This is a genomic window from Pseudomonas sp. NY11955, assembly GCF_048068035.1.
Taxonomy (GTDB): Bacteria; Pseudomonadota; Gammaproteobacteria; order Pseudomonadales; family Pseudomonadaceae; genus Aquipseudomonas.
On sequence record NZ_JBLUPS010000009.1, the window covers coordinates 110,610 to 286,537 of the forward strand.

167 protein-coding genes and 2 pseudogenes (1 of these 169 only partly in view) are annotated in these 175,928 nt (G+C 61.7%); 96 read left to right on the forward strand and 73 right to left on the reverse strand.

The genetic code is table 11. The annotated features are described in order from the left end of the window. Together ACNFBR_RS17945 and ACNFBR_RS17950 are read left to right on the forward strand one after the other, a co-directional pair. Positions 1-25: the end of a sigma-54 interaction domain-containing protein gene (locus ACNFBR_RS17945; RefSeq protein ID WP_416736153.1), read on the forward strand. It extends 1,268 nt beyond the left edge of the window; 25 of the gene's 1,293 nt are visible here — the last part of the coding sequence; the start codon falls outside the window, past its left edge; it ends in the stop codon at positions 23-25. Between the two features lie 129 nt (positions 26-154). Beyond that, on the forward strand, positions 155-562 hold the full coding sequence (locus ACNFBR_RS17950; protein WP_416736154.1) for an RcnB family protein: 408 nt from the start codon (positions 155-157) through the stop codon (positions 560-562). Positions 563-626: 64 nt separating this feature from the next. On the opposite strand, the gene gyrB is transcribed toward ACNFBR_RS17950, so the two are convergent. The 4 genes from gyrB to dnaA are packed head-to-tail and all read right to left on the reverse strand — an operon-like array spanning position 627 to position 6,847. Then, a complete protein-coding gene (gene gyrB / locus ACNFBR_RS17955; protein WP_416736155.1) occupies positions 627-3,047 on the reverse strand; it encodes a DNA topoisomerase (ATP-hydrolyzing) subunit B in 2,421 nt (806 codons plus the stop codon). A 4-nt stretch (positions 3,048-3,051) separates the two neighbouring features. Continuing rightward, entirely contained in the window at positions 3,052-4,155 is a 1,104-nt protein-coding gene (gene recF / locus ACNFBR_RS17960; RefSeq protein WP_416736156.1) for a DNA replication/repair protein RecF, read from the reverse strand. A gap of 15 nt (positions 4,156-4,170) precedes the next feature. After that, positions 4,171-5,274: a DNA polymerase III subunit beta gene (gene dnaN / locus ACNFBR_RS17965; RefSeq protein WP_416736157.1), complete on the reverse strand. Its 1,104-nt coding sequence runs from the start codon at positions 5,272-5,274 to the stop codon at positions 4,171-4,173. 40 nt (positions 5,275-5,314) lie between these two features. Then, entirely contained in the window at positions 5,315-6,847 is a 1,533-nt protein-coding gene (dnaA, locus tag ACNFBR_RS17970; RefSeq protein WP_416736158.1) for a chromosomal replication initiator protein DnaA, read from the reverse strand. Between the two features lie 595 nt (positions 6,848-7,442). Here dnaA and rpmH point away from each other — a divergent pair. The 29 genes from rpmH (at position 7,443) to ACNFBR_RS18115 (ending at position 34,839) form a co-directional block, all read left to right on the forward strand. Then, entirely contained in the window at positions 7,443-7,577 is a 135-nt protein-coding gene (gene rpmH, locus ACNFBR_RS17975) for a 50S ribosomal protein L34 (protein WP_003253163.1), read from the forward strand. Between the two features lie 13 nt (positions 7,578-7,590). Beyond that, complete coding sequence (gene rnpA / locus ACNFBR_RS17980) at positions 7,591-7,995, forward strand: ribonuclease P protein component (protein WP_416736266.1); 405 nt, start codon at positions 7,591-7,593, stop codon at positions 7,993-7,995. Next, positions 7,988-8,233 (forward strand): membrane protein insertion efficiency factor YidD, encoded by a 246-nt coding sequence (yidD, locus tag ACNFBR_RS17985; RefSeq protein WP_075046823.1) that lies wholly within the window; start codon positions 7,988-7,990, stop codon positions 8,231-8,233. The genes rnpA and yidD overlap by 8 nt, the downstream gene beginning before the upstream one ends. Positions 8,234-8,235: 2 nt before the next feature. Then, positions 8,236-9,918 (forward strand): membrane protein insertase YidC, encoded by a 1,683-nt coding sequence (gene yidC / locus ACNFBR_RS17990; protein WP_416736159.1) that lies wholly within the window; start codon positions 8,236-8,238, stop codon positions 9,916-9,918. Positions 9,919-10,006: 88 nt separating this feature from the next. Continuing rightward, positions 10,007-11,377, forward strand: a complete 1,371-nt coding sequence (gene mnmE, locus ACNFBR_RS17995) for a tRNA uridine-5-carboxymethylaminomethyl(34) synthesis GTPase MnmE (RefSeq protein WP_416736160.1) — start codon at positions 10,007-10,009, stop codon at positions 11,375-11,377. A gap of 509 nt (positions 11,378-11,886) precedes the next feature. After that, on the forward strand, positions 11,887-13,779 hold the full coding sequence (gene mnmG, locus ACNFBR_RS18000) for a tRNA uridine-5-carboxymethylaminomethyl(34) synthesis enzyme MnmG (RefSeq protein WP_416736161.1): 1,893 nt from the start codon (positions 11,887-11,889) through the stop codon (positions 13,777-13,779). Next, the gene (gene rsmG, locus ACNFBR_RS18005) at positions 13,776-14,426 is read left to right on the forward strand and encodes a 16S rRNA (guanine(527)-N(7))-methyltransferase RsmG (protein ID WP_416736162.1); all 651 of its coding nucleotides are present in this window, start codon (positions 13,776-13,778) and stop codon (positions 14,424-14,426) included. Before mnmG ends, rsmG begins: the two co-directional genes overlap by 4 nt. 18 nt (positions 14,427-14,444) lie before the next feature. Next, positions 14,445-15,236 (forward strand): ParA family protein, encoded by a 792-nt coding sequence (locus ACNFBR_RS18010; protein ID WP_012274913.1) that lies wholly within the window; start codon positions 14,445-14,447, stop codon positions 15,234-15,236. 9 nt (positions 15,237-15,245) lie between these two features. Further along, entirely contained in the window at positions 15,246-16,118 is an 873-nt protein-coding gene (locus ACNFBR_RS18015) for a ParB/RepB/Spo0J family partition protein (protein ID WP_416736163.1), read from the forward strand. A 149-nt stretch (positions 16,119-16,267) separates the two neighbouring features. Further along, on the forward strand, positions 16,268-16,675 hold the full coding sequence (locus tag ACNFBR_RS18020; RefSeq protein WP_008092225.1) for a F0F1 ATP synthase subunit I: 408 nt from the start codon (positions 16,268-16,270) through the stop codon (positions 16,673-16,675). Between the two features lie 16 nt (positions 16,676-16,691). Next, on the forward strand, positions 16,692-17,561 hold the full coding sequence (gene atpB / locus ACNFBR_RS18025; RefSeq protein WP_416736164.1) for a F0F1 ATP synthase subunit A: 870 nt from the start codon (positions 16,692-16,694) through the stop codon (positions 17,559-17,561). Between the two features lie 144 nt (positions 17,562-17,705). Beyond that, positions 17,706-17,963 (forward strand): F0F1 ATP synthase subunit C, encoded by a 258-nt coding sequence (gene atpE / locus ACNFBR_RS18030; protein ID WP_003097235.1) that lies wholly within the window; start codon positions 17,706-17,708, stop codon positions 17,961-17,963. 56 nt (positions 17,964-18,019) lie between these two features. Next, a complete protein-coding gene (locus tag ACNFBR_RS18035) occupies positions 18,020-18,490 on the forward strand; it encodes a F0F1 ATP synthase subunit B (RefSeq protein WP_003260032.1) in 471 nt (156 codons plus the stop codon). A gap of 12 nt (positions 18,491-18,502) precedes the next feature. Next, positions 18,503-19,039: a F0F1 ATP synthase subunit delta gene (locus ACNFBR_RS18040; RefSeq protein WP_003253191.1), complete on the forward strand. Its 537-nt coding sequence runs from the start codon at positions 18,503-18,505 to the stop codon at positions 19,037-19,039. 21 nt (positions 19,040-19,060) lie between these two features. Then, complete coding sequence (gene atpA / locus ACNFBR_RS18045; RefSeq protein ID WP_012274911.1) at positions 19,061-20,605, forward strand: F0F1 ATP synthase subunit alpha; 1,545 nt, start codon at positions 19,061-19,063, stop codon at positions 20,603-20,605. A 48-nt stretch (positions 20,606-20,653) separates the two neighbouring features. Next, positions 20,654-21,514, forward strand: a complete 861-nt coding sequence (atpG, locus tag ACNFBR_RS18050) for a F0F1 ATP synthase subunit gamma (RefSeq protein WP_416736165.1) — start codon at positions 20,654-20,656, stop codon at positions 21,512-21,514. 27 nt (positions 21,515-21,541) lie between these two features. Further along, positions 21,542-22,918: a F0F1 ATP synthase subunit beta gene (atpD, locus tag ACNFBR_RS18055; protein WP_012274909.1), complete on the forward strand. Its 1,377-nt coding sequence runs from the start codon at positions 21,542-21,544 to the stop codon at positions 22,916-22,918. A gap of 43 nt (positions 22,919-22,961) precedes the next feature. Further along, positions 22,962-23,381, forward strand: coding sequence for a F0F1 ATP synthase subunit epsilon (locus ACNFBR_RS18060; RefSeq protein ID WP_012274908.1), 420 nt, complete (start codon positions 22,962-22,964; stop codon positions 23,379-23,381). A gap of 120 nt (positions 23,382-23,501) precedes the next feature. Continuing rightward, positions 23,502-24,869, forward strand: coding sequence for a bifunctional UDP-N-acetylglucosamine diphosphorylase/glucosamine-1-phosphate N-acetyltransferase GlmU (gene glmU, locus ACNFBR_RS18065; RefSeq protein ID WP_416736166.1), 1,368 nt, complete (start codon positions 23,502-23,504; stop codon positions 24,867-24,869). 198 nt (positions 24,870-25,067) lie between these two features. Next, positions 25,068-25,844: a DeoR/GlpR family DNA-binding transcription regulator gene (locus ACNFBR_RS18070; protein WP_416736167.1), complete on the forward strand. Its 777-nt coding sequence runs from the start codon at positions 25,068-25,070 to the stop codon at positions 25,842-25,844. A gap of 3 nt (positions 25,845-25,847) precedes the next feature. Beyond that, positions 25,848-27,683, forward strand: a complete 1,836-nt coding sequence (gene glmS, locus ACNFBR_RS18075; RefSeq protein ID WP_416736168.1) for a glutamine--fructose-6-phosphate transaminase (isomerizing) — start codon at positions 25,848-25,850, stop codon at positions 27,681-27,683. A gap of 415 nt (positions 27,684-28,098) precedes the next feature. Further along, positions 28,099-28,734 carry an XRE family transcriptional regulator gene (locus ACNFBR_RS18080; RefSeq protein WP_416736169.1) on the forward strand — a complete coding sequence of 212 codons (636 nt, stop codon included), beginning with the start codon at positions 28,099-28,101 and terminating at the stop codon, positions 28,732-28,734. 11 nt (positions 28,735-28,745) lie between these two features. Further along, positions 28,746-29,555 carry a hypothetical protein gene (locus ACNFBR_RS18085; RefSeq protein ID WP_416736170.1) on the forward strand — a complete coding sequence of 270 codons (810 nt, stop codon included), beginning with the start codon at positions 28,746-28,748 and terminating at the stop codon, positions 29,553-29,555. Between the two features lie 29 nt (positions 29,556-29,584). Next, positions 29,585-29,728 (forward strand): hypothetical protein, encoded by a 144-nt coding sequence (locus ACNFBR_RS18090; protein WP_416736171.1) that lies wholly within the window; start codon positions 29,585-29,587, stop codon positions 29,726-29,728. A 28-nt stretch (positions 29,729-29,756) separates the two neighbouring features. Further along, positions 29,757-30,977, forward strand: coding sequence for a hypothetical protein (locus tag ACNFBR_RS18095; RefSeq protein WP_416736172.1), 1,221 nt, complete (start codon positions 29,757-29,759; stop codon positions 30,975-30,977). A gap of 79 nt (positions 30,978-31,056) precedes the next feature. After that, positions 31,057-32,085: a radical SAM protein gene (locus ACNFBR_RS18100; RefSeq protein ID WP_416736173.1), complete on the forward strand. Its 1,029-nt coding sequence runs from the start codon at positions 31,057-31,059 to the stop codon at positions 32,083-32,085. Continuing rightward, positions 32,082-32,936, forward strand: coding sequence for a histidinol-phosphatase (locus ACNFBR_RS18105; protein ID WP_416736174.1), 855 nt, complete (start codon positions 32,082-32,084; stop codon positions 32,934-32,936). The genes ACNFBR_RS18100 and ACNFBR_RS18105 overlap by 4 nt, the downstream gene beginning before the upstream one ends. After that, positions 32,933-34,066 carry a hypothetical protein gene (locus ACNFBR_RS18110; protein WP_416736175.1) on the forward strand — a complete coding sequence of 378 codons (1,134 nt, stop codon included), beginning with the start codon at positions 32,933-32,935 and terminating at the stop codon, positions 34,064-34,066. Before ACNFBR_RS18105 ends, ACNFBR_RS18110 begins: the two co-directional genes overlap by 4 nt. Before the next feature lie 56 nt (positions 34,067-34,122). Next, positions 34,123-34,839 (forward strand): glycosyltransferase, encoded by a 717-nt coding sequence (locus ACNFBR_RS18115; protein ID WP_416736176.1) that lies wholly within the window; start codon positions 34,123-34,125, stop codon positions 34,837-34,839. 4 nt (positions 34,840-34,843) lie between these two features. Here the strand turns inward: ACNFBR_RS18115 and ACNFBR_RS18120 are convergent, their stop codons facing one another. Both ACNFBR_RS18120 and lpdA read right to left on the reverse strand, forming a co-directional pair. After that, on the reverse strand, positions 34,844-36,310 hold the full coding sequence (locus ACNFBR_RS18120) for a glycosyltransferase family 9 protein (protein ID WP_416736177.1): 1,467 nt from the start codon (positions 36,308-36,310) through the stop codon (positions 34,844-34,846). Between the two features lie 278 nt (positions 36,311-36,588). Further along, positions 36,589-37,989 (reverse strand): dihydrolipoyl dehydrogenase, encoded by a 1,401-nt coding sequence (gene lpdA / locus ACNFBR_RS18125; protein ID WP_012274895.1) that lies wholly within the window; start codon positions 37,987-37,989, stop codon positions 36,589-36,591. Positions 37,990-38,195: 206 nt separating this feature from the next. Between lpdA and cfaB the strand changes: the two genes are divergently transcribed. Next, complete coding sequence (gene cfaB / locus ACNFBR_RS18130) at positions 38,196-39,380, forward strand: C17 cyclopropane fatty acid synthase CfaB (protein ID WP_416736178.1); 1,185 nt, start codon at positions 38,196-38,198, stop codon at positions 39,378-39,380. A gap of 135 nt (positions 39,381-39,515) precedes the next feature. On the opposite strand, the gene cls is transcribed toward cfaB, so the two are convergent. After that, positions 39,516-40,955, reverse strand: a complete 1,440-nt coding sequence (cls, locus tag ACNFBR_RS18135; protein ID WP_416736179.1) for a cardiolipin synthase — start codon at positions 40,953-40,955, stop codon at positions 39,516-39,518. Between the two features lie 133 nt (positions 40,956-41,088). Between cls and ACNFBR_RS18140 the strand changes: the two genes are divergently transcribed. After that, a complete protein-coding gene (locus ACNFBR_RS18140) occupies positions 41,089-41,616 on the forward strand; it encodes a DUF3617 domain-containing protein (protein ID WP_416736180.1) in 528 nt (175 codons plus the stop codon). On the opposite strand, the gene folE2 is transcribed toward ACNFBR_RS18140, so the two are convergent. Both folE2 and ACNFBR_RS18150 read right to left on the reverse strand, forming a co-directional pair. Beyond that, entirely contained in the window at positions 41,600-42,505 is a 906-nt protein-coding gene (gene folE2 / locus ACNFBR_RS18145) for a GTP cyclohydrolase FolE2 (protein ID WP_416736181.1), read from the reverse strand. The two genes, ACNFBR_RS18140 and folE2, sit on opposite strands and share 17 nt — an antisense overlap. 25 nt (positions 42,506-42,530) lie before the next feature. Further along, complete coding sequence (locus tag ACNFBR_RS18150; protein ID WP_416736182.1) at positions 42,531-42,911, reverse strand: glutamine synthetase; 381 nt, start codon at positions 42,909-42,911, stop codon at positions 42,531-42,533. Positions 42,912-43,025: 114 nt separating this feature from the next. Here ACNFBR_RS18150 and zigA point away from each other — a divergent pair, with 114 nt between their 5' ends. From zigA to ACNFBR_RS18165, 3 genes are read left to right on the forward strand one after another with little or no spacing between them, the layout of a single operon-like run. Beyond that, complete coding sequence (gene zigA, locus ACNFBR_RS18155; RefSeq protein ID WP_416736183.1) at positions 43,026-44,234, forward strand: zinc metallochaperone GTPase ZigA; 1,209 nt, start codon at positions 43,026-43,028, stop codon at positions 44,232-44,234. After that, complete coding sequence (locus tag ACNFBR_RS18160; RefSeq protein WP_416736184.1) at positions 44,231-44,857, forward strand: DUF1826 domain-containing protein; 627 nt, start codon at positions 44,231-44,233, stop codon at positions 44,855-44,857. Before zigA ends, ACNFBR_RS18160 begins: the two co-directional genes overlap by 4 nt. A gap of 40 nt (positions 44,858-44,897) precedes the next feature. Further along, on the forward strand, positions 44,898-45,869 hold the full coding sequence (locus ACNFBR_RS18165; protein WP_416736185.1) for a CobW family GTP-binding protein: 972 nt from the start codon (positions 44,898-44,900) through the stop codon (positions 45,867-45,869). Here ACNFBR_RS18165 and ACNFBR_RS18170 read toward each other — a convergent pair whose 3' ends face one another. Further along, positions 45,870-46,262 (reverse strand): DUF3301 domain-containing protein, encoded by a 393-nt coding sequence (locus ACNFBR_RS18170; RefSeq protein ID WP_012274886.1) that lies wholly within the window; start codon positions 46,260-46,262, stop codon positions 45,870-45,872. Between the two features lie 120 nt (positions 46,263-46,382). Here ACNFBR_RS18170 and pdxY point away from each other — a divergent pair, with 120 nt between their 5' ends. Next, positions 46,383-47,255: a pyridoxal kinase PdxY gene (gene pdxY, locus ACNFBR_RS18175; RefSeq protein ID WP_416736186.1), complete on the forward strand. Its 873-nt coding sequence runs from the start codon at positions 46,383-46,385 to the stop codon at positions 47,253-47,255. Here pdxY and ACNFBR_RS18180 read toward each other — a convergent pair. After that, complete coding sequence (locus ACNFBR_RS18180) at positions 47,252-47,737, reverse strand: acyl-CoA thioesterase (RefSeq protein WP_003253263.1); 486 nt, start codon at positions 47,735-47,737, stop codon at positions 47,252-47,254. The genes pdxY and ACNFBR_RS18180 overlap by 4 nt on opposite strands. Before the next feature lie 342 nt (positions 47,738-48,079). Here ACNFBR_RS18180 and ACNFBR_RS18185 point away from each other — a divergent pair, with 342 nt between their 5' ends. Beyond that, positions 48,080-49,840 carry a cation:proton antiporter gene (locus ACNFBR_RS18185; RefSeq protein WP_416736187.1) on the forward strand — a complete coding sequence of 587 codons (1,761 nt, stop codon included), beginning with the start codon at positions 48,080-48,082 and terminating at the stop codon, positions 49,838-49,840. Positions 49,841-49,973: 133 nt separating this feature from the next. Here ACNFBR_RS18185 and ACNFBR_RS18190 read toward each other — a convergent pair whose 3' ends face one another. The 5 genes from ACNFBR_RS18190 to zwf form a co-directional block, all read right to left on the reverse strand. Continuing rightward, a complete protein-coding gene (locus ACNFBR_RS18190; RefSeq protein ID WP_060499707.1) occupies positions 49,974-50,381 on the reverse strand; it encodes an SMI1/KNR4 family protein in 408 nt (135 codons plus the stop codon). 113 nt (positions 50,382-50,494) lie between these two features. Beyond that, positions 50,495-51,349 carry a Tim44 domain-containing protein gene (locus tag ACNFBR_RS18195; protein ID WP_416736188.1) on the reverse strand — a complete coding sequence of 285 codons (855 nt, stop codon included), beginning with the start codon at positions 51,347-51,349 and terminating at the stop codon, positions 50,495-50,497. Positions 51,350-51,484: 135 nt separating this feature from the next. Further along, positions 51,485-53,671 carry a DNA helicase II gene (uvrD, locus tag ACNFBR_RS18200; protein WP_416736189.1) on the reverse strand — a complete coding sequence of 729 codons (2,187 nt, stop codon included), beginning with the start codon at positions 53,669-53,671 and terminating at the stop codon, positions 51,485-51,487. A gap of 118 nt (positions 53,672-53,789) precedes the next feature. Continuing rightward, a complete protein-coding gene (locus tag ACNFBR_RS18205; RefSeq protein ID WP_416736190.1) occupies positions 53,790-54,107 on the reverse strand; it encodes a hypothetical protein in 318 nt (105 codons plus the stop codon). Positions 54,108-54,196: 89 nt separating this feature from the next. Beyond that, positions 54,197-55,639: a glucose-6-phosphate dehydrogenase gene (gene zwf / locus ACNFBR_RS18210; protein WP_416736191.1), complete on the reverse strand. Its 1,443-nt coding sequence runs from the start codon at positions 55,637-55,639 to the stop codon at positions 54,197-54,199. A gap of 103 nt (positions 55,640-55,742) precedes the next feature. On the opposite strand from zwf, the gene hexR reads away from it, so the two are divergent. Then, entirely contained in the window at positions 55,743-56,609 is an 867-nt protein-coding gene (gene hexR / locus ACNFBR_RS18215) for a transcriptional regulator HexR (RefSeq protein ID WP_003253273.1), read from the forward strand. 212 nt (positions 56,610-56,821) lie between these two features. Next, positions 56,822-57,040 (forward strand): PA3496 family putative envelope integrity protein, encoded by a 219-nt coding sequence (locus tag ACNFBR_RS18220; RefSeq protein ID WP_416736192.1) that lies wholly within the window; start codon positions 56,822-56,824, stop codon positions 57,038-57,040. On the opposite strand, the gene ACNFBR_RS18225 is transcribed toward ACNFBR_RS18220, so the two are convergent. Continuing rightward, complete coding sequence (locus ACNFBR_RS18225) at positions 56,982-57,944, reverse strand: LysR family transcriptional regulator (protein ID WP_416736193.1); 963 nt, start codon at positions 57,942-57,944, stop codon at positions 56,982-56,984. The two genes, ACNFBR_RS18220 and ACNFBR_RS18225, sit on opposite strands and share 59 nt — an antisense overlap. A 190-nt stretch (positions 57,945-58,134) precedes the next feature. Here ACNFBR_RS18225 and ACNFBR_RS18230 point away from each other — a divergent pair, with 190 nt between their 5' ends. Together ACNFBR_RS18230 and oadA are read left to right on the forward strand one after the other, a co-directional pair. Further along, positions 58,135-59,550: an acetyl-CoA carboxylase biotin carboxylase subunit gene (locus tag ACNFBR_RS18230; protein ID WP_016712746.1), complete on the forward strand. Its 1,416-nt coding sequence runs from the start codon at positions 58,135-58,137 to the stop codon at positions 59,548-59,550. 11 nt (positions 59,551-59,561) lie between these two features. Further along, positions 59,562-61,370 (forward strand): sodium-extruding oxaloacetate decarboxylase subunit alpha, encoded by a 1,809-nt coding sequence (gene oadA / locus ACNFBR_RS18235; RefSeq protein ID WP_416736194.1) that lies wholly within the window; start codon positions 59,562-59,564, stop codon positions 61,368-61,370. A 101-nt stretch (positions 61,371-61,471) separates the two neighbouring features. Here the strand turns inward: oadA and ACNFBR_RS18240 are convergent, their stop codons facing one another. Genes ACNFBR_RS18240 through ACNFBR_RS18250 form a run of 3 tightly spaced genes read right to left on the reverse strand, consistent with a single transcriptional unit; the run spans position 61,472 to position 63,239 of the window. Beyond that, positions 61,472-62,143: a GNAT family N-acetyltransferase gene (locus ACNFBR_RS18240; RefSeq protein ID WP_416736195.1), complete on the reverse strand. Its 672-nt coding sequence runs from the start codon at positions 62,141-62,143 to the stop codon at positions 61,472-61,474. Positions 62,144-62,150: 7 nt separating this feature from the next. After that, complete coding sequence (locus ACNFBR_RS18245) at positions 62,151-62,597, reverse strand: GNAT family N-acetyltransferase (protein ID WP_416736196.1); 447 nt, start codon at positions 62,595-62,597, stop codon at positions 62,151-62,153. 12 nt (positions 62,598-62,609) lie between these two features. Further along, complete coding sequence (locus ACNFBR_RS18250; protein WP_416736197.1) at positions 62,610-63,239, reverse strand: FMN-binding negative transcriptional regulator; 630 nt, start codon at positions 63,237-63,239, stop codon at positions 62,610-62,612. 90 nt (positions 63,240-63,329) lie between these two features. Between ACNFBR_RS18250 and ACNFBR_RS18255 the strand changes: the two genes are divergently transcribed. Continuing rightward, on the forward strand, positions 63,330-64,859 hold the full coding sequence (locus ACNFBR_RS18255) for a PLP-dependent aminotransferase family protein (RefSeq protein WP_416736198.1): 1,530 nt from the start codon (positions 63,330-63,332) through the stop codon (positions 64,857-64,859). Between the two features lie 99 nt (positions 64,860-64,958). On the opposite strand, the gene ACNFBR_RS18260 is transcribed toward ACNFBR_RS18255, so the two are convergent. The 4 genes from ACNFBR_RS18260 to aspA form a co-directional block, all read right to left on the reverse strand. Continuing rightward, positions 64,959-66,062, reverse strand: a complete 1,104-nt coding sequence (locus tag ACNFBR_RS18260; RefSeq protein WP_416736199.1) for a polyamine ABC transporter substrate-binding protein — start codon at positions 66,060-66,062, stop codon at positions 64,959-64,961. Further along, positions 66,062-67,105, reverse strand: coding sequence for a histone deacetylase family protein (locus ACNFBR_RS18265; protein ID WP_416736200.1), 1,044 nt, complete (start codon positions 67,103-67,105; stop codon positions 66,062-66,064). The genes ACNFBR_RS18260 and ACNFBR_RS18265 overlap by 1 nt, the downstream gene beginning before the upstream one ends. A 116-nt stretch (positions 67,106-67,221) precedes the next feature. Then, entirely contained in the window at positions 67,222-68,214 is a 993-nt protein-coding gene (locus ACNFBR_RS18270; protein ID WP_416736201.1) for an AraC family transcriptional regulator, read from the reverse strand. A 182-nt stretch (positions 68,215-68,396) separates the two neighbouring features. Further along, a complete protein-coding gene (aspA, locus tag ACNFBR_RS18275; protein ID WP_416736202.1) occupies positions 68,397-69,821 on the reverse strand; it encodes an aspartate ammonia-lyase in 1,425 nt (474 codons plus the stop codon). A gap of 182 nt (positions 69,822-70,003) precedes the next feature. Here aspA and ACNFBR_RS18280 point away from each other — a divergent pair, with 182 nt between their 5' ends. The 5 genes from ACNFBR_RS18280 to ACNFBR_RS18300 all read left to right on the forward strand — a co-directional run bounded on the left by ACNFBR_RS18280 (position 70,004) and on the right by ACNFBR_RS18300 (position 73,619). Continuing rightward, positions 70,004-70,936: a LysR substrate-binding domain-containing protein gene (locus ACNFBR_RS18280; RefSeq protein ID WP_416736203.1), complete on the forward strand. Its 933-nt coding sequence runs from the start codon at positions 70,004-70,006 to the stop codon at positions 70,934-70,936. Between the two features lie 171 nt (positions 70,937-71,107). Further along, a complete protein-coding gene (gene purE / locus ACNFBR_RS18285; protein WP_003253304.1) occupies positions 71,108-71,599 on the forward strand; it encodes a 5-(carboxyamino)imidazole ribonucleotide mutase in 492 nt (163 codons plus the stop codon). Positions 71,600-71,609: 10 nt separating this feature from the next. After that, positions 71,610-72,692: a 5-(carboxyamino)imidazole ribonucleotide synthase gene (locus ACNFBR_RS18290; RefSeq protein ID WP_416736204.1), complete on the forward strand. Its 1,083-nt coding sequence runs from the start codon at positions 71,610-71,612 to the stop codon at positions 72,690-72,692. 99 nt (positions 72,693-72,791) lie between these two features. Next, positions 72,792-73,037: a GlsB/YeaQ/YmgE family stress response membrane protein gene (locus tag ACNFBR_RS18295; protein ID WP_400654050.1), complete on the forward strand. Its 246-nt coding sequence runs from the start codon at positions 72,792-72,794 to the stop codon at positions 73,035-73,037. Between the two features lie 48 nt (positions 73,038-73,085). After that, entirely contained in the window at positions 73,086-73,619 is a 534-nt protein-coding gene (locus ACNFBR_RS18300; protein ID WP_416736205.1) for a DUF3299 domain-containing protein, read from the forward strand. A gap of 142 nt (positions 73,620-73,761) precedes the next feature. Here ACNFBR_RS18300 and ACNFBR_RS18305 read toward each other — a convergent pair whose 3' ends face one another. Together ACNFBR_RS18305 and ACNFBR_RS18310 are read right to left on the reverse strand one after the other, a co-directional pair. Further along, complete coding sequence (locus ACNFBR_RS18305) at positions 73,762-74,658, reverse strand: D-hexose-6-phosphate mutarotase (RefSeq protein ID WP_416736206.1); 897 nt, start codon at positions 74,656-74,658, stop codon at positions 73,762-73,764. A 71-nt stretch (positions 74,659-74,729) separates the two neighbouring features. Next, positions 74,730-75,128, reverse strand: a complete 399-nt coding sequence (locus ACNFBR_RS18310; protein ID WP_003253317.1) for an acyl-CoA thioesterase — start codon at positions 75,126-75,128, stop codon at positions 74,730-74,732. Between the two features lie 362 nt (positions 75,129-75,490). Between ACNFBR_RS18310 and ACNFBR_RS18315 the strand changes: the two genes are divergently transcribed. From ACNFBR_RS18315 to ACNFBR_RS18350, 8 genes are all read left to right on the forward strand, one after another. Next, complete coding sequence (locus ACNFBR_RS18315) at positions 75,491-76,780, forward strand: MFS transporter (RefSeq protein ID WP_416736207.1); 1,290 nt, start codon at positions 75,491-75,493, stop codon at positions 76,778-76,780. A gap of 268 nt (positions 76,781-77,048) precedes the next feature. Continuing rightward, entirely contained in the window at positions 77,049-78,047 is a 999-nt protein-coding gene (locus tag ACNFBR_RS18320; protein ID WP_416736208.1) for a phosphate ABC transporter substrate-binding protein PstS, read from the forward strand. 138 nt (positions 78,048-78,185) lie between these two features. Next, entirely contained in the window at positions 78,186-80,474 is a 2,289-nt protein-coding gene (locus ACNFBR_RS18325; protein WP_416736209.1) for a phosphate ABC transporter permease, read from the forward strand. Between the two features lie 71 nt (positions 80,475-80,545). Further along, the gene (pstA, locus tag ACNFBR_RS18330; protein WP_416736267.1) at positions 80,546-82,162 is read left to right on the forward strand and encodes a phosphate ABC transporter permease PstA; all 1,617 of its coding nucleotides are present in this window, start codon (positions 80,546-80,548) and stop codon (positions 82,160-82,162) included. A gap of 72 nt (positions 82,163-82,234) precedes the next feature. Next, the gene (pstB, locus tag ACNFBR_RS18335; RefSeq protein ID WP_012274853.1) at positions 82,235-83,068 is read left to right on the forward strand and encodes a phosphate ABC transporter ATP-binding protein PstB; all 834 of its coding nucleotides are present in this window, start codon (positions 82,235-82,237) and stop codon (positions 83,066-83,068) included. A 150-nt stretch (positions 83,069-83,218) separates the two neighbouring features. Continuing rightward, complete coding sequence (gene phoU, locus ACNFBR_RS18340; RefSeq protein WP_416736210.1) at positions 83,219-83,989, forward strand: phosphate signaling complex protein PhoU; 771 nt, start codon at positions 83,219-83,221, stop codon at positions 83,987-83,989. Between the two features lie 163 nt (positions 83,990-84,152). Beyond that, the gene (locus ACNFBR_RS18345) at positions 84,153-85,043 is read left to right on the forward strand and encodes a response regulator (RefSeq protein ID WP_416736211.1); all 891 of its coding nucleotides are present in this window, start codon (positions 84,153-84,155) and stop codon (positions 85,041-85,043) included. Between the two features lie 119 nt (positions 85,044-85,162). Next, the gene (locus tag ACNFBR_RS18350; protein WP_416736212.1) at positions 85,163-86,059 is read left to right on the forward strand and encodes a peptidoglycan DD-metalloendopeptidase family protein; all 897 of its coding nucleotides are present in this window, start codon (positions 85,163-85,165) and stop codon (positions 86,057-86,059) included. A 12-nt stretch (positions 86,060-86,071) separates the two neighbouring features. Here ACNFBR_RS18350 and ACNFBR_RS18355 read toward each other — a convergent pair whose 3' ends face one another. The 3 genes from ACNFBR_RS18355 to phoB form a co-directional block, all read right to left on the reverse strand. Then, a complete protein-coding gene (locus tag ACNFBR_RS18355) occupies positions 86,072-87,412 on the reverse strand; it encodes a hemolysin family protein (RefSeq protein WP_416736213.1) in 1,341 nt (446 codons plus the stop codon). 228 nt (positions 87,413-87,640) lie between these two features. Further along, positions 87,641-88,948 carry a phosphate regulon sensor histidine kinase PhoR gene (gene phoR / locus ACNFBR_RS18360; protein ID WP_416736214.1) on the reverse strand — a complete coding sequence of 436 codons (1,308 nt, stop codon included), beginning with the start codon at positions 88,946-88,948 and terminating at the stop codon, positions 87,641-87,643. Positions 88,949-88,996: 48 nt separating this feature from the next. Continuing rightward, positions 88,997-89,686 carry a phosphate regulon transcriptional regulator PhoB gene (gene phoB / locus ACNFBR_RS18365; RefSeq protein ID WP_003253341.1) on the reverse strand — a complete coding sequence of 230 codons (690 nt, stop codon included), beginning with the start codon at positions 89,684-89,686 and terminating at the stop codon, positions 88,997-88,999. Positions 89,687-89,858: 172 nt separating this feature from the next. Between phoB and ACNFBR_RS18370 the strand changes: the two genes are divergently transcribed. Beyond that, a complete protein-coding gene (locus tag ACNFBR_RS18370) occupies positions 89,859-90,230 on the forward strand; it encodes a hypothetical protein (protein WP_416736215.1) in 372 nt (123 codons plus the stop codon). A 118-nt stretch (positions 90,231-90,348) separates the two neighbouring features. On the opposite strand, the gene ubiA is transcribed toward ACNFBR_RS18370, so the two are convergent. Together ubiA and ACNFBR_RS18380 are read right to left on the reverse strand one after the other, a co-directional pair. Next, positions 90,349-91,239 (reverse strand): 4-hydroxybenzoate octaprenyltransferase, encoded by an 891-nt coding sequence (ubiA, locus tag ACNFBR_RS18375; RefSeq protein WP_416736216.1) that lies wholly within the window; start codon positions 91,237-91,239, stop codon positions 90,349-90,351. Then, positions 91,239-91,796, reverse strand: coding sequence for a chorismate--pyruvate lyase family protein (locus ACNFBR_RS18380; protein ID WP_416736217.1), 558 nt, complete (start codon positions 91,794-91,796; stop codon positions 91,239-91,241). The genes ubiA and ACNFBR_RS18380 overlap by 1 nt, the downstream gene beginning before the upstream one ends. 229 nt (positions 91,797-92,025) lie before the next feature. Here ACNFBR_RS18380 and ACNFBR_RS18385 point away from each other — a divergent pair, with 229 nt between their 5' ends. From ACNFBR_RS18385 to ACNFBR_RS18400, 4 genes are all read left to right on the forward strand, one after another. Next, a complete protein-coding gene (locus ACNFBR_RS18385) occupies positions 92,026-92,193 on the forward strand; it encodes a rubredoxin (RefSeq protein ID WP_003253349.1) in 168 nt (55 codons plus the stop codon). Positions 92,194-92,209: 16 nt separating this feature from the next. Further along, entirely contained in the window at positions 92,210-93,358 is a 1,149-nt protein-coding gene (locus tag ACNFBR_RS18390) for an NAD(P)/FAD-dependent oxidoreductase (RefSeq protein ID WP_416736218.1), read from the forward strand. Between the two features lie 187 nt (positions 93,359-93,545). Next, entirely contained in the window at positions 93,546-93,845 is a 300-nt protein-coding gene (locus ACNFBR_RS18395; RefSeq protein ID WP_016712717.1) for an HU family DNA-binding protein, read from the forward strand. Between the two features lie 148 nt (positions 93,846-93,993). Continuing rightward, positions 93,994-94,368, forward strand: a complete 375-nt coding sequence (locus tag ACNFBR_RS18400) for an SCP2 sterol-binding domain-containing protein (RefSeq protein WP_416736219.1) — start codon at positions 93,994-93,996, stop codon at positions 94,366-94,368. A gap of 105 nt (positions 94,369-94,473) precedes the next feature. On the opposite strand, the gene ACNFBR_RS18405 is transcribed toward ACNFBR_RS18400, so the two are convergent. From ACNFBR_RS18405 to exbB, 6 genes are all read right to left on the reverse strand, one after another. Continuing rightward, positions 94,474-95,877: an HDOD domain-containing protein gene (locus tag ACNFBR_RS18405; RefSeq protein ID WP_416736220.1), complete on the reverse strand. Its 1,404-nt coding sequence runs from the start codon at positions 95,875-95,877 to the stop codon at positions 94,474-94,476. A gap of 78 nt (positions 95,878-95,955) precedes the next feature. Next, positions 95,956-98,034: an ATP-dependent DNA helicase RecG gene (gene recG / locus ACNFBR_RS18410; RefSeq protein ID WP_416736221.1), complete on the reverse strand. Its 2,079-nt coding sequence runs from the start codon at positions 98,032-98,034 to the stop codon at positions 95,956-95,958. A 3-nt stretch (positions 98,035-98,037) separates the two neighbouring features. Beyond that, on the reverse strand, positions 98,038-98,964 hold the full coding sequence (locus ACNFBR_RS18415; RefSeq protein WP_284357033.1) for a hydrogen peroxide-inducible genes activator: 927 nt from the start codon (positions 98,962-98,964) through the stop codon (positions 98,038-98,040). A gap of 94 nt (positions 98,965-99,058) precedes the next feature. Next, on the reverse strand, positions 99,059-99,790 hold the full coding sequence (locus tag ACNFBR_RS18420; RefSeq protein WP_416736222.1) for an energy transducer TonB: 732 nt from the start codon (positions 99,788-99,790) through the stop codon (positions 99,059-99,061). Then, on the reverse strand, positions 99,787-100,215 hold the full coding sequence (gene exbD, locus ACNFBR_RS18425; protein ID WP_003253367.1) for a TonB system transport protein ExbD: 429 nt from the start codon (positions 100,213-100,215) through the stop codon (positions 99,787-99,789). Before exbD ends, ACNFBR_RS18420 begins: the two co-directional genes overlap by 4 nt. Before the next feature lie 3 nt (positions 100,216-100,218). After that, positions 100,219-101,211 carry a tonB-system energizer ExbB gene (gene exbB, locus ACNFBR_RS18430; protein ID WP_416736223.1) on the reverse strand — a complete coding sequence of 331 codons (993 nt, stop codon included), beginning with the start codon at positions 101,209-101,211 and terminating at the stop codon, positions 100,219-100,221. Between the two features lie 190 nt (positions 101,212-101,401). Between exbB and ACNFBR_RS18435 the strand changes: the two genes are divergently transcribed. Next, on the forward strand, positions 101,402-102,259 hold the full coding sequence (locus tag ACNFBR_RS18435; RefSeq protein WP_416736224.1) for an NAD-dependent epimerase/dehydratase family protein: 858 nt from the start codon (positions 101,402-101,404) through the stop codon (positions 102,257-102,259). 148 nt (positions 102,260-102,407) lie between these two features. Here the strand turns inward: ACNFBR_RS18435 and ACNFBR_RS18440 are convergent, their stop codons facing one another. The 5 genes from ACNFBR_RS18440 to ACNFBR_RS18460 form a co-directional block, all read right to left on the reverse strand. Then, complete coding sequence (locus ACNFBR_RS18440; protein WP_416736225.1) at positions 102,408-103,139, reverse strand: hypothetical protein; 732 nt, start codon at positions 103,137-103,139, stop codon at positions 102,408-102,410. A gap of 59 nt (positions 103,140-103,198) precedes the next feature. Next, complete coding sequence (locus ACNFBR_RS18445) at positions 103,199-103,579, reverse strand: RidA family protein (protein WP_003253379.1); 381 nt, start codon at positions 103,577-103,579, stop codon at positions 103,199-103,201. A 23-nt stretch (positions 103,580-103,602) separates the two neighbouring features. Beyond that, complete coding sequence (gene spoT, locus ACNFBR_RS18450) at positions 103,603-105,711, reverse strand: bifunctional GTP diphosphokinase/guanosine-3',5'-bis pyrophosphate 3'-pyrophosphohydrolase (protein ID WP_051096432.1); 2,109 nt, start codon at positions 105,709-105,711, stop codon at positions 103,603-103,605. A gap of 59 nt (positions 105,712-105,770) precedes the next feature. Beyond that, positions 105,771-106,034: a DNA-directed RNA polymerase subunit omega gene (gene rpoZ, locus ACNFBR_RS18455; RefSeq protein ID WP_003253383.1), complete on the reverse strand. Its 264-nt coding sequence runs from the start codon at positions 106,032-106,034 to the stop codon at positions 105,771-105,773. 250 nt (positions 106,035-106,284) lie between these two features. After that, the gene (locus ACNFBR_RS18460; protein WP_416736226.1) at positions 106,285-107,157 is read right to left on the reverse strand and encodes a LysR family transcriptional regulator; all 873 of its coding nucleotides are present in this window, start codon (positions 107,155-107,157) and stop codon (positions 106,285-106,287) included. Between the two features lie 205 nt (positions 107,158-107,362). Here ACNFBR_RS18460 and ACNFBR_RS18465 point away from each other — a divergent pair, with 205 nt between their 5' ends. The 3 genes from ACNFBR_RS18465 (at position 107,363) to ACNFBR_RS18475 (ending at position 111,178) form a co-directional block, all read left to right on the forward strand. Further along, a complete protein-coding gene (locus ACNFBR_RS18465; RefSeq protein WP_016712708.1) occupies positions 107,363-108,745 on the forward strand; it encodes a glutamine synthetase family protein in 1,383 nt (460 codons plus the stop codon). A gap of 4 nt (positions 108,746-108,749) precedes the next feature. Next, a complete protein-coding gene (locus ACNFBR_RS18470) occupies positions 108,750-109,517 on the forward strand; it encodes a gamma-glutamyl-gamma-aminobutyrate hydrolase family protein (protein ID WP_416736227.1) in 768 nt (255 codons plus the stop codon). Between the two features lie 119 nt (positions 109,518-109,636). Continuing rightward, a complete protein-coding gene (locus tag ACNFBR_RS18475; RefSeq protein ID WP_416736228.1) occupies positions 109,637-111,178 on the forward strand; it encodes an APC family permease in 1,542 nt (513 codons plus the stop codon). A gap of 123 nt (positions 111,179-111,301) precedes the next feature. Here the strand turns inward: ACNFBR_RS18475 and gmk are convergent, their stop codons facing one another. Continuing rightward, positions 111,302-111,922: a guanylate kinase gene (gene gmk, locus ACNFBR_RS18480; RefSeq protein ID WP_416736229.1), complete on the reverse strand. Its 621-nt coding sequence runs from the start codon at positions 111,920-111,922 to the stop codon at positions 111,302-111,304. A 13-nt stretch (positions 111,923-111,935) separates the two neighbouring features. Next, positions 111,936-112,799 (reverse strand): YicC/YloC family endoribonuclease, encoded by an 864-nt coding sequence (locus ACNFBR_RS18485; protein ID WP_010955794.1) that lies wholly within the window; start codon positions 112,797-112,799, stop codon positions 111,936-111,938. A 228-nt stretch (positions 112,800-113,027) separates the two neighbouring features. Between ACNFBR_RS18485 and rph the strand changes: the two genes are divergently transcribed. Beyond that, entirely contained in the window at positions 113,028-113,750 is a 723-nt protein-coding gene (gene rph, locus ACNFBR_RS18490) for a ribonuclease PH (protein ID WP_416736230.1), read from the forward strand. A gap of 61 nt (positions 113,751-113,811) precedes the next feature. Here rph and ACNFBR_RS18495 read toward each other — a convergent pair whose 3' ends face one another. Continuing rightward, positions 113,812-114,591 (reverse strand): exodeoxyribonuclease III, encoded by a 780-nt coding sequence (locus ACNFBR_RS18495; RefSeq protein ID WP_003253401.1) that lies wholly within the window; start codon positions 114,589-114,591, stop codon positions 113,812-113,814. A gap of 80 nt (positions 114,592-114,671) precedes the next feature. Here ACNFBR_RS18495 and pyrE point away from each other — a divergent pair, with 80 nt between their 5' ends. Beyond that, positions 114,672-115,313 (forward strand): orotate phosphoribosyltransferase, encoded by a 642-nt coding sequence (pyrE, locus tag ACNFBR_RS18500; RefSeq protein WP_003253405.1) that lies wholly within the window; start codon positions 114,672-114,674, stop codon positions 115,311-115,313. 179 nt (positions 115,314-115,492) lie between these two features. On the opposite strand, the gene argB is transcribed toward pyrE, so the two are convergent. The 4 genes and pseudogenes from argB to coaBC form a co-directional block, all read right to left on the reverse strand. After that, positions 115,493-116,398: an acetylglutamate kinase gene (argB, locus tag ACNFBR_RS18505; protein WP_004575216.1), complete on the reverse strand. Its 906-nt coding sequence runs from the start codon at positions 116,396-116,398 to the stop codon at positions 115,493-115,495. Positions 116,399-116,428: 30 nt separating this feature from the next. Continuing rightward, a pseudogene (locus tag ACNFBR_RS18510) lies at positions 116,429-117,796 on the reverse strand (phosphomannomutase/phosphoglucomutase); the annotation flags it as partial. A gap of 143 nt (positions 117,797-117,939) precedes the next feature. Beyond that, positions 117,940-118,395, reverse strand: coding sequence for a dUTP diphosphatase (dut, locus tag ACNFBR_RS18515; protein WP_416736231.1), 456 nt, complete (start codon positions 118,393-118,395; stop codon positions 117,940-117,942). Positions 118,396-118,400: 5 nt separating this feature from the next. Next, entirely contained in the window at positions 118,401-119,612 is a 1,212-nt protein-coding gene (gene coaBC, locus ACNFBR_RS18520) for a bifunctional phosphopantothenoylcysteine decarboxylase/phosphopantothenate--cysteine ligase CoaBC (RefSeq protein ID WP_416736232.1), read from the reverse strand. A 128-nt stretch (positions 119,613-119,740) separates the two neighbouring features. Here coaBC and radC point away from each other — a divergent pair, with 128 nt between their 5' ends. Continuing rightward, on the forward strand, positions 119,741-120,421 hold the full coding sequence (gene radC / locus ACNFBR_RS18525; RefSeq protein WP_416736233.1) for a RadC family protein: 681 nt from the start codon (positions 119,741-119,743) through the stop codon (positions 120,419-120,421). 320 nt (positions 120,422-120,741) lie between these two features. On the opposite strand, the gene ACNFBR_RS18530 is transcribed toward radC, so the two are convergent. Beyond that, positions 120,742-122,349: an ABC transporter substrate-binding protein gene (locus tag ACNFBR_RS18530; RefSeq protein WP_416736234.1), complete on the reverse strand. Its 1,608-nt coding sequence runs from the start codon at positions 122,347-122,349 to the stop codon at positions 120,742-120,744. A gap of 361 nt (positions 122,350-122,710) precedes the next feature. Between ACNFBR_RS18530 and rpmB the strand changes: the two genes are divergently transcribed. Both rpmB and rpmG read left to right on the forward strand, forming a co-directional pair. Further along, a complete protein-coding gene (rpmB, locus tag ACNFBR_RS18535) occupies positions 122,711-122,947 on the forward strand; it encodes a 50S ribosomal protein L28 (protein ID WP_003253504.1) in 237 nt (78 codons plus the stop codon). An 11-nt stretch (positions 122,948-122,958) separates the two neighbouring features. Then, positions 122,959-123,114, forward strand: coding sequence for a 50S ribosomal protein L33 (gene rpmG / locus ACNFBR_RS18540; protein ID WP_003253507.1), 156 nt, complete (start codon positions 122,959-122,961; stop codon positions 123,112-123,114). Between the two features lie 71 nt (positions 123,115-123,185). Here rpmG and ACNFBR_RS18545 read toward each other — a convergent pair whose 3' ends face one another. After that, a complete protein-coding gene (locus ACNFBR_RS18545; protein ID WP_416736235.1) occupies positions 123,186-123,545 on the reverse strand; it encodes a cupin domain-containing protein in 360 nt (119 codons plus the stop codon). A gap of 196 nt (positions 123,546-123,741) precedes the next feature. Here ACNFBR_RS18545 and ACNFBR_RS18550 point away from each other — a divergent pair, with 196 nt between their 5' ends. Continuing rightward, the gene (locus ACNFBR_RS18550; RefSeq protein WP_416736236.1) at positions 123,742-125,235 is read left to right on the forward strand and encodes an aldehyde dehydrogenase; all 1,494 of its coding nucleotides are present in this window, start codon (positions 123,742-123,744) and stop codon (positions 125,233-125,235) included. A gap of 130 nt (positions 125,236-125,365) precedes the next feature. After that, positions 125,366-126,505 carry an MFS transporter gene (locus tag ACNFBR_RS18555; protein ID WP_416736237.1) on the forward strand — a complete coding sequence of 380 codons (1,140 nt, stop codon included), beginning with the start codon at positions 125,366-125,368 and terminating at the stop codon, positions 126,503-126,505. A 7-nt stretch (positions 126,506-126,512) separates the two neighbouring features. Here ACNFBR_RS18555 and ACNFBR_RS18560 read toward each other — a convergent pair whose 3' ends face one another. After that, positions 126,513-128,066 carry a phospholipase D family protein gene (locus tag ACNFBR_RS18560; protein WP_416736238.1) on the reverse strand — a complete coding sequence of 518 codons (1,554 nt, stop codon included), beginning with the start codon at positions 128,064-128,066 and terminating at the stop codon, positions 126,513-126,515. 61 nt (positions 128,067-128,127) lie between these two features. Next, positions 128,128-129,558, reverse strand: coding sequence for a PLP-dependent aminotransferase family protein (locus ACNFBR_RS18565; RefSeq protein ID WP_416736239.1), 1,431 nt, complete (start codon positions 129,556-129,558; stop codon positions 128,128-128,130). A 178-nt stretch (positions 129,559-129,736) separates the two neighbouring features. Between ACNFBR_RS18565 and ACNFBR_RS18570 the strand changes: the two genes are divergently transcribed. Further along, positions 129,737-129,967: a DUF1127 domain-containing protein gene (locus ACNFBR_RS18570; RefSeq protein WP_416736240.1), complete on the forward strand. Its 231-nt coding sequence runs from the start codon at positions 129,737-129,739 to the stop codon at positions 129,965-129,967. 41 nt (positions 129,968-130,008) lie between these two features. On the opposite strand, the gene ACNFBR_RS18575 is transcribed toward ACNFBR_RS18570, so the two are convergent. Then, a complete protein-coding gene (locus tag ACNFBR_RS18575; RefSeq protein WP_416736241.1) occupies positions 130,009-131,301 on the reverse strand; it encodes an NAD(P)/FAD-dependent oxidoreductase in 1,293 nt (430 codons plus the stop codon). A 172-nt stretch (positions 131,302-131,473) separates the two neighbouring features. On the opposite strand from ACNFBR_RS18575, the gene ACNFBR_RS18580 reads away from it, so the two are divergent. Then, on the forward strand, positions 131,474-131,827 hold the full coding sequence (locus tag ACNFBR_RS18580) for a YkgJ family cysteine cluster protein (protein WP_416736242.1): 354 nt from the start codon (positions 131,474-131,476) through the stop codon (positions 131,825-131,827). A 2-nt stretch (positions 131,828-131,829) separates the two neighbouring features. Here ACNFBR_RS18580 and dadR read toward each other — a convergent pair whose 3' ends face one another. Next, positions 131,830-132,318 carry a transcriptional regulator DadR gene (gene dadR, locus ACNFBR_RS18585; RefSeq protein ID WP_003258963.1) on the reverse strand — a complete coding sequence of 163 codons (489 nt, stop codon included), beginning with the start codon at positions 132,316-132,318 and terminating at the stop codon, positions 131,830-131,832. 156 nt (positions 132,319-132,474) lie between these two features. Here dadR and dadA point away from each other — a divergent pair, with 156 nt between their 5' ends. The 5 genes from dadA to ACNFBR_RS18610 all read left to right on the forward strand — a co-directional run bounded on the left by dadA (position 132,475) and on the right by ACNFBR_RS18610 (position 138,300). Then, the gene (gene dadA, locus ACNFBR_RS18590; protein ID WP_416736243.1) at positions 132,475-133,779 is read left to right on the forward strand and encodes a D-amino acid dehydrogenase; all 1,305 of its coding nucleotides are present in this window, start codon (positions 132,475-132,477) and stop codon (positions 133,777-133,779) included. A gap of 146 nt (positions 133,780-133,925) precedes the next feature. Next, a complete protein-coding gene (gene alr, locus ACNFBR_RS18595) occupies positions 133,926-134,999 on the forward strand; it encodes an alanine racemase (protein WP_416736244.1) in 1,074 nt (357 codons plus the stop codon). Positions 135,000-135,108: 109 nt separating this feature from the next. After that, positions 135,109-135,657, forward strand: a complete 549-nt coding sequence (locus ACNFBR_RS18600; RefSeq protein ID WP_012274808.1) for a cupin domain-containing protein — start codon at positions 135,109-135,111, stop codon at positions 135,655-135,657. Positions 135,658-135,811: 154 nt separating this feature from the next. Then, the gene (locus tag ACNFBR_RS18605; protein WP_033693936.1) at positions 135,812-136,216 is read left to right on the forward strand and encodes a c-type cytochrome; all 405 of its coding nucleotides are present in this window, start codon (positions 135,812-135,814) and stop codon (positions 136,214-136,216) included. 227 nt (positions 136,217-136,443) lie between these two features. Then, the gene (locus tag ACNFBR_RS18610) at positions 136,444-138,300 is read left to right on the forward strand and encodes an acetyl-CoA hydrolase/transferase C-terminal domain-containing protein (protein WP_416736245.1); all 1,857 of its coding nucleotides are present in this window, start codon (positions 136,444-136,446) and stop codon (positions 138,298-138,300) included. A gap of 121 nt (positions 138,301-138,421) precedes the next feature. Here ACNFBR_RS18610 and ACNFBR_RS18615 read toward each other — a convergent pair whose 3' ends face one another. Beyond that, the gene (locus tag ACNFBR_RS18615) at positions 138,422-138,994 is read right to left on the reverse strand and encodes a xanthine phosphoribosyltransferase (RefSeq protein WP_003253535.1); all 573 of its coding nucleotides are present in this window, start codon (positions 138,992-138,994) and stop codon (positions 138,422-138,424) included. A gap of 65 nt (positions 138,995-139,059) precedes the next feature. Continuing rightward, complete coding sequence (gene rep / locus ACNFBR_RS18620; RefSeq protein ID WP_416736246.1) at positions 139,060-141,069, reverse strand: DNA helicase Rep; 2,010 nt, start codon at positions 141,067-141,069, stop codon at positions 139,060-139,062. A gap of 295 nt (positions 141,070-141,364) precedes the next feature. Here rep and ACNFBR_RS18625 point away from each other — a divergent pair, with 295 nt between their 5' ends. Beyond that, on the forward strand, positions 141,365-143,032 hold the full coding sequence (locus tag ACNFBR_RS18625; protein ID WP_416736247.1) for a putative bifunctional diguanylate cyclase/phosphodiesterase: 1,668 nt from the start codon (positions 141,365-141,367) through the stop codon (positions 143,030-143,032). 100 nt (positions 143,033-143,132) lie between these two features. On the opposite strand, the gene ACNFBR_RS18630 is transcribed toward ACNFBR_RS18625, so the two are convergent. Beyond that, complete coding sequence (locus ACNFBR_RS18630; protein ID WP_416736248.1) at positions 143,133-144,521, reverse strand: NorM family multidrug efflux MATE transporter; 1,389 nt, start codon at positions 144,519-144,521, stop codon at positions 143,133-143,135. Between the two features lie 157 nt (positions 144,522-144,678). Here ACNFBR_RS18630 and ACNFBR_RS18635 point away from each other — a divergent pair, with 157 nt between their 5' ends. Further along, positions 144,679-145,605 (forward strand): LysR substrate-binding domain-containing protein, encoded by a 927-nt coding sequence (locus tag ACNFBR_RS18635; RefSeq protein ID WP_416736249.1) that lies wholly within the window; start codon positions 144,679-144,681, stop codon positions 145,603-145,605. 168 nt (positions 145,606-145,773) lie between these two features. Here the strand turns inward: ACNFBR_RS18635 and ACNFBR_RS18640 are convergent, their stop codons facing one another. Then, positions 145,774-147,168, reverse strand: coding sequence for a VOC family protein (locus tag ACNFBR_RS18640; protein ID WP_416736250.1), 1,395 nt, complete (start codon positions 147,166-147,168; stop codon positions 145,774-145,776). Positions 147,169-147,371: 203 nt separating this feature from the next. Then, positions 147,372-148,262, reverse strand: a complete 891-nt coding sequence (locus ACNFBR_RS18645; RefSeq protein ID WP_416736251.1) for a LysR family transcriptional regulator — start codon at positions 148,260-148,262, stop codon at positions 147,372-147,374. Between the two features lie 136 nt (positions 148,263-148,398). Here ACNFBR_RS18645 and ACNFBR_RS18650 point away from each other — a divergent pair, with 136 nt between their 5' ends. Together ACNFBR_RS18650 and ACNFBR_RS18655 are read left to right on the forward strand one after the other, a co-directional pair. Then, entirely contained in the window at positions 148,399-149,889 is a 1,491-nt protein-coding gene (locus tag ACNFBR_RS18650) for an aldehyde dehydrogenase family protein (protein ID WP_416736252.1), read from the forward strand. A 158-nt stretch (positions 149,890-150,047) separates the two neighbouring features. Then, positions 150,048-151,334 carry an NAD(P)/FAD-dependent oxidoreductase gene (locus ACNFBR_RS18655; protein ID WP_416736253.1) on the forward strand — a complete coding sequence of 429 codons (1,287 nt, stop codon included), beginning with the start codon at positions 150,048-150,050 and terminating at the stop codon, positions 151,332-151,334. Positions 151,335-151,379: 45 nt separating this feature from the next. On the opposite strand, the gene ACNFBR_RS18660 is transcribed toward ACNFBR_RS18655, so the two are convergent. After that, a complete protein-coding gene (locus tag ACNFBR_RS18660; RefSeq protein WP_416736254.1) occupies positions 151,380-152,807 on the reverse strand; it encodes a mechanosensitive ion channel domain-containing protein in 1,428 nt (475 codons plus the stop codon). 319 nt (positions 152,808-153,126) lie between these two features. Here ACNFBR_RS18660 and ycaC (ACNFBR_RS18665) point away from each other — a divergent pair, with 319 nt between their 5' ends. The 3 genes from ycaC (ACNFBR_RS18665) to ACNFBR_RS18675 all read left to right on the forward strand — a co-directional run bounded on the left by ycaC (ACNFBR_RS18665) (position 153,127) and on the right by ACNFBR_RS18675 (position 156,304). Further along, a complete protein-coding gene (gene ycaC, locus ACNFBR_RS18665) occupies positions 153,127-153,756 on the forward strand; it encodes an isochorismate family cysteine hydrolase YcaC (protein WP_416736255.1) in 630 nt (209 codons plus the stop codon). Positions 153,757-153,872: 116 nt separating this feature from the next. Then, positions 153,873-154,181 carry a hypothetical protein gene (locus ACNFBR_RS18670; protein WP_416736256.1) on the forward strand — a complete coding sequence of 103 codons (309 nt, stop codon included), beginning with the start codon at positions 153,873-153,875 and terminating at the stop codon, positions 154,179-154,181. Positions 154,182-154,462: 281 nt separating this feature from the next. Further along, on the forward strand, positions 154,463-156,304 hold the full coding sequence (locus ACNFBR_RS18675; protein ID WP_416736268.1) for an amidohydrolase: 1,842 nt from the start codon (positions 154,463-154,465) through the stop codon (positions 156,302-156,304). A 77-nt stretch (positions 156,305-156,381) separates the two neighbouring features. On the opposite strand, the gene ACNFBR_RS18680 is transcribed toward ACNFBR_RS18675, so the two are convergent. Further along, positions 156,382-157,293: a LysR substrate-binding domain-containing protein gene (locus tag ACNFBR_RS18680; RefSeq protein ID WP_416736257.1), complete on the reverse strand. Its 912-nt coding sequence runs from the start codon at positions 157,291-157,293 to the stop codon at positions 156,382-156,384. 135 nt (positions 157,294-157,428) lie between these two features. Here ACNFBR_RS18680 and ycaC (ACNFBR_RS18685) point away from each other — a divergent pair, with 135 nt between their 5' ends. After that, positions 157,429-158,058, forward strand: a complete 630-nt coding sequence (ycaC, locus tag ACNFBR_RS18685) for an isochorismate family cysteine hydrolase YcaC (RefSeq protein WP_416736258.1) — start codon at positions 157,429-157,431, stop codon at positions 158,056-158,058. Positions 158,059-158,253: 195 nt separating this feature from the next. Here the strand turns inward: ycaC (ACNFBR_RS18685) and ACNFBR_RS18690 are convergent, their stop codons facing one another. From ACNFBR_RS18690 to ACNFBR_RS18705, 4 genes and pseudogenes are all read right to left on the reverse strand, one after another. Further along, a complete protein-coding gene (locus ACNFBR_RS18690; RefSeq protein WP_416736259.1) occupies positions 158,254-158,652 on the reverse strand; it encodes a PBECR2 nuclease fold domain-containing protein in 399 nt (132 codons plus the stop codon). Between the two features lie 128 nt (positions 158,653-158,780). Continuing rightward, on the reverse strand, positions 158,781-159,074 hold the full coding sequence (locus tag ACNFBR_RS18695; RefSeq protein WP_416736260.1) for a DUF3077 domain-containing protein: 294 nt from the start codon (positions 159,072-159,074) through the stop codon (positions 158,781-158,783). A gap of 690 nt (positions 159,075-159,764) precedes the next feature. Then, positions 159,765-161,552 carry a monovalent cation:proton antiporter-2 (CPA2) family protein gene (locus tag ACNFBR_RS18700; RefSeq protein ID WP_416736261.1) on the reverse strand — a complete coding sequence of 596 codons (1,788 nt, stop codon included), beginning with the start codon at positions 161,550-161,552 and terminating at the stop codon, positions 159,765-159,767. 175 nt (positions 161,553-161,727) lie between these two features. Beyond that, positions 161,728-162,564: pseudogene (locus tag ACNFBR_RS18705) on the reverse strand (YifB family Mg chelatase-like AAA ATPase); the annotation flags it as partial. Between the two features lie 133 nt (positions 162,565-162,697). Between ACNFBR_RS18705 and ACNFBR_RS18710 the strand changes: the two are divergent. The 7 genes from ACNFBR_RS18710 to ACNFBR_RS18740 all read left to right on the forward strand — a co-directional run bounded on the left by ACNFBR_RS18710 (position 162,698) and on the right by ACNFBR_RS18740 (position 170,239). Beyond that, positions 162,698-163,600, forward strand: a complete 903-nt coding sequence (locus ACNFBR_RS18710; protein ID WP_416736262.1) for a DUF4145 domain-containing protein — start codon at positions 162,698-162,700, stop codon at positions 163,598-163,600. Positions 163,601-163,959: 359 nt separating this feature from the next. Next, positions 163,960-164,139: a hypothetical protein gene (locus tag ACNFBR_RS18715; protein WP_416736263.1), complete on the forward strand. Its 180-nt coding sequence runs from the start codon at positions 163,960-163,962 to the stop codon at positions 164,137-164,139. Continuing rightward, the gene (locus ACNFBR_RS18720; protein ID WP_416736264.1) at positions 164,105-165,682 is read left to right on the forward strand and encodes a hypothetical protein; all 1,578 of its coding nucleotides are present in this window, start codon (positions 164,105-164,107) and stop codon (positions 165,680-165,682) included. Before ACNFBR_RS18715 ends, ACNFBR_RS18720 begins: the two co-directional genes overlap by 35 nt. A gap of 74 nt (positions 165,683-165,756) precedes the next feature. Continuing rightward, positions 165,757-167,439: a Mu transposase C-terminal domain-containing protein gene (locus ACNFBR_RS18725; RefSeq protein ID WP_011494284.1), complete on the forward strand. Its 1,683-nt coding sequence runs from the start codon at positions 165,757-165,759 to the stop codon at positions 167,437-167,439. A gap of 2 nt (positions 167,440-167,441) precedes the next feature. Next, positions 167,442-168,350 carry a TniB family NTP-binding protein gene (locus ACNFBR_RS18730; RefSeq protein ID WP_013741668.1) on the forward strand — a complete coding sequence of 303 codons (909 nt, stop codon included), beginning with the start codon at positions 167,442-167,444 and terminating at the stop codon, positions 168,348-168,350. Beyond that, positions 168,347-169,564, forward strand: coding sequence for a TniQ family protein (locus tag ACNFBR_RS18735; RefSeq protein WP_009288528.1), 1,218 nt, complete (start codon positions 168,347-168,349; stop codon positions 169,562-169,564). The genes ACNFBR_RS18730 and ACNFBR_RS18735 overlap by 4 nt, the downstream gene beginning before the upstream one ends. Positions 169,565-169,624: 60 nt before the next feature. Then, positions 169,625-170,239 carry a recombinase family protein gene (locus ACNFBR_RS18740; protein WP_000904941.1) on the forward strand — a complete coding sequence of 205 codons (615 nt, stop codon included), beginning with the start codon at positions 169,625-169,627 and terminating at the stop codon, positions 170,237-170,239. Positions 170,240-170,291: 52 nt separating this feature from the next. Here ACNFBR_RS18740 and merE read toward each other — a convergent pair whose 3' ends face one another. The 6 genes from merE to merT are packed head-to-tail and all read right to left on the reverse strand — an operon-like array spanning position 170,292 to position 173,439. After that, positions 170,292-170,528 carry a broad-spectrum mercury transporter MerE gene (merE, locus tag ACNFBR_RS18745; protein ID WP_001087809.1) on the reverse strand — a complete coding sequence of 79 codons (237 nt, stop codon included), beginning with the start codon at positions 170,526-170,528 and terminating at the stop codon, positions 170,292-170,294. Then, complete coding sequence (merD, locus tag ACNFBR_RS18750) at positions 170,525-170,890, reverse strand: mercury resistance co-regulator MerD (protein WP_003465059.1); 366 nt, start codon at positions 170,888-170,890, stop codon at positions 170,525-170,527. Before merD ends, merE begins: the two co-directional genes overlap by 4 nt. Positions 170,891-170,906: 16 nt before the next feature. Next, positions 170,907-172,553: a mercury(II) reductase gene (gene merA / locus ACNFBR_RS18755; protein ID WP_000136268.1), complete on the reverse strand. Its 1,647-nt coding sequence runs from the start codon at positions 172,551-172,553 to the stop codon at positions 170,907-170,909. After that, positions 172,550-172,795 carry a mercury resistance system transport protein MerF gene (merF, locus tag ACNFBR_RS18760; RefSeq protein WP_000654684.1) on the reverse strand — a complete coding sequence of 82 codons (246 nt, stop codon included), beginning with the start codon at positions 172,793-172,795 and terminating at the stop codon, positions 172,550-172,552. Before merF ends, merA begins: the two co-directional genes overlap by 4 nt. A 2-nt stretch (positions 172,796-172,797) precedes the next feature. Beyond that, positions 172,798-173,073 (reverse strand): mercury resistance system periplasmic binding protein MerP, encoded by a 276-nt coding sequence (gene merP / locus ACNFBR_RS18765; protein ID WP_000735441.1) that lies wholly within the window; start codon positions 173,071-173,073, stop codon positions 172,798-172,800. Positions 173,074-173,088: 15 nt separating this feature from the next. Then, a complete protein-coding gene (gene merT / locus ACNFBR_RS18770) occupies positions 173,089-173,439 on the reverse strand; it encodes a mercuric ion transporter MerT (RefSeq protein WP_001294667.1) in 351 nt (116 codons plus the stop codon). Between the two features lie 71 nt (positions 173,440-173,510). Between merT and merR the strand changes: the two genes are divergently transcribed. Together merR and ACNFBR_RS18780 are read left to right on the forward strand one after the other, a co-directional pair. Next, a complete protein-coding gene (merR, locus tag ACNFBR_RS18775) occupies positions 173,511-173,945 on the forward strand; it encodes an Hg(II)-responsive transcriptional regulator (protein WP_000429838.1) in 435 nt (144 codons plus the stop codon). A 274-nt stretch (positions 173,946-174,219) separates the two neighbouring features. Continuing rightward, entirely contained in the window at positions 174,220-174,738 is a 519-nt protein-coding gene (locus ACNFBR_RS18780) for a YkgB family protein (protein ID WP_003464991.1), read from the forward strand. Between the two features lie 29 nt (positions 174,739-174,767). Here the strand turns inward: ACNFBR_RS18780 and ACNFBR_RS18785 are convergent, their stop codons facing one another. Then, positions 174,768-175,613 carry an AraC family transcriptional regulator gene (locus ACNFBR_RS18785; RefSeq protein ID WP_003464995.1) on the reverse strand — a complete coding sequence of 282 codons (846 nt, stop codon included), beginning with the start codon at positions 175,611-175,613 and terminating at the stop codon, positions 174,768-174,770. Between the last annotated feature and the right edge of the window lie 315 nt (positions 175,614-175,928).

Here is a 175,928-nt window from a genome sequence, read left to right on the forward strand (position 1 = left end):
CCTGAAGGCGCTCGGGCTGAGCTGAAAGGACGGCAGACTTTACCGGACCTTTACCTGCACCCTGACATTGAACCGAGAAAATCGTGGTCTGATCAGTTATCCGAACCTGGCAGTCAGTGCTGACCAGGCGATAACAGGCAGAGGACCGCATCAAATGAAGAAAACCCTAACTGTGATCTGCGCCGCGCTCATGCTCAGCGCACCACTGGCCAGCTTCGCCCAACCGGGACCGCCCGACCGATATGATGGTGGCCCATCACACCAGGGCAACCCGCCACATGGTCAGCCGAAGCAACAAGGCCGACATGACAATGGCCGCGGTCCCGCTTACCGTGATCCGAATTTCCGCCCACAACAAGGCATGCCGATGCCTCATCAGCAATGGCAGCGCGGCCATGTAGTTGATCCACATTACCGGGGTGACCGTTATTGGGTGACCGACTGGAAAGCGCGCCACCTGTATGCGCCGCCACGCGATCACCGTTGGTTGTATGTGAATGGCGACTATGTGCTGGTAGCGATTGCCAGCGGTGTGATCGTGAACATTCTCAGCGGCTACTGATTTACTGCAGACACTAAAAAGCCCGCATCAGCGGGCTTTTTAGTGCTTGGTGAATTACCCCTGATCAGAAGTCCAGGTTCGACACCGACAGCGCGTTACTTTCGATGAAATCACGACGCGGCTCGACTGCATCACCCATCAAGGTGTTGAAGATCTGGTCCGCAGCAATTGCATCTTCGATGGTGACCTTGAGCATACGGCGAACGGTCGGGTCCATGGTGGTTTCCCACAGCTGGTCCGGGTTCATCTCACCCAGCCCTTTGTATCGCTGGATGGTGTGGCGCTTGGTGGTCTCGTTCATCAACCAATCCAGGCCTTCCTTGAACTCGACGATTGCCTTGCGGCGCTCACCGCGCTGCACGTAAGCACCTTCACCCAACAGGCTGGACAGCTTGGCACCCACATTGACTACGGTGCGGTAGTCATTGCTGCCGAAGAAGTCGCGGTTGAAGGTGACGTAGCTGGCCAGGCCGTGAGAGGTGACTTCCACTTCTGGCAGCCATACGTTGCGCTCTTTGTCTTCGCGCAGGCTGGCTTTGTAAACCAGGCCAGACTTCTGGCTGTTGCTCAGACGCTCCTGGAACTTGGTCAGCCAGGCTTGCATCACAGCCTGGTCACCCAACTGCTCCAGAGTCACCTCCGGCAGGTAGATGAAGTGCTCGGTCAGCTCTTCCGGGTACAAGCGCGACAGGCGCTTGAGGGTTTTCATCACGCTACGGAACTCATTCACCAGCGCTTCCAGCTGCACACCGGAAACCGCTGGCGCCGATTCGTCCAGGTGCAAGCTGGCATCTTCCAAGGCCGACTGGGTCATGTACTCTTCCATGGCCTCGTCGTCCTTGATGTACTGCTCCTGCTTGCCTTTCTTCACCTTGTACAACGGTGGCTGGGCGATGTAGATGTAGCCGCGCTCGACCAGCTCCGGCAACTGACGGAAGAAGAAGGTAAGCAGCAGGGTACGGATGTGCGAACCGTCAACGTCAGCATCGGTCATGATGATGATGTTGTGATAACGCAGCTTGTCGATGTTGTACTCTTCGCGGCCGATACCGCAGCCCAGTGCGGTGATCAGCGTGCCCACTTCCTGGGACGAGATCATCTTGTCGAAACGCGCTTTCTCGACGTTGAGGATTTTACCCTTCAGCGGCAGGATAGCCTGGGTACGACGGTTACGGCCTTGCTTGGCCGAACCACCCGCGGAGTCACCCTCCACCAGGTACAGTTCGGAAAGGGCAGGGTCCTTCTCTTGGCAGTCTGCCAGTTTGCCCGGCAGGCCAGCGATATCCAACGCCCCTTTGCGGCGCGTCATCTCACGGGCTTTACGCGCGGCTTCACGGGCACGGGCTGCGTCGATCATCTTGCCAACGACGGCCTTGGCCTCGTTCGGGTTCTCCAGCAGGAAGTCGGCGAAGTACTTGTTCATCTCCTGTTCCACGGCGGTTTTCACCTCCGAGGACACCAGCTTGTCTTTGGTTTGAGAGCTGAACTTAGGGTCCGGCACTTTCACCGAGATGATCGCGGTCAGGCCTTCACGGGCGTCGTCGCCAGTGGTTGCCACCTTGTTTTTCTTGGCTAGGCCTTCCTGCTCGATGTAGCTGTTCAGGCTACGGGTCAGCGAAGAACGGAAGCCCACCAAGTGAGTACCGCCATCACGTTGCGGAATGTTGTTGGTGAAGCACAGCAGGTTTTCGTTGAAGCTGTCGTTCCACTGCAGGGCCACTTCCACACCCACGCCATCGTCACGCTGGACGTTGAAGTGGAACACCTGGGAGTTAACCGGCGTCTTGTTGGTGTTCAAGTACTCGACGAACGCGCGCAGGCCGCCTTCGTACTTGAAGAACTCTTCCTTACCGCTGCGCTCATCCTTCAGCAGAATGCCAACGCCCGAGTTGAGGAACGACAACTCGCGGATGCGCTTGGCCAGGATGTCCCAGCTGAAGTGAATGTTCTTGAAGGTTTCAGCCGACGGTTTGAAATGGATGTGGGTACCGGTGGTTTCGCTGTCACCGACAACCGCCATCGGCGCTTGTGGCACACCGTGAACGTAGGTCTGTTCCCAGATCTTGCCGCTACGGCGAACGGTCAGCACCAGCTTTTCGGAAAGGGCGTTCACGACCGAAACACCTACGCCGTGCAGGCCGCCGGATACCTTATAGGAGTTGTCGTCGAACTTACCACCGGCGTGCAGCACGGTCATGATGACCTCTGCTGCGGAAACGCCTTCTTCTTTATGCACGTCGACCGGAATGCCGCGACCGTTGTCGCGCACACTGATGGATTCATCCGGGTGAATGATGACAGTGATGTCATCGCAGTGACCGGCGAGGGCTTCGTCGATGGAGTTGTCGACCACCTCGAAGACCATGTGGTGCAGGCCGCTACCATCATCGGTGTCGCCAATGTACATGCCGGGACGCTTGCGTACGGCATCCAAACCTTTCAGCACCTTGATGCTGGAGGAGTCGTACGTTTGATTTTCGCTCATGCCTTCACTCCCGATGGTCGTGGGTCTGGGTGATACGGCCTTGTTCCACGTGGAACAAAGCAACTGGCGTTTCCGTCTGCCAGCCTTCCCTCAGTAATTCGTGATCTACACAGGTGATGAACACCTGGCAGCGTAATTCTTCAAGCAAGCGGCACAGCGCGCGGCGATGCTGGTCGTCCAGTTCGGACGGCAAGTCATCCACGAGATAAATACAGTGACCGCGGCGAGCCTGGCTAACGAGGTGGCCTTGGGCAATGCGCAATGCGCACACCACCAGCTTCTGCTGACCACGCGACAGGATGTCGGCTGCGTTGTTGGCAGCCAGACGAAGACGCAGATCAGCACGCTGCGGACCGGCCTGGGTATGGCCCATCTGCTGATCGCGAAGGAGAGAGGAGGCGAGTACTTCTTGCAGTTCCCGGTCCTTGTCCCAGCCTCGGTAGTAGCTCAGGGTCAACCCGTCCAGCTCGACCAGTTCGCTCAGGGTTCGCTCGAAGACGGGCTTCAAGGCCTTGATGTAGTTGCGACGGTATTCATCTATTTCCGCGCTGGCCAGGCACAATTCCCGGTCCCAGGCGGCTTGCGAAGCTGGGTCAAGTGTACCATGACGCAACCATGAGTTCCGCTGCCGCAGCGCCTTCTGCAGCCGTTGCCAGGCGGGCAGGAAACGAGGTTCCACGTGGAACACACCCCAATCCAGGAACTGGCGGCGTATTTTCGGGGCACCTTCCAGCAGCCGGAAACTGTCTGGGTTGATGAGCTGAAGCGGCAGCAGCTCCGCCAGTTGCGCGGCGCTGCGGGCATTCTGCCCATCGATACGGATGGTGAACTCCCCCTGACGCTCCCGGGACACCCCGAGATTGCTCGTGCCACCCTCCGTCAACTGCACCTCGCCAAATACCGTACAGGACGACTGTTCGTACTGAATGACCGGGTTCAGGCGGGTGCTGCGAAATGAGCGCGCCAGCCCGAGCAAGTGCACGGCTTCAAGCACGCTGGTTTTGCCGCTGCCGTTGGCGCCGTAAAGGATGTTGATTCGGGGGGAGGGTAAGAGTGTCACCGGGTGCAAGTTGCGCACCGCGGTGACCATGATACGTCGAAGGGACATTTCGCCAGCTACAGGTTACAGGCGCATCGGCATGACAACGTAGGAAGAGTCGTCATTGCCAGCTTCCTGCAGCAGGGCACTGCTGTTGGAATCAGACAGGATCAGACGAACTTGCTCGGTAGTCATCACGCCCAGCACGTCCAGCAGGTAGCTGACGTTGAAGCCGATTTCCAGCGAGCTACCTTCGTAGTCCACGCTGATCTCTTCTTCAGCTTCTTCCTGCTCGGGGTTGTTGGCCTGGATCTTCAATTGACCGGCAGCCAGTTGCAGGCGGATACCGCGGTACTTTTCGTTTGAAAGAATCGCGGTACGGCTGAAGGCTTCACGCAGTGCCTGACGGTCGCCGACCACCAGCTTGTCACCGCCTTTAGGCAGTACACGCTCGTAGTCCGGGAACTTGCCATCCACCAGCTTGGAGGTGAAGGTGAACTCGCCGGTGGTGGCGCGGATGTGGTGCTGACCCAGAACGATGCTGACCATGCCTTCCGGATCGGTCAACAGGCGCGCCAATTCCAGAATACCTTTGCGTGGCACGATGACCTGGTGACGCTCATCCTGCTCGATCGGCGCGGTCATGGAGCACAGTGCCAGACGATGACCATCGGTGGAAACGGCGCGCAGGGTGTTGCGGGAAACCTCAAGCAGCATGCCGTTGAGGTAGTAGCGTACATCCTGCTGGGCCATGGCGAAGCTGGTGCGCTCGATCAGACGGCGCAGCTTGCTTTGCTCCAGATTGCAGGTCAGCGAGCCCGGGCCTTCTTCCACGGTCGGGAAGTCATTGGCTGGCAGGGTCGACAGGGTGAAGCGGCTGCGGCCGGCCTTGACCAGCAGTTTCTGCTCATCGACCTTGATATCGATCAGCGCGTCGTTCGGCAGGCTTTTGCAGATGTCCATCAGCTTACGGGCCGGGACAGTGATTTCGCCAGGCTCGGCCGGCTCTTCCAGTTGCACGCGGCCTACCAGTTCGACTTCCAGGTCGGTACCGGTCAACGACAGCTGCTGGCCTTGTACGACCAGCAATACGTTCGACAGGACCGGCAAGGTCTGACGGCGCTCGACGACACCGGCGACCAGTTGCAGGGGTTTCAACAGGGCTTCGCGTTGAATGGTGAAATGCATGGTCTAGTCCCTTGCCTTCAATTAGCTGCACAGACGGCCATCAGGTCGTCAGCGTCCGCAGCAGGTTCTTGTAGTCCTCGCGGATGTCCGCGTCGGATTCCTTCAGTTCGTTGATCTTGCGACAGGCGTGCAACACGGTGGTGTGATCGCGGCCACCAAACATGTCGCCGATTTCCGGCAGACTGTGGTTGGTAAGCTCTTTGGACAGGGCCATGGCCACCTGGCGCGGACGCGCGACAGAACGCGAACGCCGCTTGGACAACAGATCGGAGATCTTGATCTTGTAGTACTCGGCCACGGTTCGCTGAATGTTATCCACACTGACCAGCTTATCTTGCAGCGCCAGCAGGTCTTTCAGCGATTCACGGATCAGCTCGATGGTGATATCGCGGCCCATGAAGTGCGAGTGGGCAATCACCCGCTTCAGCGCACCTTCCAGCTCACGCACGTTTGAGCGGATACGCTGGGCAATGAAGAAGGCCGCATCATGCGGCAGCTCGACCTTGGCCTGATCGGCCTTCTTCATCAGGATGGCTACGCGGGTTTCCAGCTCGGGTGGTTCTACAGCCACCGTCAGGCCCCAACCAAAGCGCGACTTCAAGCGCTCTTCCAGGCCTTCGATCTCCTTGGGGTAACGGTCAGATGTCAGGATTACCTGCTGACCGCCTTCAAGCAGGGCGTTGAAGGTGTGGAAAAACTCTTCCTGCGAGCGCTCTTTGCGGGCAAAGAACTGGATATCGTCGATCAGCAACGCATCCACCGAGCGGTAGAAGCGCTTGAATTCGTTGATGGCATTGAGCTGCAGCGCTTTGACCATGTCCGCGACGAAACGCTCCGAATGCAGGTAAACCACCTTGGCGTTCGGATTCTTCTTCAGCAGGTGGTTACCCACAGCATGCATAAGGTGGGTTTTACCCAGGCCCACACCGCCATAAAGGAACAGCGGGTTGTAGCCGTGCTTGGGGTTGTCTGCCACCTGCCAGGCAGCCGCGCGTGCCAGCTGGTTCGACTTACCTTCGACGAACGTGTCGAAGGTAAAGGTACGGTTCAGGTAGCTGGTGTGCTTGAGCGCACCTTCAACCTGAACGGTGCGCTGCTCGGCCCGGCCACTACTGGCGGGAACCGAAGCGGGCTCGGCCATGGCATCGAAGCTGTCACGTGAGGACGGCTCGGCCAGTTCGTCGACCAGTACTGGCTCGGCCGCCGCCACGGCAATGGGTTCGACCACTGCTACGGCCGGAGCTGCCTTGTGTGCCTGAGTCTGCGCCAGCGAAGCCGCCACGGCGGCGCTGACTGGCGCGTTGGGCGCGGCCCGCGGTGCGGAGCTGCGGCGGCTGCCTATTAATAAGGAAAGGGCAGGTGCAATGCCGCTGCCGTTTTCACCCAGCAGCTCAAGCAAGCGGCCCAGGTACTTCTCATTGACCCAATCGAGGACGAAACGGTTAGGCGCATAGACGCGCAACTCGTCGCCTTCGGCTTCGACCTGTAGCGGACGGATCCAGGTGTTGAATTGCTGGGCAGGCAGTTCATCGCGCAGAAGCTCCACGCACTGCTGCCAAAGTTCCACTGACACGGATATCCCCTGAGTTTGAAAGCCGGATGAGGCAAAAACAAACCGCCATTGTACCGGTCGAGCGTTCAGTTATCCACATGTGGACACGTTAGGAACCATGACAAAACAGCCATTTATCGACCAAAACGTCTTTCCGCCTCTGTGAATAAGCCCTGTGGATAAACGCCCATGAGGGCTATGCACAACCCTGAGCGCCAGCCTGTTGATAACTCGCCTGTGGATAAACACCCTTTTCGTCCACAGCTTTTTACCATGTAGAAAACAAGCGCAGCACCGGTTGAGAACAAACTTTTGAAACGCTGTACAGCCCGTGTTTCATGGCCTTGAGGTGGTTATCCACAGAAGGTTATCCACCTAAGATTTATAAGTTCTTCAGAAAAGCTTTTTATATGTCTCTTCTTTTTTTTCATGTTGTCCCCGATTCGTGTGTCCGATCAAGCACCCCTTGGCGATGATCAAGCAGGCACCGTCCATCACACGTTCTATAGGGAATGGCTGGTTGGAAATTGACCTATGGGCTTGCTTTCTCTAGAATCGCCGGTCTCTTAAAAAGGGGGCCATCCCGGCCCGTCGTCGACAAACCAGGTAACACGCCATGAAACGTACTTTCCAACCAAGCACCATCAAGCGCGCCCGCACCCACGGTTTCCGTGCCCGTATGGCTACCAAGAACGGCCGTGCTGTTCTGTCGCGTCGTCGTGCCAAAGGCCGTAAGCGTCTGGCCATTTGATTTTTCGGCACAGGTGGTGAGTCAGGACTTCAGTCGGGAAAAGCGACTGCTTATACCCCGGCATTTCAAAGCGGTCTTCGACTCCCCAACCGGCAAGGTTCCAGGGAAAAACCTGCTGATCCTTGCTCGCGAGAACGGCCTCGATCACCCACGGCTTGGCCTGGTAATCGGCAAGAAGAGCGTCAAGCTCGCCGTTCAACGCAACCGCCTCAAACGCTTGATGCGTGATTCCTTTCGTCTGAACCAGCAATTGCTTGCCGGCCTGGACATCGTGATCGTCGCGCGCAAGGGATTGGGTGAGATTGAAAACCCGGAATTGCACCAACACTTTGGCAAGCTCTGGAAACGCCTGGCACGCAGCCGGCCAACACCAGCAGCCACCGCCAATTCCGCAGGGGTAGACAGCCAAGATGCGTAAACTGGCACTCGTTCCGATCCAGTTTTACCGTTACGCCATTAGTCCTCTGATGGCCAGTCACTGTCGTTTTTTCCCCAGTTGCTCCTGTTACGCATATGAAGCCATCGAAAACCATGGCCTCTGGCGTGGTGGGTGGCTGGCCGTTCGTCGCCTGGGGCGTTGTCATCCGTGGAATGACGGCGGTTTCGACCCCGTTCCACCCGCTCCTTCCTCCCGAACTTCTTCGATAGCCGAGTAATCATGGATATTAAACGCACGATCCTGATCGCCGCGCTGGCAGTCGTGTCCTACGTCATGGTCCTGAAGTGGAACGATGACTACGGCCAGGCTGCCCTGCCGACTCAGAATACTGCTGCCAGCACTGTTGCTCCGGGCTTGCCCGATGGCGTGCCGGCCGGTAACAACGGTGCCAGCGCCGATGTACCGAGCGCCAACGCCGAATCAAGCCCTGCCGAACTGGCACCGGTCGCACTCAGCAAGGACCTGATCCGAGTCAAGACCGACGTTCTGGAACTGGCTATCGATCCGGTCGGTGGTGACATCGTCCAGTTGAACCTGCCGAAGTACCCACGCCGTCAGGACCACCCGGACATTCCATTCCAGTTGTTCGACAACGGTGGCGAGCGTGTTTACCTGGCACAAAGCGGCCTGACCGGCGCCAACGGCCCGGATGCCCGCACCAGCGGTCGCCCGCTGTATGCCGCCGAACAGAAGAGCTACCAGCTGGCCGACGGCCAGCAACAACTGGTGGTCGACCTGAAGTTCAGCGACAACGGTGTGAACTACATCAAGCGCTTCAGCTTCAAGCGCGGTGAGTACGACCTGAATGTCAGCTACCTGATCGACAACCAGAGCGGCCAAGCCTGGAGCGGCAACATGTTTGCCCAGCTCAAGCGTGACGCCAGCGGCGATCCATCTTCGAGCACTGCCACCGGCACCGCTACCTACCTGGGTGCAGCCCTGTGGACAGCTTCCGAGCCTTACAAAAAGGTCTCGATGAAGGATATCGACAAAGGTAGTTTGAAAGAAAATGTGTCTGGCGGCTGGGTTGCCTGGCTGCAGCACTACTTCGTGACCGCCTGGATTCCGGCCAAGTCGGACAACAACGTTGTTCAGACCCGCAAGGACAGCCAGGGTAACTACATCATTGGCTACACCGGCCCTGTTATCAGCGTGCCAGCTGGCGGCAAGGTCGAAACCAGCGCAATGTTGTATGCCGGTCCGAAGATTCAGTCCAAGCTGAAAGAGTTGTCCCCAGGCCTGGAACTGACCGTTGACTACGGCTTCCTGTGGTTCATCGCCCAGCCGATCTTCTGGCTGCTGCAACATATCCACAGCCTGCTGGGTAACTGGGGCTGGTCGATCATCGTGCTGACCATGCTGATCAAAGGCCTGTTCTTCCCGCTGTCGGCTGCCAGCTACCGCTCCATGGCGCGTATGCGTGCCGTTGCACCTAAGCTCGCGGCCCTGAAGGAACGCTTCGGTGACGATCGCCAGAAGATGTCCCAGGCGATGATGGAGCTGTACAAGAAAGAGAAGATCAACCCGCTGGGCGGCTGCCTGCCGATCCTGGTGCAGATGCCGGTCTTCCTGGCCTTGTACTGGGTACTGCTGGAAAGCGTGGAAATGCGCCAGGCCCCATGGATGCTGTGGATTACCGACCTGTCGATCAAGGATCCGTTCTTCATCCTGCCGATCATCATGGGCGCCACCATGTTCATCCAGCAGCGTCTGAACCCGACGCCACCGGATCCGATGCAGGCCAAGGTGATGAAAATGATGCCGATCATCTTCACCTTCTTCTTCCTGTGGTTCCCGGCTGGTCTGGTGCTGTACTGGGTTGTGAACAACTGCCTGTCGATTTCGCAGCAGTGGTACATCACTCGCCGTATCGAAGCAGCTACCAAAAAAGCTGCTGCTTGACGGGCTAGTACGCTAGCCTGTGAATAAAAAACGCCCCCTAGTGGGGCGTTTTTGCTATCTGTCGTATTTGTCGTAGAGGCTTTCGAGCATGAACACTGTGCGTGAAACCATCGCCGCCATCGCCACCGCCCAAGGCCGCGGCGGTGTGGGTATTGTCAGGTTGTCCGGGCCTCTGGCGGCCAAGGCTGGCCAGTTGATCACCGGCCGCACGCTGACTCCGCGGCATGCCCATTACGGCCCGTTCCGCGACGATGAAGGGCTGGTGCTCGATGAAGGGATTGCGCTGTTCTTCCCCGGGCCGAATTCGTTCACTGGCGAGGATGTGCTCGAACTGCAGGGCCATGGCGGCCCAGTGGTCCTCGATATGCTGTTGCAGCGCTGTGTACAAGTGGGCTGCCGGCTGGCCCGGCCAGGTGAGTTCAGCGAGCGCGCGTTCCTCAACGACAAGCTCGACCTGGCTCAGGCAGAAGCCATCGCCGACCTGATCGAGGCCAGTTCCAGCCAGGCGGCGCGTAACGCCCTGCGCTCGCTGCAGGGGGAATTCTCCAAACGTGTACACAGCCTTACCGAGGCATTGATCGCCCTGCGCATCTATGTCGAGGCGGCAATCGACTTCCCTGAAGAGGAGATCGATTTCCTCGCCGATGGCCACGTGCTGTCGATGCTGGATGCTGTACGGGGCGAGTTATCCACCGTACAGCGTGAGGCCGGGCAGGGGGCCTTGCTGCGTGACGGCATGACGGTGGTCATCGCTGGCCGGCCAAATGCTGGCAAATCTAGCCTGCTGAATCAGCTGGCCGGTAGGGAAGCCGCCATCGTCACCGATATCGCCGGCACCACCCGGGACATCCTGCGTGAACATATCCACATCGACGGTATGCCACTGCACGTGGTCGATACGGCTGGTTTGCGTGACACAGACGACCATGTGGAAAAGATCGGCGTGGAACGCGCCCTGAAGGCCATTGGTGAGGCCGATCGTGTGCTGCTGGTGGTCGACTCCACTGCGCCCGAGGCTAGCGACCCATTCGCCTTGTGGCCCGAGTTTCTCGATCAGCGGCCTGACCCGGCCAAGGTCACGCTGATTCGCAACAAGGCTGACCTGAGTGGCGAGCAGGTGGCGCTGGAACAGTGTGATGATGGCCATGTGACGATCACCCTCAGCGCCAAGGGGGACGATGCTGGGCTGCAACTGTTGCGTGACCACCTGAAGGCTTGCATGGGTTATGAACAGACTGCCGAAAGCGGCTTCAGTGCCCGCCGGCGCCATCTGGATGCCTTGCGCCAGGCCAGCGAGCACCTTGAGCACGGCCGTGCACAACTGACCTTGGCGGGCGCAGGAGAGCTGCTGGCTGAGGACTTGCGCCAGGCACAGCATGCCCTGGGTGAGATTACCGGGGCATTCAGCTCGGACGACCTGCTGGGGCGGATTTTCTCCAGCTTCTGCATCGGCAAGTAATCCACAGCCAGGCAAGGCAAAGGGCCGCTCCTTCGGGAGCGGCTTTTTTTTGCCTGAAATTCGTTGCAGGGGATGACTGTAAGCCGCGAGCTCGATGAATTTTCCATGCACAGCCTGAAAACTGTGCTCAGGAGCCCTGTGGAAAACCTTCCTTCAGCTCCGTTGATAAGCAGGCTTTTTTTCTGAGGAAAAAACCGCCTGTGGGTAAACGGCCATTTAATCCACAGGCTAAATAGCGTTATCCAAAGCCCTCATGGCACTCCAACCACAGGGTTTAATTTCTCTGTACACGGCGTAAATCCTAGGCTACATAACCTTATCCACAGATAAGGCTGTGCATAAGAATAAACATAAAAACAAAGCTTTTTTAAATTTCATCTTTTTGATTTCTGTTGTTTGCCACTCATCCACTGGTCAAAAATTGCTCAGATGGTTTCTTTAAAGGGGGTGAAGTCCCTATACTTGTCCGCTTACCTTCTCTATTCGCAAAAACAGGCACGAGGTGCGTGGTGGATTTCCCTTCCCGTTTTGAAGTGATCGTCATCGGCGGCGGCCATGCCGGTACCGAGGCTGCGCTTGCGTCAGCACGCATGGGTGTGAAAACCCTGCTGTTGACCCATAACGTGGAAACCCTCGGTCATATGAGCTGCAACCCCGCCATCGGCGGTATTGGCAAAAGCCATCTGGTCAAAGAGATCGATGCCCTCGGCGGCGCCATGGCGCTGGCCACCGACAAGAGCGGCATCCAGTTCCGCGTTCTGAACAACCGCAAGGGCCCGGCCGTACGCGCCACCCGTGCACAGGCCGACCGCGCCATCTACAAGGCAGTGGTGCGTGAAATCCTGGAAAACCAGCCGAACCTGTGGATATTCCAGCAGTCCTGCGACGACCTGATCGTCGAGCAGGACCAGGTCAAAGGCGTGGTGACCCAGATGGGCCTGCGTTTCTTAGCCGAATCGGTGGTGCTGACTACCGGTACCTTCCTCGGCGGCCTTATCCACATCGGTTTGCAAAACCATTCCGGCGGTCGTGCCGGCGACCCACCTTCGATCGCCCTGGCCCACCGCATGCGTGAACTACCGCTGCGCGTCGGTCGCCTGAAAACCGGGACCCCGCCCCGCATTGACGGCCGTTCGGTGGACTTCTCGGTGATGACCGAGCAGCCAGGCGATACGCCGATTCCGGTGATGTCGTTCATGGGCAATGCCGAAATGCACCCGCGTCAGGTGAGCTGCTGGATTACCCACACCAACGCGCGCACCCACGAAATCATTGCCTCGAACCTCGACCGTTCGCCGATGTACTCGGGCGTGATCGAAGGTGTCGGCCCGCGTTATTGCCCGTCGATCGAAGACAAGATTCATCGCTTTGCCGACAAGGAAAGCCACCAGGTGTTCATCGAGCCAGAAGGCTTGACCACCCATGAGCTGTATCCAAACGGTATTTCCACTTCGTTGCCGTTCGACGTGCAACTGGAGCTGGTGCGTTCGATCCGCGGCATGGAGAACGCACACATCGTGCGCCCGGGCTATGCCATCGAATACGACTACTTTGACCCGCGTGACCTCAAGTACAGCCTTGAAACCAAAGTCATCGGCGGCCTGTTCTTCGCCGGGCAGATCAACGGCACCACCGGCTACGAAGAAGCCGGTGCCCAGGGCCTGCTGGCCGGGACCAACGCCGCCCTGCGGGCGCAGGGCCGTGACAGCTGGTGCCCACGCCGCGACGAAGCGTACATTGGGGTTCTGGTGGATGACCTGATTACCCTGGGTACCCAGGAGCCGTACCGCATGTTCACCTCACGTGCCGAGTACCGCCTGATCCTGCGCGAAGACAACGCCGACTTGCGGCTGACCGAGAAAGGCCGTGAACTGGGCCTGATCGATGACCAGCGCTGGGCTGCCTTCTGCGCCAAGCGCGATGGCATCGAGCGTGAGGAACAGCGCCTAAAATCGACCTGGGTACGCCCGAACACCGAGCAAGGCCAGGCCGTTGTGGATAAGTTCGGTACCCCGCTTAGCCACGAATACAGCCTGCTCAACCTGCTGGCACGCCCGGAAATCGACTACGCCGGCCTGATCGAAGCGACCGGCGGTGAAGCGATTGATCCACAGGTCGCCGAGCAGGTCGAAATCCGTACCAAGTACGCCGGCTACATCGACCGCCAGCAGGATGAAATCGCCCGCTTGCGCGCCAGCGAAGACACCCGCCTGCCTGTGGATATCGACTACTCCACCATTTCCGGCCTGTCCAAGGAGATCCAGGGCAAGCTGGGCCAGACCCGTCCGGAAACCTTGGGCCAGGCTTCGCGCATCCCAGGCGTGACCCCGGCGGCGATTTCCCTGTTGCTGATTCACTTGAAAAAACGCGGCGCTGGCCGCGAATTGGAGCAAAGCGCTTGAGTTCCCTGGTCACCCCGCAACACGCTGAAGAGTTGTCCACAGGCGCACGCCAGCTAGGTGTCGAGCTGAGCGCCGAGCAGCAGCAGAAGCTGCTCGGCTACCTGGCCCTGCTGATCAAATGGAACAAAGCCTACAACCTCACGGCCGTGCGCGACCCGGACGAAATGGTGTCTCGTCACCTGCTCGACAGCCTCAGTGTCATGTCGTTTATCCACAGCGAACGTGACAACTGGCTGGATGTCGGCAGTGGCGGTGGCATGCCAGGCATCCCGTTGGCTATCCTGCATCCGCACAAACGCGTGACCGTGCTGGACGCCAATGGCAAGAAGACGCGCTTCCTGACCCAGGTGAAAATGGAGTTGAAGCTGGACAACCTCACGGTTATCCACAGCCGGGTGGAAGCCTTCCAGCCAGCACAGCCGTTCGACGGAATCATCTCTCGCGCCTTCAGCAGCATGGAGAACTTCACCAACTGGACCCGCCACTTGGGCGACACCGGGACGCAATGGCTTGCAATGAAGGGGCTGCATCCTGCCGATGAACTGGTAGCATTGCCCGCAGACTTCACAGTGGAAAGCGAACAGGCCCTGACCGTTCCGGGTTGCCAGGGCCAGCGCCATCTGCTGATACTGCGCCGCAAGGCATGACTGGGAACACGCGCAACAATGGCTAAGGTATTCGCAATCGCGAACCAGAAAGGTGGTGTGGGCAAGACCACCACCTGTATCAATCTCGCCGCCTCGCTGGCTGCGACCAAGCGTCGTGTCCTGCTGATCGACCTCGATCCGCAGGGCAACGCCACCATGGGCAGCGGTGTGGACAAGCACGAGCTCGAGCACTCGGTCTATGACCTGCTGATCGGGGAGTGCGACTTGGCCCAGGCCATGCACTACTCCGAGCACGGGGGCTTCCAGTTGCTGCCGGCCAACCGCGACCTGACCGCCGCCGAGGTGGTGCTGCTGGAAATGCAGGTCAAGGAGAGCCGACTGCGCAACGCCCTGGCGCCAATCCGCGAGAACTACGACTACATCCTCATCGACTGCCCGCCGTCGCTGTCGATGCTGACGCTCAACGCCCTGGTCGCTTCCGATGGCGTGATCATCCCCATGCAGTGCGAGTACTACGCACTGGAAGGTCTCAGCGACCTTGTGGATAACATCAAGCGCATCGCCGCCCGGTTGAACCCGGAGCTGAAGATCGAGGGCCTGCTGCGGACCATGTACGATCCGCGCCTGAGCTTGAACAACGATGTTTCGGCGCAGCTGAAGGAACACTTTGGCCCGCAGCTGTACGACACGGTCATTCCGCGCAACATTCGCCTGGCCGAGGCGCCCAGCTTCGGCATGCCGGCCCTTGCCTACGACAAGCAATCGCGCGGCGCGCTGGCTTATCTGGCCCTGGCTGGGGAACTGGTTCGCCGTCAACGCCGTCAATCACGCACTGCACAAACAACTTAAGGAATCCGTATGGCCGTCAAGAAACGGGGTCTCGGACGTGGGTTGGATGCACTGCTCAGTGGTCCTTCCGTCAGCGCGCTCGAAGAGCAGGCTGTGAAGATCGACCAGAAAGAACTGCAACACCTGCCGGTCGAGCTGATCCAGCGTGGCAAGTACCAGCCACGTCGGGACATGGACCCGGAGGCGCTGGAAGAGCTTGCGCACTCGATTCGCAACCATGGCGTGATGCAGCCGATCGTGGTGCGCCCGATCGGCGACAACCGTTACGAGATCATCGCCGGCGAGCGCCGTTGGCGCGCGACCCAGCAGGCCGGCCTGGACACGATCCCGGCCATGGTCCGCGAAGTGCCCGACGAAGCTGCCATCGCCATGGCGCTGATCGAGAACATTCAACGCGAAGACCTCAACCCGCTGGAAGAGGCCATGGCCCTGCAGCGCCTGCAGCAGGAATTCGAGCTCACCCAGCAACAGGTGGCTGACGCCGTGGGCAAGTCGCGGGTAACCGTGGCCAACTTGCTGCGCCTGATTACCTTGCCCGAGGCAATCAAGACCATGCTCGCCCATGGTGATCTGGAGATGGGCCACGCCCGTGCATTGCTCGGCCTGGACGAAAGCCGCCAGGAGGAGGGGGCGCGTCATGTTGTCGCACGTGGCCTGACCGTGCGCCAAACCGAGGCACTGGTTCGCCAATGGCTCAGCGACAAGCCTGATCCGGTCGAACAGAGCAAACCTGATCCGGATATCGCACGCCTTGAACAGCGGCTCGCAGAGCGCCTGGGCTCGGCCGTGCAGATCCGTCATGGCAACAAGGGCAAAGGCCAATTGGTTATTCGCTACAACTCGCTTGACGAGTTGCAAGGCGTGCTTGCTCACATCCGCTGAAACAATTCCTGTTGTAGCGCGCAGTCGGAAATCACTACCGAAGAGTTGAATAGGGGTTAAACCACCCCTATACTCTGCGCGCATTTTGTCGGCACAAATTATGCCAAGTCATAACTGACTTGTTGGTCGACTTCCGAGGAGCAGTTGTGATGGAAATCCGCACGCCAAACCGCCTGCCTTTCCATCGCTGGGCGGTTTTTCCGGTACTGCTGGCTCAATTCGTCGTACTGCTGCTGGCAACCTTGGTGTTGTGGCAGTGGAAAGGGGCGGTCAGTGGATATTCAGGCCTTTGCGGAGGTTTGATTGCCTGGCTGCCCAATGTGTATTTCGCCTGGAAGGCTTTTCGCTTCAGCGGGGCTCGGGCGGCACAAGCCATCGTCAAGTCGTTCTACGCTGGCGAGGCAGGCAAGATGATTTTGACGGCAGTGCTTTTTGCACTGACCTTTGCAGGAGTGAAGCCACTGGCGCCGTTAGCAGTATTCGGCGTCTTCGTGTTGACCCTTTTGGTCAGCTGGTTCGCGCCCCTGCTGATGAATAAAAGACTTTCGAGACCTTAGGGCGTTTGAGGCAACCATGGCAGCAGAAACCGCTTCGGGCTATATCCAGCACCACTTGCAGAACCTGACCTACGGTCAACTACCAGACGGCAGCTGGGGCTTCGCCCATTCGGCTGCAGAAGCCAAGGCAATGGGCTTCTGGGCGTTCCACCTGGACACCCTGGGTTGGTCCGTCGCGCTGGGTCTGATCTTCCTGTTCATCTTCCGCATGGCGGCCAAGAAGGCGACTTCCGGCCAGCCTGGCGGCCTGCAGAACTTCGTTGAAGTGATGGTGGACTTCGTCAACGGCAGCGTGAAGGACTCCTTCCACGGCCGTAGCCCGGTGATCGCTCCGCTGGCGCTGACCATTTTCGTCTGGGTCTTCCTGATGAACGCCATCGACCTGATTCCGGTCGACTGGATTCCTCAGCTGGCCATCCTGATTTCCGGTGATCCGCACATTCCGTTCCGCGCCGTGTCGACCACCGACCCGAACGCGACCCTGGCCATGGCCTTCTGCGTGTTCGCCCTGATCATCTTCTACAGCATCAAGGTCAAGGGCCTGGGCGGCTTCATCGGTGAGCTGACCCTGCACCCGTTCGGCAGCAAGAACATCTTCGTGCAGATCCTGCTGATTCCGGTCAACTTCCTGCTGGAATTCGTCACCCTGATCGCCAAGCCGATCTCGCTGGCACTTCGTCTGTTCGGCAACATGTATGCCGGCGAACTGGTGTTCATCCTGATCGCTGTCATGTTCGGCTCGGGCCTGCTGTGGCTCAGCGGCCTGGGTGTGGTGCTGCAATGGGCGTGGGCTGTGTTCCACATCCTGATCATCACCCTGCAAGCTTTCATCTTCATGATGCTGACCATCGTCTACCTGTCGATGGCGCACGAAGATAACCATTAAGACCGCCTGGCGTGTCTGATAGCCTTCCCCGCCGGTTCGGGGGGAGGGCTTAAAAAGTCCGCAAGGGCATGCTGTACCAAACGATTTGTTTTACCGCTTCAAACTAAAAACCTAACCAATACGACGTAAAAGTCGGGAGGAAAGATGGAAACTGTAGTTGGTCTGACCGCTATCGCTGTTGCTCTGCTGATCGGCCTGGGTGCACTGGGTACCGCCATTGGTTTCGGCCTGCTGGGCGGCAAGTTCCTGGAAGGCGCTGCTCGTCAACCAGAAATGGTTCCGATGCTGCAGGTCAAAATGTTCATCGTTGCCGGTCTGCTCGACGCCGTAACCATGATCGGTGTTGGTATCGCTCTGTTCTTCACCTTCGCGAATCCGTTCGTTGGTCAGATCGCCGGCTAATCACTCGTAACCACGAGTTGATGGCTGTATGAATAAAGACCGAGCGAGGTGTTGGCGTGAACATTAATGCAACCCTGATTGGCCAATCCGTTGCTTTTCTGATTTTTGTACTCTTCTGCATGAAGTATGTATGGCCTCCGGTCATCACTGCCCTGCAAGAGCGCCAAAAGAAGATTGCCGACGGCTTGGACGCTGCCAACCGCGCAGCTCGCGACCTGGAGCTGGCCCAAGAGAAAGCGGGTCAGCAACTGCGTGAAGCTAAAGCACAGGCAGCCGAAATCATTGAGCAAAGCAAGAAACGCGCTGCTCAGCTTGTCGAGGAAGCCCGTGATCAGGCCCGCGTCGAAGCTGACCGTGTGAAGGCTCAGGCTCTGGCCGAGATCGAACAGGAACTGAACAGCGCGAAAGACGCCCTGCGTGCCCAAGTGGGTGCTCTGGCCGTTGGTGGTGCTGAAAAGATCCTTGGCGCCACAATCGATCAAAACGCGCATGCGGAGCTGGTTAACAAACTGGCCGCTGAAATTTAAGCGAGGGCGATCATGGCAGAACTGACCACGTTGGCCCGACCTTACGCTAAGGCTGCCTTTGAGCATGCCCAGGCCCATCAGCAACTGGCCAATTGGTCAGCCATGCTCGGCCTGGCTGCTGCGGTGTCGCAAGACGACACCATGCAGCGCCTGCTCAAGGCCCCGCGACTGACGAGCGCAGAAAAGGCCGCCACGTTCATTGACGTGTGCGGTGACAAGTTCAATGCACAGGCACAGAATTTCATTCATGTTGCCGCGGAAAACGACCGTCTCCTGCTTCTGCCGGAGATTGCCGCCCTGTTCGACCTGTACAAGGCCGAGCAAGAGAAATCCGTGGACGTGGAAGTCACCAGTGCCTTCGCGTTGAACCAAGAACAGCAAGACAAACTCGCCAAGGTTCTCAGTGCACGGTTAGGCCAGGAAGTGCGCCTGCACGCGTCGGAGGATGCCAGCCTGATTGGCGGCGTCGTCATCCGCGCTGGTGACCTGGTAATCGATGGCTCTGTTCGCGGCAAAATCGCGAAACTGGCCGAAGCATTGAAATCTTGAGTTTGAAGGGGCAGCAGAGCAATGCAGCAACTCAATCCTTCCGAAATTAGTGAAATCATCAAGGGCCGCATCGACAACCTCGATGTGAGCTCCCAAGCCCGTAACGAAGGTACCGTCGTTTCGGTTTCCGACGGTATCGTGCGGATCCACGGTCTGGCCGACGTCATGTACGGCGAAATGATCGAGTTCCCGGGCGGCGTCTACGGCATGGCCCTGAACCTGGAGCAAGACTCCGTAGGTGCAGTGATCCTGGGTGCATACGACACCCTCGCCGAAGGCATGAGCGCCAAGTGCACCGGCCGCATCCTGGAAGTTCCGGTTGGTAAGGAACTGCTGGGTCGCGTCGTCGACGCACTGGGTAACCCGATCGACGGTAAAGGTCCTCTGGGCAACACTCAGACCGACGCGGTCGAGAAAGTGGCTCCAGGCGTGATCTGGCGTAAGTCGGTAGACCAGCCTGTACAGACTGGCTACAAATCCGTCGACGCCATGATCCCAGTCGGCCGTGGCCAGCGTGAGCTGATCATTGGCGACCGTCAGATCGGCAAGACCGCCATGGCCATCGACGCCATCATCAACCAGAAAGACTCCGGTATTTTCTGTGTTTATGTTGCTGTCGGCCAGAAGCGTTCCACCGTTGCCAACATCGTTCGCAAGCTGGAAGAAAACGGCGCCCTGGCCAACACCATCGTGGTAGTTGCCAGTGCTTCGGAATCCGCCGCACTGCAATTCCTGGCGCCATACGCCGGTTGCACCATGGGCGAGTTCTTCCGTGACCGCGGTGAAGATGCCCTGATCGTTTACGATGACCTGTCCAAGCAGGCCGTTGCCTACCGTCAGATCTCCCTGCTGCTGCGCCGTCCACCAGGACGTGAAGCGTACCCAGGCGACGTGTTCTATCTCCACTCCCGTCTGCTGGAGCGTGCATCGCGCGTTTCGGAAGAGTACGTCGAGAAGTTCACCAACGGCGCAGTGACTGGCAAGACCGGTTCCCTGACCGCCCTGCCGATCATCGAAACCCAGGCTGGCGACGTTTCCGCGTTCGTTCCGACCAACGTGATTTCCATCACCGACGGTCAGATCTTCCTGGAATCGGCCATGTTCAACTCGGGCATCCGCCCTGCAGTGAACGCCGGTGTTTCGGTATCCCGCGTAGGTGGTGCCGCTCAGACCAAGATCATCAAGAAGCTGTCCGGTGGTATCCGTACCGCACTGGCTCAGTACCGTGAACTGGCTGCATTCGCCCAGTTCGCTTCCGATCTGGACGAAGCGACCCGCAAGCAGCTGGAGCATGGTCAGCGCGTAACCGAGCTGATGAAGCAGAAGCAGTACGCGCCAATGTCCATCGCGGACATGGCCCTGTCGCTGTACGCCGCTGAGCGTGGCTTCCTGACCGACGTAGAAGTCTCCAAGATCGGCAGCTTCGAGCAAGCACTGATCGCCTTCTTCAACCGTGATCACGCTGAACTGATGGCGAAGATCAACGTGAAGGGTGACTTCAACGACGAAATCGACGCTGGCCTGAAAGCCGGTATCGAGAAGTTCAAGGCCACCCAGACCTGGTAAGCCGCAGCGGGGGCTCTGGCCCCCGCTTGCTAACCTGATAGGTGATACATGGCAGGCGCAAAAGAGATTCGCAGTAAGATTGCGAGCATCAAAAGCACGCAAAAAATTACCAGCGCCATGGAGAAAGTGGCGGTCAGCAAGATGCGCAGGGCACAACTGCGCATGGCTGCTAGCCGTCCTTACGCGGAGCGTATCCGCCAGGTGATCGGTCATCTGGCCAACGCCAACCCGGAATACCGCCACCCGTTCATGATCGAGCGCCCTGTAAAGCGCGCCGGTTATATCGTGGTGAGCAGTGACCGTGGTCTGTGCGGTGGCTTGAACACCAACCTGTTCAAGGCCCTGGTCAAGGACATGAACGAAAACCGCGAACAGGGCGTGGAAATCGACCTGTGCGTGATCGGCAGCAAGGGTGCGACTTTCTTCCGCATCTTTGGCGGCAACGTCGTAGCCGCGATCAGCCACCTGGGCGAAGAGCCATCGATCAACGATCTGATCGGCTCCGTCAAAGTGATGCTGGACGCCTACCTGGACGGCCGTATCGATCGCCTCTCGGTGGTTTCGAACAAGTTCATCAACACCATGACCCAGAAGCCAACGGTCGAGCAATTGGTACCGTTGGTGGCAACCCCGGATCAGGATCTCAAGCATCACTGGGATTACCTGTACGAACCCGACGCAAAAGAGCTGCTGGACGGCTTGATGGTGCGCTACGTGGAGTCGCAGGTGTACCAGTCGGTGGTCGAGAACAACGCTGCTGAACAAGCGGCCCGGATGATCGCCATGAAGAACGCCACAGACAACGCCGGTGATTTGATCAAAGAGCTTCAGTTGATCTACAACAAGGCGCGTCAGGCTGCGATCACCCAGGAGATCTCGGAAATCGTCGGCGGCGCTGCCGCGGTTTAACGGTTCACATATTCAGAGGATCCAGCTATGAGTAGCGGACGTATCGTTCAAATCATCGGCGCCGTCATCGACGTGGAATTCCCACGTGACGTCGTGCCGAGTGTATACAACGCGCTGAAAGTACAAGGCGCGGAAACCACCCTGGAAGTTCAGCAGCAGCTGGGCGACGGCGTGGTTCGTACCATTGCGATGGGCTCGACCGAAGGCCTGAAGCGCGGTCTGGATGTCGTCGACACCGGTGCTGCCATTTCCGTTCCAGTTGGTAAGGCCACCCTGGGCCGTATCATGGACGTTCTGGGCAACCCGATCGACGAAGCCGGCCCGATCGGCGAAGAAGAGCGTCGCGGTATCCACCAGCCAGCGCCTTCGTTCGCTGACCAGGCAGGCGGCAACGACCTGCTGGAAACCGGCATCAAGGTTATCGACCTGGTTTGCCCGTTCGCTAAGGGTGGTAAGGTTGGTCTGTTCGGTGGTGCCGGTGTCGGCAAGACCGTAAACATGATGGAACTGATCCGTAACATCGCCATGGAACACAGCGGTTACTCCGTGTTCGCTGGTGTGGGTGAGCGTACTCGTGAGGGTAACGACTTCTACCACGAGATGAAGGACTCCAACGTTCTCGACAAAGTAGCGCTGGTCTACGGTCAGATGAACGAGCCACCAGGAAACCGTCTGCGCGTAGCGCTGACCGGCCTGACCATGGCCGAGAAGTTCCGTGACGAAGGTAACGACGTTCTGCTGTTCGTCGACAACATCTATCGTTACACCCTGGCCGGTACCGAAGTATCCGCACTGCTGGGCCGTATGCCTTCGGCAGTAGGTTACCAGCCGACCCTGGCTGAAGAGATGGGCGTTCTGCAAGAGCGCATCACCTCCACCAAGGAAGGTTCGATCACCTCCGTACAGGCCGTATACGTACCTGCGGACGACTTGACCGACCCGTCGCCAGCCACCACCTTCGCCCACTTGGACGCCACCGTCGTTCTGTCCCGTGACATCGCCTCCCTGGGTATCTACCCAGCGGTCGACCCACTGGACTCGACTTCGCGCCAGCTGGACCCGAACGTGATCGGCAACGAGCACTACGACACCGCTCGTGGCGTTCAGTATGTTCTGCAGCGCTACAAAGAGCTGAAAGACATCATCGCGATCCTGGGTATGGACGAACTGTCCGAAGACGACAAGCAACTGGTAGCCCGCGCTCGTAAGATCCAGCGCTTCCTGTCGCAGCCGTTCTTCGTGGCCGAAGTCTTCACCGGTTCGCCAGGCAAGTACGTTTCCCTGAAAGACACCATCGCTGGCTTCAGCGGCATCCTCAAAGGTGACTACGACCACCTGCCAGAACAAGCGTTCTACATGGTCGGCAGCATCGACGAAGCGATCGAGAAAGCCAAGAAACTGTAATTCCTGCGCCCCGCAAGGGGCGCTATCAGGTTGAGGCAAGCAGATGGCTATGACAGTCCATTGCGATATCGTCAGCGCGGAAGGAGAGATTTTCTCCGGCCTGGTCGAGATGGTAGTTGCGCACGGTAACCTGGGTGATCTTGGTATCGCTCCGGGCCACGCGCCGCTGATCACCAATCTCAAGCCTGGTCCGATCACGCTGACCAAGCAGGGTGGCACCCAAGAGGTGTTCTACATCTCTGGTGGCTTCCTCGAGGTTCAGCCGAACATGGTCAAGGTGCTTGCCGATACCGTGCAACGTGCTGCAGACCTGGATGAAGCTCAGGCTCAGGAAGCCCTCAAGGCTGCTGAGAACGCCCTGAATCTGAAAGGCGCGGACTTCGACTACGGCGCCGCCGCCGCACGTCTGGCCGAGGCCGCAGCCCAGCTGCGTACCGTCCAGCAAATGCGCAAAGGCAAGTAATCGGCCCCGGCTGATAACTGCTGATGCGATTGAGTAAAAGGGTAGCCTCGGCTACCCTTTTTCTTTTTCTGTTTTCTCCCCTCGGTCATTTCACTGACCGCCCAGGATTGGTAGCCAGTAATGTCACTCGATATCGTTATTCTCGCCGCCGGCCAAGGTACCCGCATGCGTTCGGCGCTGCCCAAGGTACTGCACCCGGTAGCCGGCAACTCCATGCTCGGCCATGTTATCCACAGCGCGCGCCAACTGCAGCCGCAGGGTATTCATGTGGTCATTGGCCATGGTGCCGAACTGGTTCGCGAGCGCCTGGCCGCTGACGACTTGAATTTCGTCATGCAGGATAAGCAGTTGGGTACCGGCCATGCGGTTGCCCAGGCCCTCCCGGCACTGACCGCCGACACCGTGCTGGTGTTGTACGGCGACGTACCGTTGATCGAAGTGGAGACCCTTCAGCGCTTGTTGGCCAAGGCCAACGACCAGCAGTTGGGCCTGCTGACGGTCACCCTGGACGACCCGACCGGCTATGGCCGCATCGTCCGTGACGAGCAGGGCAAGGTCACTGCCATCGTTGAGCACAAGGACGCCAACGACGCGCAGAAAGCGATCAAGGAAGGCAACACCGGCATTCTGGCGCTGCCAGCCGCGCGCCTGGCCGACTGGATGGGCCGGCTGTCGAACAATAACGCCCAGGGCGAGTATTACCTGACCGATGTCATCGCCATGGCAGTAGCCGATGGCTTGGTGGTGGCTACTGAACAGCCCCACGACCCCATGGAAGTGCAGGGCGCCAACGACCGTCGCCAGCTGTCCGAGCTGGAGCGTCATTACCAACTGCGCGAAGGCCGCCGCTTGATGGCCCAGGGTGTAACCCTGCGCGACCCGGCCCGTTTCGATGTGCGGGGTGAAGTGACCGTTGGTCGGGACGTGCTGATCGACATCAACGTGATTCTCGAAGGCAAAGTTGTCATCGAGGACGATGTGCAGATCGGCCCTAACTGCGTGATCAAGAACACTACCCTGCGCAAAGGCGCGGTGGTCAAGGCCAACAGCCACCTCGAAGGCGCCGTGATGGGTGAGGGCAGCGATGCTGGCCCATTCGCCCGCCTGCGCCCGGGCAGCGTGTTGGACGCCAAGGCCCATGTGGGTAACTTCGTCGAACTGAAAAACGCTCACCTGGGTGAAGGGGCCAAGGCCGGTCACCTGACCTACCTGGGTGATGCCGAAATCGGCGCGCGTACCAACATCGGCGCCGGCACCATCACCTGCAACTACGATGGCGCCAACAAGTTCAAGACGGTGATGGGCGAGGACGTGTTCATCGGCTCGAACAACTCGCTGGTGGCACCTGTGGAAATCAAGGCGGGTGCGACCACCGCAGCCGGTTCGACCATCACCCAGACCGTTGAAGCCGGCGAGCTGGCTGTGGCCCGTGCGCGCCAGCGCAACATCTCGGGGTGGAAGCGCCCGGAGAAAATCAAGAAGAGCTGAGTTATTCACAGCTGTTTCGATCGAAAGCCGACTTATGTGAATAAGTCGGCTTTTTTGTGGGTGAACGCCTGCCACTCATCTGGAGATTGGGCTCTCACAAAGGCCGTCACGTCGCAAAAAATTATCCACAGCTTGACGAATCCCTCGTCTTAGGTTTTGATTGCAACCATTATCTTTCGAATCGAAACTTAACCACTCATGTCGAAACGAAACACCCCACAACGGCGGCACAATATTCTGGCTTTGCTCAGCGAGCAGGGCGAGGTGAGTGTGGACGCGTTGGCCAAGCGTTTCGCAACCTCGGAAGTGACCATTCGCAAAGACCTCGCCGCCCTGGAGACCAACGGCCTGCTGTTACGCCGCTACGGCGGGGCGGTGCCGGTGCCGCAAGAGCTGCTCGCTGAACCGGTCCAGCCAGTGTCGTCCTACAAGAAGGCCATCGCGCGTGCTGCTGTCGGGCGGATCCGTGAACATGCGCGCATCATCATCGACAGCGGCAGCACCACGGCTGCGATGATTCCCGAGCTGGGGCGCCAGCCCGGCCTGGTGGTGATGACCAATTCATTGAATGTGGCCCGCGCAATCTGCGACTTGGAACACGAGCCGGTGCTGTTGATGACCGGTGGCACCTGGGACCCGCATTCCGAATCGTTTCAGGGCCAGGTCGCCGAGCAGGTACTGCGCTCCTACGATTTCGACCAGCTGTTCATCGGTGCCGACGGCATCGACCTTGGCCGGGGTACTACCACCTTCAACGAGCTGCTTGGGCTGAGTCGGGTCATGGCCGAAGTCGCCCGGGAAGTGATCGTGATGGTCGAGTCGGACAAGGTAGGGCGCAAGATCCCTAACCTCGAGCTGCCTTGGGGCAGCGTGCACACCCTTATTACAGATGAACGCCTGCCCGCAGCGGCACGCGAACAAATTCAAGCCCGCGGCATCAACCTGATCTGCGCCGCGATCAGCCAGGAGCAATAAAACATGTGTGGAATCGTTGGTGCCGTCGCCGAGCGCAATATCACAGCCATCCTGATCGAAGGCCTCAAGCGTCTTGAGTACCGCGGGTACGACAGCGCCGGCCTGGCCGTACTCACCCAGAACGGTGAACTGCAGCGCCGCCGCCGCATTGGCAAGGTCAGTGAACTGGAAGCGGCCGTTGCCGCCGACCCACTGGCGGGCCAGCTGGGTATTGCCCACACCCGTTGGGCTACCCATGGTGCGCCGACCGAAGGCAACGCCCACCCGCACTTCTCGGGCAATGAAGTGGCCGTGGTGCACAACGGCATCATCGAAAACCACGAAGAGCTGCGTGAAGAGCTCAAAGGCCTGGGCTACGTCTTCACGTCGCAGACCGACACCGAGGTTATCGTTCACCTGATCCACCACACGCTCAAGAGCATTCCCGACCTGGCCGACGCGCTGAAAGCGGCGGTGAAGCGCCTGCACGGTGCCTATGGCCTGGCGTTGATCAGCGCCAAGCAGCCTGACCGCCTGGTAGCTGCACGCAGCGGCAGCCCACTGGTCATCGGCCTGGGCCTGGGTGAGAACTTCCTGGCGTCTGACCAACTGGCGCTGCGTCAGGTCACCGACCGCTTCATGTACCTGGAAGAAGGCGACATCGCTGAAATCCGTCGTGACCAGGTGTCCATCTGGGATCAGCAGGGCAACAAGGTCCAGCGCGAAACCGTGCAATACCACGAGGGCGCCGAAGCTGCCGACAAAGGCAACTATCGCCACTTCATGCTCAAGGAAATTCACGAGCAGCCAAGTGTGGTGCAGCGCACCCTGGAAGGCCGCCTGGGCAAGGACAACGTGATGGTCCAGGCCTTCGGCCCGAAGGCTGCCGAACTGTTCGCCAAGGTGCGCAACGTGCAGATCGTCGCCTGTGGTACCAGCTACCACGCCGGTATGGTCGCCCGTTACTGGCTGGAAAGCCTGGCCGGCATCCCGTGCCAGGTGGAAGTGGCCAGCGAATTCCGTTACCGCAAGGTGGTGGTGCAGCCGGACACGCTGTTTGTCTCCATCTCGCAATCCGGTGAAACCGCCGATACCCTGGCCGCGCTGCGCAATGCCAAGGAACTGGGCTTCCTCGGCAGCCTGGCGATCTGCAACGTAGGTATCAGCTCGCTGGTACGCGAGTCGGACCTGACCCTGCTGACCTTGGCCGGCCCGGAAATCGGTGTGGCTTCGACCAAAGCCTTCACCACCCAGCTGGTTTCGCTGATGCTGCTGACCCTGGCCCTGGGCCAGGTGCGCGGTACCCTGGAAGCGGGTGTCGAAGCCGAGCTGGTTGAAGAACTGCGTCGCCTGCCGACCCGCCTGGGCGAAGCCCTGGCCATGGATGCCACCGTCGAGAAAATCGCCGAGCTGTTCGCCGACAAGCACCACACCCTGTTCCTTGGCCGTGGTGCGCAGTACCCGGTGGCGATGGAAGGTGCGCTCAAGCTCAAGGAAATCTCCTACATCCACGCCGAAGCCTACCCGGCCGGTGAGCTGAAGCACGGCCCATTGGCATTGGTGGACAACGACATGCCGGTGGTGACCGTTGCACCGAACAACGAACTGCTGGAGAAGCTGAAGTCCAACCTGCAGGAAGTGCGTGCCCGTGGTGGTGAGCTGGTAGTGTTCGCTGACGAGCAGGCCGGCATGACTAATGGCGAAGGCACCCACGTGATCAAGGTGCCGCACATCGCTGACGCGCTGGCACCAATCCTGTACACCATTCCGCTGCAGTTGCTGTCGTATTACGTGGCCGTGCTCAAGGGTACTGACGTTGACCAGCCGCGTAACCTGGCCAAATCGGTTACTGTCGAGTAATGAATTAAGACGTTCGTCGAACAATTGAAACTGTCGCCGGTAGAAGGGAAGCGCTCGCTTCCCTTCATCGGGCGATACTACCTGACTCCCCGCGTCATCTCCCCCTCCTTCGAATTGGCGTGTTCTGATGTAACTCCGCTGTCGTACGCATGAAGGAATCTGCTGCTTAACTGGGCCTCCGAAAAACCGCTAGAGGCGTCGACGTTGCCTGGAAAATCAGGATCAGAATCCTATGGGACTGCTGTCGCAGCCATTTAAGGACTCCTTCATCTACCCACGCAAAAGGATAATGGAGTGACAGCGCTCCAGTGATTGTCTTGGAAACGTAAAAATGGAGTGACAGCGCTCCATTTGGGCCTTCAACTACGCCAGGAATGTTACTAAAGTGCCATCATCTAATAGCGAGATGATGGCAATGAGTATCCTCACGCCTCCCCCCACGCTGGTTTCGCTTGGCCAATGGTTTAGCCGCAACCTATCCTCCGTTCTCGCTGTGGCAGGTGCGCTGCGGGACACGCAACACAATGCCGACGGTCCGGGGCCTTTGTCCGCGGTGCATATCCAGCAGCAAACGGGCATCGCCCGTAGCACGCTGCGGGCTTTGAAATCACCAGCGCAAGGTAGCGATGCCAACCCGGACCTGAGCACTATCGAGCGTCTTGCCGAGGCCCTCGGTGTGCCACCTGCTTTCCTGTTGATGCGCCCCCAGGACTGGGCGCTGTTGGCCAGCGCGATCGACAACAGTGGCGATTACTTGGCTGCGGCTCACAAGCTGGAGGCAGAAGAGCGACTTCAGGCGGCCAATCCGGTGGAAAAGGTCCTGCGCGAATGCAAGGTCCATCCGGATCACCGTCCGAATATTGTGGGTGCCTCGCCGGAAGTCGCTCGGGCCAATGCCCGCGATGAATGGCGCAGACGCGCCTGTCTCAAGCTCGATGCGCTGATGCTGCGCGAAATATCGAAATCCGGCCCACGCAAGTGGTTGGCCGCGATAGCGGGCGCCTGGGTCAGCCAGACGACGCCACACGATCCTTCTTCTAGCGAACACTAAGGACTGCCGGGATGCCGATCATTCACGACCCCGATCTTGCCGATGTATTGATGAGTGCCAGCGCCGACGACATGGGCCTGCTGATAGATGTGATCACCGATAGCGGCAAGGGTCGGATCTCCCTTTCCTCTTCAGTCTGTCGTCAATTGATGACTGCCAAAAACAAGGGCTCCGACGAGTCGACCGGGGCCATTTTCGCCGAGGAACTCACCCGCTTTGGTGGCAACTCGCTGGTCAACCTCTTCCGCGGCGGCAGTGGTGTGCCGTACCGCGAGCTGCTGGCGGATGTGGCCGGACACGTCGGCGCGAAGAACAAGGCGAGCGCCAGCTGCGCCGAAATGGAAATGGCGGTCATCACCAAGGTATTCGCCCAGTCCCTGGCACGGATGAGCGAGGAAGACCGCCGCACACTGTTCGAATCTTTGGGCGGACTGGCGTACCGACCCGGCATGGGGCCTGGGGCATTGGCGGCCTTGCTGGCTTCACTCGGTAGCTCCGGGCTGGCTTCCTACAACGTGGCGGCGGTGGTCGCCAGCGCGACCATGAGTAGCCTGGTGGGGCGTGGCGTGATGCTGGCGGGTTCCAGCACCCTGGGCCGTGGCCTTGCTGTGCTGGCTGGCCCGGTGGGCTGGGCCATAACCGGGATCTGGACGGCGTTCGACCTAGCCAGCCCGGCGTATCGGGTCACCGTGCCCTGCGTGATCCAGATCGGCCATATGCGCCAGAAAATGTTGCTCAAATCCACCTGTCCTGGTTGCCATGCGGTAGTCGCGGCCGGCGCCAACTTTTGTGGCAAATGCGGGATACGCCTAGGCGACTGATGCACATTAGATGATCAAGGAGTGAGTCCATGAACCCAGTAATTTCCCCATTCGAATTCCTACTGACCAACGTCATCTGCTTCGCCGCCGGCGCGGCCGCGGTGGTCGCGCTGAACCTTGCGGCGAAAGCCGTGCATGCCTCCGGCAAGCGCGCCGCGCAGAGCGCCGCCTGAACCAATGGATTGAGTAGGAGCGAGAACCGTGTACAGCAACCACCACGCCAAGCGACTGGTGTCCCTCGAGGGGGAGATCATCAATATCAATGCAAACATCCAGAGCCTGCGTACCGACCTCGACTGGTTCGAGAGATTCGAGCACGAGAGCAACCATACCAGGCTCGCTCAGGTGCAACGGGAAACTATCGCCGCGCGGGAGCAGCTTGCCAGAGTCGAACTGAGCATCAAGGCTTGCCACGCTGAGCTGAATAGTGCCAGGGGCGTTGCCGAAGCGGGCTGGTCGCCTATGCACTGGTTTTCCAGTGAGCGGCGCGTGGCCGAGCGCCAGGTCAGCACTCTGCAGGAGCGGCTGTCGCAGTTCAAGAACCGGCAAGAGGGCTTGGTTTCCGGGCTTGGCGAAAGCGAACGGGAGGAGCGGCGCCTGAGTGCCAATTCGCAGCGATACCGGGGCTTCGATTCATTGCAGGCCAACGCCACCATCATGCAACTGGAGCGCGACGTGCAACGCCTGCAGGGCGTCGCCGACGAAGTGAGAAAGGCCAGCGCCCATTGGGAGGCGGTGGCCGGAGAGGTGTTTCGCAATTGGAAAACTACGCATGACCAGTTGCAGGCGACGGAGCGTGACATCGTCGATGCTGAATGCTTCATCAACCTGTTGGACACCGCGCAAAACAAAAGGATGGTCCATGACCATTGTGAAGAGCGCTTTGGTGCCGGGCAGCGCAGTCCAGATAGAGTGTTGAAGGACCGGCAGTTTCATCAGCGCAAGCTGGAACGGGAAGCGGAAAAACGCGAACGCCGCCTGCGTGACACCCTACGCCTGCTGGAAAACAGAATCCGTAACCTGGTTGTAGATGGCAACAATCTTTGCTACCTGAACGAAGCAGGGGGTAAACGGCGCTTCATCGGTCTGGTGGTGCTCAAGGCACTGGTGCCTCACCTGGCCACGGCTTATGAAGTGACCTTGGTCTTCGATCCGGGCATCCGCAGCCAGCTCGATATGAGCGACAACGCACTCCAAGCCATGTTTCCGCAGGCTCGGGTACTTGTTATGCCGCCCACTGTCACTGCCGACCATCCAGTGCTGGCCGCCGCGGAGTTCGATGTCGAGACCTACGTGATCAGCAACGACCGCTACAGCGATTACCCAGACATGGCCGCGGTCCGAGAGGATCGGGTGCTGCATGCAGTGGTCCATCGCGACGCCGTGCAGATCCCGCAACTGCAGGTACTGCTGCCTCACTGAGGTCTTACGCGACCGGCGACTACTGGTCATGTGCATCCAAAGCCTGCTGCTCATGCAGGCTAGCTACGAGTCAAGAAAGATGGATCTGAAAGGTCACCTGCTGTACATCGACATCACCCAAATCTGCGGCATTGGTTGCGCGTTCTGCATGTACGCCGACAAGCACAAGACGGGGATGAGCATGGAGCTATCGAGCCTCGCCCGGGAGAATCTGGCGGCGCTGATCAATGCCCCGGACGTCAAGCGCATTTCTATCAGCGGAGAGGGTGAACCCCTCAACAACGCCAGAGTCTTCCATGAGATTTTGGAGCTTTCCCAAGGCGGGAAGCGTTTCGAGTTCATCACAAGCGGCTTCTTCCCCCACGAGAAGATGGCGGAGTTCTATAACACCACCAATCGCATCGTGCTCAGCCGCGGCGACACCTGCAATATCCGTCTGAGCTCTGACAGCCACCATATCGACAAGGTGAAATGGCGGGCCCATGGGTTCAGCCTGGATTACTTGCGACGACACAGACCGGCAGGGCTGAGCTTCTCATTCCGCTCGATCGACACGGATCGGGAGTTCACCCGCGACTACCTTCGGCAGGAACTGGCGCGCTGGGGCCTCGACGCCGTAATCGTCGCGGGCAATGCCCTGGACGATACGCTGGTGGTCGGCGAGGAACGCTTCAGCATCGACTACAAGAATCTCGTCCACCCGGCGGCCGACACGCCACCCGGTTACCTGGACCTGCATGGCTACATCGACGCAATCGAAGCCCGGGTCAACAAGCGCTTTACCCTCGGCAGCCTCAACCCGCCTCCCCAAGCCAATGGCATGGACCTGACGGTGAAACCTAATGGTGACGTCTATCTGTACGGCATCGAGCATCAGCGCCTGGGCAATATTCACTTCGATCGGATAGGCTGGGAGCGACTGGCCAGCCATGTACGCGACACGCCCTTGGTCCATGCCCTGTACAGCCAGCCGCTGACGGACTTGCTGGCGCGTCTCGACGACATCGAACTGGTGCGCAAGATTCTGCGCAAGGCGAACAACCCTTATTGGCTGGTCAAGGAACTGGCTAATCACGATGGTCTGTTGGAACGGATGGTGCCGGCATGATCGACTCCCATAGCCATACCTTCTATTCCAAACATGCGGTCGGTACGGTGGACGAGTTAGTGCGGGCGTCAATCGCCGTCGGGGTGAAGATCCTCACCATTACTGACCATGCTCCGTTTCCGGTGGACAGCGACAATCGCCTGCTGGATTCGGAACTGGAGCGCTATTTCACTGATATTGAGCGGGCACGACAGCAGTACCAGGGGCAAATCAAGATCCTGCGCGGACTGGAATTCGACTACATGCCGGGTGCGGATGCCTACAACCGTGAGTTGCTGGCCCGGTACGAGCTGGATTTCGCCATCGGCTCGATCCACTACGTCGAGTTGCCGGACGAGCCTATGACTAAGGTCTGGGAGTTGTCGCGGCTGTCGTCTCCGGCCTTTCTCGACCGTTATTTTGCCCATCTGCACGCCTTGCTGGAGTGCGGGTTGTTCGATGCAGTTGGGCACGCCGACACGCTGCTGCGAGGGGTGACGGAAGACGAAGTGCTGCGCCGGATGGAGCCGCTGCTGCCGCTGTTTGCTCGTAATGGTGTGGCCTACGAATTGAATGCCTCGGGCATTCGCAAGTCGAGCCTTTTGCCCGGTTCGACGCGTGAGGTTCAGGGCGTCTGGAGCTATCCATCACGTATCCTGCTGCCCCAACTGATCGCCCACGGCGCGGCCTTCACCATAGGTTCCGACGCCCACGATCCGTTGGACGCGGGAGCCGGCATCCGCACCCTGGTCGATGAACTGCAACCGCTAGGCCTAGGCCGAATCAGCTACTTCGAAGGGCGTCGTCGCATCGACATGCCCCTGGACTTCTTCAGCCATTCGCCTGCCACCGATACAAGGATCATCCCGTGAACGCTCGATCGAATGACTGGAAACTACTCGCCACGGCGCCTGTCGACGAACAGCTGGCGCGCTTTCGCGAGGCGGTGGCCCGGCCTCAGGCGGAGGACGTGAATGGAGGTCTGCGCGCGTTCGCTGGCGGCTTGCTGGCGCAAGGCCTGATCGATATGGGCAGCTATGTCGCGGTGCTCGGCGGTCATGCCCTGAACCACCTGACGCCCGATGGCACCGAGCGATTTCTCGACATGAGCAGTGGCACAAGCGCCTGCGAACTGACGGCCATCTACAGTCGTGCCAAGTACGGCAGCCAGAAGGACATCCGTTTTCTCGCCGGTCAGGTGATCAACTATTTGGAGCGGCAGTTGGATGTCCCAGCATCGCACTGGGCACAGCTGTTCACCCGCGCACGGGATAACGATGACAATGTGGTGCTAATGACCACTGGCTGGCGCAACGTGCCTTCGACGGCCAATGTGCTCTACGACATCGTAGTGGAGGAGATAAACGTCAAGCTTGCCCATATGGGGCTGCCTACCCTTATCAACGTCAAGCTGCCGCGTATAGCGCCTCCTTGTGAGAACTACGCAAGCTTGAGTACTGAGGAGCGCGAGCGCGTCAATCTTGTCCAGGACCATGTAATTCCTGCGGAGAACTTCTATCGCTGGAGCGGTGTGCACGTCATTTTTGGCGATGATGTGCTGGTGACCGGATCGACTGCCGACAAGGTGATGCGTGAGTCCCTGCTAGCCGGTGCCCGCTCGTTCCAGGCGATCTACCCAGTTGCCATCGATCCGCGGTTTGCCCTGGCAGATGCCACCGTCGAGGAGCGCCTGAACAGGGTGGAAATCAGCCATCAGCTGGATAACACATTAGCCACCCTGCTAGGGGCCGAGGATTTCCAACCGATCCTGCGCACGTTGCGTCTACTGTTTTCAACGGACAATTTCCAAGCCTTGCCGGCATTCCTGCGGCGGGTGCCGGCGGCCAATTGGTTGCGGCTGTACAAGGCGGCTCTGGGAAACGAGTTCATGCGCCAGGCCGAATGCATACCTTCGCTGACGCTACTACGTCATTACTTGGAGGACCTCGGGCTGCTAGGCAGTGGCAGGGTGGCGGCAGAGAGGCCCCTGTTGTGCGTGTGAACTACGTGAGTTATTGGGAAACGGCTGCGGGGCAAAGCATGCCACCGTGGATTGCCTTGGCCCTGGTCTCCATGCAGCGGGCGCTGGGGAGCAAATTCACCCTGTTAACCCCGGACAGCCTGGAGTGTTGCATAGATGCTTCTATCCTCGGCAAAGACTGGCGCTTCGAGCCGCTGACCTTCAGTATGGACAAGGAGATTGAGGCGATCGTTGCCAGGAGCGACTTCATCCGCATGGCCTATGTTCATCGCCATGGCGGGGCCTGGATCGACGCAGACAGCATCCTGCTACGCGACCCGACCTCGCTGCTGTTCCCGACTGGGCTCGATGAGCGCCTGCACTGGCACAGCGAATGCCTGTTCGCTTCATTGCCGGGAAATGATCATCTCGCGAAGGCACTGGCGACAGGGCTCGCTGCCGAGACTCATGCCTGGGGCAACCCAGGAGAGATCAAGGACATTGTCGCCAAGTCGCCGCACCAGTTGGTGCCAATTTCGCCCTCGGTGTGCGACCCGGGTTACCGACCGCTGTACAACTTCGGCAGTTGCGCGGTGATGAGGCGCACGGACATTGGCGTGAGCGACTTCCTGCTCCGCGACGTAAGCCTACTGAAACTGTACAACACTTGGTTCAAGCGGACAGCGACACGGGATGAATCGGTGGCGGAGTTCCTTGGTGGAGGAACCCTGCTGTCCCGCATCTTCCTGCATATCGAACCCGACCGTGGCTATTGGCTGGGCGAGTGTGAGCGCTTGATCGAACGCTGCGGCTGAGGGGTCAAGCCAGATCCACCGCGTGCGCCGGTAAGTGCATGCGGCAACGTTTGGCGCCGTTTAGCTCCAGACGAGTAGCGATCACCTCATGCAACATCGGGTTCTGCCGGTGTGGCGAGCCATGGGCGACGTACAGCCAGGCCGGCACGCGATGGGCAAGGTGGTCGAACTCCAACTGGACGCGCAGTAGGTCGAATACCTCCCTGGTACGACCGCTCGGTGTCCACGCCAGCGGCGCGCTGCGGTGATGAGGATGGATCAAACGCAGCGGCCGTGACAGTTGCAGATTCAACGTGCCCGGATGGCACGCGGCGACTTCAGGAAAGGACCGGCTAATCATGGGCAACTGGCGGGCCAGGGTGCCAGTGGCCACGCCCAGGCCGGAAACGATCTGCGCATCCACTACGAGGGTCGCAGCGATCGACTCCTGGAGCAGTTCAGCAACGGGTTTGATCACGTCGACATTAGTGAATTCATTCATGTTCTTTCTGCCGGGGGGCGGAGATTCAGTGGGTTTCTGGCCGCTGAACACAACCCGGATTTGAGGGGAAAGCGGCGGCAGCCAAGGATTGAAAGAGTTGCTCGCTGGATAGATCGCGACCAATGCCGCCTTCAGTCCTGCAGCCATGTGCACGATGGCCGTATCGACACTGACAACAACTCTGGATTGCTCGATGGCACCCGCGACCGCGCGGGGCGTATCCAGTTCGACCAGTGTCCGGACGTTACAGCGGGCAATGGCGTGCTCCAGCTGCAGTGCCTCGACACGGCTGGCCGGGCTGCACAGAATGCCGATATGGAGCTGCGGCCAGGCATTCGCCAGGGCGCGGACCAGCGAGAGTGCTCTGGCGAACCCAAGGCTTTTATCAGGTCGGCTGGCATAGGGGTTGACCAGGATGTGCGCAACCGTGTTGCCGCCCTGCCGATCGGGGAGCGGGACGATATAGTCGCGGTTAATCTGAGTTGCACCAAGGTCAAGCAGGACCCGGGTGTAGCGCTCGACCACATTGAGCTGCGCGGTAGCTTCACCCAGCTTGCCGCTGACGCATTGCAAGGCATCATCCAGCGAGTAGACCCTGGCGGGCTTAAGCAAGCGGATGAACAGCATCTCAAGGGGTTGGATACGGCCAACGAGATGGACAAACACATCGACCGATCCCAATTCTCGTACCAGCGGGCCCAAGCTGGTCAGCGTGGGCGTGCTAGCGACGGTGATGACCCGATCAACGCCGAAATCGAGCCGATGTATGTTGGCCAGCTCCGGTACCGTGAGCACAGTGACCCGAGCTCCAAGCTTGCGTGCCTCGCGGAAAAAGAATGAAGAAACGATCGCATCGCCCAGTTTGGCGTCCCAGCGGGGAAGCACAATATGCAGGGGATGGGCAACGTTGCGAGATGCCAACTGACGGTCGACCAGGCAGCGCATGATCAGCCGTGCGAAAGCCTTGCGATGGTTTTGCAAAATCGACATCAGCTCGCACTTTCGAGAATAGCTAGCGATGATATCTATGCCACGGAACCGTTACCAGTACAGGACTCAAGTGGGGGTAGTCCGTATGAGCTTGGCCGAGAGAGTTCTGATTCTTTTAATCCATCGAAAGCCCTCCACGTGGAGGGCTTTTTCTTTCTGATAACTAGGAGCTAGCGCACCCACACCGATGACCCGGCCCCTGTTTCACAACCTATGGCCGTACTAGTTTGGTCTCCTGGGGCTTGATCCTGAATGGTCTGCGCGGCTAACGGCTGCGTTCAGATCTGCATCGCCATGCCGTCCACATTCATCGCAGCCTGGCGCAGGGCCTCGGAGCGGGTCGGGTGAGGGTGGCAGGTGAGGGCGATGTCTTCTGCCGAGGCCGAGAACTCCATGGCCACGCAGAACTCACCAATCATTTCGCTGACGCTTGGGCCCACCAGGTGCACGCCCAGTACTTCATCGGTTTGGGCATCGGCAATGACCTTGGCGAAGCCTTCGGTCTCATGGTTGATCTTGGCGCGGCTGTTGGCGGTGAATGGGAACTTGCCGACCTTGTAGGCACGCCCTTCGGCCTTGAGCTGCTCTTCGGTCTTGCCCACGGTGGCCAGCTCCGGGCGGGTGTAGATCACGCCAGGGATAAGGTTGTAGTTGACCTCGTGGGGCTTGCCGGCGATGCGCTCGATGCAGGCCACCGCTTCGTCTTCGGCCTTGTGCGCCAGCATCGGGCCGGACGTGACGTCACCAATCACCCACACACCTGGCACTGAAGTGCGGTGGTGCTCGTTACCGAGCATTCCGCGCTTGTCGGTTTCCAGGCCCACGCTTTCAAGGTTCAGCCCTTTGGTATAAGGGCGACGGCCGATAGCCACCAACACGTAATCGGCCTGCAGCGATTCTGCAGTGCCGCCGGCGGCAGGCTCCAGCGTCAGGCTCACACCATCGGCACTTGCCGTGGCCTGGGTTACTTTGCTGCCGAGCTTGAACACCATGCCTTGCTTGGCGAGTGCCTTCTGCAGGGTCTTGGCGGTTTCCGTGTCGGTGCCTGGGCAGATGCGGTCGAGGTACTCGATGACCGTGACCTGGCTACCCAGGCGGCGCCAGACCGAACCCAGCTCAAGGCCGATCACGCCGGCACCGATGACGACCAGGTGCTTTGGTACTTGCGGCAGCGACAGCGCGCCGGTCGAGTCGATGATGCGCTGGTTGTCGATGGTCACGCCTGGCAGGGGAGTGGGCTCGGAGCCGGTGGCAATGACGATGTCCTTGGCCTGCAGCGCAGTTTCGCTGCCGTCTTCGGCTTTGACCACTACCTTGCCGACGCCGTCCAGGCGGCCCCAGCCTTTGATCCAGTCGACTTTGTTCTTGCGGAACAGGTACTCGATGCCCTTGGTCAGGCCGGTCACGCTCTCGTCCTTCTGCTTCATCATCTGGGCGAGGTTGAGGGTGGGCTTGACCTCGATACCGAGGTGGGCGAACTCGTCACCGCTGGCGGCTTCGTAGAGCTCGGAAGCATGCAGCAGTGCCTTGGATGGCATGCAGCCGACGTTCAGGCAGGTACCGCCCAAGGTCGAGCGGCCTTCCACGCAGGCTACGCTCAGGCCCAGCTGGCCAGCGCGGATGGCTGCGTTGTAGCCGCCAGGGCCACCGCCGATGATCACCACGTCATAGGATTTCATGGGTTCAACTCCAGGATGTAGAAGCGCGAGAGGGCACAAGGGTAAGCTGAGAAGCGAAGATTGTATACAATCTAGTGCGTGGATAAGATCAGTTGGTTCTAGACCATGGTCTTGTTTAGAGGAAACATCCCACCAATGAACTACTCTGTTCCGGCGACGTTCGAAATATCAGGCGTCGTAGCCAATTAGGGATAGGAGGGTTGTTCATGCTTGCTCAACTTCCACCGGCTTTGCAGAGCCTGCATCTGCCGCTGCGGCTGAAACTGTGGGACGGTAACCAGTTCGATCTGGGGCCAAGCCCGCAGGTCACCATCCTGGTCAAGGAGCCACAGCTGATCAGCCAGTTGACCCACCCAAGCATGGACCAACTGGGCACCGCATTCGTCGAAGGCAAACTGGAGCTGGAAGGTGATATTGGCGAGGCCATCCGCGTGTGCGATGAGCTGAGCGAAGCATTGCTGGCTGGCGAGGAAGACGTGCTGCCGCAAAGGCTTGCCCACGACAAGAGCACTGACGCCGAAGCCATCTCCTACCACTATGACGTGTCGAACGCGTTCTACCAACTGTGGCTGGATCAGGACATGGCCTACTCATGCGCCTACTTCCGCGAGCCGGACAACACGCTCGACCAGGCGCAGCAGGACAAGTTCGACCACTTGTGCCGCAAGCTGCGCCTGGAGGCCGGCGACTACCTGCTCGACGTTGGCTGCGGCTGGGGTGGGCTGGCGCGTTTTGCTGCCCGCGAGTACGGCGCCAAGGTGTTCGGCATTACCTTGAGCAAGGAGCAGCTCAAGCTGGGTCGTCAGCGCGTCAAGGCCGAAGGCTTGGCCGACAAGGTCGACTTGCAGATCCTCGACTACCGCGACTTGCCCCAGGACGGCCGCTTCGACAAGGTTGTCAGTGTGGGCATGTTCGAACATGTCGGGCATGCCAACCTGGCGTTGTACTGCCAGAAGCTGTTCGGCGCGGTGAGGGAAGGGGGGCTGGTGATGAACCACGGCATCACTGCCAAGCACGTCGATGGCCGACCGGTCGGGCGGGGTGCTGGTGAGTTCATCGACCGCTATGTATTCCCCCACGGCGAGCTGCCGCATCTGTCGATGATCAGTGCCAGTATCTGTGAAGCGGGGTTGGAAGTGGTGGATGTCGAAAGCCTGCGCCTTCACTACGCCAAGACCCTGCACCACTGGAGCGAGAACCTGGAGAACCAGTTGCACAAGGCGGCGGCGCTGGTACCTGAGAAGACCCTGCGCATTTGGCGTTTGTACCTGGCCGGCTGTGCCTACGCGTTCCAGAAGGGCTGGATCAACCTGCACCAGATATTGGCAGTGAAGCCGTTCGCCGATGGGCACCATAATTTGCCGTGGACGCGCGAAGACCTGTATCGCTGAAACTGTCTTCAGGCTACCGCGTCACTTTGTAGGAGCAGCCTTGTGCTGCGAAGAGGCCAATGCAGCCGAAGATGGTCTTTGGCGGTACCGGCCTCTTCGCAGCACAAGGCTGCTCCTACAGGTTCTGTGCTTGCCTTAAAGAATCGGCGAGATCAGCCGCGCAATCCGCATCCCCAATTGCTGTAGCCGATGAGTGTCCCGACTGTCCTCAGCAGTAATTTCCCGCGCCAGTTCAAAGTCATCGTTCAGCATGTGTTCGACCTGGTCGGCAAAGTTGCGATCGACCGTCAGCAGCGTAATCTCGAAGTTCAGGCGGAACGAGCGGTTGTCCAGGTTGGCACTGCCAATGGCACTGACGTCGTCATCCACCAACACTACCTTCTGATGCAGGAACCCCGGCTGGTAACGAAACATGCGAACCCCCGCGCGAACCGCTTCAAAGGCGAACAGGCTGGAGGCGGCATAGACGATGCGGTGGTCAGGCCGAGACGGAATCAGCACTCGCACATCCACCCCTCGCAATACCGCCAGGCGTAAGGCGGCGAACACGGCCTCGTCAGGAATGAAGTAGGGGCTGGTAATCCACACCCTGCGGGTGGCGGAATGGATCGCTTCAAGGAAGAACAGCGAACAGGTTTCCTGTGGGTCTGCCGGGCCGCTGGCCAAGGCCTGGCACAGCACACCGTTGTCCGGGTAGGCATCGGGCAGGATCAGCGGTGGTAGCTGGCGGGTGGCCCAGTACCAGTCTTCGGCAAACGACTCCTGCAGGCAGGCCAGCACCGGTCCGCTGACCTGCACATGGGTGTCGCGCCAGGGTGACAGCTGCGGGTGCTCGCCCAGGTACTCGTCCCCCACGTTGTGCCCACCGACGAAACCGGTCAGGCCATCCACCACCACGATCTTGCGATGGTTGCGGAAGTTCACCTGGAAACGATTGAACCAGCCGCGGCGGGTGGCGAAGGCATGAATCTGCACACCTCCTTCACGCAGTACCTGGCTGTAACTGGCCGGCAAGGCGTGGCTGCCGACACGGTCGTAGAGCACGAACACTTGCACACCCTCGGTAGCTTTGCGTAACAGCAGTTGCTGCAGTGCCTTGCCGAGGGTGTCGTCATGAATGATGAAGAACTGCACCAGCACCACATCGCGGGCCCTTTCGATGGCAGCGAAAATGGCATCGAAGGTGGCCTTGCCATTGATCAGCAGTTTGACCTGGTTGTTTGCCAGGCATGGCATGCGGCCCAGCTTGGGCATGGCGCGCAAGGCTGCATAGCTTTCCGACTCACGGGCGGTAAGGGCTTCTTCTACCCAGGGCCGCCAGTTGAGGTTGGCCATGGCCACGTGCATTTCCTGGTTGGCCTGGCGCCGCGCCTTGATATAGGCATAGAACGATCGGGCACCGAAGACCAGATAGGGAATCAAGGTGAGGTAGGGGATGAAGAATAAAGGCATGGCCCAGGCAATCGCGCCTTGGGCAGTGCGTACGGTGAACACCGCGTGCAGTGCGGCGACGATACCCAGCAGATGTATCAGGCCGAGTAGGTAACCAAAGAAGTAGGGGCTGTGGTAATCCATATGCATCCTGCTTGCCGAGTACACTTGAGGTAACAGAACACGTTCCCGGTCCACCTTGCAACCCGCAGGTGGATTTGGCGTCTAAGGCTCAGCCCGGCCCGCTTGGCCGGCTTTTTTCCAGGAGCGTTCGTCCATGAAGATTCGTCTGCCACTGTTGGCGTTGGCCCTAGGTATGAGCAGCCCGCTGGTGCATGCCCAAATGCTGCAACCAGGCTTGTGGGAGCTGACCACCAGCAACATGCAGGTCGATGGCAAGCCGCTACCCGACATGGAATTCATGCTTGGCCAGTTGAAGAACCTGCCGCCAGAACAGCGCGCAATGATGGAAGGGGTGTTGGCCAAACAAGGGGTAAGCGTTGGCGGCAAGGGCGTTCGTTCGTGCCTGACGCCAGAGCAGGTGGCAACCAACGACATCCCGCTGCAGGACCCGAAGTCAGGTTGCACTCAGAAGATTACCGACCGTACAGGGAATGTGTGGAAGTTCCAGTTCAGCTGCCCTAAGGCACAGGGCAGTGGCCAGGCTACATTCCTCAGCGATCGAGAATTCACCACTCAGGTCAGTGGCACGTTCAACGCATCGGGTGTGCAGCAGCAAGGCAGCATGAACACCCGTGCGGTGTGGTTGGGGAATGACTGCGGGGCGGTCAAACCGCGCAGCTGATATCCCATTGCCACTGGCTGGTGGCAACAGCGTCGTGGGCATGCAGGCTCTCTGCATGTTCCACACGCAGCTTGAACGCCGTACTCCATTCGATTTGCCGTAGTGCGCTATGCAAGCGTCGTGCGGCGTCTTCACAGAACATCAAGTTCTGCCCGTTGGCCAAAGCGAAGGCTTGTTCATCCGCACGCTTTACCGCGGTCTGCACTGCCGTTCCCAAGCTGGCTTCAATGCGGTCGATCAATTCGGTGATTGGCAACATCTGCTGATTGCTGCGCAGCCTTATCTGAACCTGTGCGGTACTGCGTTGGCTATGGGGCGTGGCAACGATCCCTTCGGCGCTGCCAAGCCATTGCAGTACTGCAGACTTATCAATCTGCTGCTCGCTGAAATGCGCCTGAAACTGCTGCTGAATCAACTGCCGTGCAAGTGCAGCCGAGCATGGGCAAGTCGAGGAGTAAGGCACGCAAACAGATAGTTCCACGTGGAACATTTCATTTTCGATCCTGGCGTCGACCGTTACGGCATAGCTTTTCCAACCTGCCAATGGGCTGATCAAAGCGGGCCTTTTCAGCAGATGCTCGAAGCTGAGTCGCAGATAGGCTGCTGAGGAAAGGCTTTCGTGGCTGCTCAGAAAATTGGCCAGAAGCTGCCTGATCGCCAGCGGTGTGAGTGGCTGGTGTTCCAATGACTCCAGCGCAAGGTAGAGCCGCGACATGTGTATACCGCGTGAACTGCCGTCTACCAGGCTGACCCCAACATCGACTTTGGCTGCGGCGGTGCGCCCCTCGAATTGCACAGGTAGGGCGATGCCGCACATGCCAACCCAATTCAACGGCAGGGCGTAAGCCTGGGTTTGTGCGGCGATGTCGGGGAGCTTGAGCTGGGTCATTTGGCTTTCCAAACAAAAGGGGGCATCAACGGCAGCCTCCGATCAAGCTGCAATGCAGATTGAAGCGCTGCCCGCTGGAACTGGATACGCGGTTCAAGGTGGTCCAGCCAACGCGGCGGCTGTAACCCACCCAAGCCTCACCATCGCTGGCCAGGCCGGTAAAAAAGGTCAACGTGCCGTAGCGGCTGTTGGTTTGTGCCCACAGACGTTGGCTGTCGAAGTCGTAGCCACGCAGGTAGAACGTGCTGCCTTCGGTACGAACACTGTAGTAACTGCCTTTGCCGTCGTGGCAGGCGAGCAGCGTCGCGCTTCGCGTACAAAGCGCCAACGTACGGTTTTGTGGCATGGCCAACAACGAAGTGGGCATGGCGAGCAACAGCAACGCCATGACGAGTGGCAGATTCATGTTTCATCCCCGGTGAGCACGCGTCCGTCGAGAACGGCTTGGCGAAATTGTATTGTTACTTTATAACATTGTGCAATGCATCGTTTCGAATGCGTCTGCCTGAAGAGGTTCGCCATGCCCAATCGTCTCCCCGTCACCGTGCTGTCCGGCTTCCTGGGCGCCGGCAAGAGCACACTGCTCAACTATGTGCTGCGCAACCGCGACAACCTGCGGGTTGCGGTCATCGTCAATGACATGAGTGAAATCAACATCGACGCCAGCGAGGTGCAGCGCAATGTCAGCCTCAACCGCGCCGAAGAGAAACTGGTGGAGATGAGCAACGGCTGCATCTGCTGCACCCTGCGTGAGGACCTGCTTGAGGAGGTGGCGCGGCTGGCCGAAGAAGGCCGTTTCGATTACTTGTTGATCGAGTCCACCGGTATCTCGGAGCCACTGCCGGTGGCCGAGACCTTCACCTTCCGCGACGAACAGGGCCGCAGCCTGTCCGACATGGCGCGGCTGGATACCATGGTCACCGTAGTCGATGGCCTGAACTTCCTGCGCGACTATCAGGCCGCTGATAGCCTGGCAAGCCGTGGTGAAACCTTGGGCGACGAAGACGAGCGGTCAATCAGTGACCTGCTGATCGAGCAGGTCGAGTTTGCCGATGTGCTGCTGCTGAGCAAGATCGACCTGATCAGCCAACATGAGCGCGAAGAACTGATCGCCATTTTGCGCAGCCTCAACGCCCGGGCGCAGATCGTACCTATGGTCATGGGCCAGGTGCCGCTGGCGCGCATTCTGGACACCGGCCTGTTCGACTTCGACCAGGCAGCCCAGGCACCAGGCTGGCTGCAGGAGCTGCGCGGTGAACATGTGCCGGAAACCGAAGAGTACGGTATCGCGGCCATGACATGGCAGGCCCGGCGCCCGCTTCATCCACAGCGCTTTTTTGACTTTATCCACACCCACTGGAGTAACGGAAGGCTGCTGCGTTCCAAAGGTTTTTTCTGGCTGGCCAGCAAATACCAGGAAGCCGGTAGCTGGTCACAAGCCGGCGGCATGATGCGCCATGGCCTGGCTGGCCGGTGGTGGCGCTTCGTGCCACAGGAGCAATGGCCGCAGGATGTGGATAACACCAGCGAGATCTTGAAACACTGGACTGCTGAGACCGGTGATTGCCGTCAGGAGTTGGTGTTCATCGGGCAGAATATCGACTTCGAAAAATTATCCACAGACCTGGATGCTTGCCTGTTGACGGATCAAGAAATGGACTTGGGCCACATGGGCTGGTTGCGTCTTCCCGATCCGTTTGGCCCGTGGCATGAAGAGGTGGCAGCATGAACCCTGCACATTCATCTGTGGATATCTTTCAGGTGTTTGGCGAGACCCCGCAAGTGCTGACCGACGTGCTGCAGGATGGCGTAAACCTGGCCGTATGGCGCCGGCGTTTGCCGGCACAGTTGGAGGACTTTGCCGAACTGGCTGTAAGCCTTGGCCAACCCCTGGCTGATCAGCGGGTAATCGATGTGGATGAGCGGCAGATGCCAGTCTTACCTGATCTGCTGCGTGAAGCGGCGGATTTGCATGGCTATGAGGCCTTCGTGGCCGATGTGAACTGGTTGCTGGCAGCTTATACCTGCCTGGTTGGCGCAAAGCGGGTCGGTTTACGCCTGCAGGTACTGGAAGATCCCATGTGCCCGCGCTTTCATGTGGATAACGTACCGTTGCGGCTGTTAACCACCTACGTGGGTCCAGGGAGCGAGTGGTTGCGAGAGCAGGATAGCCGGCGTGCCGAGTTACGCACAGCTCAGCCCCCTGTGGATAAAATCCAGCGTCTGCAAGCCGGCGAGGTGGCGGTACTCAAAGGCGAGAAATGGCAGGGCAACGAAGGTGCGGGCCTGGTGCATCGGTCGCCCCCGGGGCAACAGGGGCGCGTGCTGCTCAGCCTTGACTGGTTAGCCTGACGGCGCATAGTGAGTCATCACCACCGCCCGAAGCCCCCCGATGCTGCAGAACATCCCCACCCACGTAATCGCCGGCCCACTGGGAGCCGGCAAGACCACCCTGATCCGCCACCTGCTGGCCCAGCGCCCAGCCAATGAACGCTGGGCGGTATTGGTCAATGAATTTGGCCTGGTAGGCCTGGATGCCGCCTTGCTCAGCCGTGACGAAGACGGCATCGCCATTGGCGAAGTGGCAGGCGGCTGCCTGTGCTGCGTCAACGGCATGCCGTTCCAGGTGGGCCTTGGACGCCTGCTGCGCAAATCCCGGCCTGACCGGCTGTTTATCGAGCCATCCGGCCTCGGTCACCCGCTACAGCTGCTGGCTCAACTGCAGCAAGCGCCTTGGGTAGGAGTGCTGACAATTCAGCCACTTTTGATGGTTGTAGATGCCCTGGCCATGGTGCGAAACGAACCCCTTCCGGAAGCCCAGCAGGGGGCTTTCGACGCCTGTGAAAGCGTGGTTTTCAACAAATCAGAGGTTGTGGATGAAAATCATAAGTTCTTGATAACTAATAAGTTTATTAATAAAAGAGTCCTCTGGACCGTGCAAGGGCAGCTGCCATTATCAGACCTGCCGGCAGCCTCTTCACAGATTGTTGACAGCCCATTTGATGAAAACAGGATTGTCGACAATCTTAAGAGCGCCCCAGCACTAGTCTGGACAGAGGCCAGTCAGCCGATCTGTCTTGCCCAGCAGGGAGAGGGAGGTTGGAGTATTGGCTGGCGCTGGCACCCCGGCCAACAATTTTATCCACAGCGGCTGAAGGCGTTCTTGCGTGCCTGGCCATGGCGACGCGCCAAGGGAGTTATCCACAGCGCGGACGGCTGGTGGTCATTCAATGGGCTGGATGGAGACATGCCTGCCTGGCAGCCCAGCGACTGGCGCAGGGACACCCGTATCGAGCTGATTTTCGATCAACCGCAATCGCAACCCACCTTGCAAGCCGGGTTGAGCGAATGCCGTGTCAGCTGATCAGTTGCGCCAGCGGTTGTGCTCCTGGCGCCATTGCTGCATTTCGATGACATTGTCGGCGCGCGGTGGGGTCTTGATCTCGAACGGGTAGGGTGCCAGTTCGATCTGCACGCTGTGGGCACCGAATTGGGTCACGGTACCAGGGTGGCGCTGCTCGCCCGTAACGGTGAACTCGAAGGCGTAGATGCGTGCCAGGCGCTTGCGGCCGTTGGCATCACGGACAAAGGCGATGCGCTTGAGCGCGACGGCGTCATCGAGCAACTCGAGGTCGAGCTTGGCGCAATGCTGTTTGACCCGTTCCAGGGCTTTCTCGCGCAACCCATGGTTGTGCCACAACCAGGCGCCTGCCGTGGCTACCAGCATCAGGACGAAGAGGTTCTCCAGGGTCAACATTTGCATATGCTCCAAACAGGTAGATCCAGCTTAACTGCGTCCCTGGCCTGTCGTACAGGTGGCAATCGAGTTCATACTGCGCTGCGCACATTTCTTGAAACAGCTTTGGAAACCACCCGCATGAAACGTACCCCGCACCTGCTCGCCATTCAGTCCCATGTGGTGTTCGGCCACGCCGGCAACAGCGCCGCGGTGTTCCCCATGCAGCGTATCGGGGTCAATGTCTGGCCGCTCAATACCGTGCAGTTCTCCAATCACACACAGTATGGCCAGTGGGCGGGTGAAGTGCTTGCCCCGGCGCAAATTCCTGCGTTGGTGGAAGGCATTTCCAACATCGGCGAGCTCGGCCACTGCGATGCGGTGCTTTCCGGCTACCTGGGCAGTGCCGAACAAGGGCGGGCGATCCTGGCCGGCGTCGAGCGAATCAAGGCGGTGAACTCAAAGGCGTTGTACCTGTGCGACCCGGTCATGGGGCACCCGGAGAAGGGCTGCATCGTGCCGCCGGAAGTCAGTGAGTTCCTGCTCGACGAGGCGGCGGCCCGAGCGGATATCCTGTGCCCCAACCAGCTGGAGCTGGACAGCTTCTGTGGGCGCCGTGCGCAGTCGCTCAAGGATTGCGTGAGCATGGCGCGCAGCTTGCTGCAGCGGGGGCCGAAAGTGGTGCTGGTCAAGCACCTGAGCTACCCCGGACGTGCCGAGGACCAGTTCGAGATGCTGTTGGTGACCGCCGAACACAGCTGGCACTTGCGCCGCCCGCTGCTGGCGTTTCCGCGTCAGCCGGTGGGGGTAGGCGACCTGACCTCCGGCCTGTTCCTGGCCCGTGTGCTGCTCGGCGACAGCTGGGTGCAGGCATTCGAATTCACGGCGGCGGCAGTGCATGAAGTGCTGCTGGAAACCCAGGCCTGCGCCAGCTACGAACTGCAGCTGGTGCGGGCCCAGGACCGCATTGCGCATCCGCGTGTGCGCTTCGAGGCGCAATTGCTGGCGCTTTAAATCGCGTCGGTTTTCAGGTCCTGGTAGCGCTTTTCCAGCTCCTGGCGGATCTGGCGGCGCTGCTGGCCTTGCAGGAAGCGGCGCTTTTCTTCGCTGCTGTGCGGCTGGCGCGGTGGCACGGGTACCGGGCGGCGGTTGTCGTCGACCGCGACCATGGTAAAGAAGCAGCTGTTGGAGTGGCGCACCGAGCGCTCGCGGATGTTCTCGGTCACCACTTTGATGCCGACCTCCATCGAGGTGTTGCCGGTGTAGTTGACCGACGCCAGGAAGGTCACCAGCTCACCCACGTGCACGGGTTCGCGGAAGATCACTTGGTCGACCGACAGGGTCACCACATAACTGCCGGCATAGCGGCTGGCGCATGCATAAGCCACTTCGTCGAGGTACTTGAGCAGGGTGCCGCCATGTACGTTGCCAGAAAAGTTGGCCATGTCCGGGGTCATCAGGACGGTCATGCTCAGCTGGGCGTTTCCAGGTTCCATAGTGTGCTCACGGTGAGGTTGCGCTGAATCGGGCGAATGGAGGGCGTTATCTGCTGACACGGCTGTTCCCCTCTTTTGAATTTGCCTTGCTGATACGGGACGTTGGCTGACGCGCCATCGTCACGCTGATCATGCCATCAGCAGCGCTTTTCCAGCCGATCTGTTTCTGCATATTGCACTGGCTTTTTGCGGCGGAGTGCGGTGTTAACCTGAGTACGCCCATGCAACATGGGCGTTCCGGCATTCAATACAGTATGTACTTGCTGCTCGCTCGGGTTTGCCTTGGCAGAGGAGCGGTCTGCCCAGGCATCCAGAAAAAGACGAGAAAAGGAGTATCACGCCATGCATGCCATCAGCTTCATCCAGGACCTGGCAGTCATCATGCTGGTCGCTGGCGTGGTCACCATCCTTTTTCATCGCCTCAAGCAGCCGGTGGTGCTTGGCTACATTGTCGCGGGCTTCATCATTGGCCCGCACACCCCGCCGTTCGGCCTTATCCATGACGAAGACACCATCAAGACCCTCGCTGAACTGGGGGTGATCTTCCTGATGTTCTGCCTGGGGCTCGAGTTCAGCCTGCGCAAGCTGTTCAAGGTGGGTGCCACAGCGTTCATCGCAGCCTTCCTGGAAATCGTGCTGATGATCTGGATCGGCTTCGAGATCGGTCGCTGGTTCGGGTGGAACACCATGGATTCATTGTTCCTCGGCGCCATCCTGGCCATTTCCTCGACCACCATCATCGTCAAGGCGCTCAACGACTTGAAGATGAAGAACGAGCGCTTTGCCCAGCTGATTTTCGGCGTGCTGATCGTCGAGGACATCCTTGGCATCGGCATCATTGCCCTGCTGTCGGGCATCGCGGTCAGCGGTACGGTCAGCTCGGGCGAGGTGTTCTCCACCGTCGGCAAGCTGTCGCTGTTCATGATCGTCGCCTTGGTCATCGGTATTTTGCTGGTGCCGCGGCTGCTGGCCTATGTCGCCAAGTTCGAAAGCAACGAGATGTTGCTGATTACCGTGCTGGGCCTGTGTTTCGGTTTCTGCCTGCTGGTGGTGAAGCTGGAGTACAGCATGGTACTTGGCGCCTTCCTGATTGGCGCGATCATGGCTGAATCGCGCCAGTTGCTGAAGATAGAACGCCTGATCGAGCCTGTACGCGACCTGTTCAGCGCCATATTCTTCGTCGCCATTGGCCTGATGATCGACCCTCAGGTATTGATCGACTACGCCTGGCCGATCGTGGTCATCACCTTGGCGGTGGTACTTGGCAAGATGCTGTCTTGTGGCATGGGGGCATTCATTGCCGGCAACGATGGGCGCACGTCGTTGCGCGTGGGCATGGGGCTTTCGCAGATTGGCGAGTTCTCCTTCATCATCGCTGCGCTGGGCATGACCCTGCAGGTGACCAGTGACTTCCTTTACCCGGTGGCTGTCGCGGTATCGGCAATCACCACGTTGCTGACACCCTACCTGATCCGTGCGGCTGACCCGCTGTCGCAGAAGCTGGGCAATGTAGTGCCCAGTCGCCTGGCGCGGGTGCTGTCGTTGTATGGCGAGTGGCTGCGCAACATCCAGCCGCAGGGCGAGAGTGCCATGCTGGCCGCCATGATTCGGCGCATCCTGTTGCAGGTGGGGGTAAACCTGGCGCTGGTGATCGCGATCTTCTTCAGTGGTGGTTACTTCGCAGGGCGAATCGGCAACTGGCTCAGTGAGTGGGTCAGCGATGCAAGCCAGCAGAAGGCGGTGATCTGGGGCGCAGCATTGTTGCTGTCGCTGCCGTTCCTCATCGCCGCCTACCGCAAGCTCAAGGCACTTTCGATGTTGCTGGCAGAGATGGGCGTGAAGCCGGAAATGGCCGGGCGGCATACCCAGCGCGTACGCCGTGTGATCGCTGAAGTGATCCCGCTGCTGTCACTGCTGGTGATCTTCCTGCTGCTGTCGGCATTGTCGGCGAGCATTCTGCCGACCAGCGAATTGCTGCTGGTAATTGCCGTAGTCGCTGCAGTGGTGGTGGCGTTGTTGTGGCGCTGGTTTATCCGCGTGCACACGCGTATGCAGATTGCCTTGCTGGAGACGCTGGAGAACAGTCGCGAGAACTCGCACTGAGGGGTAATGCTCCCTGCGCAAGATTTCACCGCCGTCCGAGGGGATGGACCGGTAGCGATGTCGCCAGGCGCAGAAAGCCTGGCGATTTTAACTACACTGATGGCACTAGGCCATAAATATTCCTGTGGTTATTTCAGCTCTCGAGCCAAACATCCCGCGCCCAGTGCCACACCGATTCCCAGCTGTCTTCGCCGACAAGTTCCTCTTCGGCATCCCACAGCACCACGGTGCCATCTTCTTCGACGCAGTAGTAGTTGTCGCCGTCCTGGCACAGAGGGATCAGCTCGCGCGGTACACCGGCATCCCAAGCGTTCGCGGCCACTTCTGGCAGGTAGGTGTGCGACTGTGGGTCGGTACAAGTGACGGGCTCAAGGGAGCCATAAACCACATCACTCACGGTCAGCAGAAATTCTTTGAACACGAATGGAATATTGATGAACAACTGTTCTTCGATCTCTACCAACTGGTCCTCGTCGGGAAGCTCCAAGGGCACTGGTACCGGCTCATTGGCTTCACGGAGTTGTTCGATCACTTCTTCCACGGTTCACTTCCTCTGACCTAGATGACAACGCTGCGCGTTATACCCTAGTAGGCCACTGTGGCAAAAGCAAAAACCCCGGGACAGGCCCGGGGTTTTCATGCAGCACGCAGCAGTTAGCCGTTTTGACGGATACCGGCCACCAGCCAAGGCTGGTTTTCGCCCTGGGCGCGAACCATGTGCCAGCTTTCGCTGAACACTTCACCCTGGTCGAAGCGCGAGTTCTTCGACACGCCACGGAAGGTCAGGGTGGCGTCGGTGCGGTCGGAGCGGTCGTCGAGGCCGTCCAGCTGCACATCAAGGTTATCGATGTAAGTGGACTGGAAGCCATCACCCAGCTCTGCACGCTCACGCTTGAGGAACTCCAGCATTTGCGGGGTAACGAATTCGGCGATCTTGTCCATTTCGTTGGCATCCCAGTGCTGCTGCAGCGACTGGAAATGGTTACGGGCGGCAGCCAGGAAGTTCTGCTCGTTGAACCATGCCGGGGCATTGATCACCGGGGCGGCTGCGGCAGCAGGTGCGGCCGAACCACCGAAGATCGACGGCTGGGCAGGCTGGGCGTGAGCCTCACGCTGCATCGGCGCATGGCCTGGCATGGCCATTTGCGGCTGCTGCTGGCGGCGGCGCGCGGCGATGAAGCGGAACACCAGGAAGGCGATGAGCGCCACGATCAGGAAGTCCATGATCTGGAAGCCTTCGAAACCGTCGCCCATGAACATGGAAGCCAGCAGGCCACCCGCGGCCAGACCGGCCAGTGGGCCCAACCAGCGCGAAGCACCGCTGGCGGCCGGGGCTGCACGACCAGGAGCGGTCGGCGCGGCGGCAGGCGTGGTTGGCGTAGCCTGGCGGGTCTGGTGGATAGGCGCGGAGCCCGAGCTCTTGCCGCCGCCGAAACGCTTGGCATTGGCGTCCAGGCTCAGCGTCAGGCCGACGCAGAGCGCCAGTGCGATGCTAAGAAAACGTTGCATAAGTGGGATATCCCCTATTGTGGATTGCACGCGCGCCATGGTGCACAGGTTCCCGGGCACATGACCAGCGACATAGTGTTTCGAGCTTTTGCCTGAATGTTACAAGGCCGCTCCTACAGGGCGGCCTTGTAACATTCAGATGGCCTCGAGCTTGGCATACCCCAGCATCAGCCACTTACTGCCTTCGGCAAAGTTCACTTGCACCCGCGCCTGTGCACCAGAGCCCTCGAAGTTGAGGATAACGCCTTCGCCAAACACCGCATGCTGTACACGCTGGCCAAGGTTGAACGCGGTCTGCGGAATACTGGCATTGGCGAACAGGTTGCTGTTGGTGGCGGTCTTGGTCCCGCCGAATGGGCGGCTGACGCTGTTGGACAGGCGTACTTCCTGAACCAGGCCTGGCGGAATTTCGCGCACGAAACGCGACACCTTGTTGTAGGTCTCGCTGCCGTACAAGCGACGTGTTTCGGCGTAGGTCATGACCAATTGGCGCATGGCGCGGGTGATGCCCACATAGGCCAGGCGCCGTTCCTCTTCCAGGCGGCCAGGTTCTTCCAGGCTCATCTTGTGCGGGAACAGGCCTTCTTCCATGCCCACCAGGAACACATACGGGAACTCCAGGCCTTTGGCGCTGTGCAGGGTCATCAGCTGGATGCTGTCTTCATGCTCGTCGGCCTGAGTATCACCCGCTTCGAGCGAAGCATGACCCAGGAACGCAGACAGCGGCGAGAGGTCGGCGTCGTCGTCGGTGGATTCGAAGTTGCGCGCCGCGCTGACCAGTTCCTCAAGGTTTTCTACCCGTGCCTGACCCTTTTCACCTTTTTCTTCCTGGTGATAGATGATCAGCCCGGACTGCTCGATGGTGGTCTGGGTCATGGTATGCAGCGGCATGTCCACGACCTTGGCTGCCAGCCCCTCGATCAGCTCGATGAATGCCCCCAGGGCACTGGCGGCGCGGCCCTTCAGGGCCTTGGCGGCGAGCAGCTGGCACATGGCTTCCCACATCGACAGCTGGCTGTGGCGGGCGTGCTCGCGGATGGCTTCGACGGTTTTTTCGCCAATACCGCGCGGTGGTACGTTGATCACCCGCTCCAGGGCGGCATCGTTGCCGCGCCCTTCGATCAGCCGCAAGTAAGCCATGGCGTTCTTGATTTCTGCGCGTTCGAAGAAGCGCTGGCCGCCATAGATCCGGTAGGGGATGCGCTCGCGCAGCAGGGCCTCTTCCAGCACCCGCGACTGGGCGTTGGAACGGTACAGGATGGCGATTTCGTTACGCGCATTGCCCTGCTTGACCAGGCTTTCGATGGTTTCCACCACGTAGCGCGCTTCGTCGTGCTCGTTGTAGGCCGCGTACAGGGTCAGTGGTTCGCCTTCGCCCATGTCGGTCCACAGCTCTTTGCCCAGGCGGCCGCTGTTGTTGGCGATCAGGGCGTTGGCGGCCTTGAGGATGCCGCCGGTGGAGCGGTAGTTCTGCTCCAGGCGGATCATTTCGGCGTCGGGGAAGTCGGCGGTGTACTGGTGAATATTCTCGATCTTGGCGCCACGCCAGCCGTAGATCGACTGGTCGTCATCGCCTACCGCCATCAGGCTGTCGCCACCGCGCGCCAACAGGCGCAGCCAGGCGTACTGCACGGCGTTGGTATCCTGGAATTCGTCCACCAGCACGTGGCGGAAGCGCCGCTGGTAGTGCTCCAGCAGGCCTGGGTGGTCGCGCCACAGGTCCAGAGCGCGCAGCAGCAGCTCGGAAAAGTCGATGACCCCGGCGCGCTCGCAGGCTTGCTCGTAGGCGGTATAGACCTCGCGCATGGTCGCCAGGAACAGGTCGCCACCGGCCTGGATATGCTGTGGGCGCAGGCCCTCGTCCTTTTGCCCGTTGATGAACCATTGGGCCTGGCGTGCCGGCCACTTCTGCTCGTCCAGCCCCAGCTCGCGCATCACCCGCTTGATCAGGCGTTGCTGGTCGTCGCTGTCGAGGATCTGGAAGTTCTGCACCAACCGTGCTTCCTGCCAGTGGGCCCGCAGCAGGCGATGGGCCAGGCCGTGGAAAGTGCCTACCCACATGCCCGCCGGGTTGATCCCCAGCAGTTGCTCGATCCGCTGGCGCATTTCTGCTGCAGCCTTGTTGGTGAAGGTCACCGACAGGATCGAATGCGGCGAGGCCTGCTCTACCTGGATCAGCCAGGCGATGCGGTGCACCAGCACGCGGGTTTTACCGGAACCGGCGCCGGCAAGCACCAGTTGACGCCCGAGCGTGGCCGCTACGGCCTGGCGTTGGGCATCGTTGAGGGAATTCAGCAGGAGGGAGAGGTCATCTGTGTGCATCGGGCCATTCTAGGGCGCAGCAGGGGACGGGTAAATGGCACTGTATGAATATTCACCCCTCAGTGCATGCAAAGCGGCCACCGCAAGACATGCGCCTGCAGTGGCCGTCCCGTCTACATCAATGGGTTTCGACGATGTCGGTGATGCAAGCGATCAGTTGGCCGTCATGGAAAATATCCACTTTCGTGATCGAGTCGTGCACTTCATGCGTTTCGAAGAGCACTTCCTTGTCGCAGGCGACTTGCAGGAAGCTGCCGTCTTGTTGCTGCAGTTCAAGCTCCAGGGCCACGCCCATGGACCTGTCTTGCGTGGCACGTTTGACCAGTACCGGCACAATGCCTGGGTGGCTCACGGTTACGGCACCCTGCACGCGCAAGTGGCTGCCCGGCGGCATCTTGTCGTGCTGGGCATGCCAGTCTTTGCATTCGATGATCATTGAGAAACTCCTGTCTTGGGAAGGGCGGGATGCACCTCTCGACTGACAGAGTGCTTGCAGCGTATGCCTGCATTGCAGAGCGAAGCGTTTCAGCTGTGCCAATGCCTGCCATGCCGGGCCAGCAGGCTGTTGGCCTGCTCCGGGCCGTTGTTACCCGCCGGGTAGTGGCGTGGCGCCTGGAAGTGCTCTTCCCAGCCCTTGATGATCGGGTCGACCCACGCCCAAGCTGCTTCCACTTCATCTCGCCGCATGAACAGCGTCGAGTCGCCCTCCAGGATATCCAGCAACAGGCGTTCGTAAGCGCCCCAGCGACGGGTCTGGCCGAACACCTGGGCCAGGTTGAGGTCCAGGTCTACCGGCTCCAGCCGCATGCCCTTGCCGGGGCTTTTGGTCATCATGCGCAGGCTGATGCGTTCGTCCGGTTGCAGTTGGATCAGCAGCTGGTTGACCTGGCCGCCGCTGAACAGCTCATGGGGCACAGGCTTGAACTGGATGACGATCTGCGAGGAGCGCCGGGCCATGCGCTTGCCGGTGCGCAGGTAGAACGGCACGCCAGCCCAGCGCCAGTTGTCGACGTGCGCCTGGACAGCCACGAAGGTTTCGGTGTCGCTGTCGTTGTCCACATCCTTTTCGAAGTAGTAGGCCGGCACTTCCTGGCCGCCAATGTAGCCGGCACCGTACTGGCCGCGCACGGTCTTGTCCTGCACGTCCTGGCCAGTCATGGGTTTGAGGGCACGCAGAACCTTCACTTTCTCGTCGCGCACGGCCTCGGCCTCGAACTGTGCTGGAGGTTCCATGGCCACCAGGCACAACAGCTGCAGCAAGTGGTTCTGGAGCATGTCGCGGGTGGCTCCGGCGTGATCGTAGTAACCTCCGCGGTTCTCTACACCGAGGGTTTCGCAGACGCTGATCTGCACATGGTCGACCTGGCCGTTGCGCCACACAGGTTCTAGCAGGGCGTTGGCAAAGCGCAGCGCCATGAGGTTTTGCACGGTTTCCTTGCCCAGGTAGTGATCGATCCGAAACACCTGGGACTCTTCGAACACTGCGCCGATCGCTTCGTTGATGGCGGTGGCCGATTGTTGCGAATGGCCGATCGGCTTTTCCAGCACGATGCGCGCCTCGCTGTCGGCCAGCCCTGCGATACGCAAGTGGTTGGCGATTGGCACGAACAGGGTGGGGGCGGTGGCCAGGTAGAAGATGCGGGTCAGCCCACCAGGTTCGCCGAGGTAGCGCGCCAGGCGGCCGAAGTCGGCACTTTGCGAGGCGTCCATGGGGAAGTAGTCGAGGCGCGCGGCAAAGCGTTGCCATACCTCTTCGTCGAAGTCGGTGCGGGCAATCTGCGCCCGGCAGTGGCGTTCTGCGAGCTTGAGATACTCGTTACGGCTGAGGTTGCGGCGGGCGAGGGCAATGATGCGTACGGCATTGTTCAGACGCGCCTCGCGATACAAGTGGTAGAGCGCCGGAAGCAGTTTGTGCAGGGCCAGGTCGCCGGTGCCACCGAACACCAGAATGTCGCAAGGAATAGTCAAACCGCCACTCTCCACGTTCGTTTAACTGGGCGGGTTGGCGTCCATGTAGTATAACTACAAGAAAGCTACAACCCGGCCAGCCGATCATAACCGAGTCCAGCCTGTGAATCTGTTGCAACATATCGCCCAATCGCGCCACCTGCTGCGCAAATCGGAACTCAAAGTGGCCGACCACGTGCTGCTCGACCCGGCTGCCGTCATGCACAGCTCCATGGCCGATCTGGCGCACAGTGTGGGCATCAGCGAACCGACCATCGTGCGCTTCTGCCGGGCGATCGGTTGTTCGGGCTTCCAGGACCTGAAGCTGAAGCTGGCGCAGAGCCTGGCCGCCGGGGCCAGTTTCGGCCAGTTCGCCATCCATGAAGACGACTCTGTCGCCGACTACAGCCTGAAAATCTTCGATACCACCCTGCACACCCTGATGGAAGTGCGCGAGCACCTCGACCCGCAGGCCCTGCAGCAGGCCGTGAGTGCCATGGCCCAGGCACAGCGTGTTGAGTTCTATGGCTTTGGTGCCTCCGGTGCGGTGGCGGCCGATGCCCAGCACAAGTTCTTCCGCCTGCTGCTCAGTGCCGCTGCTTATTCCGACCCGCACATGCAGGCGATGTCGGCGGTTACCCTGAAGCCGGGTGATGTGGCGGTGTGTATTTCCCAGTCGGGGCGCTCCAAGGACCTGCTGATCACCGCCAACCTGGTGCGTGAGAGCGGCGCCAACCTGATTACCCTGTGCCCAAGCCAGACGCCGCTTGCCGAGTTGTCCACGGTCAACCTGGCGATCGACGTGCATGAGGACACCGAAATCTATACCCCGCTGACCTCGCGTATTGCCCATTTGGTGGTGATCGACGTACTGGCCATGGGTGTGGCCATGGCGCGTGGGCCGAGCCTGGTCAACCACCTGAAAAGCGTCAAGCGCAGCTTGCGCAGCCTGCGTTTGTCGCCCAAGTCGATCAAGGCTACAGACGACTGAATTCAACCTGTACTGGCCTCTTCGCGGGCAAGCCCGCTCCCACAGGTACTGCACTGCCCTTGAGGCTGGCAAGTATCCTGTGGGAGCGGGCTTGCCCGCGAAGAGGCCGTTACAGACGCAACAAATTTCACTGTTTTGTCACCATTCCACAGCCAAACCGTAAACCATCCAGGCCAGTCTGAAACTCCCGCATCCTATCTGGGAGACAGGCAATGGCTCGTGACTTCGACGGTACGTACCAACCCAACGCCAAGGCTCGCAAGCAGCAGGAAAAGGATCAGCGCCGCATGGAATACCGCCGCGCGATCGAAAGCTATTGCGACCAACGTCAACTGCTCCGCGACCTGGTGGACTACCCCGAGTTGCAAGAACTCACGGTATGGCGGGCGTCGGCGGCAACTTCCCCGAAAAACGCTCAACAAGCGCGCTGATCAGCGCACGTTCGCTGCGGATGAATGCCAGAAAGGCCAAGGCCACCGGCGACTGTCGCTTGGCCTTGGACTGCACCACGCACCAGCTGCGGTATAGCGGCAGCTCCTCTACCGGCAGTTCCTTCAGCACCCCGGTGGCCAGTTCCAGGTTGACCGCGTGGCGGGTCAGCAGGGCCACTCCCAGGCCAGCGATCACGCATTCGCGCTGGGCATCGGCCGAGGCTACCTCCAGGGTCTGGGTGAAGTGCACGCGTTTGTCCTTGAAGTACTCTTCGCAAGCCTTGCGCGTCCCCGAACCTTGTTCACGGACCAACAGGGTATGAGGCTCCAGGTCCTGCAGGCGCAACTGCTCCAGCTTGCACAGCGGGTGCTCGGGCGGCGCCACGGCAACGATCGGGTTGTTGAGAAACGGCAGAAACTCCAGGCCCATGTCCTGGGGCACCATCGACATGATGATCAGGTCGTCGCGGTTGTCGGAAAGGCGGCGGATGGCCTGGGCGCGGTTGACCACCGTCAGCGTCAGGTTGACCTCCGGGTGACGTTGCTTGAAGGCGGCGAACAGGTGTGGCACGAAGTACTTGGCACTGGACTCGATGGCCAGCTTCAATTGCCCCTGCAATGAACCCTGCATGTCCGACAGCTGCATGTCCAGGCTCTCCAGGCGCCCGAAAATATCGTGGCTGGCGCGTTGCAGGGCTTCGGCCGCTTCGGTCAGGTAGAGCTTCTTGCCCACGTACTCGAACAGCGGTTGGCCGATCAGCTCTTCAAGCTGGCGGATCTGTAGACTAACGGCGGGTTGCGTCAGCGACATCTCTTCCGCCGCACGGCTGTATGAGCGTAAATCGCACACCTCATTGAAGATCTGCAATTGACGCAAAGTCATACGCATCAAGGACTTACGCATTTTCTGTCTCGCCTTCGGCAACACCTTGTTACCGCACTATAAGCTTTTGCTAATACAGCCTCTAACAAATATTGATTTTTGTTTATCGACCTACAGCGCTAGGGTGAATATGCGACTGGCCAGCGACGTCTGGTCACGCGCCGACCGGTAGAACCGGCTCGACTGTTCCTACGGCTTTGGGAAGACTCCAGTGATAAAAAAAATCCTGATCGCCAACCGAGGTGAAATCGCAGTTCGGATCGTGCGTGCCTGCGCCGAGATGGGCATTCGCTCGGTAGCGATCTATTCCGACGCCGACCGGCATGCCTTGCACGTCAAGCGCGCCGACGAAGCCCACAGCATCGGTGCCGAGCCGCTGGCCGGCTACCTGAACCCGCGCAAGCTGGTGAACCTGGCTGTGGAAACCGGCTGTGATGCCCTGCACCCGGGCTATGGTTTCCTGTCGGAAAACGCTGAACTGGCAGAGATCTGCGCCGAGCGCGGGATCAAGTTCATCGGCCCGGCCGCCGACGTGATTCGCCGCATGGGCGACAAGACCGAAGCGCGCCGTACCATGATCGCCGCCGGTGTGCCGGTAACCCCGGGCACCGAAGGCAACGTTGCCGATATCCATGAAGCCCTGAGCGAAGGTGACCGCATCGGTTATCCGGTGATGCTCAAGGCCACCTCCGGTGGTGGCGGCCGTGGTATTCGCCGTTGCAACAGCCGCGAAGAACTGGAACAGAACTTCCCTCGGGTGATTTCCGAGGCCACCAAGGCCTTTGGTTCGGCCGAAGTGTTCCTGGAAAAGTGCATCGTCAACCCCAAGCACATCGAGGCGCAGATCCTCGGTGACAGCTTTGGCAACGTGGTGCACCTGTTCGAGCGCGATTGCTCGATCCAGCGCCGTAACCAGAAGCTCATCGAAATCGCCCCAAGCCCACAGCTCACGCCCGAGCAGCGCGCCTATATCGGCGACCTGGCGGTGCGAGCGGCCAAGGCGGTGAACTACGAGAACGCCGGTACCGTGGAGTTTTTGCTCGCCGATGGCGAGGTGTACTTCATGGAAATGAACACCCGGGTGCAGGTGGAGCACACCATCACCGAGGAAATCACCGGTATCGACATCGTCCGTGAACAGATCCGCATTGCCTCGGGCCTGCCGCTGTCGGTCAAGCAAGAAGACATTCAGCACCGCGGTTACGCACTGCAGTTCCGTATCAACGCCGAAGACCCGAAGAACAACTTCCTGCCAAGTTTCGGCAAGATCACCCGTTACTACGCCCCCGGCGGCCCGGGCGTGCGCACCGACACGGCGATCTACACCGGTTACACCATTCCACCGTTCTACGACTCCATGTGCCTGAAGTTGGTGGTGTGGGCGTTGACCTGGGAAGAAGCCATGGACCGCGGCCTGCGGGCCCTGGACGACATGCGTGTGCAAGGGGTGAAGACCACCGCCGCGTACTACCAGGAAATCCTGCGCAATCCGGAATTCCGTAGCGGCCAGTTCAATACCAGCTTCGTCGAAAGCCACCCTGAACTGACCAACTACTCGATCAAGCGCAAACCCGAAGAGCTGGCCCTGGCCATCGCCGCCGCCATCGCCGCCCACGCAGGCCTGTGAGGAACCCCATAATGTCCAAGAAAATTCACGTAACCGACACGATCCTGCGCGACGCCCACCAGTCCCTGCTGGCCACCCGCATGCGTACCGAAGACATGCTGCCGATCTGCGACAAGCTCGACAAGGTCGGCTACTGGTCGCTGGAAGTCTGGGGTGGCGCCACCTTTGACGCTTGCGTGCGCTTCCTCAAGGAAGACCCGTGGGAGCGCCTGCGCAAACTGCGCGCAGCGCTGCCCAACACCCGCCTGCAAATGCTGCTGCGCGGCCAGAACCTGCTGGGCTACCGCCACTACAGCGACGACGTGGTCAAGGCCTTCGTCGCCAAGGCAGCCGTCAACGGCATCGATGTTTTCCGTATTTTCGACGCCATGAACGACGTGCGTAACCTGCGCGTGGCCATCGAAGCGGTCAAGGCCGCCGGCAAGCACGCCCAGGGCACCATCGCCTACACCACCAGCCCCGTGCACACCATCGAAGCCTTCGTGAACCAGGCCAAGCAGATGGAAGCCATGGGTTGCGACTCGGTGGCGATCAAGGACATGGCCGGCCTGCTGACCCCGTTCGCCACTGGCGAGCTGGTCAAGGCGCTGAAGGCCGAGCAGTCGCTGCCGGTGTTCATCCACTCCCACGATACTGCCGGCCTGGCTGCCATGTGCCAGCTCAAGGCTGTGGAAAACGGCGCCGACCACATCGACACCGCCATTTCCAGCTTCGCCTGGGGCACCAGCCACCCGGGTACCGAGTCGATGGTTGCCGCGCTCAAGGGCAGCGAATTCGACACTGGCCTGGACCTGGAGCTGTTGCAGGAAATCGGCCTGTACTTCTACGCCGTGCGCAAGAAGTACCACCAGTTTGAAAGCGAGTTCACCGCCGTGGACACCCGCGTGCAGGTCAACCAGGTGCCGGGCGGCATGATTTCCAACCTGGCCAACCAGTTGAAAGAGCAGGGCGCTCTCAACCGCATGAACGAAGTGCTGGCCGAAATCCCGCGTGTGCGTGAAGACCTCGGTTTCCCGCCGCTGGTGACGCCGACCTCGCAGATCGTCGGCACCCAGGCGTTCTTCAACGTGCTCGCCGGTGAGCGCTACAAGACCATCACCAACGAGGTGAAGCTGTACCTGCAAGGCGGTTACGGCAAGGCGCCAGGCGTGGTCAACGAGCAGCTGCGCCGCCAGGCGATCGGCAGCGAAGAAGTGATCGACGTGCGCCCGGCCGACCTGCTGAAGCCTGAGATGGCCAAGCTGCGTGGCGACATCGGTGCCTTGGCCCGTTGCGAAGAAGACGTGCTGACCTTCGCCATGTTCCCGGACATCGGCCGCAAGTTCCTCGAAGAACGCGAAGCCGGCACCCTGACGCCCGAAGCCCTGCTGCCAATTCCGGAAGCCGGCGCCGTGGCTGCCCCGGGCGGTGAGGGCGTACCGACCGAGTTCGTCATCGACGTGCACGGCGAAACCTACCGCGTCGACATCACCGGTGTGGGCGTGAAGGCCGAAGGCAAGCGCCACTTCTACCTGTCCATCGACGGCATGCCGGAAGAAGTGGTGTTCGAGCCACTCAACGAGTTCGTCGGCGGCGGCGGCAGCAAGCGCAAGCAAGCCACCGACCCTGGCCACGTCAGCACCACCATGCCAGGCAACATCGTCGATGTGCTGGTCAAGGAGGGCGACATGGTCAAGGCTGGCCAGGCCGTGCTGATCACCGAAGCCATGAAGATGGAGACCGAAGTGCAGGCAGCCATCGCCGGCAAGGTCGTGGCCATCCATGTGGCCAAGGGCGATCGCGTGACGCCGGGTGAAATCCTGATCGAGATCGAGGGCTGATTAGGCCCTCATCCACAAGCGGTTTACCTCTGGGGAGCGGATGCTCCCCTTTTTTTTGTGCTGCATTTGATGGCCATGTCGCCGGCAAGCCAATACAAAAATCAACCTTTGCGGCACGCTTCCAATGTTTGTCGCTGCCCGCCTGGCTGCTGATTATCTTCCTCCAACCACCGCTCGAACCCGGCAGCCACCGCCGGCCATTCATCATCGGTAATCGAATACCAGGCCGTATCGCGGTTGTGGTCCTTCACCACCAGGTGTTTGCGGAAAACCCCTTCGTAGGTGAAGCCAAAACGCTCCGCTGCACGCTTTGAGCGGGCGTTGGCGTTGTTGCACTTCCACTCCAGCCGGCGGTTACCCAGTTCGAAGCCTAGCTTGGCCAGCAGATAGACGGCCTCGGTGCTCTTCGGCGTGCGCTGCATAGGGGCGCCGAAGGCGATGTGGCCGATCTCGATGCGGCCGTGGTCGGGCACGATCGACATCAGCGTCAGCACGCCCTGGGCCTGGCCGCTGGCGCGGTCGATGACGGTGTAGTACAGCGGGTCGTGGCCTGCGGCGTTGCCTTCCAGCCAGCGGTCGAAGGCGGCACGCTCAGGGAACGGGCCGTAGGGTAGGTAGTCCCACAGCACCGGGTCGGAGGCCGGCCCTTGCAGCACCTCCCACAGGTCGTCGCCATGGCGTGCTGGTTCGAGCTTTTCCAGGCGGATGAAGCGGCCTTCGATGGGCTCGGCCTTGGGCGTTGCGGCGGGTTTCCAGTTCAATGCGTCAGTCATGTTCGGCCTACAAGCCTTTGCGGAATTGGATGAAGCCCGAGCGCTCGGCAACCTGCTGATACAGGCTGATGGCGGTGGCGTTGGTTTCGTGGGTCAGCCAGTGCACTTTGATGCAGTTGTCGGCCTTGGCAGTGGCGTAGACGTGCTCGATCAACTGCCGACCAATGCCAAGGCCACGCTGGGTGCTGTCCACGTACAGGTCCTGCAGGTAGCAGGCATTCTCGATGCTCCAGTTGGAGCGATGGTAGATGAAGTTGACCATCCCCACCGCCTTGCCATCGACCCAGGCCAATGCCGAATGGGTTGGCTCACTGGGGTCGAGCAGGCGCTGCCAGGTGCTCAGGCTGACTTCATCGGCCAACTCGGTTTCGTAGAAGTGCAAGTAAGCCTGCCACAGGGCGTGCCAGGCGGCGTGATCCTGGGCGGTGACAGGGCGTAGGGTAACGCTAGACATGGGGCTATTCCTTCAGAGTTGGCGCATGTGCGCCGCGAGTTGATTGTCCAGTTGATCGCGGCTGGCGCTCAGGCCTTCGCGCACGCCGGCGATGTCTTGTTCGGAGCGATTTTGGCTGAGCTTGCGCGCACCCTGCAGGCGGGCGATGGGCAGGCGGATACCGACGATGGCGCGGAGCATGCCGTCGAGGTAGTCAGCAGGGGCATCGGTGACTTTCCACGGTTCGTTGCGACCTTGTTCGTGGCGGTCGGTCAGGCGGCTAACGATTGAAAGCAGCGGCTCGGCCTCATGGATAACTTCGGCCGGGCCGTAGGCGTGCACAGCCAGGTAGTTCCAGGTTGGCACCACCTTGGGGTTATCGGCCTTGCTTGGATAGTAGCTGGGGCTGACATAGGCATCGGCGCCGGGAAACACCAGCAGCGCTTCGCCGCCTTGCTCCAGGTCCTGCCATTGGCGGTTGGCCCGGGCCAGGTGGGCATACACCGTGCCGAACTCGCCCTCGGCGGTATCGACCAGCACTGGCAGGTGCGTGGCCAGCAGGCCCTGCTCGCCCTGGCTGACCAGAACGGCAAGGCGAGTGTCCAGCATGTGCTGGTGCAGGCGGGCGAGGTCGTGTTCCTGGTGCGGCTTGCTGTTGTACATGGGCAGGATCCTTGTCGAATGGCTTCATCCTAGGCAGGCTATTGGCTCTGGGTAAGAGCCATTACTGTCTGATTTGATAGGTCCAATGCCATGAGCGAGCATCCCCTCATACTGCCTTTCGACCCCGCTGGCATCGCCCTTGATCGCCGCCGTGGGCTTAGCCAGCAGCTTTACCAGGCGTTGCGTGCGCGGGTACTGGATGGGCGCCTGAGCAGTGGTACGCGGTTGCCGGCCACGCGCGACCTGGCTGGCATGCTGGCGCTGTCGCGCAACAGCGTGGTGCGTGCCTATGACCAACTGTATGCCGAGGGCTACATTGAAAGCCGGGTCGGTGATGGCACTTACGTCAGCCGGCTGCCGAAACTATCCACACAAGTATCCACAGGGTTATCCCAGGGGTTATCAACAGGCTTATCCACATTTCTTGAAGAAAATACTGATGATTTATCCAGCGCACGGCGTTTGAGCGAGCCCTTGCAGCGCCTGAGAACTAGCCACTTGTCCCCCCCCAGAAGTGGTGCGCCTCGTGCTTTTCGCGTCGGTATTCCGGCGTTCGACCTGTTCCCATTTGACGTCTGGGCCAAGCTGCAGGCGGGTTTCTGGCGCAACCCAGCCCCCGCGCAGTTGGGTTACGGTGACCCGGCAGGTGAGCCGGCTTTGCGCGAGTTGATCGCGGCCTATTTACGCCGCTCGCGGGGGCTGAGCTGCACGGCTGAACAAATTGTGATCACCAGTGGTGCGCAGCAAGCCATCAGCCTTTGTGCACAGTTGCTATTGCAGCCTGGCGACGCTGTGGCTGTGGAAAACCCAGGCTATCGGGCGGCTGGTCATGCATTCACGCTGGCGGGCGGCCGAGTGCTTGGCGTGCCGGTGGATGAAGATGGCATGGATAGCGGCCGGCTAGAGCAGTTGCCGGACTGCCGCTTGGCCTACGTCACGCCTGCTCACCAATACCCGACCGGGGTGACCATGAGCCTGGCGCGCCGCCTGGAGTTGCTGGCCTGGGCTGAACGCAACGATGGATGGATAATCGAGGACGACTACGACGGCGAATATCGCTACAGCGGCGCACCGCTGGCCCCCTTGGCGGCGCTCGACCGGCACGGGCGGGTGCTGTACGTCGGCACCTTCGGCAAGATCGCCTTCCCGGCGTTGCGCCTTGGCTACCTGGTGCTCCCGCCACAGCTGGCGCAGGCGTTCAGCCAGGGCAAGGCGCTGGCGGTGCGGCATTCGGAGGTCAGCTGCCAGTGCGTGATGGCAGAGTTCATGGCCCGCGGGCATTTTCAGCGGCATATCCGCCGCATGCGCAAGGCGGCCCTGAACCGGCGCAATGTGCTCAAGGCCGGTTGGCCTGTGGATATTCCGGGGTTGGGCGCAATGCCGGAAGTGGCGGCTGGGCTGCATGTGAAAGTGGATGTGGATAACTTTGCACGGGAGCAGGCGTTGGTGGCCAAGGCAGAGGCGGTGGGTGTGGAGGTGACGCCGCTGAGCAACTTCTGGTTGGCTGACAGCGAGGTGCCTGTGGATAAGCGAGCGGGGCTGGTGCTGGGGTTTGCGGCGGTGCCGGAGGGGGAGATTGCCGAGGCCCTGATGAAACTGCGCAAAGCCTGGAGAAAGTGAATGGGGCCGCTGCGCGGCCCTTCGCGGGCATGCCCGCTCCCACAGAGTAGGGTGATAGCCGATCAATGTGGGAGCGGGCGTGCCCGCGAAGCAGGCGACTCAGGTACCGGACTTTATCCGCGTCCAGGCCCGGGTCCGCGCCCGTTCGGCATCCCGTGCCAGTGGCTTGAGGGTATACAGCTTGGCCATCGCCTCCGCCGTCGGATACAGGTTGGGGTTGTTGCGAATCGTTGGGTTCACCTTGGCGGTGGCGTCCTTGTTCGGGTTCGGATAGCCAACGAAGTCACTGATCGGCGCAATCACCTCTGGTCGCAGCAGGTAGTTGATGAACGTATGTGCATCCTCCGGGTTGGCTGCACCCTTCGGAATCGACAGCATATCGAACCAGATCGGTGCGCCTTCCTTGGGCAGGCGCATGTCCACCACCACGCCGTTCTTCGCCTCACGGGCTCGGTTGGCAGCCTGCGAGAAGCTGCCGCTGTAGCCCACCGCCACGCAGATGTCGCCATTGGCGATGTCTGCCATGTACTTCGAGGAGTGGAAGTAGGTGATATGCGGACGAATCTTCAACATCAGCGCCTCGGCCTGCTTGTAGTCGGCCGGTTTGTCGCTGTTCGGCGGTAAGCCCAGGTACTGCAGGGCCAGCGGCATGATCTCCGACGGCGAGTCGAGCAGGGCCACGCCGCACTGTTTGAGCTTGGCGATGTTCTCTTCCTTGAAGATCAGGTCCCAGCTGTCCACCGGCGCGTTGTCGCCCAGCGCTGCCTTGACCTTGGCCGGGTTGAAGCCGATCAGCACGGTGCCATACATGTACGGCACGGCGAACTTGTTGCCCGGGTCGTTGGCCTCGATCAGCTTCATCAGCGCGGGGTCCAGGTGCTGCCAGTTGGGCAGCTTGCTGCGGTCCAGCGGCTGGAATACCCCGGCTTCGATCTGCTTGGCGAGGAACACGTTGGACGGTACCACCACGTCATAGCCGGAGTTGCCGGTGAGCAGCTTGGCCTCCAGCGCCTCGTTGGTGTCGAAGATGTCGTACACCAGCTTGACGCCGCTGTCCTTCTGGAAGTCGGTCAAGGTCTGCGGGGTGATGTAATCGAACCAGTTATACACACGCAAGGTGCGCTGCTCGGCTTGCGCGTGCAGGGCTCCGGTGAACAGGGTGGCAGCGATGAACGGGGTGAGCAGACGCTTGAGTCGAACCATTACCGGGCTCCTGGCTGGGCGCGCTGGAAGCCTTCCAGCACATTGACCGCGTTGATACCGATTTCTTCCACAGCGTAGCCGCCTTCCATCACGAACAGGGTCGGCTTGCCGAGCTGGCCGATGCGCTTGCCCATCTCCAGGTAGTCCGGGCTGTCCAGCTTGAACTGGGAGATCGGGTCGTCCTTGAAGGTGTCCACACCCAGGGAGATGACCAGTACATCGGCGTCATAGCTGGCGATGCGCTGGCAGGCGTCTTCCAGGGCGGCGCTCCAGGCGGCCCAGTCGCTACCCGCCGGCAACGGGTAGTTGATGTTGCAGCCCTCGCCGGCACCTTCGCCGGTTTCATCGGCGTAGCCGAGGAAGAACGGGAACTCGTCCTGTGGGTCACCATGGATCGAGGCGAAGAACACGTCGTCGCGGCTGTAGAAGATGTCCTGGGTACCGTTGCCGTGGTGGTAGTCGACGTCGAGGATGGCGACCCTGCGACGGCCTTGGTCGAGGAAGGCCTGGGCGGCGATGGCAGCGTTGTTCAGGTAGCAGTAGCCGCCCATCACTTCGCCAGCGGCGTGGTGCCCTGGCGGACGGCACAGCGCGAAGGCCGAATGGGCGCCTTGCTGGATCGCTGCCTGGGCGGTAAGGGCGACCTGGGCGGCGCTGTAGGCCGCTTGCCAGGTGCCGGCGGTGATCGGTGCACCAGCATCGAAACTGTAGTAGCCCAGCTCACCGTGCAGGCCGGTGGGTTTTACCTGGCGCAGGGTGCGCGCGGGCCAGGTGAAGGGCAGCAGGTCGCCTTCCTGGCCAAGTGCGGCCCAGCGGGCCCAGGCGCCCTCGAAGAAGTCCAGGTAGTCGGCGCTGTGGATGCGCAGCAATGGCGTGCGGCCAAAATCGGTAGGGCCCTGGATATCGCCGAGGTTGCGCTTTTTGACCTGATCCAGCACATGGTCGGCGCGCGAAGGCATTTCGAAACAGGGCATCAGCTTGCCGTCGATCAGCTCGCAGCGGCCGTGGTGCAGGCGGTGATCATCGGAATAGATCGTCAGCATTGTTGTTCTCCGGTGGGGACTGGCGTGGCTCCATTGTCATGGGCGGGTCAGTAGCGGAGAACGACGCAAACGGCCAAAAGGGGATCGATGTGGCCAAGCTCTTTGGCCACAACAGGTCAACCGCGAAAGTGGCTGGGCGCCACACCGCTCCAGCGTTGGAAGGCATGCCGGAAGCTGGCCGTTTCGCTGAAACCCAAGGTTTCGGCAATCCGGTAGATGGGCATCTGTTCATCGGCCAGCAACTGCTTGGCCCGCTCGAACCTCAGCTCGTCCAGCAACTGTTGATAACTGCTGCCCAACGCCTGCAAATGCCGACGCAGGGTACGCGACGAGCAGTTCATCTGCCGCGCCAGCCCTTCCAGCCCGGGTGCCGCGTCCAGTTGCTGCGTCAGCAGCTGGCGAATCCGCCCCAGCCAGGCCTGGCGGCCTGTGAATTCCAGGTTCAGGCGCCGGCAGCGTTCGCTCATGGCCTTGTGGGTAATGGGGTCGGCAAGCGGCAGCGGCATATCCAGCCAGCGCCTTTCGAAGGCAAAGGCATTGTCCTCGACGGCGAAACCAATCGGGCATTGGAACGCGCCGGCATAGCGCGTGTGGTAAGTGGGGCGCGGGTGTTCGAAACGGGCACCCAGCAGCGGTAACGGGCGGCCAAGCAGGTCGTCGCAGATGACTTTCAGCGAAACCAGGCAGAACTCGGCATTGAAAGCGCTGAGCGCCGGGCTGTCGTGGTAATCGCTTGCGCTGAGCCAGACGCGCTGGCCGTCGTCGAGCAAGCGCAGCTTGAAGACTGTTCCCAGCAGTGCCGGATACTGCAGCGCCAAGCGCAAGGCGTCACCCAAAGTGGCACTGGAGAGCAGGGCGTAACCGAGCATGCCGTAGCACGACACATGCATGCGCCGGCCCAGCTCCAGGCCAATGTCCTCGCGCCGGGCCACGGCGTTGGCGCACACCTGCAATTCCTGCTGGGTGGTGATGCGCGCATCGGCGTGCCCCAGGTCTGCCGGGCCGATGCCGCTGCCGGCCAGCAGTGCCGATGCCTCGCAACCGTCTGCCTGGAAAACGTTGAGGATCAGCGAAACCGCGTTGAGGGTGGTCAGGTGGCTGTGCAGCATGCTGGGTAATCCCGTTGGCCTGGGACGCATTATGGAGCAAGTTGTGTGCCGATATGCTGGGAGTGCTGTGCGGCTGGCAAAATCCATCAGGCAAAAAAAAGGCCCGAAGCAAGCGCTCGGGCCTTGAAAGGTTGAGAGGTGTCTAGTCCCTTAACCTGGTGAGACTGTTTGCAGCGGGCTGGTTACGACTTCAGCGGAACCAGACGCGGGGCGATCATGTTTTCCGGACGCAGGATGTCGTCGAGCATCGCGTCGTCCAGCAGCTTCTCTTCACGCACCAGCTCCAGCACACCGCGGCCGCTTTCCAGGGCAACGCGGGCGATACGGGTGGCGTTTTCGTAGCCGATGTACGGGTTCAGGGCGGTGACCAGGCCGATCGAGTGCTCGACCAGTTCACGGCAGCGCTGTTCGTTGGCGGTGATACCGACGATGCAGTGCTCGCGCAGCATGTCCATGGCGCGTTGCAGCAGGCGGATCGAGTCGAAGATCTTGTAGGCGATCAGCGGCTCCATCACGTTCAACTGCAGCTGGCCACCTTCGGCAGCGACGGTCAGGGCCAGGTCGTTGCCCATGATGGCGAAGGCCACCTGGTTGACGGCTTCTGGGATAACCGGGTTGACCTTGCCTGGCATGATCGAGCTGCCTGGCTGACGCGCTGGCAGGTTGATTTCGTTGATGCCGGTGCGTGGGCCGCTGGACAGCAGGCGCAGGTCGTTGCAGATCTTCGACAGCTTGACCGCGGTACGCTTGAGCATGCCGGAGAACAGCACGAAGGCGCCCATGTCGGAGGTGGCTTCGATCAGGTCGGCAGCCGGCACCAGCGGCTGGCCGCTGATGGTGGCCAGGCGCTGTACGGCCAGGGCCTGGTAGCCAGGGTCGGCGTTGATGCCGGTGCCGATGGCGGTACCGCCCAGGTTGATTTCGGTCAGCAGTTCCGGAGCCAGCGAGCGCAGGCGCTGCAGGTCTTCGGTCATGGTGGTGGCGAAGGCGCGGAATTCCTGGCCCAGGGTCATCGGAACGGCGTCCTGCAGCTGGGTGCGGCCCATCTTCAGTACGTGGTCGAACTCTTTACCCTTGGCAGCGAAGGCCTGGATCAGGCTGTCGAGGCTGGCCAGCAGCGCGTCGTGACCCAGCAGCAGGCCCAGACGGATAGCGGTCGGGTAGGCGTCGTTGGTCGACTGCGCCATGTTCACGTCGTTGTTCGGGTGCAGGTACTGGTACTCGCCCTTCTGGTGGCCCATGGCCTCCAGCGCAACGTTGGCAATGACTTCGTTGGCGTTCATGTTGGTAGAAGTACCAGCACCGCCCTGGATCATGTCCACCACGAACTGGTCGTGGTAATCGCCTTTGATCAGGCGGGCGCAGGCTGCGGTGATGGCAGCGTGCTTGGCATCGCTCAGGTGACCCAGCTCACGGTTGGCGTCGGCAGCGGCCTGCTTGACCATGGCCAGGGCCACGACCAGCTTCGGGTAGTGCGACAGCGGAACACCGGAGAGGTGGAAGTTGTTGGCAGCGCGCAGGGTCTGGATGCCGTAGTAGGCATCTGCAGGAACTTCCAGGGTACCCAACAAGTCTTTTTCGACGCGGAACGATGCAGCGGAGGACATGATGTATATCATCTCGATTTTGACCCGGCACATGCCGGAATGGCGCCAATCCTAGGCCTGAAGGTGATTTTGCGGCCAATGCTGTTGCACGCTAACCTATGCACAAACGGCATAGTGTTTCATGTGACGCCAATTGACATTCGAGCGTGTTCCATTTTGGTGCACGCCGGGAGATGTGCTTCGTGAACCTTGAAAGCAAATGGCTGGAAGATTTCAGCGCACTGGCCGCCACCCGCAGTTTTTCCCAGGCGGCAGAGCGGCGTTTCGTGACTCAACCGGCCTTCAGCCGGCGCATTCGCAGCCTTGAAGCGGCGCTGGGCTTGCAACTGGTGAATCGTTCCCGCACGCCCATCGAGCTGACCGAGGCCGGGCAGCTTTTTCTCGTCACAGCGCGCACCGTTGTCGACCAGTTGAGCGAAATTCTCCGTCACTTGCATCATTTGGAAGGCGGGCAGGGCGAAGTGGTGCAGGTGGCGGCGGCACACTCCCTCGCCTCGGGCTTTTTCCCGCGTTGGGTGGCCCAGTTGCGCAACGACGGTTTGAACATCGCCACCCGCCTGGTTGCGACTAACGTCGGAGATGCCGTGCACGCATTGCGTGAAGGCGGCTGCGACCTGATGCTGGCTTTCTACGACCCGGATGCGGCCCTGCAGATGGACGCCGAAATCTTCCCGTCGCTGCACATGGGCACCACTGAAATGCTGCCGGTGTGCGCGGTGGATGCCGAAGGCCAGCCATTGTTCGACCTGGAAGGCGAGGGCAGCGTGCCGCTGTTGGCGTATACCGCGGGTGCGTTCCTTGGGCGCTCGGTCAATTTGCTGCTGCGCCAGCGCAACCTGCGCTATACCACCGTCTATGAAACCGCCATGGCCGACAGCCTTAAAAGCATGGCGCTGGAGGGCATGGGCATCGCCTGGGTACCGCGCCTGTCGATGCGCGGTGAGCTGGAGCGGGGCGAGTTGGCCATCTGCGGGGGCAGCCAGTGGCACGTGCCGCTGGAAATCCGCCTGTACCGCTGTGCGCTGGTGCGCAAGGCCAACGTCAGGCTGTTGTGGCGCAAGCTCGAAGGTGCCGCGGCGGTTGACCCAAAAGTCAGCCAAAGCCCCGAAAAATAAGGGGCGACAGTTGGTCGCCGGGGTGCCTTAAACGCACCACCTTACGGTATACTGCGCGGCCTTTCGACCGGATGCGTCCGGTCCTGATCAGCAAACAAGCCACGCCGGTCGTCCCGCGTGGCTTGTTGTTTTTTGACGCGCCCAAGGGCGCACAAGCGAAGAGGCTCGACGATGAGTGCACTGGTTGGCGTGATCATGGGCTCCAAGTCCGATTGGTCCACCCTTAGCCACACCGCCGATATGCTGGAAAAACTCGGCATTCCCTACGAAGTGAAGGTGGTTTCCGCCCACCGCACCCCGGATCTGCTGTTCCAGTATGCCGAGGAGGCTGAGGGCCGTGGCATCGAGGTGATCATCGCCGGTGCCGGTGGCGCAGCCCACCTGCCAGGCATGTGCGCCGCCAAGACCCACCTGCCGGTGCTGGGTGTGCCGGTGCAGTCGTCGATGCTGTCGGGCGTCGATTCGCTGCTGTCGATCGTGCAGATGCCCGCTGGCGTACCGGTCGCCACCCTGGCCATCGGCCGTGCCGGTGCGGTCAACGCCGCACTGCTGTCGGCCAGCATCCTGGGCGCCAAGTACCCGCAGTACCACGCGGCGTTGAAGCAGTTCCGCACGGAGCAGACCGACACCGTGCTGGACAACCCAGACCCGCGCCAGGCTTGAGGCTCAACCCATGAAGATCGGTGTAATCGGTGGCGGCCAGCTGGGCCGCATGCTGGCCCTGGCGGGTACCCCGCTGGGCATGAACTTCGCCTTCCTCGACCCGGCACCGGACGCCTGCGCCGCGCCCCTGGGCGAGCACCTGCGTGCCGACTACGGCGACCAGGACCACCTGCGCCAGCTGGCCGACGAAGTCGACCTGGTCACCTTCGAGTTCGAAAGCGTCCCGGCCGAGACCGTGGCCTTCCTCTCGCAGTTCGTGCCGGTGTACCCCAGCGCCGAAGCCCTGCGCATCGCCCGTGACCGCCTGTTCGAAAAGAGCATGTTCCGCGACCTGGGTATCCCCACTCCGGCCTTCGCCGACATCCTTTCGCAGGCAGACCTGGACGCCGCGGTGGCCAGCATCGGCCTGCCGGCTGTGCTGAAAACCCGCACCCTGGGTTATGACGGCAAGGGCCAGAAGGTGCTGCGCACGCCAGAAGACGTGGTAGGCACCTTTGCCGAGCTGGGCAGCGTGCCATGCCTGCTGGAAGGCTTCGTGCCGTTCACTGGCGAAGTGTCGCTGGTGGCCGTGCGTGCCCGCGATGGCGAAACCCGCTTCTACCCGCTGGTGCACAACACCCACGAGAGCGGCATTCTGCGCCTGTCGGTGGCTAGCCAGGCACACCCGCTGCAGGCCCTGGCCGAAGACTACGTCGGTCGCGTGTTGCAGAAGCTGGATTACGTTGGCGTGATGGCCTTCGAGTTCTTCGAGGTCGACGGTGGCCTGAAGGCCAACGAAATCGCCCCGCGCGTGCACAACTCCGGGCACTGGACCATCGAAGGTGCCGAGTGCAGCCAGTTCGAGAACCACCTGCGTGCCGTTGCCGGCCTGCCGCTGGGCTCGACCGCCAAGGTGGGCGAGAGCGCGATGCTCAACTTCATCGGTGAAGTACCGGCGGTGGACAAAGTCGTCGCCATCGACGACTGCCACCTGCACCACTATGGCAAGGCCTTCAAGGTCGGCCGCAAGGTTGGCCACGCCACCCTGCGCTGCCATGACATGGCCACCCTTGAGCGCAAGATTGCCGAAGTAGAGGCCTTGATCAGCAACTGATCGAACTTCTGCCATAGGCTTGCCCTCTGAAAATGGCAACAAGCCAAAGCGCTGTCTAGGCTTTGGCTTGTTCCATCTTCGAACTGCAGAGGGATTGCCATGGGCATCATTGGAACCATCTTCATCGGTCTCATCGTTGGCCTGCTGGCCCGCTTCATCAAGCCGGGCGACGACAGCATGGGCTGGATCATGACCATCCTGCTGGGTATTGCCGGCTCGCTGTTGGCCACCTATGGCGGCCAGGCACTGGGCATTTACCAGGCTGGGCAGGCGGCGGGCTTCATTGGCGCGCTGGTCGGTGCCGTGGTCCTTCTGGTGATCTACGGATTCATCAAGAAACGCTGAATACTGGTTAGAATGCCCGGCAATTCATCCGAGTTGCCGAGCATTTCCATGCGTGCCTTTTTCCTTGTCCCCCTGCTGTTGGCCAGCGCCCTGGCCCATGCCGAACTGTCCGAAACCGACTGGCTGGAGCTGATGCCCAAGTCGGACCAGAAGGCGCTCGAGCAAATGCCCGAAATCGACCACAACTCGCCAGAAGCCATGGGCACCTTTACCGACAAGGGCGGCCTCAAGCAGAGCAAGGGCTTGCCGGCGGTGATGTACTCGACCAAGACTGTGGCTGCCATGAACGGCAAGGACATCCGCCTGGGCGGTTACCCGGTGCCGCTGGAAAGCGATGCCAAGGGCAACAGCACGCTGTTTTTCCTGGTGCCCTACCCAGGCGCGTGCATCCATGTGCCGCCACCGCCACCTAACCAGTTGGTGTTGGTGCGCTACCCGAAAGGGTTGAAGATCGATGACATCTACACACCGCTGTGGGTCAGCGGCAAGCTGAAGGTGGAAAAGGTCAGCAATGACCTGGCCGATGCGGCCTACGCGCTGGATGCGGGGAAGGTGAGGGTGGTGGAAGACGCCGACCTCTGATTGATGGAGAAGGGCTGCTTTGCAGCCCATCGCGGCACAAGGCCGCTCCTACAGGGACCGCGCCGCCAGCAGGTGAGCGCGATCCCTGTAGGAGCGGCCTTGTGCCGCGAAAGGACCGCGCAGCGGTCCCTGGGGCATCAGATCAAAGGGCTTCGCTGGCAATTCCAACGCTCAGCGAATGACTGGCCCCTGGCCTCAGCTCCACCAGGTCATCCCACACATTCGCCGTTTCGATGCACAGCATCCGCTGCCAGCCATCGTCGGCCATATCCGCCAGCTCCCGCGCCCGCTCGGTCCACGGGTTCCAGATCACCGCCGACCGCGACCCGCTGCTGGTCAAGGTAATCCGCCGGTTCCAATGCGGGTCGACAATGCTCAGTTGCGATGGGGTGTCGAGGTAGATCCGGTCAGTCTCCCCGGTAAACGCCAGCGGGCCTTGCTGCTGGCGCTGTTCCCAGTCAGCCAAGGTCTCGATATAGCCCAGCCCGTCGACGCCCTCGACCCGCGACTGGCGCACATCACTCACCGCGAAGTAGCTGTGCAGGGCCTGGCTGATGGTAACGGGGGTATTGCCCATGTTGCGGCTGGTCAGCTTCAGCGCCAGTTCCTCGCCCAGCTCCACCACCAGCTTCAACTCGACGTCATGAGGCCAGTTGGGCAGGTCGCCCTGCGCCTCAGGCAGTTCGAATTCGATGCGCAGGCCGTCGTTCGTTTCCTCGATACCCAGCAACTGCCAGTCACGCGAGCGCGCCAGCCCGTGAGCAGGCGCCTGCTCGCCGTGGAACATGGCCTGCACGGCCTGGGGGTTGCGCTGCAGGTTGCCAAACCACGGCCAGCACACCGGTACCCCGGCGCGTACCGACTTGCCTTGGCGGAAGATGGCCTGGTCGCTCAGCCACAGCAGTGGCGGCTCGCCCACCCGCTGGTAGCTGAGGATCTGCGCGCCCTGCTGGGCGATCAGGAGTTCGGCGCGGGCGCTGCTGATACGCCAGCAGTTGAGTTCGCCATGTTGCTCGGTTACGACCTGGAAGGTAGCCATTGCATTCATCTCATTGATTGCCAGTGGGCCTTGGACCCGGGCACATGCAATGAGTTTACCGCCAGCGTGGCTCAGCGACGAGGCACGGAGCGGGTGCGGCCACTGCCATCGATGGCAACGAAGACGAATACCGCTTCGGTGACCTTGCGCCATTCGCTGGACAACGGGTCGTCGCTCCACACCTCGACCATCATCTGGATCGAGCTGCGGCCGATTTCCAGGGTCTGGGTATAGAACGACAGCTGTGCGCCTACCGCCACCGGTACCAGGAAGGCCATGCGGTCGATGGCTACAGTGGCCACGCGGCCGCCAGCAACGCGGCTGGCCATGGCCGTACCGGCCAAGTCCATCTGGGCAACCAGCCAGCCGCCGAAGATATCGCCAAACCCGTTGGTCTCGCGCGGCAGTGCGGTGATCTGCAAGGCCAGGTCGCCTTGCGGGATTGGATCTTCTTGTTCGAGCTCAATCATGCGATGGGGCCTCTGACCCGTGACGCTTTTCGTTGGTGTGGCGCAAAGGCCGGGTAAACGATTCAGCTTGGAACATACTACGCCGATTTCGTTTCACTGGGCGGCCGTAGGGAAATTCTGCGAAACCGCCTGACAATAGTGACCGGCGTTTTCGCACAACATCCCACGTTAGGAGCAACCCTTTCCTACGAACCGCCAGTATATAGGGCATAACGGCCAGCGACGACCGCACATTCATGAATATCTGTATGGATTTTGTATCGCTTTCGGCGTAGCTCGGCAATTTGCTATCTTCGCCTGTCTCCCAATCCAGAAGCCGCGTGCCAAGCGGCCTGCATGCCCTACAAAGAGAACAACGAGCGATGACTTCCGTGCCGAGCAGTATCGAGCAGCCCTCGCGGCCGCTGACCCGCAGTGACTACAAGACCCTCTCACTGTCCGCCCTGGGCGGCGCGCTGGAGTTCTACGACTTCATCATCTTCGTGTTTTTCGCCACGGTGGTGGGCAAGTTGTTCTTCCCGGCCGACATGCCCGAGTGGCTGCGCCTGATGCAAACCTTCGGCATCTTCGCCGCCGGCTACCTGGCTCGGCCGCTGGGCGGCATCGTCATGGCCCACTTCGGCGACCTGCTCGGGCGCAAGAAGATGTTCACCCTGAGCATCTTCATGATGGCCTTGCCGACCCTGATCATGGGCCTGCTGCCAACGTACGCGCAGATCGGCATGTGGGCACCGATCCTGCTGCTGTTGATGCGCGTGATCCAAGGCGCGGCCATCGGCGGCGAAGTGCCGGGCGCCTGGGTGTTCGTCTCCGAGCACGTACCGGCGCGCAACACCGGCTATGCCTGCGGCACCCTGACCGCCGGCCTGACCGCCGGCATTCTGCTGGGCTCGCTGGTCGCGACCCTGATCAACAGCGTGTACAGCGCGGAAGAAGTGGCCGATTACGCCTGGCGTATCCCGTTCTTGCTGGGCGGTGTGTTCGGCCTGTTCTCGGTGTACTTGCGCCGCTGGCTGCACGAAACCCCGGTGTTCGCCGAGATGCAGCAACGCAAGGCATTGGCCGAGGAGCTGCCACTGCGCGCGGTGCTGCGTGACCACCGCGGCCCGATCATCCTGTCGATGCTGCTGACCTGGATGCTGTCGGCCGGCATCGTGGTGGTCATCCTGATGACCCCGGCGCTGCTGCAGAGCTTCTACCACATCAGCCCGACCGACTCGCTCAAGGCCAACAGCCTGGCCATCGTCTTGCTCAGCTTTGGCTGCATTGGCGCCGGTAGCCTGGCCGACCGCTTTGGTGCGGGCCGGGTGTTCGTGATCGGCAGCCTGTTGCTGCTGGCCAGTTCCTGGGCGTTCTACCACAGCCTGCCGACCCGGCCCGAGCTGTTGTTCCCGCTGTATGCGGTGACCGGCCTGTGCGTGGGTGTGATTGGCGCGGTGCCTTATGTGATGGTCAAGGCGTTCCCGGCGGTGGTGCGGTTCAGCGGCCTGTCGTTCTCGTACAACGTTGCCTACGCCATCTTTGGTGGCTTGACACCGATGGTGGTGACCGCGCTGCTGAAGGTGAGCCCGATGGCGCCTGCTTACTATGTGGCTGGCCTGTGCGCGGTTGGTCTGGCCGTGGGTCTGTACCTGCTCGCCAACAAGCGCTGATATGGATGGCTAGCGCGGTCATTGTGGGAGCGGCCTTGTGCCGCGAAAGGGCCGCAGCGCGGCCCCAGGGTATCAGCGCAGATGCATAAATTGCTGGGGCTGCTTTGCAGCCCTTTCGCGGCACAAGGCCGCTCCCACAAGGTTCGTCGTTTTTACGATGATGGCCTTTCATCCAATTGTCACAATGAAGTCATATCGTGTTCATGCGGCCTGCCGATACTTGGGCCCGTTCCATCCAACACCCCAATATTCCTGCTAGGAGCAAGGCATGAAACTGAAGCGTTTGATGGCGGCCCTCACCTTTGCCGCCGCTGGCGTTGCAACCGCCAACGCGGTAGCCGCTGTCGATCCTGCGATCCCGACCTACACCAAGACCACCGGTGTTTCGGGCAACCTCTCCAGCGTCGGTTCCGACACCCTCGCGAACCTGATGACTCTGTGGGCCGAGGCCTACAAGAAGGAATATCCGAACGTAAACATCCAGATCCAGGCTGCCGGCTCCTCCACCGCGCCACCCGCGCTGACCGAGGGCACCGCCAACCTGGGCCCGATGAGCCGCAAGATGAAGGACGTCGAGCTGCAGGCCTTCGAGCAGAAGTACGGCTACAAGCCGACCGCTATCCCGGTCGCCGTCGATGCCCTGGCTGTGTTCGTGCACAAGGACAACCCGATCAAGGGCCTGACCATGGCTCAGGTCGACGCCATCTTCTCCTCCACCCGCCTGTGCGGTGGCAAGGCCGAGATCAAGACCTGGGGCGACGTCGGTGTGACCGGCGACCTGGCCAACAAGCCAATCCAGCTGTTCGGCCGCAACTCGGTATCGGGCACCTACGGCTACTTCAAGGAAGAAGCCCTGTGCAAAGGCGACTTCAAGCCTAACGTCAACGAACAGCCTGGCTCGGCTTCGGTCGTGCAGTCGATCAGCTCCTCGCTGAACGGCATCGGCTACTCGGGCATCGGTTACAAGACCGCCAGCGTCAAGACCGTGGCCCTGGCCAAGAAAGAAGGCGGCGAGTTCGTCGAAGACAACGAAGCCAACGCCCTGAACGGCAGCTACCCGCTGTCGCGCTTCCTGTACGTCTACGTCAACAAGGCGCCGAACAAGCCGCTGGCCCCGCTGGAAGCCGAGTTCGTCAAGCTGGTGCTGTCGCAAGCTGGCCAGCAGGTCGTGGTGAAGGATGGTTACATCCCGCTGCCGGCCAAAGTCGTCGACAAGACCCTGGCTGACCTGGGCCTGTCCCACACCGGTAACGTTGCAAAGAAGTAAGTAATTAAGAAGAGGCCGGTGCCACTGCCCGGCCTCTTCCACGAATTTCCAGTCCGAAGCCAGGTCCCCTGTGCGGCGGGCTTTCGCGCGTCACCACTTTGTAATGTTTTTGTCACACGGGACCGCTAGGGTGTGCGCATGAATGATCTGGCCAATTCCAACATGACCCAAAACTCCCAGCCCGTGCGCATTGATTTCAATACGCCCGAGTTGCAACGCAAGCGCCGCATGCGTGCGCTCAAGGACCGCCTGACCCGCTGGTATGTACTGGTGGGCGGGCTTGCCGTATTGGCGGCAATCACCCTGATCTTCTTCTACCTGGCTTATGTGGTGCTGCCACTGTTCCAGGGCGCCCAGCTGACCAGCAAGAAAGCCCTGGAGCCGACCTGGCTGCAGCAGGATGCCGGCAAGCCGCTGATGATTGCGCTTGAAGAGCAGAACCTGGTGGGGATGCGTGTTTCGGACAAGGGCCAGGCATTGTTCTTCGACACCAAGACCGGTAACGCGCTCAAGCGTGTCGATCTGCCCGTGCCGGCAGACACCCAGGTCACGTCGATCAGCACTGACCAGCCGGGCAGCCCGCTGGTGGTGCTGGGCTTGTCCAATGGCCAGGCGCTGGTGTTCCACCACACCTACAAGATCACCTACCCGGACAACAAGAAAACCATCGCCCCTGGCATCGATTACCCCTACGGCGAGCAGCCGTTCGTGCTCGACGAACAGGGCCGTGCGCTTGAGCACGTCAGCGTCAACGTCAATGGCGACACCCTGCTGCTGGCCGGTTCCACCGGCGCGCACCTGCAGGTGGTCGAGCTGACCCGCACGGAAAACATGATGACCGAAGAGGTCACCACCGAACAAAACCGTATCGTCTTGCCACAGATGACCGAAACGGTGAAGAACATCTTCATCGACCCGCGCCAGCAGTGGTTGTACGTGATCAACGGCCGCGCCACGGCTGACGTGTTCAGCCTGCGCGACAAGAGCCTCAACGGCCGTTACAAGTTGTCTGAAAGCGCCGACACCGAAATCACCGCCACGGCCCCGCTGGTCGGTGGCATCTCGCTGATCATCGGTGACTCCAAGGGCGGCCTGGCCCAGTGGTTCATGGCCCGCGACCCGGATGGCGAATCGCGCTTCAAGCAGATCCGTACCTTCCAGATGGGCAAGGCGCCCATCGTGCAGATCGACGCCGAAGAGCGCCGCAAGGGCTTCATCGCCCTGGACGCCGAAGGCAAGCTGGGCGTGTTCCACAGCACCGCGCACCGTACCCTGCTGGTCGAGCCGGCTGCCGAAGGCCCTGGCATCCTGGCCCTGTCGCCACGCGCCAACCGCATCATCATCGAAGAAGGCGGCAAACTGCTGCCGCTGAGCCTGCGCAATCCGCACCCGGAAATTTCCTTCAGCGCGTTGTGGGGCAAGGTGTGGTACGAGAACTACGACGAACCGAAGTACGTCTGGCAATCGACCGCTTCCAACACGGACTTCGAGCCCAAGCTCAGCCTGTCGCCGCTGACCTTCGGTACCTTGAAGGCCGCGTTCTACGCAATGATCCTGGCCGCCCCGCTGGCCATTGCCGCGGCCATCTACACCGCCTACTTCATGGCCCCGGGCATGCGCCGCAAGGTCAAGCCGGTGATCGAGCTGATGGAGGCGATGCCGACGGTGATCCTCGGCTTCTTCGCCGGCCTGTTCCTGGCCCCGTACCTGGAAGGCCACCTGCCGGGTGTGTTCAGCCTGTTCCTGCTGATGCCGATCGGTATCCTGCTGGCCGGCTTCGTCTGGAGCCGCCTGCCGGAGTCGATCCGCCTGCGCGTGCCGGATGGCTGGGAAGCGGCGATCCTGATCCCGGTCATCCTGTTCACCGGCTGGTTCGCCCTGACCATGAGCCCGCACCTGGAAAGCTGGTTCTTCGGCGGCGACATGCGCCTGTGGATCACCAACGACCTGGGCATCACCTATGACCAGCGCAACGCCCTGGTAGTCGGCATCGCCATGGGCTTTGCGGTTATCCCGAACATTTACTCGATTGCCGAAGACGCCGTGTTCAGCGTGCCGCGCAGCCTGACCCTGGGCTCGCTGGCGCTGGGGGCGACGCCCTGGCAAACCCTGACCCGCGTGGTCATCCTCACCGCCAGCCCAGGCATCTTCTCGGCGCTGATGATCGGCATGGGCCGTGCGGTGGGCGAGACCATGATCGTGCTGATGGCCACCGGCAACACCCCGGTGATGGAGATGAACCTGTTCGAGGGCATGCGCACCCTGGCCGCCAACGTGGCGGTGGAAATGCCGGAATCGGAAGTCGGTGGCAGCCACTATCGCGTGCTGTTCCTGGCCGCCCTGGTGCTGCTGATGTTCACCTTCATCATGAACACCTTGGCCGAGCTGATTCGCCAGCGTCTGCGCAAGAAATACTCGTCGCTTTGATAGAAAGGTAGCGATCCGTGAAAAAGGATTCCCTCAAAGGCTGGTTCAAGAGCGGCGCCCCAGGCGTCTGGATGAGCGGCGGCGCGGTGGCCATGGCGGTGATCATGACCGTCGGCCTGCTGGCGGTGATTGCCGTGCGCGGCTTGGGCCACTTCTGGCCGGCCGACCTTGTCCAGGCAACCTACAAGGTGCCGGGCCAGGCTGATCACATCGTTATCGGCGAAGTGGTGCAAAAGGAAGAGGTGCCCCGTGCCCGCCTCAAGGGGGCCGGCCTGCCGGTACCGGAGCAGGGCCCGGAGTTCATGACCCGCGAGTTGATCAAGGTGGGTAACCGCGACCTCAACGGCAGCGATTTCACCTGGGTGGTCGGCGACTGGCTGGTCGACGAACAGCGCCCAGCCGACCTGATTGCCCTGGAGCGCCGCGAGTGGGGCAACTTCTACGGCTACCTGGTCAGCGTCAAGGAAGAAGGCCGTGTGGTTGCCGAGGGTCCTGCGGCCTGGAACGAGCTGCAGGCCCGACTCAAGCGTGCCAACACGCTCAATGGCGAGCTGCAGCAGCTGGAAAAGAAAGACATCGGTGCCATCAACCATGGCCTCGAGCGCCTGCGCCTGCAAGCCCGCAAGCTGGAGCTGGACGGCAAGCTGGACGCCGCCGCCCAGGCCGACATGGACGCCGACCGCGCGGAGTTGAACAGCCGCTACAAGGCCATCGAAGACCGCCTGACCGGGCTGCATCAAGCCTTTGCCCGCGACAGCCTGGTGGCGCGCGATGGCAATGGCCGTGAAGTGGAAATCAACCTGAGCAAGGTGGTGCACGCCATCCAGCCGAACGGCATGTCTGCGTTCACCAAGCTGGGCACCTACTTCGCCAAGGTCTGGGAGTTCCTCAGCGACGACCCGCGTGAAGCCAACACCGAGGGCGGCATCTTCCCGGCCATTTTCGGTACCGTGATGATGACCCTGATCATGGCCGTGATCGTCACCCCGTTCGGCGTGCTGGCCGCCGTCTACCTGCGCGAATACGCAAGACAAGGCCCGGTGACACGCTTGATCCGCATTGCGGTGAACAACCTGGCCGGTGTACCGGCGATCGTCTACGGCGTGTTCGGTCTGGGGTTCTTCGTCTACGTGCTGGGTGGCTCGATCGACCGCCTGTTCTTCCCTGAGGCACTGCCGGCGCCAACCCTGGGCACCCCGGGCCTGTTGTGGGCATCGCTGACCCTGGCGCTGCTGGCGGTGCCGGTAGTGATCGTGGCGACCGAAGAAGGCCTGGCGCGCATCCCGCGCACCGTGCGTGAAGGTTCGCTGGCGCTGGGCGCGACCAAGGCTGAAACACTGTGGAAGATCGTCCTGCCCATGGCCAGCCCGGCCATGATGACCGGCATGATCCTCGCCGTGGCCCGCGCCGCGGGTGAAGTGGCGCCGCTGATGCTGGTGGGTGTGGTGAAGCTGGCGCCTTCGCTGCCGGTGGACGGTAATTACCCGTACCTGCACCTGGACCAGAAGATCATGCACCTGGGCTTCCACATCTATGACGTCGGCTTCCAGAGCCCGAACGTCGAGGCCGCGCGACCGTTGGTCTACGCCACGGCGCTGCTGCTGGTGCTGGTGATCGCCACCCTCAACCTGTCTGCCGTGTGGATCCGCAACCACCTGCGCGAGAAGTACAAGGCGCTGGACAGCTGACCCTGATGACAAGCGCGCCGCCCGTACAGCGGGCGGCCCTTTGAAACGAATTGATAGCGTATGGAGTTGACCATGCAGCAAGATTCCCATACCCACGGCATCGACATGTCTGCCCTGGGCCGCAACAAGCAGAGCCTGCGCCTGGCCGAAGAAACCGTGGCCATCGAAGTGCCGGGCCTGAGCCTGTTCTACGGCGACAAGCAGGCGTTGTTCGACGTCAGCATGAACATCCCCAAGCAGCGCGTGACCGCCTTCATCGGCCCGTCCGGCTGCGGCAAGTCGACCCTGCTGCGCACCTTCAACCGCATGAACGACCTGGTTGACGGCTGCCGCGTGGAAGGCGCCATCAACCTGTACGGCAACAACATCTACCGCAAAGGCGAAGACGTGGCCGAGCTGCGCCGCCGTGTCGGCATGGTGTTTCAGAAGCCCAACCCGTTCCCCAAGACCATCTACGAAAACGTGGTCTACGGCCTGCGTATCCAAGGCATCAACAAGAAGCGCGTGCTTGATGAAGCCGTCGAGTGGGCGTTGAAAGGCGCGGCCTTGTGGGACGAGGTCAAGGACCGCCTGCATGAATCGGCGCTGGGCCTGTCCGGTGGCCAACAGCAGCGTCTGGTTATCGCCCGCACCATTGCCGTTGAGCCTGAGGTGCTGCTGCTCGACGAACCCTGCTCGGCGCTGGACCCGATCTCGACGTTGAAGGTCGAAGAGCTGATCTACGAATTGAAATCCAAGTACACCATCGTCATCGTGACCCACAACATGCAGCAGGCGGCCCGTGTTTCCGACTACACCGCGTTCATGTACATGGGCAAACTGGTCGAATTCGGGGACACCGACACCCTGTTCACCAACCCGGCGAAGAAGCAGACCGAAGACTACATCACCGGTCGCTACGGCTAGCAGCCACGCGGCCCCTGTGGGAGCGGGCGTGCCCGCGCAGCAGGCGCCGCGGTATGTGGCACCGGCTTCGCCGGTGTTCGCGGGCACGCCCGCTCCCACAGGGAATGACACGAACTACTTGAAGCTTGCAGCTTCTTCGCGGAGCGAACGATGATCAACAAAGAAAGCCTTACCCATCACATTTCCCAGCAGTTCAACGCCGAGCTCGAAGAGGTACGCAGCCACCTGCTGGCCATGGGCGGGCTGGTGGAAAAGCAGGTCAACGACGCGGTGACCGCGCTGATCGAGGCCGACTCGGGCCTGGCCCAGCAAGTGCGCGAGGTTGACGAGCAGATCAACCAGATGGAGCGCAACATCGACGAGGAGTGCTTGCGCATCCTCGCCCGCCGCCAGCCAGCGGCTTCCGACCTGCGCCTGATCATCAGCATTTCCAAGTCGGTGATCGACCTGGAACGCATCGGCGACGAATCGACCAAGATCGCCCGCCGCGCCATCCAGCTGTGCGAAGAAGGGGAGTCGCCTCGTGGTTACGTCGAGGTGCGCCACATCGGCGACCAGGTGCGCAACATGGTCCGTGATGCGCTGGACGCCTTTGCCCGCTTCGACGCCGACCTGGCTTTGTCGGTGGCCCAGTACGACAAGACCATCGACCGCGAATACAAGACCGCGTTGCGTGAGCTGGTGACCTACATGATGGAAGACCCGCGCTCTATCTCGCGGGTGCTGAGCGTGATCTGGGTGCTGCGCTCGCTGGAGCGGATTGGCGACCATGCGCGCAACATCTCCGAGTTGGTGATCTACCTGGTGCGCGGTACCGACGTGCGCCACATGGGCCTCAAACGCATGACGGCAGAAGTGCAGGGCACCGCTGTCGCTGACGGCGAAAAGGCTAATGTTCCGGGCGAATCTGACGATAAGTAAGGTTGCTCCCGAGCATCGACGCCCGGCCTTGGCCGGGCGTTTTCGTTTGCGGTCGAGAGCCGGCAGGCACCCGCGAACGATGTGAAGAAGTCCCGGCGTGACCAGGTTGTAGCAAATGGCCATTATTTGGCAGTAGGCTAGTCGGGATTCAGAAGGAGTATCGATGAGTAAAGTGAATGTGCTGGTCGTGGATGACGCCCCTTTTATCCGTGACTTGGTCCGCAAGTGCCTGCGCAATGCCTTCCCGGGCATGGCCATCGACGACGCGGTCAATGGTCGCAAGGCCATGGCCATGCTCGGCAAGGAAGCGTTCGACCTGGTTCTGTGCGACTGGGAAATGCCGGAAATGTCCGGCCTGGAACTGCTCACCTGGTGCCGTCAGCAGCCTGCGCTGAAGCACCTGCAGTTCATCATGGTGACCAGCCGTGGTGACAAGGAAAATGTCATCCAGGCGATCCAGGCGGGCGTTTCCGATTTTGTCGGCAAGCCATTCACCAACGAGCAGCTGCTGACCAAGGTGAAAAAGGCCCTGACCAAGATCGGCAAGCTCGACAGCCTGATGGCCATCGGCCCGGCGCGAGTCAACTCGGCGTTCGCCAACGATTCGTTGAACGCGCTGACCGCCGGCAAGCCGGAAGCGGTGAAGGTTTCGGCGCCTGCGCCAGCACCGGCTAAGCCTCTGGTTACGGCCCCCGCAGCTGCAGCCCCCGCGCCGAGCGGCCGTGGCCAGGGCCAACTGCGCCTGGCCAGTGGCATGCAGCCGTGTGTGATCAAGGCGCTGAGCCTGAAAGAGGCACTGCTGGTGGTACGCCGCAGCGAAGCGTTGCCACAGGTGCTGGAGGGTGCGGTGCTGGACCTGGAGCAGGGCGAAAGCGCCGAAGTCGCGCGTTTGAACGGCTACCTGCATGCCGTGGCGGCATTGGAGCCCAAGCCCGACAGCGACTGGTTGCAACTAACCTTCAAGTTCGTCGACCAGGATGCCCAGAAGCTCGACTACCTGTCGCGGTTGATTGCCCGCGGGACTGCGCAGAAGCATTTCACCCCCGGCGCCTGACGCATGGGCAGGGGCAGGGGCAGCACAGGCTGCTCCTGCGCCATCCGACCAACTGCAATACCCGCTACAAAACCCGCTGCTAGGCTTCGACAGATCATAAATGTCAAAAAGCCACTATCATGCCCGCGCGCCTGCTGCTGTTTTGTGCATTGCTCATGGCCTCGGCGTCGAGCCTGGGTGTGACGCTCTACAAGATCACCGACGAATCCGGTGTGATCTCCTACTCCGACCGGCCCGGCCCCGGCGCCAAGCCTTTGGTGTTGCTCGAACCCATGGTCGAAACGCTCGAAGGCCAGGTGCTGCTGAACGCAAAAACCTTCGACGGTGGCGTGAGCTTCTCGGCACGTAACGAGCTGCATGTGCCGGTAGAAGTCGAGTTGCGCCTGGACAACCTGGTGAACGCACAAGGCGGCGATGCCCCGCGTATCGTGCGCCGCCTGCTACCGCCGCGTACCACGCAGATGCTCAGCGTGCTCAGGGGGCGGCCAGGGCTGCTGCTGAACTACCGTTCCACCCTGCTGCAGGCCATGGGCGACCCAGGCAAGCGTCCCCAGGGCTTTCGCTATGCGTTCCCGTGGATCGGCGGGCCGTTCCGCGTCACCCAGGGCCCCAATGGCCGTGTCAGTCATTTTGGCCCCAAAGGGCGCTATGCCATGGATATCGCCATGCCCGAAGGCACCCCGATCATTGCCGCGCGGGAAGGGGTGGTGGTGAAGACGCAGAACAGCCAGAGCGGGCGCGAGCCCAACCCCTCGGGCAACTTTGTCAGGATCCTGCACCCGGATGGCACCATGGGCGTATACCTGCACCTGATGCGTGGCTCGGTGGTGGTGGCGGAGGGGCAACGGGTACGGCAGGGGCAGATGCTGGCCAAGTCGGGCAATACCGGCAACAGCACCGGGCCGCACCTGCATTTCGTGGTGCAGCGCAACGTGGGGTTGGCGCTGGAGTCGATACCTTACCGCTTCGACAGGCCGATCAGCGGGTTGCCGGATTTCACTGCCGGCAACCCCTGACCGATTTGGCCATCAATCCAGCTTCAGTACCTTGGCCAGGACGATCTTGGGCCCTTTCATCTTCTTGATGATGATGCGCAGCCCTTCGACCTCCAGCACTTCCTCTTCTTCAGGCACGCGCTTGAGCGTCTCGTAGATCAGCCCGGCAAGGGTCTCTGCCTCGATGTGATCAAGGTCGATGCCCAGCAGGCGCTCGACCTTGAACAGTGGCGTGTCGCCGCGTACCAGCAGCTTGCCCGGCTGGTAGGCGAGGATACCGCGCTCGGTCTTGCGGTGTTCGTCCTGGATGTCGCCCACCAGCACTTCCAGCACGTCTTCCATGGTCAGGTAGCCGATCACCTTGCCATCGGCCTCTTCCACCAGCACGAAGTGCGCGCCGCCCTTGCGGAACTGCTCCAGCAGTTGCGACAGCGGCATGTGCCGCGATACGCGTTCCAGTGGCCGTGCAAGGTCTTCCAGGTCGATGGTTTCGGGCAAGTGCTCCAGCTCGGCCAGTTCCAGCAGCAGGTCCTTGATGTGCAGCAGGCCGGTGAATTCTTCGCGCTCGGCGTCATACACCGGGTAGCGGCTGAACTTGTGGCGGCGCACCAGGGCCAGGATCTGCTTCAGCGGCGCATGGGCGTCGATGCTGATCATGTCTTCACGCGAGTTGGCCCAGTCGACCACCTCCAACTCGCCCATTTCCACGGCCGAGGCCAGCACGCGCATGCCTTGGTCGCTTGGGTCCTGGCCACGGCTGGAGTGCAGGATCAACTTGAGTTCTTCGCGGCTGTAGTGGTGCTCGTGGTGTGGGCCAGGCTCGCCCTGGCCGGCTATGCGCAGGATGGTGTTGGCACTGGCATTGAGCAGGTAGATGGCCGGGTACATGGCCCAGTAGAACAGGTACAGCGGCACGGCCGTCCACAGCGACAGCAGCTCTGGCTTGCGAATTGCCCAGGACTTGGGTGCCAGCTCGCCGACCACGATGTGCAGGTACGAGATGACGAAGAAGGCGACGAAGAACGAGATGGCCTTGACCAGCTCGGCGCTGTCTACGCCAAAGTACGCCAGCAGCGGCTCCAGCAGGTGGGCGAAGGCGGGCTCACCCACCCATCCCAGGCCCAGCGAGGCGAGGGTGATACCCAACTGGCAGGCCGACAGGTAGGCGTCGAGCTGGTTGTGTACCTTGCGCAGAATGCTGCCGCGCCAGCCGTGCTGCTCGGCGATGGCCTCCACGCGGGTGGCGCGCAGCTTGACCATGGCGAACTCGGCGGCAACGAAGAAGCCGTTGAGCAGCACCAGCAGGAAGGCAAAGATGATCATGCCGAAGTCGGCGAATAACGAGGTGAGGCTGATACCAGGGGAAGGGTCCATGATGGAGTTTTTACGGGGTCCGTCTTTGAGATAGAGAAAAAAAGTGCCAGCTTTTGCTGGCACAGGGGATCCAATGTAGCGGCTGGGGCCGCAAAAGCAAAGGGTGGTGGATTTATTAGGGCCGCTTCGCCGCCCATTCGCGGCACAAGGCCGCTCCTACAGAACACCGCGATCCCTTGTAGGAGCAGCCTTGTGCCGCGAATAGGCGGCGAAGCGGCCCCGAGGCCCTCAGCCCTTGTCGTTGGCCAATTGTGCCGGCGCAAAGTGACAGGTAAAGGTGCTGCCATGCCCAGGCACGCTGCTGATTTCCAACTTGCCGCGATGGCGCATCAGCACATGCTTGACGATTGCCAACCCCAGCCCGGTACCGCCGGTGTTCGATGCACGGCTGGAATCTACCCGGTAGAAGCGCTCGGTCAGGCGCGGCAGGTGCTTGGCATCGATGCCCACCCCCGAGTCCTGCACCGACAGGTGCGCGCCCTGGGCATCGGCCCACCAGCGGATGCGGATGTTGCCTTCGTCCTGGGTGTACTTGACCGCGTTGAACACCAGGTTGGAAAAGGCGCTGCGCAGCTCCGACTCGCTGCCCTTGAGCTTCACGCCGGGTGCAGCCTCCAGGCTGATGCGCTGGTTGCGCGGCCCGGACAGGGCCTGGGCGTCGTTCTTGATCGCGGCGAGCAGGGCATCGACCGCCACCGGCTGGTTGTCCGACGGGTAATCGGTGGCTTCCAGCTTGGCCAGCAGCAACAGGTCGTTGAGCAGGGTCTGCATGCGCGAGCCTTGCTGGCTCATCTGCTGCAGGGCACGGCTCCAGCGTGGGTTAACGTCTTCGACGTTGTCCAGCAGGGTTTCCAGGTAACCGGTGATCACCGTCAGCGGCGTGCGCAGCTCGTGCGACACGTTGGCGACAAAGTCCTTGCGCATCTGTTCCAACTGATGGATGCGGGTAACATCGCGCACCAGCATCAAGTGCTCGTTATTGCCGTAGCGGGTGATGTGCAGCTGCACACGCATGCGGTCGTTGATCGGCGAAGGGATTTCCAGCGGTTCGAGGTAGTTTTCTGCCTCGAAGTACTCCTTGAAGCGCGGGTGGCGCACCAGGTTGGTCACTTGCTGGCCGCCGTCCTGCGGGGTCTTGAAGCCCAGCAGGGTCTCGGCGGCGCGGTTCCACCATTCCAGGTTGCCGTCGCTGTCGAGCATGATCACCGCGTCACGCAGCGCGGCGGTGGACTCCTGCACCCGGTCGATCACCGCCTGTAGGCGGCCTCGCACGCGCTGGTCACGGCGTTGCAGGTGGTAGATGCTGTCGAACACCTCGCCCCACAGGCCATAGCCATCGGGCGGTGCTTCGTCGGGCTGGTGGTTGCGCAACCAGTCATGCAGGCGCAGCAGTTGCTTGAGGGTCCAGCCCAGGTAGAGCGCCAGGCCAATGGCCAGGCTCCAGCCATAGTAGCCGCTGACCAGCCCGCCGATCAGGCAGACGGTAATCAGCAACAGCAGATGGCGAATCAGGGTTGCATGCCAGTTCTGGTTCAATTGACGGTCCTTGTACAACGACGTGCAGCTTGGCGCTTTGGAACTCGATCAGCTCTTGGTCGAGAAGCGGTAGCCAGTGCCCCGGACGGTTTGTACCAGATTTTCATAAGCTTCACCCAGCGCCTTGCGCAGGCGACGGATGTGCACGTCGACCGTGCGCTCCTCGACGTAGACGTTGCCGCCCCACACCTGGTCCAGCAGCTGGCCACGGGTGTAGGCGCGCTCCTGGTGGGTCATGAAGAATTGCAGCAGGCGGTACTCGGTTGGGCCCATCTCGGCCGGCTTGCCGTCGATGGTCACGCGGTGGCTGATTGGGTCTAGCAGCAGGCCGCCGACTTCGATCGGTGCCTCGCTGTCGCTCGGGCCGGTGCGGCGCAGCACGGCTTTCAGGCGCGCTACCAGCTCACGTGGCGAGAACGGCTTGGTGATGTAGTCATCGGCGCCCACTTCCAGGCCCTGGATCTTGTTGTCCTCTTCACCTTTGGCGGTAAGCATGATGATCGGGATGTCGCCGGTCAGCTCGTCGCGTTTCAGGCGGCGGGCCAGCTCGATGCCGGAGGTGCCCGGCAGCATCCAGTCGAGCAGGATCAGGTCCGGTTTGCGGTCGACGATGATCGCATGGGCCTGTTGGGAGTTTTCCGCTTCCAGGCAGTCATAGCCGGCCATTTCCAGGGCAACGGCGATCATCTCGCGAATGGGCGCTTCGTCGTCGACGATCAGAATGTTCCTGCCAACCATGCTCAAAACCTCTCCTGGATTCGGTGTCTTGGCCCGCATTAGATAACGGAATTATTGCAGCTGTGTGACAGGGTGTTGGCCGTTCTGGCGACATTCCATGACTGAACTAGGCTAGAAAGGGCTGCCATTATGGCAACCCGAACTCAATTCCCCCGAAACAATGGTGAATCCAATGACACGACAAACGCTGAGCTGGATGGCCCTTTTCACTGCACTGGCGCTCCCGGGGGTGGCCTCGGCCCACCATGCCATGGAGAAGGACGGCATGTGGGTCGATCATGCCGGCATGACCCTGTACACCTTTGACAAGGATGCAGGCGGCAAGTCGATGTGCAATGGCGAGTGTGCCAAGAACTGGCCACCGTTGATGGTCAAGAAAGACGACGAAGCACCGAAGGATAAATGGACCCACGTAACGCGTGACGATGGTTCGATGCAGTGGGCCTACGACGGCAAGCCGCTGTATACCTTCGTCAAGGACAAGAAGGCCGGTGACATGACCGGTGACGGTATGAAGGATGTCTGGCACGTCGCCAAGCCTTGAGATAGCTGGGGCCGCTTTGCGGCCCATTCGCGGCACAAGGCCGCTCCTACAGGAGTATGCGATCCCCTGTAGGAGCGGCCTTGTGCCGCGAATGGGCTGCGAAGCAGCCCCAGAATAGTCAGCGCAACGCGTAATCCAGCACCACCCCGATGAACACCAGCATCCCCGCCCAGTGATTGTGCAGAAACGCCTTGAAGCACGATTCCCGGTCCAGCTTGCGCGTCGACCAGTATTCCCATGCAAAGCACGCCGCAGCGCCCAGCAGCCCCAGGTGGAACCAGCCACCCAGGTCAAAGCGGCTGCCTGCCAGCAACAAGCAACCCAGTGACAGCATCTGCAAGGTCAGGATGATGGTGCGGTCCGCTTCACCGAACAGGATCGCAGTGGACTTCACACCAATCTTCAAGTCGTCATCGCGGTCGACCATGGCGTAGTAGGTGTCATAACCCACCGTCCACAGCAGGTTGGCGATGTACAGCAGCCAGGCACTGGCCGGCAGTTCGCCGCCAGCGGCGGTGAAAGCCATGGGAATACCCCAGGAGTACGCGGCCCCCAGCACCACCTGCGGGTAGTAGGTGTAGCGCTTCATGAACGGGTAGCAGAACGCCAACGCCACCGCGCCGAACGACAGCCAGACCGTGCGGCTGTTGGTGCACAGCACCAGCAGGAAGCTGACCCCGACCAGAATCGCGAACAGTGCCAGCGCTTCGCGTGGCCGCACGCGGCCGCTGGCCAGGGGGCGATCGGCGGTGCGCTTGACGTGGCCGTCCACCTTGCGGTCGGCGAAGTCGTTGATGCAGCAGCCGGCGGCGCGCATCAGCACCACGCCAAGGCCGAAGATCAATACGTTGGCCAGGGTGGGGGAACCATTGCCGGCAATCCACACCGCTGACAGCGTTGGCCACAGCAGCAGGTATATGCCGATCGGCCGGTCCATGCGGCTGAGCTGGACAAAGTCCCAGGCCCGCGGGTGCAGGCGGTTGAGCGACTTGAGCAATTGCAGGTACATCAGCGGTTTTCCTCCTTGGCCGCTTGCCACAATGCCGGCAGGAACACTTCTGCCACCAACAGGTCCAGGCCGTCACGCTCGAAGCGCGAGCGGCGGCCCCAAAGCGCCGCATGGGCGGCTTCGGGTGGCAGCCAGGCCTGTGGGTAACTGCACACTTCGAGCGGGTGGCGGATGAAGGCCTGGTCGCAGAACAGCAACTCGCCCAGCGAGCGGCTGCCCAGTGTTTCCAGGTCCAGCCCACCACGTTCCAGGGCGCTGCGGCTGGCCACGCTGCGGGCGAATACCCAAGGCTGGCCATGGCCGCGCAAGTAGACTTCGCGCACCCAGCCTTCGGCGCCGGCAGCGATGCCTAGCGCTCGGCATTCGTCATCGCGCAGCGGCTGCCAGCCCTCGAACAGCGGGGTGACGGAGAAGTGATCAACGGACAGGCGGGTCAGGCGGCGGGTCAGCGAGCCCTCGTCGAACAGCCAGTCAAGGATAGGCTGGTCGATGTCGGTCGCCAGCTGTGAATACGGCAGCCACGCGACAGCGGCTGCTTGCGGGGATTCGTACGACACGTCGGTCTGCTTGTTACAACCAGAGAGGTGGCGAGCTTAGCATGATTGCGCCGACTGCTTGCATACTGCGGGCAGGGCCGATAAAAAGCCCCCATGAATTGCGCGCTGGCCTCTTCGCGGGCATGCCCGCTCCCACAGGTTATGCAGAACTCCTGTTGGAGCGGGCGTGCCCGCGAAGAGGCCATCAGCAGCAACACAAAGCCCCAGCCTGACCGAGGAAAATGACCTGATGAAAAAGTGGCAATGTATTGTCTGTGGCCTGATCTACGACGAAGCCGAAGGCTGGCCCGACGACGGCATCGCCCCCGGCACCCGTTGGGAAGATGTGCCTGAAGACTGGCTGTGCCCCGACTGTGGCGTCGGCAAAAGCGATTTTGAAATGATCTCCATCGGTTAATCGAGGCAAGCACGACATGACGTCCCCTGTGGTAATCATCGGTACCGGCCTTGCGGGCTACAACCTGGCCCGTGAATTTCGCAAGCTCGACGCGCAGACGCCGCTGCTGCTGATCACCGCCGACGATGGTCGTTCGTACTCCAAGCCCATGCTGTCCATGGGCTTTGCCAAGCAGAAGGACGCCGACGGCCTGTGCATGGCCGAGCCGGGCGTCATGGCCGAGCAACTGAACGCCGAGATCCGCACCCATACCCGTATCAGCGGCATCGACCCGGGCCACAAGCGCCTGTGGATCGGCGAAGAGGCCGTGGAATACCGCGACCTGGTGCTGGCCTGGGGCGCGCAAACCGTGCAGGTGCCGATCGAAGGTGACGGCAGCCATCTGGTGTTCCCGATCAACGACCTGGAAGACTATGCACGCTTCCGTGTCGCCGCCGCTGGCAAGCAGCGTGTGCTGATCCTCGGTGCTGGCCTGATCGGCTGCGAGTTCGCCAACGACATGAGCCTGGGTGGCTTTCAGGTCGACGTGGTGGCGCCGTGCGAACAGGTCATGCCGACCCTGCTGCACCCGGCCGCTGCGGCGGCGGTACAGAGCGGGCTTGAAGGCCTGGGCGTGCGCTTCCACCTGGGGCCGGTACTGACCCGCCTGCAGCAAGTGGCCCAAGGCCTGGAGGCGCACCTGTCGGATGGCAGCGTGATCGCCTGCGACCTGGTGGTGTCGGCCATCGGCCTGCGCCCACGCACCGACCTGGCTGCAGCGGCCGGCTTGCAGACCAATCGTGGTGTCAGGGTTGACCGTGAATTACGTACATCCCACGCCAATATCTTTGCCCTTGGCGATTGCGCCGAGGTCGATGGCATCAACCTGCTCTACGTGATGCCGCTGATGAGCTGTGCCCGGGCGCTGGCGCAAACCCTGGCTGGCAAACCGACGGCGGTTGCCTACGGGCCGATGCCGATCACGGTGAAAACCCCGGCCTGCCCGCTGGTCGTCTCGCCGCCGCCACAGGGCTGCGAAGGCACCTGGCATGTAGACGGGCAAGGCAGTGATCTCAAGGTGCTCTGCCTGGATGCCGACGGCAAACTGCTGGGCTACGCCCTGACGGGAGCAGCGGTGATGGACAAGCTGGCGCTGAATCGTCAGTTGCCAGCGGTTATGGCGTAAATAGCGGGCGTTCTGTCGGATTTATCCTGTTGTTGCCTGCACAATGGCCGCCCAGATACTGGCGCGGCCCCTGAGCACGTGCCATTCTCACTCCCGTCTGCCGCAGATTAGAGCCTGCGGTGCCTTGAGCGCTGCTCCCAAAGGCAGCACGGCATAACAACAAGAATTCCGTCAAAGAGGCTTCACTATGCGCAAACCAGAACTCGCCGCCGTCATCGCCGATAAGGCCGATCTGACCAAGGAAAAGGCCAATCAGGTTTTGAACGCGATTCTCGACAGCATCACCGGTGCCCTGGACAAGGACACCGTGACCCTGGTCGGTTTCGGCACCTTCGAAAAACGTCATCGCGGCGCGCGTACCGGCAAGAACCCGCAAACCGGCGAGCCGGTCAAGATCAAGGCCAGCAACACCGTGGCCTTCAAGCCAGGCAAGAACCTGCGCGACAGCGTCAACGCCCCCGTCAAGCCGGCCAAGAAAGGCAAGTGATCGCTCCCTGACAACCCCAGTGTCAGCCAAGCGGGCGCCCCAGGGCGCCCGTTGTGCTTTCTGCAGGCAAAATGTTTCGAACTTGCATAAATAGTTCAGGAAAAGGATAAACTGCGCGCCATAGTCACTTTTTATTCGAGGCGCGTTGATGAAGTTCCGCTTTCTTCTCTGGGCCATGGGGCTGTTGATGGCCAGGGCCAGCCGTAACAACCCGGCATTCCAGCAGCAGCTCAAGGGCAAGGACCTGGTGTTCCAGATGCAGACCCTGGACGGCAAGGTCGCCCGGCATTTCATCGTCAGCAACGAACGCATCAGCAGCAAGGGCGGCGCGCATTCGCAGCCGGCCTTTGCCATTGCCTTCAAGGACGCTGCCTATGGCTTTGCCACGATGCAGGCGGGCAACAAGCAGTTGGCGTTCATGCAGGGCATTCAGGACAAGCACATCCAGATCAAGGGCAATCCGGCGCTGGTGATGTGGTTCCAGGGGCTGATGAAGTACCTGAAACCGAAGAAGAAAGGCTGAAAATCAGCAGGCCTGCGACGCTTTACCTGTGGGAGCAACTATCTTGTGCTGCTTGTGCCGGCCTCTTCGCGGGCATGCCCGCTCCCACAGGTTTCTCGTCGATGCTCAGTGAGGTGCGTGGAACTGCGACGCCAGTTCGCGCAGCAGGTTCTCGGCCTCGAGCACCTTGCTCACCACATCTTCGGCCTTGTCCCGGGTAATCCCCAGGCGCTCCAGCAACTCGTCTGGAATCTCCTCCAGCGGCCCCGAACCAATCCCCCGCGAGCGCAGCAGCCGGGTAGCCAGGCACACCAGGTTGGGAAACGCTGAATACTCGCCGTCGTAGGCCGGGTCGTGCTGGAAGCGCAGCGCGGTCGACAGTTCCTCCGGCATGTCCCACAACTTCATCAGCCAGGCACCAATCTGTTCGCGGCTGATGCCCAGCAGGTGCTGCTCCACGTAGGTGTGGTTCAGGTGCGGGTTGACCTCCAGGTGGCGGCAGATCAGCGAGAAGTGCGGCGGGAACACATGCGCCAGCAGCAGGTAGCCAAAGTTGTGCAGCAGCCCGGCCAGGTAGGTCAGCCCGGCTTCGGGGCGCTCTGCCCGAGGCATGGCGCGGGTCAGGCCTTCGATGATCGCAGCGGTGTAGATCGACTGTTGCCAGTAAGGCGTGGCCTGCTGCGGGTGGTCCTTCGGCAGGCTCAAGGTCTTGCCCAGTGCCAGGCCCAAGGCCAGGTTGATCACCAGGTCGAAGCCCAGCACACGCACGATGGCGTCTTCCACCGAACGGATCTTGCCCGGTGAGGCGTAGTAGGGCGATGCGGCCCAGCTCACCACTTGCGCCGCCAGCGCCGGGTCGGTTTCGACCACGCCGGTGATGTCATCGATGCTGGCGTTGGGGTCTACCCGCAGTTTGATGATTTTTTGCGCGGTGTCGGCCAAGGGTGGAATTTCGATGGTTTCTTCCAGACGCTTCTGGATGCGTCGGGCAGTGAAGGCCTGGACGGCATTGGTGATTTCCCGGGTGTCGTCATCGGGGCGGTCGAGGTTGGGGCTGATCGCCTCGACTTCCTGGCCAAAGCTGCTGGCACTGGCCTTAGCCAGCATGCGCTTGAAGTGCGCGCGTTCGATTTCCAGCAGTAAACCCGCTTCGCCCGACTGGATGTACACGGTTTCGGCGTCGAGCAGGCTCTTTTCGTACTGGCATGGCGAGCTGGTCAGCGCCGGGATACCCGGCAAGGCCTTGAGCTGGTGCTTGTCGAGCATCTGCTTCAGGCGCGGCACTGACACGGCAGTGAGCTTGCGCCCGGTTAGCTCGGCCAGGCGGTTGAGGTCCAGCAGTTGGCTCTGCGGGAACAGCACCATGAGGGCGCCGACCTCGTCGTCGAGAAGCACTGCCTGAACCCGCGAAGCCGCAGGCAGGTGCGGGTGTTCGACCACCTCGCGATAGGCCACGCCGAGCTTGTCGAGCAGCAGCCTGATGACAGAGGGGGCGTGTGGGGTTGCGGTGTCCAGGGCAACTTCAGTCATGGTCCGTATCCACTGATTCTTTTAAACGCGAAGTATAACCAGCCTGCGAGCAAATCTGGATCCATTCTGGGACTGGCGTCACACTTGGCCATATTGCTGGCCATGGCGTAGCCAGCGATCAAGCAGCGGGCTGACGTGTTGCGGCCAGCGTGCCACCAGGGCTTGGGCGGCGTCGCGCACGGCCGGCAGCAGGTCGGCGTCGCGCATCAGGTCGGCGACCTTGAACTGCAGCAGGCCGGTTTGGCGGGTGCCCAGCATCTCGCCCGGGCCACGCAGTTCGAGGTCCTTTTCGGCGATGATGAAGCCATCGTTGGTTTCACGCATGATCCCCAAGCGCTCGCGGCCGATCTGCGACAGCGGCGGGTGGTACAACAGCACGCAATGGCTGACGGCGCTGCCCCGGCCAACCCGGCCGCGCAACTGGTGCAGCTGGGCCAGGCCCAGGCGCTCGGGGTTCTCGATGATCATCAGGCTGGCGTTGGGGACGTCCACGCCCACCTCGATGACCGTGGTGGCGACCAGCAGTTGCAGGTTGCCCGCTTTGAATTCGGCCATGATTTCGGCTTTTTCCGCCGGCTTCATGCGCCCGTGGATCAACCCCACCCGCAGTTCGCCCAGCGCGCTGCCAAGCTCCTCGTAGGTGCTTTCGGCGGCTTGGCAGGTCAGTTCCTCGGATTCCTCGATCAGCGTGCACACCCAGTAGGCCTGACGCCCTTCGGCGCAGGCGGCGCGAACCCGCTCGACCACTTCGAAGCGGCGGCTGTCGGCGACCAGCACGGTGTTCACCGGCGTACGCCCGGGCGGCAGTTCGTCGAGTACCGAGGTGTCCAGGTCGGCGTAGGCGCTCATGGCCAAGGTGCGCGGAATCGGCGTGGCGGTCATGATCAGCTGGTGGGGGCACAGCTCGCCGGCCACGCCTTTCTTGCGCAGGGCCAGGCGTTGCTGCACGCCAAACCGGTGCTGTTCGTCGATGATCGCCAGGGCCAGGTGCTTGAACTTCACCTCTTCCTGGAACAGCGCGTGGGTGCCGACCACCATTGGCGCACCGTTGGCGATTTGCTCCAGGGAGGCGGCCCGGGCCTTGCCCTTGAGCTTGCCGGCCAGCCAGGCCACTTCGATGCCCAGCGGCTCCAGCCAGCGTTTGAAGGTAATGTAGTGCTGTTCGGCGAGGATCTCGGTGGGGGCCATCAACGCCACCTGATAGCCAGCCTCCAGGGCCTGCAACGCTGCCAGCGCGGCCACCACGGTCTTGCCGGCGCCCACGTCGCCCTGCACCAGGCGCATCATCGGTGCGTGCTGGCTGAGGTCGTAGGCAATTTCGTTGGCCACCCGCTGTTGCGCGCCGGTCGGCTGGAAGCCCAGGTTGGCCAGGTATTGCGCCTGCAGGCGCGTGGCCTTGGGCAGTACCGGGGCGCGCAGGCTGCGCAGGCTTTCGCGCAGGCGTTGCTGCGACAGCTGGTGGGTCAACAGCTCCTCGAAGGCCAGGCGGTGCTGGGCCCAGTGATGGCCTTCGGCAAGCTCGTCGAGGTCGGCGTCGGCCGGTGGGTTGTGCAGGTAACGGATGGCATCGTCCAGCGGTGCCAGCTGGTAGTCCCGGGCCAGTTCGTCAGGCAGCCAGTCGGGCAGGCTGCGCGGGCCGAGCAGGCCTAGGCTCTGCTGGCACAACAGGCGCAGGCGTTGCTGGGTAAGGCCTTCGGTGGACGGGTAGATGGGCGTCAGGGTCTGCTCGACCGGTGGCGGCGGCTCGTCGCCGTTCAGCGCGCGGTACTCCGGGTGGTAGATTTCCAGGCCCGAAGCGCCAGGGCGGGCTTCGCCGTAGCAGCGCAGGTGGGTGCCGCGCTTCAGGCCCTCTTTCTGCGCGTTGCTGAAGTGGTAGAAGCGCAGGCTCAGCACGCCACTGCCATCACCCAGGCGTACCACCAGGCTGCGCCGTTTGCCCATGGTCACGTCGGCACCGCTGACCACACCCTCGATCACGGCATCCTGGCCCGGGCGCAGTTGGCCAATAGGCACCACGCGGGTGCGGTCCTGGTAGCGCAGGGGCAGGTGGAACAGCACGTCCTGCAGGTTCTCCAGGCCGACCTTGGCGAGTTTTTCCGCCATGGCCTCGCCAACGCCCTTGAGTACCGTGACCGGGACCTTCGACAGCTCACTCATGGCTCAGGCCGGCTGTTCCGTGGGGGCCTTGGCGACCGAGCACAGGCGGATCGAGTCTGCGAGGATCTCGATGGCTTTCGGCCGTGGGAAGCTGGCACGCCAGGCGATGGCCACCGTGCGGAACGGTGCAGGTGCGGTCAGCGGTCGAACTTCGATCACGCCGGGTGCGTAATGGTGGCTGTGCACGGCCGACAGCGGCAGGATCGACACGCCAAGGCCCGAGGCCACCATGTGGCGAATGGTTTCCAGCGAGCTGGACTCGACCGTGGTGTGCCTGGAGCCTTCACCGCCCTTGTTCAGGGTTGGGCAGGCTTCCAGTACCTGGTCACGGAAGCAGTGGCCCTCACCGAGCAGCAACAGGCTCTTGTCGTTGAGCATGGCGGTGTCGATGGTCTTCTTCGCCGTCCAAGGGTGGTCGGCAGGCATCAGGGCGCAGAACGGTTCGTCGTACAGCGGCAAGGTCAGCACGTCGGCTTCGTTGAACGGCAGGGCGATGATCACCGCGTCCAGTTCGCCGTTGCGCAGCTTTTCGCGCAGTACGTGGGTGAAGTTCTCTTCGATGTACAGCGGCATCTGCGGCGCTACGCGGTGTAGCTGCGGGATCAGGTGCGGGAACAGGTAGGGGCCGACGGTGTAGATGGCGCCGACTTTCAGCGGGGCGGTCAGCTGGTTCTTGCCTGCCTGGGCCAGTTCGCGAATGCCTTGGGCCTGCTCCAGCACCTTCTGCGCCTGGGCGACGATGCTTTCGCCGACGGGGGTCAGGCGTACCGCGCTTTTACTGCGCTCGAAGATCAGAACGCCAAGCTCATCCTCGAGCTTTTTCACACCGACCGACAGGGTCGGCTGGCTCACGTGGCAGCGCTCGGCGGCATGGCCGAAGTGCTGTTCCTGGGCGAGTGTGACGATGTAGCGTAATTCTGTGAGGGTCATAACGTGCGTCCATGAAGTTGCGGGCCCAGCATAGCGGCTGCAATCGATAGACGCACGTTATCAGACTTGCCGATTTGTGACAGAAACAAAAGTCTCAGCGGCGGTCCAGTGAGTAGACGAACGGTGCCACGACTTCGATCGTGCCATTGTTCAGCAACTCGGGTGGTGGTTTGGGTACCGTGCCGGCCCGACGGATCATTTCAAGCGTCGCCCGGTCCAGTGCGGCACTGCCCGAACCACCGGCCATGGAGTACGACACGACCTTGCCTTCGGCGTCGACCACGAAGCGCAGGCGGTTGATGCCTTGCAGGCCGCGACGGCGCGCGTCTTCCGGGTAACGCTTGTATTTGGCCAGGTGGCGCAGCAGGTCGCTCTGCCAGGTTGGCAGGGCGTTGCTGTTGGACGCAATGCTCGGTGCCGGTGCCGCGGACTTCTGCACAGGCGCGTTGCTGGGCGGTGCGTCTACCGTTTGCTCGGTGGGTGGTGCTTCCTTCGGCGGCTCAGGCTTTTTCTCGGGCTTCGGCGGCTGGGGCTTGGCCTTGGGCTTGGGCGGCTTGGGGATGGCGATCTTCGGCTTCGGCGCTTCCGCCAGCTTCGGCAGCGGCGGTTCCTCGACCGGTGCCGGTGGCTGCGGAGCCGCCTTTGGGGGTGGTGGTGGCGCAGGCTCCGGCAACGGCGCCAGCTCGACCATCATCGCTGCCGGAGGCAGCTCGATGGCCTGGGGCACCGACCAGTTGAGCGTCAGCAGCACGGCGACCACGTGCACACCCAGCACGATCGCCAGGCTGCCACCGTAGCGCGCCATGTTAGAGCGCGTTTTTGTCATTTCTTGGCTGCCGTCTCGAGACCTACCAGACCGACTTTCAGGTAGCCGGCCGCGCGCATGTTGTTCATCACTTCCATCAGGTCACCGTAATCCACGCCCTTGTCGGCCTGGAAGAAGATGGTGGTTTCCTTGTCACCCTTGGTCTTGGCGTCGAGCATCGGGCCAAGCTGGTCGGGCGCAGCGACCTGATCGTCGCCGACGTACAGCTTCTGGTCGGCCTTGACGCTGACGAACACTGGTTTTTCCGGCCTCGGCGCCGGTTTGGCGGTCGAGGCCGGCAGGTCGACCTTGATGTCGACCGTGGCCAGGGGGGCGGCGACCATGAAGATGATCAGCAGCACCAGCATTACGTCGATGAACGGCGTAACGTTGATTTCGTGGTTTTCGGCGAGGTCGTCGCCACCTTCGTTGAGATGCAGGCCCATGGTTTACCCCACTTTCACCATGTGCGGGGCGGCGCGGTCGCTGCCCTGGTGGTCCAGGTCACGGCTGACCAGCAGCAGCACCTGGGCGGAGGCGTCGGACACCTGGGCCTTGTAGCCAGCGATGGAGCGGGCGAAGACGTTGTAGATGACCACAGCCGGAATTGCCGCGACCAGGCCCAGGGCGGTGGCTAGCAGGGCTTCGGCGATACCGGGGGCAACCACGGCCAGGTTGGTGGTCTGGGTCTTGGCGATGCCGATGAAGCTGTTCATGATGCCCCATACGGTACCGAACAGGCCGACGAACGGCGCGGTGGAACCGATGGTGGCAAGCACGCCGGTGCCGCTGCTCATGGTACGGCCGCTGGCATGCACCAGGCGCTCCAGGCGGAAGCTGACGCGCTCCTTGATACCCTCTTTTTCACGAGCGTTGGCCGACAAGCGCATCTCTTCGAGGGCGTCGTGGACCAGGGTGTGGGCCAGGGTACCTTCCTTGTTGGAGACTTCGCTGGCTTCTTTCAGGGTGGTGGATTTCTTCAGCTGGGCGATTTCACCACGCAGGCGACGTTTGGCGCCCATCAGCTCGAAGCCTTTGGCAATCCAGATGGTCCAGGTGATGATGGAGGCGATGGCCAGGCCGATCATGACGATCTTCACCACGATGTCGGCGTTCTTGTACATGCCCCATGGGGACAGGTCGTGGGCCATGCCGAGGGAGGTGTCTTCAACCAAGGTGTCGGTGGCAGGGTCGACCACTACCTGCGAATCTGCCGGCGCGGCAGCCTGTGCTTCGCCCACCGGGGCCTGGCCTTCCGCGGCCGGTGCTGCAGGTGCAGCCGGAACGGTTGCCGGAGCGCTGGCAGCGGCAGGTGTGGCGGCATTGGCGGTTGGCTCATCGGCCATGGCCACCGGGGCCAGCACCAGGCTGAGTGTCAGCGCGGCGATGGCGCGCCAGGCGCGCGACGGGGTTGGCGAAGCGGAAGGTTGAGTGCGTGTCATGCTGGCCGGACCTGATGAAGAAAAAAGTGAGCGTTCTCCAAGGCCTCGAGGTAGGCCGAGAACAAATTGGCGGCCATTATTGCAAGTAATTCTTGTTAACAAAAGTAATCTTGTTGCTTTTTTCGCCTATGGTCTAGCCGCCCATCGTGTAGCGTGGCCGGGCTGATCAATTGGTCTAGGGAGTTCAGAGATGTCAGACCTTTCCGTGATGGTGGTGGGTTGTGGTGATGTGGGTGGGCGTCTGGCCCTGCAGATGCTGGCTAAAGGCTGGCAAGTGAGCGGCCTGCGCCGTTCTGTCGGGCAGCTGCCTGCGGGCGTTCGAGCGGTTGCCGCAGACTTGGCCGAACCGTCGATCCCGCACGCCTGGCCACAGGGTCCGCTGGATTACCTGGTGTACTGCGTGGCGGCCAGCCAGCACGACGAGGCGGGCTACCAGGCGGCTTATGTCGAGGGCTTGCGCCATGTGCTGGCCTGGCTGGCCGAGCGAGGCCAGCGCCCGCGTCGCCTGCTGTTCGTCTCTAGCAGCAGCGTGTATGCACAGAAGGACGGCGAGTGGATCGAGGAGGGTGCGGCCACCGAGCCTGAGGGTTATTCCGGGCGGGTGATGCTGGAGGCGGAACGGCTGGCGCTGGCCAGCGGCATCCCGGCGAGCGTGGTGCGCTTGACCGGCATCTATGGCCCAGGTCGCGAGTGGCTGTTGAGCCAGGTGCGCCAGGGTTACCGTGTGGCCGAGGAGCCGCCGCTGTATGGCAACCGCATTCATGCCGAGGATGCTGCCAGCCTGCTGGCGTTTCTGCTGCAGGCCGATGCCGACGGCAAGGCGCTGGACGCATGCTACATCGGCGTCGACGATGACCCGGCGCCGCTGGCCGACGTGGTGGCCTGGCTGCGAGCGTACATGGGGGTTACCGAGTGGTCCGATGAGCAGCGGGTGCGGCGCACCGGCAGCAAGCGCTGCAGCAATGCCCGGGCGCGGGCGCTGGGCTGGGCGCCGGTGTACCCCAGTTACAAGGAAGGCTATGCCGCGATCCTTGAGGGCAGCGCTTAAACCTCCAGCTTGATGCGATTGTAGGAGCAGCCTTGTGCTGCGAGGGGGCCGATGGGGCTAAAGATCATCTTCGGCTGTGAGGCCTCTTCGCAGCACAAGGCTGCTCCTACCGGGTGGCGCGGTAGCCTGGGTGACGGTGCAATGTGGGTCAGCTGCGCTCCAGCACCCACTGGCGCTTGCCCGCGGCCAGCTCCGGCATGTCGTCCGGCTGAGCACGGTTCACCGCCTGGAAGATCTCCAGCTTGTCGCCATCACGCTTGATGATGAATGGTGCGCCACGCTGGTTGCGCTCCAGCCACAGGCTGTCATTGCTACCGCCCATGGTCGCGCAATCGCCCGCCAGGCACAGGGCGAAGCGATCCGGGCCGGGCAGGCCGGTGACGTTGCCGGTGTCGCTGAAACGTACGTTGGCACCTTTGCCCTGGCCTTCGACGATCTTCCAGTCGCCGCCCAGGTAAGCCTGGTACAGCGCCTTCTCGAAGCTGCTGCCCAGCGGCGCATTGGCGGCTGCCGGTGCCTTGGCGCGCACGAAGGTTTGCTTGGCGCCACGCTGGTCGACAGCCAGCAGCTCGTCGCCATCGAGCGACAGCTGCTCGGTCTGGCCGCCCTCGAAGCTGGCCTGCCATTGCTTGTCGTTGGCGCTCAGCTGGCCGTCAGCGGCCTCGAAACCATTGCTGTAGCTGGCCTGCTGGCTGGCGACGTCGAGCTTCCATTCGAACACTGGGCCGTGTTCATTCAGCGCCTGGCGCAAGCTGCCGCCTTTGACCGCCGCAGTGATGGCGTCCTGGTTGATCCAGGTGCCGTTGAAATCTTCGGGTTTGTGGCTGGCGCAGCCGCCCAGTAGCAGGGCTGCCAGCGCGAGGGGCAGTGCTTGACGCATGACGGGGTAACCTTGCAGAGGAGAGAGGGTGACGGGCAGGGCGCCCGTCACCAGGGGCATCATTCGATGACCAGGATGGCGTCCATTTCGACCTGGGAGCCTTTCGGCAGCGCGGCAACGCCAATGGCGGCGCGGGCCGGGTAGGGCTGTTCGAAGTAGCGGCCCATCACCTCGTTGACCTTGGCGAAGTGGCTCAGGTCGGTGAGGAAGATGTTCAGCTTGACGATGTCCTTGAACGAACCGCCAGCGGCTTCAGCCACGGCCTTGAGGTTCTCGAACACCTGCACGGTCTGGGCTTCGAAGCCTTCGACCAGTTCCATGGTCTTCGGGTCCAGCGGGATCTGGCCCGACATGTACACGGTGTTGCCGGCCTTGATCGCTTGCGAGTAGGTACCGATGGCGGCGGGGGCCTTGTCGCTGTTGATGACGGTCTTGCTCATGATGACTCCTTGCGGTTGGCGGACTACGTACGCATGCGGGTGATGCGGACCACACCGGTCAGGGTACGCAGCTTCTTGATCACACGCGCCAGGTGCACACGGTCGTGCACGCTGACCACCAGTTGGACCACGCTGATACGGCCGTCGCGTTCGTCCATGCTGATCTTCTCGATGTTGCCGTCGGCGGCGTTGACGCTGCTGGCCAGCAGGGCGATAAGGCCACGCTGGTGCTCCAGTTCGACACGCAGTTCTACATTGAACTCGCCAGTGATGTCCTTGGCCCAGGAGAGCTGTACGCACTTTTCCGGGTTGTGGCGGATTTCACTGATGTTGCGGCAGTTTTCCAGGTGCACGACCATGCCCTTGCCAGCCGACAGGTGGCCGACGATCGGGTCGCCCGGGATCGGCGTACAGCACTTGGCGTAGCTCAGCACCAGGCCTTCGGTACCACGGATCGCCAGTGGGCCTTCCGGCGCCGGCAGCTGTTCGCCTTCGGCCGATAGCAGGCGACGTGCGACCACATAAGCCATGCGGTTGCCCAGGCCAATGTCTTCGAGCAGGTCTTCGATCAGTTCCAGGCGGTACTCGGCGAGAATCGCCTGGATGCGTTCCTGGGGGATTTTCTCCAGGCTGCTGTCGAAGCCGGTGAGTACCTTGTTCAGCAGGCGCTCGCCCAGGCTGATGGACTCGGAGCGGCGCTGCTGCTTGAGCGCGTGGCGGATATGCGTACGCGCCTTGCCGGTGACCACGAAGTTGAGCCAGGCCGGGTTGGGTCGGGCGCCTGGGGCGCTGACGATTTCCACTGTCGAGCCGCTTTGCAGTGGTTCGGACAGCGGTGCCAGGCGACGGTTGATGCGGCAAGCGATGCAACTGTTGCCGACGTCGGTGTGCACCGCGTAGGCGAAGTCGACGGCCGTGGAGCCTTTGGGCAGCTCCATGATGCGGCCTTTGGGCGTGAACACGTAGACCTCGTCCGGGAACAGGTCGATCTTCACGCTCTCGATGAATTCCAGCGAGTTGCCGGCACGTTGCTGCAGTTCGAGAATACCCTTGACCCACTGACGCGCGCGGGCGTGGCTGCCCTTGGGCTGCTCGTCGTCGTTGGACTTGTACAGCCAGTGCGCGGCAATGCCGTTGTTGGCCATCTCTTCCATCTCGCGGGTGCGGATCTGGATTTCGATGGGCACGCCGTGCATGCCGAACAGCGTGGTGTGCAACGACTGGTAGCCGTTGGCCTTGGGGATCGCGATGTAATCCTTGAAGCGACCGGGCAGTGGCTTGTACAGGTTGTGCACGGCGCCAAGCACGCGGTAGCAGGTGTCGACCTTGTCGACGATGATGCGGAAGGCATACACGTCCATGATCTCGTTGAAGGCACGGCGCTTGCCGCGCATCTTCTTGTAGATGCCATAGAGGTGTTTCTGCCGGCCGCTGACCTCGCCCTGGATGCCGTCGGCGGCCAGGCAGTTGGCCAGCGAGTGCTCGATCTTGGCGACGATCTCTTTGCGGTTGCCGCGTGCGCTTTTCACCGCGCGGTGAATCAGCGACGAGCGCATCGGGTGCATGGCCTTGAAGCCGAGGTCTTCGAACTCCACGCGCACGGTGTGCATCCCCAGGCGATTGGCGATGGGGGCGTAGATTTCGAGGGTTTCCTTGGCAATGCGCCGGCGTTTTTCGCCAGACAGCACTTCCAGGGTGCGCATGTTGTGCAGGCGGTCGGCCAGCTTGACCAGGATCACGCGGATATCGCGGGCCATGGCCATGGCCATTTTCTGGAAGTTTTCGGCTTGCGCCTCGGCCTTGGTCTCGAAGTTCATCTGGGTCAGTTTGCTGACCCCATCGACCAGCTCGGCCACGGTCTCGCCAAACTGCTGGCTGAGGGCTTCCTTGGCGATGCCGGTGTCTTCGATCACATCGTGCAGCATGGCCGCCATCAGGCTCTGATGGTCCATGTGCATGTCGGCGAGGATGCTGGCCACGGCCAGCGGGTGGGTCACGTAGGGCTCGCCGCTGCGGCGGCGCTGCCCATCGTGGGCCTGTTCGGCGTAGAAATAGGCACGCCGGACCAGGTTGACCTGTTCGGGGCCAAGGTAGGTCGACAGCCGTTCGGCCAAGGCTTCTATACCCGGCATGGGTTCACCTCCTGCCGAGGAAGAGGGCCTTGCGCCGTGCGACGTCGACCTGGCATCAATCAGACAGCCTCGTTGTTCTCGTCCTCGAACGCGGCGAACACCGGATCCTCGGTGACGATCTCTTCAGCGGCGATGAACTCGTTGGTGACGATGCCTTCGGCGATTTCACGCAGGGCAACGACGGTTGGCTTGTCGTTTTCCCACGCAACGCGTGGCTCTTTGCCGCCGGTCGCCAGCTGGCGAGCGCGCTTGGTCGAGAGCATGACCAGCTCGAAGCGGTTATCCACGTGTTCCAGGCAGTCTTCAACAGTTACGCGGGCCATGGTCTTCCTCAGTAGCAATTGCGGTGGGCGTGCAGCCCAATAGTGGGCAGGCGGACTCGATAGTATAAAAATTCACCAGCCAATAGGGAAGCGCTGTTTTGTCGGGTGAGTCGGCGTGGGCTGCTTCGCCGGCATGCCCGCTCCCACAAGTGCTACACAGGCCTCACTGCCGCCGCTTGGCCTGTGGGAGCGGGCAAGCCCGCGAAAGGGCCGCAACAGACACCCTGGATACATGGATCTGACGATAACCTCAGAGCATCGCGTCACGCAACCGCGGGGTCAGCTCTTCGAACAAGGTCTGCACCGAACGCAAAGCCCGGCAATCCGGCCGGGTCAGCAGCCACAACTGGGTGTCGCAACCGGGCAGCGGGCCGCTCAGTGCGTCCACCCCAGGCAGCGCATGCACCATGTAGTCCGGCAGCGCCGCCACGCCCAGGCCCGCGGTGACCAGCTGGGCGATGGTCGACATGCTGCTGCACTGGTAGCGCGGGCTCAACCCTGGGTGCTGCTGATTGCGCCAGACCACCGTGGGGTGGTCCTGCATCGAGTCGTCGGGGGCGATCCACGGCACGCTGCCGGCCGACTCGGTCAGGCGTTCGCGCCATTGCGGTTGGCCGCAGACGACATAAGAAGTAGAGCCCAGGTTGCGGCCCACCAAATGCTCCGGTGGCGTGTTGGTCAGGCGCAAGGCAATGTCGGCGTCGCGCCGGCTGAGGTTGGCGAAGGTGTTGGAGGTGCCCATCTCCAGCGACAAGGCTGGGTAGTTGGGCATGAACTCGGCCAGCGCCGGCAGCAACAGGCTGTGCATCACCGCTTCGGTGCAGGTCACGCGCACCGTGCCGCTGACCACTTGCTCGCCGCTGGTCATGGCAATGCGCGCCGCCTCCAGCGCCTGCTCGGCACGCTCGGCCTGCTCGGCCAGGGCCTGGGCGGTGTCAGTTGGCAGGTAGCCCTTGCGGCTCTTGACGAACAAGGCGGTGCCCAGCGCCGACTCCAGTCGGCGGATCGAACGGAATACCGTCGAAACGTCGACTTTGAGCAGCTCGGCGGCTTTGGCCAGCGAGCGACCACGTTCCAGTGCCAGGACCAGAGAAAGGTCGGCGTGGGTAATCTGATATTGCATTGGTGCACGCTCTGCTTGCCGAATTGCCAATGTCTGTTGCATCAGGGCCATTTTATAGTGAAACGGCCCCCCGGAATCAATGCGCCCGGTCGGGTAACCAATCCCCACGATGGGAAAGTGAAAAGAACAACAGCTGCAACCATCGTCGCCCGTGAGGCGCCAGCCGTATCCCCACATCGCCGCAGCACATCAAAGGATGTACACCATGACGTCGGTAACCCCGTGCGCCAGTTCTTCCAGCGAGATGAATGACTTCCTCCAGGCCCATCCGGACACGCAGTACGTCGACCTGCTGATCTCCGACATGAACGGCGTGGTACGTGGCAAGCGCATCGAGCGGGCCAGCCTGCACAAGGTGTACGAGAAGGGTATCAACCTGCCCGCATCGCTGTTCGCCCTGGACATCAACGGTTCCACGGTCGAAAGCACCGGCCTTGGCCTGGACATCGGCGATGCCGACCGTATCTGCTTCCCCATCCCCGGCACGCTGTCGGACGAGCCGTGGCAGAAGCGCCCCACCGCCCAGTTGCTGATGACCATGCACGAGCTGGATGGTCAGCCGTTCTTCGCCGACCCGCGTGAAGTGCTGCGCCAGGTGGTGAGCAAGTTCGACGACCTGGGCCTGGATATCTGCGCCGCGTTCGAGCTGGAGTTCTACCTGATCGACCAGGACAACCTCAACGGCCGCCCGCAGCCACCTCGCTCGCCGATTTCCGGCAAGCGCCCGCAGTCGACCCAGGTGTACCTGATCGACGACCTCGACGAATACGCCGACTGCCTGCAAGACATGCTTGAAGCGGCCAAGGAACAAGGCCTGCCCGCCGATGCCATCGTCAAGGAAAGCGCCCCGGCGCAGTTCGAAGTCAACCTGCACCACGTGGCTGATCCGCTGAAGGCTTGCGACTACGCGATCCTGCTCAAGCGCCTGATCAAGAACGTGGCCTATGACCATGAAATGGACACCACCTTCATGGCCAAGCCTTACCCGGGCCAGGCAGGCAACGGTCTGCACGTGCACATTTCGCTGCTGGACAAGAAAACCGGCAAGAACATCTTCGCCAGTGACGATCCGCTGCAAAGCGACACGCTGCGCCATGCCATTGGTGGCGTCCTGGAAACCATGCCAGCGTCCATGGCCTTCCTCTGCCCGAACATCAACTCCTACCGCCGCTTCGGTGCGCAGTTCTACGTGCCCAATGCGCCGAGCTGGGGCCTGGACAACCGCACCGTGGCCGTGCGCGTGCCTACCGACAGCAGCGACAACGTGCGCTTGGAGCACCGCGTGGCCGGTGCCGACGCCAACCCGTACCTGATGCTTGCGGCCATCCTGGCCGGCGTGCATCACGGGCTGACCAACAAGGTCGAGCCGGATGCGCCGATCGAAGGCAACTCCTACGAGCAGCTGGAGCAAAGCCTGCCGAACAACCTGCGCGATGCCCTGCGCGCGCTGGATGACAGCGAAGTCCTCAACCAATACATCAGCCCGGACTACATCGATATCTTCGTGGCCTGCAAGGAAAGCGAACTGGCCGAGTTCGAAGTGTCTATTTCCGACCTTGAGTACAACTGGTACCTGCACACGGTGTAAGCCCATGAGCGCAAATGCGGTCCCCTTGATCGGTGTCAGCGCCTGCCGTCAGCAGGTGGGGAAGAACTCGTCGCACACGGTGGGCGACAAGTATGTCGAGGCGGCCGGCTTTGCCGGCTTGCCGCTGATCTTGCCGGCCCGCGATGGCGGCAGCGACACGCAAACGCTGCTGGCTCGCCTGCATGGCATTGTTTTTACCGGCTCGCCTTCAAATATCGAACCGCATCATTACAATGGCGCCCCCAGCGTGGAGGGTACCCGGCACGACCTGGCGCGTGATCGGCTGACCTTGCCACTGCTGCAGGCAGCGATTGCCGCGGGTGTGCCGGTGTTCTGCATTTGTCGTGGTTATCAGGAGCTGAACGTAGCCCTTGGTGGCAGCCTGCACCAACGCGTACAGGAGCTGCCTGGTTACCTTGACCACCGCGAACCTGAGGACGCACCCCTGGAGGTGCAGTACGGCCCTCGTCACCTGGTCGGCATCGAGCCTGGCGGGTTGTTCGAGCGCCTGGGCCTGGCGGCGCAGTTCGAGGTCAACTCGCTGCACAGCCAGGGCATCGACCGCCTGGCCCCGGGCCTGCGCGTCGAGGCACGGGCCCCGGATGGCCTGATCGAGGCGGTGTCCATGCCTGACGCGCCGGGCTTTGTGCTTGGCGTGCAGTGGCACCCGGAGTGGCGCTTCAACGAAAACCCGGTCTCGCTGCGTCTGTTTCAGGCGTTTCGCGAGGCCTGCATTGCCTATGCAGCACGGGAGGGCGCACGGCAGGCGTGATGCTGACGTCAGCCGAAGGTCTCGGATGACTTGTCCCCGACAGCGAGCTTTCAATGAGTGAAAGCGGGCCTTGTTCGCAAGGCCTGTGAAAACAATTCCAAAATTTACGGCAAATACTCATGAGCAATTACACAGAAGCCGGCCGCCCACCCGACGTGGCGGCCGACGCGGGCAACACTCAGCGCAGCAAGGGCCTGGCCAAGGGCCGTTTGGGCTTGCTGGCCAGCGTGGTGCTGGGCATTTCCACCATCGCGCCGGTCTACACCCTGACCGGTGCACTTGGTCCTACCGTGCGCGAGGTGGGTGCCCACCTGCCAGCCGTGTTCATCGTCGGCTTCCTGCCGATGTTGCTGGTGGCCCTGGGCTACCGCGAACTGAACTCGGCAGAACCGGACAGCGGTACGTCGTTCACCTGGTCAGCGCGTGCCTTCGGCCCGATGATCGGCTGGATTGGCGGCTGGGGGTTGGTGGTGGCTACCACCATCGTGCTTTCGAACCTGGCGGGGGTGGCGGTCGACTTCTTCTACCTGTTCCTTGGCCAGATCACCGGCAAGCATGAGCTGGCGGCATTGGCCGACAACCTGTTGATCAATATCACCACCTGTTGCGTGTTCATCGCCCTGGCGGTGTGGATCTGCTGTCGCGGCATCGCCACCACCATGACCGTGCAGTACGGCCTGGTGGCCTTGCAGTTGGTGGTGTTGATCGGCTTTGCCGTCGCCGCCTTCGGCGGTACCACCGCGCCGCCACCGCTGGAGTTCGACTTCGCCTGGTTCAACCCGTTCGGTGTCGAGTCGTTCTCGGCCTTTGCCGCCGGCTTGTCGCTGTCGATCTTCATTTTCTGGGGCTGGGACACCTGCCTGACCGTCAGCGAAGAGTCGGTGGGCAGCGAAGAGGTGCCGGGCAAGGCCGCTACCTGGACCGTGATGCTGATCCTCGGCCTGTACCTGTTCACCGCCATCGCCACCCTGCAGTTTGCCGGCATCAGCGAAACAGGCCTGGGCCTGAACAACCCGCGCATCCAGGAGAACGTCTTCGCCCACCTGGCCGGCCCGGTCATGGGGCCGCTGGCGATCCTGATGTCCATCGCTGTGCTGGCCAGCACGGCGGCGTCGCTGCAGTCCACCTTCGTGGCGCCGGCGCGCACCCTGTTGGCCATGGGTTACTACGGTGCGGTGCCGCCGAAGTTCGCCAGCGTATGCCCGCGTTCGCAGACCCCGCGTTATGCCACCATCTGTGCCGGTGTGGCCGCGGGCCTGTTCTACGTGACCATGCGCAGCCTGAGCGAGAACGTGCTGGCGGACACCATTACCGCGCTGGGCATGATGATCTGCTTCTACTATTCGCTGACAGCGTTCGCCTGCGTCTGGTATTTCCGCGACAGCCTGTTCGACAGCCTGCGCCACTTCATCATGCGCGGTCTGTGCCCGCTGGTGGGTGGGGTGATCTTGTCGGTGATCTTCGTGCGCACCGCCATCGACAGCGCTTCGCCAGACTTCGGCAGCGGCTCGCATGTGGGCGGGTTGGGCTTGGTGTTCGTGATCGCCGCGATCATCTCGGTGCTGGGCATCGGGTTGATGATGCTGTCGCGCATGCGCGCGCCGGCGTACTTCCTGGGGGCTACCTTGCGTCAGCAGGCTACCCTGCCTTTGCAGGAATAAAGCGGGGGCGCTTGGCGCCCCATTCGCAGCACAAGGCTGCTCCTACAAAAGGCACGGCGTACACCGTCAACTGTAGGAGCAGCCTTGTGCTGCGAACGGGCTGCGAAGCAGCCCCATCGATCTTCAGCCGATCATTTGCTTCAGCAGCGCCGCATGACGCTGTTGCTGTTTCTGCAATAGCAGGCGATTCGAGCGGAACACCGCCTTCAAATCCTCCAGCGCCACGTCGAAATCATCATTGATGATCACGTAGTCATACTCGTCGTAGTGCACCATCTCACTGACTGCTTCTTTCATGCGCCCGGCGATGATTTCTTCGCTGTCCTGCCCGCGGCCGTCCAGACGCTGACGAAGCGCTTCCTGGCTTGGCGGCAGGATGAACACCGACAACGCCTGCGGCATCAGCTCGCGAACCTGCTGGGCACCTTGCCAGTCGATTTCCAGGATCAAGTCGTAGCCCTGGTCCAGGGTCTGCTGCAGCGCACTGCGCGAGGTGCCGTAGAAGTTGCCGAACACTTCGGCATGCTCAAGGAAATCACCTTGCGCGATCAGCGCCTTGAACTCTTCGTGGACAACGAAGTGGTAGTTCACACCGTGCTGCTCGCCCGGGCGCATGGCGCGGGTGGTGTGCGAGACCGAGACGCGGATTTGCTGGTCGTCCTTGGTCAGGGCGGTGACCAGGCTGGTCTTGCCGGCGCCGGAAGGGGCCGAAACGATGTAGAGGGTGCCGCTGCTGTGGTTCATGGTCGGGGTGGCCTTACTCGATGTTCTGTACTTGTTCACGCATCTGTTCGATCAATACCTTCAGGTTGACCGCCGCTTGCGTGCTGCGTGGGTCGAAGGCCTTGGAGCCGAGGGTGTTGGCCTCGCGGTTGAGTTCCTGCATCAGGAAGTCCAGGCGCCGGCCGGCGGCGCCGCCACCCTTGAGCACCCGGCGCACTTCGGTGACGTGGGTGCTGAGGCGGTCGAGTTCCTCGGCCACGTCGCTTTTCTGGGCCAGCAGCACCATTTCCTGCTCCAGGCGCTGCGGATCGAGCTCGGCCTGCATATCGCCGAAGCGGTCGAGAATCTTCTGCCGCTGCGCCGCCAGCATCTGCGGAACCAGGGCACGCAGGGTGGTGACTTCGCTGGCCATGTTGTCCAGGCGTTCGTTGATCAGCCGGGCCAGCTCCTGGCCTTCGCGCTGGCGCCCGGCCTTGAGTTCGGCCAGCGCTTCGTCGAACAGCGCCATGGCTTCGGCGTTCAGGGCCTGCGGGTCGCTGGTGTCGGCCACCAGCACGCCCGGCCATGACAGCACTTCCAGCGGGTTCAGGGGGGCCGGTTGCTTGATCAGGCCGGCCACTTCCTCGGCGGCGGCAACCAGTTGCGCAGCGCGCTCGTGGTCCACTTTCAGCGGTTTGCCGTTGCTGTCTTCGTTGAGGCGCAAGGTGCATTCTACCTTGCCTCGCGACAGGCCCTGGCGCAGGCCTTCACGCACGCCGCCTTCGAGGTCGCGCAGGGCCTCGGGCAGGCGCAGGTGCGGCTCCAGGTAACGGTGGTTGACCGAACGCAGCTCCCAGACCAGGGTGCCCTGGCTGCCGGCGCGCTCGACACGAGCAAAAGCGGTCATGCTGTGCACCATGGGGAGTACCTCGCGTAGTTGAATGAACGGTGGGAGCCTCTCGGCTGCAAGGCGCAGGATTGTAGCGCAGTGGGGCCGTGGCGCCCAATCCGCCTATGTTACCGACGGGTGGCCAGGCCAGTAGGAAAAGGCGACGGGCTGTGCCGGGCGCGACAATAGGCATGTCTTCGCCGGGCTGCCGGCTCTATAATGCTCGGCAGATTCAAAGTCCCAGTACAGGTATCCCAGATGAAACGTCCAAGTGGTCGCGCCGCCGATCAGCTCCGCTCGATCCGCATCACCCGCAACTACACCAAGCACGCCGAAGGGTCGGTACTGGTCGAGTTCGGTGACACCAAGGTCATCTGCACGGTCAGTGTGGAAAACGGTGTACCGCGCTTCCTCAAAGGCCAGGGCCAAGGTTGGCTGACCGCCGAATATGGCATGCTGCCGCGTTCCACCGGCGAACGTAACCAGCGCGAAGCCAGCCGTGGCAAGCAGGGTGGCCGCACCCTGGAAATCCAGCGCCTGATCGGTCGTTCGCTGCGCGCAGCGCTCGACATGAGCAAGCTCGGTGATATCACCCTGTACGTCGACTGCGACGTGATCCAGGCCGATGGCGGTACCCGTACCGCGTCCATCACCGGTGCCATGGTCGCCCTGTGCGACGCCCTGGCGATCATCAAGAAGCGCGGGGGCCTGAAGGCGGGTAACCCTCTCAAGCACATGATCGCTGCCGTGTCGGTAGGCATGTACCAGGGCGAAGCGGTGCTCGACCTGGACTACCTGGAAGACTCCGCCGCCGAAACCGACCTGAACGTGGTCATGACCAGCGCCGGTGGTTTCATCGAAGTGCAGGGCACTGCCGAAGGCGCGCCGTTCCAGCCTGAAGACTTCAACGCCATGCTTGGCCTGGCGCAGAAGGGCATGACCGAAATCTTCGAGCTGCAGCAGGCCGCACTGGCCGACTGACTGTTTCTGTGGATACGAAAAAGCCGACATTGATGTCGGCTTTTTCGTATCTGAACAGTACTCAGATGGTCAACGTCCAGTCATAGTCGACGATCAGCGGCGCATGCTGGGAGAAGCGCGGCTGACGCGGCAGGCGGGCGTTGCGCACGAAGCGGCGCAGGCCCGGCGTGAGGATCTGGTAGTCGAACCGGTAGCCCAGGTTGAGCATCTCGGCCTGCTCGTTGTCCGGCCACCAGCTGTACTGATCGCCTTCACGGCTGACTTCGCGCAGGGCATCGACATACCCCATCTCGCCAGTGATCGCATCCATCCAGGCGCGCTCCGGCGCCAGGAAGCCTGGCGACTGCTGGCTGTCACGCCAGTTCTTGATGTCGAGCTTCTGCTGCGCCACGTAGAACGAGCCGCAATAGATGTATTCGCGGCGCTTGCGGCGCTGCTTGTCCAGGTACTTGGCGAAGTCGTCCATCAACTTGAACTTCTGGTTCAAGTCTTCGTCGCCGTTCATGCCCGAAGGCAACAGCAGGCTGGCAATACTGACTTTGTCGAAATCTGCTTGCAGGTAACGCCCGTAGCGGTCGGCTGTCTCGAAGCCCAGGCCGGTGATGACTGCCTTGGGCTGCATGCGCGAATAAAGGGCCACACCACCTTGGGCAGGCACCTCCGCGTCGCAGGCATAAAGGAAATAGCCATCGAGCTGGAAAGCTGGGTCGTCGAGTTCAAAGGCCGAGGCGCGGGTATCCTGAAGGCAGATGACGTCGGCATTCTGGGCTTGCAGCCAGCTGAGCAAACCACGCTCGGCCGCAGCCTGAATGCCATTTACGTTCACACTGATGATCCGCATAAATGGCCCCAAAAATCTCGTGCGTGTATGATACCCGAGCTCAACCCATTTAGCTAAATCCATGGTGTCCGGGACTATCCATGCAGCCGTATCAGCGCGACTTTATCCGTTTTGCCATCGATCGCGGGGTACTGCGTTTCGGTGAATTCACCCTGAAATCGGGGCGTACCAGCCCGTATTTCTTCAATGCCGGCCTGTTCAACACAGGTTCCGCACTGGCCGAGCTGGGGCGTTGCTACGCCGCCGCCATCGTCGACAGCAAGATCCCGTTCGATGTGCTGTTCGGCCCGGCCTACAAGGGTATCCCTTTGGCGGCGACCACGGCCGTGGCCCTGGCGGACCAGCATCAGCTCGACGTGCCATGGTGCTTCAACCGCAAGGAAGCCAAGGACCACGGCGAAGGTGGCAGCCTGGTCGGCGCGCCGCTGGCCGGTGACGTGCTGATCATCGACGACGTGATCACCGCCGGTACCGCTATCCGTGAGGTCATGCAGATCATCAACGCCCAGCAGGCCAAGGCCGCGGGTGTGCTGATCGCGCTGAACCGCGAAGAGCGTGGCAATGGCGAACTGTCGGCAATCCAGGAAGTGGAGCGCGACTTCGGTATCCCGGTGGTCAGCATCGTTTCGCTGACCCAGGTGCTGGAGTTCCTGGCCGATGACCCGCAGCTCAAGCAACACCTGCCGGCTGTCGAAGCTTACCGGGCGCAGTACGGGATCTGATCCTGGCCTGGAAATGAAAAAGGCGACCTTCCTGTGAAGGTCGCCTTTTTTGTGTCGCCTGTACTGGCCTCTTCGCGGGCAAGCCCGCTCCCACAGGTACAGCACCGCCTTAGAGGGCTGCGACAAACCTGTGGGAGCGGGCTTGCCCGCGAAGAGGCCGGTTCAGGCTAATCCATCACTCAGCGCGGCTTGCGGTTGGTGATCAAGGTACCCACACCGCTGTCGGTGAAGATCTCCAGCAGCACCGCGTTCGGCACGCGGCCATCGATGATGTGCGAGCTGTTCACACCGCCCTGCACCGCATCCAGTGCGCACTTGATCTTCGGCAGCATGCCGCCGTAGATGGTGCCGTCGGCGATCAGTTCGTTGACCTGCTCGGTGGTCAGGCCGGTCAGCACCTGGCCCTGCTTGTCCATCAGGCCGGCGATGTTGGTCAGCAGCATCAGCTTCTCGGCCTTCAGCGCCTCGGCCACCTTGCCTGCCACCAGGTCGGCGTTGATGTTGTACGACTCACCGTTGGCGCCCACGCCGATTGGCGCGATCACCGGAATGAAGTCGCCTTTCACCAGCATGTTCAGCAGGTCGGTGTTCACGCTCACCACTTCGCCTACGTGGCCGATGTCGATGATTTCCGGGGTGGTCATCTCGGGCGTCTGGCGGCTGACGGTCAACTTGCGGGCGCGGATCAGCTCCGCGTCCTTGCCGGTCAGGCCGATGGCGCTGCCGCCGTGGCGGTTGATCAGGTTGACGATGTCCTTGTTGACCTGGCCACCCAACACCATCTCCACCACGTCCATGGTCGCCGAGTCGGTGACGCGCATGCCGTCGATGAAGTGGCTTTCGATCGACAGGCGCTTGAGCAGGTCGCCGATCTGCGGGCCGCCACCGTGGACCACCACCGGGTTGATGCCCACAGCCTTCATCAGCACGATGTCACGGGCGAAGCCGGTCTTGAGCTCCTCGCTCTCCATCGCGTTGCCGCCGTACTTGATCACCAGGGTCTTGCCGACAAAGCGGCGGATGTAAGGCAGTGCTTCGGACAAAACCTCGGCTACATGGGAAGCGGCATCGCGATCGAGGGTCATGCAGGGCTCCTGTAAGGAACAGATAGTCGGTCAGAACGGCAGTTGCAGCTCAGGCTCAACCCGCAGCAACTGGGTACGGAATACATCCTTGATACGTTGCAATTCGGCGTCGCTGTCGGCCTCGAAACGCAGCACCAGCACCGGGGTGGTGTTGGAGGCGCGAACCAGGCCCCAGCCGTGGGCATAGTCGACCCGCACACCGTCGATGGTGGTCAGGTTGGCTTCGCCCCAATCGGCGTCGCGTTGCAGTGCATCAATGATGCTGAATTTACCCTCGTCGGTCACATCAATATTGATTTCCGGCGTGGAAATATCGTTCGGGAAGGCGGCAAACAGGTTTTCGGCGCTTTGCCCGGCCTTGCTGAGGATCTCCAGCAGGCGTGCGGCGCTGTAGATACCGTCGTCGAAACCGTACCAGCGTTCCTTGATGAAGATATGACCGCTCATCTCGCCGGCCAGCAGCGAACCGGTCTGTTTCATCTTCTTCTTGATCAGCGAATGGCCGGTCTTCCACATCAGCGCGCGGCCGCCTAGCTGCTCGATCAGCGGGGTCAGGCGGCGGGTGCATTTGACGTCGAAGATGATTTCGGCACCCGGGTTGCGCGCCAGCACGTCCTGGGCAAACAGCATCAGCAGGCGGTCGGGGTAGACGATGCTGCCCGTGTTGGTCACCACGCCGACGCGGTCGCCGTCACCGTCGAAGGCCAGGCCGATGTCGGCACCGGTTTCCTTGACCTTGGCAATCAGGTCTTCGAGGTTTTCCGGCTTGCCCGGGTCCGGGTGGTGGTTGGGGAAGTTGCCGTCGACCTCGCAGAACAGCGGGATCACTTCGCAGCCCAGGGCCTCGATCAGTTGCGGTGCGATCACGCCGGCGGCGCCGTTGCCGCAGTCCACCACCACCTTGAGCTTTTTCGCCAGCTTCACGTCGCCGACGATCTGCTGGAAGTAGCGGTCGAGGATCTCGACCTTTTCCACGCGACCTTCGGCCAGGGTCAGGTCGTTGGTTTTAAGGCGGGTCAGCAGGGCCTGAATCTGTTCGTTGGCCAGCGTATCGCCAGCAATGACGATCTTGAAGCCGTTGTAGTCCGATGGGTTGTGGCTGCCGGTCAGCATCACGCCGGACTTGCCGGCCAGCACGTTGGCTGCGTAGTACAGCGCCGGGGTGGGCACCAGGCCGACGTCGCTGACCTGGCAGCCGGCATCGACCAGGCCTTTGATCAGCTGTTCGACCAGCATCGGGCCCGACAGGCGGCCATCGCGGCCTACCGAAACCTGCGGTTCACCCTGGGCAAGGCTCTGCGCGCCGATGGCGCGACCGATCCAGTAGGCGGTTTCGGCATGCAAGGTTTTGCCGACCACGCCGCGAATGTCATAGGCGCGGAAAATGCTGTCAGGTAGTGCGGCGGGGACCAGGTGGGCCATGTCGTTCATCTCTGGGAGCTCCAATAGTCAAGGCTTTCTGGGCAGGCGCAAACTGAACGCTTGGACGGTGCATTCGCCAGAGAGTTCGCCATCCTTGGCCTGAACGGTCACTTGCCGGCTCAGTGGCTGCCGGAGTGGCCGAAGCCGCCAGCGCCTCGCTGGCTTTGGTCAAATGCTTCGACGATGTCGAAATGGGCTTGTACCACCGGTACCAGCACCAGCTGGGCGATGCGCTCGCCAACTGCGATGGTGAACGGCGTGTTGCCGCGGTTCCAGCACGACACCATCAGCTCGCCCTGGTAGTCCGAGTCGATCAGGCCGACCAGGTTGCCCAGCACGATGCCGTGCTTATGGCCCAGGCCCGAGCGCGGCAGGATGACTGCCGCCAGCCCCGGGTCGCCGATGTAGATCGACAGGCCGGTCGGAATCAGCAAGGTCTGGCCTGGCTCGAGGACAGTGTCTTCCTTGAGCAGGGCGCGCAGGTCGAGGCCGGCGGAGCCGGGGGTGGCGTACGTCGGCAGCGGGAATTCGCTGCCCAGGCGTGGGTCGAGGATCTTGGCTTGAAGAGCGTGCATGTAACTTATTGAACCTGGTTGAGCCGTTCGGCGATGAAGGCGACCAGCTGCCGGGCGATCTTGCCCTTGCTGGTCTGCGCGAAGAGGGTCTGGTGCTGCTGGCGGTCGATCACGGTCAAGGCGTTTTCTTCGCTGTTGAAGCCGATGCTGGGGTTGGCCACATCATTGGCGACGATCAGGTCGAGGTTCTTGTCCTTGAGCTTGCGCGTGGCGTAATCGAGCAGGTGCTCGGTTTCGGCGGCGAAGCCGACGCTGAACGGGCGGTCGGCGCGGCCAGCCAGGGTGGCAAGGATATCGGGATTGCGCACCATCTGCAGCAGCATGCCGTCGCCGGTCGTAGGATCTTTCTTCAGTTTCTGTGTGGCAACCACTTCCGGGCGGTAGTCCGCAACCGCTGCCGAGGCGATGAACAGGTCGCACGGCATGGCCGCTTCGCAGGCCGCGAGCATGTCTCGCGCGCTGACCACGTCGATGCGGCTGACCCGGTCGGGGGTTGGCAGATGCACAGGGCCGGTGACGAGGGTGACCCGAGCCCCGGCTTCGGCAGCCGCTTCGGCCAGGGCGAAGCCCATCTTGCCGGAGCTATGATTGGTGATGTAGCGCACCGGGTCGATGTTTTCCTGGGTCGGGCCGGCGGTGATCAGCACATGTTTGCCGGTCAGCGCCTGGCGTTTGAAGCTTTCCGCGGCGCACCAGGCCAGGTCGGTGGCTTCGAGTATGCGCCCCAGGCCGACGTCGCCACAGGCCTGGCTGCCGGAGGCCGGGCCAAACACCTGAATACCCCGGCTTTTGAGCAGTTCGAGGTTGGCCTGGGTGGCCGGGTCGCGCCACATGGCCTGGTTCATCGCCGGGGCAACGGCGACGGTGGCGTCGGTGGCCAGCACCAGGGTGGTCAGCAGGTCGTCGGCCATGCCCTGGGCCATGCGCGCCATGAGGTCGGCGGTGGCTGGGGCGATCAGCACCAGGTCGGCCCATTTGGCCAGTTCGATGTGGCCCATGGCCGCTTCGGCGGCCGGGTCGAGCAGGTCCATGTGCACCGGGTGGCCCGACAGCGCCTGCAGGGTCAGCGGGGTGATGAACTCGGCACCACCACGGGTCATGACGACGCGCACCTGCGCGCCGTGCTCCAGGAGACGGCGAATCAGCTCGGCGCTTTTGTAGGCGGCAATGCCGCCACCTACGCCGAGAACGATGCGCTTGCGATACAGCCGCTGCATAGGCTTGCCTTTTTCCAGTGAGAGCGGGCGGCGACGTTTGAAAATGCCTGCGGCAGAACGTCGCATGTACGAGGCGAAATAGATTAACACAGGGCCGAAATGGGCCGCAGCATAGGCAGAGGGGCGGGATGAATATCAGGGAGTGGCCGGCTGAAGAACGGCCTAGGGAGAAGTTGCTGCAGCGAGGGGCGGCGGTGCTGACGGATGCTGAACTGCTTGCCGTGCTGCTGGGCTCTGGCGTTGCCGGGCGCAATGTGCTGGACCTTGCACGCGGGCTGCTGCTGCGTTTTGGCGGGCTTAGGCAGTTTCTGGAGGCTGATCGCGAAGCCGTATTGCGCGAACCGGGTATCGGGGTTGTGAAGTACGCACAGTTACAGGCGCTACTGGAGATCGGCAGGCGCTATCTGGATGAGAATATCAAGCGCCCAGGGGCTCTGGAGGGGCCTGTGGCCGTGCGGCGTTATCTCAAGGCCATGTTGCGGCATGAGGCCAGTGAAGTGTTCGGGTGCCTGTTTCTCGACAGCAAACACAGGCCGTTGGCTTTCGAAATCCTGTTCAGGGGCACGATAGACCGGGCGAGTGTCTACCCTCGGGAGGTGGTGCGACGCGCGTTGCTGCATAACGCGGCGGCTTTGATCCTGTGCCACAACCACCCTTCGGGCAACAGTGAGCCGAGCCAGGACGATGTGCATTTGACCCTGTCGTTGAAGCGCGGGCTGGGGTTGATCGATGTGCGGGTGCTGGACCACATCATCATCGGCGACGGGGAGCCGTTGTCGATGGTCGAGCATGGGTGGATCGTGGCTTAGGCAGGTCAATGCTGTCAGGGCTGCCAGGTGCCTGCATTGAGAGTTGTGGCGCCTGGGAGATCGAGCGCCGCCCGCGCGGCGCATCGCGAGCGAAGCTCGCTCCTACGTTTGTTTCGGGCCAGTGACGCCTGCGCCAACGCGCGCGACCGCCTTGTTTGTACGGCACGATATCGCGCCATGCGCCAAGGCGTTCGCGCACAAATCCAACAGGAATGATTGGCCCGAAACAAACGTAGGAGCGAGCTTCGCTCGCGATGCGCCGCGCGGGCGGCGCTCGATCTCCCAGGCGCCACCCCTTTCAAGGCAGGCACCTCCAGGGCTTACCTGGTCACTGACACCTTGCTGAAATCCAGTCGCCCGAACGGGCTCACTTGGTACCCCTCGACCTCTTGGCGCAGCAGGGTCGCTGCTGTCGGGTGCGCCAACGGCACCCACAGCGCCTGCTGCTGAATCAGCGTTTGCGCCTGCTGATACAGCCGGCTACGCACGCTCTGGTCGTTGGTGGTGCGCCCGGCGCTGATCAACTGGTCCAGACGGCTGTCGCAGAAGCGTGCAAAGTTGGTCCCCGACTCGACCGCCGCACAGGAAAACTGCGGGCTGAGGAAGTTGTCCGGGTCGCCGTTGTCGCCCGCCCAGCCCATGAACAGCAGGTCATGCTCGCCCGCCTTGGCACGGCGGATCAGCTCGCCCCACTCGATTACGCGGATCTCGGCCTTGATGCCGATCTTGGCCAGGTCGGCCTGCAGCATCTGGGCGCCAAGGCTTGGGTTGGGGTTGAGCAGGCTGCCCGAAGGGCGGGTCCAGATCGTGGTGCTGAAGCCCTCGGCCAGGCCGGCCTTGGCCAGCAGCGCTTTGGCTTTCTTCAGGTCCAGCGGGTAGCCAGGCAGGTCTTTGGCATAGCTCCAGGTATTGGGCGGGTAGGGACCGTTGGCGGCCACCGCCGAGTCTTCGAACACGGCCTTGAGGTAGGCCTGCTTGTCGAAGGCCAGGTTGATGGCCTGGCGAACTTCCGGCTTGTCCAGCGGCGGGTGCTGGCTGTTGATGGCAACGAAGGCCGTCATGAACGCTGGAGTAGTGGCCACCTTTAGGTTGCCATCCTTGCCTGCTTCGGCAATGTCCAACGGCTTGGGCGACAAAGCCACCTGGCACTCGCCACGCTTGAGCTTCTGCAGGCGCACATTGGCATCGGTGGTGATGGCGAAGATCAGCGGGTCGACCGCCGGCTTGCCGGCAAAGTAGTCCGGGTTGGCGCGGTAACGCACCACGGCGTCCTTCTGGAAGCGCTGGAACACGAACGGCCCGGTGCCGATGGGCTGGCTGTTGAGCTTCTCCGGCGTACCGGCCTTGAGCAGTTTGTCGGCGTATTCGGCGGAGTAGATCGAAGCGAAGCCCATGCTCAGGGTGGCCAGGAAGGTGGCGTCCGGGTGGCTGAGGGTGAAGCGCACCGTGTTCGGCGCAGGTGCTTCAATCGCCTTGATCAGGCTGCCCAACTGCAGTGACTGGGCGTGCGGGTAGCCACCCGGTGCGGTCTTGTGCCAGGCATGGGCCGGGTAGAGCATGCGCTGGAAGCTGAACAGCACATCGTCGGCGTTCAGTTCACGGCTTGGCTTGAAGTAGGCGGTGCTGTGGAACTTCACGTCATCGCGCAGGGTGAAGTCATACACCAGGCCGTCGGCCGACACCGTCCAGCTGGCCGCCAGGCTCGGTACCACTTTGCCTTGCGCCGCGTCGAATTCCACCAAACGGTTCATCAGCACGTCTGCGGTGGCGTTGGTGGTGGTCAGCGAGTTGTACTGCACCACGTCGAAGCCTTCGGGGCTGGCCTCGCTGCAAACGCTCAGCGGAGCGGCCTGGGCAGCGCCGGCTGTGAACAGAGCGCCGGCGGCGAACAGCGAGTTGAACAATAAGGAAAGGGCGGCGGCACGCATGGTGGCTCCTTGGCTGTCAGTGGCCCATCTGCCAGTGCAGTCTGGAAAAGGCCTACCCTAGTGCGCCTGCCGGCAAATGACCACACCCTTTTTTACAAAACTGGCGACGAGCGGTCGACGGCTGGCGGAGCCTGCCGCTATGCTGGCCCGGCGCGTTCTGGCTTGCGGCAATGTGCATCTACTGTTGTTGCAGCCAAGTCTTTCTGGTATAAAGCAGCGCTCTTTTCTAGGGGCTCGGCCTGTCGCATCAGCGGATCCGGTCGATAAGACCTCCAGAATCACGGCGCCCAGGCGCCAAAGACTGAGAGATTAAGCGGCCAACCCATGCCGGGTTGGGCATGTGGTTTTAGAGGGCTGAGTCATGTCGAGAGTCTGTCAAGTTACTGGTAAGGGTCCAGTAACCGGGAACAACATTTCCCACGCAAACAACAAAACCCGTCGTCGTTTCCTGCCGAACCTGCAGCACCACCGTTTCTGGGTTGAATCCGAGAAGCGTTTCGTGCGTCTGCGCGTTTCCGCCAAAGGCATGCGTATCATCGACAAGCGCGGCATCGACGCCGTTCTGGTTGACATCCGTAAAGCTGGCGCCAAGGTTTAAGGGAGAACATCATGCGTGAATTGATCCGTCTGGTTTCGAGTGCCGGTACCGGCCACTTCTACACCACCGACAAGAACAAGCGCACCACCCCGGACAAAATCGAGATCAAGAAATATGATCCGGTTGTTCGCAAGCACGTGGTGTACAAGGAAGCCAAGATCAAGTAATTGATCGGCGACCTGAAAAAAACCCGCATCCGAAAGGACGCGGGTTTTTTTATGCCTGCGCGGGCCTCAGGTCATTTCTGCTCGAACATCACATAGATCTTGCGGCAAGGCTCCAGCACCTCCCAGGTGCCTTTGAACCCGGCCGGGATGACAAACCGATCGCCGGCACGCAGGGTTTTTGCACCGCCGTCCTGGTCGCGCAGCACCGAAACGCCCTGGACGATCTCGCAGTATTCGTGCTCGGTGTAGTTCACCGTCCACTGGCCCACCTCACCTTCCCACACGCCAGCGGCAAACTGCCCGCATGGGCTGGAATAATGGTTGTAGACCGCCTGGTCGGGCTCGCCCTTGAGGATTTTTTCCGCCGCTGGGCGGTAGCGTTCGGCCTCGGTGATGGCCTGGGCGAAGTCGATGATGCTTTCTATGCGCATGGTGCGGCTCCTGTTGTTGTTTAATAAAATGAACATCAGTAGGCTTTTGAGCCGTCCGTGTCAAATATATTGATAGTTTACAGCGGCTGGTTTAGGGTATCGCTTGCCCGTGTGCGCTCGTCGCCCGGCCAGAATTCTGACAACGCCTGTGAGTCCTCAGTGCGGCGTTGCACCTAAACAAGAGGAGGAGTTTCGTATGACCACCCTGACCCGTGCGGACTGGGAACAACGTGCCCAGCAACTGAAGATCGAAGGCCGTGCCTTCATCAACGGCGAATACACCGATGCCGCATCCGGTGAAACCTTCGAGTGCCTGAGCCCGGTCGACGGACGCTTCCTGGCCAAGGTTGCCAGCTGCGACCTGGCCGATGCCAACCGCGCTGTGGAAAACGCCCGTGCCACCTTCAACTCCGGCGTCTGGTCGCAACTGGCCCCGGCCAAGCGCAAGGCCAAGCTGATCCGCTTCGCCGACCTGCTGCGCAAGCACGTCGAAGAGCTGGCGCTGCTGGAAACCCTGGACATGGGCAAGCCGATCGGCGACTCCTCCAGCATCGACATCCCGGGTGCGGCCCAAGCCATTCATTGGACTGCCGAAGCCATCGACAAGGTCTACGACGAAGTCGCCCCGACCCCGCACGACCAGCTCGGCCTGGTTACCCGTGAGCCAGTGGGTGTAGTCGGTGCCATCGTACCGTGGAACTTCCCGCTGCTGATGGCCTGCTGGAAGCTCGGCCCGGCGCTGGCCACCGGTAACTCGGTGGTGCTCAAGCCGTCCGAAAAATCGCCGCTGACCGCTATCCGCATCGCCCAGTTGGCCATCGAAGCCGGTATCCCGGCTGGCGTGCTGAACGTGCTGCCAGGCTACGGCCACACCGTGGGCAAGGCCCTGGCCCTGCACATGGACGTCGACACCCTGGTGTTCACCGGTTCCACCAAGATCGCCAAGCAGCTGATGGTGTACGCGGGCGAATCGAACATGAAGCGCATCTGGCTGGAAGCCGGCGGCAAGAGCCCGAACATCGTCTTTGCCGACGCCCCGGACCTGCAAGCTGCCGCCGAGGCAGCGGCCAGCGCCATCGCCTTCAACCAGGGCGAAGTGTGCACCGCAGGCTCGCGCCTGTTGGTCGAGCGTTCGATCAAGGACAAGTTCCTGCCAATGGTGGTCGAGGCCCTGAAAGGCTGGAAGCCAGGCAACCCACTGGACCCACAGACCACTGTCGGTGCCTTGGTCGACACCCAGCAAATGAACACCGTGCTGTCGTACATCGAGGCTGGCCACAAGGACGGCGCCAAGCTGCTGGCCGGCGGCAAGCGCACCCTGGAAGAGACCGGCGGCACCTACGTCGAGCCGACCATCTTCGACGGCGTGACCAATGCCATGCGTATTGCCCAGGAAGAAATCTTCGGCCCAGTGCTGTCGGTGATCGCCTTCGATACCGCCGAAGAAGCCATCGCCATTGCCAACGACACGCCGTATGGCCTGGCGGCTGGCATCTGGACTTCGGACATTTCCAAGGCCCACAAGACCGCCCGTGCCGTGCGTGCAGGCAGCGTCTGGGTCAACCAGTACGACGGCGGCGACATGACCGCACCATTCGGTGGCTTCAAGCAGTCGGGCAACGGCCGTGACAAGTCGCTGCATGCGCTGGAGAAGTACACCGAGCTGAAGGCGACCTGGATCAAGCTGTAATCGTAAGGGCCGCTTTGCGGCCCATTCGCGGCACAAGGCCGCTCCTACAGGGATATGCGTTGCCCCTGTAGGAGCGGCCTTGTGCCGCGAATGGGCTGCCAAGCAGCCCCAAGAACTCAAGAGGTCAAGGATGCGTTGGGGTACCTACTTCGCCGTACTGGCATCGGTGCTGAGCGTCGGTCTGGCGCTCGGCGTGAGCATGCCGCTGGTATCCCTGCGCCTGGAGGCCTGGGGCTACGGCAGCTTTGCCATTGGCGTAATGGCCGCGATGCCGGCGCTGGGCGTACTGGCAGGTGCCAGCCTGGCCAGCCGCCTGGCAGGTTGGGTTGGCGTGCCCTCTGCCATGCGCCTGTGCCTGTGGGGTGGGGCGCTGTCGATCGGCCTGCTCGCACTGCTGCCCAGCTACCCGCTGTGGCTGCTGCTGCGGCTGATAATCGGCATGTCCCTGACCGTGGTGTTCATCCTCGGCGAAAGCTGGATCAACCAACTGGTGGTCGAACAGTGGCGTGGCCGATTGGTGGCGCTGTATGGCAGCAGCTACGCCTTGAGCCAGCTGGCCGGGCCATTGGTGCTGGGCTTCCTCGGCTCTGATGACGACTTCGGTTTCTGGGCCGCGACCGGCCTGCTGCTGGCCGCGCCGCTGGTGCTGCTAGGGCGTGGCGGTGCGCCGAGCACAGAGGCCTGCAGTGTCACCTTCGGCGACCTGTTTGCCTTCTGCCGGCGTTTGCCGGTGATTGCCTGGGCCATTGCGCTGTTTGCCTCGTTCGAGGCGATGATTCTCACCTTGCTGCCGGTGTATTGCCTGCAGCAGGGCTTCAGCACCGAAATCGCCCTGTTCATGGTCAGTACCGTGGTGGTGGGTGATGCGGTGTTGCAGTTGCCCATCGGCGCGCTGGCCGACCATATGTCGCGACGTACCCTGTTCACCGGCTGTGCGGTGACCTTGCTGGTGTCCAGCCTGGCGATTCCGTTGCTGTTGCACACACCGGTGATCTGGCCATTGTGGGTGTTGTTCGGCGCCAGTGCCGGCGGCTTGTTCACCCTGTCGCTGGTGCTGATCGGTGAGCGCTACCGGGATGACGAACTGGTGCGGGCCAATGCTCATGTGGCGCAACTCTGGGGTATCGGTTGCTTGCTCGGGCCGTTGCTGGCGGGGGCGGGGAGCCAGTGGATCAGCGGGCATGCATTGCTGTTCCTGATGGCGGCCGGGGCGGCGGGGTTGGTGGTGTTGACCCGGCGCCCCGGGGCGTTTGAGGCCGTTTCCGCCTGAATGGCGGCTACAACATTTTCTCCAAGCCAACCGCCTTGCTGATCCAGGCATTGAACCGCCGCCAGATCCCGCCTGGCTCAGCGGTCAGCATATGCCGCTGGCCATTGTCCTCGGTCGCCCACACCAGCTTGTCCCCCACCAGTTTCACCTGGTAGCTCAACGCAGGCGCCATACCCTGCTGGGCCAGCTCGCGGGTGTATTCGGCCAGCTCCGGGCTGTCCACCAGTACCCCGACCTCGGTGTTCCACAGCACTGAACGCGGGTCGAAGTTGAACGAGCCGATGAAGGTCTTGCGCCGGTCGAACACGATCGCCTTGGTGTGCAAGCTCGAATCCGAACTGCTGCCGTGCAGGCTGAGGCGTGTGTGCACTGGCGCGCCCGGTTGGCGGCGCAACTCGAACAGCTGCACGCCATGCTCGAGCAAGGCCCGTCGATAGGGCGCGTAGCCGCCATGCACCGCTGGCACGTCGGTCGCTTCCAGCGAGTTGGTCAGCAGTTTCACCGAAGCGCCAGCGTCGGCGCGGCCGGTCAGGTAAAGCAAGCCCGGTTCGCCTGGGACAAAGTAGGCCGACATCAGGATCAACTCGCGGTGCACGCTGGCCAGGTCCGGTGCCAGTTGTTGGCTCAGCAGCAGTTGCGGGTCGGGTTCGTCGTCGGCCAGCACCTTGCTCGGCGCGTCCCACAACGCTTGCGCGTGTGCCCAGATCAGCTCGTTGCGCCATACATCCAGCCGAGGTTGCGACTGATAGGCCATCAAGCGGTCGTACAGCGCCTTGCGCTGGGTCCTGGCTTCGGCCAGCGACACTTCCAGGCGATGGCGGCTGGCGTGCAGGTCATTGGCATCCGGAGCACGCCAGAGGAAGTCGGTAATCGGCCGGCTCAGGACGCTGTTCCAGTATTGGTCGAAGCTGTGCCCCAACTGTTCGGCCACCGGGCCCACACCCAGCAGGTCGATGTCGGTGAAGTTGAGGTTGGGCTCGGCATCGAAATATTCGTCACCCAGGTTGCGACCACCCACGATGGCCATGCTGTTGTCCACCAGGAACAGCTTGTTGTGCATGCGCCGGTGCTGGCGGGACAGGTTGAACAGCCGGCCCACGGCGCGCGTCGCGCCGGTGCTGCGGCCCAAATGCAGCGGGTTGAACACGCGGATCTGGATGTTCGGGTGGGCATCGAGGGTGCCCATGATGGTATCCAGGCCATCGCTGGTGGTGTCGTCCAGCAGGATACGCACGCGCACGCCACGGTCGGCGGCGCGCAGCAGTTCGTGCACCAGGGCGCGGGTGCTGAGGCCATCGTGGACGATGTAGTACTGCAGGTCGATGCTTGCCTGGGCGTTGCGGATCAGTTCGGCGCGGGCGCGGAACGCCTCGTTGCTGTTGGGCAGCAGGCGAAAGCCTGAGCGCCCCCCATACGGCGCGGCCTGGCGCAGTATCGAGCGGCCGAAGGCCGAGTCGTTGGCGGGCAGCGCCTGGCTGGTTTCACGGGGCGTGTCGACGCTGGCACAGCCGGCAAGGCCAAGCAGCACCAGCAGCAAGGGCAAGGCTCGCTGGAGTCTCAAAGGTGGATCGTCCTGTGCAGCAAAGGCTTCAAGGGGTTGGACCGTGGTGGGCGGCGCAAAGTTACGCGTCGGCGCTTTCTTCATCCAGTAGACGAAGGGCGGTTTCACCTACCCTGCGCACGGCGGCTTCGATCTGCGGCGTCGGCCGCGCGGCGAAGTTCATGCGCAGGCAATGGCGGAACTTGCCCGAGGCCGAAAAGATGCTGCCTACGGCAACCTGTACGCCCTGCTCCAGTAAAGCCCGGTTCAGACGCAGCGTGTCGAAATGTTCCGGTAATTCCACCCACAGCATGAAGCCACCCTGGGGCCGGCTGACCCGCGTGCCTGTCGGGAAGTAGCGGGTTACCCAGTCGCTCATCAGGTCGCGGCTTCGCTGGTACTGGCTGCGCATGCGTCGCACGTGGGGCTGGTAGTGCCCGGCGGCGATGAAGTCGGCGATGGCCAGCTGCGGCTGGCAGGCGGTGCTGCCGGTGCTGATGTACTTCATGTGCAGCACCCGCTCCAGATAGCGTCCAGGCGCCACCCATCCGACCCGCAGGCCAGGGGCGAGGGTTTTGGAGAACGAACTGCACAGCAGTACGCGGCCATCGTCGTCGAACGACTTGAGGGTACGCGGGCGCGGGTAGGTGTAGGCCAGGTCGCCGTACACATCGTCCTCCAGAATCGCCACGTCGTAGCGCTGGGCCAGGCTCAGCAAGGCCTTCTTGCGTGCCTCGGGCATGATGTAGCCGAGTGGGTTGTTGCAGCTGGGGGTGATCTGGATGAGCTTGATCGGCCACTGCTCCAGGGCCAGCTCCAGCGCTTCCAGGCTGATGCCGGTCACCGGATCCGTGGGGATTTCCAGGGCCTTCATGCCCAGGCCTTTGAGGGTTTGCATGGCGCCGTGGAAGCTGGGCGAGTCCACCGCGACGATGTCGCCAGGTTCGCATACTGCACGGATGCTGCACGACAGCGCCTCGTGGCAGCCGGTGGTGATCACCAGGTCGGCCGGGCCCAGGCGGCAACCCGAGTCGAGCACCAGCCGGGCAACCTGCTCACGCAGGGCCAGGTTGCCGTGGATGTTGTCGTAGTACAGGCCAGGCATGTCCTGGCGCCGGCTCAGCTGGGCGAGGCTGCGCAGCAGCGGCTTGAGGGTAGGGCTGTCGATGTCGGGCATGCCGCGGCCGAGCTGCACCACATCCTGGCGCGGGGTGCTGCGCACCAGCTCCAGCACCTGTTCCCACTGCGAGATATCCACCGGGCGCTGGGCCGGGCGGCTGACCGCAGGCAGGGCCGGCAGGTGGCGGTGGTCACTGACGAAGTAGCCGGACTTGGGCCGTGGCGAGACCATGCCGCTGTCTTCGAGCATGCGATAGGCCTGCTGTACGGTACTCAGGCTGACCCCGTGTTCCACGCTCAGTGCGCGCACCGACGGCAGGCGCTGGCCGGGGCGGTAGAGGCCTTGCTCGATACGGGCACCGAGCATTTCGGCGAGGTTCAGGTAGAGGGTCACGGCATACTCCTGCGCTGCATTGGCATAGCGACCGGTACAGTTGGCCTGAAAATACAGCATTCAGTCGGTCGACGGCCAATTCTGTATGGGAATAATAAGGCTGTATTGGATCTGTATTGTCGACAGTGCCGACGCGCATCCTTTCTCCACGGTATCAACTGAACGGGAGGGTGCGGTGATGGGTGGCATGAGCGATGTGCGCTTGCAACTGTTGGCCAAGGAAATGGAAGCCGGGCAGCAGGCCAAGGTGTTCAACGCGCCGGAGGGTTTGGGGCGTTGGGGGCTGATGCTGCATCGCTGGCATACCCGCAGGGCGCTGCTGCAGCTGAGCGATGACGAGTTGCGTGATGTCGGGCTGAGCTGGGAGCAAGCCAGGACCGAAGGACGCAAGCCCTTCTGGAAGGGCTGACGCGGCCCTGTGGGGGCGGGTAAACCCGCTCCCACAGCGTTTCAGACCAGCTCTTTGAGCCGGTGCCACAGCATCCCCAGGGCCAGCAGCGGCGAGCGCAGGTGCTTGCCGCCCGGGAAGGTGATGTGGGGCACCTTGGCGAACAGGTCGAAACGCCCGCTTTCCTGACCGCTGATGGCCTCGCCCAGCAGGCGTGCAGCGAGGTGGGTGGCGTTGAGCCCATGACCCGAGTAGGCCTGGGCGTAATACACGTTCGGTTGGCTGGCCAGGCGGCCAACCTGCGGCAGGCGGTTGGCGCCGATGCCGATCATGCCGCCCCACTGGTAGTCGATGCGCACATCAGCAAGCTGCGGGAACACCTTGAGCATCTTCGGCCGCATGTAGGCGGCGATGTCCTTCGGATCACGGCCTGAATAGTGGCAGGCACCGCCGAACAACAGGCGGCGGTCGGCGGACAGGCGGTAGTAGTCCAGCGCCACGCGCTGGTCACACACCGCCATGTTCTGCGGCAGCAAGGCGCGGGCACGCTCTTCGCCCAGCGGTTCGGTGGCGATGATGTAGCTGCCGGCCGGCAGCACCTTGCCGCCCAGCTCGCGGTTGAGGCCGTTGAGGTAGGCGTTGCAGCACAGCACCAAGGTCTTGGCGCGTACCCGGCCCTGGGCGGTATGCACCTGCACTTGCGGGCCGTAGTCGATGCGGGTGACCTCGGACTGCTCGAACAGCTTCACGCCAAGGCGGCTGGCCACGGCGGCTTCGCCCAGGGCCAGGTTGAGCGGGTGCAGGTGGCCCGAACCCATGTCGACCAGCCCGCCCACATAGCAGTCGGCACCGACCACGTTGTGGATATCGTCCTTGCCGACCAGGCGCAGCTCATGTACGTAGCCCAGGCTACGCAGGTCTTCGGCGTCTTCGGCAAAACCCAGCAGCTCGGCGGGTTTGTTGGCCAGGTCGCAGTAGCCCCAAGTCAGGTCGCAGGCGATGGCATGCCGTTCTACCCGCTCGCGAACAATCTGCACGGCCTCCAGGCCCATCCGCTTCATGCTGCGCACGCCGTCCTCGCCAATGACCGGGAGGAACTGCTCAAGGCCATGTCCGACGCCGCGGATCAACTGCCCGCCATTGCGCCCACTGGCGCCCCAGCCAAGCTTGCGCGCTTCCAGCAGGATGACCGAAAAGCCGCGCTCGGCCAGTTCGATGGCGGTGTTCAGGCCCGAGTAGCCGCCACCGACGATGCAAACGTCGGCACTGTGTTCGCCTTGCAGGAAGGAATGGTCAGGGTGTGGCGCGCTGCTGGCGGCGTAATAGGAGGCGGCGTGCTGCGCGCTGTGGATCATTGGCGAGGTCCTGAGGGCTGGTGGGCAAGGGAAGGAGGATAAGCCGGGGTAGGGTGGTGGGCAACCTGGCGAGGGCTCGCCCGCTCCCACAGGTACTCTACAATTCTGTGGGAGCGGGCAAGCCCGCGAATGGGCCTATAATTCGCCCAAGTTCCTAGCTTTGTATTCAGCCATGTCCTGCAACCGCCACAAGATCCACTTCCTACGCGAACTCATCCCCTCGTTCGAGTGCGAACCCGGCTGCCACGATTGCTGCGGCCCGGTCACCACCTCGGCGGAAGAAATGGCCCGCCTGCCGCGCAAGTCCCAGGCCGACCAAGCCGCCGCCTTGGAACGCCTGGACTGCGTGCACCTGGGCCCCAACGGTTGCACGGTGTACGAAGAGCGGCCGATGATCTGCCGCCTGTTCGGCACCACCCCGCGCATGGCCTGCCCGCGTGGCCGTGGCCCTGAGCCGATGATCGACCCCGCCGCCGAGCAGCTGGTCCACCAGTTCATAGCCACCACCCGCCAGGTGCTGGTCTAGCCTCAGTCCGGGATCGGCAGGCAGAGGCTCTCCTTTACCTCCTCCATCACGATGTAGCTCTTCGATTCGCGCACGTGCGGCAGTTTCAGCAGGATGTCGCCAAGCAGCTTGCGGTACGAGGCCATTTCCGAGATGCGCGCTTTTACCAGGTAGTCGAAGTCGCCCGACACCAAGTGGCATTCCAGCACGTGGGGCAGCTTCAACACCGCACGGCGGAACTCCTCGAAGGTGTCCCCCGACTTGTAGTCCAGGCTGATTTCCACGAACACCAACAGGCTGCCCTTGAGGTGTTGCGGGTTCAGACGGGCGTTGTAGCCCATGATGATGCCCTCGCGCTCCAGGCGGCGAACCCGCTCGGTGCAAGGGGTGGTGGACAGCCCAACTTTCTCGCCCAGTTCGGTGAAGGAAATACGCCCGTCATTCTGCAGGATGCGCAGGATGTTACGGTCGATCTTGTCCAGTTCACGCTTGCTCTGGTGCTGGGTTCTCATAGGGGATGCCCCTCCGTGAAAGGCGATTTTGCCGAGAATTCTCGCCAATAATAGGCTTTTATATAGTGAATTGCACTGGTCTCAAGTTCCTATACTGCGCCCATTCATGCCATTTCAATAAAAGTCTGCGGCGTGCCGCGTGTGAGGGATAGAACGATGCGAGTTTTGGTACTTGGTAGCGGTGTAATCGGAACCGCCAGTGCCTATTACCTGGCCCGGCAAGGTTTCGAAGTCACGGTGGTCGACCGCCAGCCGGCGGTGGCCATGGAAACCAGCTTTGCCAACGCCGGCCAGATCTCGCCCGGCTATGCCTCGCCTTGGGCCGCCCCGGGTGTGCCACTGAAAGCCATCAAGTGGCTGCTCGAGCGCCACGCGCCCCTGGCCATCAAGCTCACCGGCGACGTCGACCAGTACCTGTGGATGGCACAGATGCTGCGCAACTGCACCGCCAGCCGTTACGCGGTGAACAAGGAGCGCATGGTGCGCCTGTCCGAGTACAGCCGTGACTGCCTCGACGAGTTGCGCGCCGAAACTGGCATCAATTACGAAAACCGCAGCCTGGGCACTACCCAGCTGTTCCGTACCCAGGCCCAGGTAGATGCCGCGGCCAAGGACATTGCCGTGCTTGAACAGTCTGGCGTGCCCTACGAGCTGCTCGACCGCGATGGCATCGCCCGCGTCGAACCGGCCTTGGCCGGCGTGAAAGACATCCTGGCCGGCGCCCTGCGCCTGCCGAACGACCAGACCGGCGACTGCCAGCTGTTCACCACCAAGCTCGCCGACATGGCTGTAAAGCTGGGTGTGGAATTCCGCTTCGGCCAGGACATCCAGCGCCTGGACTTCGCCGGCGACCGCATCAACGGTGTGTGGATCGACGGCAAGCTGGAAACCGCCGACCGCTACGTGCTGGCGCTCGGCAGCTACTCGCCGCAGATGCTCAAGCCGCTGGGTATCAAGGCGCCGGTGTACCCGCTGAAAGGCTACTCGCTGACCGTGCCGATCACCAACGGCGACATGGCCCCGACGTCGACCATTCTCGACGAGACCTACAAGGTCGCCATCACCCGTTTCGACAACCGCATCCGCGTCGGCGGCATGGCTGAAATTGCCGGTTTTGACCTGTCGCTGAATCCGCGTCGGCGCGAAACGCTGGAGATGATCGTCAACGACCTTTATCCTCGCGGCGGTGATTTGAGCCAGGCCAGCTTCTGGACCGGCCTGCGCCCGGCGACCCCGGACGGCGCGCCGATCGTCGGCGCCACGGCGTTCCGTAACCTGTTCCTGAACACCGGTCACGGTACCCTGGGCTGGACCATGGCGTGTGGCTCCGGTCGCCTGCTGGCCGACCTGATTGCGCGCAAGAAGCCGCAGATCAGTGCCGAAGGCCTGGACATTTCCCGTTATGGCAACAGCCGGGAAGTGGCCAAGCACGGGCAGACCGCGCCGGCTCACCAGCAGTAAGTTTGCCTGTGCCGGCCCCTTCGCGGGCTTGCCCGCTCCCGCAGGAACAACGCATGTACTGATAACTGTGCGGTTCCTGTGGGAGCGGGCGAGCCCGCGAAGCGTCCAACACCGATTTCAACCCGAACCACCATAAGGCAGCCGCCATGCGTCCCGCCCGCGCCCTGATCGACCTCCAGGCCCTGCGCCACAACTACCGTCTGGCCCGTGAACTGACCGGTGCCAAAGCCCTCGCCGTGATCAAGGCCGACGCCTATGGCCACGGCGCCGTGCGCTGCGCCCTGGCCCTGGAGGCCGAAGCCGACGGCTTTGCCGTGGCCTGCATCGAAGAGGCGCTGGAACTGCGCGCCGCCGGTATCAAGGCCCCCGTGCTGCTGCTCGAAGGCTTTTTCGAAGCCAGCGAGCTGACCCTGATCGGCGAACACGACCTGTGGTGCGTGGTGCATTCTCTGTGGCAGTTGGAAGCCATCGAGAAAGCCCAACTGCACAAGCCACTCACCGTCTGGCTGAAGCTGGACAGTGGCATGCACCGTGTCGGCCTGCACCCCAAGGACTACCACGCCGCCTACCAGCGCCTGCTGGCCAGCGGCAAGGTTTCGCGCATCGTGCTGATGAGCCACTTCGCCCGCGCCGACGAGCTGGACGCCGACGCCACTGCGCAGCAGATCGCCGTGTTCGAAGCCGCCCGCCAGGGCCTGGCCGCCGAATGCAGCCTGCGCAACTCGCCCGGCGTGCTGGGCTGGCCGCAAGCGCCCAGCGACTGGGTGCGCCCGGGCCTGATGCTGTACGGCGCCACGCCGTTCGAAGTGGCCCAGGCGCAAGCGCAGCGCCTGCAACCGGTCATGACCCTGCAATCGCGGGTGATCAGCGTGCGCGAGCTGCCTGCCGGCGAGCCGGTGGGCTATGGCGCCAAGTTCATCAGCCCACGGCCAACCCGGGTTGGCGTGGTCGCCATGGGTTATGCCGATGGCTACCCGCGCCAGGCGCCCAACGGCACCCCGGTAATGGTCGCCGGCCAGCGTACCCAGCTGATTGGCCGGGTGTCGATGGACATGCTCAGCATCGACCTGACCGACGTGCCTCAAGCCACCGTCGGCAGCCCGGTCGAACTGTGGGGCAAGCAGGTGCTGGCCAGCGAAGTGGCCGCGCACGCGGGCACCATTCCGTACCAGATCTTCTGCAACCTGAAACGGGTGCCGCGGGACTACATCGGCGAATGACACGCTGAAGCGGACAGCTTGAGGGGCGGTGTGTTGTAAATACTGAACGGCATTGCCATGATATCGTTCACATTCACCCCCCTTTCCACCGTTTCAGGAGGCTCCAGCTTTGGACGTCGGCGAACGACTGCAAGCCATCCGCAAGCTCAAGGGCCTGTCCCAGCGCGAACTCGCCAAGCGTGCCGGCGTGACCAACAGCACCATCTCGATGATCGAGAAGAACAGCGTAAGCCCCTCCATCAGCTCGCTGCGCAAGGTGCTGAGCGGCATTCCCATGTCCATGGTCGAGTTCTTTTCGGTCGAGCTGGAACCTGAAAGCCCCACGCAGATCGTGTACAAGGCCCATGAGCTGATCGATATCTCGGACGGTGCGGTGACCATGAAGCTGGTCGGCAAGTCGCACCCCAACCGTGCCATCGCCTTTCTCACCGAGGTGTACCCACCAGGTGCCGACACCGGTGCCGAAATGCTCACCCACGATGGCGAAGAAACCGGCATCCTGCTTGAAGGGCGCCTGGAACTGGTGGTCGGCAACGAGATTTTCATCCTCGAAGAAGGTGACAGCTACTACTTCGAGAGCACCCGCCCGCACCGCTTTCGCAACCCGTTCGACCAGCCAGCGCGGTTGATCAGTGCGGCGACGCCTTCAAACTTTTGATCCAGCGCAGTGCATTGATTCGGCAATACCCCTTTCCCATGTAGGGTCGTTTCACGGCCTCTGGGTTCCCGCTATACTTTTCAACGCTCGCCGATCCGTGGCCGCGAGCGTGATTAGCCACCATGAGGGTGTTCGCGTGAACCAAATCAAGAAGATGCTGGCCGTACCAGCAGCCGTATTCGCCCTCTGGGCAATGAGCGCAACCGCTGCGACCAATGACGACATCGCCAAACGCCTGGAGCCGGTTGGCCAGGTGTGCGTCCAGGGCCAGGAATGCAAAGGCATGGAAGTGGCTGCCGCAGCGGGGGGTGGGGGCGCCAAGACGCCGGATGACATCATCGCCAAGCATTGCAATGCCTGCCATGGCACCGGCCTGCTCGGCGCGCCGAAAATTGGCGACACCGCCGCGTGGAAAGAACGCGCCGACCACCAGGGCGGGCTGGATGGCATCCTGGCCAAGGCCATTACCGGCATCAACGCCATGCCGCCTAAGGGCACCTGCGCGGATTGTTCGGATGACGACCTGAAAGGGGCGATCAAGAAAATGTCCGGGCTGTGAGAAACAGCTGAATTGCACGAGGCCCGCCATAGATGGCGGGTTTTGTTTTTGTGGTGCCCGCACGGGCCCTTTCGCGGGCTCGCCCGCTCCCACAGGTACCCCACAGAGCCTGAGAGTTGTGGTTATCCTGTGGGAGCGGGCGTGCCCGCGAAAGGGCCGGTACAAGCAACCAATTACTCCTGGCCCATGTCCAACCCCTGAACCCATGGATGTCTCAGGAGGCCCTGATGCACCTCTGCTCCATCGAACAGGCTGTCGAGCAGGCCTTGTCCCAGCTACCAGCCCATATCCATATGGGCCTGCCTTTGGGCCTGGGCAAACCCAATGCCTTCGTCAACGCGCTCTACGCCCGGGTACGCGAGCTGCCTGAGCGACGGTTGACCATCTACACCGCGCTTTCCCTAGGCCGCCCGCCACTGGGCGATGGCCTGCAACGGCGCTTTCTCGAACCCTTCGTCGAGCGCGTCTTCGATGACTACGAAGAACTCACCTACCTCGCCGACCTGCGCAATAACAGCCTGCCGCCGAACATCCGGGTCGAGCAGTTCTTCATGCAGCCTGGCAGCCTGCTGCACAGCGAGGCTGCCCAGCAGGACTACATCAGCAGCAACTACAGCCACGCCGCGCGTGACATCAATGCCAAGGGCCTTAACCTGATCGCGCAACTGGTGGCGGCCACCCCCGAGAGGCCTGTCCACCTGAGCCTGGCTTGCAACCCCGACATCACCCTCGACCTGCTACCGATGATCGCCAAGCGCCGTGCGGCCGGCGAAACCATCCTCATGCTCGGCCAGGTGCACGCCGAGCTGCCTTACATGCCCGGCGATTCGGAGCTGCCCATCGATGCCTTCGACCTGTTGATCGACGCAGCCGAGCAGCGCCGGCTGTTCTCCACGCCGAACATGCCGGTCGGCACCCAGGACCACTGTATCGGCTTGCACGCCAGCAGCCTGGTGCGCGACGGCGGCACGTTGCAGATCGGCATCGGTGCCATGGGTGATGCAGTCGCCGCCGCGCTGCTGGCGCGCCAGGGTGATAACGCAGGCTACCGAGACTTGCTCGAAGCGCTGGATGTAGGCCCTTGGCAGACACTGATCGAGCGGGAAGGGGGGCTGGATACCTTTGCCCAAGGCCTGTACGGCTGCAGCGAAATGTTCGTCAACGGCCTGCTGGTGCTGGCCGAGGCAGGCCTGCTGCGGCGCCCGGCGGATGAGCAGGGGCCAGTGGTACATGGCGGGTTCTTCCTAGGCCCGCAGGCGTTCTATCAGTGCTTGAGGGAGATGTCACTGGAACAGCGCGCGCGGTTTGCCATGACCCGCATCAGCTTCATCAACGAGCTGTACGGGCAGGAAGAACTCAAGCGCCGCCAGCGCCGCGATGCGCGTTTTATCAACACGGCGTTCGGCATGACCCTGCTCGGCGCCGGGGTGGCCGATCAGCTGGAGGACGGCCGCGTGCTCAGCGGCGTGGGCGGGCAGTACAACTTCGTCGCCCAGGCCCATGCACTGGAAGGCGGGCGCTCGATCCTGCTGTTGCGTAGCTGGCGCGAGGCGGGTGGGGAAGTGACCTCGAACCTGTTCTGGACCTATGGCCACTGCACCATCCCCCGACACCTGCGCGATATCGTAGTGACCGAGTACGGCATTGCCGACTTACGTGGACAGACTGACAGCGAGGTGATTGCGCGGTTGCTGGCGGTGTGTGATTCGCGGTTCCAGCAGGGGCTCATCGAGCAGGCCAAAGAGGCCGGCAAGCTGCCCAAGGGCTTTCAGCTGGACGCTCGCTTTACCGACAATACGCCGCAACGGCTGGAGGCGATCAGGTCGCGGCATGCGCGGCTGTTCCCGGAGTATCCAATGGGGACGGACTTTACGGCTGAAGAGCGGGACTTGTTGCGGGCGCTGAACTGGTTGAAGAGCAAGTTCAAGCTGAGCGAGGCACTGGAGCTGGGCAAGGCAGCGCTGGATGCGCCGGGGCCGGAGGGGTATGAGGGGCACCTGAAGCGGATGCAACTGGATCAGCCGCATGGGCTAAAGGAGGAGCTTTATCAGCGGCTGCTGCTGGCGGGACTGGCGGCGACCTGAAGATTGCCGGGGCTGCTTTGCAGCCCTTTCGCGGCACAAGGCCGCTCCTACAGTGAGAATGCGATCGCCTGTAGGAGCGGCCTTGTGCCGCGAAAGGGCCGCAAAGCGGCCCCAATGGTGCTTACTCGATGAAGCTGACCACACCACCTTCCAGCGACTTCACCCGGGCCAGCGATTCAACGCGGTAACCCTGGCTGTCCAGCTCGGCGCGGCCGCCCTGGAACGACTTCTCGATCACGATACCCAGGCCTGCCACGGTAGCACCGGCTTGCTTGATGATCGAGATCAGCGCCTGCGACGCCTTGCCGTTGGCCAGGAAATCGTCGATCACCAGCACACGGTCGCTGCTGTTGAGGTGGCGCGGCGAGATGGCCACGGTGTTCTCGGTCTGCTTGGTGAAGGAATACACCGAGGCAGTCAGCAGGTTCTCGGTCAGGGTCAGCGACTGGTGCTTACGCGCAAAGATCACCGGTACGCCCAGCTTCAGGCCAGTCATCACCGCCGGGGCAATGCCCGAGGCTTCGATGGTGACGATCTTGGTCACGCCGGCATCGGCGAACAGGCGGGCGAATTCGTCACCGATCAACTGCATCAGCGCCGGATCGATCTGGTGGTTGAGAAACGCGTCGACTTTGAGAACCTGGTCGGAAAGCACGATGCCTTCTTCGCGAATCTTCTGATGCAGTGCTTCCACTGTGGTATTCCTCGATGTAACAAAGGTGGCCGCAAAATGCGGCAGAGTTAAAGAGTAATGGTTGATCAGCGTTTGAGCATTGCCCGGATATCGGCCAGGGCGTTGTTGCCGCGTGCGGCCTTTACCTCGACCGGAGCGTCGTCCAGGCCTTCCCAGGCCAGGTCGTCCGGTGGCAGTTCGTCGAGGAACCGGCTGGGCGTGCAGTCGATGATTTCACCGTACTGCTTGCGCTTGGCTGCGAAGGTGAAGGCCAGGGTCTGGCGCGCGCGGGTGATGCCCACGTAAGCCAGGCGGCGTTCCTCTTCGATGGTGTCGGCCTCGATGCTGGAGCGGTGCGGGAGGATTTCCTCTTCCATGCCCATGATGAACACGTAGGGGAATTCCAGGCCCTTGGAGGCATGCAGGGTCATCATCTGCACACCTTCGGCGTTCTCTTCCTCTTCCTGCTGGCGCTCGAGCATGTCGCGCAGCACCAGCTTGCCGATGGCGTCCTCGATGGTCATTTCACCCTCTTCGTCTTTTTCGAGGGTGTTCTTCAGCGCTTCGACCAGGAACCAGACGTTGCTGATACGGAACTCCGCAGCCTTGTCGCTGGCGGTCTGCTGGCGGATCCAGTTCTCGTAGTCGATGTCGCGGATCATCTCGTGCAGCGCGGCAATCGGGTCTTCCAGGGCAACCTTCTGGCGCACCCCGTCCAGCCAGTGCTTGAAGCGCTGCAAACGCTCGGTGTAGCGGGCGTCCAGGTGCTCGCCAAGACCCAGCTCCTCACTGGCGGCGTACATCGAGATGCCGCGCTCGGTGGAGTAGTTGCCGAGCTTTTCCAGGGTCGTGGAGCCGATTTCCCGGCGTGGGACGTTGATGACGCGCAGGTAGGCGTTGTCGTCGTCCGGGTTCACCAGCAGGCGCAGGTAGGCCATCAGGTCCTTGACTTCCTGGCGGCCGAAGAAGCTGTTGCCGCCCGACAGGCGATACGGCACCTGGTGGTGCTGCAGCTTCAGTTCGATCAGCTTGGCCTGGTAGTTGCCCCGGTAGAGGATGGCGAAGTCGCTGTACGGGCGGTTGGTGCGCAGGTGCAAGGTGAGGATTTCCATGGCCACGCGTTCGGCCTCGGCTTCCTCGTTCTTGCAGCGGATCACGCGGATCTCGTCGCCCACGCCCATTTCGCTCCACAGTTGCTTCTCGAACGCGTGCGGGTTGTTGGCGATCAGTACGTTGGCGCAGCGCAGGATGCGGCTGGTGGAGCGGTAGTTCTGTTCGAGCATGACGATCTTCAGGGAGGGGTAGTCCTCCTTGAGCAGCATCAGGTTCTCGGGGCGGGCACCACGCCAGGCATAGATCGACTGGTCGTCGTCGCCCACCACGGTGAACTGGTTGCGCATGCCGATCAGCATCTTCACCAGCAGGTACTGGCTGGCGTTGGTGTCCTGGTATTCGTCCACCAGCAGGTAGCGCACGCGGTTCTGCCAGCGCTCCAGCACCTCGGGGTGTTCCTGGAACAGCTTGACCGGTTGCAGGATCAGGTCGTCGAAGTCCACCGCGTTGAACGCCTTGAGCGTGCGCTGGTAGTGGGTGTAGACGATGGCGGCGGTCTGCTCGCGCGGGTTGCGCGCCTTTTCCAGAGCTTCGGGCGGCAGGATCAGGTCGTTCTTCCAGGCACCGATCATGTTCTTGATCTCGTCGATGCCGTCGTCGCCGGAGTATTCCTTCTGCATGATGTCCGACAGCAACGCCTTGATGTCGGACTCATCGAAGATCGAGAAACCCGGCTTGTAGCCCAGGCGCTCGTGCTCCTTGCGGATGATGTTCAGGCCCAGGTTGTGGAAGGTACACACCGTAAGCCCTCGGCCTTCCCCCGGACGCAGCAGGGTGCCGACCCGTTCCTTCATCTCGCGCGCGGCCTTGTTGGTAAAGGTCATCGCCACGATGTACTGGGCACGGATGCCGCAGTTCTGGATCAGGTGGGCAATCTTGCGCGTGATTACGCTGGTCTTGCCCGAGCCAGCACCGGCGAGCACCAAAAGAGGGCCGCCGACGTAGTCACGGGCTTCCTGCTGCCTGGGATTGAGTCGGGACATGCTAGAAACCGGGGTCGCCAGAAAATAGCCGCGCATTCTAACAGGCATGGGGCGGTTGTGGCGCGACCGTCTGACGTCTGAGTCAGACTTTTCTCCGGCCTACTATTAGCGCCACTAATTCTAGTAGCTGAAAAAATCATATTTGCTGGTTCGGCTCGTTTCGAGCAGGATGCACGACAAAATACGTCGGGATGCTACGCCCGTAAAAACATGTATAAAAGTGAAAATCATTTTCATTAAATGCAGTAGCATACCCGCCAGTTACCGTTGCACCGTGAAGCCCTAAGGAGTCCGCTTGTCCACGCCTGTCGAACCTTTGCGTTTGCTGCTGTTGGCTGATGAGCCGGAATGGGCCGCCTTGTTGCACGCATGCATGCCTGCCCTGAGCGGCAGTGCGGTGCTGCTGACCGCCCCGAACTGGGAGGCGGTCGACAGCCTGTTCAGCCATGACCGCCAGGCCGTGGTGCTGGCAACCCCGGCCCTGCAGCCGGTGCCCGGGCGCTGCGACCTGCCGACCATCCTGCTGCTCGACCACGAGCCCGAGGTAGCGCCCAGCGCTGTCAGCGACTGGCTGGTGCGTGGCCAACTCAATGCCGACACTTTGCGCCGCTCGCTGCGCCATGTGCGTGAGCGGGGCGTGCTGGTGGCCACCTTGCAGCGCCTGGCCGAGCAGGACCCATTGACCGGCATCGCCAACCGTCAAGGTTTCCAAGCCTTGCTGACGGCGCGCCTGGCCGAAAACGACGGCCGTGGTGTTGCCCTGGGCCACCTGGACCTGGACAACTTCCGCCACGTCAACGATGCCCTCGGCCACCAGAGCGGCGACCGCCTGATCTTGCAGGTGGTGGCTCGGCTGCAGAACCAGCTGGAGGCGGGCGACCAACTGGCGCGTCTGGGCAGCGACGAATTCGCCCTGCTGATCGACACCCGGCGTGACGCCAACCGCGCCGAATGGATTGCCGAACGCATCGTCGAGGCCTTGGCCGAACCCTACTGGATCGACGGCGAAAGCCTGCTGCTGGGTTGCAGCCTGGGGCTGGCCCACGCCCGCGCGCAGGGTGGTGCCGACCCGTTGATGTGGCACGCCCACATTGCCATGCGTCAGGCCAAGGGCAGCCAGGGCTGCACCTTCCATGTGTTCAACGAACGCATCAACCGCAATGCCCGCAGCCTTGCCGACCTGGAAAGCGAACTGCGCCGCGCCCTGCGCCGTGACGAGCTGGAGCTGCACTATCAGCCGCGGCTGAACCTGGCAGACGGGCGCATCGTCGGCCTGGAGGCGCTGGTGCGCTGGCGGCATGCCGAGCGCGGGCTGTTGCCGCCCAGCGAGTTCGTGCCCCTGGCCGAGCAGAGCGGCCTGATCGTGCCCTTGGGCTACTGGGTGATTTCCCGCGCCCTGCGCGACATGCAGGCACTGTGCGAGCGCGGCCTGGAGCCGTTGCACATGGCGGTAAACCTCAGCTTCCGCCAGTTCCAGGACAGCCAGTTGCTGGCCACCTTGAGCCGGTTGATCCTTGAGCATGGCGTAGACGCCCGTTGGCTGGAGTTTGAACTGACCGAAACGGCGGTGATGCGCCGCAACGAGCTGGTGCGCCAGACCATGGACGCTCTCGGCCGCCTGGGCGTGCGCTTCTCCCTCGACGATTTCGGCACCGGCTTTTCTTCGTTCGTGCACCTCAACAGCCTGCCGATCGCCTTGCTCAAGGTGGACCGCAGCTTTGTGGCTGAAATGGAAATGCGCGAGGAAAACCGCAAGCTGGTGCACGCCATGATCAACCTGGCGCACAACCTCAACCTGGAGGTGGTGGCCGAGGGGGTGGAGAGTGAAGAGCAACTGGCGTTGTTGCGCGGGTTTGGTTGTGACCAGGTGCAGGGCTTCTTGGTCAGCAAGCCACTGCCGGTAGGTGAATTGATCGATTTCTTGCTAAATGTGCCCGGCCGTCAGCTGGATGCTGTCCTTTAGGGCCTCTTCGCGGGCGCGCCCGCTCCCACAGGTACACCACAGGTATTGAACACTGTGCAGTCCCTGTGGGAGCGGGCGTGCCCGCGAAGAGGCCCTGAAGTCAGGCCGAAGCAGTAGCCTCAGCACGACCCCCTGCCTTGCCTAGCAACCGCTTCATCCGCCACTCAAAGCCAAACGTCAGCGCCACCGCCGCGCACGCCAACCCCAGCGCAAGCCCCCACCAGATCCCCACTGCGCCACCGCCCAGGGTAAAGGTGAACAACCAGGCACTCGGCGCCCCCACCAGCCAGTAGCACACCAGCCCGATCAGGAAGGTGGTCTTGGCATCCTTCAGCCCGCGGATCGAGCCCATGGCAATCGTCTGCATGCCATCGAACAGCTCGAACCACGCCGCCACCATCAACAACTGCACGGCCACCTGGAAGATCGCGGCGAAGGCTGGGTCATTACGGTCGATGAACAGCCCCACCAGCGCCTCGGGCAGCAGCAGGAACAGCGCGGCAAAGGCAAACATGATCATTGCCCCGAAGCCGATACCCACGCGCCCGGCGCTGCGCGCCGCCAGCAAGTTGCCCGCGCCGTAGTACAGGCCCACGCGCATGGTGACCGCATAGGACAAGCCCGTCGGCACCATGAACGCCGTGGAAACGATTTGCAGGGCGATCTGGTGCGCTGCCAGCTCGGTGCTGCCCAGCACGCCCATGCACAGCGCGGCGAAGGCGAACAGGCCCACTTCCACCATGTAGGTGCCGCCAATCGGCAGGCCCAGCCGCCACAGCTCGCGCAGGGCCGGCAGCGATGGGCGCGACAGGCCCTTGCGCAGCGGGTAGTCGGCATAGGCCGAGTGCCAACGGATATACAGTGCCAGGGCAATGGCCATGCCCATCGACACCACGGCGGTAACCAGGCCGATGCCCATCAAGCCCAGCTTGGGCAGGCCGAACATGCCTTCGATCAGCGCCACGTTGAACAGGTAGTTGAGCACGGTGCCGACCAGGCTGATGACCATCACCGGGGTCGAGCGGCCCAGTGCGCTGGTGAAGCCGCGCAAGGCCATGAAGGTCAGGTAGCCGGGCAGGGCCAGCGGCAGCAGGGTGAGGAACTCGGCGGCCGAGGCTACGTTTTCGGGCTTTTGCCCGAACAGCAGCAGCACCGGCTCAAGGTTCCACAGCACCAGTGCGGCGAACAGCGCCAGGCCCCAGGCCAGCCACAAGCCGTTCTGCGCCAGGCGGGTGGCACCTTCGATGTCGTTGGCACCCTTGCGAATCGCCACCAGGGTGCCGACCGCGGCGATAACGCCCAGGCAGAAGATCGACACGAACGAGTAGCTGGCCGCCCCCAGGCCGCCACCGGCCAAGGCCTGTGGGCTGATGCGGGCCATCATCAGGGTGTCGGTCAGCACCATCAGCATGTGCGCCAACTGCGAGGCGATCAGCGGCCCGGCCAGGCGCAGCAAAGCCTTGAGTTCTGTGGTGGGCGCGACGTGCATGGAGGCGGTCCTTCTTCCTGAGGTGATGAACGAACGGCGATTCTGAGGCTTTGGTCAACTTTGCACAAAAGGATAAATCCGATGGTTGGCATGAGTCTGACTCATGCATATATGCTTCTCGGTAATTTGCTCCACAGCCCCGTATGGCAGGTGCCTCATGTCCCGTCAGCTCCCTCCGCTGTATGCTCTGCGCGCATTCGAAGCCGCCGCGCGGCTCAGCTCCTTCACCCGTGCCGGTAAAGAACTGTCGATTACCCAGAGCGCAATCAGCCGCCATATCCGTACCCTGGAAGATCACTTCGCCTGCCGGCTGTTCGTGCGCAGTGGTCGCAGCCTGCAACTGACCGAGGCGGCGCGGGTGCTGCTGCCAGGTGTGCGCGAAGGTTTCGCGGCGCTGGAGCGGGCCTGCGAGACCTTGCGTGGCGAGGACGACATCCTGCGCATGAAGGCGCCCTCGACCCTGACCATGCGCTGGTTGCTGGCGCGCCTTAGCCGCTTTCGCCACCTGCAGCCGGGTAATGAAGTGCAGCTGACCAGCGCCTGGATGGATGTTGACCATGTGGACTTCAACCAGGAACCGTTCGACTGCGCGGTGCTGCTCAGCGACGGCGCATTCCCGCCGGACTGGGAGGTGCGCAAGCTGTTTGCGGAGTTGCTGATCCCCGTGGGGGCGCCAGACCTGCTCGACGACGGGCCGTGGGACGAGCGCCGGCTGGCCTCGATCGAACTGCTGCACCCCACGGTGGACAAGCGCGACTGGCGGGAATGGCTGGAGCGTATGGGGCTGAGCGACAGGGTTTCGCTCAAGGGCGGGCAGGTGTTCGACACCCTGGAGCTGGGCATGATTGCCGCGGCGCGTGGCTATGGCATTTCCATGGGCGATTTGCTGATGGTGGCCGAGGACGTGGCGCAGGGAAGGTTGAGCCTGCCCTGGCCGACAGCCGTGCCCAGCGGGATGGACTACTACCTGGTGTGGCCGCGTACGCGGCCGGGTGGCGAGCGGCTGCGGCGCTTGAGTGATTTCTTGGAGGACGAGGTGGCGGCGATGGATTTGCCGGATGTGGAAATCCTGCCGCCTCTCTGATCACCTGGCCAGCGCCGATATCAAGGCGAACACAAGCCCTGTAGGAGCAGCCTTGTGCTGCGAAGAGGCCATTGCCGGCGAAGATGATCTTTAGCCTCACCGGCCTCTTCGCAGCACAAGGCTGCTCCTACAGGTGATGCGATTCACCCGCGAAAAGGTCGCAAAGCCTTACATCGAGCCCAGGTTCAACGCCTGTGCACAAGCCTGCAGCGAGCGCCGCTCGCTTTGCGCATACAGCGCCAGCTCATCCTGCACCTGCAGCCCCAACGCCGCTTCGAAGGCATCGCGGTTGGCGTTGCTGCCGTACTCGGCTTGCGCATCGTCACCCAGGTTGGACTGGAAGATGCCGGCCGCACTCACCGGCAGGAAGTCCTCGTACACCAGCGCCTCGAAGTGCACATGGCCAGCGTCGATCAGCCCTTGCAGGGTAGTAGGGCGGCCTTCCTGGTCACGCGCGGCCAGGCCTTTCTCGGTGGCGAAGTAGCGGAAATACGCCAGGCCCTGTTCACGCATCTGTGCCAGGTCGTCCGGGAATTCGGCAAAGGTTGCCTTCAGCAGCGCCATGTAGCGCTCGGCATTGGCCTCGGCCGGAGCACCACCCAGCGCAGCGCGGGTAGCGTCCAGCAGCGTGTCGTACAGCTGGCGACCTTTCGGCGTCAGGGCCGCGCCGCGTTGCTCGATCTCGCCAAAGCGCGCGGTGTGGCTGCCTTCGCTGCCTTGCTGGTCACTGAACGCGACTTTTTCCTGCAGGGCCTTGAAGCTGGTCTGGCGCAGCAGGATCGGGTGGCGGCGGGTGGGCGGGCCTTCGACCACGGCCTTCGGTGGGATGCCCTTGGCCGGCATGCCGACTTGGATTGCATCGATGTCCAGGGTACGCGGCGTCAGGTGGTTGATGTGCGGGCCCTTGAAGGCCACTACATCGGCGATCAGGCGATGTTGGTCGTGCAGTTGCTGGTATTGCTCGGCAGTCACGGTGGCGTCATGGTGCCAGCGGAAAGTGTGCAGCGCTTCCTGCACGAACGCCTCGGCATCCGCGGCGTTCAGGCCGCCATCGCGCTCGCACTGGGCGATCAGTTCGAGGGCGCGGGTGGTGAAGATCTGGCGCTTGGCCAGGATGCTCTGGGCCAGCTCGCGCAATTGTGGGTTGTCGATCAGTTCCAGGCGCAGCAGCGAGGTGAACACGCGGAACGGGCTGACGTGCAGCGACTGCTCGTGCACCGCGCGGAAGGCCGTGGAATGCACTGGCACGCCGGCGGAGCTGAGGTCGTAGTAGCCGACTGGCTGCATGCCCATGACGGCGAACAGGCGGGCGATGGTGGCCAGTTCTTCGGCGGTGCCCACGCGGATGGCGCCGTGGCGTTCGTGGTCCAGGCGCTCGATTTCGCCGGTCCAGCGCAGGGCCTCGGCAACTTCGGGTTGCTGGGCCATGACCTGCTGGTTGATTTCGCTCACCAGCTCCAGCAGCGTGCCGTACAGCGGCACTTCCTGTTTGTACATGAGCGACATGGCGGCAGAGAACTGCGCGCGGATGCTGTCTGGGCTGACGAAATCGTGGGCGGGCATCGCTAGCTTCCTGGTTGGGTTCGGACGCTTACATGAAAGCTGGGAATGCACTTTGCTCACAAGCGAAAAAAAGTGAGTGTGTCATTCCTTTTATGATCGACCTCAAGGGCCTATTCGCGGGCACGCCCGCTCCCACAAGGTAGTGCACTGGGTTCAGACCTTGCACGGTCCCGGTGGGAGCGGCTTTAGCCGCGAAGAGGCCCTCAAGCCTGAAGCTGCTCGCGAATCCATTCCACCAACGCCCTTACCTTGGGCACCTCCGCCGCATGCTCGGCATACGCCAAATAATGCGCCCCCGCACTGCGCATCGCATGGTTCCACGGCACCACCAGGCTTCCTTCAGCCAGCTCCTTCGCCGCCAGGTAACGCGGCACCAACGCCACCCCGCACCCGGCCTGCGCCGCGCTCAACGCCATATAGAACGTATCGAAGCGTGGCCCGTGATAGGCGCTGACGCTCTGCAGGTCTTGCTCCAGGAACCACTCATGCCAGGCCTCCGGTCGCGACGTGCTCTGCAACAGCACCAGGTCGGCCAGCTCTGCGGCATTGCCCAGCGTTCGCCCGGCCAGCAGCTCCGGCGCGCACACCGGCACCACCTCTTCACGGAACAGCTCCACGCACGTGGCCCCCGGCCAGGTGCCTTGGCCATAGAAGAACACCACGTCCGCCGACCCTTGCAGCAAGGCGAACGGCTCCATCTCGTTGCGGATGTCCAGGTGGATATTGCTGTGCCGTTTGCCAAAACCCTTCAGGTGCGGGATCAGCCAGCGCACGCCAAAACTTGGTTGAGTGGCTACTTTAAGTATTTCGGTCTGCTCGCCGTAGGTGAGCACGTAGCGGCTGGACATATCCACCTGGGTGAGGATCTTGTTGACCTCGGCCAGGTACAGGCTGCCGGCCGGGGTCAGCTGCAAGCGCCGGCGGATGCGCAGGAACAGATGGTGGCGCAGCATGTCCTCAAGTTGCGCCACCTGCTTGCTGACCGCGCTCTGGGTCAGGTGCAGTTCTTCGGCGGCACGGGTAAAGCTCAAATGGCGGGCTGCAGCCTCGAAGCACTGCAGGGCGGTCATGGAAGGCACCAAGCGTTTGGACATAGCGATCTCTACGGCTCAAATCATTACCTGACGGAATGATATGCGGAATAAAGGTCGTTTGTTGTCCCTATGTGATCGGATTAATACTGATCCACATCATTTTTCCACCCCATCACCCGATGTAGGAGAAGCACAAATGGTTGCTGGATTGCTCGAGCGCCTTGGCGTTGCCGCCGAGGCTTACACCCAGGGCGACTACCCTGTTCACACGCCGATCGACGGCAGCCAGATCGCCTCGGTGAAACTGCTCGGCAAAGCCGAGACCATCGCCCGCATCGATCAGGCCCAGAGCGCCTTCGAAGCCTGGCGCAGCGTGCCGGCCCCGCGCCGTGGTGAACTGGTGCGCCTGTTCGGTGAAGTGCTGCGCGAGCACAAGGCCGACCTCGGCGAGCTGGTCTCGATCGAAGCCGGCAAGATCACCCAGGAAGGCCTGGGCGAAGTGCAGGAAATGATCGATATCTGCGATTTCGCCGTTGGCCTGTCGCGCCAGTTGTACGGCCTGACCATCGCTTCCGAGCGCCCTGGCCACCACATGCGTGAAACCTGGCACCCGCTGGGCGTGGTCGGCGTGATCAGCGCCTTCAACTTCCCGGTCGCGGTATGGGCCTGGAACACCGCCCTGGCCCTGGTGGCCGGTAACTCGGTGGTGTGGAAACCGTCCGAGAAAACCCCGCTGACCGCCCTGGCCTGCCAGGCGCTGTTCGAAAAAGCCCTGAAAGCCTTCGGCGATGCCCCGGCTGGCCTGGCACAGCTGGTGATCGGCGGCCGTGAAGCTGGCGAAGCCATGGTCGATGACCCACGCGTACCACTGGTCAGCGCTACCGGCAGCACCCGCATGGGGCGTGAAGTCGGCCCACGCGTGGCAGCCCGCTTTGGCCGCAGCATCCTCGAACTGGGTGGCAACAACGCCATGATCCTGGCCCCGAGTGCAGACCTGGACCTGGCCGTGCGCGGCATCCTGTTCTCGGCTGTCGGCACCGCCGGCCAACGTTGCACCACCCTGCGTCGCCTGATCGTGCACCGCTCGATCAAGGACGAAGTGGTTGCCCGCGTCAAAGCCGCCTACGGCAAAGTGCGCATCGGCGACCCACGCAAGGAAAACCTGGTTGGCCCTCTGATCGACAAGCTGTCGTTCGACGCCATGCAGGGCGCGCTGGCCAAGGCCCGCGACGAAGGTGGCCAGGTGTTTGGTGGCGAGCGTCAGCTGGCCGACCAGTACCCGAACGCCTACTACGTATCGCCTGCCATTGCCGAAATGCCGGCGCAGAGCGACGTAGTGCGCCACGAAACCTTCGCCCCGATCCTGTACGTGCTGGCCTACGATGACTTCGAAGAGGCCCTGCGCCTGAACAACGAAGTGCCACAAGGCCTGTCGTCGTGCATCTTCACCACCGACATTCGTGAAGCCGAGCGCTTCCAGAGCGCCTCGGGCAGCGACTGCGGCATCGCCAACGTCAACATCGGTACCAGCGGCGCCGAGATCGGTGGTGCGTTCGGTGGCGAGAAGGAAACCGGCGGTGGCCGTGAGTCGGGTTCGGATGCCTGGAAAGGCTACATGCGTCGCCAGACCAACACCGTGAACTACTCGCGCGAGCTGCCGCTGGCACAGGGTATCGTGTTCGACTGATGGTTTGATGCTGCATGGCCGGGGGCCTGGCCCCCGGTTCGCGGGCAAGCCCGCTCCTACAGGGATTGATGGCGCTTACGCGATCCCTGTAGGAGCGGGCTTGCCCGCGATGGGCCGCACAGCGGCCCCAAACAAGAACAAATAGCTGGAGCCGGGCCATGTCCGAACTGCGTCAAGAATGCTTGTGGGAATTCGTCAGCAAACCGAGCGTTGCCGCCCAGGCCCTGGCCGGTGAGCACAAGGCCGATGTCTGCGTGATCGGTGGCGGTATTACCGGCCTGTCGGCGGCCATCCACCTGCTCGAACAGGGCAAGTCGGTGATCCTGCTGGAAGCCTGGAAGATCGGCCATGGTGGCTCCGGGCGCAACGTCGGCCTGGTCAACGCCGGCACCTGGATCCGTCCCGATGACGTCGAGGCCACCCTCGGCCAGAAGCAAGGCAGCCGCCTGAACAAGGTGCTCGGCGAAGCCCCGGCGGAAGTGTTCGCCATGATCGAGCGCCTTGGTATCGACTGCCAGGCCCAGCACAAAGGCACGCTCCACATGGCGCACAACGCCACCGGCATCGCCGACCTCGAAGCCCGCCATGAACAATGGCGCCGCCGGGGTGCCGACGTCGAGCTGCTGACCGGCGCCCAGTGCCAGGAATACTGCGGTACCGACAAGATTTCCGCCGCGCTGCTGGACCGCCGTGCCGGCACCATCAACCCGATGGGCTACACCCAGGGCCTGGCCGCCGCTGTGGCACGCCTGGGCGGTAAGCTGTTCCAGCAGTCTTCGGTCGAAGGCCTGGAGCGTGATGGCGACGCTTGGCGGGTGAAGACAGCACGCGGTTCCGTGCGCGCCGACAAGGTGGTGATTTCCACTGGTGCCTACACCGAAGGCGACTGGAGCAACCTGCAGAAGCAGTTTTTCCGCGGTTATTACTACCAGGTCGCTTCCAAGCCTTTGCAGGGCGCGGCGGCCGACAAGGTGCTGCCGCATGGCCAGGGCTCGTGGGACACCCGCACCGTGCTCAGCAGCATTCGCCGGGACGACCAAGGCCGTCTGTTGCTCGGCAGCCTGGGCCGTGTCGACAACAAACCCGCGTGGTTTGTGCGCAGCTGGGCCGACCGTATCCAGAGCCACTACTACCCCGAGCTGGGCAAGGTGGAGTGGGAAATGCACTGGACCGGCTGCATCGACTTCACCCCTGACCACCTGATGCGCCTGTTCGAGCCGGCGCCGGGGTTGGTGGCGGTGACGGGCTATAACGGGCGGGGTAATACCACGGGCACCGTGATTGGCCGGGCGTTTGCCGAGTTCTTGCTGAAGGGGGAGGCGGACAGCCTGCCGATTCCGTTCTCGCCGATGAGCGGCGTGAGTGCGCCTTCGCTGCGCACCGCGTTCTACGAGTCCGGCTTCTCGCTGTACCACGCGGGGCAATGCTTGAGAGTTGTGTTGTAAGTACTGGCTTTTCGCGGGCATGCCCGCGAAGAGGCCGGCACAGGCTTACTTGTGCAGCCAGCTGAGGAAGCCGCCTTTCTTGATCGAAACCGGCTTCTGCAGCAACAACGACTCCCGGTTCTGCCGCCGAAACCGCTGCAACTTGCTTAACGCCGTCTGCACTTCACCACGCTGCTGCAGGCAGCTCTTCACCTGTTCCTTGTCGATCCGGTAAAGCACGCAACTGGTCAGTGTGCGGAACTCGGCCAGCGAATCGTCTTCGTCGATGATGCCCTCTATCCCCAGCACTTCACCCGGCCCCATACGTCCGGCCTCCAGCAGCTTGTCGCCATCGCGCACCGATGCCGACACCACTCCGCTGCCAATCACCAGCAAATGATCAGAGTGCTCGCCCACGCCCAGGATTACCTGGTCTGCCAGGTATTCCACGGCGGTCATGCGCTGGCTTAGCGCATCGCGCTCTTCATCACTCAGCGAGCGGAACACGCGCACCTCGTCCAGCACTTCGCGCTGCCGACTGCGCGGCGCCATGGCCAGGTCGACATTCCACATCACCCCGCTAGCCTCCAAGTGCCGGTGCGCCAGGTCGAACAGCTGGTTGCGCGCGTCGCCCTTGGCGTCTGCGTCGGCGACGAAACCGCTGGCCTCGTACTCCACGGACTCCAGCGTCGAGGCCTTCACCGTCACCTTCGGTTTTGGCGTAACAAGAATGGCACTGACGCCTTGCAGGGCCTTTTCCAGTGCATCGAATACCCGCCTGGGCCGCACCTTGGCCGGCACCACCACGCTGATGGACACCCCGTGCACGTCAGCCGGGCGGCTGTGGTTGAGAAGCCGCGCCTTGGCCGCCACCGAGTTGGGGATCACCGCCAGGCTGCCGCTGCCGGTGAGCAGGCGGGTGGCGCGCCAGTCGATGTCCAGCACCTTGCCTTCGGTGCCATCGATGGAGATGGCGTCGCCGATTTGGTAGGGCCGCGTGGTGTTCAGCACGATGCCGCTGAACACGTCGGCCAGGGTGCTCTGCAGCGCCAGGCCGATGACGATGGCCATTACCCCGGAGGTGGCCAGCAGGCCCTTCACCGGCAGCTGCATCACATAGCCTGCGGCAGCCACCACGGCGGCCAGGAAGATCAACGCCCCCAGCACATCCTGCAGCAAGCGCCCGCCATGGCTGCCACGGGCCACCAGGAGCAGGCCGAACACCACCGTTACCGTGCGTGCGCCGAACAGCCACCAGCCGATCGCCAGCACCGTGGCCATCAGGTTGCGCGAGACATCGTCGGGCCAGGGCGGTGGTTGCAACGGGCTCATGCCGGCGGCCACCAGCACTGAGCTGAACAGCAGGAAGATCATCAGGCGCGTGCCGATGCGCCAGGCCCTGCGCTGCATGGGGATGACTTGCCAGAGCACCAGGTCGAGCAGGATCAGGGCGGTACCGAGCAACAACGGGGACGACTGGATGAACGCCAGCATGGTGGTCTCGGGTGAGGGGAGGGCTGTGGGTAGTAATAGAGCAGGTTGGCCGGGCAGGCAATGGCAGCCTGTGCTGGCCTCTTCGCGGGCACGCCCGCTCCCACAGGTAATGCGCTGGTTCTGAATCTTGTGCGATCCCTGTGGGAGCGGGCGTGCCCGCGAAGAGGCCAGCAAAACCAACGCCAATCTATCGTTCCTTAAACAGAACGCTAAAGCCAAAAACCGCTATCTACCGCTCCAAAGGTCCCGGTTTTAATCTTCACCCATCAACGCGAAACACCCCCACTTACTGAAAAACAAAACACCAAGGAGCACGACCATGACCCAGTTCAAATACAACCGCCTGAACAAAGACGACGCCGCCGTACTGCTGGTCGACCACCAGGCTGGCTTGCTGTCCCTGGTCCGCGATATCGAACCCGACGCGTTCAAGAACAACGTGCTGGCCCTGGCTGACCTGGCCAAGTTCTTCAACCTGCCGACCATCCTCACCACCAGCTTCGAACAGGGCCCCAACGGCCCGCTGGTACCGGAACTGAAAGCGCTGTTCCCGGATGCCCCGTACATCGCCCGCCCAGGCCAGATCAACGCCTGGGACAACGAAGACTTCGTCAAAGCGGTGAAGGCCACCGGCAAGAAACAGCTGATCATCGCCGGCGTGGTGACTGAAGTGTGCGTTGCCTTCCCGGCGCTGGCGGCCCTGGAAGAAGAATTCGACGTTTTCGTGGTGACCGATGCCTCCGGCACCTTCAACGCCATGACCCGCGACGCCGCCCACGACCGCATGAGCCAGGCCGGTGCGCAGCTGATGACCTGGTTCGGCGTGGCCTGCGAGCTGCACCGTGACTGGCGCAACGACATCGAAGGCCTGGCCGCGCTGTGCTCCAACCACATCCCGGACTATCGCAACCTAATGACCAGCTACAACGCCTTCAACGCCGGCAAGTAAGCCAACCTTCCGGGGCACCGCCAGTCGGTGCCCGGCCAGGTCGGCATACCCCTCCAATCCACTGCCCGTCCGCCGTTGCACAGGGGATACGGGCTAGCTCATCCCAAGGAACGCCGATGAACACTGCACGCCAAGACAACCGCGAAGTGGTGACCGTATGCCTGCAACACAAAGTGCTCGCTAGCCCAACGGGCGCCACGGTGGCCCAACCGCCGCGCTGGAAGCAGGCGCTGCTGACCTACTTGGTGATTTGCCCGATGACCATGGTCATTCCGCAACTGCTGGCGCCGCTGTTTGCACGCTTCCCGCAGCTGGGCGGCCCGATCGCCGGCAACTTGGTGGTGAACCTGTTCGTCATCCTGCCCGTGGTGTTCTACATCATGCCTTGGGTAACCCGCCGCTGCGCCAACTGGCTGCGCGGTTGAGCCACGCCGTCGCGGGCTTGACTCCGAAGGGTACAGCCTTGGCGGCACGAAACCTGATCAGGGCTAACCTTCTACAACCCTGCATCAACCGGCATGCCCCGCAGTTGCGCCTGCCGCCGCACCCAGAGACGGAGAACAGCATGTCCCAGGACCGCAACGACAAGACCCGTCGCCAGTTCCTCGCCACCAGCACCGTGCTCGGTGCTGCCGGCGCGCTCTGGTCCGCACTGCCCTTCACCGGCCAAGCCGGTTCCGCCCACGCATCCACGCAAGGAGCTTCCATGACCGCCGACCTGATTCTGTTCAACGGTAAACTGCACACCGTTGACCGCGAAAAGCCCACCGCGACCGCTGTCGCCATCAAGGACGGCCGCTTCGTCGCCGTGGGCAACGACGCCGAGGCCATGGCCCACAAGGGCGCCGCTACGCAAATCATCGACCTCAAGCAGCGCACGGTGATCCCGGGCCTCAACGACTCGCACCTGCACCTGATTCGCGGTGGCCTGAACTACAACCTGGAGCTGCGTTGGGAAGGCGTGCCGTCGGTGGCCGATGCCCTGCGCATGCTCAAGGACCAGGCTGCACGTACGCCAACCCCGCAGTGGGTGCGCGTGGTCGGTGGCTGGAACGAATTCCAGTTCGCCGAAAAGCGCATGCCGACCCTTGAAGAAATCAACCAGGCAGCCCCCGATATCCCGGTGTTCCTGCTGCACCTGTACGACCGTGCGCTGCTCAACCGCGCCGCGCTCAAGGCTGTCGGCTACACCAAGGACACGCCGAACCCGGCAGGTGGCGAGATCCAGCGTGACAAGTTCGGCAACCCGACCGGCATGCTGATCGCCCGCCCGAATGCGATGATCCTCTACGCCACCCTGGCCAAGGGGCCGAAGCTGCCGCTGGAGTACCAGGTCAACTCCACCCGCCAGTTCATGCGTGAACTCAACCGCCTGGGCCTGACCAGTGCCATCGACGCCGGCGGCGGCTACCAGAACTTCCCCGACGACTACTCGGTGATCCAGGAACTGGCCGACAACAACCAACTGACCGTGCGTATCGCTTACAACCTGTTCACCCAGAAGCCCAAGGAAGAACTGGACGACTTCAAGAAGTGGACCTCCAGCGTCAAGCTGCACAGCGGCACCGATTTCCTGCGCCACAACGGCGCCGGCGAAATGCTGGTGTTCTCTGCCGCCGACTTCGAGGACTTCCTCGAACCGCGCCCGGACCTGCCGCAAACCATGGAACAAGAGCTGGAACCGGTGGTGCGCCACCTGGTCGAGCAGCGCTGGCCGTTCCGCCTGCACGCCACCTACAACGAGTCGATCACGCGCATGCTCGACGTGTTCGAGAAGGTCAACCGCGACATCCCGTTCAACGGCCTGCCATGGTTCTTCGACCACGCCGAAACCATCACCCCGCAGAATATCGAGCGCGTGCGCGCCTTGGGCGGTGGTATTGCCGTCCAGGACCGCATGGCCTTCCAGGGTGAGTACTTCGTTGACCGCTACGGCGCCAAGGCCGCCGAGCAGACCCCGCCTATCCAGCGCATGCTCGACATGGGCGTGCCGGTGGGCGCTGGTACCGACGCTACCCGCGTGTCCAGCTACAACCCGTGGACCTCGCTGTACTGGCTGGTCAGCGGCAAGACCGTGGGCGGCATGGCGCTGTACCCCGAAGGCCTGAGCCGCGACACCGCGCTGCAGCTGTTTACCCAAGGCAGCGCCTGGTTCTCCAGCGAGCAGGGCAAGAAGGGCCAGATCAAAGTGGGCCAGCTGGCCGACCTGGCGGCGTTGTCGCTGGACTTCTTCAGCGTTGATGAAGAGGCGATCAAGGGCATCGAGTCGGTGCTGACCATCGTAGATGGCAAGGTGGTGTATGGCGCGGCGGAATTCGACCGGCTCGGTCCGCCGCAGGTGCCAGTGTTGCCTGAGTGGTCGCCAGTGGCCAAGGTACCGGGGCACTGGCGGGTTGGTGCGCCATCGCTGGCCGCCGCCGTGCACCAGTGCAGCGGGCCATGCGGGGTGCATGCGCACAGCCACGAAAAGGCGCGGCAGTCGAGCGTGCCGGTGAATGATTTCCAGGGCTTCTGGGGGACGCTGGGTTGTTCGTGCTTTGCTTTCTAAGCTGAACTGATGTGAAGAAGGGGGCCAGTTTTTGGCCCCCTTTTCTGTTCTTTCACTGCTGGCGCTTTCGCCGGTGCTCAAGCCATGTCGCTGATGGCAAATTCCTCAGCCAGATGATCGATCAGCGCTCGCACCGACGGCAGCAACCCACGCCGCGACGGGAAGATCGCATGGACGATCCCGCAACGCGGGTGCCACTCAGGCAGCAGCTCTACCAGCCGCCCTGCCGCCAAGTCCTCACGTACCGCGACGCGTGGCAGGTGCGCAATACCCACCCCGGCCACCACGAAGTGGCGCAAGGCAAACAGGTCATCAGTCACCATGCGCGGTGTATGCGGGATGACGATACTGCGGCCGCTGCCCTCACCCTCGAACAGCTCCCACTGGTATTCGCGCTGGGCACTGCCCCAATGCACGCTGGGCAGCGTGCCCAGCAGCTGTGGGTCGAAGCCTTTGGGCAGTTGCGCCAGGTATTGGGGATGTCCGACCAGGCACTGGGTGCTGTTGCTCAGCACCTTCATGACCATGTCGGTGTTCTCCAGCGGTGGAAAGCGCACCCGCAAGGCAATGTCGAAGCCCTCGTGCAGCAGGTCGACACGGCGGTTGGTACTTTCGATGAACAGCTCCACCTGTGGGTACTTGAGCATGTAGCGGGTCAGCATCGGCCCGACCCAGGCGTTTAGCAGGGTGGTCGGGCAGCTGATGCGTACCAGCCCGCGCGGTTCGCTGCGGTTGCGCTCGATGATCTCCGCCGCGCCCTCGGCCTCCACGCGCATGGCCAGGCAGCGGTTGTAGTAGGCCTGGCCGATCTCGGTCAGCGAGCAGTGCCGGCTGGTGCGGTGTAGCAGGCGCACGCCCAGGCGGTCTTCAAGGTCGGCGATGCGCCGGCTGAGCTTTGACTTGGGCATGTCCAGCGCCCGGCCGGCCGGGGCGAAGCCGCCGTGCTCTACAACTTGGGTGAAGTAATAGAGGGAGTTGAGGTCTTCCAATGATCGTTCTCCAAATGGAACGCTAAAGGCATTTTTCGCAGTCTACCGCCGTGATAGTGATGATTTTAATCTGTGTCCATCAACGCGAAACACCCCGGACTGCTGAAAAATTCATAACCCTTAGGAGCACAGACCATGAGCAAATTTACCTACAACCGCCTGAACAAAGACGACGCCGCCGTGCTGCTGGTGGACCATCAGGCTGGCCTGCTGTCGCTGGTGCGCGACATCGAGCCGGACAAGTTCAAGAACAACGTGCTGGCCCTGGCTGACCTGGCCAAGTTCTTCAACCTGCCGACCATTCTCACCACCAGCTTCGAGCAAGGCCCCAACGGCCCGCTGGTGCCGGAACTGAAAGCCCAGTTCCCGGATGCGCCATACATCGCCCGACCTGGCCAGATCAATGCCTGGGACAACGAAGATTTCGTCAAAGCGGTGAAGGCCACTGGCAAGAAACAGCTGATCATTGCCGGTGTGGTGACCGAGGTCTGCGTAGCCTTCCCGGCGCTGTCGGCCCTGGAAGAAGAGTTCGATGTGTTCGTGGTGACTGATGCTTCGGGTACTTTCAACGAGATGACCCGCGATGCTGCCCATGACCGCATGAGCCGGGCGGGCGCCCAGCTGATGACCTGGTTCGGCGTGGCTTGCGAACTGCACCGCGACTGGCGCAACGATGTAGAAGGGCTGGCGGCGCTGTGCTCCAACCACATTCCGGATTATCGGAACCTGATGACCAGCTACAACGCGCTGACTGCGGGTAAGTAATACCAAGTAACCAGCCGGATGGCTGCCACTGGAAACCTCCGTTGACTTGAACACAGAGTGTTGTTAGCGTTTGGACTGAGCGCGAAACCAGCTGCCATTCAGCGGCAATAGCTGGCGTAGGAACCCCGTCGATGGCTGGATCATCAGCGTCGGGTGAGACCTCCACACCCCGGCTTGAGGGTGTGTATATGAATATCAAGCGTGATTACAGGGCCACTGTTTACAGTGGCCCTTTTCTTTGATCGGCAGAAAAGCGTACCGCGTGTAGAGCAGCTTCCCATGCCGATGCTTGTTCAGCGCCTTTGCATCGCACTGCATGAAATTCCACAGACTCTTGCCGTGATCGAGTGTTACGACCACCAGCATCTGCCGCCTGGTTTCGTATACACCAATAAAGGCCAACCTGTAGGTGCCATTGGTGTAGGCAACCTCCCACACCTCAAATGGTCCGATTAGCGTATCCAGCGCTACTTTTACATAGCGTTCCCGGGCGTCTTGCCGTTTCTCGACGATGTGACGGATACAACTGCGCTGAATGCGGATGTCGCCCATTGGGGTTCTGATGCTTACCAGGCTGGCCTTTTCATCGTTCAAACCTAGATGTTTCGCAGTGAGCCCAATTGCGCTGTCATGTGAGTCGGCAGCAGCTAGTTCTTCGATAGCCTGTATTGATATAGAGCAGGCTGGTTACCGCAACCTGCTCAGCGTTGATGCAATGAGCTTCAACTTACTGGCTGCGACTCAATCCCATCCAGCAATGCCTCGACCAACCCTTCCGCCATTTCGAGTGCATTCAGGTTGCTCCAGAACAGGCTCTTGCCTGTGTCATCCAGATGCTCCAAGGCTTTGTAGCCACAGTCGTAGGCGCCGCATAGGTACTGCGCGACATGCACCAGGGCGTCCTGGGCCGGAACGCCTGGGTTTACTGTGAACAATGGGGGATGGCCGGCATCGCAGCGGCTGAAAGGGCGTTGTGTGGTGTTGGGGAGAGGTGGATCGGGGACGATTTTTTTCATTGCAGTAAGCTCTCTAGGTTGTACTGCAACCATCCGTTTCCACGCGAAGGGTGGCAGTTGTACGCGGGGTGGAAAACCGGTGAGAGGCAACCCGGTAGGCCATACGGCCTCCCGCGCACAACTGCCATTGAAGACAGACCTCTGACCGATACGGGTTTCCACACCCGATCGCTGAACCGACAGCGACCCGGTCAGCCTAGAGAGCAGGCCTTCCCCGGACAATCAGACGGGTGTCGACACGGTGTGTAGGATAAATCCTTGGGTTATGCATTCGTGTAAGGAATGGCTCAGAAAGAAGTAGGACGATGCTGAGAACAGGGTGGTTTAGCTGAATTGTTCTAGCTACCGCATCGGCGCTGAGAGTGGCGCGTCGGGAGACCACAGAATGGCCTCGAAGTGCCTGGCGATAGGTTTCTGGCGCCTATGAGATCGAGCGCCGCCCGCGCGGCGCATCGCGAGCGAAGCTCGCTCCTACATTTGTTTCGGGCCAATTTTTCCTGTGGGATTTGCGCGCGAACGCCTTGGCGCTTGGCTCTATATCGCGTCGTACAAACAGGGCGGTCGCGCGCGCCTGTCACAGGCAATACTGGCCAGAAACAAATGTAGGAGCGAGCTTCGCTCGCGATGCGCCGCGCGGGCGGCGCTCGATCTCCCAGGCGCCACAACACCCAAGGCGTACGCCAAAGGCCCTCAATCCGCATCTGAATCAAACAATCGCTCCAGCTCCACCCGTGCCTCCTTGGCCGTCTGCATCACCTTGGCCCGGTCGTCGCGTACCTGCCCCTGGGCCACCAGCACCTCTTCGTCATGCTGGGTAAACCGCGCAATACGGTCCGCCGCTTGATCATCGCTCAAGCCCAGCCCCACCAGCGCTCGGCGGGTCATCTCCAGGCTGGAGTAGAACGTCTCGCGAATCGGCTCGGCACCCACATCCGCCAGCTTGTGCACATGCTGGCGGTTACGTGCGCGGGCCAGCACTTTCAGGTGTGGGTACAGGCGTTTCACCCGTTCAGCGGTATGAATGGCGGCTTCGGGGTCGTCGATGGTGATGATGAAGTACTCCGCCTCACCCACCTTGGCCGCATGCAGCACCTCGGGGCGCAGCGGGTCGCCGTAGAACACCGGTACCTGTTCGAACATGCGCGTCATTTCGATGGTGTCCACCGAGGTTTCCAGGGCAATGAACGGGATCTTCTGCGCCCGCAGGATACGCGCGACGATCTGGCCCATGCGGCCCATGCCGACGATCACCACCCGTGGTGTATCAGCCTGGATCTGCTTGTACTGCTCGGGCACTTCACGCACCGGCTGCGGGCGTTTGAGGGCGCGGGCGCAGCCAATCATCAGCAGCGGGGTGATGGCCATCGACAGGGTAATGGTCATCAGCAGCAGGTCGTAGGTCTGGGTGTCGAACAGGCCCTGGTCCTTGCCCAGCTTGAACACCACGAAAGCGAACTCGCCACCGGCCGCCAGCACCATGCCCAAGCGCAGCGCGCTGGCGCCGCTCAGGCCGCCGGCCAGGCGACCGACACCGACCAGCAGCACCAGTTTCACCGCCACCAGCAACAGGGTCAGGCCCAGCACCACCAGCGGCATTTCCAGCAGCAGGCGCAGGTTGGCGCCCATGCCGACGCTGATGAAGAACAGCCCCAGCAGCAGGCCCTTGAACGGTTCGATCTGCGACTCCAGCTCGTGGCGGTATTCCGAGTCGGCCAGCAGCAGGCCGGCGAGGAACGCGCCCAGGGCCATGGAAATGCCGGCTTCTTCCATCAGCCAGGCGGTGCCGATCACCACCAGCAGCGCGGTGGCGGTAGAAACCTCCGGCAGGCCCGTGCGGGCCACGGTGCGGAACACCGGGCGCAGCAGGTAGCGGCCGCCGATGATCACCACGGCGATGCTGGCGAACACCTTAAGGCCGTGTTGCAGGCTGTCGCCGTGGCCGGTGTCCGGCCCGCTGGCGGCCAGCAGGGGGACCAGGGCGATCAGCGGGATGGCGGCGATGTCTTGAAACAGCAGAATGGCGAACGCCAGCCGGCCGTGCGGGGCGTTCAGTTGCTTGCTCTCGGCCAGGCTCTGCAGGCCAAGGGCGGTGGACGACAGCGCCAGGCCCAGGCCGAGCACGATGGCTGCCGGCAGTGTCTGGCTGAAGCCGAACAGGGCGATGGCACCGATCAGCGCACCGGTCAGCAGCACCTGCGCGGTACCGACACCGAACACCGACTTGCGCATCAGCCACAGGCGCTTGGGCGACAGTTCCAGGCCGATGATGAACAGCAGCAGTACCACGCCCAGCTCGGAAATATGCGCCACGCTTTCGGTGTCGCGGATCAAGCCCAGCGCTTGCGGGCCGATGACCACGCCGGCGAGCAGGTAGCCGAGCACAGCACCCAGTTGCAGGCGCTTGGCCAGGGGGACGGCGAGGACGGCGGCAAGCAGGAAGATCACCGCGGTTTGCAGAAGGCTGCCTTCGTGTGGCATTGGCTCGTACTCCATGAGCTGCCGGGGCAGCGGTTGAACAGTTTGGCGGACAATTCTGGGGGTTGGCGAGGGGGCAGACAATCTGCTGCCAGGGAGAAACATTGTCCTGCAAGAAGAGACGATAGCGGTGGGCCACGATCCATTGGGGAGCAGCCATGGGTCGCGAAACGCTGATCTAACTGCTCCCAGGCCGGTATTGCAGGGCCTCGGCCAGATGCGCCCGGCCAATCGCCTCACAACCCTCCAGGTCCGCCAGTGTGCGCGCCACCTTCAACAACCGGTGCGCCGCCCGCAACGACAAGCTCAGCCGCTCACAGGCCCCCTCAAGCCAGGCCTGGTCCACCGCCGCCAACCTGCAGTGGTGGCGTAACCCCTCAAGGTCGAGAAAAGCATTCGCACACCCTTGCCGGCTGTGCTGCACCGCCCGCGCCTGAGCCACTATGGCCGCTACATCGGCACTGGTTTCACCACAGGGCTGGTTGTTCAACGTGGTGCTCTCGCGGGCCACGGTCAGGTGCAGGTCGATGCGGTCCAGCAGTGGCCCGGACAGCTTGTTGCGGTACCGCGCGATCTGCTCGGTGCTGCAGCGGCAGCGGCCAGTGGGGTCGCCCAGGTAGCCGCAAGGGCATGGGTTCATTGCCGCTACCAGTTGGAAGCGTGCAGGGAAACGCACCTTGTCGCGGGCGCGGGCAATCACGATCTCGCCCGATTCCAACGGTTCGCGCAACACTTCCAGCACGCGCCGCTCGAACTCCGGCAGCTCATCGAGAAACAGCACACCGTGGTGGGCGAGGGTAATTTCGCCGGGTTGTGGCCGGCTACCACCACCCACTAGCGCCGGCCCGGACGCGGAGTGGTGAGGGTGGCGAAACGGTCGTTGCGGCCAGTTGCTCAAGGGGGCATGCCCGCTGACCGACTGGATTGCCGCCACTTCCAGCGCCTCGTGCTCATCCAACGGTGGCAGCAGCCCAGGCAGACGGCTGGCGAGCAACGTCTTGCCAGTGCCGGGGGGCCGGTGAACAGCAGGTTGTGTGTTAATCCACCAAAAATATTTGTGAGAGTTACGATTGTCTGGACAGGCCCGCTGCGGAGGTAGTAGCTTTTGGCCATCCATGGAATTCCCGTCATTCAACAGGAGTTAGAGCTTGTCAAACACCTCGGTTGTAATTAATGACTGCCGTACTTGTTATAGAAGTACCCGCCATGAAATTTCTGCGGAAGTTACTGATAGGGTTCAAGAAGAGTGGAATGACGAACTGCATAGTTGGCGTATTGTGAGATGCCTTGGGTGTCACACTTACTCTTTCCAGAAAAAATTCGAAGATTTTGATGAGATTGAAGAAAGTCCTGATGGGGATTTAAGGCATGCGGTTTCTTTTGATGTATATCCGAGTGTGATCAAAAACCACAGAGGGTTATCTTATACTTACTTTCTGCCGCCATTGATCAGGACGGTTTATATTCAAAGCGTAACCGCCCTTAGCCAAAATGCTAATGTTCTGGCAAGTATTGGCTTGCGGGCTTGCATTGAAGCAGTTTGCAACAGCTTAGATATATCTGGTAGCAATCTACAACGGCGGATTGATCAGTTATTTAAAGCTGGCTATGTCTCCAATGGAGATAAGAAGCGGTTGCACGCCATTCGATTTTTAGGCAATGACGCTGCTCACGAAATTAAGCAGCCTAAGTCCGTTGATATCAGAATCGCCCTTGAAATTGTCGAGCATCTTCTGAATACCGTTTTTATTTTGGAGAAAAGAGCTTCAGGCTTGGAAACAATTGCCGAAAGTTACGAGGATTTTATCAAGCTGCTGAAAAACTGTGCATCGGAACACAAATCTGGAACGTCAATCAACTTGCTGGGCCTATTGGGGCCACGTCGCAGACTTATCGCTGCGAGTCTTGACGCGTTTGAAGCGCAACTTGTAGCCCAGATTGAGTCGGGTGAGCTGACGTTTTTAAAGAAGGCTAATACAGCGGAAGAAATACAAGTTCAACTGTACGATGTTGATCAGTCCGAACTATGGGATGATGATCTGCCATTTTAAAAAATTTTTCTAATATTTGTCCCTCGGCTCATAGGTCGGGGGCACTAAAATCGTTTTCGATTTAAATCTTAGCGTTAATTATTTTTTTGAAATAAAACAATTTTTCCTCTTGACGAATTGGAAAAGTGTCGTAGCATTATCACTCCCCCGGCTCGTCCTGAGCCACCAGCTTCACCTACCCCAGCCAATCATCCCGCCAATCGAGCCAATTAGGCTGCTGATTCCATCGGGCTTCTGCTGTCCGCAGAACGGCGAAAAGGTCGAACGGGGTAGGTACGGATTTGTCGCGATTCTTGGCTGTACCCCTAGTGCCACGCGGCTTTGCCCATTTTAAAACTCAACATTCCGGAAGATTTCACATGCGAATTTCACTCAACGAAACCGCCAGTGCACGCCTGCTCGCCTTCATGGCCTCGCGTGGCATTTCCAACCCCACCCACGGCCTGAACGTGCTTATCACGCTGGCCACCTTTAACAACTCGATCCCAGCAAGAGCGGACGCCGATGGCAACAGCCAAGAACAGCAACAACCAACTTGAGTACCCCTGCACCCATTGCGGGGCGATGTTCAAACGCAGACCCGGTGGTCGGGCTACATGTAGCAGTGCCTGTGCCAAGGCAGCGGAGCGAAAGCAAAAAGCGCCAACCCTGACCGCCAAGGAAAAGAAGATTGAACGGCGTAAGCAGCGCCTGCTGGAATGTCCTTTCGGTTATTGGTTACTTGACCAGGCCAAGCGGGCGGGAACAGTACAGACATACCAGGGTAACGATGCGGATGGACTTCGCAGACTCTACGACCAGTACGTGTATCGCAAGCAACGTTACGGCTGGGCAAGTGGTGGCCACGGCCAGGACCTGTTCCAACTATGCCACGTCCAACCCCTGGTAGGTCGTGATGGCAGCACAGGGCTAACTACATGGCAAAACACATTCACCGGTATTGCGTGGCTGAACCAGAAGCAGGGCAACAAACCGGTATGCGCCTGGGCTGGCGCCTCGATTCCTGCAACTGCTCGCAAACGTAAGTGGAACATCACAGACGATATGACACGGGATCAGGTGCTGCAGAAACTTGCTGACTTTCTTGGCCCCGAGTTGGATACCTTCCTTGATGAACTGGAACATATCCCGCAACGCACAATGCGGCTACGTATGGCCAGGAAAGTATTCAAGAATCAGGACGACGACCTGTCCGAGCCGCTAGACCGCCGCTACACGCTGGCCGAGCTTGAGTCGCTAGACTTGGAAGCGCTGCAAGCCTTGGACGCCACCCAGCAAGGGCGGACCAGTGTCAAAGCCGCTGATTACAGCAGGTGCCCGGTGGATTCAGAACTAGGGGTACTCCACGACGAACTTGCCCGTTTCTCCGACCTACTGCCGGATGGGCAACACCGGGACAACTGCAAGGAAATGTTGAAGCTGGTGCGCTTGCTGGGTATCTACCTTGTCCAGGCCAACCATAATCAGGGCACGGCCCGGAGTCGCTTCCTCAAGACGGGCAACGCTACATGGTCGCCCCTGTTGCACCTGCACCATGATCGTCCTTGGCGTGCTCCCGCTCAGGTTCTGACTGATGACCTGGAAACGCTGATTAACGGGGTATACGACTCTAAGGGTAGGGAGTTGAAGCCCGGAATCATCGCGACGGGTCAGATGGCGTTACAGGGGCTGGATATCGACCTTGACCATATCCGGAATCGGCTGATGAAACGGCTTGTTGTGCAAAACCTGGCGCCGGTAGTCGCAGCCCCGGATCAGTGGAACTGGGAAGCCAGTGGCTCAACTTGGCTAGGCTACATCGACAACTTGTACGCCACGTTTGAACCAACCTGGCAGGCCCTGCTTGAAGCCGGTATGTGCACCGAGACGCAAGTTCTCGATGCTCAGGATGCACTACTGGTAAACCTTGATAAGGCTGTCGAAAGCGCCCGCCAGAAGTATCGGAATCAACCGCTATACACGACCCAGAACGTAGGCTTTACCCGATTCCCTCAATGGTTAGAGTTCTCGCCAGTTGTCATTTTCAGAAGACGACTGCACCAATCAACGAGACATGAAGCCTGCTGTGCATACGGCTCCTGACAGCCCGATATCAGGACTCCTCTGCACGAAACTCGTCTATGCTCAATACTCGTGTGCACCAAAGCGAGGCGAGCATGGCGACCGATACCGTACCGATTGCCGAGCGCGGCGTAGCCACCCTGTCAGAACAGGCATGGGAGCGTGCTCGCTGCCGCGCGGAGATCATTGGGCCGTTGGCGCAGTCGGAGACGGTCGGGCATGAAGCGGCCGACGCAGCAGCCCAGGCGCTGGGTCTGTCCCGGCGGCAGGTCTACGTCCTGATCCGCCGTGCCCGGCAAGGTTCGGGGCTGGTCACTGATTTGGCTCTTGGACAGTCGAGCGGTGGCAAAGGTAAAGGCCGCTTGCCGGAGTCGGTCGAACGAATCATCCGCGAGCTACTGCAAAAGCGCTTCCTGACCAAGCAGAAGCGCAGCTTGGCGGCGTTCCACCGTGAAGTTGCGCGGGTGTGCAAGCTGCAAAAGCTGCGGATGCCGGCGCGCAACACGGTCGCGTTGCGGATCGCCAGCCTTGATCCACTCAAGACCACTCGACTTCGGGAAGGCCAGGATGCGTCCCGCATCCTGCAAGGTGTTGGCGGTGTTCCTCCGCCAGTCTCCGCACCGCTGGAGCAGGTACAGATCGACCACACAGTCATCGACCTGATCGTGGTGGACGAGCGCGACCGGCAACCGATTGGCCGTCCGTACCTGACCCTCGCCATCGACGTGTTCACCCGCTGCGTGGTTGGCATGGTGGTCACGTTAGAAGCGCCATCTGCCGTCTCGGTCGGCCTGTGCCTCGCACACGCCGGTTGCGACAAGCGCCCTTGGTTGGAAAGGTTGGACGTGGAAATGGACTGGCCGATGAGCGGCAAGCCCGCGCTGCTCTACCTGGACAACGCGGCCGAATTCAAGAGCGAGGCGCTACGCCGTGGCTGCGAGCAGCATGGCATCCGGTTGGACTATCGGCCTCTCGGGCAGCCGCACTATGGCGGCATCGTGGAACGGATCATCGGCACGGCGATGCAAATGATCCACGACGAATTGCCGGGGACGACCTTCTCCAACCCTGACCAGCGCGGGGAATACGCCTCCGAGAAGATGGCCGCCCTGACACTGCGCGAGCTGGAACGCTGGCTCGCATTGGCGGTTGGCACCTATCACGGCTCCGTGCACAACGGCCTGCTCCAACCGCCGGCCGCACGCTGGGCCGAAGCTGTCGCGCGTACCGGCGTTCCAACCGTCATCACTCGCACCACGGCTTTTCTGGTCGATTTCCTGCCCGTCCTCCGCCGCACCCTGACCCGCACTGGCTTCGTCATCGACCACATCCACTACTACGCCGATGCGCTCAAGCCGTGGATAGCTCGGCGCGACCGCCTGCCTGCGTTCCTGATCCGGCGCGACCCACGCGACATCAGCCGCATTTGGGTGCTGGAGCCGGAGGGGCAGCACTATCTGGAAATTCCATACCGTACCTTGTCGCACCCGGCTGTCACCCTCTGGGAACAACGGCAGGCGCTGGCGAAATTGCGGCAGCAAGGGCGCGAACAGGTGGATGAGTCGGCGCTGTTCCGCATGATCGGGCAGATGCGCGAAATCGTGACCACTGCGCAGAAAGCCACGCGCAAGGCGCGGCGCGACGCGGATCGACGCCAGCATCTCAAGTCAACGGAACAACCTGTCAAAACCACGCCACCAGCGGACACGGACATGGCAGACCCGCAGGCGGACAACCAGCCACCTGCCAAACCGTTCGACCAGATTGAGGAGTGGTAGCCGTGGACGAATATCCCATCATCGACCTGTCCCACCTGCTGCCGGCGGCCCAGGGCTTGGCCCGTCTCCCGGCGGACGAGCGCATCCATCGCCTTCGCGCCGACCGCTGGATCGGCTATCCGCGAGCAGTCGAGGCGTTGAACCGGCTGGAAGCCCTGTATACGTGGCCAAACAAACAACGCATGCCCAACCTGCTGTTGGTCGGTCCAACCAACAACGGCAAGTCGATGATCGTCGAGAAGTTCCGCCGCGCCCACCCGGCCAGCTCCGACGCCGACCAGGAGCACATCCCGGTATTGGTCGTGCAGATGCCGTCCGAGCCATCGGTGATCCGCTTCTACGTCGCGCTGCTCGCGGCGATGGGAGCACCATTGCGACCGCGCCCACGGCTGCCGGAAATAGAGCAACTGGCGCTGACACTGCTGCGCAAGCTCGGTGTGCGTTTGCTGGTGATCGACGAGCTGCACAACGTCCTGGCCGGCAACAGCGTCAACCGCCGGGAATTCCTCAACCTGCTGCGCTTCCTCGGCAACGAATTGCGCATCCCGCTGGTCGGTGTGGGCACACGCGACGCCTACCTGGCCATCCGCTCGGATGACCAGTTGGAAAATCGCTTCGAGCCGATGATGCTGCCGGTGTGGGAGGCCAACGACGATTGCTGTTCACTGCTGGCCAGCTTCGCGGCTTCGCTCCCGCTGCGGCGACCTTCGTCGATTGCCACGCTGGACATGGCTCGCTACCTGCTCACGCGCAGCGAGGGCACTATTGGCGAGCTGGCGCACCTTTTGATGGCGGCGGCCGTGGCCGCCGTGGAGAGTGGTGAGGAAGCGATCAACCACCGCACGCTCAGCATGGCCGATTACACCGGTCCCAGCGAGCGGCGGCGGCAATTCGAGCGGGAACTGATGTGAAGCCAGCGCCACGCTGGCCACTGCATCCGGCACCCAGGGAAGCCGAAGCCCTGTCTTCGTGGCTCAACCGCGTGGCCCTTTGCTATCACATGGAAGTGTCCGAGCTGCTGGAGCACGATCTTGGTCACGGCCAGGTTGATGACCTGGACACCGCGCCACCACTGGCGCTGCTGGCGATGCTCTCCCAGCGGAGCGGTATCGAGCTGGATCGGCTGCGCTGCATGAGTTTCGCCGGCTGGGTGCCTTGGCTACTGGACAGCCTTGATGATCAGATTCCAGCCGCATTGGAAACCTATGCGTTCCAGCTCTCGGTACTGCTGCCGAGACTCCGCCGTAAGACGCGATCCATCACGAGCTGGCGTGCCTGGCTGCCCACCCAACCGATACACCGCGCCTGTCCGCTCTGCCTGAACGATCCGGAGAACCAAGCCGTACTGCTCGCGTGGAAGCTGCCCCTGATGCTGAGCTGCCCACTGCATGGCTGCTGGCTGGAATCCTATTGGGGCGTGCCAGGGCGGTTTCTCGGCTGGGAGAACGCCGACGCCGAACCGCGCACTGCCAGCGACGCGATTGCGGCGATGGACCAGCGTACCTGGCAGGCACTGACGACCGGCCACGTGGAGTTGCCGCGCCGACGCATCCACGCCGGATTGTGGTTTAGGCTGCTACGCACGCTGCTCGATGAGCTGAACACCCCGCTTTCGACGTGCGGCACCTACGCGGGGTATCTCCGCCAAATCTGGGAATGCTGCGGGCATCCGCTGCGTGCTGGGCAAAGTCTGTGGCGACCGTATGAAACCCTGAACCCGGCAGTACGGTTGCAGATGCTGGAGGCGGCGGCAACGGCAATCAGCTTGATTGAGGTGAGGGATATAAGCCCGCCAGGCGAGCACGCAAAGCTATTCTGGTCCGAGCCCCAAACCGGGTTCACCAGTGGCCTGCCGGCGAAAGCGCCGAAGCCCGAACCCGTCGATCACTGGCAGCGTGCAATCCAGGCCATTGATGAGGCCATCATTGAAGCACGACACAACCCCGAGACGGCACGCTCGCTGTTCGCGTTGGCTTCCTATGGTCGGCGCGACCCCGCTTCCTTGGAACAGTTGCGCGCCACCTTCGCGAAGGAAGGCATCCCCCCGGAATTTCTGTCACATTATGAGCCTAGCCTACCCTTTGCATGCCTTAGACAGAATGACGGGTTAAGTGACAAATTTTGACGTGCAGAGCTTCCCGATGCAAACTGTCACATAATCGAACGTATATGTGACAGGTACGACATGCTGATAGGCTACATGCGGGTATCGAAGGCGGACGGCTCCCAGGCTACCGATTTGCAGCGCGACGCGCTGATTGCCGCCGGGGTCGATCCAGTACATCTTTACGAGGACCAGGCATCCGGCATGCGCGAGGATCGGCCCGGCTTGACGAGCTGCCTGAAGGCGTTGCGAACTGGCGACACACTGGTCGTGTGGAAACTGGATCGGCTCGGACGCGACCTGCGACATCTCATCAACACCGTGCACGACCTGACTGGGCGCGGCATCGGCTTGAAGGTATTAACCGGGCACGGCGCGGCCATCGACACCACGACCGCCGCCGGCAAGCTGGTCTTTGGCATCTTCGCCGCCCTGGCCGAGTTCGAGCGCGAGTTGATCGCGGAGCGCACGATTGCCGGCCTAGCCTCGGCCCGCGCGCGCGGGCGGAAAGGCGGCCGGCCGTTCAAGATGACCGCCGCCAAGCTGCGGCTGGCGATGGCGGCAATGGGTCAGCCAGAGACCAAGGTCGGCGACCTGTGCCAGGAACTTGGCGTCACGCGGCAGACCCTGTATCGGCATGTTTCACCCAAGGGTGAGCTACGTCCAGATGGCGAGAAGCTACTCAGCCGAATTTGATGCCGGCATGAGGCAACGTAGCGACAGCGTGGTTTGTCTCAATGGGAAGCGCTCATGATCGATCTTTGAAGGCCCGCAGCAGTCGTGTCACAGACAGGACGAACAAACCGGTCAGCGTGAGGGCTGCGATACCCCAGTACTCTCCGATGAACGCGCCGGCCGTCGTGCCGGCCAGCACAATGGCGAGAATCGGCAAATGGCAGGGACAGGTGAGCACGGCCAGCGCGCCCCACAGGTAGCCGGTGATCGGTTTGTGCGTCTCGGACGGCAAGCGCTCGGGGCTGTTCATGGCAGACTCTCCGCGTGCTGTGCCGGCTCGGTCGGCATGGTGGCCAACTGCACCTCCAGATCGGCCAACGCTTCGCGCCGACGCTCGACGAACTGACGCAGAACGGCAAGCTGCGCGGCCGCTTCATCGCCGTCCGCAGCATCCAGCGCCCGGCACAGCCGCGCCAGCGCGTCCAGGCCGATGCCCGCCTCGAAGGCCGCCCGCACGAAGCACAGCCGTTGCAAGGCGGCATCATCGAACAGGCCATAGCCGCCCGGGGTGCACGCCACCGGACGCAGCAATCCGCGCAGCAGGTAGTCGCGCACGATATGCACGCTCACCCCGGCATCAAGGGCCAGCCGGGACACGGTGTAGGCGCTCATTGAAAACCTCCTTTTTTTATCCAGCGCAGCAGGAAAGCTGCTTCACGTCCTTGTTGAAGGTCTGCGCCGCAAGCTTCAACCCCTCGACCATTGTCAGGTAGGGGAACAACTGGTCGGCCAGTTCCTGCACCGTCATGCGGTTGCGGATGGCGAGCACCGCCGTCTGGATCAGTTCGCCCGCTTCCGGGGCCACCGCCTGCACGCCGATGAGCCGTCCGCTACCTTCCTCGATGACCAGCTTGATGAAGCCGCGTGTGTCGAAGTTGGCAAGCGCTCGCGGAACGTTGTCGAGTGTCAGCGTGCGACTGTCGGTCTCGATGCCATCGTGGTGCGCTTCCGCCTCGCTGTAGCCCACGGTGGCGACTTGCGGGTCGGTGAACACCACTGCCGGCATCGCGGTCAGATTGAGGGCTGCGTCGCCGCCGGTCATGTTGATCGCGGCACGGGTGCCGGCGGCCGCTGCCACGTAGACGAACTGCGGCTGGTCGGTGCAGTCGCCGGCCGCGTAGATGTTCGGGTTGCTCGTGCGCATGCCTTGGTCGATAACGATGGCCCCTTGCGCATTGACAGTGACCCCCGCCGCGTCCAGCGCGAGGCTGCGCGTATTCGGTGCCCGACCGGTGGCAACCAGCAACTTGTCAGCGCGCAATTCACCGTGTCCGGTGGTCAGCACGAATTCGCCGTTCACATGGGCGACCTGGCTGGCTTGCGTGTGCTCCAGCACCTCGATGCCCTCGGCGCGGAAAGCGGCTGTCACGGCCTCGCCGATGGCCGGGTCTTCCCGGAAGAACAAGGTGCTGCGTGCCAGGATCGTGACCTGGCTGCCGAGCCGGGCAAAGGCTTGCGCCAGTTCCAACGCCACCACCGACGAACCGATCACGGCCAGGCGTGCGGGAATGGTGTCGCTGACAAGCGCTTCGGTGGAAGTCCAGTAGGGTGACTCTTTCAGGCCCGGAATCGGCGGCACGGCCGGACTGGCACCGGTGGCGACCAGGCAGCGGTCGAACGTTACCTCGCGCTCGCCACCCTCGTTCAAACGGACGACCAGGCTCTGGTCGTCCTTGAAACGCGCTTCACCGTGCAAAACGGTGATGGCTGGATTGCCGTCCAGGATGCCTTCGTATTTGGCGTGCCGCAGTTCATCGACACGGGCCTGCTGCTGGGCCAGCAGTTTGCTGCGGTCAATCGCAGGCACAGTTGCCGCAATACCGCCGTCGAACGGACTTTCCCGGCGCAGATGGGCAATATGGGCAGCGCGGATCATGATCTTGGACGGCACACAGCCGATATTGACGCAGGTGCCGCCGATGGTGCCGCGTTCGATCAGCGTGACCGTCGCGCCTTGCTCGACGGCCTTCAGCGCCGCCGCCATCGCGGCCCCGCCGCTGCCAATGATGGCGATATGCAAACCGGCGCCCTCAAGTGCATCACGGATTTTTGGTTCATCTTTGAAATCACCAACCCGGATCGAGCCTTGATAACCCAATGCGGCGATGGCGGCCAGCAGTTGGTTGTGGCTCACGGCGGTGTCTGCCATGACTTGCGCGCGGCTTTCTGGATAGGACACCACAGCGGCATTCACGCCGGGAATCTTTTCCAAAGCATCTTTGACATGGGTGGCGCAGGATGTGCAGGTCATGCCATTCACGGTGATTTCGGTCATTTTTTTACTCCATTGAATTTCGGGGTGCAGCAGGCATCGGCTTGGCGTTTTCGTTGGATGGCGTAGATGGTCAAGCCGATGAAAATCGCCAGCGCAGGCAGCAGCACATAGTCCAGATAGCCGGTCAGCGCGGACAAGCCGACCACACCGAGCAAAATGACCAGAACAGGGGTGAAGCAACACAGCGCCACGAGGGTTGTGCCAATGATGCTGACCCGCAGCAGTGTCTTCGGGTCTTTCATGATCAGTTCTTGACTGATGATGGGTAGCCCGCATCCTCGGTAGCCTTGGTCAGTTTCTGCACGCTGGTCTTGGCATCATCGAAGGTGACCACCGCTTCGCGCGTCTCGAAGGTCACGTCAACTTTACTGACGCCATCGACCTTGGAAATCGCCTTCTTGACAGTGATCGGACAGGCCGAGCAGGTCATGCCCGGTACGGACAGCGTAACGGTCTGGGTGGCGGCCCACACGGGGGCAACAACGGCAGCGAGGGCAAGGGCGGAAAGCAGCTTTTTCATGGTGAACTCCTGTGATCAATAGAAAAATGGCACGACGTAGGGAAATCCGAGCGCGACCAAAACCAGCACGGCCACGCCCCAGAAAATGAGCTTGTAAGTAGCTCGCACTTGGGGAATCGCGCAAACCTCACCCGGTTTGCAGGCGGCTGACGGCCGGTAGATGCGCCGCCAGGCGAAGAACAACGCCACCAGCGCCACGCCGATAAAGATGGGGCGATAGGGTTCCAACACCGTCAAGTTGCCGATCCAAGCGCCGCTGAACCCCAAGGCGATCAGAACCAGCGGCCCGAGGCAGCAAGCCGAGGCGAGGATGGCGGCCAGCCCGCCAGTGAAGAGCGCGCCGCGCCCGTTTTGAGGTTCAGACATACGTTTGTCCTTTCGAATCTGAATTGGATAGCTTAAGCTTACTTCCGTAGTTATGTACGGAGTCAAGCGATATGGAAAACAATTTGGAGAACCTGACCATTGGCGTTTTCGCCAGGACGGCCGGGGTCAATGTGGAGACCATCCGGTTCTATCAGCGCAAGGGCTTGCTCCCGGAACCGGACAAGCCTTACGGCAGCATTCGCCGCTATGGCGAGACGGATGTAACGCGGGTGCGCTTCGTGAAATCAGCCCAGCGGTTGGGCTTCAGCCTGGATGAGATCGCCGAGCTGCTGCGGCTGGAGGATGGCACCCATTGCGAGGAAGCCAGCAGCCTGGCCGAGCACAAGCTCAAGGACGTGCGCGAGAGGATGGCTGACCTGGCGCGCATGGAGGCCGTGCTGTCTGATTTGGTGTGCGCCTGCCATGCGCGGAAGGGGAACGTTTCCTGCCCGCTGATTGCGTCACTGCAAGGGAAGAAAGAACCGCGCAGTGCGGACGCGGTGTAGCCCGAGGGAACTACGCCTTAGCGTGCTTTATTTTCCGTTTTCTGAGGCGACTCCTTCATCGACCTATGTAAAACGACTCCTTTATCGAAATAGTGCACTCATCGCTCTCCACGGCGATCCCTTCATCGCGAATTGCACCGCCCAAGACGATCTGCACTGAAATCAATACTTTCTGATGCCTCTTGATTAGAGATGCCAGCCATAATAATCTCATCGCCAACGCATACGGCGTTCGGCAGCCAACACACTCTCACTCACTACTGGAAGCTCAGACATGAAAACCATAGGCATTGAAAACTCGAAGTCCAGCGTACAGGCCCACTTAACGCTTGGAACCAAAACTATGGGGCTAGGTATCTATGGCGCGTACTTGGCTCTCGCTATTATTTACTTCTGGTTCGGCGGCATGAAATTTACCCACTACGAGGCCGAGGGCCTGGTTCCACTGGTGAGCAACAGCCCGCTTTTGGGATGGGTGTATAGCATTTTTTCGGTCGACATGTTCTCCAGCCTGCTCGGCATACTAGAGATTTCGATCGGCACTCTGATCGCAGGCCGCATGCTGTCGCCCAAACTATCCGTGGTAGGAGGCGCTCTGTCTGCAGGCCTGTTCTTCACAACCCTTAGCTTTATGTTTTCCACTCCGGGCGTCATTGAGCCTAGTTTAGGGTTTCCGGCGATTTCCGTTGCGCCAGGTCAGTTTCTGCTTAAAGACTTAGGGTTGCTTGCTGTTTCGATATTTGTGGCAGGCCATTCGCTGGTTGAACTGGAAAAACGTAAAATTAATGCATAATTTTTTCAATGGCTTAAGGCAGTAATGCCTTAGGCCTTTTTGCCATCATTTTCCCCCGCCAGATCTTTCAACCAGTCACGAGGGCTCAACCCCGTCTTGCGTCTAAATGCGCGAGACAGCGCCGAAGGACTTTCGTAGCCGACTTGAGCTGCAATCAGCGTAATCGAGCGCCCTTCTCGCATCAGCTTCTGAGCCAGGCTAACTCGCCAACTCAACAAATAATCAGCAGGCGTCTGTCCGATGACACTCTTGAAATGCACGGCATACGCAGCGCGTGACATATTTGACTCACTGGCCAGCTCTGCTATTGACCAGGCATGTTCCGGGGAGTTGTGCATCTGTAAAAGCGATCGGGCAAGCCGCATGTCGGCCAGTCCAGCCATCATTCCGGTGCGCAACTGGTGATGATCGAGCAGGTAACGGAGCAACAGAATGATTAGGAGCTCAAATAAGCGCTCAAGCGCGGCTTCCCTTCCACAATGCACATTTGCCGCCTCGGCAAACATCCACTCCAACGTGTCTGCCAGCATGGGCAGATCATCGAGTGCGAGCACCAAACAGTCCGGTAATGAAGCCGACAAAGGATTATCAATTCCGCCCTCAAACTCCATGGAAGCACACAACAACTTTGCGCCATCGGACTCACCCGCAAACAATTGATGCTTGGCGGGGCGTGGCATAAAAATCAAGCTAGGGCGAGTGAGCTGCAAATCCTTGCGATCGGGACCAAGCAACGTCACGCTGCCGGCCTGAAGCAGATGGATATAACCTCGCCGCTCGGCGCCATCGTAAGATGCAGAGCCGCATAGGTCGCCGTCATAGAACAGATTGGCCCGCACGCCGAACCGCGAGAGCAAATTAGACAAACGATCCATTGGCCGATCCTTGACGAGTCAGAACGCACAGACCATACCATCTGCGTTGTCGTTCAGTGCCTGTAGCGAACATGCCGGCGTAAATCAGCCAACGGATAAAGTGATCACTGAGCAGCTCAGCCTCCCTTTCCAGTTCGGCTGTTAAAAAAACAACACCGTTGTTTGAAAGCACCAGCAAATCAAGTGCTCACTCTTCTATTTTACGGGGTTGTACGCCGGAATCCCAGAAATTTCCGTCAGCCCAGCTCCAGTCCCGCCACGAGCGCATCCAGGTCGATGAACTTGCCGTCAGTCTGGAAGGTGTAATGCCCGTTC

What these genes read in the sequence shown, in the direction of transcription:
- ACNFBR_RS18310 (WP_003253317.1), bottom strand. Translation starts at nt 75,128, where the DNA reads ATGATTGAGCTCGAACAAGAAGATCCAATCCCGCAAGGCGACCTGGCC.
- ACNFBR_RS18725 (WP_011494284.1), top strand. Translation starts at nt 165,757, where the DNA reads ATGGCGACCGATACCGTACCGATTGCCGAGCGCGGCGTAGCCACCCTG.
- uvrD (WP_416736189.1), bottom strand. Translation starts at nt 53,671, where the DNA reads ATGCACACAGATGACCTCTCCCTCCTGCTGAATTCCCTCAACGATGCC.
- ACNFBR_RS18405 (WP_416736220.1), bottom strand. Translation starts at nt 95,877, where the DNA reads ATGACTGAAGTTGCCCTGGACACCGCAACCCCACACGCCCCCTCTGTC.
- ACNFBR_RS18445 (WP_003253379.1), bottom strand. Translation starts at nt 103,579, where the DNA reads ATGAGCAAGACCGTCATCAACAGCGACAAGGCCCCCGCCGCCATCGGT.
- dut (WP_416736231.1), bottom strand. Translation starts at nt 118,395, where the DNA reads ATGCACGCTCTTCAAGCCAAGATCCTCGACCCACGCCTGGGCAGCGAA.
- ubiA (WP_416736216.1), bottom strand. Translation starts at nt 91,239, where the DNA reads ATGTACCTGCAATTGCTCAAGTCGCTCAACCGCCTGCACCCGCGGGCC.
- phoU (WP_416736210.1), top strand. Translation starts at nt 83,219, where the DNA reads ATGATCAACAAAGAAAGCCTTACCCATCACATTTCCCAGCAGTTCAAC.
- phoB (WP_003253341.1), bottom strand. Translation starts at nt 89,686, where the DNA reads ATGGTTGGCAGGAACATTCTGATCGTCGACGACGAAGCGCCCATTCGC.
- ACNFBR_RS18385 (WP_003253349.1), top strand. Translation starts at nt 92,026, where the DNA reads ATGAAAAAGTGGCAATGTATTGTCTGTGGCCTGATCTACGACGAAGCC.
- ACNFBR_RS18170 (WP_012274886.1), bottom strand. Translation starts at nt 46,262, where the DNA reads ATGTTGACCCTGGAGAACCTCTTCGTCCTGATGCTGGTAGCCACGGCA.
- rep (WP_416736246.1), bottom strand. Translation starts at nt 141,069, where the DNA reads ATGTCCCGACTCAATCCCAGGCAGCAGGAAGCCCGTGACTACGTCGGC.
- ACNFBR_RS18700 (WP_416736261.1), bottom strand. Translation starts at nt 161,552, where the DNA reads ATGCCACACGAAGGCAGCCTTCTGCAAACCGCGGTGATCTTCCTGCTT.
- ACNFBR_RS18780 (WP_003464991.1), top strand. Translation starts at nt 174,220, where the DNA reads ATGAAAACCATAGGCATTGAAAACTCGAAGTCCAGCGTACAGGCCCAC.
- ACNFBR_RS18395 (WP_016712717.1), top strand. Translation starts at nt 93,546, where the DNA reads ATGCGCAAACCAGAACTCGCCGCCGTCATCGCCGATAAGGCCGATCTG.
- ACNFBR_RS18550 (WP_416736236.1), top strand. Translation starts at nt 123,742, where the DNA reads ATGACCACCCTGACCCGTGCGGACTGGGAACAACGTGCCCAGCAACTG.
- ACNFBR_RS18485 (WP_010955794.1), bottom strand. Translation starts at nt 112,799, where the DNA reads ATGGTGCACAGCATGACCGCTTTTGCTCGTGTCGAGCGCGCCGGCAGC.
- rpmB (WP_003253504.1), top strand. Translation starts at nt 122,711, where the DNA reads ATGTCGAGAGTCTGTCAAGTTACTGGTAAGGGTCCAGTAACCGGGAAC.
- argB (WP_004575216.1), bottom strand. Translation starts at nt 116,398, where the DNA reads ATGACCCTCGATCGCGATGCCGCTTCCCATGTAGCCGAGGTTTTGTCC.
- ACNFBR_RS18320 (WP_416736208.1), top strand. Translation starts at nt 77,049, where the DNA reads ATGAAACTGAAGCGTTTGATGGCGGCCCTCACCTTTGCCGCCGCTGGC.
- ycaC (WP_416736258.1), top strand. Translation starts at nt 157,429, where the DNA reads ATGAGCAAATTTACCTACAACCGCCTGAACAAAGACGACGCCGCCGTG.
- ACNFBR_RS18180 (WP_003253263.1), bottom strand. Translation starts at nt 47,737, where the DNA reads ATGGAACCTGGAAACGCCCAGCTGAGCATGACCGTCCTGATGACCCCG.
- ACNFBR_RS18225 (WP_416736193.1), bottom strand. Translation starts at nt 57,944, where the DNA reads ATGCGTAAGTCCTTGATGCGTATGACTTTGCGTCAATTGCAGATCTTC.
- ACNFBR_RS18265 (WP_416736200.1), bottom strand. Translation starts at nt 67,105, where the DNA reads ATGCTGACGATCTATTCCGATGATCACCGCCTGCACCACGGCCGCTGC.
- ACNFBR_RS17950 (WP_416736154.1), top strand. Translation starts at nt 155, where the DNA reads ATGAAGAAAACCCTAACTGTGATCTGCGCCGCGCTCATGCTCAGCGCA.
- ACNFBR_RS18720 (WP_416736264.1), top strand. Translation starts at nt 164,105, where the DNA reads ATGGCAACAGCCAAGAACAGCAACAACCAACTTGAGTACCCCTGCACC.
- ACNFBR_RS18355 (WP_416736213.1), bottom strand. Translation starts at nt 87,412, where the DNA reads ATGGACCCTTCCCCTGGTATCAGCCTCACCTCGTTATTCGCCGACTTC.
- ACNFBR_RS18150 (WP_416736182.1), bottom strand. Translation starts at nt 42,911, where the DNA reads ATGAATCTGCCACTCGTCATGGCGTTGCTGTTGCTCGCCATGCCCACT.
- dnaN (WP_416736157.1), bottom strand. Translation starts at nt 5,274, where the DNA reads ATGCATTTCACCATTCAACGCGAAGCCCTGTTGAAACCCCTGCAACTG.
- ACNFBR_RS18435 (WP_416736224.1), top strand. Translation starts at nt 101,402, where the DNA reads ATGTCAGACCTTTCCGTGATGGTGGTGGGTTGTGGTGATGTGGGTGGG.
- purE (WP_003253304.1), top strand. Translation starts at nt 71,108, where the DNA reads ATGAGTGCACTGGTTGGCGTGATCATGGGCTCCAAGTCCGATTGGTCC.
- ACNFBR_RS18070 (WP_416736167.1), top strand. Translation starts at nt 25,068, where the DNA reads ATGTCGAAACGAAACACCCCACAACGGCGGCACAATATTCTGGCTTTG.
- ACNFBR_RS18670 (WP_416736256.1), top strand. Translation starts at nt 153,873, where the DNA reads ATGAACACTGCACGCCAAGACAACCGCGAAGTGGTGACCGTATGCCTG.
- ACNFBR_RS18290 (WP_416736204.1), top strand. Translation starts at nt 71,610, where the DNA reads ATGAAGATCGGTGTAATCGGTGGCGGCCAGCTGGGCCGCATGCTGGCC.
- dadR (WP_003258963.1), bottom strand. Translation starts at nt 132,318, where the DNA reads ATGAGAACCCAGCACCAGAGCAAGCGTGAACTGGACAAGATCGACCGT.
- ACNFBR_RS18300 (WP_416736205.1), top strand. Translation starts at nt 73,086, where the DNA reads ATGCGTGCCTTTTTCCTTGTCCCCCTGCTGTTGGCCAGCGCCCTGGCC.
- ACNFBR_RS18060 (WP_012274908.1), top strand. Translation starts at nt 22,962, where the DNA reads ATGGCTATGACAGTCCATTGCGATATCGTCAGCGCGGAAGGAGAGATT.
- ACNFBR_RS18695 (WP_416736260.1), bottom strand. Translation starts at nt 159,074, where the DNA reads ATGAAAAAAATCGTCCCCGATCCACCTCTCCCCAACACCACACAACGC.
- ACNFBR_RS18120 (WP_416736177.1), bottom strand. Translation starts at nt 36,310, where the DNA reads ATGTCGATTTTGCAAAACCATCGCAAGGCTTTCGCACGGCTGATCATG.
- mnmE (WP_416736160.1), top strand. Translation starts at nt 10,007, where the DNA reads ATGAACACTGTGCGTGAAACCATCGCCGCCATCGCCACCGCCCAAGGC.
- ACNFBR_RS18660 (WP_416736254.1), bottom strand. Translation starts at nt 152,807, where the DNA reads ATGCTGGCGTTCATCCAGTCGTCCCCGTTGTTGCTCGGTACCGCCCTG.
- exbB (WP_416736223.1), bottom strand. Translation starts at nt 101,211, where the DNA reads ATGACACGCACTCAACCTTCCGCTTCGCCAACCCCGTCGCGCGCCTGG.
- pyrE (WP_003253405.1), top strand. Translation starts at nt 114,672, where the DNA reads ATGCAGCCGTATCAGCGCGACTTTATCCGTTTTGCCATCGATCGCGGG.
- ACNFBR_RS18420 (WP_416736222.1), bottom strand. Translation starts at nt 99,790, where the DNA reads ATGACAAAAACGCGCTCTAACATGGCGCGCTACGGTGGCAGCCTGGCG.
- ACNFBR_RS18610 (WP_416736245.1), top strand. Translation starts at nt 136,444, where the DNA reads ATGCACCTCTGCTCCATCGAACAGGCTGTCGAGCAGGCCTTGTCCCAG.
- dadA (WP_416736243.1), top strand. Translation starts at nt 132,475, where the DNA reads ATGCGAGTTTTGGTACTTGGTAGCGGTGTAATCGGAACCGCCAGTGCC.
- ACNFBR_RS18160 (WP_416736184.1), top strand. Translation starts at nt 44,231, where the DNA reads ATGAACCCTGCACATTCATCTGTGGATATCTTTCAGGTGTTTGGCGAG.
- ACNFBR_RS18010 (WP_012274913.1), top strand. Translation starts at nt 14,445, where the DNA reads ATGGCTAAGGTATTCGCAATCGCGAACCAGAAAGGTGGTGTGGGCAAG.
- oadA (WP_416736194.1), top strand. Translation starts at nt 59,562, where the DNA reads ATGTCCAAGAAAATTCACGTAACCGACACGATCCTGCGCGACGCCCAC.
- ACNFBR_RS18475 (WP_416736228.1), top strand. Translation starts at nt 109,637, where the DNA reads ATGAGCAATTACACAGAAGCCGGCCGCCCACCCGACGTGGCGGCCGAC.
- exbD (WP_003253367.1), bottom strand. Translation starts at nt 100,215, where the DNA reads ATGGGCCTGCATCTCAACGAAGGTGGCGACGACCTCGCCGAAAACCAC.
- atpA (WP_012274911.1), top strand. Translation starts at nt 19,061, where the DNA reads ATGCAGCAACTCAATCCTTCCGAAATTAGTGAAATCATCAAGGGCCGC.
- ACNFBR_RS18350 (WP_416736212.1), top strand. Translation starts at nt 85,163, where the DNA reads ATGCCCGCGCGCCTGCTGCTGTTTTGTGCATTGCTCATGGCCTCGGCG.
- ACNFBR_RS18305 (WP_416736206.1), bottom strand. Translation starts at nt 74,658, where the DNA reads ATGGCTACCTTCCAGGTCGTAACCGAGCAACATGGCGAACTCAACTGC.
- merE (WP_001087809.1), bottom strand. Translation starts at nt 170,528, where the DNA reads ATGAACAGCCCCGAGCGCTTGCCGTCCGAGACGCACAAACCGATCACC.
- cls (WP_416736179.1), bottom strand. Translation starts at nt 40,955, where the DNA reads ATGGATTACCACAGCCCCTACTTCTTTGGTTACCTACTCGGCCTGATA.
- ACNFBR_RS18105 (WP_416736174.1), top strand. Translation starts at nt 32,082, where the DNA reads ATGATCGACTCCCATAGCCATACCTTCTATTCCAAACATGCGGTCGGT.
- ACNFBR_RS18530 (WP_416736234.1), bottom strand. Translation starts at nt 122,349, where the DNA reads ATGCGTGCCGCCGCCCTTTCCTTATTGTTCAACTCGCTGTTCGCCGCC.
- ACNFBR_RS18140 (WP_416736180.1), top strand. Translation starts at nt 41,089, where the DNA reads ATGAAGATTCGTCTGCCACTGTTGGCGTTGGCCCTAGGTATGAGCAGC.
- rpoZ (WP_003253383.1), bottom strand. Translation starts at nt 106,034, where the DNA reads ATGGCCCGCGTAACTGTTGAAGACTGCCTGGAACACGTGGATAACCGC.
- gmk (WP_416736229.1), bottom strand. Translation starts at nt 111,922, where the DNA reads ATGAACCACAGCAGCGGCACCCTCTACATCGTTTCGGCCCCTTCCGGC.
- aspA (WP_416736202.1), bottom strand. Translation starts at nt 69,821, where the DNA reads ATGTCCTCCGCTGCATCGTTCCGCGTCGAAAAAGACTTGTTGGGTACC.
- ACNFBR_RS18400 (WP_416736219.1), top strand. Translation starts at nt 93,994, where the DNA reads ATGAAGTTCCGCTTTCTTCTCTGGGCCATGGGGCTGTTGATGGCCAGG.
- ACNFBR_RS18440 (WP_416736225.1), bottom strand. Translation starts at nt 103,139, where the DNA reads ATGCGTCAAGCACTGCCCCTCGCGCTGGCAGCCCTGCTACTGGGCGGC.
- recG (WP_416736221.1), bottom strand. Translation starts at nt 98,034, where the DNA reads ATGAGTGAGCTGTCGAAGGTCCCGGTCACGGTACTCAAGGGCGTTGGC.
- atpB (WP_416736164.1), top strand. Translation starts at nt 16,692, where the DNA reads ATGGCAGCAGAAACCGCTTCGGGCTATATCCAGCACCACTTGCAGAAC.
- gyrB (WP_416736155.1), bottom strand. Translation starts at nt 3,047, where the DNA reads ATGAGCGAAAATCAAACGTACGACTCCTCCAGCATCAAGGTGCTGAAA.
- atpE (WP_003097235.1), top strand. Translation starts at nt 17,706, where the DNA reads ATGGAAACTGTAGTTGGTCTGACCGCTATCGCTGTTGCTCTGCTGATC.
- ACNFBR_RS18640 (WP_416736250.1), bottom strand. Translation starts at nt 147,168, where the DNA reads ATGCCCGCCCACGATTTCGTCAGCCCAGACAGCATCCGCGCGCAGTTC.
- ACNFBR_RS18650 (WP_416736252.1), top strand. Translation starts at nt 148,399, where the DNA reads ATGGTTGCTGGATTGCTCGAGCGCCTTGGCGTTGCCGCCGAGGCTTAC.
- ACNFBR_RS18015 (WP_416736163.1), top strand. Translation starts at nt 15,246, where the DNA reads ATGGCCGTCAAGAAACGGGGTCTCGGACGTGGGTTGGATGCACTGCTC.
- ACNFBR_RS18020 (WP_008092225.1), top strand. Translation starts at nt 16,268, where the DNA reads ATGGAAATCCGCACGCCAAACCGCCTGCCTTTCCATCGCTGGGCGGTT.
- ACNFBR_RS18495 (WP_003253401.1), bottom strand. Translation starts at nt 114,591, where the DNA reads ATGCGGATCATCAGTGTGAACGTAAATGGCATTCAGGCTGCGGCCGAG.
- ACNFBR_RS18580 (WP_416736242.1), top strand. Translation starts at nt 131,474, where the DNA reads ATGTCCTGCAACCGCCACAAGATCCACTTCCTACGCGAACTCATCCCC.
- cfaB (WP_416736178.1), top strand. Translation starts at nt 38,196, where the DNA reads ATGCTTGCTCAACTTCCACCGGCTTTGCAGAGCCTGCATCTGCCGCTG.
- rpmH (WP_003253163.1), top strand. Translation starts at nt 7,443, where the DNA reads ATGAAACGTACTTTCCAACCAAGCACCATCAAGCGCGCCCGCACCCAC.
- ACNFBR_RS18465 (WP_016712708.1), top strand. Translation starts at nt 107,363, where the DNA reads ATGACGTCGGTAACCCCGTGCGCCAGTTCTTCCAGCGAGATGAATGAC.
- ACNFBR_RS18785 (WP_003464995.1), bottom strand. Translation starts at nt 175,613, where the DNA reads ATGGATCGTTTGTCTAATTTGCTCTCGCGGTTCGGCGTGCGGGCCAAT.
- merD (WP_003465059.1), bottom strand. Translation starts at nt 170,890, where the DNA reads ATGAGCGCCTACACCGTGTCCCGGCTGGCCCTTGATGCCGGGGTGAGC.
- ACNFBR_RS18195 (WP_416736188.1), bottom strand. Translation starts at nt 51,349, where the DNA reads ATGCAACGTTTTCTTAGCATCGCACTGGCGCTCTGCGTCGGCCTGACG.
- ACNFBR_RS18635 (WP_416736249.1), top strand. Translation starts at nt 144,679, where the DNA reads ATGTCCCGTCAGCTCCCTCCGCTGTATGCTCTGCGCGCATTCGAAGCC.
- ACNFBR_RS18740 (WP_000904941.1), top strand. Translation starts at nt 169,625, where the DNA reads ATGCTGATAGGCTACATGCGGGTATCGAAGGCGGACGGCTCCCAGGCT.
- ACNFBR_RS18630 (WP_416736248.1), bottom strand. Translation starts at nt 144,521, where the DNA reads ATGCACGTCGCGCCCACCACAGAACTCAAGGCTTTGCTGCGCCTGGCC.
- ACNFBR_RS18555 (WP_416736237.1), top strand. Translation starts at nt 125,366, where the DNA reads ATGCGTTGGGGTACCTACTTCGCCGTACTGGCATCGGTGCTGAGCGTC.
- lpdA (WP_012274895.1), bottom strand. Translation starts at nt 37,989, where the DNA reads ATGAAATCCTATGACGTGGTGATCATCGGCGGTGGCCCTGGCGGCTAC.
- merP (WP_000735441.1), bottom strand. Translation starts at nt 173,073, where the DNA reads ATGAAAAAGCTGCTTTCCGCCCTTGCCCTCGCTGCCGTTGTTGCCCCC.
- rpmG (WP_003253507.1), top strand. Translation starts at nt 122,959, where the DNA reads ATGCGTGAATTGATCCGTCTGGTTTCGAGTGCCGGTACCGGCCACTTC.
- ACNFBR_RS18415 (WP_284357033.1), bottom strand. Translation starts at nt 98,964, where the DNA reads ATGACCCTCACAGAATTACGCTACATCGTCACACTCGCCCAGGAACAG.
- ACNFBR_RS18255 (WP_416736198.1), top strand. Translation starts at nt 63,330, where the DNA reads ATGAGCGAGCATCCCCTCATACTGCCTTTCGACCCCGCTGGCATCGCC.
- merT (WP_001294667.1), bottom strand. Translation starts at nt 173,439, where the DNA reads ATGTCTGAACCTCAAAACGGGCGCGGCGCGCTCTTCACTGGCGGGCTG.
- ACNFBR_RS18260 (WP_416736199.1), bottom strand. Translation starts at nt 66,062, where the DNA reads ATGGTTCGACTCAAGCGTCTGCTCACCCCGTTCATCGCTGCCACCCTG.
- ACNFBR_RS18460 (WP_416736226.1), bottom strand. Translation starts at nt 107,157, where the DNA reads ATGCAATATCAGATTACCCACGCCGACCTTTCTCTGGTCCTGGCACTG.
- merR (WP_000429838.1), top strand. Translation starts at nt 173,511, where the DNA reads ATGGAAAACAATTTGGAGAACCTGACCATTGGCGTTTTCGCCAGGACG.
- spoT (WP_051096432.1), bottom strand. Translation starts at nt 105,711, where the DNA reads ATGCCGGGTATAGAAGCCTTGGCCGAACGGCTGTCGACCTACCTTGGC.
- ACNFBR_RS18220 (WP_416736192.1), top strand. Translation starts at nt 56,822, where the DNA reads ATGGCTCGTGACTTCGACGGTACGTACCAACCCAACGCCAAGGCTCGC.
- ACNFBR_RS18370 (WP_416736215.1), top strand. Translation starts at nt 89,859, where the DNA reads ATGACACGACAAACGCTGAGCTGGATGGCCCTTTTCACTGCACTGGCG.
- zigA (WP_416736183.1), top strand. Translation starts at nt 43,026, where the DNA reads ATGCCCAATCGTCTCCCCGTCACCGTGCTGTCCGGCTTCCTGGGCGCC.
- pstB (WP_012274853.1), top strand. Translation starts at nt 82,235, where the DNA reads ATGCAGCAAGATTCCCATACCCACGGCATCGACATGTCTGCCCTGGGC.
- ACNFBR_RS18325 (WP_416736209.1), top strand. Translation starts at nt 78,186, where the DNA reads ATGAATGATCTGGCCAATTCCAACATGACCCAAAACTCCCAGCCCGTG.
- ACNFBR_RS18240 (WP_416736195.1), bottom strand. Translation starts at nt 62,143, where the DNA reads ATGACTGACGCATTGAACTGGAAACCCGCCGCAACGCCCAAGGCCGAG.
- ACNFBR_RS18205 (WP_416736190.1), bottom strand. Translation starts at nt 54,107, where the DNA reads ATGATCATCGAATGCAAAGACTGGCATGCCCAGCACGACAAGATGCCG.
- ACNFBR_RS18645 (WP_416736251.1), bottom strand. Translation starts at nt 148,262, where the DNA reads ATGTCCAAACGCTTGGTGCCTTCCATGACCGCCCTGCAGTGCTTCGAG.
- alr (WP_416736244.1), top strand. Translation starts at nt 133,926, where the DNA reads ATGCGTCCCGCCCGCGCCCTGATCGACCTCCAGGCCCTGCGCCACAAC.
- ACNFBR_RS18545 (WP_416736235.1), bottom strand. Translation starts at nt 123,545, where the DNA reads ATGCGCATAGAAAGCATCATCGACTTCGCCCAGGCCATCACCGAGGCC.
- ACNFBR_RS18040 (WP_003253191.1), top strand. Translation starts at nt 18,503, where the DNA reads ATGGCAGAACTGACCACGTTGGCCCGACCTTACGCTAAGGCTGCCTTT.
- radC (WP_416736233.1), top strand. Translation starts at nt 119,741, where the DNA reads ATGAATATCAGGGAGTGGCCGGCTGAAGAACGGCCTAGGGAGAAGTTG.
- ACNFBR_RS18315 (WP_416736207.1), top strand. Translation starts at nt 75,491, where the DNA reads ATGACTTCCGTGCCGAGCAGTATCGAGCAGCCCTCGCGGCCGCTGACC.
- ACNFBR_RS18090 (WP_416736171.1), top strand. Translation starts at nt 29,585, where the DNA reads ATGAACCCAGTAATTTCCCCATTCGAATTCCTACTGACCAACGTCATC.
- ACNFBR_RS18250 (WP_416736197.1), bottom strand. Translation starts at nt 63,239, where the DNA reads ATGTACAACAGCAAGCCGCACCAGGAACACGACCTCGCCCGCCTGCAC.
- ACNFBR_RS18575 (WP_416736241.1), bottom strand. Translation starts at nt 131,301, where the DNA reads ATGATCCACAGCGCGCAGCACGCCGCCTCCTATTACGCCGCCAGCAGC.
- merF (WP_000654684.1), bottom strand. Translation starts at nt 172,795, where the DNA reads ATGAAAGACCCGAAGACACTGCTGCGGGTCAGCATCATTGGCACAACC.
- coaBC (WP_416736232.1), bottom strand. Translation starts at nt 119,612, where the DNA reads ATGCAGCGGCTGTATCGCAAGCGCATCGTTCTCGGCGTAGGTGGCGGC.
- ACNFBR_RS18270 (WP_416736201.1), bottom strand. Translation starts at nt 68,214, where the DNA reads ATGCTGCACAGCCACCTGACCACCCTCAACGCGGTTTCGCTGATCCTC.
- glmS (WP_416736168.1), top strand. Translation starts at nt 25,848, where the DNA reads ATGTGTGGAATCGTTGGTGCCGTCGCCGAGCGCAATATCACAGCCATC.
- rph (WP_416736230.1), top strand. Translation starts at nt 113,028, where the DNA reads ATGAAACGTCCAAGTGGTCGCGCCGCCGATCAGCTCCGCTCGATCCGC.
- ACNFBR_RS18165 (WP_416736185.1), top strand. Translation starts at nt 44,898, where the DNA reads ATGCTGCAGAACATCCCCACCCACGTAATCGCCGGCCCACTGGGAGCC.
- folE2 (WP_416736181.1), bottom strand. Translation starts at nt 42,505, where the DNA reads ATGACCCAGCTCAAGCTCCCCGACATCGCCGCACAAACCCAGGCTTAC.
- ACNFBR_RS18185 (WP_416736187.1), top strand. Translation starts at nt 48,080, where the DNA reads ATGCATGCCATCAGCTTCATCCAGGACCTGGCAGTCATCATGCTGGTC.
- pstA (WP_416736267.1), top strand. Translation starts at nt 80,546, where the DNA reads ATGAGCGGCGGCGCGGTGGCCATGGCGGTGATCATGACCGTCGGCCTG.
- pdxY (WP_416736186.1), top strand. Translation starts at nt 46,383, where the DNA reads ATGAAACGTACCCCGCACCTGCTCGCCATTCAGTCCCATGTGGTGTTC.
- ACNFBR_RS18570 (WP_416736240.1), top strand. Translation starts at nt 129,737, where the DNA reads ATGGGTGGCATGAGCGATGTGCGCTTGCAACTGTTGGCCAAGGAAATG.
- ACNFBR_RS18470 (WP_416736227.1), top strand. Translation starts at nt 108,750, where the DNA reads ATGAGCGCAAATGCGGTCCCCTTGATCGGTGTCAGCGCCTGCCGTCAG.
- glmU (WP_416736166.1), top strand. Translation starts at nt 23,502, where the DNA reads ATGTCACTCGATATCGTTATTCTCGCCGCCGGCCAAGGTACCCGCATG.
- yidC (WP_416736159.1), top strand. Translation starts at nt 8,236, where the DNA reads ATGGATATTAAACGCACGATCCTGATCGCCGCGCTGGCAGTCGTGTCC.
- ACNFBR_RS18245 (WP_416736196.1), bottom strand. Translation starts at nt 62,597, where the DNA reads ATGTCTAGCGTTACCCTACGCCCTGTCACCGCCCAGGATCACGCCGCC.
- merA (WP_000136268.1), bottom strand. Translation starts at nt 172,553, where the DNA reads ATGACCGAAATCACCGTGAATGGCATGACCTGCACATCCTGCGCCACC.
- yidD (WP_075046823.1), top strand. Translation starts at nt 7,988, where the DNA reads ATGCGTAAACTGGCACTCGTTCCGATCCAGTTTTACCGTTACGCCATT.
- ACNFBR_RS18100 (WP_416736173.1), top strand. Translation starts at nt 31,057, where the DNA reads ATGGATCTGAAAGGTCACCTGCTGTACATCGACATCACCCAAATCTGC.
- ACNFBR_RS18295 (WP_400654050.1), top strand. Translation starts at nt 72,792, where the DNA reads ATGGGCATCATTGGAACCATCTTCATCGGTCTCATCGTTGGCCTGCTG.
- atpD (WP_012274909.1), top strand. Translation starts at nt 21,542, where the DNA reads ATGAGTAGCGGACGTATCGTTCAAATCATCGGCGCCGTCATCGACGTG.
- ACNFBR_RS18080 (WP_416736169.1), top strand. Translation starts at nt 28,099, where the DNA reads ATGAGTATCCTCACGCCTCCCCCCACGCTGGTTTCGCTTGGCCAATGG.
- ycaC (WP_416736255.1), top strand. Translation starts at nt 153,127, where the DNA reads ATGACCCAGTTCAAATACAACCGCCTGAACAAAGACGACGCCGCCGTA.
- ACNFBR_RS18715 (WP_416736263.1), top strand. Translation starts at nt 163,960, where the DNA reads ATGCGAATTTCACTCAACGAAACCGCCAGTGCACGCCTGCTCGCCTTC.
- ACNFBR_RS18390 (WP_416736218.1), top strand. Translation starts at nt 92,210, where the DNA reads ATGACGTCCCCTGTGGTAATCATCGGTACCGGCCTTGCGGGCTACAAC.
- ACNFBR_RS18675 (WP_416736268.1), top strand. Translation starts at nt 154,463, where the DNA reads ATGACCGCCGACCTGATTCTGTTCAACGGTAAACTGCACACCGTTGAC.
- atpG (WP_416736165.1), top strand. Translation starts at nt 20,654, where the DNA reads ATGGCAGGCGCAAAAGAGATTCGCAGTAAGATTGCGAGCATCAAAAGC.
- recF (WP_416736156.1), bottom strand. Translation starts at nt 4,155, where the DNA reads ATGTCCCTTCGACGTATCATGGTCACCGCGGTGCGCAACTTGCACCCG.
- ACNFBR_RS18345 (WP_416736211.1), top strand. Translation starts at nt 84,153, where the DNA reads ATGAGTAAAGTGAATGTGCTGGTCGTGGATGACGCCCCTTTTATCCGT.
- ACNFBR_RS18085 (WP_416736170.1), top strand. Translation starts at nt 28,746, where the DNA reads ATGCCGATCATTCACGACCCCGATCTTGCCGATGTATTGATGAGTGCC.
- ACNFBR_RS18655 (WP_416736253.1), top strand. Translation starts at nt 150,048, where the DNA reads ATGTCCGAACTGCGTCAAGAATGCTTGTGGGAATTCGTCAGCAAACCG.
- ACNFBR_RS18605 (WP_033693936.1), top strand. Translation starts at nt 135,812, where the DNA reads ATGCTGGCCGTACCAGCAGCCGTATTCGCCCTCTGGGCAATGAGCGCA.